Origin of the sequence: Pseudomonas sp. BO3-4 (genome assembly GCF_034044115.1) — a bacterium.
GTDB classification, from domain to species: domain Bacteria; phylum Pseudomonadota; class Gammaproteobacteria; order Pseudomonadales; family Pseudomonadaceae; genus Aquipseudomonas; species Aquipseudomonas alloputida.
Genome location: NZ_CP139018.1, coordinates 780,206 through 1,010,891, shown reverse-complemented (window position 1 = coordinate 1,010,891; position 230,686 = coordinate 780,206). Strand labels below are relative to the sequence as shown.

Genomic DNA, 230,686 nt, shown 5'->3' with positions numbered 1-230,686 from the left:
CAGCTCGATGGCGTACTGGCAGGCTGCCAGGCGGATCATATCGGCAGTGCCTTGAGCCAGAACGACATCAGCTTGTCGGAGCTTTCCTGCTCGTCCAGGTCGCGCCAGGCGTAGGTGGTACGCAGCGATGGGTCGTGCAGGAAGCCGCGGTTGCGCCAGAAGCCGTGCAGGGGTTTGTATTCGGCTGGCCGGCGCGGGTGCGCACCGGGTCGCTCGACCGCGCAGAACGCGCAGTAATCGAACTCGGCCAGTTTGTGTGCGTAGGACTCGCGCTCGATGAAGAAGCGAACCCCCAGGCCCTGACCGCGGTATGCCGGCAACACCAGCGACTCCCCGAAGTAGTACACACTGGCCGGGTCGCGCCCCTGGGCCAGGAATGGCTGCTGAAATTCGGGCGCGACATCCACCAACGGCAGGCCGGTAGAGGCGCCGACCACCTTGCCGTCGTCCAGCGCCAGCACAACCAGGCTGCGCCCGGAGCGGGCATAGTTGGCCAGGTAGTCGGCCTCGTACTCCGGGGTGCCGTCGTACAGGTAGGGGAACTCGCGGAACACAGTAAGGCGCAGGCGAGCGAGGTCATCGATGTAAGGCGCGATAGCGGCACCGTGCAACAGGCGTATTTCCATGTTTGGCGGTCGTTTTGTCGATGTGGATGACGCGCTCGGCTAAGCCGGGCTTGAGGGGAAACCCTATCATCCGAGGTAACGACCCGCCTTTTCCCTACACGACAGGAAATGTTCCATGACCGCAACCGAACTGGTAAATGCTTACTACGCCGCCTTCAACGCGGGTGACATGCCGGGCTTTCTGGCGCTGCTCAGCGAAGACGTGATCCACGACATCAACCAGGGCGAGCGTCAGATGGGCAAGGCCAGGTTCGCCGCGTTCATGGACAAGATGAACCGCTGCTACCGCGAGCGCCTGGCCGACATCGTGGTGATGCAGAACGCCGATGGCAGCCGCGCGGCGGCGGAGTTCACCGTGCATGGCCAATACCTGGCCGATGACGAAGGGCTGCCGACGGCAAACGGCCAAACCTATGTGCTGCCGGCGGGGGCGTTCTTCTATATTCACTGTGGCAAGATTGCCCGGGTGACCAACTACTACAACCTCAATGACTGGGTGGAGCAGGTTGCCTGAAGCAACCCGCTGCCAATTCAATCAAACCTGTCAGACAATACGCGTGCCCAGCACTTGAAGGAACGCCGCCAGCCAGGCCGGGTGCGCGGGCCATGCCGGTGCGGTCACCAGGTTGCCATCCACATGCGCCTGGTCCACCGCGATGTCGATGAACGTGCCACCCGCCAGGCGCACTTCTGGCGCACATGCCGGGTACGCGCTGCACTCACGCCCCTCCAGCACCCCTGCCGCTGCCAGCAGCTGGGCCCCATGGCACACCGCCGCAATCGGCTTGCCGGCCTGGTCGAACGCCCGCACCAGGTCCAACACCTTTTCATTCAGGCGCAGGTACTCCGGCGCGCGGCCACCTGGGATCAGCAGCGCGTCATAACTCTCGGGCCGCACCCGCACGAAATCATAATTCAGGGCAAAATTGTGCCCTGGCTTTTCGCTGTAGGTCTGTTCACCCTCGAAGTCATGAATCGCGGTACGCACGGTCTGCCCCGCCAGCTTTTCCGGGCACACCGCATGCACCGTGTGGCCCACCATGCTCAAGGCCTGGAACGGCACCATCGCTTCGTAATCTTCGACGTAGTCGCCCACCAGCATGAGAATTTTCTTCGCCGTCATCTCGCCCACTCCTTCGGTTAACTGTGAATAGTCACTGCACGATAGCCGCTGTCAGTCACGGCGGTCGAGGAAGTTGACCACCAACCGATCGAGCCAGCCCCAGATCCGTTGCTTCACCCTGCGCCACAAAGGGCGCGCATGCCAGTGGGCGAGGTCGACTTCCTCGCTCTGGGCGAAGTCGCGCTCGAAGCTGGCCACCACCGCCGCAGTCAACGGCGGGTCCAGCGCTTCGATGTTGGCTTCAAGGTTGAAGCGCAAGTTCCAGTGGTCGAAGTTGCACGAACCGACGCTGACCCAGTCGTCTACCACAGCCATCTTCAGGTGCAGGAAGCACGGCTGGTACTCGAAAATCCGCACGCCCGCACGCAACAGACGCGGGTAGTACCGATGCCCGGCGTAGCGTACCGAGGGGTGATCGGTGCGCGGACCGGTCAACAACAGACGCACGTCCAGGCCCTTGCTGGCGGCCCGACGCAATGAACGGCGCACGCTCCAGGTCGGCAGGAAGTACGGCGTGGCCAGCCACACCCGTTTCTTGCCGCTGTTCAGCGCCCGTACCAGCGCGTGCAGGATGTCCTGGTGCTGGCGGGCGTCGGCATAAGCGACCCGGCCCATGCCCTGCCCCTGCGCAGGCACCTTGGGCAGACGCGGCAGACCAAAGCCTTCAGCAGGGCGCCAGGCGGTGCGGCGGTTGTTGGCTTGCCACTGACGGTCAAACAGCAACTGCCAGTCGCTCACCACCGGCCCCTGCATCTGCACCATCACTTCGTGCCATTCGCTGGTCGCCTCACCCGGCGTCCAGAACTCGTCGGTAACGCCCGTCCCCCCCACCACGGCCCAACGTTCATCAACCAGCAGCAATTTGCGATGATCACGGTAGAGGTTACGCAGGCCACGCTTCCAGCGCAGGCGGTTATACCAGCGCAAGTACACGCCAGCGTCCAGCAGGCGCTGACGCAACGCGCTGTTGAAGGCCAATGAACCGTAGTCATCAAACAGGCACCGCACCCGTACGCCACGCCGGGCAGCCTGCTCCAGCGCGTCGACCACTGCATCGGCACAGGCCCCGGCCTCGACCAGGTACAGCTCCAGGTCAACCTGGAACTCGGCACGCATGATCGCCTGGAGCATGCGCGGAAAAAACACAGGGCCGTCGATAAGCAGTTCGAACTGATTGCCATCACGCCAGGGGAAGACCGGCCCCGCCATGTCAGCGCGCAGTGAAGATCAGCACCGCGCTAACCGGTACCGACGGGTTGATGGACTTCAACCTGGCGAACTTGCGCAGGCTTTCCAGCCCCGGCAGCAAGCCAAAATCTTCGGCGCGCAGCACCAGAGGCTCAAGGGTCACCACCTGGAAGCGCCGCGCATCCAGGCGGGTAGCCAGCAACAGAACACTGTAACTGTGCGACTGGCCATGCAGGGTGACCGTCAGCGGCAGGCGCAATTCGATCTGTGCACCGTCGGCCAGGTCATTGATAGGCTGCAGGTCAATCTGTGCCTTCACGGTGGCCTCGGCGAAGCGCTCGACCTCGAACAGGTTGTCGCGCATTTGCTCGTCACGCAGCGGAATACCACTGCTCACCGAGTCCATCTCGATCCTCAACCCGGCCATACCCTTGCGATCGACCGTGCCATGCAACACCAGAAAGCGATGCACTTCGGCGGTGTCGCCGTTCTTGCCGGTGATGAATGACAGCCGTGAAGATTCGCCATCCAGGTGCCAATTGGCATGAGCGGGCAGGCACAAAGCCAGCAATAAGGCAGGCAGCAGACGGGGCAACTTGAACATGACAGATCTCGTGAAACCAGGCCGCCAACCTTACCCGCCTGCATTCATGGCAGCAAGCGGCAGCCCTCACGCGCGCCTTGCCAGGCCGCCTGGCTGCGTCGCCCCAGGCCTTCAGCGGTGACTCGCCGCTGCTGGCTGTTTTCCTCCAGCAGGCTCAGTGGCAGCCACTGCTTCACGTACCCTTGGCAGTACACCTTGTCGAAGCCCATGACAAAGCGGCAGGAACAGTATTCCTTGGCCGAGTAGGCCGAGAGTATGCCGGGGAAGTCCGCCAGCGCCTGGCGTTCCTGCCAGGCCCAGAACAGGAGCCCTGCCAGCGCCAGCAGCAATAGCCGCTTCATGCCCCCTCCCCGGCCAGTACCGCCAGCACCCGCTTGAGCAGTTCGTCGTGTCGATAGCTGCCGTCGCGGTCATCGGCGTAGCGCACGATCACCAGCTTTTGCTCAGGCAGCACATATAACGCCTGCCCCCAGTGGCCAAGGGCGGCGAAGGTGTCTGCCGGTGCACTGGGCCAAGGCCGCTCGGCGCCAGCCAGCGGCTGGTTGAGCCACCAATGGCCACCAGGGACGGCCTCACCAGGCAGCGCTTGGGCCTGGGCAAACGGGGTGCGGTTGAAGGAGACCCAGGCCTTGGGTAGCAATTGTCGGCCCTGCCAGCGCCCGTCGCGCTGCATCAGCAGGCCAATACGGGCCAAATCACGGGCACTGAGGTAGAGATAGGAGGAGCCTACGTAGGTGCCTGCCCGGTCACGCTCCCACACCGCACTGCCGATACCCAACGGGGTGAACAGTGCGTGCCAGGGGTAGTCGGGGTACTGCCCGGCATCGAGCATGCCGCGCAGCGCGGCGGCCAGCAGGTTGCTGTCGCCGCTGGAGTAGAGGAACCGCTGACCGGGGCTGGCGGTGGCACCCCGCGCCGCCGCGTAGGCAGCCATGTCTGCGCGGCCACGGGTATACAGCATGGCCACCACCGAGGACTTCAGCGGCGCGTATTCGTAGTCTTCCTGCCACTCGAGGCCACTGGCCCAGTGCAGCAGGTCGGCCACGCGCACGCCTGGGTGGGCGCGCATGGGTGGATAGAAGCGGCTGACCGGGTCTTGCAGCTGGAAGCGGCCTTCGCCCTGGGCCACGCCCATTATCGTGGCCAGTACGCTCTTGCTTACTGACCAGGTCAGGTGCGCGGTGGCGGCACGGGTGGGCGCGGTGTAGCGCTCGTGGAGGATACGCCCGTCGCGGATGATCAGCAGAGCGTCCGTGCGGATGCCGCTGCGCTCCGAGGGGGAGCGTGCAGGAAAGGCGTAAGCGTCGACGGCCTGCCAGTCGAGGGTGGCGGGGTCGTTCTGCCACTGCGGGTCAGGCCAGTCCTCCGCCTTGGCGCTACCTGCAACCAGCGCAAGGATGACCAACAGTACCTTCATCGTGCTCGCCTTGATGGGGGCTGCTTTGCAGCCCTTCGCGGGCAAGCCCGCGCTCACAGTTGCAGGAGCGGATTCCCCCGCGAACAGGCCAACATCATCAATACAGAATCAGCGCCGAACCGGCCGCTTCTGCAGCTTGCGCTGCAACGTCCGTCGGTGCATGCCCAACGCCCGCGCGGTGGCCGAGATATTACCTTCATGCTCGTTCAGCACGCGCTGGATGTGTTCCCACTGCAGGCGATCGACCGACATCGGGTTTTCCGGCACCAGGGTATCCAGGTCGGTGTGCTCCGACAGCAGTGCTGCCAACACATCATCGGCGTCAGCCGGCTTGCACAGGTAGTTGCAGGCACCGCGCTTGACCGCCTCCACTGCGGTGGCAATGCTCGAGTACCCGGTCAGGATCACCACGCGCATTTCCGGGTCCAGTTCCAGCAGCTTGGGCAGCAGCACCAGGCCGGAGTCGCCATCCATCTTCAGGTCCAGCGTGGCGTAGTCCGGCAGGTCCTGCTGGGCCAGAATCAAGCCTTCTTCGGCAGAACTGGCAGTGCTCACACGGAAACCGCGACGGCTCATGGCCCGGGCCATGACCCGGGTGAAGGTGGCATCGTCATCCACCAGCAGCAGGTGCGGCAGCTCTTCGCTTTCGACCTGGTTTTCTTCGCTCATCATTCATCTCCTCGCTTGCCATAGGGCAGGCGCAGTTCGGTCAGGGTGCCACCCTGTTCATGACTATAGAGTTTCACCGAGCCGCCCGCACGGGTCACGCTGGCCTTGCTCAAGAACAGGCCCAGGCCGAAGCCTTTGCCCTTGGTGGTAATAAAAGGTTTGCCAATGGCTTCGGCAATGGCTGGCGGTACACCAGGACCATGGTCGTGGATACTGATGACGATGTCCTGGGCGTCCCAGTCCAGGCGAACCTCCAGATCATCAGGGCAGGCATCGGCGGCATTGTTCAACAGATTCAGTAACGCCTGGGTCAGGTCTGGCGGCGGCGCCAGACGCGGCACCTTGCCGTCGCGCAGGCGCTGGAAGCGGTAGCTGGCTTCCGGGCGCATCAGGTGCCAGCGGTTGAGCGCCTCGTCCAGCCAGGCAGTCACATCCTGCTCCACGATGGCCAGGCGCCGGTTGGCTTCGGCTGCGCGCACCAGCTGTTGCAAGGTCTCTTTGCACAGCTTTACCTGGTCCTGGAGGATCTGCAGGTCCTCCTGCAACAGCGGGTCGGTGTGGTCCTGGCGCATTTCGTTGATCAGCACGCTCATGGTCGCCAGCGGCGTACCCAGTTCATGGGCGGCACCGGCGGCCTGGGTAGCCACAGCCAGCAGTTGCTCGTCGCGCAGGCTTTCTTCACGCCGCTCTGAACGCAGCTGCTCCTGGCGGCGCAGCTCTTCGGCCATGCGCGCGGCAAAGAAGGTGATCACAGCCGCCGCCAGGGCAATGCTCAGCCACATGCCGTAGACCTGCATCTTGTCCCGCGCCATCGGCAGCCCTTCGAGCGGGTAGAACTGCACCAGCAGCAAGCTGTAGGCCGTCAGCGCAATGCCCGACAGGATCAGCGAATACAGCCACGGCAAGGTCACCGCGGCAATCGCCAGCGGCACCAGGTAATACGACACGAACGGGTTGGTCGAGCCGCCGGAGTAATACAGCAAGGCACTGTGGATCAGCAGGTCACAGGCCAGCTGCAGGGCGTACTCCATTTCGGTGACGGGCAGCGACAGCCGCAGGCGCAGGGCCGTGAAGGCACACAGCAACGAAGACAAGGCCAAGGTGCCGGCCAGCGACAGCCAGGGCAACGGCAGCAGTTCGGTCCAGTAGGCAACGCCCACCGAGCCGGCCTGGGCAGCCAGGACCAGGACCCGAATGACGGTCAGGCGCCAGAGGTTCTGGCGGGTAGCGGACAACGGTTGTACGGCGGCGAGCATGAGCTCTCCTGATGAGTGCTCCAGAAAAATCGGCTGGAGTATACCGAAGCCGGGCGCCTCGCTGCAGCGATGCGGCAAAGCGCCACACTTTGTCACAGGTTCATGATGGCACTTTTGAACCCACTACACTGTTGCCGGTCCTATGGGCCATGCGTGGAATGGATGACCAGCCCCCACGCCTTTAAATGCCAAGGAGTACCACATGCAAATCCCACGTCGCGGCGCCGCCCTGATCATGTCTTGCGGCCTGCTCGCCAGCCTGCCGGCACTGGCTGCCGATGAACCGCGTTTCAACCAGGTATCGCTGCGTGCCGAAGTCAGCAAGGAAGTGGCGCGCGACCTGATGGTCGTGACCCTGTACAGCGAAGCGCAGAACAGCGACCCGGGCAAGCTCGCCAAGCAGATTACTGAAACCATGAACAAGGCCGTGCAGCAGTCGCGCCAGGTCAAGGACGTGAAGATCAGCCAAGGCAGCCGCAACAGCTACCCGGTGTATGACAGCAAGGGCCAGAAAATTACCGGCTGGCGCGAGCGCGCCGAACTGCGCCTTGAAAGCGCCAACTTCCCGGCCTTGTCCCAGCTTACCGCCGATTTGTTGCAAGAGCTGAAAATGGCTGGCATGGATTTTTCCATCGCCCCGGCCACGCGCAAGGCCAGCGAGGATGCTCTGCTCAAGGATGCGGTCGATGCCTTCAAGGCACGCGCGCAACTGGCGACCGAAGCGCTGGGTGGCAAAGGCTACAAAGTGGTGAGCCTGAACCTCAACAGCAGCGGCTACCCGCGCCCGTACTTGCGTAGCGCGCCGATGGCGATGAAGGCCATGGGGGCTGATGAAGCAGCACCGGCGCCAGATATCGAGGCGGGCACCAGTGAAGTGAGCATGAATGCCGATGGCCTGATCGAAGTGCAGATGCCATAAGGCGTCCACGCATCATCTGTGGGAGCCCGCGAGCAAGACACGGCGGTGGATGGCACGGGCTTCGCCCGTGTTCGCGGGTAAACCCGCTCCTACGGGTGACTGCGTCATTTTCACGATTTTCAGACATTTCTTACGCACCAACAGGGTGCGTCCTACGCTTTCCCCTTCCTAGAAACATCGCGCAAAACGCCATCATTTTGCCTACGCAAACGTTTAACTTCGCCAAAAGTTATACCGATGCGACATCCATGTACGTTCGTGCCACTTTCCCGGCGTCAACTATCCTTGTACCTGTTGCATTGGGAACGCCCCCTGCATAAGTATCCGCAGGTCGGCTCACGAGGCCACCTCATCCAAAAAATGACAACAATGAGGCCACCATGCTCAAACACGCAGTCATTCCGTTCCTGCTGGGTGCAGGCTTGCTCAGCGGCGCACCGTCGGCCGTTGCCGCATCCAACCTGGTGTTCTGCTCCGAAGGCAGCCCAGCCGGCTTCGATCCGGGGCAGTACACCACCGGGACCGACTTCGATGCCTCGGCAGAGACCGTGTTCAACCGCCTGACCCAGTTCGAGCGCGGCGGCACTGCGGTCATCCCGGGCCTGGCGACCAAATGGGAAGTGTCCGACGACGGCAAGACCTACACCTTCCACCTGCGTGAAGGGGTCAAGTTCCACACCACCGACTACTTCAAGCCCAGTCGCCCGTTCAACGCCGACGACGTGCTGTTCACCTTCAACCGCATGCTCGACAAGGACAACCCGTTCCGCAAGGCGTACCCCACCGAGTTTCCATACTTCACCGACATGGGCATGGACAAGAACATTGCCAAGGTGGAGAAGCTTGACGAGCACACGGTGAAGTTCACCCTCAACGAGGTGGACGCCGCGTTCATCCAGAACCTGGCCATGAGCTTTGCCTCGATCCAGTCCGCCGAATACGCCGACCAGTTGATCAAGAATGGCAAGGCCGCCGACATCAACCAGAAGCCGATCGGCACCGGCCCGTTCGTGTTCAGCAAGTACCAGAAGGACGCGCAGATCCGCTTCAAGGGCAACAAGGACTACTGGAAGCCCGAGGACGTGAAGATCGACAACCTGATCTTTGCCATCACCACCGACGCCTCGGTGCGCATGCAGAAGCTTAAAAAGAACGAGTGCCAGGTCACCCTGTTCCCACGCCCGGCCGACATCGAGCCGCTAAAAGCCGACAAGAACCTGCAAATGCCGCAGCAGGCCGGCTTCAACCTCGGCTATATCGCCTACAACGTGATGGACAAGATCAAGGGCAGCAACGAGGCCAACCCCATGGACCAGCTGAAAGTCCGACAGGCGCTGGACATGGCCGTGGACAAGAAAAAAATCATCGAGTCGGTGTACCAGGGCGCCGGCCAGCTGGCGGTCAACGCCATGCCGCCCACGCAGTGGTCTTATGACGACAGCATCAAGGACGCCGCCTTCGACCCCGAGAAAGCCAAGCAACTGCTCAAGGAAGCCGGCATCAAGGAAGGCACCGAAATCACCCTGTGGGCCATGCCCGTGCAACGCCCGTACAACCCCAATGCCAAACTAATGGCCGAAATGCTCCAGTCCGACTGGGCCAAGATCGGTATCAAGGCGAAGATCGTCAGTTATGAATGGGGCGAGTACATCAAGCGCTCCAAAGGCGGCGAACAGGGTGCCATGCTGATTGGCTGGAGCGGTGACAACGGTGACCCGGACAACTGGCTGGGGACCCTCTACGGTTGCGATGCCGTCGATGGCAACAACTTCTCCAAGTGGTGCTACAAGCCCTACGATGACCTGATCAAGCAGGCCAAGGCCACGTCCGACCAGGCCAAGCGCACCGAGCTGTACCAAAAGGCGCAGCATATCCTCAAGGAGCAGGTACCGATCACCCCGATCGCCCACTCCACTGTCTACCAGCCCATGAGCGCCAAGGTGAAGGACTTCAAGATCAGCCCGTTCGCGCTGAATTCCTTCTACGGCGTCAGCGTGGACAAATAGGCTGACTGAGGCACCCGCTGAATCGCGGGTGCCCTTCACCCCCGCCACCTCTTCATGTCGTCCTGCGGCCATACGCTGCGGGGACGGCGAACTGTTGCCGCCATTCGTACCCGGAGGCGGCGCGAACAGATGAAAAAGGATTTGCCATGCGCCACGTTACCCGCCTTTCCGCGCTGCTGGCTCTGGGCCTGGTCAGCCAATCCCCGGTCCTGCTGGCCAACAACCTGGTGTTCTGCTCTGAAGGCAGCCCCGCCGGCTTCGACACCGCCCAGTACACCAGCGCCACCGACAACGACGCCGCCGAACCCATCTACAACCGCCTGGTCGAGTTCGAACGTGGCGGCACCGCCGTGCACCCGGCCCTGGCGACGCACTGGGAGGTGTCCGACGACGGCCTGCGCTACACCTTCCACCTGCGTGAAGGGGTCAAGTTCCACAGCAACAAGGCCTTCAGCCCGAGCCGCACGTTCAACGCCGACGATGTGCTGTTCACCTTCAACCGCATGCTCGACAAGGGTCATCGGTTCCGTCAGGCCTACCCTACCGAGTTTCCCTATTTCAACGGCATGGGCCTGGACAAGAACATCGCCCGCGTCGAGAAGACCGACCCATTGACCGTGGTGTTCACCCTGAACACCGTCGATGCCGCGTTCGTCCAGAACCTGGCCATGAGTTTTGCCTCCATCCTCTCCGCTGAATACGCCGAGCAGCTACTGGCCAGTGGACGCCCCAGCGACATCAATCAGCAGCCTATCGGTACCGGGCCGTTCGTGTTCCAGCGCTACCAGAAGGATTCGCAGATCCGCTACAAGGGCAACAAGGACTATTGGGCAGCGAACGAGGTGAAGATCGACAACCTGGTGTTCTCGATCAATACCGACCCGTCGGTGCGCATCCAGAAGCTGCGCCGCAACGAATGCCAGGTCACCCTGCACCCCCGCCCGGCTGACCTGCCGGCGCTCAAGGCCGACAGCACACTGCAGGTGCTCCAGCAACCAGGCTTCAACCTCGGCTACATCGCCTACAACACCCAGCACCCACCTTTCGACCGCCTGGAAGTGCGCCAGGCAATGGACATGGCGGTCAACAAGAAAGCCATCCTCCAGGCGGTGTATCAGGACGCCGGCCAACGGGCGGTCAACGCCATGCCACCAACCCAGTGGTCCTATGACGACAGCATCAAGGACGCCCCGTACGCGCCCGAAAAGGCCAGACAGCTGCTCCAGCAGGCCGGTGTCAAACCTGGCACCGAGGTCACCCTGTGGGCCATGCCGGTGCAACGCCCGTACAACCCCAATGCCAAGCTGATGGCCGAAATGCTCCAGGCCGACTGGAGCAAACTCGGTTTCAAGGTGCGCATCGTCAGCTACGAATGGGGCGAATACCTCAAGCGCATGAAAAACGGTGAGCACGACATCGCCCTGATCGGCTGGACCGGTGACAACGGCGACCCGGACAACTGGCTGGGCACCCTCTACAGCTGCGATGCCATCGGCAGCAACAACTACTCGCAGTGGTGCGACCCGCAGTACGACAGCCTGGTCAAGCAGGCCAAGCAAGTGACCGACCGTACGCAACGCACCGCCCTGTACCAGCAGGCCCAGCAGCGGCTAAAGCAGCAGGTACCGATTACGCCGGTGGCGCATTCCACCGTGAGCCAGCCGCTTAGCGTCAAGGTTTCCCAGTTCAAGGTCAGCCCGTTTGGGCGCAATGATTTTTCCGGTGTGAGTGTTGATTAAGCGTTAGCCAGTACCGGCCTCTTCGCGGGCAAGCCCGCTCCCACAGGATCTCGACAGGTTCGGACACTGCGCCCTACCTGTGGGAGCGAGCTTGCCCGCGACGAGGCCAGAACGGCCAACACAACGCCCCGATTCTGCCCGGCGATCCCGCGGCACCCCTGGCAACACCGCAGCAATCACCCGGCCCACAAGGCCGGCCATAACTAGAAAAGAAAGGGAGCTTTAACCTTGAAAGTATTCACCTTGACCGCACTGGCGTTATCCATCGGTGCCTTTTCCACGGTGGCCCAGGCAGATCCGCAGAGCCAGGACTACCTCCCGCTCACCCTCAAAAGCAGCAGCGAGCAAGCGCAAGCCAGCGGCTTCATCGACGGCCAAAGCCTGTCCGGCAGCACCCGCAACTGGTACGCCCGTGAACGTGCCGCACGCGCGCCACTGTGGAAGTACTACAAGAACGACGGCACCCGCCACGACACCCACAGCCGTGAAAACTGGGTCCAGGGCACCATCCTCAATTACAGCTCCGGCTTCACCCAGGGCACCGTGGGCTTCGCCGTCGAGGCTGCCGGCTACAACGCCATCGCCCTGCAGCAGAGCCGCGAAGCCATCGCCGGCCCCAACAACCGCACCCTCACCCACAGCGATGGCGACCCCGTCGGCCAGTGGAGCAAACTGGGCCTGGGCAATATCAAGGCGCGCGTGTCCAACACCACCCTTACCCTTGGCCGCCAATCGGTGGATACGCCGATGATCGCCTACATCGGCAACCGCGCCCTGCCCTCGAGCTTCCAGGGCGCGTTCCTGCACAGCGCTGAATTCGACAACCTCAGCCTCGACCTGGGCACCTTCGACCGCGTCTCGCCACGTACCGAACAGAGCCTCAGCAAGTTCCGCAGCGAGTACAGCGCCACCGGCGTGGAAACCGACCGTGCCAGCACCGCCGGCATCAACTACCAGCCGTTCAAGAGCCTGAGTACCAGCCTGTACGCCACCAAGGTCGACGACTTCTGGAACCAGTACTACTTCGGCGCCAACCATGTGCTCGGCGACAGCGCAGTGCTCAGCCTGAGCACCGGCCTGAACTACTACAAGACCGTCGACGCCGGCAGCCAGAAAATGGGCAAGATCGACAACGACACCTACAGCCTGTCACTGGGCCTGACCCATCAGGCCCACACCCTCAGCGCCTCCTGGCAGCAGGTCAACGGCAATGAGTACTTCGACTACCTGCACGAAACCAACGGCATCTTCCTGGCCAACTCGCTGCTGTCGGACTTCAACGGCCCCAACGAGAAATCGCTGCAGATTTCCTATGTGCTGAACATGGCGCCCTATGGCGTGCCTGGCCTGAAGTTCAACCTGTACAACGCCCGCGGCTGGGGTATCGACGGCACTCACTACCGCGGCACTGCCTACGACGTGAATGGCCTGGATGGCGAAACCCACTATGAGTGGGGTATCGGCACCAGCTACGCGCTGCAGAGCGGGCCGCTGAAAGACACCAGCATACGCGCCACCTACACCACCCATCGCGCCAGCAAGGCCCAGGGCGATGGCAGCCTGGATGAGTTCCGCGTGGTCACCACCATTCCGTTCAACATTCTCTGAGCGCGGGCGCCACGGCCTGTTTCGCTGCGGGCCGTGGCAGCTACGCTGGAATCAATGCACGCAGGGAGACTTCAACCTATGCAGATAGCTTTCAGGAAAACGCCAGTGCTGCGCCTTACCCTGGCAGCGCTGATACTGGGCAGCGCCACGCATCTGGCCGCCAAGCCGCTGGTGGTGTGTACCGAAGCCAGCCCGGAAGGGTTCGACGTGGTTCAGTACACCACTGGGGTCACTTTCGATGCCGCGTCCGAAACCCTGTTCAACCGCCTGGTCGACTTCAAGCCCGGCACCACCGATATCCAGCCGGCCCTGGCCGAGCGTTGGGACATTTCAGCCGACGGCCTGACCTACACGTTTCACCTGCGCCAGGGGGTGAAGTTCCACAGCACCGAGTACTTCACCCCAACCCGTGAATTCAACGCCGACGATGTGCTGTGGAGCCTGCGCCGCCAGCTCGACCCCGCCCATCCATGGCACGACAAGACCAGCGTCGGCTACCCGTACTTCGAAAGCATGGCCTTCAAGCAACTGCTCAAGTCGGTGGACAAAACCGACGACCACACGGTGGTGATCACCCTCACCCGCCCGGAAGCGCCGTTCCTGCGGGACATGGCGATGGGGTTCACCTCGATCTACTCTGCCGAATACGGCGACCAGTTGCTCAAGGCCGGCAAGACCGCAGCGCTGAACAGCAAGCCGATCGGCACCGGCCCGTTCATCTTCCAGCGCTACAACAAGGATGCGCAGGTCCGCTTCAAACCTAACCCGGATTACTTTCGCGGCAAGCCGCCAGCCGACGCCCTGATATTCGCCATCGCTACCGATAGCAACGTGCGCCTGCAGAAACTGCGCGCCAACGAGTGCCAGGTGGCGTTGTACCCCAAACCCGAGGATGTGCCGTCGATAAAGGCCGACGCCAGGCTCAAGGTCGCAGAGACCGAAGCGTTGGTCACCGGCTACATCGCCATGAATACCCAGCACAAATACCTCAACGACGTGCGCGTGCGTAAAGCCATCAACATGGCCTTCGACCGCCAGACCCATGTCAACCAACTGTTTGGCAAAGGCAACGCACTGGTGGGTGTAAACCCCTACCCACCCACCATGATCGGCTACAACACCCACAACCAGAACCCACCGCGCGACCTCGACAAAGCCCGCGCCCTGCTCAGGCAGGCCGGTGTACCCGAGGGCACGGTAATCACCCTGTTCACCCGCAACGGCGGCGGCATGACCAACCCTAACCCGCGCCTGTCCGCCGAAATGCTGCAAGCCGACCTCAAGCAGATCGGCCTGAAGCTGGATATTCGCGTGATGGAATGGGCCGAGATGCTGCGCCGCGCCAAGCAGGGCGAAGCCGACCTGGTGTCCACCGGCTGGGCAGGCGACAACGGCGACCCGGACAATTTCCTTGGCCCGCTGCTCAGTTGCGAGGCCGCCAAAAACGGTGAGAACTACGCGCGCTGGTGCAACTCGAAATTCCAGGAGCTGATCACCCGTGCCCGCGAGGTGATCGACAACGACGAGCGCGCAAGGCTCTATAGCGAGGCATTGAAGGTGTACGATGACGACCAACCCTGGATCAGCATGGCCCACCCCAAGGTGTTCACGGCCATGCGTGACAACGTGGAGGGCTACGTGATCAGCCCTCTGACCAACAATAACTTCGCCACCACCAAGGTGAAGTAGAACAACAACGACCGCCGGCGACCCACACGGGGACCGGCGGCACTGCCGTACCGGGCTGATCGCCCCACGGCCTGATGAGGTAACCCCGACAATGTTGAGTTTTATTGCCCGGCGCCTTGGCCTGCTGATACCGACCTTTTTCGGCATCACCTTGCTGACCTTCGCGCTCATACGCCTGATCCCCGGCGACCCGGTGGAAGTGATGATGGGCGAGCGCAGGGTCGACCCCGAAATGCATGCCCAGGCCATGGAACGCCTGGGCCTGAACAAGCCACTGCCGGTCCAGTACCTGGACTACGTCGGCAAACTTGCCCAGGGTGACCTTGGCGAATCGCTGCGCACCCGCGAAAGCGTGTGGCGCGAGTTCCTCACCCTGTTCCCGGCCACCCTGGAACTGGCCTTCGCCGCCCTGCTGTTCGCCGGCGTCGTCGGCCTGCTGGCCGGTGTAATCGCCGCACTCAAGCGCGGTTCGCTGTTCGACCACGGGGTCATGGGCATATCACTGGCCGGCTACTCGATGCCGATTTTCTGGTGGGGCCTGATCCTGATCATGTTCTTCTCCGTGAGCCTGGGCTGGACCCCGGTGTCCGGGCGCATCGACCTGCTCTACGACATCGAGCCGAAGACCGGCTTCATGCTTATCGACACCCTGCTCAGCGATGAAGAAGGCGCGTTCAAGGACGCTGTGATGCACCTGATCCTGCCGGCCATCGTGCTCGGCACCATCCCGCTGGCAGTGATCGCCCGCATGACCCGCTCGTCGATGCTTGAAGTACTGCGCGAAGACTACATCCGCACCGCCCGCGCCAAAGGCCTGTCGCCGGCCCGTGTGGTGTTCGTCCATGGCCTGCGCAATGCCTTGATCCCGGTACTGACCGTGTTCGGCCTGCAGGTCGGCACGCTGCTGGCCGGTGCGGTGCTGACCGAAACCATCTTTTCCTGGCCGGGCATCGGCAAATGGCTGATCGAAGCCATCGGTGCCCGTGACTACCCCGTGGTCCAGAACGGCATCCTGTTGATCGCCTGCCTGGTGATTCTGGTCAACTTCGTCGTGGACATCCTCTACGGCCTGGCCAACCCACGCATCCGTCATCAGCGCTGAGGCCCTTGCCATGACTAGCCCGATTACAAAATCCGTGTCACCGGCCAGCCCGGTGGACCAGAGCCTGCTCTACCCCTCCCCGTACAAAGAATTCTGGCAAGCCTTCGCGCGCAACAAGGGCGCGGTGATGGGCCTGGCCTTCATGTGCCTGGTGGTGTTCTGCGCGCTGTTCGCGCCTTGGGTCGCCCCGCATGACCCGAGCGAGCAGTACCGCGACTTCCTGCTGACCCCGCCGGTGTGGCTGGAAGGCGGCACCTGGCAGTTCATCCTGGGCACCGACGAACTGGGCCGTGATCTGCTTTCGCGGCTGATTCAAGGTGCACGGCTGTCGCTGCTGATCGGCCTGTCGTCAGTGGTGATGTCACTGATCCCGGGCATTCTCCTTGGCCTGCTGGCCGGCTTTTTCCCGCAGTTGCTCGGCCCGTCGATCATGCGCCTGATGGACGTGATGCTGGCGCTGCCGTCACTGTTGCTGGCCGTGGCCATCGTCGCCATCCTCGGCCCTGGCCTGATCAACACCGTGATCGCCATCGCCATCGTTTCCCTGCCGTCCTACGTGCGCCTGACCCGCGCCGCGGTGATGGGCGAACTGAACCGCGACTACGTCACCGCTGCCCGCCTGGCCGGCGCCGGCTTGCCCCGACTGATGTTCGTCACCGTGCTGCCCAACTGCATGGCACCGCTGATCGTGCAGGCCACGCTCAGCTTCTCCTCGGCCATCCTTGACGCCGCCGCACTGGGCTTCCTTGGCCTCGGCGTACAGCCGCCAACCCCCGAGTGGGGCACCATGCTGGCTTCGGCCCGGGATTACATCGAGCGCGCCTGGTGGGTAGTGAGCCTGCCTGGCCTGACCATTCTGCTCAGTGTGCTGGCAATCAACCTGATGGGCGACGGCCTGCGCGATGCGCTGGACCCGAAACTCAAGAACGCCGCCTGAGGAGAACGCCATGTCACTGTTGCAGATCAACAACCTGAATGTGCGCTTCGGCGACGCCAACGCGGTACCGGTGGTCGATGGCCTGGACCTGGCGGTGGATGCCGGCGAAATCCTGGCCATCGTCGGCGAGTCTGGCTCGGGCAAGTCGGTCACCATGATGGCCCTGATGGGCCTGATCGATGCCCCCGGGCGCATCACCGCCGACGCCCTCACCTTCGACGGCACCGACATGCTCAAGCTCAGCGGCCGTCAGCGGCGCAAGGTGGTGGGCAAGGACATCGCCATGGTCTTCCAGGACCCGATGACCGCGCTCAACCCCAGCTACACCGTGGGCTTCCAGATAGAGGAAGTGCTGCGCCAGCACTTGGGCCTCAAGGGCAAGGCTGCCCGCCAGCGTGCTCTGGAGCTCTTGAAGAAGGTCGAGATTCCGGCCGCCGAAAGCCGCCTGGACGCTTACCCGCACCAGCTGTCAGGCGGCATGAGCCAACGTGTGGCGATCGCCATGGCCATTGCCGGCGAGCCCAAGCTGCTGATCGCCGACGAACCGACCACGGCCCTCGACGTGACCATCCAGGCACAGATCATGGAACTGCTGGTCAACCTGCAGAAGGAGCGCAACATGGCGCTCATCCTGATCACCCACGACCTCGCCGTGGTCGCCGAAACCGCCAGGCGGGTGTGCGTGATGTACGCCGGCCAAGCCGTGGAAGTGGGCCAGGTGCCAGAACTGTTCGATGTGCCCGCCCACCCTTACAGCGAAGCCCTGCTCGCCGCGATCCCCGAGCACAGCATTGGCGCCGAGCGCCTGGCCACACTGCCTGGCATCGTCCCCGGCCGCTACGACCGCCCGGTCGGCTGCCTGCTGTCACCGCGCTGCCCCTATGTACAGGACAATTGCCGGCGCCAGCGCCCGCCCCTCGACCCACAGGCCCACAGCCTGGTGCGTTGCTTCTACCCGCTGAACCAGGAGGTGGCGTGATGGCCGTCGTTCTATCTGCCCGGGAGCTGACCCGGCACTACGAAGTCTCCCGCGGGCTGTTCAAGGGCCATGCGCTGGTGCGCGCGCTCAATGGCGTGTCGTTCGAACTGGAGGCCGGCAAGACCCTGGCCGTGGTCGGCGAGTCGGGCTGCGGCAAGTCGACCCTGGCCCGCGCCCTGACCCTGATCGAAGAGCCGTCGTCCGGCTCGCTGCAAATTGCCGGCACCGAGGTGAAGGGCGCCAGCAAGGCAGAGCGCAAACAACTGCGCCGCGATGTGCAGATGGTGTTCCAGAGCCCCTACGCCTCGCTCAACCCACGGCAGAAGATCGGCGACCAACTGGCCGAACCGCTGCTGATCAACACCTCGCTGAGCAAGGCCGAGCGCCGCGACAAAGTGCAGAAGATGATGGAGCAGGTCGGCCTGCGCCCCGAGCACTACCAGCGCTACCCTCACATGTTCTCTGGCGGCCAGCGCCAGCGTATCGCCCTGGCCCGGGCGATGATGCTGCAACCCAAGGTGCTGGTGGCCGACGAACCGACCTCCGCGCTGGACGTGTCGATTCAGGCGCAGGTGCTGAACCTGTTCATGGATCTGCAGAAGGAGTTCAACACCGCCTACGTGTTCATCTCGCACAACCTGGCGGTGGTGCGGCATGTGGCGGATCAGGTACTGGTGATGTACCTGGGGCGGCCGGCAGAAATGGGGCCGAAGGAGGACATCTACAACAAGCCGCTGCATCCCTATACCCAGGCGCTGCTGTCGGCGACACCGGCGATTCATCCAGACCCGTTGAAGCCGAAAATTCGTATCGTCGGGGAGCTCCCCAACCCGCTGAACCCGCCGGATGGGTGTGCGTTTCACAAACGCTGCCCGTATGCGACCGAGCGGTGTGCCAAGGAGGTGCCGGCACTGAGGCAGGTGAGTACGCGGCAGGTTGCCTGCCACTATGCGGAGCAGTTTCTTTAACTGTTAGAAAACTGGGCAGCCCTCAATGCGAAAAACAGCAGTTTGCTGCGCTGCCCAGCTGAAGTACCAAGGCTTTTTGATTGTGGAGCTGAATCCATTTGTGGACGAGGTTGCCATTGAGGCTGTAGTCCAAGGCGATGTTTGCGATGGAGGCGCCGGGCTCGTCGCACTCTGGGCTTTGAAAGGTTTATTGTAGGTACGGCGCTGAGGCCTGGAAAATGCGCTTGATGGGTCAGAAATGGTGTCCACTTTTAGGTGGACACCATGGCCTTCGCCGGTTCCGTCAGGAAGATGTGTTGGCCGGACGGATACCGGGATTCGACCATCAGGGAAGTGTCAGTTTTTTGTGTACGGGACAAGGCATTTTCAATGCTTTGATACCTGCTTGCTGACTGCAGACGCCGTCAAGCCTAATCGGGCAGATGCGTCTACAAAACTTCCAGTTTCAACCACTACCGCAAATACTGCCATGCAAGGCAACATATCAACATGACTTTCGCAAGATAGATTTGATAGTCCATTACTATCAGCACTCATATCTACAGGCCCACAGCGAAGAAATACGCCATTGGCACACCCACAAAATCTACAATTTCTATACCGAAGAAAATGTCACCCATACAGGTGCAGAAGCAAAGCCCCTGACAACACTAGGCTAACACCACCGATCTGGATGACTGACAGCCGCTCGCGAAAAAAGAAGTACCCCAGGATCGCGGCAATACCACCCGACAACGTGCTGATGACGGTGACAACGGACACCGAGCCATTTAGAGCCCCCCAAGAAAACGCAGAAAACCCTCCCAAGTTGAAAAGACTTGCCCCGCACAGTGAGCCATAGGTCTTCAGCATTATTGTCGTATGGTCCCGCAGAAACCTGACGGCTTCATGGATCAAAAAAATGACCCCCACCGCATACCCTAGCGCCAGCATGTTCACCGGTCCCAGCGCCGGCAAGGTGAATTTCCCCTGAATCCAGAAGCTGATGCCGTAAAGCATGGCCGCCAACAAAGCAAACCACACAGACATTACGCTGGTGACCTTACGATCGAAACCACCATTATCGCTGCGGCAGGCCAACAGCACGCCGAAAAAGCAGACAAGGATACCGACCACCTGCCAAGCGGAAAGGGCATCACCACCCAGCCATGCCAACAGCGTTGTAAAAACACCATACGAAGTGACCAGGGGCGCCACGATGGCTGTCTTGCCAATAGCGAAAGCTTTTGAAAGCGCCAGCGCTCCTACTACGGTGCATAGAGAGGCGACAATTCCTAACCCTATCGTGAGCCAGGGCGCAGAAGTAAATTTCTGCCACTGATCGGCTGAAATGGCAATAATGATTGCCATCAAGAAAAGCCCTAGCAACTGACCGAAAAATACCGCCCGTTTTACTCCAACCGCTCTTGCGTTCACGCCGACCAAGAAGTCGGTGCACCCCCAGAACACCGCAGCCAGCAACCCCATGAATACGTCCATAGCAATGGTCCTTAATTATGAATTATTCCTGAACCTCCTCAGACAGTAATCGGGAAAACAGCAGAAATCAAACACCTATTTTGACAAGAATCTACAGACTAACGTATTTCGGCACGTCCACCAGCCTAGCAACATCATTAACGAGTTAGTTAGTACTGTAGAGATAGCGGCAAGTGCCAAGAGAATACTGTAGGAACTTTCAGACAACACTCCACCTGCACTTACTACACTAAATATTACTAATTCAACGAGACCTTTGGTGTTCATCAGAACACCAAATTGGATTTATTGATCTCAAGCCCGACATCCGGGCCCTGCCTTGCACATGCCTTTTGTAGCGAAGAGTTGTAGCAAAAGGGCCGCAAAGCGGCCCCCAAAATCTCAATGCATAAAGAACCAGATCAGAATGATCACCGGAATCGGCACCCCAATCATCCAAAGCAGTATCGAGCGCATGGCCTTTCTCCTTGTTCGATGGTGACAAGAAAGGTGCAGCCGCCATGCCAGTTGTATCAAAAAACTACATTCATAAGAATCAAAGGCTTACCCTCCAAGCCGTCTGAGCAAACCGTGCAATATGCAGGATCCACGCCCTTGCACCTGGGTGTTCTGCAATGCACTATCCACCCATGATCGCCACCACCCTCCCCGACGGCCCCGAGCAAACGCCGCTTACCGCCGAAATCGTGCTGCGCTACCACCTCTGCTGGAAGCATCGCGACCTCGACGGTGTCATGGCGCTCTACCACCCCGATATCCAGTACCACGACTTCTTTCAGAACCGCGTGCTCGGCCATCAGGAACTGCGCGACTACGTACGCGCCTGTCTGCCCCATGAAGCCGGCGAGGACATCGTCCACAGCGACCGCATCCGCGTCGATGGCTGCACCGCATTCATCCAGTATCAGGTCACGGTCCAGGGCGGCGACGGCCTGGTTGCGTTCCAGTCCAGCGAGGCGATCACCGTCAGGGACGGGCTGATCTGGCGGGTCAACGAATACGCCACGCTGGTCCGCCGGAACGGCACAGGCCACGCCAACAGCGGTCCGCGCCCTGCCACCAGCCGCCTGGGCCTGTCGCCCCGGCAGTTGTCGACCATGGCCCAGGACCTGGAGCACTACTTCCAGCGTCAACGCCCCTACCTCGACCCGGAGCTCGACCTGCAACAGGTCGCCGACGCCAGCGGCTACAGCCGCAACCAGATTTCCTACCTGCTCAACCAGGTGCTGGGGCAAAGCTTCTACCGCTACGTCAACCAGGCACGCCTGCAGCACCTGATGGCCAGCCTCGGCGATGACAGCGTCGAGGCGACGATCGACGAGCTGGCCTTCAGTGCCGGCTTCAACTCGCTGTCGGCGTTCTACAAGTGCTTCCGTGAGCACACCGGGCTCACGCCCAAGGCCTACCTGAAGCAAATTTCCCTGCGTGCACGCACGTAAGACAGCTGCCCGCTGACACCACTACGATCGCCCACAGACCTTGACGGATGTGGAGCCGAACCCGATGCAACCCCTGCGCACGCTCAGCCTGTGGATGGACCAGCTCGACGAGCCGCTGTGCGCGCGCCCGGCACTGCGCAATGACCTCGACGTTGACGTGTGCATCATCGGTGCCGGCTATACCGGCCTTTGGACCGCGTACTACCTCAAGCGCCAGGCACCCCAGCTGAACATCGCGGTGATCGAAGCCCAAATCGCTGGCTTCGGCGCCTCCGGCCGTAATGGGGGCTGGCTGATGGGCAACCTGCTCGGCGAAGACCGCCTGCTCGGCACCCTCTCGCCGCAACAGCGCCGCGCCAGCATCGACCTGCTGCACGGCATCCCGGATGAAGTGCATCGCGTGCTGCAAAGCGAAGGCATCGACTGTGACTACCGCAAAGGCGGCGTCCTTTATTGCGCGGCGCGCTACCCGGAGCAGGAACGCAGCCTGCGCACCTACCTCGACGACTTGTATCGTCAAGGCATGACCGAGGACGACTACCGCTGGCTGAGCCCCGAGCAGCTGGGGAGCCAGCTGCGGGTCAGCAATGCGTTTGGAGCCATCTACAGCCCGCACACGGCGACCATCCAGCCAGCCAAGCTGGTGCGCGGCCTTGCCCGGGCAGTGGAAGCGCTGGGCGTAACGATCTACGAAAACACCCCGGCCATCGACTGGCAGCCGAGCGAGGTGCGTACCCCGCTGGCACAGATTCGCTGCCAGTGGATGGTACCTGCCGTGGAGGGTTACGCCGCCAGCCTGCCGCCACTGGGCAAACACCAATTGCCGGTACAGAGCCTGCTGGTGGCCACCGAGCCGCTGCCGGAGGCCACCTGGGAGCAGATTGGCCTGAGCAAGGGCCAAGCCTTCAGTGAAAGCAGCCGCCAGGTCACCTACGGCCAGCGCACTGCCGACAACCGCCTGGTCTTCGGTGCTCGCGGTGGCTACCGCTTCGGTGGGCGTCTGCGCGAAAACTTCAACCTCGACGAACACGAAGTCGAACTGCGCCGCTACCTGTTCGGCGAACTGTTCCCGCAGCTCAAACAGGTACGCATCACTCATACCTGGGGCGGCAACCTGGGCATGGCGCGGCGCTTCCGCCCACACATGCTCTGCGACCGCCAGCGCGGCATCGCCCTTGCCGGCGGCTACGGCGGCGAAGGCGTGGGGGCTACCAACCTGGGTGGACGCACCCTAGCGGCGCTGATCCTCAACCAGCGCAACGAACTGACGGCGCAACCCTGGGTGCTCGACAACCGTCCGCTATCGAGCCTGGCCAGCTGGCCTCCCGAGCCCTGCCGCTGGCTGGGCTACAACGCGATCATCCAGAGCTTCGTCCACGAGGACCGGACCCTCGCCAACCCCGCCAGCGCGCCGTGGAGGAGGCGCCTGGCCATCTCGGTTGCGGACTTCATGGAAGGCTTCATGCACTGACTTCCCTTATCACTCGTACAGGATCCACCGGTCATGAGCATCACCCAGTTCAAGAACACCGAATTTGCCGTGCTCGACAGCTCCAACCCGGTCGCGGTACCGCTCGGCGAACCCGTGGCAGTCACGTCAGTCACCTGCGTGGAGCGCAGCGATGGCGTTGAAACCGGCATCTGGGAATGCACCCCAGGGCGCTGGCGGCGGCAGATCGTGCAACAGGAGTTCTGCCATTTCATCAAGGGCCGCTGCACGTTCACCCCCGACGGTGGCGAGCCCCTGGTCATAGAAGCCGGAGACGCATTGATGCTACCGGCCAACAGCACCGGCACCTGGGACATCCTGGAGACCGTGCGCAAGACCTACGTGCTTATTTTCTGATCCGCTGATCGCCTGCCTTCGATAACAACAGACAAAGCAAGGTAAACCCGACATGCGCACCTTCCTCCTCGCACCCCTGATGCTGGCCGCCAACGTGGCCAGCGCCGCTGAAACGGTGAAGATCTACAACTGGTCCAGCTACGTGGCCCCCGATACGTTGAAGAACTTCCAGCAAGCCAGCGGCATCGTGCCGACCTATGACGTGTACGACAGCAATGAAACCCTCGATGGCAAGTTGATGACCGGCAATTCCGGCTACGACGTGGTGTTCCCCTCCAACCATTTCATGGCCCGGCAGATCCAGGGCAAGGCCTTGAAGCGCCTGGACAAATCCCAGCTGCCTAACTGGCACAACCTCAACCCGGTGCTGCTCAAGGCGCTGGAGGTGAACGACCCGGGCAACCAGTACGGCTTCCCTTACCTGTGGGGCAGTACCGGTATTGGCTACAACATCGACAAGGTCAAGGCGGTGCTCGGCGACAACGCGCCCGTGGACTCCTGGGACCTGATCTTCAAACCCGAGTACATGAGCAAGCTGAAAAGCTGTGGCGTCGCGGTGCTGGACAATGGCCCCGAACTGCTGCCGATCGCCCTGCACTACCTGGGCTTGCCCCATCACAGCCAAGACCCCAAGGACTACGAGAAGGCCAAGGACCTGCTGATGAAAGTGCGGCCTTACATCAGCTATTTCCACTCGTCCAAGTACACGGGCGACCTGGCCAACGGCGATATCTGCGTGATAGTGGGGTTCTCGGGGGATGTGCTGCAGGCGAAGAACCGCGCCGATGAGGCGAACAATGGCGTGAAGGTGGGCTATTCGATACCCAAGGAGGGCGCGCCGATGTGGTTCGACATGGTCGCCATGCCCGTCGATGCGCCGGATGAAAAGGCCGGATATGCCTACATGAACTACCTGCTGCAGCCGGAGGTGATGGCCAACATCAGCAACCACGTCCAGTACGCCAACGGCAACCTCAAGGCGGACGGGCTGGTGGACCCGGCGATGAAGGGTAATACGATGATTTACCCGAGCGACGAGGTGATGGGCAAGCTGTATGCGCTGGAGGCGATGCCGGCGAAGATCGACCGTATTCGTACGCGAATCTGGACCAGTATCAAAGCAGGGAACTGATTTCACCCGCTGCGCGATCACTGGTAGGAGCGGGTTTACCCGCGAATGCGTCGGTAGACTTGACGCCGCATTCGCGGGTAAACCCGCTCCTACACAGGGTCAGGAGCAGGCAACTGAGATCAGTGGTGCTCGCGGGTAGCGCGGAACTTGATGTCCGGCCAGCGCTCTTCCATCAGCGCCAGGTTGACCCGGGTCGGCGCCAGGTAGGTCAGGTGACCGCCGCCGTCGATGGCCAGGTTTTCCATGGCCTTGGTCTGGAATTCCTCGAGCTTCTTCTTGTCATCGCAGCTGATCCAGCGCGCCGACCAGACGGTGATAGGCTCGTAGGCGCACTCGACCTTGTACTCTTCCTTCAGGCGGCTGGCGACCACGTCGAACTGCAGCACACCGACCGCACCCAAGATGATGTCGTTGCTGCGCTCAGGGAAGAACACCTGAGTAGCACCTTCTTCGGCCAGCTGCTGCAGGCCTTGACGCAGTTGCTTGGATTTGAGCGGGTCTTTCAGGCGGACGCGGCGAAACAGCTCCGGCGCGAAGTGCGGGATACCGGTGAAGCCCAGCGCCTCGCCTTCGGTGAAGGTGTCGCCGATCTGGATGGTGCCGTGGTTGTGCAGGCCGATGATGTCACCGGCAAAGGCTTCTTCCAGCTGCTCACGCTCGGAGGAGAAGAACGTCAGCGCATCGCCGATACGCAGGTCTTTGTTCAAGCGCACGTGGCGCATTTTCATGCCCTTCTCGTACTTGCCCGAGCAGATGCGCATGAAGGCGATACGGTCGCGGTGTTTCGGGTCCATGTTCGCCTGGATCTTGAACACGAAGCCGGTGAACTTCTCTTCCACAGGCTCCACGGTGCGCTCGTGGGCCACACGGCCAAGCGGGCGCGGCGCCCAGTCGACCACGGCGTCGAGCACGTGGTCGACACCGAAGTTGCCCAGCGCAGTACCGAAGAACACCGGGGTCAGCTGACCGTTGATGAACTCTTCCTGGTTGAACTCGTGGCAAGCGCCCTGCACCAGCTCCAGTTGCTCGACGAACGAATCGTACTGGTCGCCCAGGTGCGCGCGGGCTTCGTCCGAGTCCAGCTTCTGGATAATCTTGGCTTCGGTGCGCTCGTGGCCGTGGCCCGGGGTGTACACCACGATGTAGTCACCGGTCAGGTGGTACACGCCCTTGAAGTCGCGGTAGCAACCGATCGGCCAGGTGATTGGCGCGGCCTTGATCTTCAAAACGGCTTCGATTTCGTCGAGCAGTTCGATCGGGTCGCGGATGTCTCGGTCGAGTTTGTTGATGAAGCTGACGATGGGCGTGTCGCGCAGGCGGCACACGTCCATCAGGGCGATGGTACGCGGCTCTACACCTTTACCGCCGTCGAGCACCATCAGCGCCGAGTCCACCGCGGTCAGGGTGCGGTAGGTGTCTTCCGAGAAGTCTTCGTGGCCGGGGGTGTCGAGCAGGTTGATCATGTGCTCGCGGTACGGGAACTGCATCACCGAGGTGGTGATGGAGATGCCGCGCTGCTTCTCCATTTCCATCCAGTCGGAGGTGGCATGGCGGTCGGACTTGCGCGACTTCACGGTACCGGCGACGGCAATGGCCTTGCCCATCAGCAGCAGCTTCTCGGTGATGGTGGTTTTACCGGCGTCGGGGTGGGAAATGATTGCGAAAGTGCGGCGCTTCGCGACTTCGGCGGCCTGGTTGGTCATGGGAAATCGCCTGACTGGGGGATTTGAAAGGGGCAGTATCATACCTGAAGTTGGGCCTGGACCAAAATCTGCCGAATGAATGGCGCCTGTGCCGGCCTCTTCGCGGGTAAACCCGCGCCTACAGGTACGACACAGGGTTCGGATGCGGTGCAGTCTTCGTAGGAGCGGGTTTACCCGCGAAGACGCCAGCACAGACAAAACAAACCCAACAGGCAATCGCTTTATCACGACAAATAACCAAAACGCAGTTATTTCAACGCCTGCAGCACATCAAGTCGCTGTTTTTTCTCGCCAAAAATCCCCCACCCAGCGATTAACGCTGGCCAAATGCTGTCTCAGATGGGAACCTTTACGCCCACGGAGACGTCCACTCCCCTGCAACCCGCTTCGGTTGGGGACTGGTTTCATCAGCATTTTCGGGCCCGACGGGGTTCGGCTCATGGCCTGATCGCAGCCTTCGGCTTGCATCTCGCTGCTACTCGCGAACACACCACCCGCCGCCAGGATTGGCCGGCTTCCAAGAAGTGTGCTCGCCGACAACACAAGGAGTCCGCCTGTGGCTAAACGCTACGGAAAGGGGCTGTTGGGATGGGCCGCCGTGCTCGTCATCCTGGCCCTGCTGGTCCACTGGATCGGCATCGACACGATCGCGCGTTATCGCGACGATCTTGGGTTCTACCTGCAAGCGCACCTGGTATTGGTGCTGGCTTCGATGGTGGCGGCGCTGGCCGTGGGCATCCCCGCCGGCATTGCGTTAAGTCGACCGCACCGGGTCGACAAAGCCGAGCGTTTCATGCAGTTCTTCAACGTTGGCAACACCATCCCCCCTCTGGCCGTTCTGGCCATCGCCCTGAGTATCCTGGGCATCGGCGCCGGGCCTGCGATCTTCGCACTGTTCCTCGCGTCCCTCCTGCCCATCGTGCGCAACACCTACGAAGGCCTGAAAAACGTCCCCGCATCGCTCAAGGAAGCCGCTACCGGCATTGGCATGACCCCGCGCCAGCAACTCTGGCAGGTGGAACTGCCCAACGCCGTGCCGATCATCGTCGGCGGCGTACGCGTGGCCCTGGCGTTGAACGTGGGCACCGCACCGCTGGCATTCCTGATCGGCGCCAACAGCCTGGGCAGCCTGATTTTCCCCGGCATCGCCCTGAACAACCAGCCGCAGCTGCTGCTGGGTGCCGCCTGCACCGCGCTGCTGGCTCTGGTGCTGGACGCGGCGGTGAGTTTCTCCAGCAGGCGCTGGCTGGAACGTGGCCTGGCCCAATAAGGATAGGAAACGTATGAAGAAGAGAATCGCCTTGCTGCTGGGCGCGGCCCTGCTGTTCGCAGGAGTTGCCCAGGCAGCGGAAAAACCCCTGGTGCGCATCGGCGCGCGGGTGTTCACCGAACAGACCGTGCTCGCCGAAATCACCGCGCAGTACCTGCGCGCGAACGGCTTTGACGTACGCGTCACCACCGGCCTTGGCAGCAGCATCGCTCGCCAGGCCCAGGAAACCGGCCAGCTCGACCTGATGTGGGAATACACCGGGGTGTCGCTGGTGTCCTACAACCATATTGATGAGCGTATGCCCAGCGCCGAGGCCACCTACGCCAAGGTCAAGGAGCTGGATGCCAAAAAAGACCTGATCTGGCTGACCCCGTCGAAATTCAGCAACACCTATGCCCTCGGCTTGCCGAAGCAGGTCGCCGAGGCCTACCCGCAGATCAACTCGATCAGCGACCTCAACCAGGTGCTGCGCGACGAGCGCAAGCGTAATCACCTGGTGGCTCTGGACACCGAGTTCGCCAACCGCCCCGACGGCCTGGTCGGGCTCAAGGAAATGTACGACCTGCAGGTCGGCCGCGCCAACATCCGCCAGATGGACGCGGGCCTGGTCTACACGGCCATGCACAACAACCAGGTGTTCGCAGGCCTGGTCTACACCACCGACGGTCGCCTGAGCGCGTTCAACCTCAAGCTGCTCGAAGACGACAAGCACTACTTCCCCGACTACACCGCCGCCCCGGTGGTGCGCAAGGCCGTGCTCGACGCCAACCCGCAACTGGTCGCCCTGCTCAAGCCACTGGCCGAGCAGCTCGATGACGAGACCATGCGCCAGCTCAATGCCAAGGTTGACGTAGACCACCAGAACCCGACCGCTGTGGCCGCCGCATTCCTGCGAGAGCATCCCCTCAAGGAGGTACAGCCATGAGCCTGCTCGACACGTTCGCCCACCTCGACTGGGCCCAGGTGCTGCAACTGACCTGGCAGCACATCATGCTGGTCGGCATCGCCGTCGGCCTGGCGATCCTCGTTGGCGTGCCGCTGGGCATCCTGATGACCCGCTTCCCGGCGGTGGCCGGCCCGCTGCAGGCCAGCGCCACAGTGCTGCTGACCATCCCCTCGATTGCGTTGTTCGGCCTGCTGCTGCCGTTCTACTCCAAGTTCGGCCAGGGGCTGGGCCCCTTGCCGGCGATCACTGCCGTGTTTCTTTATTCGCTGCTGCCAATCATGCGCAACACCTACCTGGCCCTGACCAATGTCGAGCCCGGTATCCGTGAAGCCGCGCGTGGCATCGGCATGACCTTCGGCCAGCGCCTGCGCATGGTCGAGCTGCCCATCGCCGTACCGGTGATCCTCGCCGGTGTGCGCACCGCCGTGGTGATGAACATCGGTGTGATGACCATTGCCGCCACCATCGGCGCCGGCGGCCTCGGCGTGCTGATCCTGACTTCCATCAGCCGCAGCGACATGTCGATGCTGCTGGTCGGCGCCGTACTGGTCAGCCTGCTGGCGATCATCGCCGACCTGCTGCTGCAAACCCTGCAACGTGCCCTGACTCCAGAAGGACTGCGCTCATGATCGAACTGAAGAACCTCAGCAAAACCTTCAACGTCAACGGCAAGGACGTCAAAGCCGTCGACTCGGTAAGCCTCACCGTCAATGAAGGGGAAATCTGCGTGTTCCTCGGCCCGTCGGGCTGCGGCAAGAGCACCACGCTGAAAATGATCAACCGCCTGATCACGCCCACCTCGGGCCAGGTGTTCATCAACGGCGAAGACACCACCGGCCTGGACGAAGTTACCCTGCGCCGGCACATCGGCTATGTGATTCAGCAGATCGGTCTGTTCCCCAACATGACCATCGAGGAGAACATTACCGTGGTCCCGCGCCTGCTTGGCTGGGACAAGCAGAAATGCCACGAGCGGGCTCGCGAGCTGATGCACATGATCAAGCTCGAACCCAAGCAGTACCTGCAACGCTACCCGCGCGAGCTGTCTGGCGGCCAGCAACAGCGTATCGGCGTGATTCGCGCCCTGGCAGCAGATGCACCCGTGCTGTTGATGGACGAGCCATTTGGCGCGGTCGACCCGATCAACCGCGAGATGATCCAGAACGAATTCTTCGAAATGCAGCGGGCGCTGAACAAGACCGTGATCATGGTCAGCCACGACATCGACGAAGCGATCAAGCTGGGCGACAAGATTGCCATCTTCCGTGCCGGCAAGCTGTTGCAGCTGGATCACCCGGATACCCTGCTGGCGCACCCGGCGGATGATTTCGTCAGCAACTTTGTGGGCCAGGACAGCACCCTCAAACGCCTGTTGCTGGTGCGTGCCGAGGATGCAGCGGACAACGCGCCGTCGGTGAGCCCGGAAACACCGGTGGGCGACGCGCTGGAGCTGCTGGATGAGCACGACCGCCGCTACGTGGTGGTGACCGATGCGCAAAACAAGGCCTTGGGCTATGTGCGCCGGCGCGACATGCACCGCCAGCAAGGCACTTGCGGTGATTTCCTGCGGCCGTTCAATGCCACGGCCTCGTACGATGAGCACTTGCGCATCCTGCTGTCGCGCATGTACGAGTTCAACCGCGCGTGGTTGCCAGTGTTGGATGCCGAGCAGGTGTTCTTGGGCGAGGTGACGCAGGAGTCGATTGCCGCGTACCTGAGCTCGGGGAGATCGCGGGGGGCGAAGAGCAGTATCGTTTCGCCGGCCGAGGCGGTGGTTTCGTAATCGTCGGGGGCGCTTTGCGCCCCTTCGCGGGTAAACCCGCTCCTACAACGGCCTGTGTTCAATCCCCGATGTATGTCCACCACCGATCTGAGCTGCGCCCCAGATGTTGGACGGTCGGTGCTAGGCTACCTCAGCTTGAGTTCTGTAAGCCACAGGACTCAGGCCGTTGAGTTTCATTTTAATGCGGTCATGGTTGTAGTAGTGGATGTACTCATCCAGTCCCGCCTGTAGCTCTGCGACGCTTTTGAAGCGCTCACGGTAGAAGTATTCCGACTTCAGCGTGCCGAAAAAACTCTCCATCGCGGCGTTGTCCAGGCAGTTACCTTTGCGTGACATGCTTTGCTCAAGCCCTGCTTCCTTCACACGTGCACAGTAATCAGGGTATCGGTAGTGCCATCCTTGGTCCGAGTGCAGCAGTGGTTTGTTGCCCGCCGGAAGCAGTTGAATCGCGCGCTCCAGCATTTCGCCGACCAAGGTGAAGCGCGGTCTGGTGTCGGTGCGATACGTCACGATTTCGCCGTTGTACAGATCCATTACAGGCGAGAGGTACAGCTTTTCACCCGCCACTTTGAACTCAGTGACATCGGTAACCCACTTCTGGTTAGGCTGATCAGCCTGGAAATTACGCTTGAGAATGTTAGGCGCGGCTTCTCCCATCAGGCCCCGATACGCCTTGTACTTCTTCGGGCGGACCGTGCACTTGAGGTCTAGAGCAGCCATCAGCCGGCGCACCTTTTTACTGTTAACCAACTGCCCAGAACTGCGCAGCGCAGAGGTAACCCGCCGATAACCATAACGACCGCGATGTCGGTCGCAGATCTCCTGGATCGAGATTTTGAGAGAGGCACACTTATCCCCGGCCTCAAGCAGCCCTAGCTGGTAATAGTAAGTACTGCGTGGCAGGCCGGCAGCCTTGAGCAGATCGGCAAACGGGTAGTGTTCGCGCAAAGCCCTTACTAGCCGGGTTTTTTCCTGGCTTTCTTCAGCCTCGCCTTCTCCTCGTCGAGCTCCTCGAGCTTTTTTAGGTAGGCGTTCTCCGCTTCAAGCTGGCGAAGTCTCTTGAGCAGCTCCGCATGGGTAAGCTCCTCGATAGGTTTGGGAGCGGTCTCTTCGGGCTTGCGCGGGGCTTTAGGCATAGGGGTGACCAATATCTTTTTGCTTGAGGACAGGGCCTGGAAGCCGCCACTGTAATACTGTTCCTCCCAGCGCCGCACCTGAGATGAGTTACCCAGGTTGAACAACGCTGCGGTGGCCCGGAGCGACAGCTTCTCGCGCCACATACGGTAGAGCACAGAAAGCTTGAACTCACTGCTGTAATGACCGCCAGGCTTCTCGAAGCTGGCCTCACCATGTAACTGATAGGACATGACCCAACGGCGCAGCAAAGTCGGATCGATTTGAAACAGCGCCGCGATGTGGCGAAAGCCTCGGCCACGCTTGAGGAAAGCCTGGATGGCTGACTGCTTGAATTGTGTTGAGTACTTGCTCATAAAAACCCCAGATGATGGACAGATGTCCAACATCTGGGGCGCAGCTCAATCATGTGTAGGAGCGGGTTTACCCGCGAATACGGTGGTGGCGGCAACGGTGAACGACTGGTGAAAATTGGCCAGCAGGCCCGGCCCTTTCGCGGGTAAACCCGCTCCTACAAGAGCGAGCGAAGGGCCGCAAAGCGGCCCCGGCAATCTCGATCAAAACCCAACACTGGCCTGCACGTAGAAGGTTCGCGGCTCACCCACGTAAAGGCCGGCATTGTTGTCACTGGAGCGGGTGAAGTACTGCTTGTCGAACAGGTTCTTCACCCCCGCCGCCAGCTTCAGGTTGGACAGTTCAGGCCCGAATTCATACCCACCGCGGGCATGCCAGGTCACATAACCCGGAATATCGCCATACTGCCCGTCAGCACTCGGCTCGGTGATGTAGTCGCCATTGAAACTGCCATCGGCATTGATCCCGGTTCCCGGCGCACGCTGCTTCGATTGGGCATAGGCGTCCAGGTTCCAGGTCCAGCGGTTAACTGCGTAACGCACCCCGGCAGTGGCCACCTGGCGTGAATAGAACGGCAGGTCTCGGCCCTTGAACCCTGGGATATCCCCTTCATAGGTCGCGCGGGTATAGGTGTAGCCACCGCTCACCGACAGCCCGTCCAGGCGCAGGTCCAGCCCGGCCAGGTCATAACGCACCGAAGCCTCGATGCCCTGGTGCTTGGTCGCACCGAGGTTGGTCCAGCCCACGTCGTTGCTGATGTACTGCAGCTCATCATCGAAGTCGATGTAGAACGCCGTCAGCTCACCGGCAAAGCCGCCATTGTCATAACGGGTACCGATTTCGTAGGTCTTGGCTTTTTCCGGCTCCAGGCCATTGGCCGTACTGTTGCCAGAACCGCCCTGGCCCAGCTGGAAGTACTGCAGGCTACCGAACGAAGTCTCGTAGTTGGCGAACACCTTCCAGGCATCGGAAACGTGGTACATCACGCTCAGTGCCGGCAAAGGCTCGTTGCTGGTGATGCTGCGCTTCTTCTCGGCTACCGGGCGGTTGTTGGCGTCCAGCACCGGGCGGTCGCGCCAGTCGGTATTGATGTGCTCGAAGCGCACGCCAGGGGTGATGGTCCAGTTGCCCACGTCGATCTTGTCGTCGATGTAGTAGGCGCTGGCCTCGGTGCCGCCACTGCGGTCCTGGAACACGTGGCCGTCGGAAGTCGGGGTCACCGTCGGCACGTTGTCGATCAGCGCCAGGCGAGTCGATTGTTCGCGCATCGCTTCCTTCAGGTAACGGTAACCGACACTGACTTCCTGGGTGGTTGGGCCGGCAAAGAAGATGCGCGACACACGGGGTTCGATGGCAAAGGTGTGGTAGTTGCGCGGGTACGACGACAACGTCTTCATGTCCCGCGAGGCGATGGTGCTGCCGCGGAAGCTGTCGGTGTAGTAGGTCAGCACTTCGAACTGGGTGGCATCGTCGAGCTGCCGCTGCCATTTGAACGACACATCCTTGCGCCGGCCCGCGAAGTAGTCGTAATCGCGCAGCGACTGGTACGGGTTGCTGTCGTATTGGGCCTGGGTCAGGCCACCCGGCATGTCGGCACGGCCATCGTAATAATGGAAGTTGAGCCAGAACTCATCGACATCGGTTGGCGCCCAATGCGTCTTGAGGATTACGTCATCGATGTCGTTGCCGTTGTTGCTTTCACGGTAACCGTTGCCATTCACCCCGGTGTACAACAGCGCCACGCCCATGCCATTGTCGGCCGTGCCACCGACGAAGGCTGACTCGGTATGTTTCCAGCCACCGTGCTGGGAGGTCTCCAGGGTGGTGGACAGCTCTGCCGAGGCCTTTTCCGGAATCGCCCGGGTTACAAAGTTGATCACGCCGCCCACGTTCTGCGGGCCATAGCGCACCGAGCCGGCACCGCGCACGACGTCGATGCTGTCGAGGTTGCCAGAGGAAATCGGTGCCATCGACAGCTGTGGCTGGCCATACGGCGCGAAGGCGGCCGGGATGCCATCGATCAGTACCGTGGAGCGCGGCGACAGGCGCGAAGTAAGGCCGCGTACGCCCACGTTCAGCGACAGGTCGCTGCCACCGGTCCCGTTGGAGTCCTGCACTTGCACGCCGGGGATGCCGCGCAGCACGTCGCGCACGTTCATTGCGCCCTTCTCCACCATTGCCTCGCGGCGTACCACGGTGCGTGCCCCAGGGTGGTTCTGTACCACGCTCTGCTGGGCATCACCCAGCCAGTCACCGACCACCTTGATGTCGGTGGGTGCCAGCTCCAGGCTGCCGCTGCCCAGGTCAAGGGTAGTCGGCAGTGGCTTCACCACAACGGTGTCCCCGGACATCTCGAAGGTGAGCCCGCTGCCTTGCAACAGCTGTTGCAGCGCCTGCACCGGCGCCAGGTTGCCCGATACCGCCGGGGCCTGTTTGCCGGCGACCAGCTCGGGGCTGAAAAACAGCTGCAGGCTGGTTTGCTGGCCGAGCTGGTTCAGCGCCGAACCCAATGGCTGGGCCTGGATGTGGAGGGCATTAGCGGCCTCTGCGGCCTGGCTGCCAACGGCCACAGTACTGACCGCCAGGGCCAGCGCCAGGGCGCGAAAGCGTGGGAGAGGTTTGTTGTTGTTCACGTCGTCGAAACATCCTGGAGTGCGGAATAAACGCCAACCGCGTGCAAATGGAAATGCTTGGCAGTTGCAGCTGGCGAGGAAGACGAACGAGTGAAAAAAAACCTGAATCTAGTTGGCGATTATTTCGCTGGAGCCGTCTTCATGGGCTTTGATGGCCACCGGGAGGATGCTCGGCAAGGCCCGCAGCAGAGCGTCTGTATCGTTGGTACTGAAGGTACCGGACAGGCGCAGCCGGGCGACTTTCCCAGGGGCGACCCGCAATGGCTGGCGACGGTAGCGCGAGGTTTCGGCCACTACTTCGGCGAGGGTTGCGTTGTCGAACACCAGCTTGCCCTGTCGCCATGCGGTCATGGCGCCGGTGTTGACCGCATAGGGTGCGGCGACCAGGCCCTGTGCATCTATATGCGACCCCTGCCCGGCCGTCAGTTGCGCCAGCGAGGCGCCCTTGCCCTGCACCCGCACCGACCCCTGTTCCACCGCCACACGGGTGCTGGCTGGGTCCAGGCGGACGTCAAAGCGGGTACCTGTGACGATCACACTGCCCTGGGCAGTGTCGACCACAAACGGCCGGCTACTGTCATGGGCGACGCTGAACATCACTTCACCGGCGTTCAGGCGCACGTGCCGCTGGCCGGCGCTGAACTCGACCTGCAACTGCGTGTTGCCATTGAGCTCCAGATGCGAGCCATCCGGCAGTTCGACCTGACGGCGCTCATTGAAGGCCGTCTGCAGGCTGCCTTGATGGTTCAGTTGCAGGTGGTGCCAGCCGCCCCAGCCCAGGCCCAGCGCCACTACCGCGACACTGGCGGCCAACGCCTGGCGCATGAAACGCCGTCGTGGCAGCTGCTGCACCGGGTCTGGCTGGCACAGCGCCTCCAGGTGCTGACGTGGAATGAAGCCGGCGGCCTGCCACACGCGGCAGAGATGCTCATATTCTTCCCGGTGGTGCTCGTCGCTCGCCAACCAGGCATGCAACTGCTTGTGCAGCCCGGCATCCCGAGGCGCATCCTGCACGCGGGCGAACCATGCGGCCGCCTGCTCGCGGACGGCATCGGTACCGTGCTGTTTCATCGAAAAGGCCTCCTGACTCTTCATGCCGACACATCCAGGTGCTCACGCAGGTGCCGAAGCGTGCGGATCATATACTTTTCGACCATGTTCTTGCTCAACCCCATGCGCTCGGCAATCTCGGCCTGGGTCAGGCCTTCGAGCTTCTGCCAGATGAACACCTGCCGGCAGTTGAGTGGCAGCTTGGCAAGCGCCCGCTCGACGCTGTCGGCCAGCTCCAGGGCATGCACGTAGGCTTCCGGGTCGCCACTGCCGGTTGCGCCTTCGTCGAAGGCTTCCCGCTCCAGTGCCTGGCGGCGGTCTTCGCGACGGAAGCCATCCACGGCGATGTTGCGCGCAGCCTGATGCAGGTAGGCGCGTGGCTGCTCAACCTGCTCGCGCGGGGTTTCCAGTACCCGGACAAAGGCATCGTGGGTGAGGTCCTCGGCCTGCTGACGACTGCGCAGCTTGCGCGTCCAGGTGCCGATCAGCTCATGGTAATGGTCGAGGAAGCCTTTGTGTCCGGACACGGTCGGGGCCATCAGGGAGGCAGATAAGGGTGCGAATAGTAATGTTTCGCATCAAAAGCAGCAAATCCGCCAGTCGGTAACAAAAAATTTATGGGCGATTTCCTGTACGGGGGTACCAGGAAAATGTGGCCATAAATATGAACACCTCCGGCCCTTTCGCGGGCAAGCCCGCCCCCACATGGAACGCGTATCCCCTGTAGGAGCGGGCTTGCCCGCGAAGGGCCCAACACGCTCCATTCCACAATTTTTTACGCTTGAAAGATCGCAGGGAACATCAGCCGGTCACACGAGTCGGTTATTCAAATGGCTGGTCGTCGATCCACGTCGATCACGCCCGGATTGCCTGTTGATTCTGCATTCTTCACGCCCTAAAGTGCGCGCCGAACGTCCATGCTGGAAACGATCCATCCGGCTCAAGTACTGAGTAGGCGAACCAAAGTGGGGATACGGAGGACGTTCAGTTTGCAGCCACTTAATCTTTCAGTTTGCCCATGGAGTCCCTGAGCATGTCGATCCAGGTCGAAGACTATTTCGCGCGTGAAACCTTCCAGAAAATGAAGGCGTTCGCTGACAAGCAGGAAACCCCGTTCGTACTCATCGACACCCAGATGATCAGCCAGGCGTACGACGACCTGCGCGCCGGTTTCGAATTTGCCAAGGTCTACTACGCAGTCAAGGCCAACCCGGCCGTGGAAATCATCGACCTGCTCAAAGAGAAAGGTTCGAGCTTCGACATCGCCTCGATCTACGAGCTGGACAAAGTGATGGGCCGCGGTGTCAGCGCCGACCGCATCAGCTACGGCAACACCATCAAGAAGTCCAAGGATATCCGCTACTTCTACGAGAAGGGCGTGCGCCTGTACGCCACCGACTCGGAAGCCGACCTGCGCAACATCGCCAAGGCCGCACCGGGCTCGAAAGTGTATGTGCGTATTCTGACTGAAGGCTCCACCACTGCCGACTGGCCGCTGTCCCGCAAGTTCGGCTGCCAGACCGACATGGCCATGGACCTGCTGATCCTCGCCCGCGACCTGGGCCTGGTGCCTTATGGCATCTCCTTCCACGTGGGCTCGCAGCAACGCGACATCAGCGTGTGGGACGCCGCCATCGCTAAGGTCAAGGTAATCTTCGAACGCCTGAAAGAAGAAGACGGCATCGAACTGAAGCTGATCAACATGGGTGGTGGCTTCCCGGCCAACTACATCACCCGTACCAACAGCCTGGAAACCTACGCCGAAGAAATCATCCGCTTCCTCAAGGAAGACTTCGGTGACGAACTGCCGGAAATCATCCTCGAGCCCGGCCGTTCGCTGATCGCCAACGCCGGTATCCTGGTCAGCGAAGTGGTGCTGGTCGCACGTAAGTCGCGTACCGCCGTCGAGCGCTGGATCTACACCGACGTGGGCAAGTTCTCCGGCCTGATCGAAACCATGGACGAAGCCATCAAGTTCCCGATCTGGACCGAGAAGAAAGGCGAAGCCGAGGAAGTGGTCATCGCCGGCCCGACCTGCGACAGCGCCGACATCATGTACGAGAACTACAAGTACGGGCTGCCGCTGAACCTGGCCATCGGTGACCGCCTGTACTGGCTGTCGACCGGCGCCTACACCACCAGCTACAGCGCAGTGGAATTCAACGGCTTCCCGCCGCTGAAGGCTTACTACCTGTAATGCACAACGGGGCCGAAAGGCCCCGTTTTCATGTGCGTGCTGTCGGTGCTGGCCTCTTTGTGGATAAACCGTACAACGGCCTGCGCCCAACCACCGATACGTGTGTAGGCGCGGGTTTACCCGCGAATACGGCGGCGGCGGCAACGGTGAACGGCCAGTAGAAATTGGCCAGCACAGTCAACCTCACTCACCACGCCGTTCGATCTCCTCGGCATAGCGCCCGGCAAAGGCCATGAGCACCGGCCCCGCCTCCTGCAAGGTCACCAGCGCCGCGCGCAGGAAGTTCATGTTGCCCTCGATCCGCGCCCGCTCCAGCCAAGGCGCGGCCTCCGCCACCTGGCCACGTTCGACCAGCACCAGCGCCAGGCTGAACATCCCACGAAAATCCCCCGCCTCGGCCGATCGCCGATACCAGCGCACCGCCCGCGCCGGGCTGGGCGCCGTGGCAATGCCCTGCTCCAGGTAACGCCCATACAGGTTCATCGATTTGGCATGCCCCAGCTGCGCAGCCTTCTCGTAGCACATCAGTGCCTGCGCCTGATTGGCCGGCACCCCACGCCCGGTCGCCAGAAGGTTGCCCAGGTTATACAGGCCCCAGTCCAAACCCGAATCGGCCGCACGGGCGTAGTGAACGGCCGCCTGCACCAAACTCACCTCGCCGCCCCAGCCATGCTCCAGGCAACGCCCGAGCATGTTGTGCGCCATGGCACTGCCACCCTGTGCAGCGATACCGAACCAACGCCGGGCAACCGTGGCATCCTGCTGGATGCCACGCCCATCCAGCAGGATCTGCCCCAGCAGCAACTGCGCCTCGACCGCGCCCTGCCCCGCTGCCGCCAGAATCGCCTGGGCGGCCTTGCCAGGGGTTTCCTCGAGCATGGCCTGCAAGCCGGCCACATCCACTACTTCCTCACGTCGCAGCAGGTAGGACACGGCTCAGACCTCAGCCCAGCGGCGCAGCAAGTTATGGTAGGTGCCCGTCAGCTGCAACAGCGAAGGATGGTCCGGCACATCGGCGGTCAGTTGCTGGATGGCGTTGTCCATCTCGAACAGCAGCGTCCGCTGGCTGTCATCGCGCACCAGGCTCTGGGTCCAGAAGAACGCGGCATAGCGTTGGCCACGGGTCACTGGGTTGACCTTGTGCAGGCTTGTGCCGGGGTACAGCACCATGTCACCGGCGGCCAGCTTGACCTGCTGCACGCCATAGGTGTCCTGGATCACCAGCTCACCGCCGTCGTAGCTTTCCGGGTCACTGAGGAACAGCGTGGAAGACAGGTCGGTACGCACCCGCTCCGGGCTGCCCTTGGGCTGGCGCAGGGCGTTGTCGATGTGGAAACCGAAGTTGCCGCCTTCGCGGTAGCAGTTGATCAACGGCGGGAACACCTTGTGCGGCAAGGCTGCCGACATGAAGCGTGGGGTTTTCCACAGGCGGTCGATCAGCGCACTGCCGATTTCCTTGGCCAGCGCATGACCTTCCGGCAACTGCAGGTTGTGCTTGGCCTTGGCCGACTGATAACCCGCCGTAACCTTGCCATCGGCCCAGTCGGCCCGCTCCAGCGCCTCGCAGATACGGGCCAGTTCATCAGCGTCGAACAGGCCTGGGATGTGAAGCAGCATGGCAACGGCACCGTTAGGAAATGTAAAGGCGCAATGATATTGATTCCCTTTTGCGCTACACAAGCCCCATTCGCCACTTAAGACGTTTCAGCGGCATGAAACCGTAAAGACAAATTGTAAAGATTGTAAATTCTTCACGAATGGTAACGAGTCTCAATTGTTAGTCAAAATTGCTTACATTAAGATCCACCGCCTCAATACCTTGGGGAAGGTTCTTTGCAATGCGCCAGTACGTACCATCTGCTGTGAGTTCGCCACGCCTGATCGTGTCTGCCATCGGTGTCGCCCTGAGTGCCTCGTCGGTCTATGCCGCCGATCCGGCCGCCAGCAGCGCCATCACCCTCGATGCCACCAGCGTCAACGGCAAGGCTGAACAAGCCAGCACCGATTACAAGGTGGACAAGGCCGCCTCGCAGAAGTACACCGCGCCGCTGGTAGACACCCCGCGCTCGATAACCGTGATCCCGCAGCAAGTGATCAAGGACACCAACGCCCTGACCCTGCAGGATGCCCTGCGCACCGTACCCGGCATTACCTTCGGTGCCGGCGAAGGTGGCAACCCGCAAGGCGACCGCCCGTTCATTCGTGGCTTCGACGCCCAGGGCGATACCTACCTGGACGGCGTACGTGACACTGGCGCCCAAACCCGCGAAATCTTCGCCATCGAATCTGTTGAAGTGGCCAAGGGGCCGAACTCGGCCATCGGTGGCCGCGGCGCGGCCGGCGGTACCATCAACCTGGTAAGCAAGCGCGCGCATCTGGGCAACTCGCTGGACGGCGCCTGGACCTGGGGCAGCGACCAGACCCAGCGCTACACCTTCGATGGCAACTACCAGTTCAGCGATACCGTTGCCGGTCGCCTGAACCTGATGACCCACGAAAGCAACGTCGCCGGCCGCGACAAGGTCAACTACGACCGCTGGGGTATCGCCCCGTCGCTGGCCTTTGGCCTGGGCACGCCGACCCGCGTCAACCTTGATTACTACCACCTGGAAAGCGACGACCTGCCGGATTCGGGTATTCCTTACAGCATCCCCGTTACTGGCAGCGCTGCCCGTACTTCGGCGCACCCGAGCAAGCCGATCGATGGCGGTGACAGCGACAACTTCTACGGCTTAACCGGTCGCGACTTCCGCAAGAGCCGCGTGGACATCGCCACTTTCGCCATCGAGCACGACCTGACCGACTCGCTGACCATCAAGAACACCCTGCGTCACGGCAACAGCATGCAAGACTACGTGCTGACCCAGCCGGATGACAGTGCCGGCAACGTGAACAACAACGGTGTATGGCGTCGTGCCAACACCCGCGTGGGTAACACCGCCACCACCACCAACCAGACCGACCTGTTCGGCGAGTTCTTCGTCGGCGGTTTCAAAAACAACTTCTCGACCGGTATCGAACTCACCAAGGAAGAATCCGACCGCCAGAGCTACACCGTCACGCCAAACAGCAAGCTCACCTGCACCGGGCCTGGCAATGGTGGTAGCTGCACCTCACTGAGCGACCCTAACCCGGACGACACTTGGGACGGCACTGTCTCGCGCAACTACGCCGGCACCAAGACCAGCGGCAAGACCCGAGCGATCTATGTCTTCGACACATTGGAGCTCACACCCCAATGGCTGCTGAACATGGGCCTGCGTTACGACCATTTCGATACCAAGTTCCGCACCTACGACGCCAGCGGCGCAACCGTCTTGAACAAGAACGGCGTACCCACCAAAGGTCGCGACAAAAGCGAATTCTTCACGGGCCAGCTGGGTCTGGTGTGGAAGCCAGCCGAGAACGGTAGCATCTATATTTCCTACGCCACCTCGGCGACACCGCCAGGCGCAATGCTCGGCGAAGGTACCGAGACCAACTCACTGCCAGGTACAACCGACCGCAGCGGCAATATTCTGGGCAGCGACCTGGAACCAGAAGAAACCACCAACTACGAAATCGGTACCAAGTGGGACTTACTGGACGAACGCTTGTCGCTGGCAGCGGCGCTTTTCCGCACTGAGAAGGAAAACGCCCGCGTTCAGGTGGACACCACTACCTACGAGAACGTCGGCGAAACTCGCGTGCAGGGTATCGAACTGTCGGCCAGCGGCAAGCTGACCGACAAGTGGCAGGTGTTCGCCGGCTACACCTACATGCAGGCTCGCCAGATCGACGGCGGCCCGGTGGGCAAGGCCAACGACGGCAACCAGCTGCCGAACACGCCAAACAACAGCGCCAGCCTGTGGACCACCTACTCGATCACGCCAAAGCTGACCGTTGGCGGTGGTGCGTTCTACGTGGATGACGTGTACGGCAGCGTGGCCAACACCACCATGGTCGACAGCTACGTACGCTACGACGCCATGGCCGCCTACAAGCTGACCAAGAACGTCGACCTGCAACTGAACGTGCAGAACCTGACCAACGAGGTGTACTACGACAAGGCCTTCTCCACCCACTTCGCCAACCAGGCGGCCGGGCGGACGGCACTGCTGACCACCAGCGTGCACTTCTGATGTCTGGGTTGGGTTGATCTGTTGAAGGGCTGCGCCTGTGCCGGCCCTTTCGCGGCCAAAGCCGCTCCTGCGTTGCCGGTGCAGGAGCGGCCTTAGCCGCGAAGAGGCCCGCACAGACAACACGAAAAGCAGCCCACCTGGCCCCGTTCATTCCCGTGAGCGGGGCTTTTGCGTATCAAGGCATAATGCACGCCGCGCGGGTCGCGGCAGCAACTCAAGGTGAAAGACGTGGTGAAGAAGACGCTGTTCCAATTGCACTGGTTCTTTGGCATCACCGCTGGCCTGGTGCTGGCCTTGATGGGCATTACCGGGGCGCTGTACTCGTTCCAGGAAGAACTGCTGCGCGCATTCAATGCCGATGTACTCAAGGTAGAAGTACGCACCGAAGGCGTGCTACCGCCGGCCGAGCTGGTTAAGCGGGTCGAAGCCCAGCAACACGACAAAGTCTCGATGCTGTGGGTCGACGTGCGCGAAGGCAACGCTGCACGGATCTTCTTCATGCCCGCACCGGGCGAACGCCGTGGCGAGCTGCGCTATGCCGACCCGTACACCGGCGAACTCAAGGGCGAAGCGGCCGGGCAAGGCTTCTTCAACCTCATGCTCAAGCTGCACCGCTTCCTCGCCATGGGCGATACTGGCCGGCAAATCACCGGGGCCTGCACCCTGATGCTGGTGTTCTTCTGCCTGTCCGGCCTTTACCTGCGCTGGCCGCGTAAAGCGCTGGACTGGCGCACCTGGCTGACCTTCGACTGGGCCAAGAAAGGCCGCGCCTTCAACTGGGACCTGCACGCCGTTGCCGGCACCTGGTGCCTGCTGTTCTATCTTCTGTTCGCCCTGACCGGGCTGTTCTGGTCCTATGAGTGGTACCGTGAAGGCCTGAACAAGCTGCTGGCCGACGCGCCAGCCGCAGGCCAGCAGCAAAAACGAGGTGAAGGCCGTGGCCGGCACGGGCCGCAAACAGTCGACAAGAATGCGCCACCGCTGGTGGTGGACTACGACGCCATCTGGGCCAACCTCCAGGAGGCCGCAGGCCCAGGCCTGTCCACCTACAACCTGCGCCTGCCACCTGCTGGCGGTCAGCCGGCCAACCTGTTCTACCTGCTCGACAACGCCGCGCACCCACGTGCCTTCAATACCCTGGTCCTTGACCCGGCCACCGGCCAAGTTAAGAAACACGATCGCTACACCGACAAGTCATTCAAGGCGCAGTTGCTGCAGAGTGTTTACGCCTTGCACGTCGGCGAATACTTCGGCTTGCCGGGGCGCATCATCGTCACCATCGCCAGCCTCACCATGCCGTTGTTCTTCGTCACCGGCTGGCTGCTGTACCTCGACCGCCGCCGCAAGAAACGTCAGGTGCGCGCAGCCCGTGGCAACGTCGCCAACAGCGGCACTGGCGACGGCTGGCTGATCGGCTTCGCCAGCCAGAGTGGCTTTGCCGAACAGTTGGCCTGGCAGAGTGCCGAGCAGCTGCAGGCAGCTGGCCAGCCCGTTCAGGTGCGCGCCCTTGCCGAGCTGGGTGAAAACGACCTGCGCCAAGCCCATCGCGCGCTCTTCGTGGTGAGTACATTCGGCGACGGCGAAGCGCCCGACAGCGCTCGCGCCTTCGAGCGCAAGGTGCTCGGCCAGCCTTGGGCACTGAACAACCTCAACTATGCCCTGCTCGCCCTCGGTGATCGTCAGTACCCGCACTTCTGCGGTTTCGCTCGTCGTCTCCAGGCGTGGCTGGGGGAGCGCGGTGCCAGCAGTGCATTCAGCCCGGTGGAAGTGGACAACGCCGACCAGGCCGCCCTGCAGCAATGGCAGCAGGAACTGGCGCAACTGACGGGCGTCCAGCCGGTGGCCGCCTGGCAGCCGCCAACCTTTGCCAACTGGTCGCTGGTGCGCCGCAAACTGCTCAACCCCGGCAGCCAAGGCCAACCGGTGTACCTGCTTGGCCTGCAGGCTGCAGAACCTGCGAGCTGGGAAGCCGGCGACCTGGTAGAGATACTGCCGCTGAATGGGCAGCCACGGATCGACGCGTTCCTCAAGGGCATGGCACTGGACGCCAGCAGCCAGGTGCAGGTGAATGGCCTGAGCGAAACCCTTGCCCAGGCACTCGCTGGCCGCCAACTGCCGACGCGCCGCGACCACCTGATCGGCTTGCAGCCACAAGCGCTGGTCGATGCACTGGCGCCAATCGGCAGCCGCGAATACTCCATCGCCTCGATCGCCAGCGATGGTGTGCTGGAGCTGATCGTGCGCCAGGAACGCCACCCCGACGGCAGCCTTGGCTTGGGCTCTGGCTGGCTGACCGAATACCTGCCAATGAATGGCACCCTGAGCCTGCGCCTGCGGCGTAACAGTGGCTTCCATCTGCCTGAGGCTGCTGCGCCGATGATCCTGATCGGCAACGGCACTGGCCTGGCGGGCCTTCGCAGCCTGTTGCGCGCCCGGGTCAATGCCGGTGAGCAGCGCAACTGGCTGTTGTTCGGCGAACGTAATCGGGCGCATGACTTGCTGTGTGGCGATGAGCTGCACGCTTGGCTGGACAACGGTGACCTGGCACGGCTGGACCTGGCGTTCTCGCGCGATCAGACTGAGAAGGTGTATGTGCAGGACGTGATGCTGGAGCAGGCCGAGGACTTCAAGCGCTGGGTGGCCGACGGGGCTTGCGTGTATGTCTGCGGCAGCCTGCAAGGCATGGCGGCGGGGGTGGATGCGGCGCTCAAAGGCATGCTGGGTGAAGCTGCTGTACAGCAGTTGATCGAGGATGGGCGGTATCGGCGGGATGTGTATTGATCGGTGTGTAGGAGCGGGTTTACCCGCGAATACGGTGGCGGCGGCAACGGTGAACGTCGCATGAAAATTGGCCAGCAGGGCCGGCCCTTTCGCGGGTGAACCCGCTCCTACACAACGGCCTTTGACCAACCACCGATACGTGTGTAGGCGCGGGTTTACCCGCGAATACGGTGGCGGCGGCAATGGTGAACGACAGGTGGAAATTGGCCAGCAGGGCCGGCCCTTTCGCGGGTGAACCCGCTCCTACGGTGGCCTGTGTCCAACCTACGGTGTGTGAGTCCACACCGTGTAGGAGCGGGTTTACCCGCGAAGAAGCCGGCCCTGCTGTCAGTGCAACTCGAAGGTATCGGCATCCAGGTTGGCCGGGAACTTGGCCCGGTACGCCGCCAGTTCCGCCGCGCTCAGTACTGCAGTGAACACCCCGTCCGCCTCCCCGGCACTGAGCAGGCTCTCGCCCTGGAAATCCAGCACCTGGCTGTCACCAGAGTAAGCAAAGCCTTTACCGTCCGTGCCCACCCGGTTCACCGCCGCCACATAGCACAGGTTCTCGATCCCCCGCGCCGGCAGCAGGCGGTTCCAGTGCTGGCGACGCGCGGCCGGCCAGTTGGCGGTGTACAGCAGCAGGTCGGTGTCCTGGGCGTCACGGCTCCACACAGGGAAGCGCAGGTCGTAGCAGATCAGCGGGCGAATCCGCCAGCCCTTGACCTCGAACTGCACCTGCCGCTCGCCAGGGGTGTAATGTTTGTGCTCACCGGCCATGCGGAACAGGTGGCGCTTGTCGTAGTGCAGAATCTCGCCGTCCGGCCGCGCCCACAACAGGCGGTTGCGGTGGCTGCCATCGGCGGCCTGGATGATCACACTGCCGGTAATCACCGCGTTGTGCTTCTTGGCCTGTGCCTTCAGCCATTTGTAGGTCGGACCGTTCTCCGGCTCGCACAGGCTTTCCGATTGCATCGAAAAACCGGTGGTAAACATTTCCGGCAGGATCACCAGGTCAACCTCACCCACCTGCTCCAGCAGCACCTCGAAGTGCGCATAGTTGGCCTCGCGGTCGTGCCAGGCCAAGGTGGTTTGCACCAGGGCGACTTTCAGGTTCGGCAGTGTACTCAGATCGCGCATAGTCTTTCCGCTGCCTGACGCAGCGTCTCCTCTCGTTTGGCAAAGCACAGGCGCACCAGGCGTTGCTCGGGGATGGGGTGCTGGTAGAACACCGATACCGGGATGGTCGCCACGCCGTGCTCACGCGTCAGCCACAGCGACATGTCGACATCGTTCAGGTCCGGACGGATTTGCGAATAGTCCACCAGCTGGAAATAAGTGCCCGTCGTGCGGGTAAAGTTGAAACGCGAACCGTCCAGCAAACCGCAGAACAGGTCGCGCTTGGCCTGGTAGAAGGCCGGCAACTCATCAATATGCTCGGGGTGCCCGGCCATGAAGTCGGCCAAGGCACACTGCAGCGGCGTCACGCCACAGAAGTTGACGTACTGGTGCACTTTGCGCAGCTCGGCGCTCAAGGCTGGCGGTGCGATCACGTAACCGGTCTTCCAGCCGGTAACGTGGTACGTCTTGCCGAAGGAACTGACCACGAAGGCACGCGAGTACAACTGCTCATGGGCCAGCACACTGGCGTGGCGTACACCGTCGTAGACCAGGTGCTCGTACACTTCATCGCTGACCAGGTAGATATCGCGGTCGGCAATAAGTGCGGCCAACTGGTCGAGGTCTTCGCGGGTGATCAACGCGCCGCTGGGGTTGTGTGGCGAGTTGAGGATGACCATGCGCGTGCGCGGGCTCAATGCATCGCTGAATTTCTGCCAGTCGATACGGAAATCGCCGTCGCTCAACTGCACATGTACACAGCGACCACCGGCCAGCTCCACGGACGGCTCGTAACTGTCGTAGCAGGGGTCGAAGACGATCACTTCGTCACCGGCATGCACCACCGCCTGGATGGCACAGAAAATAGCCTCGGTGGCGCCGGGGGTGATAGTCACTTCCTGATCGGCATCCACCCTGGCCCCATACAGCCGCTCGACCTTGGCCGCCACCTGCTGGCGCAAGGCCGGCAGGCCGGTCATCGGCGAATACTGGTTATGCCCGGCAGCCACGTGCCGGCCCACTGCATCGAGCAGGGCCTGCGGGCCATTGAAGTCAGGAAAGCCCTGGGACAGGTTGAGCGCGCCAGTCTGCACGGCGAGCTGGGACATGGTGGTGAAGATGGTCGTGCCGACATTCGGCAGTTTGCTGCGGATCATGGAGCCCTCTTTCCTGGGGTATATCCGGCACGGGGTGGAGTCCGAGCATAGCGGATCGAGCGGTCAGGAAAAAGGTTGAAACAATAGGGGGATTGCTCTGGATCAAAGGGCGTCTGTGGGGGCAGCCTTGCCCGCCCCCACATGGCGCTGCTTAGCGTTTGTCGCGACGCTTCTTCTCGGCCTTCTTGTGGTGCGACATCAGGCGGCGTTTCTTGTTGACCTGGCGATCGGTAAGGGTGTTCTTCTTACCCTCGTAAGGGTTCTCGCCGCCCTTGTACTCAATACGAATCGGTGTACCAACCAGTTTGAGCACCCGGCGATAGGTGTTTTCCAGGTAACGCGAGTACGACTTGGGAATGCTGTCGGTCTGGTTGCCGTGGATCACGATGAGCGGCGGGTTGGCACCGCCGAGGTGGGCATAGCGCAGCTTGATGCGGCGACCATTGACCATCGGCGGCTGGTGCTCGCTCACGGCATCTTCGAGGATCTGCGTCAGGCGGCTGGTCGGCCAGCGGGTGACCGCGGACTGGAACGCAGCCTGCACCGACTTGTACAAGTTGCCCACGCCCGTGCCATGCAGCGCAGAAATGAAGTGGATGTCAGCAAAATCGACGAAGAACAGCCGGCGCTCCAGCTCGGTCTTCACGTAGGCGCGCTCACCCGGCTCCATGCCATCCCACTTGTTCAGGGCAATGACGATGGCGCGACCGGCTTCAAGGGCAAAGCCCAGCAGGTTCAGGTCATGGTCGACCACACCTTCGCGGGCATCCATGACGAAGATGACGACGTTGGCGTCCTTGATCGCCTGCAGCGTCTTCACCACCGAGAACTTCTCGACTTCCTCGTGGATCTTGCCACGCTTGCGCACACCGGCGGTGTCGATGAAGGTGTACTTGTCACCATCACGCTCAAACGGGATGTAGATACTGTCACGGGTAGTACCCGGCTCGTCGTAGACCACCACACGCTCTTCGCCGAGCATGCGGTTGACCAGCGTCGACTTGCCAACGTTCGGGCGGCCGATGATGGCGATCTTGATGCCATCCTTCTCGCTTGGGCCAGGAATGCGCACAGCTTCCTCACCTTCAGCAACGTCCTGTTCGAGGGCTTCGTCTTCGGCATCACGCGGCAGGTGACCGAGCACGGCCTCCATCAAGGCGCTGATACCCCGGCCCTGGGAGCCTGCCACCGGAATGGCGTTGCCCATGCCCATTGGCGAGAATTCGGCGCGGGCAACGTCGGGGTCGATGTTGTCGATCTTGTTGGCAACCAGGATCGCGGCCTTGTTCCGCTTGCGCAGGTGCTCGGCGATCATCTGGTCTGCTGCGGTCATGCCCGCTCGGGCATCAACCAGGAATAGCACGTAGTCGGCTTCTTCGATGGCCATGAGCGACTGCTCGGCCATTTTTTCGTCCATGCCCACTTCGTCACCGGTGATACCACCGGTGTCAATCAGGATGAAGGAACGACCCTGCCAGCTGGCATCACCATACTGGCGGTCACGGGTCAGGCCCGACAGGTCACCGACGATGGCATCGCGGGTCTTGGTCAGGCGGTTGAACATGGTGGATTTGCCGACGTTCGGGCGGCCCACCAGGGCAATTACGGGAACCATCGGCTCTCCACTCTCGAATTCTTGAAAATGCAAAGGCCGCTGCAAGGCAGCGGCCGGAGTTTGGGCGGCGTGTCCTACGCCGCGGCTTGAAGCCCGCCAAGGCTTCAAGCATAGCTTCAGCGGATGGTCAGTGCCTCGAGCTTGCCGCTGTTGCCGAAGACATAGATGGTGTCGCCGACCACAAGTGGGCGGGCGCGCAAGCCATCGCTGTCGATACGCTCACGGCCGACGAAGCGGCCATCCACCTGGCTCAGCAGGTGCAGGTAACCTTCAAAGTCACCCACAGCCACGTAGCTGCTGAACACTTCAGGGGCGGTCAACTGGCGGCGAGCCATGCTGTCGTTGCTCCACAGGGCACTGGAAGAGCGCTCATCCACACTTTCCACGGTACCCGAGGCTTCGCTGACGTAGACGTTACCGAAGCCCTGGGCGACACCCACATAGCTGGAAGCATCGCGCTGCCACAGCTCACGGCCGCTTTCCAGGTCCAGGCCCGCTACACGGCCCTGGTAGGTGCTGACGTACAGGGTACCACCAGACAGCAGCAAGCCGCCGTCGATATCAACCACACGGTCCAGCTCGGAACGGCCCTTCGGGATGGCCACGCGGCTTTCCCACACCGGCACACCGTTGTTGATGTCAACCGCGACCACTTTGCCGGTGGACAGGCCGGCAACCGCCAGGCGGTTGGTGGCGATCGGCGCACCGGTGCCACGCAGCGTCAGCACGGCCGGCGAGTTTTCGTAGATCCAACGGCGGTCGCCAGTGGCGGCATCCAGGCCGATCAGGCGGTCGTCCTGGGTCTGCACCACCACCACGTCACCGTTGTTGGCAGGTGGGGCCAGCACTTCGCTGGTCACGCGCGAGCGCCAACGCTCCTCACCGGTGCTGGAGTCCAGAGCAATGACTTCACCCTTGAGGGTACCGAGCATGACCAGGCCATAGCCTACGCCAACTGCACCGGAAACCTGCAGCTCCAGGTCCTTCTTCCACACCACGTCACCCGTGATGCGATCGAGGGCGAAGACTTCGCCGTTGACGTCGGAAGCGTAGATACGGTCGTTCTCGATGGCCGGTACCAGGGTGTTGTAGGTTTCACCCTGGCCGTCACCGATCGAACGGCTCCACTGCTTCTTCAGCACCACTTCCTCGGTGAACTTGGTCAGCTCGGCCGGGGGCAGTTCCTTCTTGCTGTTGCTGCTGCAACCTGCGGCCAGTACGGCCAGGGTCAGCACTGCTGCATGTTTCCAACCGATCACTTACGCGTCCCCTTTAGCCAGGTCATCCAGCTTCAATTGCAGGCCACCGACCGCCGCGTCATCGGACAGCGCAGCCTTGGCTTTTTCGTAAGCGCTGTGTGCGTCGTCGGCGCGACCCAGCTGCACCAGCAGGTCACCCTTCAACTCTTCACGGCTGGCCAGGAAGGCTTTGTCGGCGTCGCCGTCGAGCAACTTGAGGGCATCCTCGGCCTTGTTCTGGGCTGCCAGTACGCGCGCCAGACGCTGACGCGAAATCTCGCCCAAGGTAACGTCGGCCGGTTTGTCCAGCACGCTTTTCAGCTCGGCTGCGGCGTCATCGAGCTTGCCGCTGTCGACCGCGACCTTGGCCACGAACAGGCTGCCGTACTGGGCGTAAGCGGTGCCGCCAAACTCGCTCTTGAGCTTGCCGGCCAGTTCCGCGACCTTGGTGGCGTCCGGCTGGCCGGTCGGTGTCAGGCTGGTTTCAATCAGCGCCTGATACAACTGCGAGGCACCTTGCGACTGGTTGGTCTGGTACTTGTGCCAGGTATTCCAGCCCAACACCACCACGCCAGCCAGCAATGCACCGGTCAGCAGCGGCTTGCCGTTGCGGTTCCACCAGTCCTTGACCCCTGCCAGGTCATCATCATCGGTACTCGACACCCCAATACTCCTTTTCGCCTATTCGCTTGTTGAACCGCGTTACGCCTGCGCGATCGCGGTTTCCAGGTGCTCTGCAAGAGCATCCCAGGCAATGTTCTGTTGTTCGCCCTGGCCACGCAGGGGCTTCAAGCCGATCTCTTGCTTGGCCAGCTCGTCGTCGCCGAGGATCAGGGCGAACAGTGCACCGCTCTTGTCGGCCTTCTTGAACTGGCTCTTGAAGCTGCCACCCCCGGCGTTGACAGCCAGGCGCAGGCCCGGCAAGCGGTCGCGCAAGCCTTCGGACAGGCGCAGGCCTGCCAGCTCCGCCTGCTCGCCAAAGGCGCACAGGTAAACGTCGATCTGGCGGCTGATGGACTCCGGCACCTTGCCCAAGGTTTCCAACAGCAGGATCAGGCGCTCGATGCCCATGGCGAAACCAACGCCAGTGGTCGGCTTGCCACCCATCTGTTCGACCAGGCCGTCGTAACGGCCACCCGCGCACACCGTGCCCTGGGCGCCGAGCTTGTCGGTTACCCACTCGAACACGGTCTTGCTGTAATAGTCCAGGCCACGTACCAGCTTGGTGTTGATCACGAACGGAATACCGGCTGCGTCCAGGCGGGCCTTGAGGCCTTCGAAGTGCACGCGCGACTCTTCGTCTAGGTAGTCTTCCAGCTTCGGCGCCCCGACCAACACCGCCTGGGTGTTCTGGTCTTTGCTGTCGAGGATGCGCAGCGGGTTGCTCTTCAGGCGGCGCTGGCTGTCTTCGTCCAGTTGCTCCAGGCGCGCCGAGAGGAACTCGACCAGCGCGTCACGGTAGCGTGCGCGGGCTTCACTGGTGCCCAGGCTGTTGAGCTCCAGCTTGACCGCGTCCTGGATGCCCAGCAGGCCCCACAGGCGCCAGGTCAGCATGATCAGCTCGGCATCGATGTCCGGGCCGTCCAGGTTGAACACTTCCACGCCAATCTGGTGGAACTGACGGTAGCGGCCCTTCTGTGGGCGCTCGTGGCGGAACATCTGGCCGATGTACCACAGCTTCTGCACCTGACCGTTGCCGGTGATGCCGTGCTCGAGCACCGCTCGCACGCAGGCCGCGGTGCCTTCAGGGCGCAGGGTCAGCGAATCACCGTTGCGGTCCTCGAAGGTGTACATCTCTTTTTCGACGATGTCGGTCACTTCACCGATCGAGCGTTTGAACAGCTCGGTGAACTCGACGATCGGCGTGCGGATCTGGCTGTACCCGTAGGTGTCCAGCAGCCCGGCCACGGTGCCTTCGAAGTAGCGCCACAGCGGCGACTGTTCTGGCAGGATGTCGTTCATGCCACGGATGGCTTGCAGCGATTTGCTCACGAAAAGTCCTTACGAATTCGGTGTGTCAGCCACGGACGATCAGCGCCGCGTCAGCTTCGGCCTTTTCGGCCGCTTTCTGGCGGATGAGCTTTTCCAGCTCATCGACCAGGTTGTCATTGGTCAGTTTCTGCGCCGGCTTGCCGTCGATGTAGATCAGGTTCGGCGTGCCGCCGGTCAAGCCGACATGGGCCTCCTTGGCTTCACCCGGGCCGTTGACCACGCAACCGATCACCGCCACATCCAGCGGCACCAGCAGGTCTTCCAGACGCCCTTCCAGCTCGTTCATGGTCTTGACCACATCGAAGTTCTGCCGCGAGCAGCTCGGGCAGGCGATGAAGTTGATGCCACGCGAACGCAGATGCAGCGACTTGAGGATGTCGTAGCCGACTTTCACTTCTTCGACCGGGTCGGCCGCCAGCGAGATGCGAATGGTATCGCCAATACCCTCGGCCAGCAGCATACCGAGGCCGACGGCGGACTTCACCGTCCCCGAACGCAGGCCACCGGCTTCAGTGATGCCCAGGTGCAGCGGTTGTACGATCTGCTTGGCCAGCAGACGGTAGGCTTCGACAGCCATGAACACGTCTGAGGCCTTGACGCTGACCTTGAAGTCCTGGAAATCCAGGCGGTCGAGATGCTCGACGTGGCGCAGGGCCGACTCGACCAGTGCGGCCGGGGTCGGTTCGCCATACTTCTTCTGCAGGTCTTTTTCCAGCGAACCGGCGTTGACCCCGATACGAATCGGAATGCCGCGATCGCGGGCGGCATCGACCACAGCGCGCACACGGTCTTCACGGCCGATGTTGCCCGGGTTGATCCGCAGGCAATCAACGCCCAGTTCGGCAACGCGCAGGGCAATCTTGTAGTCGAAATGGATGTCGGCGACCAGCGGCACGCTGACCCGTTGCTTGATCTTGCCAAACGCTTCGGCGGCGTCCATGTCCGGCACCGAGACACGCACGATGTCCACGCCGGCATCGACCAGTCGCTGGATTTGCGCCACGGTAGCAGCGACATCGTTGGTGTCGGTGTTGGTCATGCTCTGCACCGCGATGGGCGCATCACCACCCACCGGCACATTGCCAACCCAGATTTTGCGGGATTCGCGACGTTTGATCGGAGATTCGCCGTGCATGACTTACTGTCCCAACTTCAGGCGAGCAGTCTCGCCACTGGTGAATGGGGCAACATCGACGGCCTGGCCGTTGTAGCTGACCTGGGCGCCCCGGGCAAAGCCCAGGCGTACCGCGAATGGCGGCTTGCCGGTCAGCTCGAGGTTGTCCCCCTTGCGCTTGATGGCGCTGAACAGCACCTTGCCGTTGCCGTCGCTGACCTGGGTCCAGCAATCGGCGGTGAACTGGATGGCGACCTTGGCGCTGCCAGCTGGCACCGCGGCAGGCTCGGCGGCCGCCACGGCCGGTGCAGGTGCAGCAGTGGCCTGTACCGGAGGCGTAACCGGTGCAGGCGAAGCAGCAGGTGCGGGTTGCACCGGCGCTTGCTGTGCTGGAGCAGGCGCTGCGGCAATGGCGGCCTCAGAGCTTACCGGTGCTTGTTCAGCGGCAGCAGGCTGCTCGGCAGCGCCCTGCTCCAGCGCCAGCGGCGCACTTTCAGCTTGCTGGCCAGCGGAAACGGCCTGGTCTTCAGGCTCATCGAGCGGGTGAATCTGTGTGGTGCCGTCGGCGCTTTCGACCTCGACATGCTCCAGGGCAATCTTGGCCAGGTCCTTGCCCCGCAGGCTGCCCTGGTCCTGCCACCAGAAAAAGCCACCACCGACCACAGCCACCAGCAACAGCAGGCTGACGCCGCGCAGGATGTTGTGCGACAGACGCACAGGCTCTTCGATACGGCCCAGCGAATGCACGTCGCTGCCTTTGGCGTGGGTACCGGTGTAACGGTCGAAGGCGTCTACCAGGGCGGCCTGGTCGAGGTCCATCAGCTTGGCGTAGGCGCGAATGTAGCCACGAGCGAAAGTATGCCCGGGCAGCTTGTCGAAGGCGCCGGTTTCCACGTGGTTCAACGAACTGACAGTGAGGTTGAGCTTGCGGGCCACCTCGGCTTGAGACCAGTCCCGTTTCTCACGGGCCAGGCGCAAAAGCTCACCGGGGTTCTGGCCAGGCGCTACTGCTACTTCGGGGTGCGCGGCGTTCATCGTTGCTCCGACAGGTATTGCTGATATTCCGGCGTACCGGGATAAAGTCGTTGTAATTGCTGACCCAGTTCGGCCAGTGCGCCCTGCTCGTCGAACACCCTGGCAAGGCGGCTGCCCAGCAGCAGGCTACGGGCGTCGTGGTCGCTCAACTGGCTGAAACGATCGTAGTAGTCCCGGGCCGGCACATAATGCCTGTTTTCGTAGGACAACTCAGCCATTTCCAGCAACGCTTTTGGTTGCCGCTGGTTGAGTTGTAACGCTTTCAACAGATACGCGTGCGCCTGATCGCGGCGTTCGAGCTTCAGGGCGGTCAGGCCCAGATTCTCGTACACGCGTGAGCGCTCAGGATACAGGGTATCGGCACTGGCCAGGCGAAACATCTGCTTGGCCTCGGCAAATCGCCCCTGAGCATAAAGGAAACTGCCGTAATTGTTGCGAATTCGCGTGTCACCGCGGCTTATCAGCAAGGCCTTGCGAAAGTGTGCTTCGGCCAGCGCCGGCTCGCCTTCGGCTTGAAACACTACCGCCAGGGCGGCGTGCGCATCGACATCCTGGTCATTCAGCGCCAGGGCCTTTCCCAGCGGCGCCTTGGCCTGTTCAGTCAAACCTTGTTGCAAATAACCCAAGCCAAGCTGCACATAAGCCCGCCCCGCCTCCACCCTGCCCTGGCGGCTGGCCAAGGGGTCGCTCGCGCCGCCCGACACGCAGCCGGCCAGCAGCGAAAGCGCAAGGATCGACAGCGCGGCGCGCAGGCTCATGGGCAAGGTACCTGTCAGTGGCTGGCGGCGCTGTCTGGCAGTTCGACGTCCGCAGAAAGCTGGCGAACAGCGATGTAGCGCTCACTGCGGCGAGTGCGGTCATTGACCTGGCCGACCAGCTGGCCACAGGCAGCGTCGATGTCGTCGCCGCGCGTGGTACGGGTGGTGACGTTGAAGCCACCGTGGTGCAGCAGGTCCTGGAAGCGACGAATAGCGTTGTTGCTCGGTCGCTCGTAGCCCGAATGCGGGAACGGGTTGAACGGGATCAGGTTGATCTTGCAGGGTACATCGCGCAACAGTTCGATCATCTGCGCGGCATGCTCGGGCTGGTCGTTGACGTCCTTGAGCAGGGTGTACTCGACGGTGAGCACGCGCTTGCCGCCCAAGGTGGACATGTAGCCCATGCACGATTCCAGCAGCATCTTCAGCGGGTACTTCTTGTTGATCGGTACCAGCTTGTTACGCAGTTCGTCGTTCGGCGCATGCAGCGACAGGGCCAGCGACACGTCGATGTGCTTGGCGAGTTCGTCAATCATCGGCACCACGCCCGAGGTGGACAAGGTGACACGGCGCTTGGAAATGCCATAGCCAAGGTCATCCATCATGATTTTCATGGCGGCAATGACGTTGTCGAAGTTCAGCAAGGGCTCGCCCATGCCCATCATGACCACGTTGGTAATCGCGCGGTCGACTTTGGCAGGAACGGTCCCGAAGGATTTGTTGGCAAGCCACACCTGGCCGATCACTTCGGCGGCAGTGAGGTTGCTGTTGAAGCCTTGCTTGCCGGTGGAGCAGAAGCTGCAGTCCAGGGCACAGCCGGCTTGCGACGATACGCACAGGGTGCCGCGGTCGTCGGTTGGAATATAGACGGTCTCGACGCAGCTGCCGGAGGCAACGCGGATCACCCATTTACGGGTGCCGTCGGCGGAAATGTCTTCACTGACCACTTCCGGTGGGCGAATTTCGGCAACGGCCTCGAGCTTTTCGCGCAAGACCTTGCCTACGTTGGTCATGGCCGCAAAGTCGGACACGCCAAAATGGTGAATCCATTTCATCACCTGGCCGGCACGGAAGCGCTTCTCCCCGATAGAGTCGAAGAATTGTTCCATTTCCGGCTGGGTCAGACCCAACAGGTTGATTTTGCCAGTAGATGTCGTCATGGATTCACCCTCACCCGTAAGCTTTCGCTTAGCGAGTGGTTACCTCGGTAGCAGCGAAGAAGTAAGCGATTTCGCGAGCAGCAGCAGCTTCGGAGTCCGAACCGTGAACGGCGTTGGCGTCGATCGACTCGGCGAAGTCAGCGCGGATGGTGCCGGCAGCAGCTTCTTTAGGGTTGGTAGCACCCATCAGCTCACGGTTCTTGGCAATGGCGTTCTCGCCTTCCAGAACCTGGACAACGACCGGACCGGAAGTCATGAAGGCAACCAGGTCACCGAAGAAGCCGCGCTCGCTGTGCTCAGCGTAGAAGCCTTCGGCTTCGGCTTTGGACAGTTGCTTCATTTTCGAGGCAACGATTTTCAGGCCGGCTTCTTCGAAGCGAGTGGTGATCTTGCCGATGACGTTTTTGGCAACTGCGTCAGGCTTGATGATGGAGAAAGTACGTTGAACAGCCATGGAAAACTCCAGAATATGAGTGTTACGAAAAATTAAACCCGCGAATTATACGCGGGTTCCGGGGGATTGCCTAACCTGCAAGTGACGCTTAGTCGGCTTCGTCGATCCAGGCGGCCTGGATTGCCTCGAGCACTTTCTCACCGCCGCGTGACGGATCGTCGCTGAACTCTGGCAATGCCAGCACCCAGCGGTGCAGGTCCACGAAATTCACATAACGAGGATCGACCTCAGGCTTGCTTTCTGCAAGCTGGATTGCGATCTCAAGTACATCAACCCATTTCAGACTCATGTACAGGCCCTCAGTGCGGTGCTTCAGCAGCATGGTTGAGCGAATACTTGGGGATCTCGATGGTCAGGTCTTCGTCAGCGACGAAAACCTGACAACCAAGGCGCGATTGCGCTTCCAGGCCCCAGGCTTTGTCCAGCATGTCCTCTTCCAGCTCGTCAGCCTCTTCGAGCGAATCGAAGCCCTTGCGCACGATGCAGTGGCAAGTGGTACAGGCCTTGACGCCGCCGCAGGCACTTTCCATCTCGATGTGATGGTCGTGGGCCAGCTCCAGGATGTTGGTCCCGGGCTTGACCTCCACGGTCAGCCCCTCGGGGCAGAACTTCTCATGCGGCAGGAATGTCACCAGCGGCATCGATTACTCCTCGATCTCATTCAGGTTGCGCCCGGCCAGTGCGGCTTTGACCGTCGAATCAAGGCGACGGGCGGCAAATGCATCGGTCACCTGCGACAGACGCTTGGTCTGTTGCTCGATGGCTGCGCCATCGGTGCCGGTCAGCAAATCACGTAGTTCTTGCATCTGGAATTCGATGGCGTCGCGCTCGTCACTGCTGAGCAGGCGCTCGCCGTCGGCGTCCAGGGCGCCCTGTACCGCCTCGAGCAGCCGCTCGCCATCTACCTGATGCTCACGCAACTGGCGGGCGTGCTTGTCGGAACCGGCGTTTTCGAAGGAGTCCTTGAGCATGCGGGCGATTTCGCCGTCGGTCAGGCCGTAGGACGGCTTGACCTGAATGCTGGCTTCCACGCCCGAACCCAGCTCGCGGGCAGCGACGCTGAGCAGGCCATCGGCATCCACCTGGAAGGTGACGCGGATTTTCGCAGCACCGGCAACCATGGCCGGAATACCGCGCAGCTCGAAACGGGCCAGCGAACGGCAGTCACTGATCAGCTCGCGCTCGCCCTGCAGGACGTGGATCATCATGGCCGACTGGCCGTCTTTGTACGTGGTGAATTCCTGAGCACGCGCCACCGGAATGGTGGTGTTACGCGGGATCACTTTCTCCATCAGCCCGCCCATGGTCTCAAGACCAAGCGACAGCGGGATGACATCGAGCAGCAGCAGCTCGCCACCTTCGCGGCGGTTGCCGGCCAAGGTGTCAGCCTGGATGGCGGCACCGATGGCCACCACCTGGTCTGGGTCGATCGAGGTCAGCGGGGTGCGCCCGAACAGTGCACCGACGGCCTCACGCACACGCGGCACGCGGGTAGAACCACCGACCATGACTACGGCGCTGACCTCTTCCAGCTCAACACCACTGTCGCGCACCGCACGGCGGCAAGCCTTCAGGCTACGGGCAACCAATGGTTCGATCATGGCTTCGAAGGCGCTGCGGGTCAGCTCACCGTGCCAGGCACCGTGGCTGACGTTGACCACGTCAGCGTCGGTCAGGGCCTCCTTGGCGGCGCAAGCGGTTTGCAGCAGCGCGCGCTGGGTAGCCGGGTCGAGGTCAGACGACAAACCCGCCTGTTCGATGATCCAGCCGGCAATAGTGTGGTCGAAGTCATCCCCCCCAAGGGCGGTATCACCCCCGGTGGCCAGCACTTCGAATACGCCAGCGGTCAGGCGCAGGATGGAAATATCGAAAGTACCGCCGCCCAGATCATAGATGGCCACCACGCCTTCGGCGTTCTGGTCCAGGCCGTAGGCTACGGCGGCCGCAGTCGGTTCGTTGAGCAGGCGCAGCACGTTCAGGCCGGCCAGACGCGCAGCATCTTTGGTAGCCTGACGCTGGGCGTCATCGAAATAGGCCGGCACGGTGATCACCGCGCCTACCAGCTCGCCACCCAAGGTAGCTTCGGCACGTTCGCGCAACACCTTCAGGATGTCGGCAGACACTTCCACCGGGCTTTTCGGACCCTGCACGGTGTCGATGAACGGCATGTGCGACTCACCGCCAACGAAGCGGTACGGCAATTGCTCGCCCAGTTGCTTGACGTCGGCCAGGCCGCGCCCCATCAGGCGCTTGACCGACAGCACAGTGTTCAGCGGGTCGCTGGAGGCGGCGTCACGCGCAGCCTGCCCCACTTCGATACGCCCGTCGAGGTAGCGCACCGCGGACGGCAGAATGACGTTGCCCTGCGCGTCGGGCAGGGGCTCGCTGCGGCCGCTACGCAGTGCAGCGACCAGAGAGTTGGTGGTACCCAGGTCGATCCCCACCGCCAGGCGACGCTGGTGAGGCTGAGGGCTTTGACCGGGTTCGGCAATCTGCAGTAGGGCCATGCTTATCTGAATACCTTAGGTGTCATCACGGGCAACACCGGGTTAATCGTCGAGGCGCTCTTCCAGTTGGCGCACTTCTTGGGCGAGCTTGTCGAGGAACTGCATGCGGCGCATCAGGCGCTCGGCCTTGTCGCGCTCGCCTGGGGCATCCCAGCAGGCGGCAAAGTCCTCGTTCAGCGTGTCCTGGGCAGCCTTGAGGCGCTTCTTGAACACGCCGACACCATCAAGGTCGGCTTCGTCCTGCAAATCCTCGAGCTCTTCACGCCACTGCATCTGCTGCAACAGGAAGTCAGGGTCGTGGACCGTGACTTCCTGAGGCACTTCATGGCCGCTGATGGCCAGCAGATAGCGGGCGCGCCGCGGCGCACTGCGCAGGGTCTGGTAGGCGTCGTTGAGTGCTGCGGACTTTTCCAGCGCTACCCGCTGCTCACGCTCGGAGGCGTCGGCAAAGCGGTCGGGATGGACTTCGCGGGCCAGCTCGCGATAGCGAGTGGCCAGCTTGTCGAGATCCAGACGGAAGCTTGGCTGGAGGTCAAACAATGCGTAATGACAAGGAGTACCCACAGCCAGCCTCAAACGTTGAAGCTTTCGCCGCAGCCACACTCACCGCGCACGTTGGGGTTGTTGAACTTGAAGCCTTCGTTCAACCCTTCCTTGACGAAATCCAGTTCGGTGCCATCGAGGTAGACCAGGCTCTTGGGATCGATGATCACCTTGACGCCATGGTTTTCGAACACCTGGTCTTCGTCCGCCAGTTCGTCGACGAATTCCAGCACGTAGGCCAGACCCGAGCAACCGGTGGTGCGCACGCCCAGGCGAATGCCCTCACCTTTGCCGCGCCCGTCGAGGGAGCGGCGAATGTGGTTGGCGGCGGCTTCTGTCATGCTGATAGCCATCAGAACTCCTTACCTTGCAACAGGCGACTTAGATCAAGCCTTTCTTCTGCTTGTAGTCGCGTACGGCTGCCTTGATGGCATCTTCGGCGAGTACCGAGCAGTGAATCTTGACCGGCGGCAACGCCAGCTCTTCGGCCAGTTGGGTATTCTTGATGGTTTCGGCCTCGTCCAGGGTCTTGCCCTTCATCCACTCGGTGGCGAGGGAACTGGACGCGATGGCCGAACCGCAGCCGTAGGTCTTGAACTTGGCGTCTTCGATAACGCCCTGCTCGTTGACCTTGATCTGCAGGCGCATCACGTCACCGCAGGCCGGGGCGCCGACCATGCCGGTGCCGACATCCGGGTCTTCGGCATTCATCTTGCCGACGTTGCGCGGGTTTTCGTAGTGGTCGATGACCTTTTCACTGTATGCCATGGTGCAATTCCTTCCTCATCAGGGAGCCGCTCTTGCCGGCGACTGCTTAGTGGGCGGCCCACTCGATCTTGGAGATGTCAACGCCGTCTTTGTACATATCCCACAGCGGCGACAGCTCACGCAGTTTGTTGACGGCCTCGCAGACTTTCTGCGCGGCGTAGTCGACTTCTTCTTCGGTGGTGAAACGGCCGAAGGAGAAGCGGATCGAGCTGTGCGCCAGCTCGTCGTTGCGGCCCAGAGCACGCAGTACGTAGGACGGCTCGAGCGACGCGGAGGTACAGGCCGAACCGGACGATACGGCGATGTCTTTCAGCGACATCAGCAGCGATTCGCCTTCGACGTAGTTGAAGCTCAGGTTCAGGTTGTGCGGTACACGTGCTGTCTGGCTGCCATTGACGTACAGCTCTTCAAGGTTTGAGACCTGCTTGAAGAAGCGGTCGCTCAGGGCCTTGATGCGTGCGTTTTCTGCAACCATTTCCTGTTTGGCAATGGCGAAGGCTTCGCCCATGCCGACGATCTGGTGGGTCGGCAGGGTGCCCGAACGCATGCCGCGCTCATGACCGCCGCCGTGAATGATGGCTTCAAGACGTACACGTGGCTTGCGGCTGACGTACAGCGCGCCGATGCCTTTCGGGCCATAGACCTTGTGCGCCGAGAACGACATCAGGTCGACTTTCAGCTTTTGCAGGTCGATTTCGACCTTGCCGGCCGATTGGGCGGCGTCGACATGGAACAATACGCCGCGCGAACGGGTCAGTTCACCGATGGCAGCAATGTCGTTGATCGAGCCGACTTCGTTGTTCACATGCATCAGCGAGACCAGGATGGTGTCGTCGCGCAGCACCGCTTCTACCATGGCCGGGGTGACGATGCCGTCTTCGCCTGGCTCCAGGTAAGTGACTTCAAAACCTTCGCGCTCCAGCTGGCGAGCGGTATCCAGGACCGCCTTGTGCTCGATCTTGGAGGTAATGATGTGCTTGCCCTTGGTCTGATAGAAGTGCGCAACACCTTTGAGCGCGAGGTTGTCGGACTCGGTGGCACCGCTGGTCCAGACGATTTCGCGCGGATCGGCGTTGATCAGCTCGGCAACCTGGCGGCGACCGTTCTCCACCGCTTCCTCGGCTTTCCAGCCAAAGACGTGGGAGCGCGAGGCCGGGTTACCGAAGTTCCCGTCGACCAGCAGGCAGTCGGCCATCTTCTGGGCCACGCGTGGGTCGACCGGAGTGGTCGCAGAGTAATCAAGGTAGATCGGCAACTTCATTTGTCTCTCCTATCAGGCGGTGGCGTCGCTCGTCGTCCCAGGGGATCAATCGACGGCAGACGTCTCAATCTTGTCCAGCTGGGCGGTTCGTCCTGCGACACGGCGCAGGTCCTGGCGCTGGGCGACTTCCTGCACATCACGGCGCTTGACGAGGTCGGCCAGGCTTATGCCGCTGAGGAATTCATGGATCTGCTGGCTGAGGTCGCACCACAGGTGGTGGGTCAGGCAGGTATCACCGGCATGGCAGTCCCCGAGCCCCTGGCAGCGGGTGGCATCGACCGATTCGTTGACCGCGTCGATAACCTGGGCCACCTGGATGGTTTCCATGCCCCGCGACAGCTGGTAGCCACCGCCTGGACCGCGCACACTGGAAACCAGGCTGCTGCGACGCAGCTTGGCGAACAGCTGCTCCAGATAAGAGAGGGAAATGCCCTGGCGCTCGGAAATATCGGCCAAAGACACCGGCCCATGCTTCGCGTGCAACGCCAGGTCGAGCATGGCGGTCACGGCGTATCGGCCTTTGGTAGTCAGTCGCATGGCTATTGGGTACCACGGGAGTTTCAGGATGTGTGCGAGTATGCGATTCCCGAGCATTTAAGTCAACTATTAGACCTACTGCTTTAGTCGGGTTTGCATCAGGGAGGCGGGCGCGATTGTAGCAGACGAGGGGCGCGAGCACACGCCCCACATGCCACCGTGACTTCAGTGCGGCGCGATCAATGCGGCTGAGTGTCGCGCTGGGCCACCTGGGTAACCTCGGTGAAGTCGTCCTCCGGCAAGGCCGGCAGTTCCTTGGCGCAATAGTCACTGCCCATCTTGGTCAGCGCGCCACACATACCCTCCAACCGTTCGTCGACGGCCTGCAGATGATCGAGCATCTGGCCGATGGCCCGCGCCACCGGGTCGGGCATGTCGCCACTCACACCATAGGCGTCAAAGCCGATCTTCTCGGCCATTGCCTTACGCTTGGCTTCGACTTCGGTGTCCTCGCTCTTGACGATGATCCGCCCCGGAATGCCCACCGCCGTAGCCCCGGCCGGCACCGCCTTGGTGACCACCGCATTGGAACCGATCTTGGCCCCGGCGCCGACCGTGAAAGGCCCCAACACCTTGGCACCCGCCCCTACCACCACGCCGTTTTCCAAGGTGGGGTGGCGCTTGCCCTTGTTCCAGCTGGTGCCACCGAGCGTCACCCCCTGGTACAGGGTGACGTCATCACCGATCTCGGCGGTTTCGCCAATGACGATACCCATACCGTGGTCGATGAAAAAGCGCCGGCCAATGGTGGCGCCAGGGTGGATTTCGATACCGGTCAGCCAGCGACCGAAGTTCGACACCAGCCGGGCCAACCATTTGAAATCACGCCTCCACAGCGCATTGCCCAGGCGGTGCAGCCAGATGGCATGCATGCCGGGGTAGCAAGTGAGCACCTCGAAGGCATTGCGTGCAGCCGGGTCACGGTGGAATACGCTTTGAATATCTTCACGCAGACGTTCGAACATCTGTCAGTCCTTCCGTTTATGCGGCTCGCCCCGGACCACCTTCTGGGTCTCGGTGAGGATGCCGCGCAAAATGCTCATTTCCGAACGCTCGACCGCCACCCGCCCATACAGCCGGCGCAGGCGCGGCATCAGGTGCTTGGGCTTTTCGGGGTCGAGGAAGCCGATGCCCACCAGGGTTTTCTCCAGGTGGTCGTAGAACAGCTCCATTTCATCCATGGTCGCCAGCTCAGCGGCGTCAACCTTCTCGACTTTGCCCGGTGCTTCACCGGCAGCCAGCCAGGCCATGCGCACCTCGTAGGAGAGCACCTGCACGGCAGCCGCCAGGTTCAGCGAGCTGAAGTCGGGGTTGGAGGGAATGTGCACGTGGAAGTGACATCGCTGCAGTTCTTCGTTGGTCAGGCCGGCGTGCTCGCGCCCGAACACCAGGGCGATTTCCTCGCCGCCTTTGGCATGCTCCACCGCCTTGGCACCGCATTCACGCGGGCCGATCAACGGCCAGGGAATGCTGCGCTCGCGGGCGCTGGTGCCCATCACCAGGTTGCAGCCGACCAGCGCCTGTTCGAGGCTGTCGACCACCTGGGCGTTATCCAGCACATCGTCGGCGCCCGAAGCACGGGCACTGGCATCCACGGCGGGGAATTCTTTCGGCTGCACCAGCACCAGACGCGACAAGCCCATGTTTTTCATGGCACGCGCAGCGCCGCCGATGTTGCCGGGGTGGCTGGTATTGACCAGAACAACACGAATATTTTGCAGCAAGGTGTTGTGCTCACAGATGCAGGAATCAGGGCCTTCGATCTTACAGAACCGACAGACGTAACGCCATGAAAGCAAATGTGACACTTCTGCCGCCAAAGTTTTCTGCTAGAATGATCGGCTTTCTTCTTTAACATCTCCAGGTGACCCGCCCATGCAGCCTATGCTGAATATCGCCCTGCGCGCCGCTCGCAGCGCCAGTGAACTGATTTTCCGCTCCATCGAACGCCTGGATAGCATCAAGGTCGATGAGAAAGAGGCCAAGGACTACGTTTCCGAAGTCGATCGCGCCGCCGAGCAGAGCATCGTCAACGCCCTGCGCAAGGCCTACCCGAACCACTCCATCCAGGGCGAGGAAACCGGCCTGCACGCGGGTAGCGGCGAAGAAGGCAAAGATTACCTGTGGATCATCGACCCGCTGGACGGCACCACCAACTTCCTGCGCGGCATCCCGCACTTCGCCGTCAGCATCGCCTGCAAATACCGCGGCCGCCTTGAGCACGCCGTGATCGTCGACCCGGTTCGCCAGGAAGAATTCACCGCCAGCCGTGGCCGTGGCGCCCAACTCAATGGCCGCCGCCTGCGCGTCAGCTCGCGCACAAGCCTGGAAGGCGCCCTGCTGGGCACCGGCTTCCCGTTCCGTGACGGCCAGATGGCGGACATGGACAACTACCTGGGCATGTTCCGCGCCTTGACCGGCCAGACCGCCGGCATCCGCCGCGCCGGCTCCGCCAGCCTGGACCTGGCCTACGTGGCTGCTGGCCGCTTCGACGCCTTCTGGGAGTCGGGCCTGTCCGAATGGGACATGGCAGCTGGCGTACTGCTAATCCAGGAAGCCGGTGGCTTGGTGAGCGACTTCAACGGTGGCCACGACTTCCTCGACAAAGGTCACATCGTTGCAGGCAACATCAAGTGCTTCAAGGCAGTACTGACTGCCATCCAACCGCACCTGCCAGAAAGCATGAAGCGCTAAGCGCAGATTGCTGGCAAACAAAAAGCACCTCTCGAGGTGCTTTTTTTGTGCCTGGTGGTTTTGCGCGGCCTGTGCCGGCCTCTTCGCGGGTAAACCCGCTCCTACAGGGACAATGCGTTCCATGTAGGAGCGGGTTTACCCGCGAAGAGGCCGACACAGGCCACGCAAATTACTGACCCGCTTCGCTCAGGATCAACTTGCCATTCTTGTCCAGCGGAATGGTCGATCCCGGCTCGCGATCCATCTTCACCTTGCCTACCTGATCACCGATGGAATAGGTCACGTTGTAGCCCACCACCTTCTCGCTGATGTCGTTGACCGTGTTGCAGCGAGTTTGCGTGGTTGTGTAGGTATCACGCTCCTGCATGCCTTCCTGCACCTTGTTACCGGCATAACCACCACCGACCGCACCGGCCACCGTGGCAATCTTCTTGCCGGTGCCACCACCAATCTGGTTACCCAGCAAGCCACCGGCCAGCGCACCCACGACGGTGCCGGCGATCTGATGCTGGTCCTTGACCGGCGCCTGGCGCGTAACGGTAACGTCCTTGCACACTTCGCGCGGGGTTTTCACCTGTTGCTTGATCGGCTGCACGTCGGTGACCTGGGCATACTCAGGCCCCTTGTTGACCAAGCTGTAGGTCGCGACAGCACCTCCGGCAGTCACACCGACAGCACCCAGCACCGCACCCACCAGCATTGATTTGTTCACGTGGACCTCCTGATCGTACCAGCGGGTATCAACCCGCGCTTCTCCCAGCCTTGGAGCAAAAAAAAAGGCGCGAGTTCAATACTCGCGCCTTTTACACCGCCAGGCGGTGATGGACTAGCCCTTACGGACGATCATCCACACCCTCGGCCTTGGTCGGCGGGATCAGGTCTTCGCTGTTCAGGTTCAGCCAGATCAGCACCACGTTGGCGATATAGATCGACGAGTAGGTACCGGCCATGACACCAATGAACAGGGCGAGCGAGAAACCGAACAGGTTGTCACCCCCGAAGAACAGCAGCGCGGCAATGGCCAGCAAGGTCGAAACCGAAGTAGCGATGGTGCGCAGCAAGGTCTGGGTGGTGGAAACGTTGATGTTTTCGATCAGCGATGCCTTGCGCATGACGCGGAAGTTTTCACGTACCCGGTCGAACACGACGATGGTGTCGTTCAGCGAGTAGCCGATGATCGCCAGCACCGCTGCCAACACCGTCAGATCGAAGGTGATCTGGAAGAACGACAGGATACCCAGGGTCACCACCACGTCATGGATCAGCGAAACGATCGCCCCCACGGCGAACTTCCACTGAAAACGGAAGGCCAGGTAGATGAGGATACCGCCCAGGGCCAAGAGCATGCCCATGCCACCCTGGTCGCGCAGCTCTTCACCGACCTGCGGGCCGACGAACTCGACACGCTTGACCGTGGCCGGGTTGTCACCCCCGGCCTTTTGCAGCGCAGCAGCGACCTTGTTGCCCAGCTGCGGGTCATCGCCTGGCATACGCACCAGCAAGTCAGTGGTAGCGCCAAAGCTCTGCACTACCGCCTCGTGGAAACCGGAGTCGACCAACTCGGCACGCACTGCCTTGAGGTCGGCCGGGCGCTCGTAAGTCAGCTCGATCAGCGTACCACCGGTGAAGTCCAGGCCGAAGTTAAGGCCCTTCTGCCACCAGCTGAACAGCGCCAGCACGGTGAGGAGCACGGTAATGGCGAACGCGACATTGCGCACGCCCATGAAGTTGATGGTTTTCATCGCAGCTCCCTCAAACCCACAGCTTCTTGATGTCACGCCCGCCGCAGGTCAGGTTGACCATTGCGCGGGTCACCATGACGGCGGTGAACATCGAGGTGAAAATCCCGAGGGACATGGTAACCGCAAAGCCTTTGACCGGGCCGGTACCCATGGCGAACAGGATACCGCCGACCAGCAGGCTGGTCAGGTTGGCGTCGATGATCGCGGTGTACGCACGATTGAAGCCTTCGTGGATGGCACGCTGCACCGACATGCCGGCTTTCAGCTCCTCGCGGATACGCGAGAAGATCAGCACGTTGGCGTCCACCGCCATACCCATGGTCAGCACGATACCGGCAATACCCGGCAGCGTCAGGGTAGCGCCCAGCAGCGACATCAACGCCAGCAGCAGGACCATGTTGCCCGCCAGGGCGATGGTGGCGATCACGCCGAAGCCGCGGTAGATGGCGATGATGAACAGCGAGACGAACAGCATGCCCCACAGCGACGCATCGATACCCTTGGTGATGTTGTCAGCCCCCAGGCTTGGGCCAATGGTACGTTCTTCAGCGAAGTACATCGGCGCAGCCAGACCACCGGCACGCAGCAGCAGGGCCAGCTCGGACGATTCGCCCTGGCCGTTCAGACCGGTGATGCGGAACTGGCTGCCAAGCGGCGACTGGATGGTCGCCAGGCTGATGATTTTTTTCTCTTCGACGAAGCTTTGTACGGCAACGTCCTTCTCGACGCCGCCGACGGTTTGCTTGACGTAGCGGGTAACCGGCTTCTGCTCGATGAAGATCACCGCCATGCTACGGCCGACGTTGCTACGGGTAGCACGGCTCATCAGCTCGCCACCGTGGCCATCCAGGCGAATGTTCACCTGCGGGCGGCCATGCTCGTCGAAGCTGGCCTGGGCGTCGGTAACCTGGTCACCCGTGATGATCAGGCCCCGCTCGACTGCGGCGGAGCGGCCGCCCTCACGGAACTCGAACACCTCGGTAGTGGCCTTGGATGCACCCGGTTCGGCACCGAAGCGGAACTCCAGGTTGGCCGTTTTACCAAGGATACGCTTGGCTTCGGCGGTGTCCTGCACGCCTGGCAGCTCGACCACGATACGGTTGGCGCCCTGGCGCTGTACCAGAGGCTCTGCCACACCCAGCTCGTTCACGCGGTTGCGCACGGTGGTGAGGTTCTGCTTGATCGAGTATTCGCGGATCTCGGCGACTTTCGCCTGGGTCAGCGCCAGACGCAGCACCGCAAGCTCGTTGCGGTCGGTGGTGGTCAGGTCGAAATCATTGAAATTCTTGCGGATCAGGGCACGTGCCTGTTCGCGGGTGGCATCGTCAGCGAAGCCCAGCATGATGCCGCCATCCTGCTGAGGCAGGCTGCGGTAGCGGACGCGCTCTTTGCGCAGCAAGGTCTTGACCTCGCCTTCGTAGACTTTCATGCGGGCAGTCATGGCCTTGTCCATGTCCACTTCCAGCAGGAAGTGCACACCACCAGACAGGTCCAGGCCCAGTTTCATCGGGCTTGCGCCCAGGTTGCGCAGCCATTGCGGGGTAGTCTGGGCCAGGTTCAGGGCCACGACGTAATCATCGCCCAGTGCCTTGCGCACTACATCCTTGGCTGGCAGCTGGTCTTCCTGATTGGTCAGGCGGATCAGCCCGCTGCCCTTTTCACCCAGGCTTGCGCCCTTGACAGCGATCTTGGCATCGACCAGCGCCTTGCTGACGCGATCAAGATCGGCCTGATTCACCTGCAGCGCCGAGCTGGCACCGCTGATCTGTACCGCCGGGTCATCCGGGTAGAGGTTGGGAGCGGAATAAATGAAACCGACCACCAGTACCAGCACGATCAGTGCATATTTCCACAGAGGATATTTGTTCAGCATCACGCCGCCCGTTCAAGACGCGGGGCGCGTTGCGCGCCCCGACTGGAAAATAAAACCGGTAACTCAGATAGCCTTGAGCGTACCTTTTGGCAGGGTCGCAGCAATGGCACCCTTCTGGAACTTCAGCTCGACAGTGTCGGACACTTCCAGCACCACGAAGTCATCGGAAACCTTGACGATCTTGCCGGCGATGCCGCCGTTGGTGACAACTTCGTCACCTTTCTGCAAGTTGCTCAGCAGGTTCTTCTGCTCTTTCGCGCGCTTGGCCTGTGGGCGCCAGATCATCAGGTAGAAGATGACCAGGAAACCGACCAGGAAAATCCACTCGAAGCCGGTACCGGCTGGGCCAGCGGCAGGTGCTGCAGCGTCCGCGTATGCGGCGGGGATGAAGAAGCTCATTGGGCACTCCTAATGTAATTTTCTAATAATGGATGCGGACAGTCAGTCCAAGGGCGGTACAGGAAGCCCGCGCTTGGCGTAGAAGGCGTCGACAAAGGCGGCCAATTTACCCTGTTGAATAGCCTCGCGTAAACCGGCCATCAAGCGCTGATAATGGCGCAAGTTGTGGATGGTATTCAGCATGCTGCTCAGCATTTCGCCGCATTTGTCCAGATGATGGAGATAGGCGCGCGAGAAGTTGGTGCAGGTATAGCAGTCACAGGTCGGATCCAGCGGCGATTCATCGTGACGATGGAACGCATTGCGGATCTTGATCACCCCTGTATCAACGAACAGATGACCGTTGCGCGCGTTACGCGTCGGCATCACGCAGTCGAACATGTCGACGCCGCGGCGCACACCCTCAACGAGATCTTCCGGTTTGCCTACCCCCATAAGGTAACGAGGTTTGTCAGCAGGCATCTGGTCCGGCAGATAATCCAGCACCTTGATCATTTCGTGCTTGGGCTCGCCCACCGACAGGCCGCCAATGGCCAGGCCGTCGAAACCGATGTTTTCCAGGCCTTCCAGCGAGCGCATGCGCAGGTCCTGGTACATGCCGCCCTGGACAATGCCGAACAGCGCTGCGGTGTTGTCGGCATGGGCGTTCTTCGAGCGCTGGGCCCAGCGCAGCGACAGCTCCATGGAAGTGCGTGCCACATCGTGCTCGGCCGGGTACGGGGTGCACTCGTCGAAGATCATTACCACGTCCGAGCCCAGGTCACGCTGAACCTGCATCGACTCTTCCGGGCCCATGAACACCTTGGAACCATCGACCGGCGAAGCGAAGGTCACGCCCTCTTCCTTGATCTTGCGCATGGCACCCAGGCTGAATACCTGGAAACCACCGGAGTCGGTGAGGATCGGGCCTTTCCACTGCATGAAATCGTGCAGGCCGTTGTGCTTCTTGATCACCTCGGTGCCCGGACGCAGCCACAGGTGGAAGGTGTTGCCGAGGATCATCTCGGCGCCGATGGCCTCGATGTCGCGTGGCAGCATGCCCTTGACCGTGCCATACGTCCCCACTGGCATGAATGCCGGGGTTTCCACGGTGCCACGTGGGAAGGTGATGCGACCCCGACGGGCCTTGCCGTCGGTGGCCAGCAGTTCGAAGGACATTCGACAGGTGCGACTCATGCTTGATCCTCGGGCCCGCGTGGCGCCGGATTGCGGGTGATGAACATGGCATCACCGTAACTGAAGAAGCGGTACCCATGCTCGACCGCCGCTGCGTAGGCAGCCATGGTCTCGGGGTAGCCGGCGAAAGCCGAGACCAGCATCAGCAGCGTGGACTCCGGCAGATGGAAGTTGGTGACCAGGGCATCGACCACATGGAACGGCCGGCCCGGGTAGATGAAGATGTCGGTGTCGCCACTGAAGGCCTTGAGCACGCCATCACGCGCGGCGCTTTCCAGCGAACGCACACTGGTGGTGCCAACCGCGATCACCCGACCACCACGGGCCCGGCAGGCCTCGATGGCATCGACCACATCCTGGCCCACTTCGAGCCACTCTTTATGCATGTGGTGGTCTTCGATCTTGTCGACCCGCACCGGCTGGAAGGTGCCGGCGCCCACATGCAGGGTGACGAAGGCGCGCTCGACGCCCTTGTCGGCGATCTTTTCCAGCAGCGCCTCGTCGAAGTGCAGGCCTGCGGTAGGCGCGGCAACCGCGCCGGCGCGCTGGGCGTACACGGTCTGGTAGCGCTCGCGGTCGGCGCCCTCGTCCGGGCGGTCGATATAGGGCGGCAACGGCATATGGCCGACACGGTCGAGCAACGGCAGCACCTCTTCGGTGAAGCGAAGCTCGAACAGCGTGTCATGGCGCGCGACCATTTCGGCCTCGCCACCGCCATCGATGAGGATGACCGCGCCAACCTTGGGCGCCTTGCTGGCGCGCACATGGGCCAGCACCCGGTGGCTGTCGAGCACGCGCTCGACCAGTACCTCCAGCTTGCCGCCGGAGGCTTTCTGGCCAAACAACCGCGCCGGGATCACCCGGGTGTTGTTGAACACCATCAAGTCGCCGGGGCGCAGATAGTCGAGCAAGTCGGGGAATTGCCGGTGCGCCAGCGCGCCGGTAGGCCCATCGAGCACCAGCAGACGGCTGCCATGGCGCTCGGCCAACGGGTGGCGGGCGATCAGGGAATCAGGGAGTTCGAAGGAAAAATCGGCGACGCGCATGATGATGTTCGGTTCGGCAGGGCCGGGAAGTTTAGCCCAATGTGTGAAAATTGACCATGAAAGCCGATTGACCGACCAGCGGCACCTCTTTATACTGCGCGCCACGCCCTGATGGCGGAATTGGTAGACGCGGCGGATTCAAAATCCGTTTTCGAAAGGAGTGGGAGTTCGAGTCTCCCTCGGGGCACCATCATTTTCCTTGTAAATCAAGGACTTAGAGAAGGGGTAGAAAGAAATTTCTACCCCTTTTTCTATCCAAAAAATCTACCTTTTTTCCTCTGATTTTCTCATTTTTCCTACAAAAAACCAAAATCATATCCGCTGTGGCGGGTGGGTTGGCCCGGTCGTTTCCTTCCGGCCAACGATGCGTTTCTCTGATGCGGCCCCATGGGCAGGACCACCTACCCCTAGCCTCGTCTGTAGAAAGCCACGCACCACGATCCTTCCGTAAGGCAGCCCCCTTGCCTTGCATGAGCTTCTTGCAGTACATCGCTTCCGCAGGGCACAGTATGGCCATTTAATGGCGTAAGGTGTCCCATGGCAGGGTTAGTAGCAGAACTGCAAGCAGATGCACTCAACGAGTCAATCCACATCATGGCCTTGCTGAGAAAAGCGAAAGCCGTTTCTATCAAGCTAAACGCTCCTTCTATTTCTGCGTGGATTGAAAATGAACTGCAAGGCTACAGATCCAACGATGATATTCCTGATTATCGTCATGTAAGAGGGACACTCGTCTGCTACAACCCCATTAACGGTCACATCCCTCTATCAATAGATAACCCAAGCATTCGTGAGACGGTCACGAGTCGAAAAATTTCACAACCTATCGGTAAGCTTTGCGAGCATGCAGCGAATAACAACAGCATTGTGCTTGCTTTTCCCGCAAGACTCTCCGAGATGCTGCAGAACGGCATGCGGTTCAAAATGGAGCCGGGTCTGCAAATTGATTCAAGCACCCTTAATAACATTATTTATGGTATCCGCGATAAGGTTTTGCAATTCGCATTAGAACTTGAACTACAAGGCATCCATGGTGAAGGCATGAGCTTTTCGAAGGAAGAAAAAGCTGCAGCAGCGTCTGTAACGTATAACACCATAACTATTGGGAGCATGCACAACTCTCAGATCCAACAAGATAGCGATAACTCAAATCAAAACTACGGCACGACGGATTTCCGAAATGATCTGGAGTCATTCATCGATGAGTTGAGAAAAGATCTACACAAACTTGATGATGACCAAGAAGCTAAACAGTCCTTGAAAGCTGACCTTGACACAATCAAAGCTCAGCTCGGCTCATCCTCTCCAAAGAAATCGATTCTCCGAGAATGCCTATCTTCCGCACGGAACATTCTTGAAGGTGCTGCAGGTGGTGTCCTTACTAACTACATACCTGCAGCTACTCAACTTATCGCTGCCTGCAGCTGAGGCAATCATGATCTCACCTCTCGACGAAATTTTGGCATGGGTTAAAAATCTCGCCCCTGTACAACAAATGGATGTTGTATTTCTCGTATCGGCGATGCCAGGGCTGAACGCTGATCCAAGCACCGATACCATGACATCCGTTTTTCTTGATCAAATTGAAGAACTTAGATCTGGGAAGGTTAGGGAGCAAGCTCTCATTTTGTGCCTTAGAACTCTTATTGAGAACTTCATTATTTCCCGCCGAAGCGATCCAGAGGGTTGGAAGAAAACGAAGGCAATTCTCGAAAGCCTTTCAGCTGAAAACAACAATCCTACCTTTGCTGAAATGGCAGAGCGAAAACAATTCGAAGGTGCTCAATGGGTCAGCAGCTGCAAAAAATGGAATGAGATGGCAAAAATTCATCTGACGGATGAAAACATTGAACGCTGGTTCAATCTCGGCTGAAAGGCCACATCGTGCAACACATATGATTTCCCAAAGGAAAGGCCATGAAGAAATGGATTTACGAGAAGTCCACCGTAGTATTTGTAGCCTCACTGCTCTTATACATCCTTATATGGTGCACGGTTTCCTACATAGGGGTTCAGGTAACCTATGTATTAGGTCCGATAATTCTTATCTCTGGCTTGCTATCTTATTTTTTCTCGCCATCAGACAAGGCAGCATAAGCAACTAAACAGTGCACCTACTCCCTACCCACCCGCAACCGCTCCTTTCGGTGAATCATGGACTATTACGAAAGCGATTTTGAAAGACGTAGAATGGAGCCTATGTATTGGTTCAACAAATCTACAGAGATGCGTAATTCTGCCGCAGCAATGTGGTACACGATCTCAAATGCCACTGAGGTTTCACAGTGGCTCAAGTCAAATTGCAATATTAGTGGCGGTGCGGACGACTCAGTATTCGATATGTTATGCGGCCTGTCGCTGGAGCTTATCTATAAAGCCGTCATCGTTTCCAAAAAGCAGCTACCTAAAAACATACACCGCCTAAACGACCTAAGAGTTCAGGCTGGGATTGATGCCACTAAGGACGAAGCGGCGATTTTAGACATTTATTCGCATATAATTTATTGGCAAGCAAAATATCCAGCAGCGGTAAAAAGCGATCATCATCGAGAATACGTTAAGCTCGTCTACGATAATCTATATGATCCAGTACCTGGAATGAGCATCAAAATAATCCAGCCAAACCATAAAATGGGTTGGGACCTATTCATATCGTTGTGGAATGAAGGGGCGGAAAGCTTCGCCAACCATAACCCTCAACTCTTCGGTTAGCTGGATCTGGATCGGGGTGGTTGATCGTGCCGAGGCTTCGCATCGGTGCGGACAAGCACCAATAAATAGCGGAAAAGCGGGCGTGCGGTGGCTCGCCAATCTGGGGGTATGCTTCGCATGTAAAAGCAAAGGCCAAAAAAAGGGCCTAACTCTCATGACTTTAAATCTTCTCAACAGAAAACGGAAAATTGACACAAGAAAAAAGCCTCTTTCGAGACTCTTTATATTTTGAGCATATCGACTACATCACGATAATAGCTCTTGCTGTCATTAAATGTTGCCATGAACTCTATGTTATCGACACGATAAACAGGGTTAAAAAGTGATGGTCTTGTGGCCTTCTTTTCCTGACTTTCACACTCTTGATAATCAAACTGCTTTGATGTTGCTATCAACGTCAGATAGCCCATGTTTACTTTGATGGTTTTGAAAACCTTTCTATTTTTCACAAGTGATATAGAAACTCTGTATTCTGTTCGCACTTCGTGAAATTTGAAGAAGTCGTCTGGCTGCAACATCTCATCAAAAGCCATCATCACAAATTTATCAGCAACAACGTTGTTAATTGGCTGGTCTGCTTTTGCGATATGCTGAGTCAACCTATGACACTTTGAAACAGACGACACAGGCTTAAATTTGTGCGTTTTAGTGAGCTTGATAGACACAGCATCATGGTCAAACTCATCAAGGTCAATCAAGTGAATCTTTTTCTGTGTCGCTTCTTGATATTGCTCTGAGTGAAAGTAGTCACTCAATATATAATAAGCATCGTCATATGATGCTTTATTGTTAGTAATGAGCAAATGACCTGAATATGACGGGCTGAAAAAGTAAGTATCACTTAAAGCATTTGAAACGCTGATAAATACATCATTTGCAATTTCTGCCGCATTGAATTTAATTTGTTTGTTCATAAGTCTCCTTTTCTGTTCTGTTACTATTATTAGAACATATAAAAAGAGATTGTCAAATTAAAGGGCCTAACTATTTTCATGTTTTTTGATAAGGTCTAACCCTATCGTAAAGTTAATGTCCAACCTTAAATATATTTTCGATTTGCTATTGACACGTTTTATTGGCGTAAACAAGCCATAAATTAAGATGTGGAAAATTCGATAACTCAAAAATTCTTGAGATTTCTGCGAAAAAACATTGTGATTTTTCAAGAAAAATACTTTCCAATCAAAGGGCCATAACCACAATGGGCACAAAAAAGCCTCGCTCAAGAGGCTTTAATATCCTATCGATCTACCACTTCAAAGCTGTTTCTAACGACCTTTCAGCCACGTAACAATCGAAAACGTAGCCTACACCTCGACGCTCTTCTAAATTTCGCTTTGCCGCTTCATACGAAATTTTTACATCAGCAACGTGAAAATAAAGGTCATCGTCGTCTTCTACGACCGTAACGTCATGCTTACAGTCAGTTAAGACATATAGAATCACTGCACTTGCTGCTGCGACTTGCGACACATTGTCAAAGTCTATGTTATCTATTTCAAGACCGAGCGATTCTCTGTCGCATTGAGAATAATCTTCGTAAAATTCTTCATATTCGTTTCTGTCGAATATCATATGTCGAGCCTATCTATTGTCGTTGAGAAAAACCACACGAACAAATCATAACTATCGAGTTATACAATGTCAAAAGAAAGGGCCTTATCTCTAAAAGCTGTATATCAGAATGGCTTTTGCTGTGAATGTATTTTAATAACATTTACGTAGTAAATCTATTTTACCCCTTTGAAACAGGCTGTTAATGGCTTGAAATCGGGATAATATCAAAAATGCCGGTTCCCGATTGTTGTTTTTTAGTGGCGTTTCGGTTCCCGATTGTTGTTATTTCAAATTTATTTCTTTTATTTAATGGTTATTTTGAGAGAGCACTATAATACGGTGCCAAGTTTTTGTTTTATTTTTCCTGTTATCTCTTGATTATTGATAAATATGTGGTTCAATATTTACATAAATAAGAGAAAAGGGAACCGATGCAATACGATATTATAGCTAAAGAAAGAAATATTTACTCTCGCAGTGATTTTATCTCAGTTCCAAAAGTGTTTTTGGCTTTGCCATTCTTCAACACTAAAAGAGCAGCAGACCAGTTCAATGATATTAGAATCAGCAAATTCCAAGACTTGAAGAACATCAAGCTTAAAGCATTGAATATGTCAATATTTAATGACTTCGAATATTTTTTATTTATCTATAAGAAGATGATTAAAAGTCGCTCAAGGATTGTTGAGTTTGAAAACAATGAAATGCTCGATGAACTTCATGTAGCTAAAAATCATAGAACCATGTATTTCAACGACTATTTCGACTCAATCGAAAAAATGTCAACGATGATATTTCAGTACGAGCAAGACAAGAAAAGAAAGGGCTTCTCTTTCTTCACTTCATACACCGTAGATAGAAAGTCATCTCGCTTCGAGTTCTCTGAGCATTTCGTAGCGTTCTTTAACGACCTACGCGAATTATACGAAATTGATTTCAGAGTGCTTGCAAAGCTAAAAAACGAGTATCAAAGAATTTTGTATGTGCTGTATGTTTGCAATCGAATGAACAAAATCAATGTGTTTTCTGTAGAGATGCTAAAGCAAAGATTTTTAGTAGGCACTACAGAAGACAAAAAATTTGTCTTCAAAATTCGCAAAGCAAATGAAGAGTTGAAAAAGCTAAATCTTATTTCAGGTTTCACAGAAGAAAAAAATGGTGGGAGAAAAACAGTCGCTTTCAAAATAGACTACTCACACAGCAGCTTGTATATGAAAAAGAAAGATTTATCAGCGTTTAATGACGGCAAGAAATTTGACGTAAAGCCTACTTTCGAAGAAGAGCCTACGCAACCAAAATTCGTTGAAGATGAATATTTCGACGATAGTTCAATCTAATAAAGGAGAAACAGAATGACGAAAAAGAAACAAACAATCAACATGATGACTGCACAAGACATGATGCAGCGAATATCAGAGATAGTACTGACATTCAAAAATCAGGGTTTAGCTCAAAAGCTCAAAGCTGCTGCGTCAAAAGCACTTGATGAGAACAACCTCAGTGCTTTGAAATCACTGCTCATCATCGCGTTAGCTGCTCAATGCGACGAAGAACTGATAAGTTCTAAAGTAGAAGGTGAAGGTCTATTTTTTGACCCTCTATCGAAGGAGTTTTTGAGTGAATTCGATGCAGAGAAAGCAATTGCAGATTTGAATCGTACTGTTGACCAGATAAAGGCAGGCGTTCAGAAAAGGTCGAACAAGATAGACCAAAAACCTAAATAACGAGTGTAAGGCAATAGCCTGCACTCAACCAAATTAAACCACACAAGGAAAAAATGAATGTTAAGAATTTTGGCAAACTGATAACAGTGGCTTTGCTTTTAGTCCCTGCGTTCGCATTAGGGGCTTCCGTTGAAGACGCAACGTCTAATCGTGTTGAACTTATCGCAGAATTTAACAAGCTCATCATCATCACAGGATTTTTAATTGGCTTAGCCGTGACCATCGCAGGCGGCTATAAGCTTATACAGATCGGCAACCAAGGCTCAAAATTTGGGTGGGGTGCCCCAGCAATTTACATTCTTGCTGGCGTCGTCATGATGAACGTTTCACCTTCACTCAGCGTGATTACTAATACGTATTTTAAGGTCGATTTCTGCACGATGATAGATGAGAGTCAATCTGTATCATCAAGCTGCTTTAAAGACGAAATCTCGGGCCTTACTGGGCCTTTAAAAGAACGTATCACCAGATTATCAAGTGACTCAACCGCTCAAGCATTCATGCAGAACATAGAAATTATCATCGGTATTTTTCAAGTAATTGGGTTCATTTACTTTTTGACAGGTGCGTATGGCCTCACCCAGGTAGCAAATGGGTCGGCCCAGCACGGGTATGGCAAACCCATAATCACGATGACAGCGTCTGCGTTGATTGTGGATATTCCACATACCGCGACGATGTTTATCGACACGCTACATCAGATAGGAATTAACTTTTAAGGAGAAAAAATGAAAATATCAGCAATGCTTTTAACCGCTCTTTTATCATCAGGTGCTTTTGATGTTGCTTATGCAGATACCTGTAAAGATGTTCGTCAACAAAGTGAAAATGTGACTCGCAAAGCCGGAACATATGAAAAAATGAAAGACTACATCGACAAGAATTATCAAAGCTGTCTTTGTCGATTAGAGAATTACAATGAGTTCAAAGACGAAGTTGAGTCTATTACAGGGTCTGAAAACTCTGCCACTATCATAGGCTCGAATGTCGAGATTGTCGGTGCTGAATGCCTTGTTGTCGTGCGAGATGAAGAAGGTTGCGAAAGCATCAATGCGACAGCAGGACTTGGACAACTCGAACACTATCAGCGTGAAGATTGCAGGGTGTTCTTAAAGAACCTTGAGATTTCCAGAGATTATGAAGACATTGTTTTTACTAACGATTTCACTGATAGCGTCAGTCGAGAAATGTACAGTAGACTCAAAGCGAGTAATGATGAACATGCTCAGAAAAGATTAGAGCTTGATAAATCAAACCCAGCTTACAAATGGGAGTGCAGAAAATATCGAGATATGTTTTCGAAAGAAGGTATTACTTTTACAGAAGAACATCGAGCAAGATACAAGTGCTATTGATTTTTAATATTATTATGTAATAATAATATTAAGTAACTTTTTATCTCTTATGAATCATCATATTTTTATCTTTGCTTTTAGCAGCTTAATAGCTGCAATGGCCTTTATTTGCCCTGATTTATTTTCGATATGCGTGATGCTCACGCTGTTCGCATATCTCGTATATGACAAAGTGTTTATCAAATCAACAATAACAACAAAGGAAGGTGGAAAATGAGAACCTCAAAAATGATAATCGCTTTGTCAGCAATATTCACAGTGTCAGCAGCTAACGCTGACTACACGGTAAAAATTCCGTTAGAATTAAGTGCGGGTGGTCGCCTTCCGAATAACTCAATAATTATCAGTGATGGTGGTTTAGGAAATATAGGTAGTGAAAATGGCGGCGAGACTTCAAACCCGACAGAGCCAGGAGTGCCATCTACTGCTAAACTACTAACTTCTCAATCTTACGTTGTAGAATATAACTCAGGTAGTGAACTCTATAACGGTAACACCTATGGTTATCTCCAATTCATACAGAAGTATCATTCTATGGTTGCGACCGTGCCATATGAGAAAGGTTTAGACAATGCAAAGGTGATGCGTACAGGTTCTTACAAATGTCCGATTACAGGGTCATTCATGGCGAACGATGGCGATAGAGACTATATCGCATTTGAATGCGGTGGTGATTTGTTACCGCAAAGCACACCCATAAAAACAACCTTCAAAGTAGATTTTTGGACCGAATAAAACGCCTTGATGGGCGTTTTTTTACAGTCTTGGTTTCATAATATTTCGTCTCGTATTGCTGACGTGCTTTCGCTTCTCTTCGTTCTCTTTCTTCATTTCTTCAATTTCTTTCATTTTCTGTGCAGACTCATTGAGCTTATCGAAAGGGTTTTTGACAGTAGACACATTGGTAATAGATGAATTGCCCGTAGAAAACTTACTTTCAAATTCGGATTTTCTTTTTCGAAGCTCAATATGGTCAAGCTGGCTAGGTTCAAAACCATTGAGTTTATAGCCTTTTTTGTCCAACCCCATCATCTGAAATTGAATCCACGTTTCACGTTTAAAGCTTCGAATGTCACTCGTAACGAAAATTTCCTTGTCATTCTTCTTCTCGCATTCTTCGACCATTTTTTGTAGACCGGCCTTGATTGCAGTAGGACTCATGCAGTTGAACGTCACAGAACCTCGCTCATAGCGAAATGCTTCGCGTGGGCTGTCCTTGAAAAAGAAGAATTTCCCATCATCACTATCAAAACGAGTGTATAAAGTTTTTTTGGATTTCTTGACCTTCTCTTCCTTGGTCACTTCGTCATCAGCAGATGCGAACTGTGGGCCGGTAAGGCTTCCCATTTGGCGTTTAGGTTCTGTCTTCCTGCCCAGGCTGGCAAGGGTACTCGCAAACTCGGAATCCTCGCCAAAGCGGGCTTTTAATGACTTGTAGGACGCCCCCACGTCCGAAGCCTTGAAGGTTTCACCATCCTTTTCGAGCGAATAGGCAGAATTTCCGTTATGTAGGATTTCATAACCTGCAGCATTTGCTGCAACAAGAAAATCGGAAGCGGTGGAGGTGTTTGTCATCAAAGATTTTAGGTCGTCTTTAATTTCTTTCTTTTTATCTTTTTTAGGCTCATTGTCATTGAACGGATTAGGGCTTCGATCTACCTGATAAAGTCCATATTTCTTTTCTAAACGGTTGGCAATTGGTTTGTAATTCACCATCTTGTTATTAACCCTTTTGCTCTCCAAGTCTGTTAAATGAATTGCTGCGTGAACGTGTGCGTGTTTTGTATCACGCTCAACGACAAAAACATAATGGCGGTTTTTATCTCCTAACCCTTCTTTTAAGTAAAATTCCTTTGCAATCTCCATTATCTGTTTATTGCTTAATCTCTTGCTTTCCTCTGGGTGAAAACTTAATGTGTTGTGTTGATATAGCTGCTTTTGATTGTGAACCCTTGCGGCTTCAAAAGCACGCTCTACACGTTTTGCATACTCCCAATCGCTCTCACCTTCAATTCTTGGGACCGATGACTCGAAAGAGTCGTTCTCATCTGTTGGGTTTGTTTTGAGCTGATATTTAACAGTGTTGGCCACTCCGTTTTTATAGCCACCTGTTCTGCTTCTAATTCTATTGATCATTTTTTCACCCCTTTATTTTTTATCTTGATGAATTCTTTTAGGGTGAAATCTGCGGATGCCTTAATATTGTCCTCATAAAGACAATATGTATTTGTTGCTTTCTCCAAATTACTTGCAAACGCCATCAGGGCGGCAAAGTTCTTTTTGTCGTCTTTTTCAAGATAGTTTATAAACGCTTGATAACGGTCTGGTTGGGCTTGGATGAGATTTAAGCCCTTAATAATGTTTTTGCCGAGATTACCAGACTTTGCAAAAACCTCGCTGTAACTCTCAACTTCACTTACGAGTAACACGCTTGAGTTTTCGAGTAAATTTATTATTAGATCGGCTATGGAATGTGAGCCGGTAATCTCTCTTGCTGCTTCGATTAACTGTTTTTCTGCCTGTGTAACTCTTAAATTGAAGCGTTGATCTCTATTTCTTCTGTCATTCATATTTTCCTTGGTCGATGTAAATTTGGTGTAAATGGGCGGATGCCCAATTTATTATTTTATGTCTTTCGATAATTCGCTAATTATGAAAGCAATGTGAATTGATAAATCTTTCATATCCTCATCGCTTACGTTGATTTCTTTATTGCTTTCTCCGTTACCACCATGCCTGTTCAAATATATTAGCATTGAAGCAAAAAAGTAAATTTTCTCCTTGATTGGTTTAGCTGGTAATTCCTCTGTCAATCCATATCGAAAACAAAGTCCGGTTTTACAACTGAATTCATAAATAAATTCTATTATGTCTTCATCTGAGTAACTCCTTGGTTTTGACAAGATTTCTCTACATCTGTCTTCTGCATCTTTAATCATATTCGACTCCATATAGTTGATTTGTTTAGACCTCCTTTTTTCTGCTCTTGATTTTAAAAATTCAAACGAAGTGCGTAATTTTCAAGCGGCCCGTCCCGAAGGGTGGACATACAAACCGTCAGGGTTGTACGTCCAAGGGCCTTGCTTGTAAAATAAGCATACCCATATAAATATAAGTACCACATATTATCATGTTGTCAAATTATTGGGCGTGCAAATTGGACGTGCAAAACATGGACGTACAAGAAAGGCCATCATCAAAAATGACAGCCTCTAATCGTTTGATGGTTAGACTTTTAAACGCGGTAATTCATAACGCTTGATCGTTAGGCAAAAGTCGGTAAGTGATATTTTTGATGGCTTCTAATTTTGCTTTCGGTGTTGGGCCTTCTGAGTATCGGTCAAATGTAATATTTAACGATCCTCCAGGCTCATGACCAACAAGAGACATGACAACAAGATTTTTTACGTCTGCACGCTCTAATAATGTGATTACAGTTTTACGGACACTATGAAAAACACATTTTTTGTCGAACCCATGTCGGGTTTTAAACTGAGAGAAATCATTCCCTAAATCCTTGGATTTTACGCCGTACTTTCCGCCCTTCCCCGTCTGCAATAGGTATCCGTCCTTTGAAGACTCTACGAGACGTTTGATAGTGTTCTTTAGCTTAGGATGGATTGGAACATGCCTTACTGCGCCATCTGTCTTACCTTCACGTATATGGAAGCACTCAATATCATCTTCAATGACAATCGAGTCAGTGCGAAGCTGGCAAATTTCTTCAATCCTCGCCCCCGTATACGCACCAATTTCGATGAGATCGGCTAATTTTTGATTAGACTCAGCCAATGCAGATTCATACAACAACTCGATCTCACCAGTGGTAAACGCCCGTCGAGAGGCTTCTTTGTATATACCACGCTTTTCTTGATTTAGCTCATGCTCCTTAAATGGATTGGGAGTGCTAGCATAGACTGATTTGAACGCTGCATCTTTCTTGATAGCAAAATTCCAAAAGGCATTGAATGAAAACAGGTACTGCTTTTTCGTCTTTGCTTCAATTTTGAGGGATGCTAAAAACGTCGATATGGTATCGTGATTCAAAGGCAAATCACTTTCCTTGAGGAAAGCATCAAGCACCTTAAGTCTTTTTACGTGACGGTCAACAGTAGATAACTCAACTTTCCTCACTTCTTTCTCATATGAATGAAATGCATCTAAACGGCTTTTAAAAAAAGGAGTTTTAGGCGAGTAATCGCTTATACCCATAATTATATCAATGGCCTCTCCAACCTGCTTGGGTCTTAGTTTATGGGCCTTTATGACCTGACTTATTTCTGTTGTTCGATCTGTAGTGGCTGAAGAAGCTACTTGCTGTCCAATCGGCCAAGGTAACGGGTTTCTTTTCTCGGCCTCGATCTTATCCCGATATTTTTCGACGATTAATGCAACCTCTTCACGGAAATCAGGAATCTCGTGTTTCCGAGCTTTTTCGATCTCGATCTTCCACTGCTGTAGCCATCGAAGCTTTAGAACGTGAGCCTCTGATCGGTTCCCGGTCTTGAGACTCTTTGTGAGAACCCTTCGATCACCAAACGCTTCTCTCGCATCTGCTGGGATGTCTAGCCGCACATGGTACGTGCCGCCTTTGAGGACCAAAAAATCGGACATATGGGAGATCCACGAAGAAAATTCACACCCCATTTCTACCCAAAATTTCTACCCAAAACAAGCGTCTAACTCAGCAGATACCAGCTTTATTGGGGTAGATTAATTTAAAGGTGTAGTTCGAGTCTCCCTCGGGGCACCAAATCCGGAAAAAACCGACCTTACGGTCGGTTTTTTTGTGCCCGACGATTTTGTCGGGCTGGGCCAAGGTCCTCTCAGGGACGAACCGCTGTCACTTCGATCTCAACCCGCCAGGCAGGGTGCGCCAGGCCTGCAATCTGGAACGCCGAGCGCGCAGGTAGCACCGGCTGCTTGGCGGCTGGCCCGAAGAACTGGGTGTAGCCAGCCATGAAACCTTCGAAATCCATCTTGCCGCCGTTCTCCGGCCCACCCACCAGGAATACCTGCATCTTCACCACGTCAGTCAGGCCAAGACCCAGCGTTTTCAGCTGCTGCTGGATGCTTTCAAGCACATTGATGGTTTGTGCCTTGGTATCACCGTAGGCTTCCAGCGAATCCTTGGGCGCATCAGGATGGATCACCGACGGGACGGAACCGCTCAGATAGACGACTGACTTCCCGGCAGGAATCTCTACAGCCGACGAGATAGGGAAACTACCTGCGCCATGGCGCACGATATCTTGTGCATGAACGCTGCCAACACCGGCTATTCCCAACGCCAATGCAGCAACGGTCTTGAAAGCGAATTTCATATTTCTCTCCTGATGGTTACACAAGAATGTACACGCACCGTTTATGCGTGTACGGGTCATTCCATTGCGGTATGCGTACTTAGAATCGATACAAACTGAAGGGTTTCGGGTCCAGCACCGGCGCCTTTCCAAGCAGCAGGTCTGCCGTCAGCTCGGACGACACCGGGCTTTCCGTCATACCCCAACCGGTCGCGGTGTTGATGACCAGGCCTGGGTACTCGTTGACCTGCGAAATGATCGGGTTCTCATCCGGGGCGATGGCCATGGCACCGCTCCACTGATCGATCAACTTCGCATCTTTGAAGGCAGGGAACTCGACTTTGAGCTTTTCCAGAGATGCATCCAGCTCTGGAATATCCGGGGCTGCCGTCATCAGCCTGTTTTTCTCGAAGGGCGATACCTCGTCCAGCCTCCACTGGGTGGGCTGAGTGAACGAATCGATCAGTTGCTTGTTGAGTGAGATGTGCACCGGGAAGTCGGGGATGGCCAGCAATGGCAGGTATTTATAACCATACATGAACGATTCTTTGACCACCGGGGCAACGACGACGCGCGGCGAGGTGGCGTATGTACCGTCGGCCTGCTCGCGGAAGTAGATATTCCCTGGCAATGCAACGTTGCCCCCCGGTGCACGGGGTGCCGCGCTGATGATTTGCTGGGACTGGTAGGCCGGCAAGGTAGGCACATCGACGCCCAGGTTCTGCATGAACAGCCTGGACCAGGCGCCGCCTGCCACGACCACGCGAGAAGTCCTGATGGCGCCCTTCTCGGTCACCACATCGGAGATGACGCCCGCCTGGGTTTCCAGGCCCCTTGCGGCGCAGTGGGTGTAGATGCGCACACCCACTTTCTTGGCGTACTCCGCCATGACAAACGATGCGCGCTCGGCGTCCAGGCTACCGGAGTCTTCCTCGAAACCTGCAATTTTCCAGCTCGAGGATGCACCGCGCAGCCGCTGTTCGAGTTCATTCCCCTGAATGATCCGAGTCTTGAAGGGGTTGTCCGCTGCTACTTCCCGGCTTTTGACATCGATCCACTTTCTGACGTTTTCCAGGTCTTCTTCATCGAAAGGAACTTCGACCCGGCCCTGTGTGCGATAGCTAGTATCTGCACCCACTTTGGCATTCATCTCGCGCCACCGTTGTTTGGCAAGATGGTGCAACTGGAACGTCGCATCAGGCATCTTGTAGGTCATGACCTGACCATAGAACCTGCATGACTGCTCGCCGGCAATATCACCTTTTTCAACGACGACTACCGAGAGGCCACGCTCGACAAGATTGATTGCGGTCATGAGCCCCAGAATACCAGCGCCAACAACGACGACGTCTGCCTGTTTGGGAAGCGCACCTTCGCTACCTTCTACAAAGCCAAACCGCGGTTTGCCGGGGATCAACCTGCCTTCGCGGGTCAGCAAGGGGGTCAGAATGCCTGCGCCACCTGCAATAGCCACGACGCCGCCGCCGATCAAAAATTTACGCCTCGTCATTCCCATGACACTTTCCTTTACTGGTAATCGGTGTGGGTTCATCAGCTCAGGCGGCGAGCCACCTACCCGGCCGCCAGCCGCTGCGGTCAACCTTCGGCCACCGCGTCAGGCTGATGTTTAAAATTGAAGGGCGGCTATTTTGTTGATGACCCGCTTCGGGAAAAAGCGCTGTGGGCAAATACTTAGTTCAGCCATTTTGAAACTATCGTGCAAGGGACATAAATAATTGATATGGCGACACTCAACACTCGAAAGAGGGAAGTTAGTTCAGGCGAAGATGCTGGCTTAGTTCCGAAAGTGCGCGGGGGGCAATAAGCGCTGCGGATTCAGTAACTGTGTGGGTGCATAGCGTTATGTGGCAACACTTCATTGCCACATATTCAGCGTGGACAAAAGCAACAGCATCCGACGGTGGTAGATCTGTCCAATACACAGGGTGGCATGGGGCGGATCGGCACGGATTAGCAGAGCCTGTTCAGGTTCAGTGAGCACCAGATCCAGATGGATACCCGTTGCGAGACCATCGAGCGCAACCTGGGGTCAATTTTTCGTGTGTCCGCCCGTGGCTCAGGCGCTCTTCACGCCAAGATCTTCAGCAAACCGAAGCAAGTAGCCGTCCGGATCCTGCACCAGGAAATTGCGCTGGCCGACCAGCATGCCGCCCTGGCGGTACCAACACTCTTCAATCGGCTTTCTGATGCTATGCCCCGCAACCCCCAGCGACGCGACCAAGGCCAGTGCATCAGCGCATTCGATCGACAGGTTGATGCCTCGACCATACGGCGGCTCCAGCGGGCCGACCCGCCAGGGTGACTCACTCTGCCAGTCCTGCTCCAGCATCAGCTGGCTGCCGCCAAAAGACAGAAAGGCAAAATGCTCTTCTGGCCGGTCGTATTCAATCTTGAAGCCGAGTACGCCGCAGTAAAATGCCAGGCTGCGAGGTAGATCAGAAACAATCAGCTCCGGCACCAGGGGATTTAGGGATGATCTGAAGTAGTCAGGTATTTCTGGCTGACTCCAGCCCTTGCCGATTTCAAAACGGTGATTCGGCTAAAAAACGATCAAATCATCCCCTCTTTCCGGATTTATAGCCGGCGCGAGCACCTCGCGCCGGCCATTTCCCGCATTACAGACGCACCTCTCCTGCATTCGTCAGCAAATGTCGGCGCGCCATCCACAGGTTCGACAGCGCGAACAGTGTCACCAACTGCGCGGTGTTCTTCGCCAGGCCACGGAAGCGTGTCTTCACGTAGCCGAATTGGCGCTTGATCACCCGGAACGGGTGCTCGACTTTGGCGCGCACCTGGGCCTTGGATTTCTCGATCTTGCGCTTGGCTTTGTACAGCGCACTGCGCTTACTCAGCTTCTTGTACGTACTGCGGCGGGCCGCAATCTGCCAGATCACCTCCCGGCCTTCATGTTCCGGGCGTTTCTCTACGCCGGTGTAACCCGCGTCGGCGCCGACCATGTTTTCCTTTCCATGCAGCAGTTTGTCGACCTGGGTAACGTCAGCAACGTTGGCTGCCGTCCCCACCACGCTGTGCACCAGGCCAGACTCAGCATCCGCGCCGATGTGGGCCTTCATCCCGAAGTAATACTGATTGCCCTTCTTGGTCTGGTGCATTTGCGGGTCACGCTTACCGTCCTTGTTCTTGGTCGAACTCGGCGCATGGATCAGCGTGGCATCGACGATGGTGCCCTGGCGCAGCGACAGGCCCCGATCGCCCAGGTAACCATTGATCACCGCCAGAATCCCGGCCGCCAACTCGTGCTTCTCCAGCAGGCGACGGAAATTGAGGATGGTGGTTTCGTCGGGAATACGCTCTAGGTTCAGCCCGGCAAACTGGCGCAAGATTGTGGTCTCGTACAGCGCCTCCTCCATCGCCGGATCGCTGTAGCCGAACCAGTTCTGCATCAAATGTACGCGCAGCATCGCCATCAGCTGATACGCCGGACGACCACCTTCACCCTTGGGGTAGTGCGGCTCGATCAGGGCAATCAAACCCTTCCACGGCACCACCTGATCCATCTCGATCAGGAACAACTCTTTGCGGGTCTGCTTGCGCTTGCCGGCGTACTCGGCGTCGGCGAAGGTCATTTGCTTCATCGGGAAACTCGGGCAACGGGATCGGCGTATTTCACCAGATTCGGGAAGTCTTTTTCAGACCATCCTTAGCTTAAACAATGTTCTGATTCCTTTCAGGGTAAGTCGACTGGCAACTATGAACAGGTCGCCGTGAAAAAGGTAGCTTGTCAGTGTGGTCGCCCAATGCAGCTCAATGCAGTCCACACCCCTCAGATTCGCCCGAAAAAAAATCCCTTCACTTTGACGCCGCCCCAATGGCTCTGGGACCTGTAGCCATACCTGCATTCTATTGGCCGCCGTCATGACTAACACTTAAGCTGTCATTCGTCGGATATATGCCGAAAGCATTGCTAGAGTAATGGCACTTGGCCATAGTTGCGTTCCCATTTTTCCACGCCCTGTGTGACACATGAAAACAATCGCGCCCTGCATGGCGGCAATGATGCTGCTCAGTGGGTGCAATGGAGTGCCAACGTCGTACGTTTCAGATCCCGTCTACAGTCAGGCTTTCGTGGTCACTTCTGGTGCCCCTCTGCCGATGTTGCTGATGGCCAGCGCCATCCAGTGGAACGAGGATTACGCTGTGACCGCCAAACACACCCCCTTCCTGCGCAACGTGGTCCACGAGGGCCTCGGTGACGTAGTGTTCTTCAAGCACAAAGCCAGCAGCGTGCCGCACTGGCGCCAGTACGTGCCAGGGGAAGCCGTGACGGCGGTGGGCTTCAACAGTTTCATGATGCCGATGCAGGGCAAGGGCCATGCCCTGTCGTCGCTGGTACGGCTTGAAGGTACGCCTGGCAGTGTTTTCTACTCGGTGCATGACGGCCCGATCACCAAAGGCATGTCGGGTGGGCCGGTGTTTGCCGATGACGGCACGGTGGTGGGCATCAACGTGGCCATCATTCCCACCAACGAGATCGATGCGGGCAAGCGCCCGGACCTGGTCGGCAAGGACCGTATCAGCGTGTTCATGTCGTTCAGCGAAATCGACAAGGAATGGCGACGCTATCAGTACCTGCTGGCGCACAAGGCCAAGCCCCAGGCACCGGCTGCGGTCAAAGGCTACGTGGCGGTGGCCGCCAAGCCGTGAATCGGGGCGCGGTGTTGGATGAAAAGCGGCCTATGATGTGAGGCTGATGGCCTCTTCGCGGGTAAACCCGCGAAGAGGCCCTGCCAGCCAACGCGAGAAGGACCTGCCATGCACCTGACCCACCGCCCCATCCGGCCAGAAGACATCCCCGTTATCTGCAGCTTCCCGCAGAGCCCGGACGAACTGTTCTACATGTTCCCCAAAGCCACCTACCCCCTCACCCCCAACCAGCTGAGCGACGCCATAGCCCAACGCAGCGGCTCCACGGTAGTGGAAGGTAACGGCGCTGTCCTGGCCTTCGCCAATTTCTACAAAGCCGAACATGGCGGCCTATGTGCCCTGGGCAACGTAGTGGTGGCCCCCAGCGCCCGCGGCCTTGGTGTAGCGCGTTATCTGGTAACGGCAATGATCGACCTCGCCCGCCAGCAGTACAGCGCCCGGGAGGTCTGGGTGTCATGCTTCAATCACAACACCGCAGGCTTGCTGCTTTATCCACAGCTGGGCTTCACACCGTTCGGCATCGAGGAGCGGCAGGCGTGGGACGGCACGCGGGTAGCGTTGGTGCAGATGAAGCAAATACTGACTTAACCGAGCTGGATCAGCGGGTCATTGCATGTGGCTGAACGAGAAGGTCCACCCCCAGAGCACGAATGACCCTCAATACAGTGTCAAAACGAGGCTTCGCGCCAGGGCTCAGCGCCTTGTACAGGCTTTCTCTACCCAGCCCACTCTCCATAGCAATATGTGTCATGCCCCGTGCACGAGCGATATGGCCAAGTGCTCGAATGATTTCCTCGGTATCGCCATTTGATAGCACCTGACTAAGGTATTCACTGATTGCCTCATCGCTGCTCAACAAGGCTGCCATATCAAACGGGATCAATTTTTCGCTCATTTCATCTCCTTCAGCAGCTTTCTGGCTTTGAGGATGTCGGCGGCTTAGGTGGACTTGTCGCCGCCGACCAGCAGTAAAACCAACCTCTGCCCCTTTTGCGTGAAATAGACGCGATAACCGGCAGCTACGTCGATGCGAAGCTCACCAATACCGCCTCCAAGCCACTTGAAGTCACCAAGATTGCCCGCCGCTGCTCGCTCCAGCCTACGACCTATCGCCAGCCTGGCCCTCAAATCTCTCAAGCTCGATAGCCAAGCGGCAAAGCTTTCCGTCTGTTCAACGAGAAACATCAAGTGGTCACCCAATCGTATCCTTATGGATACACCCATTCAAGGATTGAAGCGACCCACTCTGTCGTTTTTGAGCTGAATCAGGAATTCAGGCACGTCTGATAGGCTGGTCGGAGTTTTCCCTTCGTTTCAGCTACAAAATCCCTTGCAACATTCAACCCTCGAACCTTCGACGAGCCTCGGCGTCCCATCCTGCATCCCCCGCGTTTCGAGGTACCCCCGCGTGAAAGACGTCATCGCCCGCAAGTACCGCCTGGTGGTGAAGACCATCGGCTATATCGGTTGGTCGCTGTTCTGGCTGCTGATCTGGGATGTGCTGGTCACCATCGATTTCATGCTGTTCTTGAACAGCAAGTTCACCCTGCCACTGATCCCGCTGACCCTGCTGGGCTCAGCCTTGGTGGTACTGGTAAGTTTTCGCAACAGCAGCGCCTACAACCGCTGGTGGGAGGCTCGCACCCTGTGGGGCGCGCTGGTGAACAGTTCGCGCAGCTTCGCCCGGCAGACGCTGACGCTGATCGATGACCCGGATGACGGCCTGAACCCGGTCAAGGCCACCCTGCTGCGCCGGCATATCGCCTATGTGAACTGCCTGGCGGCGCACTTGAAAGGCGAAAGCTGCCCGGAGGAGTTGATGGCCTTCATCCCCCCGGCGGAGTTCGAACGGCGCAACCGCTCGAACAATTTCGCCAATGACATTCTCGGCGGCTCGGCAGCCTTGCTGGCGCGGGAATACCAGGCCGGGCGGCTGGACAGCATTCGTCTGGCGCGGCTGGAGTCGACGCTGGTAGACCTGTCTAACGCCCAGGGCGGCATGGAGCGGATTGCCAATACGCCATTGCCCTACCCCTATGTGTATTTCCCACGGCTGTTCATCACCCTGTTCTGCCTGATCGTGCCGGTGGGGCTGGTGGAATCGCTGGGCTGGTTCACGCCGCTGGCGTCGACGGTGGTAGGGTTCATGTTGCTGGCCATCGAGCGGATCGGCACGGACTTGCAGAGCCCGTTCAGGTTCAGCGAGCATCAGATCCAGATGGATACCATATGCGAGACGATCGAGCGTAACCTGGAGTCGATGCAGCGGGAGGCGCAGTGTGCCGAGGCTGTAGACGCCTGAGAGATGTCGGGGCTGCTTTGCAGCCCGGGCTTTCCGTCAGGCACGCACATAGCGCTGACGCAACACATCACTCGACACATCCACCAGCAACACCAACACCAGCATACCGATGATCACCGTGCTGGCCTGGGCCTCCTGGAACAGGCTCAAGGTGGTGTACAGCATCTGCCCCAACCCGCCCGCCCCGACGAACCCGAGCACACTTGCCATGCGGATGTTGTTCTCCCAGCGGTACAAGCTGTAGGCCAGCAACTGCGGCCACAGGTTGGGCAGGGTACCAAAGCAGAACGCCGCCACCTGGCTGCCCCCCTGCAAACGGATCGCCGCCGCCGGCTCGGGCGGGGCGTTCTCAAGCGCCTCGGCAAACAACCGCCCCAGCACGCCAGCGGTGTGCAACGCCAAAGCCAGGGTACCGGCATTCGGCCCCAGCCCAGCCGCCAGCACAGTCAGCGCTGCCCACACCAGTTCAGGAATGGCACGCAAGGCATTGAGCAGCAAACGCGCGGCCCCTTGCAACGGCCAACCGAAGCGGCCCGCCGCCGGCAGTGCCAGCAACATCCCCAATACCATTGCCAACAAGGTGCCCATGCCAGACATGGCCAGGGTTTCCAGCGCCCCGCGCCACACCGCCTTGAGGTGCCCCGCAGACAGATCCGGCTGCAGGAAGCGCCCGGCGTACTCGCCCATCTGCCCCAGCCCGCCATTGCCGACCAGTGCGTGCAAGTCCAGCTCCAGGTATGCGAACGAGGCCACCGCCGCTGCCACCATGGCGCCCAGCAACACCCAATTGATCACCCGGTTCATGCCAGCCTCCAGCGCAGCAGGCGGCTGAGCAGGTCGGCCAGGATCACCAGCAGCAAGAACGTCAACAGCATGCTCGCCACTTGCGCACCCGCAAACATGCGCATCGACAGGTCGATCTGCTGGCCCAGCCCGCCAGCACCGACAAAGCCCATCACCACCGAAGCCCGCACCGCGCACTCCCAGCGGTACACGGTGTACGACACCACTTCGGAGGCAGCATTGGGCAGGATGCCGTAGAAAAACGCCGCCAGCCGGCCACTGCCCGCCTGCAACAAGGCATGCGCCGGGCGCTGGTCGACCGACTCGAAGATTTCGGCATAAACCTTGCCGAGCATGCCACTGTAGGTGATGGCGATAGCCAGTACGCCCGCCGTCGGCCCCAGCCCCACGGCGCGCACGAACAGCAACGCCCAGACGATCTCCGGCACGCTACGCAGGAAAATCAGCAGCCCACGCACCGGCAGGCGCAACAGTCGCGACCACAACCCGGCCCGCCCGCCGCGTGAAGCAGCACGCAAGGACAAGGCACGGCTGGCCAGCAAGCCAGCCGGGATCGCCAACAACAACGCCAGCGCCATGCCGGCAGTCGCCACGGCCAGGGTCTGCAAGGTGGCTTCATACAGCAGTGCAAGAAAATCGGCATCATGTGCCGGCGGCCAGAAGGCGCTGGTAAAGCTGGCAATCTGCTGACGGTTGTCCGCCTGCAACAGCACCCCGGGGTTCAGTTCGCTTGTCTGGATAGCCGGCCACAGTACTGCCACCGCCAACAGGGCCAGCAGCAACCGCGGCAGCAGCGCCGGGTCGCGGGCGTCGGCCTTCAGCATCGCGGAATCTGCACGGTCAGGGTCGGCCCCTGGGTGGGCGGCGGAGCCAGTTGTTCGTTGGCGTATAGCGCGTCCAGCAGTTGCTCGGTGACCGCTTCGGCCAGGCAGTCGAACACAACCTGCCCTTCCCGAATGCCAATCACCCGCGGAAAATGCGCCAGCGCGAGCTCTACGGCGTGCAGGCTCGCCACCAACGTCACGCCAGTCGCTTGGGCATGGCGATTGAGCAAGGCCAGGCTGTGGTCGGCCAACACCGGGTCCATGGCCGACACCGGTTCGTCGGTCAGCAGCACCTGCGGGCGCTGGTACAACGCCCGAGCAATGCCCACCCGCTGCAACTGGCCACCGGACAACTGCCCACACTGCACGAACAGCTTGTCGGCCAGGCCCAGTTCGGCCAAGGCCTGGCGCGCCCCCGGTACATCGCTGGGGTACAGCAGGTTGAGCAAGCCGCGCAGCGTACCCCACTGCCCCAGGCGACCCGCCAGCACTGCGGTCACTACCCGCTGACGCGGTGGCAAAGGCGGCGCCTGATGCACCAGGCCAACCTGCGCGCGCAGTCGCTGGCGTGCCCTTGCCGACAGCGCCCAAGGCTGCTCGCCAAGCAACTCCAGGCGCCCACTGGTGGGCTGAACGGCCGTGGCCATCAGGTGCAGCAAACTGGACTTGCCCGCCCCCGACGGCCCGATGATGGCGACACGCTCGCCCTGCGCGATCCGCAGGCTCACCGCGTCAAGCGCGCGTACCTGGCCATGGCGCAGGCTGGCACCGTGAAGATGGATTGCCGCATTCGAAGCTGTCACTTGAGCAGGCCGGCCTCGCGTGCAGCTTGTTCGGTGCCCTTGTAGTTCTCAGGCTTGGTCTCGATGAAGCGGCTGGCGGCCTGCAGGTCCAGGATCGCCTTGTGCTCCGGGTTGCTCGGGTCAAGGTCCAGGAAGGCTTTCTTGATTTTCTGTTTCAACGCCGGGTCCATGTTGCCGCGCACGGTCCAGTTGTAGTCGAAGTAGGTCGGGGTGGTGGCGAACACCTTCACCTTGGTGGTGTCGACCTTGCCGGCATCCACCAGCTTTTGCCACACGCTGGCGTTCAGCACGCCACCCTCGACCTTGCCAGCCTGTACCCAGGCCACGGTGGCATCATGGGCGCCAGAATAGGCCACGCGGCTGAAGTACTCTTCAGGCTTGATATTGTCCTGCTTGAGCATGAAGTAACGCGGCATCAGGCTGCCCGAAGTAGACGAAATGGAACCGAAGGCAAACGACTTGCCCTTCAGATCGCTCAGGCTTTTCACGTCGGGGTTGGCGGTGATGAACTTGGACGTGAACTGTGCGTCCTGCTCACGCTGTACCAGTGGCGTGGCGGTCGGGTCCTTCAGGTGCACCTGAACGAACGTGAAGCCCCCCAGCCAGGCCAGATCGAGGCGGTCTGCGGCCAGCGACTCGACCACCGCTGGGTAGTCGGCCACGGGTACGAACTTCACCTCCATGCCCAGTTGCTTGGCCAGGTATTCACCCAAAGGCTTGAACTTGCGCTGCAGCTCGGTCGGCGCTTCGTCGGGGATGGCGCTGACACGCAGGGTTTCGGCGGCCTGAACGACAGCGGCACAGCAAGACAGCACGAGGCCGGCGGCAAGCGCCAGGGGGCGGTTGAGCATGGGTGTTCTCCGGTTCAATAGCGGGGAAGTGCCGACACATTTGCCGACACCGGGAATTATAAGAGGCAAGGGCCTAAAGGCCAGCTTTGCTACAATCGCGCAACAATTTGACCTGCAGAGGTGCATATGAGCGAGCCGATTCGCCTGACCCAGTACAGCCATGGCGCCGGCTGTGGCTGCAAGATCTCCCCCAAGGTGCTGGACGTGATCCTCGCCGAAAGCGGCACCCAGGCCCTGGACCCGAAACTGTGGGTCGGCAATGCCTCGCGCGACGATGCAGCAGTGTACGCGCTGGACGACGAGCGCGGCGTGGTTTCGACCACCGACTTTTTCATGCCGATCGTCGATGACCCTTACGACTTCGGCCGCATTGCCGCCACCAACGCCATCAGCGACATCTATGCCATGGGCGGCGACCCGCTGATGGCCATTGCCATCCTCGGCTGGCCGGTCAACGTGCTGCCGCCGGAAGTCGCCCGCGAAGTCATCCGCGGCGGCCGCGCAGTGTGTGCCGAAGCGGGTATCCCGCTGGCCGGCGGCCACTCGATCGACGCGCCTGAGCCGATCTTTGGCCTGGCCGTCACCGGCGTGGTCAATAAACGCCACCTCAAACGCAACGACACTGCCAGCGCGGGCTGCCAGCTGTACCTGACCAAGCCCCTGGGCATCGGCATCCTCACCACTGCCGAAAAGAAGGCCAAGCTGCGTGTGCAAGACCAAGGCCTGGCTCGCGACTGGATGTGCACCCTCAACACGCCCGGCAGCCGCTTCGGCAAGCTGGACGGGGTCAAGGCCATGACCGACGTCACCGGCTTCGGCCTGCTCGGCCACCTGGTCGAGCTGGCCGAAGGCAGCGGCCTCACCGCGCACCTGAACTACGCCGCCGTGCCACGCCTGCCTAGCGTCGACCACTACCTGGCCGAAGGCTGCATCCCCGGTGGAACCCTGCGCAACTACGACAGCTACGGGCACAAGATCGGCGCCCTCAGCGACGACCAGAAGCACCTGCTGTGCGATCCGCAGACCAGCGGTGGCTTGCTGGTTGCTGTTGCCCCGGAGGGTGAAGCCGAGTTCCTCGCCGTGGCTGCCGGCCTGGGCCTGAAACTGTCTCCGATCGGCAAGCTGGTCGAGCGACAGAGCCATGCGGTCGAGGTGATCTGATGCGCCCCGACTGCACCGACTTCCGTCAGCTGTTCCTCGACGACGTGCCGATGATGGACATGCGCGCCCCCGTCGAATTCGCCAAAGGCGCCTTCCCTGGCGTGGTAAACCTGCCGCTGATGAACGACCAGGAGCGGCAGAAGGTCGGCACCTGCTACAAACAGCAGGGCCAGGCCGCCGCCATCGCCCTGGGCCACCAGCTGGTCAGTGGCACCACCAAGCAAGCCCGTCTGGAGGCCTGGGCAGCGTTTGCCAAGGCGCACCCTGACGGTTACCTGTACTGCTTCCGTGGCGGCCTGCGTTCGCAGATCGTGCAGGGCTGGCTGCGCGATGAGGCGGGTATTCAGTACCCGCGTGTCAAAGGCGGCTACAAGGCCATGCGTACCTTCCTGCTGGAGACTACCCAGCAAGCGGTGGAGCAATGTGATTTCGTACTGGTCGGTGGACTGACCGGTACCGGCAAGACCGATGTGCTGCACCAGTTGGACAACGTGCTGGACCTTGAAGGCCACGCCAACCATCGCGGCTCCAGTTTCGGCAAGCGCGCCACGGCGCAACCGGCGCAGATCGACTTTGAAAACCAGCTGGCAATCGACGTGCTGAAAAAGCGCGCCCGCGGTATCGGGCAGTTTGTGCTGGAAGATGAAGGCCGCATTGTTGGCAGCTGCACGGTGCCGCTGGAGTTGTACCAAGGCATGCAGCATTACCCGCTGGTGTGGCTTGAAGACAGTTTCACCAACCGCGTGGAGCGCATCCTGCGCGACTACGTGGTCAACCTGAGCGCCGAGTTCAAGGCCGTGCATGGCGAAGAAGACGGCCCCCGGCTGTTTGCCGAGCGCATGCTGCAGAGCATGGCCAACATCTACAAGCGTTTAGGTGGAGAGCGCCATCAGCGCTTGTCCGAGATGCTGCGCGAAGCCTTGGAAGAGCAGCAGCGCAGCGGCGCAGTAGACCTGCACCGGGGCTGGATCGAAGGCTTGCTGAACGAGTACTACGACCCGATGTATGCCTACCAGCGCGCAGCCAAGGCCGAGCGCATCGAGTTTGCCGGGGATGCCGTGGAGGTGCGCGAGTACCTCAAGGCCCGGGCGCTGCGCCAACCGCGTAAATAGAACCAGCACCCTGCAGTGCCCTGTAGGAGCGGGTTCACCCGCGAAGAAGGCAACGCGGAGCATGACACCCGCAAAGCCGGTGTTCGCGGCTGAACCCGCGCCTGCAAATGTGGGCCAATCATGCCTGAACAGGCGCTACTGCCCAGGGCTAAGCACCCGCTCCAGCTCCGCAGCGCGGTCGCGGGTCATGTCCATGATGCAGCTGCCACCTTCCAGCTGCGCCAGGGTTCCACCACTGGCCTGTACATGGAACTGGCAATTGCCATCACGGTAGGCCAGCCACTTGCGCTGCACATCCCGCAGGCTCTTCTGTTGCCCGGCATCCAGCTTGCCCATCAGCTGCTTGTACACCCGGTTCAAGCGCTGGTCCTGCACTTGCGTTTCGGCCCCAATGCACGCGCTCATGGCCACGGTGCTGGAGGCCTTGTCCATGCACTGCCCGTAGGCCGCCGTGTAATCGTCCGCCATCGCTACCGGTAGCACGCAGGCCAGTGCCAGGCCTGCCAGGTAATGCTTGATCATGCTAACCCTCCTTGTGGGTATCAAAGCGTCTGCGGCTGCTCCGGAGGCATCAGCACCTTGCCTGGCTCGAAGCGCAGCGAGGGCATTTGCGTCGCTGCATACAACGTTACCCCCAGGGCGGCAATCAAGGCGACATCAAGCCAGTTCCAGCCTGGCACGTCGTCAGCCCTTCGCGCCTTCCAGCAAAACCAGGCTTGCCCCAGGCAAAACACCACCATCGCTACCAGCCACAGGTAGAAGCCAGCACCAAAGCCGGTAAGGTCATGAAATTCATAGCTGCTGTTATCCGGCAAGCGGTCGATGCCAAAACTGCTGGCAGCCAGATACGCCGCCCCAAGCCCGGCCAGCAAGGCCAACCGGCGAAACCGCCGATGAGCCAGGATGGCCAAGGCCAGCAGCGGATTGGCAAACCATTGGTACAAGCCGAACGGCATGCCCCATGGCCCGTACAGCAGCATCTGCAGGGCCGGCATATGACGCTCGCCGCTCATCAGCGCGCCATCGAAGAACAGGGCGAGCAAATACAGCAGCAGGCTGATACTCAGGTAGAAAGCGGGCAAAGGGGATTCCTGAGAGAAACGGGACAGCCTACGACCTTAACCCAGGCCCTGCCCCGCTTCCAAACCCTCAATAGGTGCCGCGCAGGGTCACCATGAAGTTGCGTGGTTCACCATAGTAGTTGCCATAGGTCGAAGTACCCACAGTTTCGTAGTACTTCTTGTCGAACAGGTTGTTGCCGTTGAGCGTGACGTTCCAGTGATCATCGACACGGTATTCGACCAACGCGTTCCAGATCGCATAGCCGCTCTGGTCGAAGTCGAACGGTACGTTTCGCTCAACCAGCGCGCCGCTGCTGTCGTAGCGATTCACTGTACCGCTCATGTACGTGGCGCTTTGCACCTGCACGCCGCCGCCGACCTTGAAGTCGCTGAGGATACCCGGCAGCCGGTAGGTGCTGTACAGCTTGAACAGGTGCTTTGGCATCACCGTGCTCAGCGGTGCATCGGCGCTGCGGTTGCGGTTCAGGTTGAAGGTGTAGCCCCCCACCAGCATCCAGTCCGGCAGCAGCTCGCCAGACAGCTCCATGTCGATGCCCTTGCTCACCACCTTACCGTTGGACACATAGCAGCAGCTGCCCGAGAAGCCGGCGTTGGTGGCCAGGAAGTTCGGGTCTTGCACCGCTTCGTTTTCGCGGGTGCTGTAGTACAGCGCCACGCTGGCGTTGAGTGCGCCGTTGAACAACTCACCCTTGAGGCCGGTTTCGTAGGTTTTGCCGGTCATGGGCTCAAGCGGCGAACCGCTTTGCGCAGGGCCGCTGATTCGGCTGGACTGCGGTTTGTAGATTTCCGAATAGCTGACGTATGTCGACCATTGATCGTCAAGGTCGTAGACCAGGCCACCGAACGGGGTGACCTTCGTGCCTATACGCTGCTCCGGGCTGGAGATACTTGCTGGCGAGGTCAGGTTGTTGGTGTAGGTCTGCCAAAAGTGGAAACGCTGTGCACGCGCACCGACAATCAGGTGCAGGGGCTCGGCCAGCTGCAAACGCAGGCTGCCGTACAGGCCGTACTGACGTTGCGAGTTGGGGCTGTAGTCGCGCTTGTAGTCACGCCCGTTGCCGGGGTCGTCGAATGCCGAGCTGTCGGGGTCGAACACGTTGGCCGGCGCGCCCGAGGCGGCATAAGGCGCAGTGCCCAGCCACCGGCTGTCGATCTTCTGGTAGTCGGCGCCGAAGACCACTTCATGGTCCAGACCAAAGGCCTGGAAGTGGCCAGAGACGTTACCGTCATACAGGTGCTGCTCGTTCTCCTGACGGGTCGAGGTGCCGTACCAGGTCGCCCCGCGATTGGTCACCGGGTCTACTGCATTCAGGGTGGTCGCCGTCTTGAACAGCCCAAGGTCCCACGTGTTGGTGTAGCTGAGGTTGAGCTTCCAGTCGTCGTTGAATCGGTGGTCCACCTTGGCGAAGTACTCGCGCGCGGTGGCGTCGAGGTAGGCCCAATTCTTGGTCAGGCCGGTATGCCGTGGCAGGTTCAGGTCAGCACCATTGCTGTAGCGCGGCACCGCACTGTTGCTGCCAGTTTCGTGGGATTTGTTGTAGCGAGCGCCGAAGGTGAGCATGGTGTCGTCCGTAACGTCCGCCTCCAGCACGCCATACACCAACGGCCGCTCGGTGGCGCGGTTGTCGGTGAAATACTGGCGATCGGTGTTGGACATCACCAGGCGACCGCGCACGCGGCCATCCCAGCCCAGCGGGCCGGACAGGTCGAACTCCTGGCGATAGTTGTCCCAGCTACCGGCCGACAGGGTCAGCTTCAGCTGGTTAAAGGAAGTCGGCCGCTTGCGCACCATGTTGATGATGCCACCCGGGTCACCCGAGCCACCATACAACGCAGCAGTACCGCGCAGTACCTCGATGTGGTCGAACTCGGCCAGTTCGAAGATGTTCGACGAATAGAACGAACCCATGGCGGTGCCCAGCGCCTGCGGTGCAGCGCCGTCGATCTGCAGGTTCTGGATACTGAAACCACGCGAGATGAAGTCCTGGGTGCGGAAGGTGGTGCTCTGGGTGACGATCCCCGGCGTCACTTTCATCGCCTGGTTGATGTCGGTCAGTTGCTGGTCTTCAATCAGCTGGCGGGTCACGGTCGACACCGATTGCGGCGTCTGGCGCAGGCTGGTCGGGGTCTTGGAGCCAACGCTGATCAGGCCCGGTGCGTAGGAGCCGGTGTTCTCGGTACTCTGGCCCATGCCCTGCCCGGCTACGGTGGTCACGCCAAGTTCCATCGCCTCACTGCTCACCGCCGCTTGCGGCTCGGCCACCAGCCGGTAGCCGTTATCGCTACGCTCTACCCGGTAGCCACTGCCGGCCAGCAACACGGCAAAACCGCTGTCCACCGAATACAGGCCATGCAGGCCGTTGCTTTGCAGGCCGGCCAGTGCTTCAGGGGTGAAGGCCAGCGACACGGCGGCTTGCTGGGCATAGCTGCCAAGCGCCTGGGCGAGGTTGCCGGCAGGCACGTCGAAGCTACGGCGGGCGGCCTCCTCGGCGACGGCCGGCAGGGTCGCAACGGATAGGGCCAGCCCGGCACAGGACAGGCGCAAGGCCAGGGCTAGCGGGCTGAGGACGGGGTGGCCAGGGAATCGGTGCATGGTGGATCGGCTCCTTGTTCTTGATCGGTTGGCCTCTTCTCTGACGGGCCACTGCGCAGAAGCGGAACCACCTGGATCAATTTTCTCGTGAGACGGGCTCGACCGTGGTCCACCAGCGGCCAACGCCGCCGATACGAATCGGCAGCGCCTCGGCCAGCAGGCGCAGGGCTCTTTCGCTGTCATCCAGCGGCAGTACCGCCGACACCTTGATCGCCTGCATTGCCTGGCGGTCGAAGCGCAGCACGCCACGGCGTTGCTCGGCCAAGGCATCGAGCACCTGGTCGAGCGGTGCGCCGTCGGCCACCAACTGGTGATGCTGCCAGGCCCGATCGACCCGCGCCGGGTCGATGGCCGGCAACGGGCCAAGCCCGTCACGCGCCACCCATGCCCGCTCGCCCGGGCCCACGACCAACTGATCGCCGGACACGGCAGTGCGCGCCTCGACCCGGGACTCAAGCATGGTCAGCTCGCTGCGAGCGTGGCCTTGGCTGACCACGAAGCGCGTACCCAGGGCCTTGAAGCTGCCTTCGTCGGTCTGTATCACGAAGGGTCGCGTTGGGTCATGGCTGACATCCACCAGCACCTGGCCATGCAGCAGGCGGATGCGCCGCTCGCCAGTGCTGAACTCGACATCTACTGCAGAGTTGCCGGCCAAGGTCAGCTGCGAGCCATCTGCCAGGGTTTGGCTGCGCCACTCCGCCGGCGCGGTATGCAAGTCGGCCAGCCAGTCGCGCGGCGTTCCACCGGAAAGGCTCAGTGTGCCCAGCAAGGAGATTGCCAGGGCCAAACCGAGCAAAGTGCGCCGTGCGCCCGAGCCTGGAGCCGAAACCTGTACGCCGGCGCGCAGCCCCGCGCCCACCGGCCCGCGTTGCTTGCGCAGTGCCTGCACCTGGCTGATCACCCCTTGCATGCGGCGCAAGGTGGCGCCGTGGCGTGGGTCGGCCTGCAGCCAGGCGTCGAACTCACGCGCCTCGTCGGCATCCAGTTCACCCTCGCCCAGGCACAGGGCCCATTCGGCAGCTTCCTGTTCGATACGCGAGGGATTCACGGTTCGGCAATGTCCAGCGTGCGGTGGCAATGGATCAGGGCCTGAGCCAGGTACTTGCGCACCATGCGTGGGGAAATCTGCAGGCGTTTGGCAATCTGAGGCTGGGTCAGGTCGTCCAGGTAGTAACCGACGAAGGCCTCGCGGGCATTCACGTGCAGGCCTTCCAGCAGAAAAGCGATCTGCTCCAGCGCTTCGAGGGTGATGAGGATGCTTTCGGGAGACTGGTGCCCCTCCAGCACCTCGGCAGCCAAGGCAAGTTCGCTGAGGTAGGCCTCTTCGATTTGCTGTCGGCGCACCCGGTCGATCAACAGACGGCGTGCAGTGGTACTGAGGTAGGCGCGTGGCTCGCGCATGCCCAGCAAGGCATCACGCGAGGCCAGAATGCGCACGAAGGTGTCCTGGGCCAGATCGGCTGCGCTGTGCGAACAACGCAGCTTGCGACGTAGCCAGCTGAAAAGCCAGCCATGGTGCTCGCTGTACAGCTGTTCAAGCGGGTACGGGCTCGGTGAGTCGGCTACGGGCATGGGGCACCGGGACACAAGTGAGAATTGTTCCCGAATAGTAGCTATTCGCCGTAAGACTATGCAACAGGTGGTTCGAGCAACAAGCCGTAGATGCCAGAGTCGGACAGCTCACCCGCCACGCACCAGCGGGCCCGCAAGGTGCCTTCCAGCACAAAACCCTGGCGCTCCAGGGTGCGTGCCGAGCCTTGGTTGCGCGGATCGATTTCGCCTTCCAGGCGGCGCATGTGCAGGGTGTGGGCGAGGTAGTCGATGAAGCAGGTTAGTGCTTCGTCCATGTAGCCCCTGCCCTGCACGGCGCTAGCCAGGCAGTAGCCGATTTCGCCACGGCGGGAAATGTCGTCGATGTTGAACAGCTGGACCATGCCGATCAGTTCGCCGTTGTCGCGGCGGTACATGCCGAGCTTGAGTTGGTCGCCATTGGCATAGGCTTCGCGGTCGGCGGCCAGAGCGCTTTCGGCCTCGGCCAGGTCTTGCCAGGGTGCATGGTGCCAATAGCGCATGACCTCGGGGTCGGCCATGATCGCCAGCCACTGCGCGGCATCGGCATGGCGCATGGGGCGCAGTTGCAGGCGTGGGCTGTCGAGGCAGAGGTCACTGGGGAAACTGCGGGGTGGGGTCACGCCGGATCTCCTGTCCATTGCTGGGGAGATGACAGTTTAACGTCAAGTGCAGGGTTCAGGCATCTCGGGCTGCTTTGCAGCCCGTCGCCGGCAGGTTCACCACAGGCCAGGAGCCTTGCACGCTACCTGTGGGAGCGGCCTTGCGTCGCGAAGGGGCTGCAAAGCAGCCCTGGCAATTCTCGCGGTGCCGCTGATGCCTGGGGCCGCTGTGCGGCCCTTTCGCGACGCAAGGCTCCACATCGACCGCGTCAGGCTGATTGATACTTCAGGCCACCTCAGCCCCATCATCCGGCCAATGCGGCTCGTTGGCCTCTGGCGGAGTCAAGGGTGGCAGGCCATACGCTGCCCGCGCATCATCACAGCTCGGGTTATGCACCCCACCCTCCCACGACGCATCAAACTCGCGGCACGGGCTGGAACGGTTGGCGTAAATCGTACAAGCCACCTCTTTACCGATCTCGCCCTGAAGGCTGACACAGCGGCAGGGCTTGGCATCGGTGCCGATCATGGCAACGCGCGTGGGGTTGATCTGTACCACCAGGTCGTCCGGCACTACGCCCCCGGCAGACTGGCATTCGCCCCAGAAGAAGGACACACGGAAGTACCCGCAGCAGGCGCCGCAGTCAAGGCAAGGGTTATATTCAGACATGATGTCACGGAGGGAAGGTGGTTGTTATCGGGGCTGGCCCGCGGCGCCATTTTTAATCCAACCAGGGGCCGCTGGATAGAGGGGGAATGCAAAAAAAGTTGCCGCTGATCCGGCCACTGAACAAGGGCGACCAGTGCATTCACCGGCCGCCCCCTTTCAGCTAGCAGATGGGCTGGTAGGCTTCAGCGTCCCAGCATTTTAAACCCAGGCCTGCGCTCGGCTTGTAGCTGCCTCCCTGTACCTTGCTGAACTGCGTATGCACCTCACCACAATGCACCAGACGATCATTTTTATCGCCCTCGGTGAGTACCGTGTAGGACTCACTGCGCATGGCCTGATACTGCCTGTCGGCAGCCGCCATGACCTGGTGATACTTCATCAACTGGCTGCTGCTCAAGGCCAGACGTTTGTCCAGGTGCACGCCCCAGCGGGTCAGGCAAACCTCGGCAAAGTGGCGAACGATCAGCCCAGGTTCGGCCAGCACCTTGCCATCGCCTGCGCCATCAGCCGAGGCGTTGCCCACCAGCGTGGCATGGCGGCCCGGCATCGGGTAAACGCATATCCGTGTCCCTTTGGCGACCGAAGGGATCACGCAGGCAAAACCTTTGGAGCGCTCATCCCTTGAGTAGAAGCCTACGTACTCTTTGACATTATCCGCCAAGGTTACGCGCTCGGCCTGTACGTTACCGACGCCAGGCACCGGGTCGATGGCAAATATGTTCACCGGTATGCCCCGCAATACCGGGTCTTGCGCCATGGCATTGGCCAGCATGTGGCAGCTGATCCCTCCCCTGCTCCAGCCCACCAGGTTGACCTGGGTTGGCAGGCGCGGTTTGCGGAACATGCTGATGATGCGCTCCTGCAGTTCCTGCGGGGTCGGGTGGCGATCGCCATAGTCGTAGGTTCGCCAGAACCATGAAGCGGAGGAAGACACGTCCGGAATGGGCACGCCGGCAGCTTTCAGCCGCTCGTATTCTTGCTCACTGAGTTTGGTGCGCCGCCAACTGCTTTCGCCTTTGATGACCTGCAGGACATGGTTGACGTTCTCCTCCCAGCCGCGACCAAACAGCTGGCCGGTCCAGTTGAAATAGCCGCCGGGTTCGACGAACAGGTTGTCATCCTGAAGGTTGCCGCTGCCTGGGCCGTCAACGGCGATCCAGTGGGCGAATTCCCGGCTCTGGTCATTACTGGCCAGGGTCGAGACCAGCTCGCCATTCCAGAAGTTGGGATTGGCGTCGTCGAAACGGTGCGAGCCAGTGCCGCAGAAGTAGGCGGTGAAGACACTCATGGGGGGATCTCTTTGGTGAGAAATGAGTGCTGACGGTAGGCGTACGGGTAATCAGAAGGCAGGCGGAAAGCTCACCCAAGAGGCAGTTGGGGCTGCTTCGCAGCCCCAATGGGCTTACTTGCGAGCCAAACCATCAGCCCGGAACATTTGCCGGATTCCGCGGATGGCCTGGCGAATACGGTCCTGGTTCTCGATCAACGCAAAGCGCACATGGTCGTCCCCATAGTCACCAAAGCCGATCCCCGGCGACACGCAGACCTTGGCCTCGGCCAGCAGCTTCTTGGAGAACTCCAGCGAACCCAGGTGCGCATACTCCGGCGGGATCTTCGCCCACACGTACATCGACGCCTTGGGGTTCTCGACCATCCAGCCCAGTTCGTGCAGCCCTTTGACCAGCAGGTTGCGACGCTGGCGATACTGCTCGGCAATGTCGCGCACGCACTGTTGGTCGCCTTCCAGCGCGGCAATGGCTGCGACCTGTAGCGGGGTGAAGGTGCCATAGTCGTGGTAGCTCTTGATCCGCGCAAGGGCGTTGACCAGCTCGGGGTTGCCGACCATGAAGCCGATGCGCCAGCCGGCCATGTTGTAGCTCTTGGACAGGGTGAAGAACTCCACCGCAATGTCCTTGGCACCCGGCACCTGCATGATCGACGGGGCTTTCCAGCCGTCGTAGACGATATCGGCATAGGCCAGGTCATGCACCACCAGTACGTTGTACTGCTTGGCCAGGGCCACCACGCGCTCGAAGAAGTCCAGCTCCACGCACTGGGCGGTCGGGTTGGACGGGAAGCCCAGGATCATCATCTTCGGCTTGGGGATGGACTCGCGAATGGCCCGCTCAAGCTCGTTGAAGAAGTCCACACCCGGCACCAGCGGCACCGAACGCACCTGGGCACCGGCGATCACTGCGCCGTAGATGTGGATCGGGTAGCTGGGGTTGGGCACCAGCACCGTATCGCCCTGGTCGAGGGTGGCCAGCATCAGGTGGGCCAGGCCCTCTTTCGAGCCGATGGTAACGATGGCTTCGCTTTCCGGGTCGATGTCGACCTCGTAGCGGTCCTTGTACCAGTTGGAGATGGCCCGACGCAGGCGCGGGATGCCGCGCGAGGTGGAGTAGCCGTGGGTGTCTTCACGCTGGGCGACCTGTACCAGCTTCTCGACGATGTGCGGCGGGGTGGCGCCATCGGGGTTGCCCATGCTCAGGTCGATGATGTCCTCGCCACGGCGGCGGGCGGCCATCTTGAGCTCGGCAGTGATGTTGAAGACGTAAGGGGGGAGACGATCGATGCGCGCAAAGCGGCGCGGCGAACCTGGGTTGGCCATGGCTTCCTCTGAGGACGTAAGCGCCCGGAACCGTCCGAGCGACGCTGGCCGATGTGGCGGCCTGAATCAGAAGATAGTGCCGAAACAGGATACTTGTAAAGGATAATTTCCTGTTTTGTTAGAACTTTTCAGATCTATTGTTTGAAAATCAGAGATTTATATTTTCCTGTGCTGGCCTCTTCGCGGGTAAACCCGCTCCTACAGGAACCTTGTAGGAGCGGGTTTACCCGCGAAGAGGCCGGCACAGGAAAAATACCCAAAAAAAACCCCGGCACAGTGGCCGGGGTTTTCGTGAAACAGGCAGCAGTTTCAGCGTGCGTAGGTCATCAGCACATCCGCAGCGGTCTGGCTGTCCACCCCCATCATCACGCTCAGGGCAGTGACGGTAAGGATGGAGAAGCCGAACACCTTGCGGGCCCACTTGCTGTCGTCCTCGGCCTTGTAACCACCCCAGGCCATGTACAGCCAGTACAGGCCCATGGCTGCTGCCACGGCCAGGTAGCCGAGGCCGGCGTAACCGCCGAGGGTGAGCATCAAGGTGGCGAGCACAAAGGCCAGCACGTACAGCACAATCTGCTTCTTCGCCGCCAGGACGCCACGTGCCACCGGCAGGACCGGAATGTTGGCAGCGCTGTAATCCTTGAAGCGGAAGATCGCGATGGCAAAGCTGTGCGGCATTTGCCAAAGGCTGAACATCACCAGCAGGGTTACCGCAGCCAGGTCGAAGCTGTTGCTCACGGCGCAGTAGCCGATCACCGGAGGCATGGCACCGGACAGGCTGCCGACCAAGGTGCCGTGCACCGATTTACGCTTCAGCCACAGGCTGTAGAAACCGACATAGACGACAAAGCCAATCAGTGCGCAGAACGCAGACAGCGGGTTGGCCTGGACATACAGCAGGCTGAAACCCGCCACCCCGAGCAGGGTGGCGTAGATCAGCGCGAGGGGCAGCGACATGCCGCCCTGGACCATGACGCGGTTCTTGGTGCGCTCCATCTTGTGGTCGATGTCACGGTCGATGCAGTTGTTGAACACGCATCCGGACGCAACCACCAGCGAAGTACCGATCACCACCGCCAGGAACAGGGCGAAATCCACATGGCCCTTCGAGGCAAGGAAGAAACCGCCTGCCACGGAAAGCACGTTACCGAAAATGATCCCCGGTTTGGTGATTTGGATAAAGTGCTTAACGGACATGCAGTCTTACCTCACTTGGCCAACATTTCGAAGTGGATGCTGAACATGATCCACAGCGACAGGCCGACAAGCAGAGCGATCACCAGGGTGGTGAACAGGAACGTCGAAACGTTGTTGCGTTGCTCTTTCGAGCGGTCCATGTGCAGGAAGTAAACCAGGTGAACAACTACCTGGATCACGGCCATGGCAACAATGATCAGAACGGTCAGGTTCTTCGGCAGGCTGGCGGTCATGGCCAGGCCGAACGGGATCGCAGTCAGGATGATCGACAGTACAAAACCGATCATGTACGACTTGACGCTGCCGTGATTACCTTCGTGATGAGTGTCGTGTGCGTTAGCCATTACAGAACCCCCAGCAGGTAAACGACGGTGAATACGCAGATCCAGACCACGTCCAGGAAGTGCCAGAACAGGCTCAGGCAGCTCATGCGGGTCTTGGCGGTCGGCGTGATGCCGTGCTTGTTGATCTGGTACATCATGATTGCCATCCAGATCAGACCAGCAGTCACGTGCAGACCGTGAGTGCCTACCAGGGCGAAGAAGCCCGACAGGAAGCCACTGCGCTGCGGGCCGAAGCCCTCGCTGATCAGGTGATGGAACTCATAGATTTCCATCGCGATGAAGCCTGCACCGAACAGGAAGGTCACAGCCAACCAGCCCAGTACGCCCGCTTTCTTGCCATCGAACATCTTCAGCATGGCGAAGCCGAAGGTGATCGAGGACAGCAGCAGGAACAGCGTTTCAACAGCTACGAAATCGAGCTGGAAGATGTCGTGACCCGACGGGCCGCCGGCAAAACTGCCGGACAGCACCGCGTAGGTGGCGAAGAGCGACGCAAACAGGATGCAGTCGGTCATCAGGTACAGCCAGAAGCCCAGTACGGTCATCTGGCCCGAGTCGTGGTGGTGGTCGTCATGCCCATGGTCGTGACCATGAGCAGCGCCGCCGTGCATTACTTGACTGGACATTGATTACACCCGCTCAAACGATTCGACACGTGCGCCGGCAGGCAGAGCACCTGCTTTGGCCAGCGCTTTCATACGCTCGCCTTCGATGCGCGCCACTTCTTCGGCCGGAACCATGTAGCCCTGGTCGTCACGTGCAGCGTGGCGAACGAAGACAGCGATGGTTGCAACCAGGCTCGCGCCCACCAGCCACCAGATGTGCCAGATGAAGGCGAAGCCGAAGACGGTCAGGAACAGGCCCATGAACAGACCGGTAGCAGTGTTGCTCGGCATGTGGATGGCTTCGTACTTGGCCGGGGCCTTGTACGCAACGCCCGCTTCCTTGGCTTCGTGCCAGCAGTCCAGGCCAACTTTCTCAGGCATGTGAGCGAAGTTGTAGAACGGAGGTGGCGAAGAAGTCGACCATTCCAGGGTACGGCCGCCCCATGGGTCGCCGGTCACGTCCAGGTTCTGGTTGCGGTCGCGGACCGAAACGACGATCTGGATCAGCTGGCAAGCGATACCGAACAGGATCAGCACGGCGCCGACAACGGCTACGTACAGGTAGGGTTCCCACAGTGGGTTGTCGGAGTGGTTCAGACGACGGGTCATGCCCATGAAGCCCAGGGCGTACAACGGCATGAACGCAACGTAGAAGCCCGACAGCCAGAACCAGAAGGCAGCTTTGCCCCACTTCTCGTTCAGGGTGAAGCCGAAGGCTTTCGGGAACCAGAAGGCGAAACCGGCGATGTAGCCGAATACCGCGCCACCGATGATCACGTTGTGGAAGTGCGCAATTACGAACAGGCTGTTGTGCAGGACGAAGTCAGCACCCGGAACGGCCAGCAGTACGCCGGTCATGCCACCGATGGAGAAGGTGACCATGAAGCCCAGGGTCCAGAGCATCGGTGCGGTGAAGCGCACACGGCCTTGGTACATGGTGAACAGCCAGTTGAACAGCTTCACACCGGTCGGAATGGAGATCAGCATCGTCGCCAGGCCGAAGAAGGTGTTGACGCTGGCGCCGGCACCCATGGTGAAGAAGTGGTGCAGCCATACAGCAAAGCCGAGGATGGCGATCGCGCCCGATGCGTAAATCATCGAGTGGTGGCCGAACAGGCGTTTGCCAGAGAACGTCGAAGTGACTTCCGAGAACACGCCGAAGGCCGGCAGGATCAGGATGTAAACCTCAGGGTGACCCCACGCCCAGAACAGGTTGACGTACATCATCGGGTTCCCACCAAGCTCGTTGGTGAAGATGTGGAAGTCCAGATAACGGTCAACAGTCAGCAGAGCGAGTGCAGCAGTCAGGATCGGGAACGAAGCGACGATCAGTACGTTGGCCCAGGTGCAGGTCCAGGTGAAGATCGGCATGTCCATCAGTTTCATGCCAGGTGCGCGCATCTTCATCACGGTGACGAGGAAGTTCACGCCGGTAAGCGTCGTACCCAATCCGGATAGCTGTAGCGCCCAGATGTAGTAGTCGACACCCACCCCAGGGCTGTACTGAATGCCCGCGAGCGGCGGATAGGCAACCCAGCCGGTCTTGGCGAATTCACCAACGCCCAGCGAGATGTTGACCAGCAGCACGCCTGCCAGCAGCAGGTAGAAGCTCAGGGAGTTCAGGAACGGGAAGGCAACGTCACGTGCACCGATCTGCAGAGGAACCGCCAGGTTCATCAGGCCGGTGAAGAACGGCATCGCCATGAAGATGATCATGATCACACCGTGAGCGGTGAAGATCTGGTCATAGTGTTCAGGCGGCAGATAGCCTTCGGAGCCGCCGGTTGCGGCAGCCAGCTGGGTACGCATCATGATGGCGTCGGCAAAGCCACGCAGCAGCATGACCATCGCGACGATGATGTACATCACGCCGATCTTTTTGTGGTCGACAGTAGTCAGCCACTCGCTCCACAAGTAGGTCCACTTGCGGAAATAGGTGATAAGACCGACGACAGCGATACCGCCGAGCGCGATCATGGCAAGCGTCACCATGACTATCGGCTCGTGATAGGGTATCGCCTCCAGGCTTAATTTACCGAACATCTCTTACTCCTCTGCACCGGCAGCTGGTTGCATACTCGATTCCACACCCTTGGTTGTGGCCAGATCTTTGCTGCCTGCTTCTTCGTGGCTACGACCGCGGTTCATGCCTTCGTACTTGTCGACGATCAGCTGGAACTGCTCAGGCGAAGCCTCGCTATACAGCGCGACCGGGTTGTTTTCGCTTGGTTTGGCCAAGGCGTCGTATTCGGCCTTGTCCAGCTTCTTCGGCGACTGCTTGACCTCAGCGACCCACTTGTCGAAGTCTTCCTGAGAGGTGGCAGTAGCCTTGAATTTCATGCCGGTGAAGCCAGCACCGCTGTAGTTGGCGCTGATACCGTCGAACTCGCCATTTTCGTTGGCGATCAGGTGCAGCTTGGTGGTCATGCCGGCCATGGCGTAGATCTGGCCGCCCAGGCCCGGGATGAAGAACGAGTTCATCACGGCGTCGGAAGTGACGCGGAAGTTGACCGGAGTGTTAGCCGGGAAGACGATCTTGTTGACCGTGGCAATGCCCTGCTCCGGGTAGATGAACAGCCACTTCCAGTCCAGCGCGACCACGTCGATCTGAATCGGCTTAACGTCCGAATCCAGCGGACGATAAGGGTCCAGCTTGTGGGTGGAGTGGTAGGTGACGTAACCCAGGGCGATGATGATCAGGATCGGGATGATCCATACCGCGGCCTCGATCTTGGTCGAGTGCGACCAGTCAGGGGTGTAAGTGGCTGCCTTGTTGGAAGCACGGTACTTCCAGGCGAACGCCAGGGTCATGATGATCACAGGGATTACCACCAGCAGCATCAGGCCGGTAGCGATCAGGATCAGGTTCTTTTGCTCAATGCCGACCTGGCCCTTCGGGTCGAGCAGGGTCCAGTTGCACCCACTGAGTAAAAGCATGCCTAAAAAGGGCAATATGCCAAACAGTCTGGGGTAACGCTTTTTACTCATCTCACGACCTCTAGATCAGCTTGCTTCAATGCAATTTGTGTTTTGGTAGCCAACACTTCGTCCTGCCAAGTGAGGCATTTCGCGCCCGTACTCGCTCCTGCCTGGGGTCCGACTGCAGGACCTTGGCTTCAAGCGGGTTAGCGGTGCTTATGGTTTCGTAGGCAACAGGCCTGTACTTCAGACCAAGTCCATTTGGTGCGGGAAAACGCGGAGGGGTGTCCGCCCGGTATCGCCGTTGGGCGAAACTTGACGAAGTCAGCAAAAAGGAGCGCTGGGGCTTCCTTCAATCCTGCGACTCGCAAGCAGTGCCGAACGGAAATTGGGGGCGATTGTAGATAGGTCGCCAACCCTTGACTATGACTTATTGAGCAACAGTCTTTTACAGAATCCGTAACAATGCTGCTCAATAATTCAACTTCGCGACAGTTTGTCGCACCCCGCTTGCTAGGCCTCAAAGCCGCATTCTGCAAGGCCTGTGGGTTGATCTGGATCAAGCGGTGCGCAACTTTTCCCTCTTCTCATTCGGTGCAAAAGACCCCATGCAATTCGGGACTTTTGTCTAAGCCTGGCGTCGATTGCGGTAGATACCGAGCGGGACGAGGACGGCGGTCAGCACGAACGCCACAAGTGCCCATTGCGCCAGCGACAGGCCGAGGATCGGCGGATACGGCGTGCTGCAGAAGCCGTCGACCTGAAACGCCAGTGGCCACAGCTTTGCCAGTGGCAGGTCATCCACGATCGGCTGCAGGGTATCGATACCGCAACTGACCATGGGGTTGGCGAGTATATACACATGGTTGCCAGCCGCAACGATTCCGCCAATTGCACTGAGCACCACCAATGCCTCGAAGAAGGTCAGGCTGCGGCGCCCAGGCATCGCCGCAGCGATGAAGGCAAACACGGCAATGAACAGCAACGCATAACGCTGCAGGATGCACAACGGGCAAGGTGCCTCGCCTAGCACCACCTGCATGTAGAGGGCGCCGCCGATCAGTGAAAGGCAGATCAGCCCCAACAGCACCAGAAAGCGCCGTTCCCGATTCAGGCGCGATGTTTGTTCGTTCATTGCCGGTTCCTTCGATGGATAGTGGCAGCGTGGTCCGCCTGCCTGGGCGCAAGTCTACACGCTGGGCATGGCCTGTGAGCATGCCGAGGGAGCGTCGCGGAAGCACTGCGCAGGGCTATCCAGTGTGACTGAGACCGGCCGCAACGACGTCGGTTCAACGCCGGGCGGCAAAAAAACGGCTGCCCAGGTGCCGCGCAGGGGCAAGCCCCTCGACACCCGGGAGTGAAGGATACCGTGATTAAAGGATGATTAAGGATGAAAGCGCAGCGCCCGGTTTCATCTTTCCTTTATATATAGGCAGAACGGTGTGCTGCAGCGGGGGGACGAGTACTTTATAAGCCTGTACCGGCCCCTTCGCGGGTAAACCCGCTCCTACAGAGACGGCACCACATTCAAGACCGGTGCAATACCTGTGGGAGCGGGCGTGCCCGCGAAGAGGCCGGCACAGGCGCTATATCACTCCAGCGCTGCCGCCGGCCCGAAGAACTCGTAGCGGCTCTGCTGCTCCGGCACCCCCAGGCCCTTCAGCTGGCGTTTGACCGCCGCCATGAAGCCCTTGGGCCCGAGGAAGTAGGCGTCCACGTCACGCTCCTGCGGCAGCCACTCGGCAAGCAGGTCTTCACTGAGCAAGCCCACGGCGTCGGCCGCTGCGCCACCTTCCGGCTCGGCATAGCAGTAAAAGCGCTTGAGCTGTGGATGGCGCGCCGCCAGGCCATCGATCCAGTCCCGGAAGGCATGCACCGCGCCATTACGCGCACAGTGGATGAAATGCACCTCGCGCCGGGTTTGCAGTGCTGCCTGCAGCATCGCCAGGGTCGGGGTAATGCCCACCCCTCCGCTGATCAGCACCAGCGGCTTGTCGCTGGCTGCCAGGGTGAAGTCACCCGCAGGCGGGAACAGTTTCAGGGTATCGCCCACCACCAGCTCATCGTGCAGGTAGTTGGAGACCTTGCCGCCCGCCTCGCGCTTGACGCTAATGCGGTATTCCTTGCCGTCGCACAGCGCCGACAGGGAATAGTTGCGGCGCTGCTCGGCACCGTCAATGTCAAGTTTCAGACCGATGTACTGGCCAGGCTCTGCCTTGAGCACCGGCATGCCATCCACCGGGGCGAAGTAGAACGAAACGATCTCGCTGCTTTCCTGCTCGCGGCGTACCAGGCGGAATTCACGGGTACCGCGCCAGCCACCCTCGGCCTCTTCCTTCTCTTTATAGAGGTTTTCTTCAGCGCCAATCAGAATGTCGGCCAGCTGGCCATAGGCCGCGCCCCACGCGTCGATCACCGCAGGGGTGGCAATGTCCTTGCCCAGCACTTCCTCGATGGCGCGCAGCAGGCAGCTTCCGACAATCGGGTAGTGCTCCGGCAGAATCTGCAGGGCAACATGCTTGTTGATGATCTGCCCGACCAGGCCGCCCAGTTGCTCCAGCTGGTCGATATGGCGGGCATACATCAACACGCCGTTAGCCAGCGCACGCGGCTGATCGCCACTGGCCTGGTGGGCCTGGTTGAACAGCGGCCGTACCTCGGGGTATTCGCTGAGCATCATCTTGTAGAAGTGGGTGGTCAGCGCTTCGCCGCCGCTTTCCAGCAGAGGTACAGTGGCCTTGATGATTGCACGTTGTTCGGCATTGAGCATTGCAACAACTCCTGAGCCTGTGGCTTCAAATGACTGCCCCTGCCATTACAGCAATCGTGCCAACTTTTATCGCCAGTAAAATCAGGGGTTTGATGCAGGTCATGTCAAAACGACCCACCTCTGCGTATAGTCATATCGACCCATAGGAGTCCATATGACTACACAGCCACTGCTCACCACCCTCCTGCCCCTGGTCAGCGACCTGTCCCGCGATTTGCCCGACCAGGAACGCTACCGCCGCCTGTTGCAAGCCATGCGTGGCCTGCTGCCGTGCGATGCTGCAGCACTGCTGCGACTGGATGGTGAATGGCTGGTGCCGCTGGCAGTGGATGGCCTTAGCCCCGACACCCTCGGCCGGCGCTTTCGGGTCAGCGAGCACCCGCGTTTCCAGATACTGCTCAGCCGCCCGGAACCCACCCGATTCGCCAGCGATTCCGAACTGCCCGACCCCTACGATGGTTTGGTCAATGCCCCCGATGCCGACCTTGAAGTGCACGACTGCATGGGCTGCCCGTTGATGGTCGATGAGCGCCCATGGGGCCTGGTCACCCTCGACGCCCTCACCCCCGGGCAGTTCCAGAGCCTGGAGCTGGATGCCCTGCAGGCCTTTGCCAGCCTGGCTGCCGCCACCGTTACCGTGGCCGAGCGTATCGAGCACCTGGCCCTGCGCGCCGAAGACGAACACCATCGCGCCGAGCTCTACCGTCAGGCCAGCGGCCAGGATAGAGAGCTGATTGGCCAGAGCCCCGCGCACAAACGCCTGGTGGAGGAAATTCGTCTGGTCGGCAGCAGCGACCTGACCGTGCTGATCACCGGCGAAACCGGGGTTGGCAAGGAGCTGGTGGCCCAGGCCCTGCACCAGGCCAGTAACCGCGCCGACAAGCCGCTGGTCAGCCTCAACTGCGCCGCCCTGCCCGACACCTTGGTGGAAAGCGAACTGTTCGGTCATGTGCGCGGCGCCTTCACCGGCGCGCATGGCGAGCGCCGCGGCAAGTTCGAACTGGCCAACGGCGGCACGCTGTTCCTCGACGAAGTGGGTGAACTGCCGCTGACGGTGCAGGCGAAACTGCTACGCGTGCTGCAAAGCGGCCAGTTGCAGCGCCTGGGTTCGGACCGCGAGCACCGGGTGGACGTGCGCCTGATCGCCGCTACCAACCGCGACCTCGCTGCCGAGGTGCGTACGGGCAACTTTCGCGCCGACTTCTATCACCGCCTCAGCGTTTACCCGCTGCACGTGCCACCTTTGCGCGAACGTGGGCGAGACGTGCTGCTATTGGCGGGCTACTTCCTCGAACAGAACCGTTCACGGCTGGGCCTGAACAGCCTGCGCCTGAGCCATGAGGCCCAAGCCGCGTTGATCGCCTACGACTGGCCAGGCAACGTGCGCGAACTGGAACACCTGATCGGCCGCTCGGCACTCAAGGCGCTGGGCCAGCACCCTGATCGGCCACGTATCCTCACCCTCGAAGCCATCGACCTGGACCTGCGTGTGTCGGCAACCACGCCAGGCACGCTGCCCTCCCCTGCTGCACCGCTGCAAGTGGTCACCACGCCTGAAGGCGGCTTGCGTGAAGCCGTCGATATTTACCAGCGACAGGTGATCGAAGCCTGCCTGCAGCGGCATCAGGACAACTGGGCAGCAGCGGCCCGCGAACTCGGTCTGGACCGCGCAAACCTGAGCCGTTTGGCCCGCAGGCTAGGGCTTCGCTGAGGCTTTTCTACCAAAGGATTAACCCAGAAAGCCATCTGGTTGCTTCCCCACCGGCTGCTATATCTCCCTAACCACCCGTTTGTCGACTGCCTGGTCGAGGCTGTGCGTAAGACCCCTGAAAGGGCTCTGTTACGTCGGTTGTGGCCCGAACACTCGGGCCGGGGGATCCGGATATCAGCAGGGAGCATCCATGGACAACATCGTCGTCGCCGATAAGCAATCCGAAGTCGCCACTCAGAGCGCCTGGGGCAATATCAATCTAAACGCACCAAGCGTCGTGCAGGTACCGGTTTCTCCAGACAAAGTGGCCACGGTCACCCAGCGCGGGCAGGACCTGATCGTCACCCTGAAATCGGGGGAAAAGATCACCATCGGTAACTTCTTCGCCGTGGACCAGGCCGGGGTCGGCAGCGATATGGTCTTCGTCGGCGAAGACGGCACCCTGTGGCATGCCCAGTACGATGCGGCAGCGTTCACCGGTTTCACCTTCGAAGAAGTGGCCTCGCTGGACGAACTGGTCGCAGGCATCGGTACTGCAGGCAGTGCCATGCCAACTTGGGCGATTGCCGGGCTCAGCCTGCTGGGCGTGGGCGGCGCAGCAGCAGCGGCGGACAATGGAGGCGGGGGCAGCAGCGGCGGTTCCGACCCCGACACCAGCGCACCGGCCACACCGATCGACCTGCTGGTTTCGCCGGATGGCTTGCGTCTGACCGGCCGTGGCGAAGCAGGCACCACGGTGAACATCCGCGACGCCGCCGGCAACCTGATCGGCAGCGGCACAGTGGGTGCCGACGGCAACTTCAACGTGACGTTGAATGCACCGCAGATCAACAGCGAAAACCTTGATGTCACCCTGACCGACGCCGCCGGCAATGTCTCGGCGCCTGGCACTGTCACTGCGCCGGACGCAACTGCACCACTGGCGCCGACCGACCTGGCTATCGATGAGCAGGGTAACACCCTCACCGGTCGTGCCGAGCCCGGCTCGACGGTTTCCGTGCGAGGCGCTGGTGGCGTATTGCTGGGCACTGCGGTGGCCGGTGCGGACGGCCAGTTCAGCATCACTCTGCAACCGCCACAAATCGACGGCCAGGCCCTGGAGATCAGCGCCGCAGACGCGGCTGGCAATATCTCGCCAGTTGCCAGCATCACGGCGCCGGACGTCGACACCCCAGATACCACAGCCCCTGAACAACCGACCGACCTGGCCTTGGCCGATGGCGTCACTTTCACCGGACGCGGTGAGCCTGGTGCTACCGTGCAGGTGCGCGATGCTGCCGGCAACCTGATTGGCACCGGTGTCGTCGGTGCCGATGGCCTGTTCAGCCTCACCCTGTCGCCTGCCCAGACCAATGGTGAAGCACTCGACGTGCGTCTGGTGGATGCCGCCGGCAACAGCTCTGCCCCATTGCAATTCGATGCGCCGGACATCACACCGCCTGACGCAGTAACCAATATTACAGTTGGTGCTGACGGCCTGGCCCTGAGCGGTCGCGGCGAGCCAGGTGCCACTGTCGAAGTGCGCGATGCCAATGGCACTGTGATCGGCACGGGTGTCGTGGGTGCCAACGGCACCTTCCTGATCGACCTCGCCCCAGCCGCACAGCCGGGCGAGCAGTTGAGCCTGGTGCAGACCGACCCAAGCGGTAATGCTTCAGTGGCTACCGAGTACGATGTACCACTGACCACCGCGCCCGACAGCCCGAGCAATCTGGCCATCAATGCTGATGGCACCACCCTCACCGGTACCGCACCTGCCGGCACCCGTGTGGAAGTGCATGATGCCAACGGCACGTTGATTGGCAGTGCCATTGCCAGCGCCGATGGCAGCTTCAGCATCGAACTGAATCCCGCACAAGCCAACGGCGAACTGCTGGACGTGGTGGCCATCGATGACGGCGGCGTTTCCTCGCTGCCCGCACAGATCACCGCACCGGATGTCACCGCCCCTGCCGCACCGACCGAACTGGCCGTGAGCGCGGACGGCAGCGTTATCACCGGCCGCGCCGAGCCGGGCAGCACCGTGCGCATCGTGGCTGCCGACGGCACCGAACTGGGCACTGCCGTGGTCGGCCCGACCGGCGTGTTCAGCCTCAACCTCAACCCGCCACAAGTTGACGGCGAAGTGCTGCAGGCCACCGCGACCGATGCCGCTGGCAACACATCGCCAAGCAGCGCAGTCACCGCACCGGATATCGACGGGATCGATACCACGCCACCCGCAGCCCCGACTGACTTGGTAATCGGTCTTGCCGGTAGCCAGCTCAGCGGTCGAGGCGAAGCCGGCTCTACCGTGCAGGTACGTGACGCGGCAGGCAACATCCTCGCGACTGGCACCGTCGCTGCAGATGGCACCTTCGTCATCGCCCTGGACCCTGCCGTGAACGACGGCAGCACCTTGCAAGTCACCCTCACCGACGCAGCCGGCAACGTATCCCAACCGGGCTCGGTCACCTCGGCCGACTTGCTGCCGCCCGCGCAACCGACTGACCTAGCCTTGGCCGATGGCGTCACCTTCACCGGTCGCGGCGAGCCCGGCGCTACCGTGCAAGTGCGCGATGCTGCCGGCAACCTGATTGGCACCGGTGTCGTCGGTGCCGACGGCCTGTTCAGCCTCACCCTGTCGCCTGCCCAGACAAATGGTGAAGCACTCGACGTGCGTCTGGTGGATGCCGCCGGCAACAGTTCGATACCGCTGGAGTTCACAGCCCCGGATATCACACCGCCCGAGGCGGTCACCGACATCCTGGTCGGCCCAGGTGGCACGGCACTGAGCGGTCGCGGCGAACCGGGTGCCACTGTCGAAGTGCGCGATGCCAATGGCACCGTGATCGGCACGGGTGTGGTCGGTGCCAACGGCACCTTCCTGATCGACCTCGCCCCAGCCGCGCAGCCGGGCGAGCAGTTGAGCCTGGTGCAGACCGACCCAAGCGGTAATGCTTCGGTGGCTACCGAGTACGACGTACCACTGACCACCGCGCCCGACAGCCCGAGCAATCTGGCCATCAATGCTGATGGCACCACCCTCACCGGTACCGCACCTGCCGGCACCCGTGTGGAAGTGCATGATGCCAACGGCACGTTGATTGGCAGTGCCATTGCCAGCGCCGATGGCAGCTTCAGCATCGAACTGAATCCCGCACAAGCCAACGGCGAACTGCTGGACGTGGTGGCCATCGATGACGGCGGCGTTTCCTCGCTGCCCGCACAGATCACCGCACCGGATGTCACCGCCCCTGCCGCACCGACCGAACTGGCCGTGAGCGCGGACGGCAGCGTTATCACCGGCCGCGCCGAGCCGGGCAGCACCGTGCGCATCGTGGCTGCCGACGGCACCGAACTGGGCACTGCCGTGGTCGGCCCGACCGGCGTGTTCAGCCTCAACCTCAACCCGCCACAAGTTGACGGCGAAGTGCTGCAGGCCACCGCGACCGATGCCGCTGGCAACACATCGCCAAGCAGCGCAGTCACCGCACCGGATATCGACGGGATCGATACCACGCCACCCGCAGCCCCGACTGACTTGGTAATCGGTCTTGCCGGTAGCCAGCTCAGCGGTCGAGGCGAAGCCGGCTCTACCGTGCAGGTACGTGACGCGGCAGGCAACATCCTCGCGACTGGCACCGTCGCTGCAGATGGCACCTTCGTCATCGCCCTGGACCCTGCCGTGAACGACGGCAGCACCTTGCAAGTCACCCTCACCGACGCTGCCGGCAACGTATCCCAACCGGGCTCGGTCACCTCGGCCGACTTGCTGCCGCCCGCGCAACCGACTGACCTGGCCTTGGCCGATGGCGTCACCTTCACCGGTCGCGGCGAGCCCGGCGCTACCGTGCAAGTGCGCGATGCTGCCGGCAACCTGATTGGCACCGGTGTCGTCGGTGCCGACGGCCTGTTCAGCCTCACCCTGTCGCCTGCCCAGACAAATGGTGAAGCACTCGACGTGCGTCTGGTGGATGCCGCCGGCAACAGTTCGATACCGCTGGAGTTCACAGCCCCGGATATCACACCGCCCGAGGCGGTCACCGACATTCTGGTCGGCCCAGGTGGCACGGCCCTGAGCGGTCGCGGCGAACCGGGTGCCACTGTCGAAGTGCGTGATGCCAATGGCACCGTGATCGGCACGGGTGTCGTGGGTGCCAACGGCACCTTCCTGATTGACCTGAATCCGGCCGCTCAGCCAGGCGAGCAGTTGAGCCTGGTGCAGACCGACCCAAGCGGTAATGCTTCGGTGGCTACCGAGTACGACGTACCACTGACCACCGCGCCCGACAGCCCGAGCAATCTGGCCATCAATGCTGATGGCACCACCCTCACCGGTACCGCACCTGCCGGCACCCGTGTGGAAGTGCATGATGCCAACGGCACGTTGATTGGCAGTGCCATTGCCAGCGCCGATGGCAGCTTCAGCATCGAACTGAATCCCGCACAAGCCAACGGCGAACTGCTGGACGTGGTGGCCATCGATGACGGCGGCGTTTCCTCGCTGCCCGCACAGATCACCGCACCGGATGTCACCGCCCCTGCCGCACCGACCGAACTGGCCGTGAGCGCGGACGGCAGCGTTATCACCGGCCGCGCCGAGCCGGGCAGCACCGTGCGCATCGTGGCTGCCGACGGCACCGAACTGGGCACTGCCGTGGTCGGCCCGACCGGCGTGTTCAGCCTCAACCTCAACCCGCCACAAGTTGACGGCGAAGTGCTGCAGGCCACCGCGACCGATGCCGCTGGCAACACATCGCCAAGCAGCGCAGTCACCGCACCGGATATCGACGGGATCGATACCACGCCACCCGCAGCCCCGACTGACTTGGTAATCGGTCTTGCCGGTAGCCAGCTCAGCGGTCGAGGCGAAGCCGGCTCCACCGTGCAGGTACGTGACGCGGCAGGCAACATCCTCGCGACCGGCACTGTCGCTGCAGATGGCACCTTCACCGTCACCCTGGACCCTGCCGTGAACGACGGCAGCACCTTGCAAGTCACCCTCACCGATGCCGCCGGCAACGTATCCCAACCGGGCTCGGTCACCTCGGCCGACTTGCTGCCGCCTGCACAACCGACTGACCTGGCCTTGGCCGATGGCGTCACCTTCACCGGTCGCGGCGAGCCCGGCGCTACCGTGCAAGTGCGCGATGCTGCCGGCAACCTGATTGGCACCGGTGTCGTCGGTGCCGACGGCCTGTTCAGCCTCACCCTGTCGCCTGCCCAGACAAATGGTGAAGCACTCGACGTACGTCTGGTGGATGCCGCCGGCAACAGTTCGATACCGCTGGAGTTCACAGCCCCGGATATCACACCGCCCGAGGCGGTCACCGACATTCTGGTCGGCCCAGGTGGCACGGCCCTGAGCGGTCGCGGCGAACCGGGTGCCACTGTCGAAGTGCGTGATGCCAATGGCACCGTGATCGGCACGAGTGTGGTCGGTGCCAACGGCACCTTCCTGATCGACCTCGCCCCAGCCGCGCAGCCGGGCGAGCAGTTGACCCTGGTGCAGACCGACCCAAGCGGCAACGCTTCCTCGGCACTGCAATTCGAAGTCCCGGTCACCACTGCGCCTGCCAGCCCCAGCGACCTGGTATTCGCCGAAGACGGCAGCAGCATCAGCGGTATCGCACCTGCCGGCACCCGTGTGGAAGTGCATGACGCCAACGGCACGCTGATTGGCACTGTGGTGGCGGGCCCCGACGGCAGCTTCACCGTCACCCTCGACCCGCCCCAGGCCAATGGCGAACTGCTGGACGTGGTCGCCATCGATGACGGCGGCGTTTCCTCGCTGCCCGCACAGATAACCGCGCCCGACATCACCGCCCCTGCCGCACCGACCGAACTGGCCGTGAGCGCGGACGGCAGCGTTGTCACCGGCCGTGCCGAACCGGGCAGCACCGTGCGCATCGTGGCTGCCGACGGTAGCGAACTGGGCACTGCCTTGGTCGGCCCGACCGGCGTGTTCAGCCTCAACCTCAATCCGCCACAAGTTGACGGCGAAGTGCTGCAGGCCACGGCGACCGATGCCGCTGGCAATACTTCCGTTGCCAGCTCGGTCACCGCCCCAGACATCGATGGCGGCGACACCACCCCGCCTGAAGCCCCGACCAATCTGGTGATCGGCCTTGCCGGCAGCCAGCTCAGTGGTCGAGGCGAAGTGGGCACCACCGTGCAGGTGCGTGACGCGGCCGGCAACATCCTCGCGACCGGCACCGTCGCTGCAGATGGCACCTTCACCGTCACCCTGGACCCTGCCGTGAACGACGGCAGCACCTTGCAAGTCACCCTCACCGACGCCGCTGGCAACGTATCCCAACCGGGCTCGGTCACCTCGGCTGACTTGGTGCCGCCCGCACAACCAACTGACCTGGCCTTGGCCGATGGCGTCACCTTCACTGGTCGCGGCGAGCCCGGTGCCACCGTGCAGGTGCGCGATGCCGGCGGTACTGTCATCGGTACTGGTGTCGTAGGTGCCGACGGCCTGTTCAGCCTCACCCTGTCGCCGGCCCAAGCCAACGGCGAAGCACTCGACGTGCGCTTGGTGGATGCCGCCGGCAACGTCTCGGCGCCACTGCAATTCGATGCGCCGGACATCACCCCACCTGAGGCAGTAACCAATATTACAGTTGGTGCTGACGGCCTGGCCCTGAGCGGTCGCGGCGAACCCGGTGCTACTGTGGAAGTGCGTGATGCCAGTGACACCGTGATCGGCACGGGTGTCGTGGGTGCCAACGGCACCTTCCTGATCGACCTTGCCCCAGCCGCACAGCCGGGCGAGCAGTTGAGCCTGGTACAGACCGACCCAAGCGGCAATGCTTCGGTGGCTACCGAGTACGACGTACCACTGACCACCGCGCCCGACAGCCCGAGCAATCTGGCCATCGATGCTGATGGCACCACCCTCACCGGTACCGCACCTGCCGGCACCCGTGTGGAAGTGCATGACGCCAACGGCACGCTGATTGGCACTGTGGTGGCGGGCCCCGACGGTAGCTTCACCGTCACCCTCGACCCGGCCCAGGCCAACGGCGAACTGCTGGACGTGGTCGCCATTGATGACAGCGGCGTTTCCTCGCTGCCCGCACAGATCACCGCACCCGACATCACCGCCCCTGCCGCACCAACCGAACTGGCCGTGAGCGCGGACGGCAGCGTTATCACCGGCCGTGCCGAACCGGGCAGCACCGTGCGCATCGTGGCTGCCGACGGCACCGAACTGGGCACTGCCGTGGTCGGCCCGACCGGCGTGTTCAGCCTCAACCTCAATCCGCCACAAGTTGACGGCGAAGTGCTGCAGGCCACCGCAACCGATGCGGCTGGCAACACTTCCGTTGCCAACTCGGTCACCGCGCCGGACATTGATGGCGGCGATACCACCCCGCCTGAAACACCGACCAATCTGGTGATCGGCGTTGCCGGTAGCCAGCTCAGCGGTCGAGGCGAAGCCGGCACTGCCGTGCAGGTGCGTGACGCGGCAGGCAACATCCTCGCGACCGGCACCGTCGCCGCGGATGGCACCTTCACCGTCACCCTGGATCCTGCCGTGAACGACGGCAGCACCTTGCAAGTCACCCTCACCGATGTCGCCGGCAACGTATCCCAGCCGGGCTCGGTCACCTCGGCTGACTTGCTGCCGCCCGCACAACCGACTGACCTGGCCTTGGCCGATGGCGTCACCTTCACCGGTCGCGGCGAGCCCGGCGCTACCGTGCAAGTGCGCGATGCTGCCGGCAACCTAATTGGCACCGGCGTCGTCGGTGCCGACGGCCTGTTCAGCCTCACCCTGTCGCCTGCCCAGACCAATGGTGAAGCACTCGACGTGCGTCTGGTGGATGCCGCCGGCAACAGCTCTGCCCCATTGCAATTCGATGCGCCGGACATCACACCGCCTGACGCAGTAACCAATATTACAGTTGGTGCTGACGGCCTAGCCCTAAGCGGTCGCGGCGAACCAGGTGCCACTGTCGAAGTGCGCGATGCCAATGGCACTGTGATCGGCACGGGTGTCGTGGGTGCCAACGGCACCTTCCTGATCGACCTTGCCCCAGCCGCACAGCCGGGCGAGCAGTTGAGCCTGGTACAGACCGACCCAAGCGGCAATGCTTCGGTGGCTACCGAGTACGACGTACCACTGACCACCGCGCCCGACAGCCCGAGCAATCTGGCCATCGATGCTGATGGCACCACCCTCACCGGTACCGCACCTGCCGGCACCCGTGTGGAAGTGCATGACGCCAACGGCACGCTGATTGGCACTGTGGTGGCGGGCCCCGACGGTAGCTTCACCGTCACCCTCGACCCGGCCCAGGCCAACGGCGAACTGCTGGACGTGGTCGCCATTGATGACAGCGGCGTTTCCTCGCTGCCCGCCCAAATCACCGCACCGGATATCACCGCCCCTGCCGCACTGACCGAACTGGTGATCAATGCCGACGGCAGCGTGGTCACCGGCCGTGCCGAACCGGGCAGCACCGTACGCGTGCTGGCCGCCGACGGCACCACTGTGCTGGGTAGCGTGGTAGTTGGCGCTACCGGTAGCTTCAGCATCACCCTCGACCCGCCACAGGTAGACGGCGAAGTGCTGCAAGTGACGGCCACCGATGCGGCAGGCAACGCCTCCACCGCCAGTAACCTTACCGCGCCGGACATCGATGGCGGCGACACAACGCCACCGCAGACCCCGACCAACCTGGTGATCAGTGCTGCCGGCAGCCAACTCAGCGGTCGTGGCGAAGCCGGTACCAGCGTTCAGGTGCGCGATGACGCAGGCACCGTGGTTGCCACGGGCACAGTCAATCCCGATGGTACCTTCGCCATCACCTTGAACCCGGCCATCACCGATGGCAGTACCCTGCAAGTGACCCTGACCGACACTGCCGGCAATGTCTCGCAACCCGGTTCGGTCGCCGCGCCAGACCTGCTGGCCCCAGCGCAGCCAACCGAGCTGGCCTTGGTTGATGGCGTGACCTTTACCGGCCGCGGCGAGCCCGGTGCCACCGTACAGGTGCGCAATGCCACCGGCAGCCTGATCGGCACTGGCTTGGTCAACGTAGACGGCACCTTCAGCGTCACGCTGTTCCCCGCCCAGGCCAATGGTGAGGCCCTGGACATTCGCGTGGTAGACGCCGCCGGCAACAGTTCAACGCCGCTGGCGTTCACTGCACCGGACGTCACGCCGCCAGCTGCCGTCAGCAACGTCGTGGTGGGCGCCGATGGCCTGGTGCTCAGTGGCCGTGGCGAGGCCGGTGCTACCGTACAGGTACGTGATGCCAACGGCTCTGTCATAGGCACCGCCACAGTCGGCGCCAACGGAACCTTCTTGGTCGACCTCACCCCAGCCGCGCAACCGGGCGAGCAATTGAGCCTGGTGCAGACCGATGCGAGCGGCAACGCCTCTGAAGCCCTGCAATATGAAGTCCCGGCAACCACGACCCCAGCCAGCCCAAGCGACCTGGTGGTGGCTGCGAACGGCGCCAGCATCACTGGTACAGCCCCGACGGGCAGCCGTGTGGAAGTACACGATGCCAACGGCACACTGGTCGGCAGTGTGGTGGTAGGTGCCGGTGGCACCTTCACCGTCATCCTCAACCCGGCCCAGGCCAACGGCGAACTGCTGGACGTGGTGGCCATCGATGGCACCGGCGCTTCGTCCCTGCCGGTGCAAATCGCTGCGCCAGACATCACCCCGCCGGTCACCCCGAGCGAGCTGGCGATCAGTGCCAACGGCAGCGAGGTCACCGGCCGCGCCGAAGTGGGCAGCACCGTGCGTGTGCTGGCCGCCGATGGCACCACCGTGCTGGGTAGTGTGGTGGTCGACGCCACTGGCAGTTTCAGCATCACCCTCGACCCGCCGCAAGTGAGTGGAGAGGTACTACAAGTCACCGCCACCGACGCCGCCGGCAACACCTCCACGGCCGGCGACATCACCGCGCCGGACATCGACGGTGGCGACACCACACCACCGGATGCCGCAACCAACTTGGTAGTCGGCCTGGCCGGCGCCCAGCTCAATGGCCGCGGCGAAGCCGGGGCCAGCGTGCAGGTGCGCGATGCCCAGGGCAATGTACTGGCCAACGGCTCGGTCAACCCGGACGGCACCTTCCAGATCACCCTTGACCCACCGGTGAAAGATGGCAGCAACCTGCAAGTGGTGCTGACCGATGCCAGCGGCAATGCTTCTGCCCCGGCGTCGGTGGTTACCCCGGACTTGCAGGCCCCGGCCCAACCGAGCGGCGTGGCCTTGGCCGACGGCGTGACCCTGAGCGGCAACGGCGAGCCAGGCGCGACCGTGCAGGTACGCGATGCCTTGGGCAACTTGCTCGGCACTGGCCTGGTCACTGAAACCGGCAGTTTCAGCATCACCCTGTCGCCGGCCCAGGCCAATGGCGAAATCCTCGACATCCGTCTGATCGATGCCGCCGGCAATGTCTCTTCACCCCTGCAGTTCGAGGCCCCGGACGTCACCGTGCCTGCCGTAGTCAGCAACATTGTCGTCGGCGCCGACGGCCTGACCTTGGGCGGTCGCGGCGAAGCCGGTGCTACCGTCGAGGTGCGCGATGCCAATGGCACGCTGATCGGTACCGGCACAGTGACCGCGAACGGTACTTTCCTGATCGACCTCGATCCGGCTGCACTGCCGGGTGAACGCCTGAGCCTGGTACAGACCGACCCGAGCGGCAACGCCTCTGAAGCGCTGACCTACGACGTGCCACTGGTGGTCACCCCGACCAGCCCGAGCGAACTGGTCGTCGCCGCCGATGGCAGCAGCATCAGCGGTTCTGCTCCTGCTGGTAGCCGCGTGGAAGTGCATGATGCCAACGGCACGCTGGTCGGTAGCATCGTGGTGGGTGCCGAGGGCACCTTCACCGTGGTGCTCACACCGGCCCAGGCCAATGGCGAATTACTGGACGTGGTGGCGATCGACAACAACGGCACCTCGTCGTTGCCGGTGCAGGTCGCCGCACCAGACATCACCGCGCCTGTGGCGCCAAGCGATCTGGCAATCAGTGGCGACGGTACCGTTGTCAGCGGCCGCGCCGAAGCAGGCAGCACCGTCCGTGTGCTGGCCGCCGATGGCACCACTGTACTGGGCAGTGTCGTGGTGGGGGCCAGCGGTGCCTTCAGCATCGGCCTCACCCCGCCACAAGTGGCAGGCGAGCAGTTGCAGGTGACGGCCACTGATGTCGCAGGCAACGCCTCCACGGCCGGCAGCGTCACCGCACCGATCGTGGACAACGGCGGCGATACCACACCGCCGGAGCCCGCTACCGAGCTGGCCATCAGTAACGATGGCCGCACAGTCTCCGGGCGCGGCGAAGCGGGCGCCACCGTGGAGGTGCGCAACGATCAGGGGCAAGTGCTGGTGAGCGGCACCGTTCAGCCCGATGGCAGCTTCAATGTGCAACTGCCAACCCCGGTGGTGGATGGCTCGTCCCTGCAAGTGACCCTGACCGATGCCGCCGGCAACGTCTCTACACCTAGCCCGCTGACGGCGCCCGACCAGGTAGCACCGCTGCAACCCACCGACCTGGTGCTGAGTAATGGTGACAGCCTGGTCGGTACTGCAGAAGGGGGCGCACGGATTGAGGTCAAAGATGCCTCGGGCAACCTGATCGGTAGCGTCATTGCCGAGCCGGATGGCAGCTTCAGCCTGACCCTCGACCCGCCCCAGGCCAATGGCGAAACCTTGTCCATCACCGTGACCGATGCGGCAGGCAATACCTCGGTGCCGCTGAGTTACGTGGCCCCGGACATTACCGCACCGGCGATCGTCACTGACGTGCTGGCAGGCGATGGCAGCCTGGCCGTGTCTGGCCGTGGTGAGCCAGGGGCCACAGTCGAAGTGCGTGATGCCCAAGGCGCAGTCATCGGTACTGGCACCGTGGCGCCAAATGGCACCTTCGTGATTGACCTGGAGGCACCGCTGGCCGCAGGTGAGAACCTCGTGCTGGTGCAGACCGATGCCGCTGGCAATACCTCGGCAGGGGTCAGCGTGACCGTTGCCGATACACCGCTGCCCGAAAGCCCGAGCGGCGTGGTGGTGGCCGGTGACGGCTCCAGTGTTTCCGGTACCGCACCGGCAGATACGCAGGTGCAAGTGCGTGACGCGCAGGGCAATGTCCTGGGCAGCACCCAGGCCGGCCCGGATGGCAGCTTCACCATCGGCCTGACCCCGGCACAGGCCAACGGGGAAGCACTGGATGTCGTCGCGGTCGACGAAGCTGGCAACAGTTCGCTGCCGACCCAGATCACCGCGCCCGATATCACCCCGCCCAATGAAGCCAGTGAACTGCAACTGAGTGCCGATGGCGGCCTGCTCACCGGTCGCGGCGAACCGGGCACCACCGTGCAGGTCATCAGCGCCGACGGCACTGTGCTGGGCAACGCCCAGGTCGGTGCCGACGGTGTGATCAGCGTGGTCCTGAACCCAGCGCAGACCGACGGCCAGGAACTGGACGTGGTCCTGCGCGACCCCGCTGGCAACACCTCGACCGCCAACATCGTCGCGCCCGATACCGACGGCCCGCTGCAACCCTCCGGGCTGGCCATCGATACTGCTGGCATTCACCTTACCGGCCAGGGTCAAAGCGGCTCCATCGTCACCGTGCGTGACGCCGACGGCAATGTGCTGGGCACTGCCACCGTGGGCGGCGACGGCCGTTTCGACGTCACCCTCAACGCGCCACAGCGCAATGGCGAAAGCCTGACCGTCGAAGCGACCGACAACCTGGGCAATAGCGCAGGGCCGGTGGACTTCACCGCCCCCGACTCTACCCCGCCGCAAGTGGTCACCAACCCGGCCATCGACGGCACCGGTACCACGATCACCGGCAACGGCGAACCGGGCGCCACCGTGACCGTGCGCGGGCCGGATGGCAGCGTGCTGGGCAGCACGGTGGTTGGCGCGGGTGGCGCTTTCGAAATCACCCTCGACACGCCGCAAACCAACGGCCAGGCACTGACCGTGGAGCAACGCGACGCGGCCGGCAACCTGTCGGCGGCAGTCGACGTGTCGGCACCGGATACCCAGGCACCCGATAGCCCCACCGGTCTGGTCCTGGCTGGCGACGGCAGCAGCCTGAGCGGCAGCGGCGAGCCGGGTGCGCAGGTGACCGTGACCGGCACTGGCGGCACAGTACTGGGCACCGCAACGGTCCAGCCCGATGGCTCCTTCCAGGTGGCCATCGACCCGCCACAGCTCAATGGCCAGACGCTGTCTGTCACTCAGGCGGACAACAGCGGCAACGGCTCGCCCGCTGGCACCGTGACCGCACCTGACTTCGAGGCACCGCTGCCGGCGCAAGGGCTGGGCCTTGATCCTACCGGCACACTGCTCAGCGGGCAGGGCGAGGCAGGCAGCACCGTAGAGGTACGTGATGCCGCAGGCAACCTGCTAGGCACCATCCCGGTGAATGCAGACGGTACGTTCGAAGTGGCACTCTCCCCGGCCCAGACCAACGGTGAAGTGCTGTCGGTGGTGCTGATCGATGGCGGCGGCAATGCCTCGCCGTCGGCCACGTTCACCGCTGACGACAGTACCGCGCCAGCTGCGCCTGCCGGCCTCACGATCACCCCGGGCGGCAGTGCCATCCAGGGTACCGGTGAAGCTGGCTCCACGGTGGAAGTGAAGCTTGCCGACGGCACGTTGGTAGGCACCGTCGTCGTGCCCGCAGGCGGCAGCTTCACGGTCCCACTATCGCCCGCCCAGTTGGACGGCCAGGCCCTGGATGTGACGCTGACCGATGCGGCCGGCAACATTTCGCAGCCCAGCCAGATCCTTGCGCCTGACATCACGCCACCGGCACTGCCCACCGACGTTGCAGTCAGCAGCGATGGCACGGCTGTGACCGGTAACGCACCTGGCGCCAGTTCGGTGACCGTGAGCGATGGGGCCGGCAATGTGATCACTGTTGCGGTCAACCCGGATGGCAGTTTCAGCGTGCCGCTGGATACACCGCAGAACAACGGCCAGACCGTAACCGTGGTAGTGACCGACGCAGCCGGCAACGACTCGGCGCCGGTCTCTGTCACCGCGCCGGACACGACCAACCCAGAACCGGCGACCGGGCTTACCGTAAGCCCGGATGGCAGCACGGTCGGCGGCACAGCCGAGCCTGGCAGCACAGTGGAAGTCCGCAACCCGGATGACACCGTGCGCGGCACTGTAACTGCAGGGCCGGACGGCACCTTCGTGATCCCGGTCGCCCCACCGCTGGCATCAGGTGAAACAGTCGATGTGGTGGTGATCGACCCTGCCGGTAACGAATCGCCTGAAATACCACTGGCTGGCCCGACCGGTACCGAAGTGGCCACGCCTTCAGCCCTTGCCATCAGCGCCGACGGTTTCCTGCTGACCGGCCAGGGTACGGTCGGCTCGCTGATTACCGTAACCTCCGGGGGCACCACGCTGGGCAGCGCCACGGTCGGCAGCGACGGTACCTTCCGTGTGTTCCTCCAGAACGCCCAGCTCAACGCCCAGATCTTGCAGGTCAGTGCCAAGGCTACCGTCGATGGCCAGCCTTCGGTGCCGGCCATTATCGTGGCCAATGACACCACGGCACCGGACGCGCCGACGCAGGTAAACCTCAACGCCACCGGCAGTACGCTGACCGGCCAAGGCGAGGTGGGCGCAACCGTGCGCGTGACAGACCTACAAGGCACCTTGCTGGGGACTGCAACCGTCGCGAGCAATGGCCTGTTCAGCGTCAGCTTCTCGCCGGCCGTGGCCAATGGGCAGAACCTGATCGTCACCCAGGCTGATGCTGCAGGTAACGTTTCGCTCGCGGCCACCCTGCAAGCGCCTGACCTGCAGGCACCGCTGGCGGCCACTAACCTCAGCCTCAATAGCGCAGCCACCGTGCTCAGCGGCCAGGGCGAAGCCGGTGCCAGCGTCACCGTGCGCGACGCCAGCGGCGCCATCCTGGCCACCGGCACCGTCAACCAGAGCGGCCTGTTCCAGATCACCCTGCCCAGCGCGCAGGTGACCGGTAGCCCGCTACAGGTCACCCTCAGTGATGCCGCGGGCAATGTGTCCGGCCCGGCCAGCCTGGCCACGCCAGACCACACGCCGCCAGCGGCCATCAGTAACCCGGTGTTGAGCCAAGACGGCCGGCAGCTTTCCGGCAGCGGTGAAGCGGGCGCCACGGTACAGGTACGCAACGCCGCCGGTGCCTTGCTCGGCTCCGCCACGGTGGGCGCTGACGGTCGCTTCACGGTGACATTCGACACGCCGCAAACCAACGGCCAGGTCATCGGCGTGACGCAAGTGGATGCCGCCAGCAACACCTCGCCGGCAATCAATGTGACAACCCCGGACCTGACCCCACCCGCGCCGCTGACCAACGTGGTGCTGAACAACAACGGCCTGACCCTGACCGGCCTGGGCGAAGCCGGTGCCACGGTCACCGTTCACGGCCAGGACGGCACCATCATCGGCACCGGCCTGGTAGCGGCCAATGGCAGCTTTACCCTCACCCTGAACAGCGCCCAGCTCAACGCCCAGCACCTGAGCGTTACGCAGACCGACGCGGGCAACAATACCTCCACCGCCGTGGCGGTCACCGCGCCAGACTTCACCCCGCCTACGGCACCGACAGCACTCGTGCTGTCCGGTACCGGGCTGCAACTGACCGGTAACGCCGAAGCCGGCAGCACCGTGACCGTGCGCGATGCCAGCGGCAACGTGCTGGGCACAGCGGTAGCCGGCAGCAACGGCACCTTCCAGGTCACCTTGAACAGTGCCCAGACCAATGGCCAGATGCTGCAGGTGACCGCCACCGACGCAGCCGGCAACGTGTCGCCGGCCGCACCTTACACTGCAGCCGACACCACGCCGCCGGCCGCCGTGACCAACCTGGCTGTCTCCGCCAATGGCGCCACCCTGACAGGCGATGGCGAAGCAGGCGCAACCGTGATCGTACGGGCGCCGGACGGTACCGTGCTGGGCAACGCTACAGTGGCCGCCGACGGTCACTTCAGCGTATCCCTGTCGCCGGCAGCGATCACAGGTGAAAGCCTGAGCGTGGTTCAGGCCGATGCCGCACAGAACGTCTCCCCTGCACAGAGCGTGACGGCGCCGGGTGCGCTGGCACCGGCCACACCGGACAACCTGATACTGGCCGCCGACGGCCTGTCAGTGACCGGCACCGCCGAGGCGGGCAGCACAATCAAGGTGTACGGCCCCAACGGCGTATTGCTGGGCAGCAGCCCGGTCGCCAACGACGGCACGTTCACTGTCAATCTCGGCAGTGCGCAGGCCAATGGCGAAGTGCTGCAGGTCAGCGCAACGGGCCCCGATGGCAGCGTATCGCTGCCCGCTACCCTACAGGCCCCGGACACCACGGCACCGCAACCCCTCACCGACCTGGCGTTGTCCAACGACGGCCTGGTACTCAGTGGCCGCGGTGAAGCAGGTGCCACCGTTACCGTGATTGGCGAAGGCGGTGTCGACCTGGGCACTGCCGTAGTCGATGCCAATGGCAACTTCAACGTCAACCTGAACACCGCGCAGATTAACGGCGAACAGCTCAGCGCCAGCCAGTCCGATGTGGCCGGCAACGAGTCCAACAGCGTCAGCCTGACAGCCCCTGACCGCGTCGCGCCGGATGCTGCCGGCAACCTGGCCTTCGCCGGGGGTGGCAGCTTGTTGAACGGTACCGGCGAAGCGGGTGCCGCCGTGCGTGTGCTCGCCGCCGATGGTTCGGTGCTGGGCAGCGCCACGGTGCGCGCCGACGGGACTTTCCAGGTCAGCCTCGCATCGCCCCAGGCCAACGGCCAACAGGTGCAGGTGGTACTGACCGATGCGGCCGGCAACCAGTCTGCTGCCAGCGCCATCACCGCACCCGATACCACACCGCCAACGGCACCCGGCGAACTGGCCGTTTCCGGTGATGGTGTCACCCTCACCGGCCGCGGCGAAGTGGGCGCGCGGGTGACCGTGACCAACCCGGCAGGCGAGGAAATTGGCAGCGCCACCGTCGATGCCAGTGGCCACTTCACCATCACGCTGAGCCCGGCACTGGGCAACGCCGAGCTGCTCAGCTTCACCCAGGCCGATGCGGCCGGCAACGTGTCGGCAGTGGCAACCCTGCAAACCCCCGACTTCACCCCGCCCGACCCGCTCACCCAAGTGGTGATCAACGCCGACGGCAGTGTGGTCAGCGGCCTGGGCGAGGCCGGCGCCACGGTAATCGTCAGTAACGCGGCCGGTACCGTACTGGGCACGGGTATCGTATTGGCTGATGGCAGCTTCAGCGTCGAACTGTCACCCGCACAAATCAACAACCAGACACTGTCGGTACTGCAGGCCGATCCCCCCGGCAACGTCAGCCTGCCGGTCAACGTGCAAGCGCCGGACCTCACGCCGCCAGCGGCAGCAACCGAGCTGCGGCTCAATGCGGCAGGTGACGAGCTGGGCGGTGTCGGCGAAGTGGGCGCCACCGTGCGCGTGTACGTCGGTATCACGCAGGTGGGTACCGGCACAGTGGGCGCCGACGGGACCTTCATCGTCGAGCTGGATGCAGCGCAGCTCGATGGCCAGGTGCTGCAGGTCACCCTGACCGATGCAGCTGGCAACATCTCGCCAATCAGTTCGGTCACGGCGGTGGACACCACACCACCGGCCGCCGTGGTCGCCATCATCAACGACAGCGGTACCCAGGTGATCGGTACTGCCGAAGCCGGCACCCGCGTCACGGTGGTCAACAACAACGGCGACCTGCTGGGCCAGGTAACGGTGGAGCCGGACGGCACCTTCGTCCTTGACCTGAACCGCCCGCAAATCAACGGCGAAACGCTGACCATCATCGCTCAGGACGCCACTGGCAACCCGTCGGTACCGCTGGCAGTGACTGCGCCAGACCTGACGCCACCGGTGCAGCCGACCGACCTGCTGCTCAACGCAGCCGGTACGTCGATGACGGGTACGGCAGAAGCCGGCAGCACCATCACGGTGCGCGGCCCGGGCAACAACATCGTGGGCACGGTGGAAGTGGGTGAGAACGGCCAGTTCACTGTGCCGATCAGCCCGGCACAGAACAACGGCCAGTTGCTGACGGTGGTGTCCACCGATGATGCCGGCAACGCTTCGGTGGCTGTCCCTTACCAGACCAACGACACCTCGCCACCCGACCTGGTGACCAACCTGGCGATCAACAACACCTTCAACGTGCTGACCGGCAAGGGCGAAGCCAATGCCACGGTTACCGTCAGCCTCGACGGAGACGTGATCGGTACCGGCGTGGTAGATGCCGCTGGCAACTTCCAGATAACGCTGGTGCCGGCGGCGGGCTCGCTCGCAACCCTGGAAGTGACACAGTCCGACGGCATCAATACGTCTGCGGTCGCGACCTACCTCACACCCTTGATCGCACCACCCGTGCCGCCCACCGACGTGACCTTGGGCAGCGACGGCCTGACCCTGACAGGCAGTGCACCCAGCGGTGTGGGCATTCGCGTGTACGACGCTGCAGGCAACCTGATCGGTACAGGGGTCGCAAGCCTGAACGGCTCCTTCACCCTGACGCTGGACGCAGCCCAGCTCAATGGCGAACACATTTCGGTGACAGCGGTGGCGCTGATAGGCGGCGAATCGCAGCCGACCTTCCTGCAAGCGGCCGACATCACGCCACCGACCAACCCGGTAGTGACCAGCCTGTCTGTCAATGGCCTGGTGCTGACCGGCACGGGTGAAGCCGGTGCCACGGTGACAGTGCGCGATGCCGGCAACAACGTGCTCGGCACGGCGGTGGTGAATGGCGGTGGCGTGTTCACCGTCAACCTGAACGCCGCGCAGCTCAACGGCCAGGTACTGGGCGTGAGCCAGGCTGACACTGCAGGCAATGTGTCCGGCAGCACAAGCTACACCGCCGCAGACCTGCAGCCACCTGCTGCCCCCACCAACGTCGCCATCAACGGCACCGGTACCGTGCTTACCGGTAGCGGTGAGGCGGGCGCTACCATTACCGTCCAAGGCCCGAACGGCCAGGTGGGTACCGGTGTGGTACAAGCCAACGGCACCTTCAGCATTACCTTGACCTCGCCACAGAACGACGGGCAACTGCTGGTGGTACGCCAGGCCGATGCTGCCGGCAACCTGTCCGCCAGCACCAGCCTGACTGCGCCGGACACCACCCCGCCAGCCGCCCCGCTGGCCACCATCAACGCCAACGGCACCTCGGTCAGTGGTGCTGGCCAGGTCGGCAGCACGGTCACCGTGCGCAACAGCGCCGGTACCGTACTGGGTACCGCAACGGTGGGCAGCAACGGCCTGTTCGTGGTCAGCCTGACTGCGGCGCAGATCGACAACCAGGCGCTCAGCGTCACCCTCACCGACAGCGCCGGTAACGTGTCCACAGGCACTGCACTGACCGCACCGGACCTGACCCCGCCTGCGGCTGCCGGCAACCTGCTGTTCAGTGCCGACGGCAGTACCCTCACCGGTACTGGCGAAGTGGGTGCCACCGTCACCGTACGCAGCGCCGGCGGTACCGTGCTGCAGACCGCGACGGTGCAGGCGGACGGCACCTTCACCGTGACCCTGAGCCCGCCTCAGGACAACGGCCAGATCCTTTCGGTGACCCTCAGCGACCCGCGCGGCAACGTGTCGGGCAACGTCAACGTCACTGCACCGGATGTGGATGCCAACGCGCCGGTCATCGCCAGCGAAAACCTGGCCACGGCCACGGTCAACCTGGCAGCGGTCAGCGCCACGAAGACCTACACCGACAGCTTCACCACGCTACTGTCGGGGTTCTCCAAGACCTACACCTGGACGGTGGCAGCAGGCACCACGGCTGACCCTACCCTCACACTGACCACCAACAGCGTGCTGGCATTGCTCAACAACACCAGCTTCACCCTGCAGGTGAAAGACGCCAGCGGCACCTGGGTGACCATCGCCACCGGTAACACTCAGGGCCTGCTCGACCTGATCGTGTTGCCAATCGGCTTGCAGGTGGACATCGGCGTGCTGCAAGCCGGTGATTACCGACTGACCGTGGGCAGTGGCGGCATCGGCCTGATCACCGAAGTGAGCACCACGCTGGACATCGTCTCCACCAGCCTGACCCAATTCACCGGCACCGGCATTGCCACCTCTGGCAACGTCATTACCGACGTGGGTACCGATGGCGCAGTGGATGCTCGTGGCCCGGACAGCGCCGCCGTGCTGCAAGTGCTCAAAGACGGCAGCTACGTCTCGGCCGGGACCGCCACGACGGTTCAGGGCCAGTACGGCACCCTGGTGATCCGTGCGGACGGCAGCTACACCTACACGCCGAACGGCAGCCCGAACAGTGTCGGCAAGGTGGATGTGTTCAGCTACCAACTGGTGCACCCTAACGGCCTGTCCGATGCCGCCAACCTGTACGTGCGCATCGACAGCCCGCAAGCCACGGAGGTCTGGAGCGACACCAACTACGGTGCACCGGCGACGGTGGTCGACGCAGTCAACGACGTTGGTACCAGCCAGGTCACCCTGGACAACCGCGTGGACTCCAGCAGCAGTACGCTGGGCTCGCTGAACCTGCCAGTGATCGGTACCCGCCAGGCCACCTACACCACCACGGTTGCCGCCAATACCACGGCCGACCTGCAGGTGGTGGTCAACTCCACCAACCTGTTGAGCCTGCTCAACGGCACCACCATCGAGCTGCTCAAGCTCAACCCGGCCACCGGCCAGTACGTGCTGGTGCAGTCGGTGCCAGGTGGTTCGCTGGTCAGCATACTGGGCGGCGGCGCCGGGTATACCTTCGAGAACCAGGGCGCCGGTACCTACCACGTACGTGTCACCGCCGGCGGGATCGGCTTGCTCAGCTCCATCACCACCAGCCTGAACACCACTACAACGTACCTGACCGAGTTCGTGGTCAGTGGCGCGACAGCCGCCACCGGCAACCTGCTGGCTGACGACAATGTCGGTTCGGCCTTGACCGTGCTGAGCGTGCTGACAGCGGCCAACACCTACACCATCCCGGGCTACAACGGGGTAAGCGTGGCCGGCACCTACGGCACGTTGCTGGTGCATGCCGACGGCAGCTACACCTACACCCTGAACGCAGGGCTCACCTCGGCGGTGGTGGGCCAGCACGACACCTTCACCTACCAGCTAAGCCACCCGAACGGCACTACCGACACCGCAACCCTCACCATCAACGTGGACAGCGCCGCCGGCCTCACCGCCACCACATCGCTGCTGGCCGATACCGGCGACGAGTCCGCGGCACTCGCCAGCCTGGCAGCGGCCACCGATGTGATCGCCGGCACTGACGGCAACGACCACCTCGATGGCAGCCAGGGTGGCCACATCACCCTGCAGGGTGGTGCGGGTGACGACACACTGGTGGTGGTCGACCAGAACTTCGCCAGCGTCGACGGTGGCTCGGGAACCGACACCCTGCTGTGGGGCGGCGGCGATGCCAGCATTGACCTGGGCAACCTGGCCGGGCGCGTACACGACATCGAAATCCTCGACCTCAACGACACCAGTTCGGTGGCGCTCACCCTCAACCTGGCGGATGTGGTGGCGATCACCGAAACCGGTACCGACACACTGATCATCAAGGGGGACGACAAAGACTCGGTTCACATGACGGACAACTGGACGCTGGTCGGGAACCAAACTGCCGACGGCATCGACTATAACCAGTACACGGCCCAGGAGGATCCAAGCCATCACCTGTGGGTACAGAACGGTATCCATGTGGTTTGAGGCCGCTGTAAACCCGTCGGGTGAATACCCGGCGGCATGGACGACCAGCAGTAAGGGAACTATGTGAAGCGAAGCAGTCCGCTGTCACCGCTGTTGCTGGGAGCCTTCGGGCTCCTGGCCCTGAACTTCCACCCGGTTGCCCAGGCAGCCGATGATATAGACCCCCACCTGCGCCAGATCGGGCCGTCGCTGCTACGCGATGCGCCCGAAGCGGTGCCCGCCCGGCCCCCCATCGGCATGGCCCCGGTCGCCAGTGGCGAACGGCTGAGCCTTACCGACGCGGTGCTGCAGGCAGCGCAATGGCACCCGAGCATCGCTGAGGCCATCGGCAACCTTTACAAGCAGGGCGAAGGCATCAACGTCGCCCGTGCGGGGTATTACCCACAGATTTCCGGTGGCCTGCGCACCGGTTATGACACCGGCTATGGCGGCGACCGCAATAGCCAGGCCCTGAACCTGTCGCTCAAGCAAATGCTCTATGACTTCGGCAAGGTCGACAGCGCCGTCAACGCGGCCCAGGCTGCCGCCGCCCGCGCCCAGGCCAATATCCTGCTGGTGGTCGACGACCTGGCCCGCGACACAGCCTATGCCTGGATCGAAACCCGCCGCTACGAGCAACTGATGACGATTGCCCGCGACCAGATTCGCGGCGTGGGCGACATTGCCGGCATGGCGCGCCAGCGCAGCGACATGGGCGCCAGTACCCGTTCCGACGTGGTGCAGGCCGAGTCCCGCGTGGAAAGCGCCCGTGCCACCCTGGAAGAGTACCAGTCGCAGTACGAGCGCTGGCGCTCGACCCTGGCGGCGCTGATGGGCCGCGTTACCCCACCGGCACTGGCCGAAGGCTCACCCGCCGAGCTGAACCAGGCCTGCAAGCGCCCTGCACAGGGTGATGACCGCCTGCCCGCCGTGCTGATGGCCCTGGCCCAGCGCGCACAGGGCCAGGCCGAGCTGGCCCAGGCCAAGGCGGAGGCCTACCCTACCCTGTCGTTGCAACCGCAGGTCAATCATTACCTGGACGACGACTACAACCGCGATAACGCACGGTTGGACCGCACCCAGGCGGGCATCTACCTGAACGTCGAAGTCCCCATCTACCAAGGGGGCTCCATCAGCGCCCGTACCCGCGCTGCCGGCCACGCGCTGACCGCCGCCGACTCCGCCGAAGACGCCGCACGCCTGCAAGCGCGTCGAGGCCTGGCCGAGGCCAAGGCGCAAACCTCCGGGCTGGGCCGCCGGCTGACCTCGCTGGAAGCCCGCCAGGTCAGCATCCAGGAGGCACGCATGCTCTACGGGCGTCAGTACCTGGACCTGGGCACACGGCCACTGCTCGACCTGCTCAACGCCGAGCAGGAGATCTACCAGTCACGCTTCGAACTTGCCGGCACCCGCTCCGATCTGCTGCGCCTGGATGTCGACTGCCTGTACAACACCGGCGCCCTGCGCACGGCCTTTGGCCTTGAGGGGCGCAACCTGCAAGGTGTGGAGATCCAGCCATGAGTGATTCGATCGATGTGACCCTGCCCAACCAGGCGCCCGCGCCGGAGCAGGCCGCCGCCCACCGGCCAGACCTTGGCCCCTGGCTTGAGGTGATGTTGCAGGTGGCACACCACTACCGCCTGGACGTATCACCCCAGCGTATTCGCCTGGCCGCTGCGGAGGATGCCCGCCCGTTGAATGAAATCCTCCGCCACATGGCACGTCAGGCGGGTCTGGCATTGCGCTTCGTGCACTTCGATGCCAAGGGCCTGCGGCAATGGCGCACGCCGCTGGTGCTGGAGCTGGACGATGGGCAGCTGGCGGTGGTCGAGTCGGTGACCGAAGAGGACGACCTGGCAGTGGTGTTCGCCGGTGACCAGGGCCTGACTTCGCGTCTGCCCCGCGACACCCTGAAAGGCCGTATCAACCGCGTGGCCCTGCTGCGCCCGGCCCGGCCACTGCGCGATGTGCGCACCGACGACTACACCGCGCCTTACGACCGCCACTGGTTCGCCCGCATCGTACTGCGTGACCTGCGCCCTTATGGGCAGGTGATGGTCGCTTCACTGGTGGCCAACGTGCTGGCGCTGGCCGGCGTGCTGTTCTCGATGCAGGTGTACGACCGAGTGATACCGGCCGAATCCCTGCCCACCCTCTACGTCCTGTTTGGCGGTGTGGTGTTGGCACTGGTGTTCGACTTCAGCATGCGCCTGCTGCGGCTAAAGGTGACCGACCTGCTCGGCAAGCGCGCCGACCTGCGGGTGAGCGACCTGGTCTACGGCCATGCCCTGCGCCTGCGCAACTCGGTGCGGCCGAAGTCCACCGGCTCGTTCATCTCGCAGTTGCGCGAGCTGGAGTCGATCCGCGACCTGATCACGTCCAGCACCGCCACGGTGCTGGCCGACCTGCCGTTCTTCCTGCTGTTCCTGTTCGTGTTCTGGCTGATCGGCGGCGTACTGGTGTTCATCCCGCTGGTCGCGCTGCTGGCCATGGTGTTGCCCGGGTTGCTTGCACAACGGCGCCTGGCACGGTTGGCCAATGCCTCGATGCGTGAGTCGGCGCTGCGCAACGCCATGCTGGTGGAAAGTATCCAAGGCCTGGACGAGATCAAGGCACTGCAGGCGGAGGCTCGCTTCGAACGGCAGTGGAACCAGTACAACGCGGCCTGCGCGCACACCAACCTGCGCCTGCGCACCCTCACCAACGGCCTGGTGACCTGGACGCAGAACGTGCAGGGTGCCGTGTTTGCCGTGGTCATCGTGATCGGCGCACCCATGGTCATCGCCGGCGACCTCACCACGGGTAGCCTGGTGGCGGCATCCATGCTTTCGTCGCGGATGATGGCACCGCTCGCCCAGCTGACCCATGTGCTGACCCGCTGGCAGCAGGCCAAGGTCGCGCTGCAAGGCCTGGACAAGCTGATGCAGTCACCAGTCGACCACCCCGAAGGCGAAGCCCGCGTGCACCTGCCAGCCATTCACGGCGAGTACCGCCTGCGCCAGGCCAACTTCCGCTACAGCGAAGACTACCCGCCAGTGCTGAACATTGGCCGGCTGGACATCCAGCCGGGCGAGCGCATTGCCGTGCTGGGCCGCAACGGCGCCGGCAAATCAACCTTGCTGCAGGCGCTGGGTGGGGCCATGGACCTGGTGCAGGGCGAGATCAGCCTGGACGGCATCGCCATGGCCCACCTCGACCCTGCTGACCTGCGCCGTGACGTCGGCCTGCTGCCGCAGTACGCGAGGCTGTTCCACGGCACCCTGCGGGAAAACCTCACCCTCGGCGCCGGCCAGGCCAGCGACCAGGAACTGGTGGCCGCGCTGGCCGCCACTGGCGCACTGGACTTCGTCCGCCGCCTGCCCAAGGGCATGGACCACTTGATCCTCGAAGGAGGCCTGGGCTTGTCTGGCGGCCAGCGCCAAGCCCTGGTGCTGTCGCGCCTGCTGGTACGCCAGCCGCAGGTGCTGCTGCTGGACGAGCCGACCGCGTCGCTGGACGACATGACCGAGCGCAAGCTGCTGGATAACCTGGAGCGCTTCTGTGAGGGCCGTACACTGGTGATCGCAACCCATCGCCTGAGTGTTCTGCAGCGGGTCGACCGCATCCTGGTGCTGGACGCCGGGCGCATCGTCATCGATGACGCGCGCGATGCCGCGCTGGCCAAACTGCAGGGAGCCCAGGCATGAGCAACCATGAACTCCCGGCTTCCTACCTGGACGGGCAGGACGACCAGGCGGTGTTCCGCGCCGGCCGCATCATCACCCTCTGCGCGCTGATGCTGGCGGCGTTCCTGGCCTGGGCGGCCTGGTTCGAGGTGACCGAGGTGTCCACCGGCACAGGCAAGGTCATCCCAAGTTCGCGAGAGCAGGTCATTCAGTCGTTCGAGGGCGGTATCGTCGCGCAGATGAGCGTGGCCGAAGGCGACCTGGTCGAGCGCGGCCAAGTGCTGGCCCAGCTCGACCCGACCAAGACGGCTTCCAGCGTGGGTGAAAGCGAGGCCAAGTACCGGGCTGCCAAAGCCAGTCAGGCTCGCCTGCAGGCAGAGGTGACCGGCAAGCCCCTGACCTTCCCGGCGAGCCTGCGCGACTCTCCCGACCTGATCGATGCCGAAACCGCGTTGTACCAGACCCGCCGCCGCGGCCTGGAACAGACCCTGGCGGGCATTCAGGACTCGTTGCAGCTGGTGCGCAGCGAGCTGAAAATCACCGAGAACCTGGCAAAGATGGGTGCCTCCAGCCGGGTTGAAGTGATCCGCCTGAACCGCCAGCGTTCCGAGCTGGAACTCAAAGCCAACGAGGCGCGCTCAGACTATCTGGTGCGCGCCCGGGAAGAACTGGCCAAGGCCAGCGCCGAAGCGGACGCCCTGTCGGAAGTGATCCGTGGGCGCAGCGACTCGCTCACCCGCCTGACCCTGCGCTCGCCGGTGCGCGGCATCGTGAAGGACATCGAGGTCAACACCCTGGGTGGCGTGGTGCAGCCCGGTGGCCAGGTAATGAAGATCGTGCCGATGGACGAACGCCTGCTGATCGAAACCCGCATCGCGCCACGGGACATCGCCTTCATTCACCCCGACCAGGCGGCCAAGGTCAAGATCAGTGCCTATGACTACTCGGTGTACGGCGGGCTGGACGGCAAGGTGGTGGGCATTTCGCCGGACACCCTGCAGGACGAGGTCAAACCGGAAATCTACTACTACCGCGTGTTCATCCGCACCGAACAGGACAGCTTGCAAAACAAGGCCGGCAAGCGTTTTGCGATCGTGCCAGGGATGATTGCCACGGTGGATATCCGAACGGGCGAGAAAACCATCCTCGATTACCTGATCAAGCCGCTGAACCGAGCCAAGGAGGCCCTGCGTGAACGCTGATCCAGGCATTCCTGGGTTCTGTGCAAAATGCCTAAAGCCCGACCCAAACAGGCCGATAACCGGTTATCCCCTGCTCCTCACCGAAGGTCACCATGGCCACGCAAAATGCCCGCGCGGATTCGCTATCCCTGCTGCTGTTCACCCTGCGCAGCGGCAAGCTGATGGCAATCAACCTGCTCAAGGTCAGCGAGATCATCCCCTGCCCGCCGCTGACCAAGCTGCCCGAGTCACACCCCCACGTAAAAGGTGTGGCAACCCTGCGGGGCCACTCGCTGTCGGTCATCGACTTGTCCCGCGCCATTGGCGAACAACCACTGGTCGACCCGCAGGGTGGCTGCCTGATCGTTACAGAGATCAGCCGCTCGCGCCAAGGCCTGCATGTACAGGCGGTCAGCCGCATCGTGCATTGCCTGAGCACCGACATCAAACCGCCGCCCTACGCCTCGGGCACCCGCTCGTTCATTACCGGTGTGACGCGCGTGGACAACACCCTGGTGCAGGTGCTGGACATCGAAAAAGTCATACACGCCATCGCCCCGCCCGTCGCCGAGCCAGCGCACGGCACCTTGAACGAAGAAGACGCCAGCCTGCTGGCCGCCGCCAACATCCTGGTGGTGGACGACAGCCAGGTGGCCCTGCAGCAGTCGGTGCACACCCTGCGCAACCTCGGTATCGAATGCCACACCGCGCGCAGCGCCAAAGACGCCATCAACGTGCTGCTGGAGCTGCAAGGCACCGCGCAGGAGATCAACATCATCGTCTCCGACATCGAAATGAGCGAAATGGACGGCTACGCCTTCACCCGCACGCTGCGTGAAACCCCCGACTTCCAGCACCTGTACGTGCTGCTGCACACCTCGCTGGACAGTGCCATGAGCAGTGAAAAGGCGACCCAGGCCGGGGCCAATGCCATCCTTACCAAGTTCTCCTCGCCAGAGCTGACCGATTGTCTGGTGGTGGCTGCGCGTACCGTGGTGTTCGCCGAGCACTGATATATTCAGCGACAAACTCCCCGGCTTGCCGCCGGGGGTGACTCGGGCATAATTCGCGCCCCTCGCAAGAAAATTGCCGGAATCGCGTATGAAGCTTCTCAGCTCTATCTTGATCAGCTGCGCCCTCTTCAGCGGTATTGCCCAGGCCTCCAGTAGCCAGGCCTGGAACGAGCAACGCCAGCAGATGCTCAAGGCTTGCCTGACCGCCAGCCAGTTCAAGGACGCCCATGCCCGCGGCAAGCCCGCCGAGTTTGATGACCAGGTCGGCATGAGTGCCCTGCTGATCGAAGGCGTCTACCCACAGAAGCACATGCAGCAGCGCACCGGCACCGAACTGTGCCTGTACGACCGCCAGCACCAGCGTGCTTTCGTCAGTGAATGGAGCCCGGAGGCCAAGTGACCGACCGCTTACGTTTCGGCTGTACCGGCTGCGGCAAATGCTGCACCGGCCACCATGTGCCACTGACGCTGGCCGAAGCGCGTCGCTGGGCGGACGATGCCGGCCAGGTGGTGGTACTGATCGAGGCCTTCGTCGTGGACGGCCCCGGCATGCCGCTGGAGCAGCGTGACCATGTGCTGCGACGCTCCCATCCAGTGCATTGTGGCGAGGGCGAGGCACGCGTCTCGGTGACCTTTGCTGCATTCAACCCCGGACGTTGCCGTAACCTCGACGCCAACGACCTCTGCACCATCTATGAGCAGCGCCCGCTGGTGTGTCGCATCTATCCGGTAGAAATCAACCCGCATATCCCGCTGCGGCCAGACAGCAAAGACTGCCCGCCTGAGGCTTGGCAACAGGGGCCGGAGCTGATTCATGGCGCGCAACTGGTCGATGTGGAACTGCAGGCACTGGTACAGGCTTCGCGCCAGGCCGACCGCGATGACATTGCCGCCAAGGTGGCGGTGTGCCAGGCATTGGGCATGACGACCAGTGCGCTCAAGGGTAACGGTTTTACCGCCTACTTGCCGGATATGGGGGCCTTTGCTGCGGCACTGGCGCAGGTACAGGGGAATGAAGCGGCACAGTGGACCTTGCATGTGCAGGATGAAGCGCTGACGGCAAGCTTGCAGGCACTGGGTTTGCGCACAACCCATGAAACCCCGGTTTATTACGCCTTTATCGGTTTCTAGCCTGACCATTTTGCCCAAGGCGGCACCCTGTGCAGGTGCTCTAGCACGGGACTTTCGCCGAAAGTCCTATTGATTTTCGCAAGGATCGTTACCTTTTGCGCAACAGTGCTTATCGCACTTCGCTCTGTTTCGAGTGCACTGAAAGGACTAACTTTACCCCTGTCCTCATTAGCACTTGCACCGCAAGAAGGTAGTTTCAAATGTCCAACAGTATGGGTATTGCCAGCGTCTTCGTCCTGTCTTCCCTGTTGTTGTCGCCCCTGGCCATGGCCGAAGAATCCCCGGCTTTCGTTACCCGTAATGCAGCGTTCGCGGCGGTCCATCAAGAGGCCCGTGAGGCTGTTGCCGCAAACAAGGCAGATACCGCAAAAGACGCGAAACAGACAGCTTCCAAAGTGAACGTCGATGCCAATGCCGACAGCTGATCAAACGCTGTCGCTGTTCCTTCTTTCCCTTGGCTACGCCATGGGCACCTCCGGTGCCGATATGTTAGCCTTTTAAAGCCGCTGCCGATCAGCGGCTTTTTTTATGTGCTTTAACACTCAGCCCGGCTGTAACGTGTACCTATAAAAAAGACGCACATTCAAATATAAAAACTGCCCCACCGTCAGACCAAAGGAGCTAGTACCGGTGCCTTCCGCGTTTCGTTTTACCCCGCTTTTCATTGCGTTGACTGCAACGATCCCTTTCGCCGCCCAGGCAGATGAAGACAAGGCTGATGGCTTCATCGAAGGTTCGTCCTTCAACCTGCATTTTCGTAATGCCTACTTCAACCGCGACAACCACAACGCCGGCGTGCGCGACACCCGCGAGTGGGGCCAAGGCGCGGTAGCGCGTTTCGAGTCGGGCTACACCCCAGGTGTGGTCGGCTTTGGCCTGGATGCTCATGCCATGCTGGGCCTGAAGCTCGACGGCGGTGGCGGCCATGCCGGCACCAGCATCCTGCCCGAACACATCAAGGACGACGGCGAACTGGGCGCTGCCCCGCATTCGTTCTCCACTGCCGGTGCTGCGGTCAAGCTCAAGGCCTTCGACACCGAACTGAAAGCCGGTGACCTGTTCCTCACCAACCCGGTGATCGCCGGCGGTGAAACGCGCATGCTGCCGCAAACTTTCCGCGGTGTAAGCCTGACCAACACCAGCATTGATGGCCTGTTGCTCGAAGGCGGCCAGGTCAGCTTCACCCACCCGTACAACCAGAGCGGCCACCGCCGCATCGACACCTACTACGGGTCACTGGACGAGCACGACAAGAGCAAGCACCTGAACTGGGCCGGCGCGTCGTGGAGCGGTACCGAGCACATCACCGCCAACCTGTACGCCGCCGAACTGAAGGACATCTGGAACCAGTACTACGCGGACTTCGACTACACCTATGTGGTCAATGACCTGGTCAGCCTGAACCCGGGCGTGCACTTCTATCACACCCAGGACACCGGCCAGGCCCTGCTAGGCAAGATCGACAACAACACCTACAGCGTGCACTTCACCGTCAACGCAGGCTTCCACAGCGTCACCGCCGCCTACCAGCGAGTGAACGGCAACACGCCATTCGACTACATCAACCTGGGCGACAGCGTGTACCTGGACAACTCGCGCATGTACTCGGACTTCAACGCGCCGAACGAGCGTTCGTGGAAACTGCAGTACGGCTATGACTTCGCCGGTGTCGGCGTGCCTGGTTTGTCTACCTCGCTGTCCTACTCGCGCGGCGAGGCTGACCTGACCAAGGCCACTCAGGACACTACTCACTACGACTACTACCGTGAAGATGGCAAGAACGCCATGCACTGGGAACGCGACCTGGACGTGAAATACGTGTTCCAGGAAGGTGACCTCAAGGACCTGTCGGTGCTGGTGCGTTATGCCACCCACCGCGGCAGCCAGGGTTATGCGTCGATCGACAGCAACAGCGACAACGATGAAGTGCGGGTCATCGTCGACTACCCACTGAACGTGTTCTGATCTTTTGCTGCCAGTGTAGGAGCGGGTTCACCCGCGAAGAAGGCTTCGCCGATGTTCGCGGGTAAATCCGCTCCTACAGGGGCACACGGCAACTCGAAAAGAACAGTACACCGTGCTTCCGTCGGACAAATCTTGTCCGACAATCCCTGCTTCCCTAGAATACCGCCGCCGCGAATGGCCCTGCCCACGCAGTAGCGAGCATGCCCACCCAATCCCCGCGTTTCGCAATCTACAGGTCGCACCCCGAGCTGATCCTCAATCTGGGCAGTTGCCTTGCCGTGCTCGCCATCGTGGCCATCGTCAGCTACCTGCTTGCCCGCGAGCGCGAGAGTGTCGAGCAGTCGGCGGTGCGCTCGTCGAACAACATCGTCCAGCTGATCGAAAGCGACATTCTGCGCAACGTCGAACTCTACGACCAATCACTGCAAGGCCTGATCTGGGCCGTCGGGCGCAAGGAACTGCCGGAAGTCCCCGGCCCGATACGCCAGCGCCTGCTGTTCAATGAAGCCTTTGTCGACCGCAAGCGCGGTGACGTGCTGTGGCTGGACAAGCAAGGCAATGTCGTCGGCGACTCCACCAGCAACGTGCCACGCAAGGCCAACTTCGGCGACACCGGGGTGTTCAAGGCCCACCAGCACAATGCCAACCTCGGCTTGCTGGTGGGCCCCCCGTTCAAGGCCAAGCTTGGCGACCTGGACTGGTGTATCAGTTTCAGCCGACGCATCTCGGGCCCCAATGGCGAGTTCGCCGGGTTGGCAGCGGGTGCGCTGCGCCTGTCGTACTTCAATGAGTTGTTCCAGCGCCTGGACATTGGCCACGACAGCAGCATCAACCTGTTCAATACCGACGGGCAGTTGCTCGTCCGCCAGCCCTCCCCCGCGCAAGACCCGCTGATTGGCACTTACTACACCGAACGGCCCAATTTCAAGCGCATCCTCAGTGAACAGAGCGGTAGCTTCACCGCCCGCTCCCACAGCAGCGGCAAGCCGCGCATATTCACCTTCGCCCGGGTCGCGCAATTGCCCCTGATCGTACTGGTGGTGCATTCGGCCGACGAGGTGTTTCAGTCCTGGCGCCGCACCGCCATTCTGGTCAGCGTCGCCACCGGCGGTCTGTGCGTGGGCATTCTGTGGCTGACGTTGCTGCTTGGCCGCGAACTGCGCCGCCGCCACGAAGCCGAAGAAAACCTGGCCATGCTCGCTTCCACCGATAGCCTGACTGGCCTGGCCAACCGCCGCAGGCTGGACCATGTGCTGCGCCAGGAATGGGCCCGCGCACAACGCAGCCGTAAGCCGTTGGCGATACTGATGGTGGACGTGGACCACTTCAAGGCATTCAACCAGCGCCATGGCCATGCCGGTGGCGACCATGCCTTGCGCGAAGTGGCGAAGGCCATCGAAGCCTGCATTCGTCGCCCGGCAGACCTGGCTGCGCGCTATGGTGGGGAGGAGTTTCAGGTAGTGCTGCCGGAAACCGATCTGGCCGGGGCCCAGCTACTGGCTGAACGCATCCGCGCCAGCGTCGAGGCGCTGGCGCCGTTTGCGGATGATGCCCACGCAGTGACCGTGAGCATCGGTATCGGTCTGTCCGGCACCCAGCACGACCTTGGCAGGGTGCTGGGTGCTGCGGACGAAGCGCTCTACCGCGCCAAGGCCAATGGCCGAAATCGGGTAGAGGGCCCGCTCGATTAGGAGCGGGCGCGGGCAGCGTTGCGCAGGGCCTTGACCTGGTCATGGTTGCGCTGCACGCCTTGCAGCTGCTTTTCCACCAGGCTGTAGGTCATGTCGCTGGCAGTGCGGCCCAGTTTCACCAGCTTTTCGCGGGCTTCCTTGTAGGCCTTGAGGGCGTGGTCCTCGCCACGCTCCACCTCGTTCAGCACGGCTTCTTCGTCCTTGCCGGTGACCATCGACTTGAGGTTGACCCAGCCGCGGTGAAGGTCGCCACTGATGCTGGTAGAGGTTTCCGGATCGCCGCCCAGGCGGCGCACTTCGCCCTGCAATTCACTGGCAGCGTTGGCGCACTCGCCCGCACGCTGGACGAAGAACGCTTTCAGTTCGGGGTTCTTTACATCATCGGCCGAGGCCTTGAAACCTTTCTCGCCATCCTTGCTGTACTCGATCAGGTCGTTGAGTACGTCGATCACGTCTTTGTTGGGGTTGCTCATGGTCGAACTCCTTGGCAGGTGATAGTCCTCTAGAGAATTGCAGTGTTCGTGCCACGCTTTTAAAAAACTCAAACCCCTTATTATTCAATAACTTATAGCTTGATGGGAGACTACTGTTTACGGCGTTCTGCATGATTGCCGCTTGGGGCTTCGTGCAGATTGCAGTATGGTCGGCGCCTTTCCACAGCCAGGTGCGCGAAGATGAAGCCGGAAACTCTCGAACTACTGGTGACCCGCAGCATGCCGTTCGGCAAGTACCAGGGAAGGATCATTGCCGACCTGCCCGGTGACTACCTGGCGTGGTTTGCGCGCAAGGGCTTCCCGGCAGGGGAACTGGGCGGGTTGCTGGCATTGATGCATGAGATCGATCACAACGGGCTGGGTGATCTACTGGTGCCGTTGCGGCAGAAGCATCGCCGTTGAAAGGCCAACGCGGGCTCTGTGGGAGCAACTGTCTTGCTCAATTTCTGAAAGCTGGCGCGATCCGTGTGGGAGCGGCCTTGCGTCGCGAAAGGGCTGCACAGCAGCCCCGGGATTTCAGCGTCGATGCATATAATGCCGGGGCCGCTTCGCGGCCCTTTCGCGACACAAGGCCGCTCCCACAGGCCGGTGTTCAGCCTCAGCCCAGCGCGGTATCGAGAAACCTCATCACCGCAAAACCGCCCATCAACCCTGGGTAATGGAGCTGGGTGCAGCGCTGGGCATCAAGGCCTAGCCGGCGCTGGAAGCCCTGAAGGTCGCCGTACACATCTAAAGCCTGGCGCAGTCCTTGTGAGAGCGGCCTTGTGTCGCGAAAGGGCTGCGAAGCAGCCCCAGATTTTCAGCTTCGCAACTTAGATTGCCGGGGCCGCTTTGCGGCCCTTTCGCGACACAAGGCCGCTCCCACAGAACGAGGTCTGCTCATACACTTTTAGCAGGCGCAACGGCCAACTCCACACCCTCGCTCTTCTTGATAACCGCATACACCACCGCTGTCACCAGGCTACCCGCCACAATCGCCAGCAAATACAGCAACGCATGGTTGATCGCGTTGGGGATCAACAACACGAACAAGCCGCCATGCGGCGCCATCAGCTTGCAGCCAAAATACATCGACAATGCCCCGGTCAACGCACCACCGGCGATACTGGCCGGAATCACCCGTAACGGGTCCTTGGCGGCAAACGGAATCGCCCCCTCGGAGATGAAGCACAGTCCCAGCGCCAGCGCCGCCTTGCCCGCCTCGCGCTCGCTCTGGGCGAACTTGCGCCTGGCCAGGAAGGTGGCAATACCCAAGCCAATCGGCGGCACCATGCCGGCGGCCATGGTCGCCGCCATTGGCGCGTAGCTCGACGAGGCAAGCAGCCCCACCGAGAACGCATAGGCGGCCTTGTTGATCGGCCCGCCAAGGTCGACGCACATCATGCCGCCCAGCAACAGCCCCAGCAGGATGGCATTGGTGGTGCCCATGCTGTCGAGGAAGTGCGTCAGGCCTTCGAGCATCGCCGCTACCGGCTGGCCGACCACGTAGATCATCACCAGCCCGGTGAACAGACTGGCCAGCAATGGAATGATAAGGATCGGCTTGAGCGCCTCCAGGCTGCTGGGCAAGCGCGCCCATCGGGCAATGGCCTTGGCACTGTAACCGGCGAGGAAACCGGCGACGATGCCACCGATAAAGCCGGCCCCCAAGGTGCTGGCCAACAGGCCGCCAATCATGCCCGGGGCCAGCCCGGGGCGGTCGGCGATGGACCAGGCGATATAGCCTGCCAGTAGCGGAACCATCAGTTTGAAGGCGGCTTCACCGCCAATCTGCATCAACGCCGCCGGCAAGGTGCCCGCCTCTTTGTAGGCCTCGATACCGAACACGAACGACAGGGCAATCAGCAGACCGCCGGCCACCACCATCGGCAGCATGAACGACACACCGGTCAGCAAGTGCTTGTACACGCCGGTTTTCTCGCCCTTGGCCGGCGTGGTCGCCGCTGCAGCGTCGGCAGCGTTTTCCACCGTGGCCTGCGCCAAGGCTTTGTCCAGGGTAGCGCGGGCCTGCTTGAGGGCAATGCCGGTACCACAACGGTAAATACGTTTACCGGCGAAACGTGCAGTGGGTACTTCAATGTCGGCGGCCAGCAGCACCACGTCGGCCGCTGCGATGGCGTCAGCGGACAAGGGGTTGCGCGCACCGACCGAGCCCTGGGTCTCGACGGTAAGCTGGTAGCCCAGTTGTTGTGCGGCTTGCTGCAAGGCTTCAGCGGCCATGAAGGTATGGGCTACGCCGGTCGGGCATGCCGTGACGGCAACGATGCGGGCGCCAGCACTGCCAACTGCGGCGGGGGTGCCTGTCACCGCGGCCAGCAGTTCGGCGTTGGCCGCCGCTTCGTCGAGAAAGCCTTCGCGATCAGCCAGCGCCTGGGACGGCGTGCTTTGGTACAGGCGCTTGCCGACGAAGCGGGCCAGGTCCACCGGCCCGGTGCTGACCACAAGCACCCAGTCAGCCTCGGCGATCTGTGCAGCGCTCAGTTGCCGCTCGGGGTGTTCAGTATTCTGCACTTCGACGCTGGTGCTCCAGCCGCGCCGCTGGGCAGCGGCGGACAGCAAGCGTGCGCTCAGTACACTCGATACCTGGCCGTTGGGGCAGGCGGTGACTATGGCAATGTTCATCGGCAACCCTCTTGTTGTTCTGTCAGTTGCACGGCCGCTTCCAACTGCGCCAGGTGCTCGCGGTCATGGATGCCGAAGCCAACCTGGGTAACGGCCTGGGCGGCGATGGCAGTGGCCCGGGTCAACGTCTGTGCAGGCGCCTCGGCCAGCAGCAGGCCGTGGACCATGCCGGCCACCAGCGAATCCCCCGCCCCCACCGTGCTGGCCACCCGCACCTTGGGTGGGCGGGCCTGCAGGGCCAGATCGCGACTGAACCAAGTGACGCCCTGCTCGCCCGCAGACACCACCACGTGTTCAACGCCACTGTCCAGCAGGCGCTTGGCGGCGGCGCGCTGTTGCGCCAGGTTATCCACAGCCAGGCCTAGCACTTCGCCCAGTTCTTCGGTATTGGGCTTGACCAACCAGGGCGCGCTTTGCAAGCCGACACGCAGGGCTTCACCACTGCTGTCCAGGACTACCTTGAGGCCTTGGGCCTTCAACCGTTCGAGCAACTGGCGGAACCAGTCGGCACTGATTCCACGCGGCAGGCTACCGGCCACCACCACGGCATCGTGACCGGGGGCAATCTGTTCCAGCCTGTGCAGCAAGGCACTGCGTGCCGCCTCGTCGACCTCCGGGCCCTGCCCGTTGATGTCGGTCACGCGGCCATCGGCCTCGACCAGCTTGATATTGCTGCGGGTTTCGCCCGGCACACGGACAAAGCAGTCGGTAAAACCGCGGCCGTCGATCAGCGCCTCGAAGGGCTGCAGATTGTCGCGCCCGAGGAAACCGCCCACGGTTACGCTGTGCCCCAGGTCGGCCAGTACCTGGGCAACGTTCAGCCCCTTGCCCGCGGCGTGACTGTGCTGCGCCTGGCTACGGTTGACCTGCCCTGGGCGCAGAGTGTCCAGGCCGATGGTGATATCCAGCGCAGGGTTCAGGGTGAGAGTGAGGATCTTGGCCATTCAGTAACGCTCCACCAGCGCGCGAACTGCTGCGGCGCTGTCCTGTTGCAGGGCCTCGCGCGCCAGGGCGCGGGCTGTCTGATGATCGGCCTGGCGAACCAGTGCCTTGACTTCGGCGATGCTGCGCGCGGAGACGCTGAGTTCGTCCACGTCCAGCCCCAGCAGCACGGCCACCGCCTGCGGGTCGGCTGCCAGCTCGCCACACACGCCCACCCACTTGCCGTGGGCATGGGCGGCGCGCACGGTCATGTCGATCAGGCTCAATACCGCCGGGTGCAGGCCATCGGCCTGTGCCGAGAGGCTGGGGTGGCCACGGTCGATGGCCAAGGTGTATTGAGTCAGGTCGTTGGTGCCGATGCTGAAGAAGTCCACCTCGCGCGCCAATTGCGCTGCCAGCAGGGCCGCTGAAGGCACCTCGACCATAATGCCCAGTTGCAGGTCGGCTACCGGGATTTCTGCACGCAGGCGCTCTACCATGGCCCGAGCCTCACGCCATTCGTGCACCTGGCCAACCATGGGGAACATGATACGCAACGGGCGCTGGTCGGCAGCCCGCAACAACGCGCGCAACTGGTCTTCCATCACTTGCGGGCGCTGCAGGGTCAAGCGCACGCCGCGCACGCCGAGGAAGGGATTTTCCTCGGCAGCAATCGGCCAGTAAGGCAACGGTTTGTCGCCGCCAACATCCAGGGTGCGCACCACCAGCGGGCGCCCATCGAGGCCATCGAGCACGCGGCGGTACTCGGCTTCCTGGGTAGCCACATCCGGCGCTTGAGGGTGGGCCATGAAAATCAGTTCGGTGCGCAGCAGGCCGACACCTTCGGCGCCCTGCTCCACCACCTTGGCGATGCCGTTGCTATCGCCGATGTTGGCAAACACCTCGACGGCATGCCCATCACGGGTGATAGCCGGCTCGAAGCGGTTGGCCCAAGCGGCCTGCAGGCGTTGCTCGCGCAGGTCACGCTCGGCCAGCGCCCGCTGCAGCTCATCCGCTGGCGGTGCGACGCTGACCATACCACGCTGCCCATCGAGCAGCAGCGGCGTACCACTCTCCAACAGCAGTATCGATGCACCCGCGCCGACCACTGCTGGTATGCCCAACGCCCGTGCGACGATGGCACTGTGGGCCGTGGCCCCGCCCTGGGCGGTGACAATGCCGGCAACCCGGTTGGGGTCCAGGCGGGCGACATCGGATGGACCGACTTCGGTCATCACCAGCACATAGGGTTGCTCGGGTTCAGCCTGCGCCTGCACACCACACAACTGCGCCAGCACGCGGCGGCCAATATCGCGCAGGTCGGCGGCGCGCTCGGCGAGCAGCGCATCGTGCAACGCCTCTTGCTGACGGGCCGCAGCTTCGATCACGGCCATCCACGCGGCCGCAGCGCTTTCGCCCTGGGCCAGGCGCTGTTCGACATCATCGGTCAGGGCCGGGTCGGCAAGCATTTCCTGGTGGGTGACGAAAATTTCGCCAATGGCCTTGTCGCTGCGCAGGACCAAAGCCTGCAGTTCGCCGTTGACGGTAGCCAAGGCTTCGCGCAGTTTCTGCCGCTCCAGGGCGCACGATTCCCCCCGCAAGGGATAGTCGAACTCACGCTCGACACAGACATGCGCCGGGCCGCTGGCAATGCCGGGGGCGGCGCCCACACCCTGGATACGGCTGCCGGCCGCTGGCGCTTGCAGGACTTCGGGTACGTCATCGGCAATGGGCGCGACGCTCTGCGGTAGCGGTTCTACCTCTTCACCCAAGCCTTGCTCGATAGCCGCCAGCAGCACCGGCAAGGCATCGGCAGCGATGCTCGGTTCGGCGACCAGTTCCAGTGCCTGACCACGGCGTGCGCCGAGGCTGAGCAGCTTGCTCAGGCTCTTCACCGATACGGCTGGCTGCGCGCTATCGACCAGGCGCACACGGATTTCCCCTTCAAAGCCTTTGGCCAGTTGTGCAAGCACCTTGGCCGGTCGCGCATGCAAGCCATGTGGATTGGCCAGCACGACACGTGCGCTAGGCCAGTCCGCCGGCGCTTCACCGCCCAACACTTCCAGTACCGCACGGCTGCTGGTGGCCTGGTAGAGCATCTGCCCGCGGCCTTCGATCAACACTTCGCACAGACGCTCGAGCAGGGCCTCGTGAGCGGCCCCAAGGCTGGCCAGGCAGAACAGACCGTTGAGCGGCTGGTCGCGGTAACGCAGCGGCTGCTGCGGGGTGATGAAGGCGAGGCCCGGTTGACGAACCTGGCGCTCGCTGTGCAGCCACCACAGGCCCTCTCCCAGCGGCAGCGGCTCGGCCTGCTGCAGCACGGCGGCAAAGCCACTGTCGACACAGTCGGCACGTTGCAGCAGGCGGGCACCGCGCCAGGCCAGTTCGTCGAAGTCTTCTGCCGGCACGTTCAGGCCGACCAGCTGCGCATCCAGCGCCAGCGCCTGAGGCGCGCCCTGCAGCAGCTTGAGCAGCGCTTCGGCAGAGCTGGCACGGCGCAAGGCTTCGGCCAGATCGGTCTCGCCCAGCGCCCGGGTCAACAGCTGCAGCAGGCGCAGGTGTTCGTCGGAGCGGGCGGCAATACCAATGGCCAGGTAGACCATTTGCCCGTCACCCCAGTCTACTCCCTCGGGGAACTGCAGCAGGCGTACGCCGGTGGCATACACCAGGTCACGTGTTTGCGGCGTACCATGGGGAATGGCGATGCCCTGGCCAAGAAACGTGGAGCCTTGTGCCTCCCGGGCCTGCAGCCCTTGCAGGTAACCGTCGGCGACCAGGCCGTCCGCAACCAGCCGATCCGCCAAAAGGCGCAATGCCTCGGCCTTGTCGGCGGCCTTCTGGCCCATGGCTATCTGCTCATTGGCGAGCTCGAGCATGACCTTCTCCTTTTGCAGTTCCCGTTCGGGTACTGGAGTATTGTTGTGAAATTCACATAAAGGGCCAGTTCAGCAGCCTTGCGCAGGTGGCAGCCGAGGCAGAAAATTCGGCAGCTGAAACGTTTAATCTGACCAGACGGCCACGTTACTCGATAATCTGCCCAGTAAAAAGCCCCATCCTGTCGGACAATTGCGACAATGGTCGTCTGCGCGTGATGCCTGTACCGGGTCAAACTACCCGGACCGGCCTTACAGCCAGCCCCGGTAATAACAAGGAAAATTCGGTGAAACTCAGCGATATCGCCCGTCTGGCCGGTGTGTCCGTGACCACTGCCAGCTACGTCATCAATGGCAAGGCTGAACAGCAGCGCATCAGTAACAGTACTGTCGAGCGGGTACGCGCGGTGGTCGAAGCCCACGGCTTCACCCCCAACCCGCAGGCTGCTGGGCTGCGCAGCCGGCATACCCGCACCCTGGGCTTCATTCTCCCGGATCTGGAGAACCCCAGCTACGCCCGCATTGCCAAGCAACTGGAGCAAGGCGCCCGCGCCCGCGGCTACCAGCTGCTGATCGCCAGCAGCGACGACCAGCCAGACAGCGAGCGCCAACTGCAGCAACTGTTCCGTGCGCGCCGATGCGATGCGCTGTTCGTTGCCAGTTGCCTGCCGCCAGAAGATGACAGCTACCGCGAGCTGCAGGACAAAGGCCTGCCGGTGATTGCCATCGACCGCCGCCTGGACCCCGCACACTTCTGCTCGGTGATCAGCGACGACCGCGATGCCAGCCGCCAGCTGGCCGCCAGCCTGCTCAGCTCGGCCCCACGCAGCATCGCCCTGATAGGCGCGCGCCCCGAGCTGTCGGTTAGCCAGGCGCGTGCCGGCGGATTCGACGAAGCCCTGCAAGGCTATACCGGCGAAGTGCGCCGCTATCAGGGCGAAGCGTTCAGCCGTGAGTGCGGCCAACGCCTGATGCAGCAACTGATCGACGACCTGGGGGGCCTGCCGGATGCTCTGGTGACCACTTCGTACGTGCTGTTGCAGGGCGTGTTCGACACCCTCCAGGCGCGCCCGGTCGACTCGCGCCAACTGCAGCTGGGTACCTTTGGCGACAACCAGTTGCTCGACTTCCTGCCGCTGCCGGTCAATGCCATGGCCCAGCAGCATGGCCAGATTGCCGCCACTGCGCTTGAACTGGCACTGGCCGCCATCGAGGAAAAACGCTATGAACCCGGCGTGCACGCCGTTGGCCGCACCTTCAAGCAACGCATCTCAGCGGCCTGAACATGCGCCTGATCGACACCCACACCCACCTGGACTTCCCCGACTTCGACGCCGACCGTCCGCGCCTGCTGGCCAACGCGGCGGCCCGTGGGCTGGAGCGGATGGTGGTGCTGGGGGTGTACCAGGCGAATTTCCAGCGCGTGTGGGAGCTGGCCTGCGCCGAGCCGCGCCTGTTCGCCGCGCTTGGCCTGCACCCGGTCTACCTCGACCAGCATCGCCCTGAGCACCTGGTGCAGTTGCGCGAGTGGCTGGAGCGCCTGCGCGACAACCCGCGGCTATGTGCCGTAGGTGAGTTTGGCCTGGACTATTACCTCGCAGACCTTGACAAGACCCGCCAGCAGGCGCTGTTCGAAGCGCAACTGCAGATGGCTTGCGACTTCGAACTACCGGCCCTGCTGCACGTGCGCCGCAGCCATGCCCAGGTGATTGCCACACTCAAGCGCTACAAGCCAGCGCGGGCGGGGGTGATTCATGCGTTTGCCGGCAGCTACGAAGAGGCCCGCGAGTACATCAAGCTGGGCTTCCTGCTGGGGTTGGGCGGTGCGGGTACCTGGCCGCAGGCGCTGCGGCTGCGCAAGACTCTGGCGCGGCTGCCACTGGACAGTGTGGTGCTGGAGACTGATGCACCGGACATGGCACCGGCGATGTACCCGGGGGTACGCAACAGCCCGGAGCATCTGCCGGAAATTGCCACGGCGCTGGCGCACGTGATGGAGCTGGATGTCGAGGTGCTGGCACAGGCCAGCACCCGCAATGCTTGCACGTTGTTCGGCTGGTGAAACTCGGGTGACCGGGATTCGCGTGGGATGCGATTGGCCCCGAATCAGACCAGCACGGTCCACAGCGCGAACCCGGCATACCACAGCACTGCACAGCGCAACAGCAGTTCCCACAGACTGTCCAGCCGCCCCAAACCGCGCTGGCTGTCCTCTTCTTCGGGAATGTCATCGGCAATCCGCCCCACCCGAGCCACCAGGTGCCCGGCGCTGATGTGCCAGTTGAGTACCTCGTGCAGCATCACCCGTGTCACCGCGAGGAAGTTGCCCACCAGGGCAAAGCTCAACGCCAGCGCCCGCACCGGCAACCAGTCCATGATGTGCCGCAACTGCTCGGCACGCGCCTTCAAAGCCGGCTGCTTGCTGTGCTCACTACACAGCGCCAACAATCGATAAGCCAGCGCAGCGCCAGGGCCCAGTACGAAATACCAGAAGATCACCGCAAAAAAGCCCTGGTACACCTGCCACAGCAAGTTACCCTGCACCCGTACCAGCAAGCTGTGGGGTTCATCGGCCACCAGGCCCAGGTCACGCTCGGCTACGTGCAGCGCCGCCTGATCGTCCCCCCGCCGCCAGGCATCACGAAACGCCCCCAACGATGCCTTGGCATCGCCGCGGCCCAGGCTGTAGATCAGCACCAGCAGGTGCACCGGCAACGCCAGCAAACCATACGCCACCGGCTCCAGCACATGCAGCAGCAACACCAGCAGCGCTACCGGCGCCAACACCAGGATGGCCAACGTCCACCACGGGTGCACCTTGCCACTGCGCTCCAGGCGCACCAGTTCACCAAGAAAGAACCCGTCACGCTGCACCTTATGGCGCAGCGCCGAAAACTTCTCGACCCACAGCGCCAGCACCAACACCAGAAAACTCATGCCTTGTCCTCGTTGTGCTGCAGCGCCTGGCGGTAGCGCGGCCAGTCGAAGGCCGGGCCGGGGTCGGTCTTGCGCTGCGGGGCAATGTCGCTGTGGCCCTGAATGCGGTTCAGGTCGATGGCCGGCCAGGCACTGCGGATGTGCCGGGTGAGTTGCTCCAGCACCGCATACTGGGCATCGGTATAGGGCAGGTCGTCGGTGCCTTCCAGCTCGATGCCGATGGAAAAGTCGTTACAGCCTTCGCGCCCGTCAAAGCTCGACACACCCGCATGCCAGGCACGGTCATGCAACGACACGAACTGCGTCACCGCGCCGTCACGCTCGACGAACAGGTGCGCCGACACAGTCAAGTGGTTGATGCTGGCAAAATACGGGTGTTCATCAGGGGCCAGGCGGTTCTGGAAGAATTGCTGCACCTTGCCCGTGCCGAAACAGGCCGGGGGCAGGCTGATGTTGTGGATCACCAGCAGGGAAATCGATTCGCCTTCGGGGCGCGCATTGAAGTTCGGCGAGGGGCAGTGGGTGATTCCGATTCCGTGGAACCAGCCAGTGGCACGGTCCAATTGCATGGGCAGATCCTGAAAAACGCCGTGAACATGCCCACAGTATGCCCTGCGGCCAACACCGTGTGCATGTGAATGATTGTAATGAGTCTGCCTATTGCGTCTGCCCTTGCCGCAAGCTCTCAAGTACCGCCTCCAGCGCCCGTTCGAATAACAGACGGTCATCCAGTACGCGCACTTCGTGCCGCTGCAGTGCCTGGGCCAGGCTGGCGCTGCTCCACTCGCGCACTTTCATGCCGGTGCGGTTGGCAAACACCAGCCTGTCACTGCTGTCAATGCGCGCGACCAGCTTGCAGCGCAGTGGTTCATCCTCGTCGAGCACCTCGACCCAGGTGCCGATGCGCAGGCGTTGCGCCTGGCGCAGCGCTGCAGCCTGCCCGTCGGCAGCGTGCAGGGGCACGCAGGCGGGCTCTTCGGCAATCGTCAGCACAATCTCTTCAGCCACCCGCACGTCGCCCAAGGATTGGCCCTCCCCCCCCGGCAGCGCCTCATTACCTGCGCAGGCCCGCAGGTGCAACTGTTCCAGTTGCAGGAAAAACTCGCGGGTCGCCACCGCGTCCAGGGCTACGCTGGCCAGGCCATCGCGCAGCGCCTTGAGCAGGCCTGGCACCTGCTGCAGCAAGGCTTGTGGCTCATGTGGCGGCGTGATGCTGGCCAGCAGCATGTCCATCGTCTGCACTGCGTCGTGCCAGGCCTGTGAGGCCTCGCCCTGTTTCAGCCAAGCCAGCAGCAGTACCTGGCTCCAGGCCTGCACCAACATTTGCACCACCACCTGCGGCAGTACCCGGCCACGCAGGCGCTGGTTGAGCACGTGCTGCACCTGCTGCCTGGCTTGCATTGCCCGGGCACGGCCTTCTTCGGCGTCGCGAGTGCGTTGCTCCAGCAACTCGTTACGTCGCCGTTCGTCCTGATTGAATGCCAGGAAGCCGTCGAGCAACTCGGCGAACAGGCTTGCATCGTCGGCAAAATCATTGAGCAGGCGCTGGACGATACGCTCTACCCGCACGTGCAAGCTGTCACGCTGGCACTCGCTGCCGCACTCCCAGCCAATCGCGGCGCCGGCGATTTCGTTGAGCAAACGGCGCGCCGGGTGGCTACTCCGGCTGAACAGCCCCTTGTCCAATAGTGCCACCTTGAGCAGGGGAATATGAAGGCGCGTAATCAGCGCCCGCAGGCTGGCCGGCAGGTTGTCGTCGTTGTGGATGAACGCGAACAGCAGGCCAACCAGGTTGATCATGTCTTCGTCAGCCACGTGAAGACGCCGACGCGTGCCGCTGCGCACACTCACCCGCAACAGCAGTTGCTCAAGCTGCTGGCCGAGCTCGAAGTCATCGGCCTCGTACGTGGCGGGCACATAGCGCTGCAAATGCGAAAGTAGCCGGAGCAGGTCAGCGGTACTGATCGGCTGGGCGGCAGCCACCGCGTGCAAGCGCGGAGCGAACTGCCCGCGCACCGGCGCCAGCAGTGCCTGCAACGAGGCAAACAACGCCTGCCCTGCGGCGTCCGCCCCCTCCTCCTGGCCAAGGTTCGCCGGCCCGGGTCGCGCACGCATGCGCCGGTCTTCGGCACGCCGGCGCGGCGCCGGTTGCAGCTCGGGCAGCACGCCGGCAGCGGCCAGCAACTGGTTGGCTTCGCCATAGATCACATCGACATCGCGCAGTACATAACGCTCGAACAGCTTCAGCAGCACCAGCTTGACCCGCAGGCCAACGCCCAGATTACGCCCGGCATCGAGAAAGTAACGACACAGCGCGGCTGGCCCCAATGGGTTGTACTGCTCGTACAGGGGGCGGTCGAGCAATGCCTGCAGGCGCAGACCCAGTTGCTGCAGGGCGATGCCATCGCGTGACAGCACCCGCGCCACCATGCCCTCGATGGCGGCGGCCCGCTCCATTTGAGCCTTGCTGCGCGGGTTGCCCGGCTCGACCAGGTTTGCCAGCAAGTCGACCTGGCCGGCTCGGAGGAAAGCATCATGGAACGTATCCAGAAAACCACGCTCGATGCTCTTGCGCTTCAGGCGCAGGTCACGCATGGCTTCGAAGTACAGGTTCTGGTCACTGCGGTCAAAGGCCTTGTCGGCCATTTCGAAGAGCGTGTCATCGGCATTGTCGAACAAGTCCTGCAGGCCCTGACGCAACTGCAACGCGGCCTTGTCGCGCACCTGCAGCAACACGACCGGAAGGCAAGGATGAGGCGTACGCCCCCCTCGGTCGATGGCTGCCGCCAAGGGCACCACCTTGCCTTCTTTTTGCATCCTGGACTCCTTGCAGGGTGTCTTGCCCGAAAGGGCTGGAAAATCGTCAAAGCCATGGCGCCAAATACCAGTCACCATTATCGGTAAAAAATCGCATAGCTACCAGCGCCGTTTCGCTGGCTGGCTAATGACCCTGATCGGCTCCGATTACTCACGACGTCCGACCAAAGGTCAGCGCCAAGGCGGCTGTACACACCGGCCCCCTGCCCTATAATCGCGGGCACCTAGCTTGTGGAGCCGACCATGCCGAACCTACGCCTTGCCGACCTGACCGCTGAAATTGAAGCCAACGTGCGCCGCGCGCTGTTGGAGGACATCGGCAGTGGCGATATCACCGCGCAACTGATCCCGGCCGAGCGCCTGGCCAAGGCGACCATCATCACCCGTGAAAACTGCGTGGTCGCCGGTACCGCCTGGGTCGATGCCGTATTCCGCCAGCTCGACCCGCGCGTTGCAGTGCACTGGCAGGTGGCCGACGGTGAGCAGGCCACTGCCAATCAGCCGTTGTTCCACCTGGAAGGCCCGGCCCGTTCGCTGCTCAGTGGGGAGCGCAGCGCACTGAACTTCCTGCAGCTGCTGTCGGGGGTCGCCACCCGTGCGCGCTTCCTCGCCGACCTGGTAGCCGGCACTCAGGTGCGCCTGCTGGACACCCGCAAAACCCTGCCGGGGCTTCGCCTGGCGCAAAAATACGCAGTGACCTGCGGTGGGTGCGACAACCACCGCATAGGCCTGTACGACGCCTTCCTGATCAAGGAAAACCACATCGCCGCCAGCGGCGGCGTAGCCGAGGCGGTGGCCGCAGCACACCGCATTGCGCCGGGCAAGCCGGTGGAAATCGAGGTCGAAAGCCTGGACGAACTGCGCCAGGCGCTGGCCGCTGGCGCGGACATCATCATGCTCGACGAGCTGAGCCTGGACGAAATGCGCGAAGCCGTGCGCATTACCGCTGGCAAAGCCAAACTTGAAGCCAGCGGCGGGGTCAACGAAACGACCCTGCGGGTGATTGCCGAGACGGGGGTGGACTACATCTCGATTGGCGCCATGACCAAGGATGTGAAAGCGGTGGACCTGTCGATGCGACTGAGCCTGTGAGCTGATTGCAGACAATAAAAAACCGGCGCTTGGCCGGTTTTTTATTGGGGGCGCTTTGCACCCCTTTTTCTCAGATCAGGACGAGGCGTTGGCCAAACCGTCCAGGTAGCGCTCGACATCCAGCGCTGCCATGCAGCCCGCACCGGCCGACGTGATGGCCTGGCGGTAAACGTGGTCAGCCACGTCGCCAGCGGCAAACACACCCTCTACGTTGGTCGCGGTGGCGTTGCCTTCGCGGCCGCCGTTGACTACCAGGTAGCCGTCTTTCAGGGTCAGCTGGCCTTCGAACAGCGAAGTGTTCGGGGTGTGGCCAATGGCGATGAACACGCCGTCGACCTTGATTTCGTCGCTGCTGCCGTCGTTGTTCTTCAGGCGCGCACCGGTTACACCCATGTTGTCACCCAGCACTTCGTCCAGGGTGGCGTTGAGCTTGAGCTCGATCTTGCCTTCGGCCACACGGGCGTTCAGCTTGTCGACCAGGATCTTCTCGGCGCGGAAGGTTTCGCGACGGTGTACCAGGGTCACTTTGCTGGCGATGTTGGCCAGGTACAGTGCCTCTTCCACGGCAGTGTTACCACCACCGACCACGGCGACCGGCTTGTTGCGGTAGAAGAAACCGTCACAGGTGGCACAGGCCGAAACACCCTTGCCCATGAAGGTTTCTTCCGACGGCAGGCCCAGGTAGCGAGCGCTGGCGCCAGTGGCGATGATCAGCGCATCACAGGTGTACTTGCCGCTGTCACCCTGCAGGGTGAACGGCTTGTTGGCCAGGTCGACAGCGTTGATGTGGTCGAAGACGATTTCGGTTTCAAAACGCTCGGCGTGCTCTTGCATACGCTGCATCAGAGCCGGGCCGGTCAGGCCGTGGGGGTCGCCCGGCCAGTTGTCGACTTCGGTGGTGGTGGTCAGCTGGCCACCCGCCTGCATGCCGGTGATCAGCAGCGGCTTGAGGTTGGCACGGGCGGCATACACCGCAGCGCTGTAACCGGCAGGGCCGGAACCGAGAATGATGACGCGCGAATGACGTACTTCAGACATGTCGAACTCCTGTCGAGCGGGCCGCAGGGCCGGCATCGGTGTACCGGCTGCGCCAGCCAAGAAATTAAAAAGGACCCACGCAGCACTTGGGGAAGGCTAAAACGCGCAGGCCCGCAAAGCGAAAAGTTGAGCGCACTGTAGCGAGGTCGCAAAGATTAAGGAAATATCCTTAGACAATCCACCTCATAGGCATCGCCTATGCTGCGATTTCATCGATAAACAAGCCCCGGGCGCTTTTGTTACATCCCGTTTCCCGCCCACGGCGTGCCTTTCGTCGGCGCGGCAAACTCGGTAAGGTCAGCGCGTTTTCCTTCTCTGCGGAGTATCTAGATGCAAGCCCCTGTCCTCTCTGGCCCCCAATACCTGCGCGAAGGCCTGAAACTGGTGCTGAGCCCGAACCTGCGGCTGTTCGTGCTGCTGCCACTGGCAGTCAACCTGTTGCTGTTCGGTGGCCTGATCTACTTCGCCGGCCACCAGTTCGGCCTGTGGCTCGATGCCCTGATGCCCACGCTGCCTGACTGGCTGAGCTTCCTCAGCTACATCCTCTGGCCGCTGTTCGTTGCCTTGCTGGTGCTGATGGTGTTCTTCACCTTCACCCTGGTGGCCAATATCATTGCCGCGCCGTTCAACGGCTTTCTGGCGGAAAAGGTCGAGGTGGTAGTGCGTGGCGAAGACACCTTCCCTGCCTTCAGCTGGGGCGAGCTGGCAGCCATGGTACCGCGCACCTTCAGCCGCGAAATGCGCAAGCTGGGCTACTTCCTGCCACGCGCCATCGGCCTGTTCGTCCTGTCGCTGATCCCGGTGGTCAACGTGGTGGCTGCGCCGCTGTGGCTGATCTTCGGCGTGTGGATGATGGCCATCCAGTACATCGACTACCCGGCGGACAACAACAAGATGAGCTGGCAGGACATGCTCGCCTGGCTGCGGCAGAAGCGCTGGCAGAGCCTGGGCTTTGGCGGCATCACCTACCTGGCATTGATGATTCCAGGGGTGAACGTGCTGATGATGCCGGCGGCAGTGGCCGGGGCTACGTTGTTCTGGGTGCGGGAGCGGAGCTGAAGGAGCGAGGGGCTGCAGGGCAGCCCCTTTTTGCGGATTGCTTTTTAGAAGTCGGAGAAACTGTAGGGTTCGAGGGTGGCAATCTGAGAAAGCAGTATTAGATGTTCCACTGCCTTAACCTTCTCGAGGTTAGCAAGGTCGCTTGACCCGCCGAACGCCAAGGCTGGAACGAACCCATACATTTCATCATGCTTTAGCATGCCCAATTTCTTCTTTGCGGGCTCGAACATACCATCAAAGTCAACAGACGCCTTCTCTTTGCCAAGGAAGAAACCTTGCACTTCCCTGTCCATATCCGCCGCCGTCAACTCATATTCACTGCCCCTGTATCGTGAAATATGAGCCAAAATCTTTACTGAGAAACCCGTTTGCTCTCCAAAGAGATACAGGTCACCAAATGCGCCGCGAGCGATCAGGTGGTATCTATCCCGCTTCTCCAATATTGTGCCTTCGATAAGCGAGGCAGTTACCCCTTCATATTCCTGGGGATTGACAGTCCAAAATATCCCGTCACCATACCCGCACCAACCGTGCTCACTCCAATACGCTAACAATTTGTTCGGCAAGATCCCTCTGTATCGATCCAGACTTGAGGGAGGAACCTTCTGTCGAGAAAACGGCTCACCAACTTGCTCTACAAACAGGGAAAAAACCTCATCCACGGCGAAAACCTCAAGCGACTAGCATTCATGGATTGTGCAAAGCTGCTAGAGATGACAGGGTTTCCTTTGCCTGCTTCACCGAGAGCTTTCTAGCTTCAATGGCATTCATAGTTATCATAAGATCTCTCTGAATTTTCTCCTGCAACTTAGAAGCTCAGCTGCTCAGTTGTTACCGTGGGTAAGGCTGGAGATTTTTATCGTTCTTTAGATCGAGCGCCTCGCAGGCGAAACTCGATCCCATGGCCATTACAAATTATCAAAGACTCAACCGACTGGAAAACTGTTCCACCACATCCATCACCCGGGCGATTTCCTCGGTGGCGGTGCTGGTTGACTGCGGCATTAATCTGGCTGCTCGGAAAAGGAGTAAGGTTGAAGATCTGTCAATTGCGCCAGAAAGATCAAGTGTTCAACAGCGCTGACTTTTTTAAGATGTTGTAGGGAATCAGCCCCGCCCAGCATGAGCGCGGGGAAAAAGCCGTACATCTCGTCATGTTTAAGTCTACCCAGTTTTTCCTTGGCGGGATTGAAGAGACCATTGAAATCCATTGACTCCACTTCTCTTGACAAAATAAAGCCTTGAAGCTCAGTATTTAGTTGTTCCTTTGTGAATTCAGTTCGATAAAATATGTACTGAGACCCAACGCTTGTTATTTCCAATGAAAATCCAGTTTTTTCTCCCCAAAGGTACAAGTCTCCGAAGGCACTTCTTGCAACCAAATGATAGCTGTCGTGCGAAGCAAGTGCCGTGCCTGCAATCCAGCAGGAAACTACGGCGTCATATTCTTGCGGATTGACTAGCCAGAATATGCCCTCACCGTAGCCCCCCCACCCATGCTCGGACCAATATTCCAAAAGCTTGGGAGGAAGCTTGTCTCTGTATCTTTCGATTGTGGAGCCAGGTACTTCCCGGCGGTCAATCGGCGGACCGAAATTCTCAATCAAACTGGCAAATACTTTATCCATTTCAACCTTCTCACCTTAGCACTTATGTAATTTGACATTCATGCGGATTGAGCCTCTGGACTCCAGGGATACCCTTTCGGCCGCTTTCTTTAAGTTGGGTATCCTGGTTTTCCATTGGGCGCCTATCACTGAGTTTACCTGGCGGTCCCCAAAATCCGATATGACGTCTCTACCTCCGGCGACGAGATCCGGATTGTGCAGTGCTGCTGTAATTGACATCCGGTTTCTGGCTTTTTCTATTGCAACCCGTTGCGCTTCAAATGGGCCCATGGTTTTCCTGAGCTCTTTTTCAATTTTTTCCTTGATAAATTCTTGCTCCTTTTTTCTCGCTCTCTGGGCGAGCCCTTTATTGCGCTGATTTGGGTTTTCAACTTTTTCCAAAAATTCTTCAACGGTCATCCAGTTGAGCCCGTCTTCCTGGCCATTCAACTGTCGTTTGAATTCGCCTATTTTGTATTCCGGTACTTTATCAGCTTTGAAACATTCAACGTTATGCAATGCCATCGTGCCCGGATGGGGCTTCGTTGGTGCTTTCCTGGGCTGATTCGGGCTAACGGGCTGCGGATCATCCATCGCCCCCTTGCGCCGCTCCGGCACTTGCAGATCCGGCCGTTTCTTCAACCCTTCCTCATGCTTGAGCATCCATTGCCCCAGCCGCGCGCCTTTGCGGCTGGCCGCCATCTCCTGGGCCAGCACTCGGGCATCGCCGCGTCCGCGGGTGAGGTATGACACGATCGCCCCCAACAACAGCACCACGACTTCCACATGGCCTTGGGCAATCTGATGCGTGGCCCGAGATATCGCATAAGGGTCGTCCCGGCAGAACGGGCCGGTGCCTTCATTGCCGCAGGTGCCTTCCCAGGCGAAGCGGATGCCATCGACGTAGTACTCGCCGATACGCGGCAAGCCGTCGATGAAGAACTCGGCGATGGAGGCCAGCCCCAGCGCACCGAGGATCCAGCCGCTGACCTTGAGGCCCATGGCCGCGCCTGCGCCAGCGAACGGTATGGTTCCGGCGCCGCCGGCGAATGCGCCGACCCCTGCGCCAAGCAGGCCACCGGTAACGGTGCTGCCGACGACGATCATCGCCATCTGCTGCACGACCCTCAGCAGTTCGTCGACGATGCTGTTGATGTCGAGGTCGGCGAAGCGCTGGCGTAGCAGGTGCGCCGCCTGCCATTCGGCGTGGTAGAAGGCTGTGCGGACAGCTTCGATCCGGCGCAGGTTGAGGCCCAGTGAGGCGACCTCTTCATTGAGGCTGGTGCGGAACTGGCCACCGCTTGGGTAGCCCACCATGGCGATGACACGTGACTCGATCTCGTGCCAGGAGGGCACGAGGTAATCCAGGTACATGAGGTGTCTCCCTGACAACGTGTGCAGGGGGAAATCCCATCATGGATTCGGATCGGAGGTTTCTGAGTCAGTTGTAGGAAAATGCGACTTCGTTTCCGGCATGCTCGGCGAAGTTCAGCTGCTCAGTTGTTACCGTGGGTAAGGCTGGAAATTTTTATCGTTCTTGAGATCGAGCGCCGCGCAGGCGAAGCTCGATCCCATGGCCATTACAAACCCCAAGCCATATCAAAGACTCAACCGGCTGGAAAACTGCCCCACCACATCCACCACCCGCTTCGCCCCGTCCTGGATCTCGACAATTACGCTGCCCGTCTCATCCGCCAGCGCCAGCCCCTGTTCGGCCTGGCGCTTGCTGGTGTCGATGATCGACACTGCCGCCTGCGCCAGTTGTTCGTTCTGCTGTACCACCCGGGCGATTTCTTCGGTGGCGGTGCTGGTGCGGGAGGCCAGTTGGCGCACTTCGTCGGCAACGACGGCAAAGCCCCGCCCTTGCTCGCCCGCGCGGGCGGCTTCGATGGCCGCGTTAAGGGCCAGCAGGTTGGTCTGCCCAGCAATGTCGCTGATGGTCTTGATGATCGAACCGATCACCCGCGACTGGGTATCCAGCGCCTGGATGCCGTCGGCGGCCTCTTGCATCGAAGCCTCCAGTCCACGCATCACGGTGACAGTCTGGGTGACCACTTCGGTGGCCTTGCGAGCACTGACATCGGTACCCAGCGAGGTGTTGTAGGCGACATCTGCCGCCTCGGCCACTGCCAGCTCCTGGTTGACCTGGTCGGTGATCACGGTGGCGAACTTGACCACCTTGTACAGCACATCGTGGGCATCGAAGATCGGGTTGTACGAGGCCTCCAGCCAGATCACCCGGCCATGGGCATCGATGCGCTTGAAGCGCTCGGCAACATATTCGCCACGGCGCAGCCGGTCCCAGAACGCTTGGTAGCCAGCCGAGTTGACCTCCTGCGGTTCGCAAAACATGCGATGGTGCTTACCGCGAATCTGTTCCAGGCGATAGCCGACGGTGGCCAGGAAACGTTCGTTGGCAGTGAGAATGATGCCGTCGAGGTCGAACTCGATCACCGCAGTAGAGCGCATCAGGGCCTTGATCAGGCTTTCGTGCTCGCGTGAGGTCTCGATGGTTCGGGTCAGGTCGCTGGAATGCAGGGTGAAGTACTTGATGCGCCCCTCGCTGTTCTTCACCGGCTGCAGGATCGAGCGCAGCCAGGCTTCCTGACCATTGCCCCGCAGAAGACGGAACGCGCCGTTCAGGTGTTCGCCACGGCTGATCGCACTTTTCATGCGCTGGTAGAAGTCCAGCGACTTTACGTGGGCAGGGACGATGTCCTCGATATTGCGTCCAAGCAATTGTTCGGCACGGTAGAGCATCTCGCTCTCGAAGTTGCCGTTGACCATCTCGATCCGTCCCTGAGGATCGAGCTGCAGCACCAGCATCTCGCTGTCGAGACTACTCTTGACCTGTTCGATGGACATCAGGTCTTCGCGCAGTTGCCGGATTTCTTGCTTGAGCTTGTTGTTGAACATCACCGCTCTCCTGGAGCGCATCACGTAGTCGAATGCATCTTCATCGGCTGCCGGGGACACCTTCTTGAGTGCTGTGCGAGGAAATATTCATGAAGGCAAACGTGCCAGCGGTCAGGCGTCATCTTTACGTCACAAGGCGGTCACATTAGCGCAACCCGGCAGGCGGAAACTTTTTGTCATGAATACACCCGCCCTACGCATTACCTTGGTCAGCGAAACCTTCCCACCCGAGATCAATGGCGTGGCCAACACCCTTGGCCGCCTCAGTGATGGGTTGCGCCAACGCGGCCATGAGGTCGAGGTGGTGCGCCCGCGCCAGGCCGGCGAAGGGCACGCGCACAACGACCCGCACCTGATGCTGTGCCGTGGCTGGGCGCTGCCTGGCTACCCGGGTTTGCAGTGGGGCGAGGTGTCGATGCACAAGCTGTTGCGCCGCTGGCGCAGGCAGCGCCCGGATGTACTGTACATCGCCACCGAGGGGCCGCTGGGGCTCAGCGCCCTACGCGCGGCCCGACGCCTGGGGGTGGCAGTGGTCAGTGGCTTTCACACCAACTTCCCGCAGTATTCCGGCCAGTACGGCCTTGGCCTGCTGGCGCGCCTGCTCACTCACTACTTGCGCTGGTTCCATCGGCGCACGGCAATCACCTTGGTGCCGAGTGCCAGCCAGCGCCTGGAGCTGGAGCGTCGCGGCTTCGAACGCCTGGAGCTGCTGGCCCGAGGGGTCGATGCCTGCCTGTTCAATCCAGCCCGGCGCAGCCAGGCCCTGCGCGAAAGCTGGGGGCTAGGCCCGGAGGATATCGCCGTACTGCATGTCGGGCGACTGGCGGCGGAAAAGAACCTAGGCCTCCTAAGGCCTTGCTTTGAGGCATTACGCACGACCTATCCACAGAAGCGCCTGCGCCTGATCATGGTCGGCGACGGGCCTCAGCGCGCCAGGCTTGAACAAGAGATACCGGACGCCGTGTTTTGCGGCGCCCAGCGCGGTGAACGACTGGCCGAGCACTATGCCAGCGGCGACCTGTTCCTGTTCCCGAGCCTGACCGAAACCTTCGGCAATGTGGTGCTCGAGGCCATGGCCTCAGGGTTGGCGGTGGTTGCTTATGACGAGGCGGCCGCAGCGCAGCATATTCGCCATGGCCACAGTGGCGCGCTGGCCATGCCGGGGGACCAGGCGGCGTTTGTCGATGCAGCGTGCTGGTTGCTGGAAGAAGTGGAGACGTTGCGCAGGGTGCGCCTGAATGCGCGACAGCATGCCAGCCGCCAAGGCTGGCCGGCGATTGTCGAGCAGTTCGAGGGGTATCTGGATAGCGCTTGTCGCAATGTCAGTGCTGCGGCTGGGCGTTCGACGCAGTATGTGCAGCGCCTGTGAAAGCGAGCGCCGCGCAGGCGGCGCTCGGCTTCGCAGGTGCCACAATGATCGCGCCCGGCACTATTCAGACCAGTGCTTTTTCAATGGCCTGCACCACTGCTGGGTCATCCGGCGCCGTGCGGGGTGAGAAACGCGCCAGCACCCGGCCATCCTTGCCTACCAGAAACTTCTCGAAATTCCAGGTAATGTCACCGGGGAACTCGGCCCCCTCGCCTGCCAGCAGGCGGTACAACGAATGGCGCTGCGGCCCATTGACCTCCAGCTTGCCCCCCAGCGGGAAGCTGACCCCGTAGTTGAGGCTGCAGAAGTCCTGGATTTCCTTTTCGCTACCCGGCTCCTGCCCGGCAAACTGGTTGCACGGCAGGCCAAGCACATTGAAGCCCTTGTCCTTGTAGATCTGGTAGAGGTTTTCCAGGGCCTTGTATTGTGGCGTCAGGCCACATTTGGAGGCGACGTTGACCACCAGCACCACTTGGCCCTTGAAGGGTGCGAGGGGCAGCTCTCCGCCGTTCAGCGCTTCCAGTTTCAGGTCGTGAAATGCACTCATGATGAAATCCCCTCTCAGGTTCCCGGTTGCCGTGCAGGCGAATTTCGCCCACTAAAAAGGCGCTCGTCCAAACCGTTCACCTCCCGTAGGAAGGCAAATCGGCTTGCCCGAGCGCCTGGCGACTTTCTGAGCTTAGCGCAGAAAATCAGTGGTGATGGCCACCTTCACCGTGGATGTGACGGTGAGCGATTTCTTCGTCGCTGGCGTCACGCACGTTCACAACCTTGACCTGGAAGGTCAGGCGCTGACCGGCCAGTGGGTGGTTGCCATCAACGGTGACGTCGTCGCCGTCGATGTCGCGGATGGTGACGATCTGCATCTGGCCGTCCGGCGCCGAAGCGTGGAACTGCATGCCCACTTCCAGCTCGTCGACACCTTCGAACAGGCTACGGTTCAGGGTGCTGACCAGTTCGGCCAGGTACTCGCCGTAGGCCTCTTCAGGTTCAATGGAAACGTTCAGCTCGTCACCAGCCTGCTTGCCTTCCAGGGCTTTTTCCAGGCCCGGGATGATGTTGCCGGCACCGTGCAGGTAAACCAGCGGCGCGCCACCGGCGGAGCTGTCGATGGTCTCCCCGGCGTCGTTGGTCAGGGTATAGTCGATGGAGACAGCCTTGTTGGCGGCGATCAGCATGGGGCAAGACCTTTTGCAAAAGAATGTAGAGCGGACAAGTGTAACCTTGCCATCGTCCGATTGCGAACGTGGTGCAGACGAGCAACGGCCCATCAGTCGGATCAACGGCTTTCATCAGGACGAAGAAGGCCACTGGGTGGCGGAACTTTCGTGCGGCCATACCCAGCACCTGCGCCACCAGCCGCCGTGGCAGGCACGCCCCTGGGTGCTCGACCCGGCACAACGTGCGCAGCACATCGGCCAGCCTTTCGCTTGCGGCTGGTGCGCACAAGGGGCCGATAGCGCTACCCTTGACCGTTAATTTCTTGCACCGCTTATTTCGAGAAGCACGCATGCAGACATTTTTCATTGCGCCGACCGACTTTGGTGTCGGCCTGACTTCGATCAGCCTGGGCCTGGTGCGCACCTTGGAGCGTGCCGGCCTGAAGGTCGGCTTCTTCAAGCCTATCGCCCAGCCCCACCCGGGTGACACCGGCCCCGAGCGCTCCACCGAACTGGTCGCCCGCACCCACGGCATCAAGCCACCGGTCCCACTGAGCCTGGCCCACGTCGAGCGCATGCTCGGCGATGGCCAGCTGGACGAGCTGCTTGAAGAAATCATCCGCCTCTACCAGCAAGCCTGCGTCGGCAATGACGTGGTTGTGGTCGAGGGAATGGTGCCCACACGCCACGCCAGCTACGCAGCACGGGTCAACCTGCACCTGGCCAAGAGCCTGGATGCCGAAGTAATCCTGGTATCGGCCCCGGAAAACGAAGTGCTCAGCGAGCTGTCTGGCCGGGTCGAACTGCAGGCCCAACTGTTTGGCGGCCCACGCGACCCGAAAGTGCTCGGGGTGATCCTCAACAAGGTGCGTACCGACGAGAGCATGGCGGACTTCGCCACCCGCCTGCGCGAGCACTCGCCATTGCTGCGTGGCAATGACTTCCGCCTGCTTGGCTGCATCCCCTACCAGCCCGAGCTGAACGCACCGCGGACACGCGATGTGGCCGAGCTGCTCGGCGCCCAGGTGCTCAATGCCGGCGATTACGAGCAGCGGCGCATGAGCAAGATCATCATCTGTGCACGCACGGTGGCCAACACGGTCCCGCTACTGACCTCGGGTACCCTGGTGGTAACCCCCGGCGACCGCGACGACATCATCCTCGCTGTCAGCCTGGCAGCGATCAATGGCGTGCCCCTGGCCGGCTTGCTGCTGACCAGCGACAGCAAGCCTGACGTGCGTATCCTTGGCCTGTGCCGCGGTGCACTGCAGGCCGGCCTGCCGATCCTTTCGGTCAGCACCGGCTCGTACGACACCGCCAACCAGCTCAACTCGCTGAACCGCGAAATCCCGGTGGACGACCGCGAGCGTGCCGAGTTCATCACCGACTTCGTCGCCAGCCACCTCGACGCGGCCTGGCTGCACCAACGCTGCGGCACGCCACGCGAACTGCGCCTGTCGCCGGCAGTGTTCCGCTACCAGCTGATTCAGCGTGCGCAGCAGGCCAACAAGCGCATCGTCCTGCCAGAAGGCGCCGAGCCACTGTTGGTGCAGGCCGCAGCCATCTGCCAGGCCCGCGGCATCGCCCGCTGCGTGCTGCTGGCCAAACCCGAAGACGTCGACGCCGTGGCCCGCGCCCAGGGCATCACGTTGCCGCCGGGGCTGGAGATTCTCGACCCCGAACTGATTCGCGGGCGCTACGTGGAACCCATGGTCGAGCTGCGCAAAAGCAAGAACCTCAACGCACCGATGGCCGAGCAGCAGCTGGAAGACCCGGTGGTGATCGGCACCATGATGCTGGCCCTGGACGAAGTAGACGGCCTGGTCTCGGGCCTGGTGCACTCCACGGCCAACACCATCCGCCCGGCCCTGCAGCTGATCAAGACCGCACCCGGCTCGAGCCTGGTCTCGTCGGTGTTCTTCATGCTGTTCCCCGAGCAGGTACTGGTGTACGGCGACTGCGTGATGAACCCGCACCCAAGCGCTGCCGAGCTGGCGGAGATTGCCCAACAGAGTGCCGAATCGGCGCAGGCCTTCGGCATCGCGCCACGGGTGGCGATGATCAGTTATTCAAGCGATTCGGCCAGCGATGAAGAAGTCGAGAAAGTGCGCGAAGCGACACGCCTGGCACAGGACGCGGCCCAGGCGCTACTGATCGATGGGCCGTTGCAGTATGACGCAGCGGCCAACCCGGCGATCGCCCGAGAGCTGGCGCCGGCTAGCCCGGTGGCCGGGCGCGCCACGGTGTTCGTGTTCCCCGACCTGAATACCGGCAATACGACCCACAAGGCGGTGCAGCGCAGTGCCGACGGGGTCAGCCTGGGGCCGATGCTGCAGGGTTTGCGCAAACCGGTGAACGACTTGCCGCGTGGGGCGCAGGTTGACGATATCGTGCATACCATTGCCCTGACGGCGATTCAGGCCAGCGTGGCGCGCTAAAAGCAGAGGCTTCTTTGCAAGCTTTGTGGGAGCGGGATTGCCCGCTCCCACAGAGCCGCAAAGCAGCCCTGAAGGTCAATCAGGGATACTGCTGAACCTGACCTTGCTGCTCATACTGCTGACCCGGAATCGGCTTCAGGTTCACTTCCACACGGCGGTTCTGCGCACGACCATTGGCGTCAGCATTGCTGGCGATCGGCTGGTCCGGGCCCATGCCACGGACAGAGATACGCGAGGCATCCACACCCTGCGAAGTCAGGTAGGTACTAACCGCCTGCGCACGGCGCTGGGACAGGTCCATGTTGTGCTGGCGGCTGCCCGTGCTGTCGGTGAAGCCAACCACTTCGATGGTGTTCTGGTTGAATTGCTTGAACGAGCCAGCCAGGTTGTTCAGCGGCGAGTAGAAGCTTGGGGCGATGTTGGCCGAGTCGGTGGCGAAGGTGATGTTGCCCGGCATGATCAGCTTGATCTGGTCACCCTGACGCTGCACTTCCACACCTGTGTTGGCCATTTGCGCGCGCAGCTCGGCTTCCTGCTTGTCGGCGTAATAGCCATAACCGGCTGCAGCGGCACCCACAGCGGCAGCACCGATCAGTGCACCCTTGCCACGGTTGTTGTGGTCGATGGCAGCGCCGGCGATGGCACCGGCCAGCGCCCCCAGGCCGCCGTACTTGGCGGTCTTGCTCATCCCTGTGGAGCCCTGCGCCTGACCCTGGTTGTCGTAGGGGTTCTGGCCGGCACAGCCGGTCATCAGTGCAGCGGCGGTTGCGACGATAATCAGACGACGCATGGTGAACATGGACAAGCTCCTACTGAAATTCATAAATGCGGCAGATCCCAAAGGGTTCTATGCCAGCCTTGGAACGCATCGGCAACGAAAAATTCCATGAAAGTGCCTTCATGTGCCATCAGGCACGCACGAATGGATTTTCCCGCATCTCGTCGCCCAGACGGGTGTCGGGCCCGTGGCCGGTCACCACGATGGCCTCTTCGTCCAGCCGGTACAGCCGCTCCTTGATGGAACGCACGATTGCCCGCTGGTCGCCACCCCACAAATCGGTGCGGCCAATCCCCCGGCGGAACAGGGTGTCACCGGCAATCAACAACTTGGCGTCGGCGAACCAGAAGCTCATCGAGCCCGGGGTATGGCCTGGCGTATGCAACGCCACACCGCAGCCGCAGGTCAGCTCTTCGTCATCGCCCAGCCAGCGGTCCGGTGCCGGTACCGGGGTGTAAGGTACGCCGAACATCTGGCACTGCATCTCAAGGTTGTCCCACAGCATCTGGTCGTCCTTGTGCAGGTGCAGCGTGGCACCCGTCAGCTCCTTGAGCTTGCCTGACGCGAGGAAGTGGTCGAAGTGCGCATGGGTGTGGATGATGCTCACCAGCGTCAGGCCGTGGACCTGCAGGCGGGCAAGGATCTTGTCCACATCACCACCCGGGTCGACGACCATGGCTTTCTTGGTCAGGGGGTCGCCGATCAGCGTGCAGTTGCACTGCAAGGGGCCGACAGGGAAGGTTTCGCGGATGAGAGCAGGCGGGGCTTGGGTCATGGTGTTCTCGCAGGTGAAGCTGGGTTCTGCTGGGAGCCTGACAGGAAAATGGGGTGGGTGCACGAGGTTCATGTCTTGAGCGAAGTGGCGCCTGTGAGCTCGAGCGCCGCCCGCGCGGCGCATCGCGAGCAAGCTCGCTCCTACATTTGTTTCGGGCCAGTTATTCCTGAGGCGGAGGTGCGCGCCACCTTGGTGCCCACCTCGATATTGCGTGGAACAAACAAGGCGGTCGCGCGCGAGGGTGCAGGCAATACTGACCCGAAACAAATGTAGGAGCGAGCTTGCTCGCGATGCGCCGCGCGGGCGGCGCTCGATCGCCCAGGCACCCAATACCTCAAGGCAAAAACAACCTGAACAACCCGCCCCCAAGCGCCCCGCCGTTGGAGATCTCGATCCGCCCGCGCACCCCGCCGCTTTCATGCAACGCTGCGATCCGCGCCGCAAAATACAACCCAAGGCCGGTACTGCCGCTGGTCGAGTCGATGCCCTGGATGTAATCCTCCTGGCGCTCGAGCATGTGCTTTGGATAACCCGGGCCGTCATCGTTGACGCAAATGGCCAACTGGTTGTCGGCCTCTTCGATGGTGATCAGCAAGGCGTGCCCGGCAAAGCGGGTGGCGTTGGTGATGACGTTGGCGATTACCGAGGCCACCAGTTCGCGGTCGAAGAAACCCAGCGGATTGTCGGTGTCGATACGCCAGGTGGCGAGAATGTCGTTGTGCTTGAGTACTTCCTCGTGCGCCGCCAGCTGGGCTTCGATGAAATCATCCAGCTCATGGTAGTCCGGGCATACCGGCAACTGGTTCACACCCAGTTTGTACAAGCCCAGCAACTGCACCAGCATGCCGTTGAGGTGACGAAATTCATGCTCCATGATCCCCTGTTCGGCACCGCCGCGCAGTTCCTCGGGCAAGCGTTCCACCCACTGGCTGTGGGACTGGATCAGCGCCGACAACGAACTTTTGAGGTCGTGCACGGTGGAGGCGATCACCGTGGAAAAATCCAGCCCCTGATTGTCTTGATTCATGCGCCGAACACTCGGATGTGCAGTTTGCGGTAACGGTCATAGCGATTGTCGCTGGCAGGGATACCGGCCACGCTGGTCAAGGCGTCGCGGCACTCCTGCATGATCGCAGGCTGAGGGTTGTCACCGCCGATGCGCAGCAGCGCCTGGGCGGTATTGAGGGCGATGCTGATGTTCTTCGGCTGTAAACCCAATGCCTTTCGGAACAGTTGCAACGCCTCGCCAAGCTGCCCTCCCTGGTAACTGCGCACACCCTGCCGATTGAGGGTGACCGCTTCGGTAATGGCGTTGAGCACGCTGGGGTCATCCGTCAGCTTGCCCACTTTCTCCATGACCTTGGGGTCATCGCCATAACTTTCCACGCAGTTCTTCAGCACGCCGATGGCGGCGGCTTCCTGCCCCATCGCCTGCAGTTGCGCAGCGACAGTCAGGGCCGAATCGACAGAGAAGAACTGGTTCATCTTGTCCAGGCGCTGAATCGCCTGTTCTGTCAGCTTGCCGGCCGTTTCCGGGTCGCCGGCCTGCTGCAGGCTGGCAGCCTTCATCATCCGCGCACGTACCTGCAGGCCTTGGTCCTCGGGGTTTTCCTTGGCCACTTCGCTGAGCGTGGTGTTGATCTCGACCCGGGTGCGGGCGTCCAGGCCGAAGCCTGCATTCTTGCTCATCAGCGCCTGCACCAGGCCAAGGTTGTTTTCGGCATCCTTGTAGCGCGAACTCTGCCCCTGGTTCACCGCATGGCGGAACGCCTTCGATGCGCTCTCGAAGTCTTCGTTCTCCAGCGCCAGCTTGCCCAGCGTCGACTGCCGACGCACCGACAAAGGCGACAGGCGCACGGCTTCTTCAAGCAAGTTCTGCGCGCGCCGGGTATCACCCTGCGCCACCAGCACCTCGGCCATGCCATCGTAAAGGCCTGGCATGATCGGGAACGCCTTGAGCGCCTGCTCGTATACACCCTGGGCCTGGGCATTCTGACCACGCTTGTGCATCAGTGCGCCCAACGCGGCATATACCCACGGCTGCGGACGGCTGGCCAGGATGGCCTTGAGGAATTTTTCCAGTTCCTCGAAACGGTTGAGGTTGCGCAGGGCATCGGCCCGGTAGCGCAAGCACAAGGGCGCCAGGCGCGGATCCTTCTTGCACAGCTCGGCGCAGGCCGCCAGTACTTCGGCCGGACGGTTGCGGTCCAGCGCCTGCAGGATCGGTTTTAGCAACGTCTTGCGCTGGAACAGTTTCTCGACGCGCTGGGCCAGGCCAACCCGGTTGAACGGTTTGGTCAGGTAGGCATCGGGCTCGTGCTCGATGGCGCTAAGGACAATCGCCTGACTGCTCTCGGCAGTGACCATGATGAACACGCACTCATGGCTGATGTGCTTGTCGATGATCAGGTCTTCAAGCACCTGCTGCCCGTTCTTCTTGCCATCGCCCAGATGGAAGTCCTGCAGGATGAAGTCATAGCGCTTCTGCGCGCACATGCGCAGCGCCTGCTCGCCGCTGTCAGCGGTGTCCACGTCGCGCACGCCCAACTCGCGCAACATGGAACGGGTCGACGTACGAAAGTCGGTAAAGTCGTCGACGATCAGAAAGCTCTTTTGCCCGTACTGCAGCATCAACACGACCTGCCTTGGAATGATTGAAAAATCGCGCGAGGCGATGCCACCGATCGCTGTATCGGCAGCTGGTCGGGAAAGATGAGGGTAGAGCATTGTCGGCCAAAAACTATGGCTTCAGGCCATCACTTTAACGAGCAATGACCTGCAGGGCCAGTATCACGCCAGCAACCCCAGGGATTTGGCCTTGGCCACCGCCTGGGTGCGCCGCTCCACGCCCAACTTGCTGTTGATGTGGCTGGCGTGGGTCTTCACCGTGTGCAGGGAAATGAACAGCTGCTCGCTGATCTGCTGATTGGAACAGCCTTGGGCAATCAGTTCGAGCACAGCCATTTCGCGGCCACTCAGCGCTTCGCCGTTGCCCGTACTGGCAATTGGCAGTGGCGGCAGGTGCTTGAGCAGTTCCGCCTGAACCGGGCAAGCGGCACCTGCCTGCAGTTGTTCATGAAGCCATTGCGGGTGTTTTTCCAGCAGTGGCTGCATTGGCTGCATCACACCGCCATGCGCCGCTTCCAGCAAACTTGGCAGCAACTGCGCGGCCTGCCCTTCCTTGCCTTCGTCCAACAGCAGGGAGAGCCATTGGCACAGGGCGCTGACGGCGAGCATCATGCCGCCACTGGCCTGGCCGCGCTTTACCAGGCATGCCAGGCGTTGCACGGCATCGTCGCTACGCAACTGGATGCGATCGAGCGATGCCTGCTGCAACGCAATGTGCAACGGCAGCAGCGGATGGAATTCCGGTGCCGCCGCCGGCTGCTCGCCGCCATAGGTCTGGCCCAGGCGCTGCAGCCAGGACTCCGCCAGGTCGGTACGCCCCTGGGCCAGCCACAGTTCGCATTTGACCAGGGTAATCATGGCCAGGTAGTAGACCGGGGGCACATCCCAGATGTGCATCAAGCGCTCGGCCTCAGCCAGTTCGGCAAAGGCCTCGGCAAAGTGACCTTCCCGGCCATCGAGCGTGGCAATCACGCAATGACCGATGAGCACACTGATGTCCCGGCACGCTCGCGCCTCACCCAGCCCGGCGCGCAAACGCGCGCGGCCCTGAGCCGGCTGCAGACGCGAGACCAGCAGGTAACCTTCGTAAAGCGTCAACCGCGCACGCACGGCATACAGCCGCTGCGCCGAAAGCCCTTGCAGACGTTGCAGGCCCTGGCGCACTTCGTCCAGCGCGCGCAGCACCTCGCCACGGGCATGCAGCACCCGCGCCCGGTCGTAATGCGCCAGCGCCTCGAACAAGGGGTTACCGACCCGCTGGGCCAGCTCCAGGGCCTCGCGGTTCCAGCCTCGGGCCCGCCAGAAGTCGCCATCGGCAATGGCCAGGTTGGACAGCGTCGACAAACACACCAGGCGTTGGCCGTAGCGCTTGCTCGGCAGGCTCTGCAGCGCTTCGCCGCAATAGGCCAGGGTGCGCTCGCGGTCGCCACGGCCACGGGCAATGACCCCACTGAGTGCCAGCCATTGGGCCAGCATCGACTTTTGCGCGGTCGCCGAAGGCGCGGGCAGAAAGCGACTGAGGTAACCGGCCAGTTCCTCGGCAGCATCCAGCTGGCAAGCCAGGCCCAACGCCCAGCTGTACAGCACGATCAGCCGCGGCGTGCTGATCAACAGACTGTCGGGCAGGTCCATCTTCCAACGCAGCAACATGCCGACGTTCTGCTCGGCCAGCAGTTGCTCCTCGGACAGACTTTGCACCAGGTCGGCGGCAACATCGAGGTGGCCGGCACGCAAAGCCTGCTCCACCGCCTCGTCCAGCAGGTCCTGAGCTTCAAACCAGCGGCAGGCCCGCAAATGCAGAGCGACCTGCGATTCGCTCGCCTGTCGGCTACGCAGCAGGTCGGAGAACAAATGGTGATAGCGGAACCAGTGCCCATGCTCGTCCAGCGGCACAAGGAACACCTGATGCGCCTGCAGGAAGCTCAGGACGGCGGCACTGTCGTGGCGGCCACGCATCGCATCGCAAAGCGGAGCGCAGAAACGCTCCTGGCAGGCGGTTTCGTACAAGAAAGCCTGCACGTCTGCAGGTAGCCTATCGATGACTTCTTCAAGCAGGTAGTCGCGGATCAGTCCCTCGCCACCATGCAGCGCCTGGGGCAAGGCTTGCTCGTCGGCGCTGTCGCTGGCCGCCAGCTGCCAGAAACGCAGCCCGGCGACCCAGCCGTCGCTGCGCTGGATCAGGTTGTCCAGTGCCTGGCCGCGCAGGCCGGTAGGCTGGCGACCGATCACTGCCAACGACTCATCCGCAGTGAGGCGCAGGTCCTGTTCGTTAAGCTCGACCAACTGCCGGGACAGGCGCAGCCGCGCCAGGTGCCAGTCTGGCCGCTGGCGGCTGGTCACCAGCAACACCAGGCCGGGTGGCAGATGATTGAGGAAGAACTGCAGGCAACGGTCAAGCACCGGCCCTTGGGCCAGGTGATAGTCGTCCAGTACCAGCAGCAGCGGCGTATCAGCTTGCAGGTACAGCGCCAGCTCATCGAGCAGGCCGTCGAGCCACTCTTCAAAGGCAAACGGCTGATGGCGCTGGCGCATTTTCAGCAGGCCCATGGCCTGGCCGCCCAGTGCCGGGCAGTATTGCTGCAGGCCTTCAAGCAAGCGCTCAAGGAAGCGGCCAGGGTCGGCGTCCCGCTGGCTCAGGCCAAGCCACAGGCTACGCCAGTGCTCGGGCAGTGTTTCGCAAAACTCGATGGCCAGGGAGCTTTTGCCGAAACCTGCCGGGGCATTGACCAGCAGCAGCCGCCCGCCCAAACCGGCTTCCAGCCGCTGGCACAAACGCAGGCGCTGCACATGGCCATCCGGCAGCGGCGGCCGGAAGAAACGCCCGTCCCGCAGGCCAAGGGCCTGACTCGCGAATCCATGCGTACGGGACAGATCTGTCATGGCCGGCTCGTTCTGGTTGGAAGACAACGGCGGTATGGATGTTTGCGAGACTAGCCGTTAACGCTGCGCATTTGAAGATGATGGACGCAATTGGCATGGAAAAGACTGCGACAAAAAGCAACATGGCTGATGGACAGGGGCTGGGGCGGGGGTTTGGGGAGGTATTCAGGCGGCTTATTGCGTTGTCCGGCCTCTTCGTGGGTGAACCCGCTTCTACAGGGCTGCTCGGAGCCTGTAGGAGCGGGTTCACCCGCGAAGAGGCCGGTTCAGGAAATAGAAACGCCCCGGCAAGCCGGGGCGTTCTGGGGATCACACGGCGTTCAGTGATTTCAGCTTAGCGAATACCCGACTGACGCAGCGCTGCAGGCTGGAAATCGGCCTTGCTGGCACTGAAGCCAAAGTCGTAAGCGCGCTTCTCTTCGTTCTTCATGCCCAGGGCCAGGTAACGACCGGACTGCAGGTCGTAGATGGTTTCCAGGGTGTACCAAGGCACTTCCACGTTGTAATAAGGCTGAGCATGGGCCTCGGACACGCGCCACAGTTGGCCACGGCCGTCGTACTGGTCGATCACTGCGGCCTGCCAGGTGTCCTCATCGATGTAGAAATCACGCTTGGCGTAGATGTGCCGCTGGCCTGGCTTGAGGGTTGCGACTACGTGCCAGACGCGGCGCAACTCGTAACGGGCCAGGTCCTGGTTGATGTGCCCAGCCTTGATGATGTCGGCATACTTGAGCTTCGGATCATCCAGTTTGAAGGCGTTCGATGCGATGTACAGCTCCTTCTTGCCTTCCAGCTTCCAGTCATAACGATCGGGTGCACCGTTGAACATGTCCAGGTTGTCCGAGGTACGCAGGCCGTCGGCGGCGGTACCCGGGCCGTCGTACGACACTTGCGGCGCCTGGCGCACGCGACGCTGGCCGGCGTTGTAGATCCACGCCTTGCGCGGCTCCTTCACCTGGTCGAGGGTTTCGTGCACCAGCAGCACAGTCCCGGCCAGGCGCGCTGGCGCGGTCACTTCCTGCTTGAAGTAGAACAGGATGTTGCCTGGGTTGTTCGGATCGTAATCCTTCATCCTGTCGCGGAAGACGAACTGGTCGGAGAAGTAAACCGGGCTGAAAGAGCCGTTCTGCTGCGGCGTGGCCTGGATCACCAGGCGGCTGACACTGCCCCCCCGGTAACGGGTGATGTGATTCCAGATCACTTCCAGGCCGGTTTTCGGGATCGGGAACGGCACCGCCGTGTTGAAGTTGTTCAAACCGTTGCCGCCTTCCGTCAGCGTGGTCTGGGTGGCGTTTTTCTTGATGGCGGCGAACACGTCCGCAGGTACCGTGGAGCCGCGATGGGTTTTGAATACAGGGATCTTGAAGGTGTCCGGGTAGCGCTTGAGCATGGCCATCTGGCCCGGCGAAAGCTTGTCCTTGTACTGCTCGGCGTTTTGCGCAGTGATGGTGAACAGCGGCTTTTCACTGCCATACGGGTCGGCCAGGAAACCCTTGCCGTCGACGCTGCCCGCACTCTTCGACAGCGGCTCCCAAGGGCCGATCGAGCCATCGGCGTTGCCGGCCTTTTCAGCCCCCATCGGGGTCAGGGTACTGCCCAACTTGGCCGCCTCGTCGGCGGATACCGCAGCCATGACGCTGGTCGCCAGCAGGGACAGGCCCAGTACACCGGCTTGCAGCAGACTTCTGGTCTTGTTCATGTCGTGTCGTCCTGGATCTGTATGCTTAGAAGTTCACGCCGAAGCTGAGCGCGACGAAGTCACGGTCATCCACGGTGCTGTACTTGCCATCGAAGAAGTTGGTGTACGACAGGCTCGCCGTGTAGGTGTTCTGGTACTCGGCGTCCAGGCCCAGGCTGACTGCCTTGCGGCCTTCCTCGAAGTTGGCACCAGGGCCAGGCGAGTAGCCAGAAACGTCATGCGACCAGGCCACGCTGGGCTTGAGGTTTACGCCGGCAAAGACATCGTTGTAGTCCCAGATGACCCGCGTGCGGTAACCCCAGGAAGTGCTGGTGGTGTAGCCGTCGTTCTCGCATTTGCGGTTCAGGTTGGTGGTGGATGTCCCCGCACCCGCGCCAGCGATGGTGCTGCCATTGAGCGCCTGGCAGGTATCGGCGCCACCGGTGGATGGCAATGGACCTGGGCCGAACACCGGGTCGCGACCGTAGCGGGTATCGTGGGCATTCTCCAGGCCGCCGACATGGGTGACACCCACTTCACCGACTACAGTCATCCGGCTGGCGCCCATCACCTGGTCGAAGAAATGGGTCAGGGTGGTCTGGAACTGGGTGATCTCCTTACGGCGATACCCATGCAGGTCTTGCCCCGGCGTACCGGTCAGCAACGATGCGTTGCTCAACGCGCCACCAATGGGACGGACACCGGCGAACAGGATATCCGTGGTATTGAGCTGCACTGGCGCATTGGGGCGGTAGCTGACTTCGCCGCTCCAGGCGGTGCCAGTGGGTAACGTGGTGGAGAAGCTCAAGCCATAAAGGCGGATATCCTCGGGGTATTCCACAAAGTACTCGGAATTACCCGCCACGATCAGAGGCGCCAATGCGCGCAGCTGTGCAGGCAGGGCGCTCAGCCCGGCGAACACGGACGGCGGGGCCCCTGTGGCACTGAAGATGGGGGCACGGCTGTGGTAGTTCATGAAGTAGGCGCCGAACTCCGTGTCCAACGGCTCGAACATATAGCGCATGGCCACACCGAACTGGCCGCTGTCACGCGCATCGCGGTCGGCACCACGGCGCACCATCACACCCTCTTCGTTGATGTCCACGCCCCGCGTGGCGAGGAACTGCTGCGCAGCGCCCGGCACCGTGCGGCTGCTATTGAGCACGCGCAAGTTGTCGGTACAGCCGTCGGCAATGATGTCCGGCTGGGAGAAGAAGGTACCGCAGTTGTCGACGACCGTCTGGTCCCACTCGAGCTGGTAGAAGGCCTCGGCTGACAGGTTGTCGGTCAGGCTCTGCGAGATGTAGAACATGTTGACGGGAATCAGGCCTTCCTTGATCTCGGCCCCGGGGCGGCGGAACGCCGACACGTCGATGGGGTTGATCGAGTTGATGCCGCCGCCGATGAAGGTACTTTCACCCCAGCTCACTACCTGCTTGCCAAACCGCACCGAGCCAGGCTGATCGCCGATGGAGTAGTTGTGGTAGACAAAGGCGTCGAGCAGCTCGGCGCCGGACGACTTGGCGCCTTCCTTGCGGTTGGAGTCGCTGATGTCCTTGAACTCGCGGTGTTCGTCCTTCAGTTCGAAGTCGTACCAGTACTTGCCGCGCACGAACACACCGGTGTCGCCGTACTTGAGCTCCAGGTCATGAATGCCCTTGAAGATCTTGGAGAAGGTTTCGCCCTTCTTGAAGTTCAGGTGGCCATCGTCGGATGTCTGTGACAGGCCCTTGCCGCCGTTGTTCACCCCTATCAGGTTCTTGTTGGGGTTGGCCGTCGACCAGCTGGCGCCGATGGAGAGCGACGAGTCGAACTGGCCTTCGATTTCACCAATGTTGAAACTGACAGCGAAAGCAGGACTTGCGAGCGTGGAAGCAAGGCTGACGGCCAAGGGCAGCTTGGCCCGGCGCCAGAACAGGTTTGCAGATTTCATCGACGCTACTCCATGTACTTTTTTGTTATGGCAGTGAGTCCTTTCAAGAACGGCCCGAGCGACCGGTTTGCAGGCTTGCACCCGCGGCGACACAGCTTGCGCATGTCGCCCTCCCCCATTCCTGAAAATCCCCTGGCCCCGACTATAGCCAGCAGGCACAGGCGCTTGATCCCTCTAAAGTGTGATTTGCGCTCCATGCCACCAACTCGCTGCAGTTTTGCTCCGGTTGCGGGCTGGTAGTGCTCAAGGATGGCGCATTTCTGTCGTTTGGCAAGGCGGCGGGCTCTCTAGCGTGCGGGTCACGCTCTGACGTGCGCGACCCGCACAACAGTTACAACGTGGAAAGGAACGCACTGTTGCTGGCCTGCCACTGGACGATGTCCTGGCGGATGCGTTTCTTGTCGAGCTTGCCGACACTGGTCTTGGGAATTTCAGTAACAAGGGCGATCTGGCTTGGAATCGCCCACTTGTTGATATGACCTTGCTCGACGAATGGCTTGAGGTGTTCCTTCAGCGCCTTGGCGTCGATATCGTGACCGTCACGTACCACCAGCAGGGCAAACGGACGCTCACCCCACTGCGGGTCGGCCACCCCCACCACCGCCACTTCGCGCACGGCCGGGTGGCGGCTGATCAGGTCTTCCAGGTCGAGCGAGGAAACCCACTCGCCACCGGTCTTGATCACATCCTTGATGCGGTCGCGGATGTCGATGTAGCCCATGCCGTCGAGGGTGGCGACGTCACCGGTGTGCAGCCAGCCGCCCTGCCACAGCTCCTCGCTCTTCTCCGGTTCCTTGAAGTAGCCCATGGTCAGCCACGGCGCACGCAGTACCAGCTCGCCCTGGGTTTCACCATCAGCGGGCAGGAAGTTGCCTTCGCCGTCGACGATGGCCGCTTCGACCAACGGCACCGGCACACCGGCCTTGATACGGTAAGTGACGCGCTCATCCTCGCTGCCGGCCTGCAGTTCATCGTTCAGGTGTGCCGCGGAGATCAGCGGGCAGGTTTCCGACATGCCATACGCGGCGGTCAGCTGGATGCCACGCGCCAGGGCGGCCTGGTACAGCGAACGGTTGAGCGAACTGCCGCCGATGATGATCTTCCAGCCGCCGAAATCCTGCCCCTGTGCGTTCGGGCAGTTGAGCAGCATCTGCAGGATGGTCGGTACGCAGTGGGAGAAGGTGACCTTCTCTTCACGCCACAGCTTGACCAGCATGTCCGGCTCGTAGCGGCCCGGGTACACCTGCTTCATGCCAAGCATGGTGGCGGCGTAGGGGATGCCCCAGGCATGCACGTGGAACATCGGGGTGATGGGCATGTACACGTCGTTGCTGCCCAACAGGCGCACGCTGTCGATACTGCCGGTGACCGAGGCCTCGGCCAGTGTGTGCAGCACCAGCTGGCGGTGGCTGAAATACACGCCCTTGGGGTTACCGGTGGTGCCAGTGGTGTAGAAGGTAGTGGCCACCGAGTTCTCGTCGAAGTCCGGGAAGTCGTAGCGGGGGCTGGCCGCCGCCAGCAGCTGCTCATACTCCCCGACCAGGTCGGGCAGGTCGGCAGTCTTGTCCGGGCCATCGGTCAGCAGCAAGGTCTTGTCGACAGTGGTCAGCTGCCCGGCGATGGCCTGGTACAAGCCCACGAAGTCGCTGTTGACCAGCACCACGCGGTCTTCGGCGTGGTTCATGGTGTAGAGGATCTGCTCCGGCGACAGGCGCACGTTGATGGTGTGCACCACAGCGCCGATCATCGGGATGGCGAACATGCATTCCAGGTAGCGATGGCTGTCCCAGTCCATCACTGCCACGGTATCACCGGCCTTGACCCCGGCCTCGGTCAGCACATTGGCCAGGCGTGCAATGCGCTCGTTGAGCTGTGGATACGTCAGCCGCATCTGGTCGCGGTAGACGATTTCTCGGGTCTTTTCATAGCGGCTGCCGGACATCAGCAGGCGCTTGATCAGCAATGGATAGGCATAGGCGCCCTCGGCGGGCTTGATGATGCGTGTCTGCAACATGGGGATCCCTTTTCTGAAAAGCGGGCCGGACAAGTCTGGGTTTACTGTAGTTCGCCAATGTGACGGCCAAATCAGCCGAAGGAATGATTTGCGTGGCAGAGGTATGAGTGGCGGGCGTTGACGGGCAGCAAGGTTGAGCTAGACACTGCGGCGGCGGCTTCAGGTTTGCGCCGAAGCCGAGTGCCTCTTCGCCGGCAAGCCCGCGCCTGCAAGGGTTGTGGTGACCTTGCGGGCGCGGGCGTGCCTGCGAATGGCCACAACGCCCTTATCCCTCCCTGCCACCGGAGATCTTCATGCCCAGCCCGCGTCGCGCCGTGTTTCTCGATCACCAGTCCCTTGACCTTGGCGACCTCGACCTTTCGCCCCTGAAGCAGCAGTTCGACCAGTTCGAACTGTTCGCCGCCACCCGCCCGGAACAGGTCGCGGAACGCTTGCAGGGCGCCGTGGCAGTGGTCAGCAACAAAGTCATGCTCGACGCCGCTACCCTGGCTGCCAACCCGCAACTGAAGCTGATCCTGGTGGCCGCCACCGGCACCAACAATGTCGACCTGGCCGCCGCCCGCGCCCAGGGCATCACCGTGTGTAACTGCCAGGGCTACGGCACGCCGTCTGTCGCCCAGCATACCCTGGCCCTGCTGTTGGCCCTGGCCACTCGGCTGTGCGACTACAACCAGGCGGTGGTTGATGGCCAGTGGGCCAAGGCCAGCCAGTTCTGCCTGCTGGACTTTCCTATCGTCGAACTGGAGGGCAAAACCCTCGGCCTGCTCGGCCACGGTGAACTGGGCGGCGCAGTGGCGAGGCTGGCCGAAGCCTTCGGTATGCGTGTGCTGAGCGGGCAGATCCCTGGCCGCCCGGAGCGCGCCGACCGGCTGCCGCTGGACGAGTTGCTGCCGCAAGTCGATGCCCTGACCCTGCACTGCCCGCTGAACGAGCACACCCGGCACATGCTCGGTGCCCGCGAACTGGCCCTGCTCAAGCCCAACGCGCTGGTGGTCAACACCGCCCGTGGCGGCCTGATCGACGAACAGGCGTTGGCCGATGCCCTGCGCGGTGGTCACTTGGGCGGCGCGGCGACCGACGTGCTGAGCGTGGAGCCGCCGGTCAACGGCAACCCGCTGCTGGAGCCCGGCATCCCGCGCCTGATCATCACCCCGCACAGCGCCTGGGGTGCCGTAGAGTCGCGCCAGCGCATCGTCGGCCAGCTCAGTGAGAACGCCCAGGCCTTCTTCGCCGGGCAGCCACGCCGCGTGGTCAGCTGAGCCAGGCGCCTGCCTCTGCTACACTGCGCCACTTTTTTCCAGGAGACGTCGTCCATGGACCCGCGCAGTGAAGTGTTGCTCCGCCAGGCAGAGCTGTTTCAGGGGCCGCTGCTGATCGCCGGCGCCCCCGCCGACGACCTGCTCGGCCAGTTGCCTCAGGCCCAGGCCTGGACTTGGCATGCCGGCGATCAGGCCATGCTCGAAAGCCGCTTCGCAGGCCGCAGCCATTACGGCGTCGAGGCCCCTGCCGCAGCATTCGAAAGCGCCGTGCTGTTCCTGCCCAAATCCCGCGAGCTGGCCGCCTATCTGCTCAACACCCTGGCGTCGCGCCTGGCTGGCCGCGAGCTGTACCTGGTCGGTGAGAAGCGCGGTGGCATCGAGGGCGCGGCCAAGCAGTTGGCGGCCTTTGGCAAGCCACGCAAGCTCGACAGCGCCCGGCACTGCCAGCTGTGGCAAGTGACCATCGACCAGGCGCCGCAGGCAAAACCGCTGGAAAGCCTGGCCGAGCGCTTCGAGCTGGCCCTGGAAGACGGCCCGCTGCAGGTGATCAGCCTGCCTGGGGTATTCAGCCATGGCCGACTCGACCGAGGTACGGCACTGCTCCTGAAGCATCTTGACGGCCTGCCCGGTGGTCACATGCTGGACTTTGGCTGCGGTGCCGGGGTACTGGGGGCCACGCTCAAACGCCGTTACCCACAAAGCCGGGTGACCTTGCTGGACGTGGATGCCTTCGCCGTGGCCGCCAGCCGCCTGACGCTGGCTGCCAACGGCCTGGAAGGCGAAGTGATCAGTGGCGATGGCATCGACGCCGCCCCTACCGAACTGAGCCTTATCCTGAGCAACCCGCCATTCCACACCGGCGTTCATACCAACTATCAGGCTTCGGAAAACTTGCTGAAAAAATCCGCCTTTCATCTGCGAAAAGGTGGCGAAATGCGTTTGGTTGCCAACAGTTTCCTGCGCTACCAACCACTGATCGAAGGGGCGTTGGGCAACTGCCAGGTACGTGACGAGGCCGACGGTTTCCGCATCTACCAGGCAACTCGCGGATAAAAAACAGCGCTTGCCGAAAACGTTTTGCCTAGGCAGAATCCGCACCGTCCTAGGGGAGTAGTCTCCCGCGAGCACCCAGCTCGCCCGGTACGCGTCAACATACTTGGTCCACAGACCATGGCGCGTGCGACCCACCATGCACGCCTGCATGGCGAGATCCGCATAGACGGATCGAGGGTTTGACAAGACCTATGACACGCACACCTTACCCGGGGCGGGGAGGCTGTACGTGTCATAGCCGTGTCGACCCGCCCCCGTAGGAATCCTGATGCTGGAATCACTGTTGGTCCCCACCGCTATCGTTGCCCTGGCCGAGATCGGCGACAAGACGCAACTGCTCGCACTCATTCTCGCTGCCCGCTTCCGCAAACCCTGGCCGATCATCGCCGGCATCATCGCCGCCACCTTGGCCAACCATGCCGCAGCCGGTGCCGTGGGGGCTTGGGTCGGCAGCTTCTTCAGCGATTCGGCACTGCACTGGATCCTGGCCGCGAGCTTTACCGCCACCGCACTGTGGACCCTGGTACCGGACAAGATGGATGACGACGAGAACCCGGCTCGCCGTTTCGGGCCGTTCCTGACGACACTGATTGCGTTCTTCCTGGCCGAAATCGGTGACAAGACCCAGGTCGCCACCGTGATGCTGGCTGCGCAGTATCCGCACCTGATCATGGTCATTATCGGCACTACCCTGGGTATGTTGATTGCCAACGTGCCGGTGGTACTGGCGGGTAACTTCGCGGCTGACAAACTGCCGTTGACGCTGATTCGCCGCCTGGCGGCAACGGCGTTCTTCGTGCTGGCGATCGTGGCCGTCTATTCGGCAATGAAGACCAGTGGCTGGATTGGATAAAGGGAAAACCGGGGGCTGCCATGCAGCCCCAGGATTCAGGCATTTACTGCTTGGCGGCAGCCTGATACAGCGGCATCACCTTCGGAATCGCCGCCTGCAGCGAAGCAATGCGGCTCGCGGACGCCGGGTGAGTACTCATGAACTCAGGCGGTGCACCTTCGGAAGCCTTGCTCATCTTGTTCCACAAGGTGATCGCGGCATTCGGGTCGTAGCCGGCACGGGCCGACAGCTCCAGGCCAATCAGGTCGGCCTCGTTCTCGTTGGCCCGGCTGTTTGGCAAGGTCATGGCGTAGTTCACCACCGTGTCGGCCATGGCCATGCTGCTCTGGCCGAGGCCGAAGATGGCACCGGCACCCTGACGAGCCATTTCCACACCGTATGCCTTGGACATGGCCTCGCGGCTATGCTCGCGCAAGGCGTGGGCAATCTCGTGCCCCACCACTGCGGCAATTTCCGCATCGGTGAGCTTGAGCTGATCGATCAGCCCGGTGTAGACGATGATCTTGCCGCCCGGGCCGCAGTTGGCGTTCAGTTCATCACTCTTGATCACGTTGACTTGCCAGTCCCACTGCGCGGCATCCGGGCGGAATTTGGGCGCCTGGGCGATCAGGCGGTTGGCAATGGCCTGCACACGCTTGGCATCGGCGCTGGACTTGTCGAGCACACCCTTGCTCGACGCTTCACCCAGGGTCTGCTGATACGACTGCGCGTACATCTGGTTGACCTCATCGGTCGAGAGCATGCTGAACATGTACTGCTGGCGCTCGACGCCAACAGCACCGCCGCTGGTGGTATTCACCGCCTGGCAGCCGGCCAGCAGGATGCCAGCACTCAGTAGGCTGACGACAAAAGACTTACGCATGAAAACACTCCCTATCCACATGCGGCGTATCCTAGGCCGAGTCGCCAGTGGCTGCCATAGCCGCAGGGAAGATTTTCGTCGCCTGTACCGGCCTCTTCGCGGGCAAGCCCGCTCCTACAGGGGTAACACGACCGAGGGCAGGAGCAGGCTTGCCCGCTCCTACAGCAGGGGTAACACGATCATTGTAGGAGCGGGCTTGCCCGCGAAAGGGCCGGCACAGCCCCCCATCAAGCCGGGGTAAGACACTCCGGCGCATCCAGCTTCGGGTCATTGACGAAATTGGCCAAGGCCCGCTCACGCAACGTCGCAGGTGGGCTGGCCAGCAGCTCGTGCAAGCGGGTAACCGGCGTGTCCGGGTCGAGCCAGGCCGCCTGTCCGGCCTCGTCCAGTATCAGCGGCCGACGCTGGTTCATGGCCGCCTGGGTCACCACCGCGCAACTCAACCATACCTGGTCCTGCACCGGGTAGGCCTCCCACACCGCCGCAAAATACAGCGACGCGCCCTCCCCCGGGGTCAACCAGAACGGGCGTTTGCGCACGTTGCCACGCCATTCGTAAAAGCCGTTGGCCGGCATCAGGCAGCGACGCTGGCGAAATGCATCGCGAAACATCGGTTGCTCGGCCAGCGTTTCGGCCCGGGCATGGGCGGGGGTACGGGACAGGTCGGTGAGCCAGGCCGGGGTCAACCCCCAGCGCGCCTTGGCCAGTTGCTGCTGGCCATCAAACTGGCGCTGGATCAGCACCGACGCCCCTGGCGATATATTCCATTGGGCCGGCTGGCCGACGGGAAAACCCGGCAGACTGGCAAGGGCCTGGGGCCAGCGAAACAGGGCATAACGTCCACACATGGGGGAATTCAGAACCTAGCAGATCAAGGTACCGGGGACATGCTCCGGCTCGTCGCCAACCAGTGGCTGGGCATCATTGTACGCATCGATCAGCTGCCGTGCGCATTCGGCCTGCTCATCAGCCACGATAAGCCCCAACAGGCCCTGCAAGGGCAGCTCGCCGGCGGCACCGAGCAGGTCACGGCCGACCACGTGTACATCGATCCCCTCGCTGGCAAGCATGCCTGCCAGCATTTGCGCCTCGAGCAGGCTTTCCGGTTCGTAGATGCGCTGCATCAGGCGTCGTCCTCGCGGCGGACTTCAAGCATCCATTCGTCACCATGCACCTGCAGAATGCACACCACAGGCTGGCAGCACACCTGACAATCCTCGGTATAAACCTGGTCGCCCGCAGACAGATCGACGGTAGTTTCCACACGTTCGCCACAATAAGGGCAATCATAGAAGTCGGTTTCCAGCATCGCGGCCTCCGCAGTGACTTATGCGTATAATTGCCGGTCTGTTTACAGGGTCTGTGTGCGTCCGAGCCGTTTTTCGGAGCCCGTCCCTACCTTATTACCCTAGCCGTTTCCAACAAGAGAGCATGATGGGCGAATTCGATGCCATCCGACCGTACGACGACGCTGAGGTCCCTGCCGTTCTGGCACGCCTGCTCAGCGACCCGGCATTCCTCGATATCCTCACTCACTTCCGCTTTCCGCGTGCGGCCGGTGCTCTCGGCTGGTTGCTCAAGCCCTTGATCGCACGCCGCCTGCGCAAGGAATTCGCCGGCGTTACCTGTGTCTCGACCCTGCAGGACAAAGTCGAGTACTACGTCGACCAGACCATCGATCGCGCCACCGACGGCGTCACCTATTCGGGTGTGGAACAGCTCAAGGCCGGCACCGCCTATCTGTTCCTGGCCAACCACCGTGATATCGTCATGGACCCGGCCTTCGTCAACTATGCCGTGTACCACGCCGGCCTGCCCACGCCGCGCATCGCCATTGGCGACAACCTGCTGCAAAAGCCCTTTGTCAGCGACATGATGCGCCTGAACAAGAGCTTCATCGTGCACCGTTCGATCAGCGGGCGGCGCGAAAAACTGGCTGCCTACCAACTGTTATCGGCCTACATCAACCACTCGATCCGCAACGATGCCACCTCGATCTGGATTGCCCAGGCCGAAGGTCGGGCCAAGGACGGTGACGACCGTACCGACTCGGCGATCCTCAAGATGTTCCACATGAGCCGCAAGGACGAGCCGTTCGGTGCGGTTATCCAGAGCCTGAACCTGACCCCGGTGTCGATCAGCTACGAATACGACCCGTGCGACCAGGCCAAGGCCCGCGAGCTGTACATCCGCGCCACAACCGGCACCTACAAGAAGGCGCCGGGCGAAGATGACAACAGCATTGCCAAAGGCATTACCGGCTACAAGGGCCGAGTCCACATCAACTTCGCGCCGCCGGTCACCGAGTACCACGAAGACACAAAACAGCTGGCGGCAGAGATCGACCGGCAGATTCTGGGGGGCTACCGACTGTTCCCGGTGCATTACCTGGCGTATGCGATGTGGGAAGGCAAGGACGAAGCCCTGCAGGTGCCAAGCGCCGAGAAAGTGTTCCCGGCTGATGAGCTGGCCAAGGCCAAGGAAGAATGGCAACGGCGTCTGGATGCCTGCCCGCAAGAGCAGCGGCCGTACCTGGTGTTGCAGTATGCGACGCCGGTGCGCAACCAGTACCAGGTCCGGCAGCAGGCACCTGTAGCCTGATCAGATTTGGGGCTGCTTTGCAGCCCAATCGCGACACAAGGCCGCTCCCACAGGGAATTGCGTCCACCCTTGTGGGAGCGGCCTTGTGTCGCGATTGGGCCGCAACGCGGCCCCGATGGTTCTTAGATCCAGGTGCTGAACCAGGACAGCAGCAGCGCCATCGCCAGGCACGAAAAGCCCAGGATGTAGAAGTATTTCGGCACCCGAAGGTCGAAAGCGTCCACTACCCCCTCGTCTACTGCCATGTACTCGCGGGTTTCGGCCTCGCGCCGCCGCGCACTGTGCAGCAGCAAACCGCCCGGGCAGGTCAGCAGCAGCGCCAGCAGGTTGATCAGCTTGGTGGGATGGGCGGCCAGGAACCCCCAGAGCACTTGCAAGGACATCACGCAACCTCGGTGTGAGCAGTGGCAAAGGCCAGCATTCTACCCAAGTCACACCGTGGCGCCCGGCCTTGGCGACAAACTGTCGTTAAATTTCATCTGTCATCCGCTCGTCATCAATACAGGCGACCCTGTCGACCTTTTGATGACCCGGAGCTTTTTCATGTTGCACGCCGAAAACCAGGACCGCCTCTACCTCGTTGCCCAGAGCGATGAACAACAGGCGCTGATCGATGGTTTTGCCATCAATGTGCAGGACCGCCAGTGGCTGGTCTACTGTGCGCTTGGCGGACATGTGCATGAGGACTTGCCCGAAGTGGATGCAGGCACAGGGTTCAGCTTGCTGGATTTCCACATAGAAGCGGCGTAAATCTGTGCCGTCCAGGCAACAAAAAACCCGCTGCCTGTCACTCAGGCAGCGGGTTTTCTGACACAACCTGAAGCTTACTGACCCAGCACCTGCCCGATGCTCGGGTCCTTGAACAGGCGGGTCAGGGCATCGCTCAGCACATCGCCCACCAGCTGGGTGTTGGTGTCCTGATTCGGCGCCATGCCGAAACGCTGGTCCAGCGAAGCGCCATAACGGCCGCTGTAACGGCGGCCGCCATTGGTCACATCAGCGCGGAAGGTGGCGCCGATGGTGGCCTCGGTCACGTAAAGGTTGTCTTTCGGCGACTGGTACTTCAGCTCGGCCAGGGTGACGGTCAGCTGCGGCGCATTGTAGGCGTTCGGGGTCGGGGTGAAGCCGAGCAGGCGCACAGCAGCTTCAGCCTGAGCCTGCAGCTTGGGCACCACGTCATTACCGCTGACACTGATGGTGCTGGTCTCGGGGTACATGCCACCGCGGGTACCCAGGGACGGCGAAGGCCGGCCATCAACTACCCGGACCACCACCGGCTGGCCATGGCCGACCGGGGCCAGCTGGGCCTTGAGCGTGGGTTGCGGGTTGAGTTGTTGCGGGCTGTGGGCACAACCGACCAGGCTAAGGCTGGCCACGGCGATCAAACCGAACAACAGACGTTGCAACATGCGCGTTTCTCCAGAAAATGCGGCAAAGGCCCACAGTATACCTAGCCAGGCACAGACCAGTCATCGGCCCGGCCCGCTTGTCACAATCGTTTCATCGCCACACCCTTATCCTTGCGCCAAGCCCTAACGCAAAGGACTCGCCGCCATGACCTCGCTCTGGACTCAGCTCTTCAAACGGCCGCGTCACAACGCTTATGCCCGCCTTGACGCTGATGGCAAATGCCTGGCCTTCAAGCAATGCAGCCAGGCACCACGGGGCATCGACTGGGTGCAGATCAGCGAAATTCAGCTGGCCTGGCTGGGGCGCGAACTGCCCGCCGAAGCCCGGGTTTGCGCCCGTGCAAAGCGCCGTTGGCACCAACGCCTCCTCGCTGCCTGACAAACGCTGCAATAAAAACCACGAATGGCGACATTTCTGCCCGCGACATCGCTATAATCTCCCCCCGATTATAAGGACGTCTCCTGATCGGGCCCCGCATTCGCCGATTGACCCCGGCAACTTCACCGCCTCGCCCACAGAGAGCCTTCCACTCAGGTCTTGCATCGGCTGTCGTGCCTGCTTTTTCTGGCCCTTCACACTGCATTAACCTGCGGGTTGCCATCGCGCAGTCCCCTTTTGAGGTTCACGTCTCCAAAAGAGCGTGAAAAAACGGTTTTCACAACTTCACAAGAGTGTGGCGAGCAAATGAACAGTCTGGCATGTGCAAAAGCGGCAGATGTGTCCCGAACAGCCCTGAACAGGCGGCAAATGCGCTCATCCCGTATGAGTGTCTGAACCGTTCCATAACGCACGCACGACACCTTGACCATAAGTCGAATTGCCGCACCTGTGGCAAACGGCGTTCAATACACGAACCCGAAGACTGATTGGCGGTGTCCGCGGAAGTTGCAAGAACTGCGAAAAGTCGGACATGGCGACCCTGGCAAACCCAGGTCCTATGCTGTCAATTAGGTAGCTGTAGATTGTGGAGACGCGTTAAATGGCGCAGAACGAATCGGTTGATGTGGTACTGGTAGGCGCGGGCATCATGAGTGCCACCCTGGCCGTACTGCTCAAGGAGCTTGACCCGACCCTGAAGCTTGAGGTCGTCGAGGCGATGGACTCCGGGGCCGCGGAAAGCTCCAACCCCTGGAACAACGCAGGCACCGGCCACGCCGGCCTGTGCGAGCTGAACTACACGCCGCAGGCCGCCGATGGCAGCATCGACATCAAGAAGGCCGTGCACATCAACACCCAGTTCGAGGTTTCGCGCCAGTTCTGGGCCTACCTGAGCAAGAAGGGCAACTTCGGCTCGGCGCGTGCCTTCATCAACCCTGTCCCGCACCTGAGCTATGTCGAGGGTGACAAGGGTGTTTCCTTCCTCAAGAAGCGCTTCGAGCTGCTCAAGCAGCACCACGCCTTCGCCGAGATGGAATACACCGAAGACAAGGCCGTGATGAACGACTGGATGCCGCTGATGATGCCTGGCCGCCCGGCCGACCAGCACATCGCCGCTACCCGCGTGGCCAAAGGCACCGACGTCAACTTCGGCGCACTGACCAACAAGCTGCTCAAGCTGCTGGGCGACTCGCCGGACGCGCAGGTCAAGTACAGCAAGAAGGTTGTCGGCCTGCGCCGTAACGGCAGCGGCTGGACCGTGAGCATCAAGGACGTCAACAGCGGCGGCAGCCGTGAAGTCGACGCCCGCTTCGTCTTCCTCGGCGCCGGCGGCGCGGCCCTGCCGCTGCTGCAGTTGTCCGGCATCCCGGAAAGCAAAGGTTTCGGCGGCTTCCCTGTCAGCGGCCAGTGGCTGCGTTGCGACAACCCGGAAATCGTCAAGCAGCACCAGGCCAAGGTCTACAGCCAGGCCGCTGTCGGCGCCCCGCCGATGTCGGTACCGCACCTGGACACCCGCGTCGTGGACGGCAAGACTTCGCTGCTGTTCGGCCCGTATGCCGGCTTCACTACCAAGTTCCTCAAGCACGGCTCGCTGATGGACCTGCCGCTGTCGGTGCGCATGGGCAACATTGGCCCGATGCTGGCCGTGGCCCGCGACAACATGGACCTGACCAAGTACCTGGTCAGCGAAGTGATGCAGTCGATGGAGCAGCGTCTGGAAGCCCTGCGTCGTTTCTATCCGCAGGCCAAGGCCGAGGACTGGCGCCTGGAAGTGGCGGGTCAGCGCGTGCAGATCATCAAGAAAGACCCGAAAAAAGGCGGCGTGCTGCAGTTCGGTACCGAGCTGGTCTCGGCCCAGGACGGCAGCCTGGCAGCTCTGCTCGGCGCATCGCCGGGTGCCTCGGTGACCGTGTCGATCATGCTGGAACTGATCGAGCGCTGCTTCCCCGAGCAGGCCAAGGGTGCCTGGGCTGCCAAGCTCAAGGAAATCTTCCCGGCTCGCGAGAAGACCCTGGCAACCGATGCTGCGCTGTACCACAAGATCAGTGCCGATAACGACGCGGCCCTGGACCTGGCAGAAAGCAGCCCGGCGGCCAAGCATTACGCCTAAGCCGGCCTGAAACGCAAAAACGCCCCTCGGGGCGTTTTTTTTGTGCCTGGCGCTTGATCAGCCTGTACCGGCCTCTTCGCGGGCATGCCCGCTCCCACAGGTTCGGTAATGCCCGCAGGTGCGGCGCGACTCCTGTGGGAGCGGGCGCGCCCGCGAAGAGGCCGGCACTGGCTACAGATCAGCCGCGGGCTTTATCGATGATCTCGATGTACTCAGGGGCATTGCGCTGGTCGGCAATTTGCTCGACGAAGGTCTTGCCGTGCTCGTCCTTGCCATCCAGGTCCAGGCCAGCTTCGACGAAGAAGCCTACAAAGCGCTCAAAGTCGTCCACGCGCAGGCCGCGGTAGGCCTTGACCAGCTTGTGCAGCGACGGCGAAGTCACACCATCGGCCGGCTCGAACTGAAGGAACGACTTGATGTAGTCGTCGCTGATTTCGTCACCGATTACCTGTTTCTTGTCTTTACGCATTGCCGACTCCAACTGGACCATCACGGAATTTCGAAGGCCGGCAGTTTACCCCCCGCAGGCTTCGCGCCTCAACGCGTACGTACCGTCCCGGTGTGCAGGTCGGCCCAGATATGGCCGTTGCCATAAGTCAGAAACTGCACGTACAGGGTTTCGTTACGCAGCAGGTCCATGACCACCCGGTAGTTGCTGACCGGGTAATTCAGGCTCAAGGTGCGGGTTTTAGCGTCATACACAGGCTTTTTCAGGCTTTTGGCCGCTTCACCATCAAACGTCAGCAGCACCTGGGCAATGGTCGCGCCCTTGCTCAGCGGCTTGCCCTTCAGGCGCACCTGCAACGACGATGTGATCGGAATCGGCTGCTGATCGGACTGGCGCAGGGCCCCTACGACCACCGAATAGTCAGTCACTTGCAGCAATTGCTGGCTGGTCGGCGCTTCCTGGCGCAGGGACTGGTCATCCGGTGGCAGGAACTGACTGTGCAGCGGTGCGGCAGCGAGCGGCAGGCTGACCGCCAGCAGGAGGGGAAGAATCGCACGCATGTGAGGCTCCTTGTATGAAGGAGCACTCTAGCATGCCGTGTACAGCCGATATCAATCGAACTGCGCGCGCATCCAGGCCTGGTAATCGGCCACGCCGGCTTCACCCTCGCGCGGCGCCCAGTGTGCGTGCTCGCCCTCGCCCACTGGTCGGTATGGCCCAGCCTTGCACTCGAACAGGATGCTGTCGGGCTCAAGCACCACCAAGCCATGGTAGGTACCAGGCGCCAGATCCACACCCAGACAGTCGCCACCGGCCTGCAGCACCCGCTTGTCAGTCACCGCGCCTTGCTCATCGAAGATCAGCAGGCCAAAGCACCCCTTGAGCGCTATCAAGGTTTCAGCCTTGTCGGCGCTCACATGGCGATGCGGCGGAATGTAGGTGCTCGGTTGCAGCCCGACCGCCATGCGGTGGCAGGGCTCTTCCATAGCGTGAAAGTTATGGTGCTGCCGCCCGCGCGGGTTGGCAGCGGCCTTTTCGGCCAGCCCGGCGAACAGCGATTGGTCGATGAACGCAGGCTGGCGCACGGTTACAGCCCCTTTACGGCGAAGATGCCGTTAGCATTGCGCCAGTACCCTTTGTAGTCCATGCCGTAACCGAAGATATAGCGATCGACACAAGGCAGGCCCACATAGTTGGCCTTGAGGTCAGGGCTTGCCTTGCGGTCGTGATCCTTGTCGATCAGCACAGCGGTGTACACCGAGCGGGCGCCGGCATGCTTGCAAAACTCGATGATGGCGCTGAGGGTGTGGCCTTCGTCGAGGATATCGTCAACGATCAACACGTCACGGTCGATGAAGGACACTTCCGGCTTGGCCTTCCAGAAAAGCTCGCCGCCGCTGGTCTGGTTGCGGTAGCGGGTAGCGTGCAGGTAGGAGGCTTCCAGCGGGAACTGCAGGTGAGTCAGCAGTTTGCCGGAGAAGATCAGGCCACCATTCATCACGCAGAACACAACCGGGTTCTTGTCGTGCAGGTCCTTGCAGATCTGCTCGCCGACTTTGGCGATGGCCGCTTCGACTTCGGCTTCGGTGTACAGGCAGTCAGCTTCACGCATGACTTGACGGATATGCTCGAGATCGGCGGACATGGCGCGCTCCGGGGGGCATTTTGGAAAAGCGGGCAAAGGTACGCATCCGCTCGTCACAGATCAAGCATTTATGGACTAACGTCCAGAATGACCAGACGACAGCACAGGCTGAATAGATTAATCTAGCGCGGTTTTTTTGCCCGCCTTTCGGAGCCCTCCCCTATGCCCACTCGTGAGATCCGCCATCCGCTGATCCGCCACAAGCTTGGCCTGATGCGCCGTGCCGATATCAGCACCAAAAATTTTCGCGAACTCGCCCAGGAAGTCGGCGCGCTCCTGACGTATGAAGCCACCCAGGACCTGCCCCTCGAAACCTACGAGATCGACGGCTGGTGTGGCAAGGTCTCGGTTGAAAAAATCGCCGGCAAGAAGATCACCGTAGTACCGATCCTGCGCGCCGGCATCGGCATGCTCGACGGCGTGCTCAGCCTGATCCCGGGTGCCAAGGTCAGCGCCGTCGGCGTTGCCCGAAACGAAGAAACCCTCGAAGCCCACACCTACCTGGAAAAGCTCGCGCCGGACATCAACCAGCGCCTGGCCCTGATCATCGACCCGATGCTGGCCACCGGCGGCTCGATGGTTGCCACCATCGACCTGCTGAAAAAGGCCGGCTGCAAAGAGATTCGCGCCATGGTGCTGGTCGCCGCACCAGAAGGCATCGAGGTGGTGGAAAAAGCCCACCCGGACGTGAAGATCTACACCGCCTCGATCGACCAGCGCCTGAACGAGCACGGCTACATCGTGCCAGGCCTGGGTGATGCCGGTGACAAGATCTTCGGCACCAAGCAAAAGGACGCCTGACCATGCAGGACGGCTTCAACGACCCGCTCTGGCGCCAGGTCGTTTCGGGCGCGCAGATGCTCTTCGTGGCATTCGGCGCGCTGGTGCTGATGCCCCTGATCACCGGCCTCGACCCGAACGTCGCGCTGTTCACCGCCGGCATCGGCACCCTGCTATTCCAGCTGGTCACCGGACGTCAGGTACCGGTGTTCCTGGCCTCGAGCTTTGCCTTCATCACGCCGATCATCCTCGCCAAAGGCCAGTTCGGCCTGGCCGAGACCATGGGCGGCGTAATGGCTGCTGGCTTCGTGTACACCTTCATGGGCCTGATGGTAAAAATCAAAGGCACCGGTTTCATCGACCGCATGCTACCGCCGGTGGTGATCGGCCCGGTGATCATCTCCATCGGCCTGGCCATGGCACCGATCGCCGCCAACATGGCGATGGGCAAAGGTGGGGACGGTACAGCGCTGATGCCATACAAGACGGCCATGCTGATCTCGATGCCAGCGCTGCTGACAACCTTGATCGTTGCCGTATTCGGCAAGGGCATTTTCCGCCTGGTGCCCATCATCTCCGGCGTGCTGGTGGGCTTTGCCCTGTCGTTCGCCTTTGGCGTGGTCGACACCGCCAGGATCGCTGCCGCACCGTGGCTGGAAATCCCCAATTTCACCGCCCCTGCGTTCAACTGGCAGGCCATTCTGTTCATCGTCCCGGTTGCGCTGGCGCCGGCGATCGAGCATATCGGCGGGGTGATTGCAGTGGGCAGCGTGACCGGCCGTGACTACCTGAAGAAGCCTGGCCTGCACCGGACGTTGCTGGGCGACGGCCTGGCAACTACTGCAGCCGGCCTGTTCGGCGGCCCGCCCAACACCACCTATGCCGAAGTGACCGGCGCGGTGATGCTGACCAAGAACTACAACCCGAAGATCATGACCTGGGCGGCGGTCTTCGCCATTACCCTGGCGTTCATCGGCAAGTTCGGCGCGCTGCTGCAGAGCATCCCGGTGCCGGTGATGGGCGGCATTCTGTGCCTGCTGTTCGGCTCGATTGCAGCGGTGGGCATGAACACCATGATCCGCCACAAGATTGACCTGGGCGAAGCACGCAACCTGGTGATCGTCTCGGTGACACTGGTGTTCGGTATCGGCGGCGTGCTGATCGGCAGCGGTGACGGCCCGGATGACTGGGGCCTGAAGGGCATCGCCCTGTGCGCCATTGTGGCTATTGCGCTGAACCTGATTCTGCCGGGTAATGACAGCTGGAAGCACAAGAAGCTGGATGTATAAACGGTCGGTAGGGGCCGCAAGGCGGCCCCTTCGATTCAGGCCTTTTCACTCATATCAGCCAACACCCTCACCCACTCCGGGTGATCATTCAGGCACGGCACCAGCACCAGCTCCCGGCCACCCGCCTCGACAAACTGCTCGCTGCCACGCATGCCTATCTCTTCCAGCGTCTCGATGCAATCCGCCACAAATGCCGGGCACATCACCAGCAGCTTCTTCACACCGGCCTTGGCCAGTTCATCCAACCGCGTCTCGGTGTAGGGTTCGATCCACTTGTCCCGGCCCAGCCGCGACTGGAACGATACCGACCACTTGCCATCAGGTATGCCCATTTTCTGCGCAAAGGCTTTGGCCGTGGCCAGGCATTGCCCGCGATAGCAAACCGAACGTACTTCGGCGGTTGCACCGTGGCAGCAATCGGCAGCACGCAGGTCGTGCTTGACCCCTTTCGGAAACAGCTTTTTCAGGTGCCGTTCCGGCAAACCATGGAAGCTCAACAGCAGGTGGTCGTAACCCGTCTCAAGGTACGGCCGGGCACTGGCAGCCAGTGCCTCGATGTACGCCGGATGCTCGTAGAACGGCTGCAGCACACGCATCTGCAACGGCAACTGGCGCTCGCTGACGGTCTGTTTTGCCAGCTCGACCACCGTGGTCACCGTGCTGTCGGCGAACTGTGGATAAAGCGGCGCCAAAGTCACCTTGCGCACACCTTGGGCGGCCAGCCGCTCCAACACATCAGGCAACGCTGGCTGGCCGTAGCGCATGGCAATTTCCACTGGGCCATGGGGCCAGTGCTCGACCATCGCTGCCTGCAGGCGACGGGTCAGCACAACCAGAGGCGAGCCCTCCTCCCACCAGATCGAAGCGTAGGCGTGTGCCGACTGCTCAGGGCGCTTGATCAGGATCAGCGACACCAGCAAGCGCCGCACCGGCCACGGCAGGTCGACCACGTACGGGTCCATGAGGAACTGGTTGAGGTAACGGCGCACATCGGCCACCGAGGTGGAGGCCGGGGAACCCAGGTTGACCAGCAGCAGGGCGTGATCGGTCATGCAGCGTCCTATGTCAGAGGCCACTGGACAGGTTGTCCAGCGCCGATTGCAGATCGTTGAAACGGAAGGTGAAGCCTGCTTCCAGCAAGCGTACCGGGCGCGCCCGCTGGCCTCCCAGCAGCAAGGTCGACATCTCGCCAAGCCCGGCCTTGAGCAGCAATGCCGGCACTGGCAACAGCGCCGGCCGATGCAGGGCTCGGCCCAGTCGCCTGGCAAACTCACGGTTGCGTACAGGCTCCGGCGCGCAGGCATTATAAGGACCGCTGGCATCCTTGCGCTGCAAGAGAAAATCAATCAGGGCGACCTGGTCGTCTATATGAACCCAGGGCATCCACTGCCGCCCGTCGCCCAAAGGCCCGCCCAGCCCCAGTTTGAAGGGCATGCGCAGGCGCGACAAAAAGCCGCCATCGCTGGCCAGCACCAGGCCAGTACGGACCAGTACCACGCGTATCCCCTGGGCTTGTGAACGCTGGGCGGTCTCTTCCCAGGCAATGCACAACTGGCTGGCGAAATCTTCACGCACCGGGGGTGAAGCCTCGGTCAGTTCGCGTTCGCCACCGTCTCCGTACCAACCTACCGCAGAGCCGGAGATCAACACCTCCGGGCGCTGCTCACGGGTGCCCAACCACGCCAGCAATTGCTCGGTAAGGGTGACACGGCTGGCCCACAGCACGTTGCGCCGGGCGGCCGTCCAGGGCCTGTCGGCAATCGGCGCACCAGCAAGGTTGACCACCGCATCAAGATGATCGTCGGCCTCCAGCTGCTCCAGGCGCGCGATACCACGCACCCCGCTACCACAGATTTTTGCCACCTGTTCAGGACGCCTGCTCCAAACCGTAAGCCGATGCCCTTGGCCCAGCCAGTATTGGCACAGATGCTTGCCAATCAAACCGGTGCCACCTGTCAGCAATATATGCATGGCTGTGTCCTCGCAGAATGCATCGGTGGTCTATTTTTAACAGCAAGGCACTTTTTTGACCCGACGCTCTCGGATAAACATAGGCCAACCTGCCCGCCAACACGGAATAACCTTATACAGAATTTTTGCATTGTACAGGTTTGCCTGACAGCGTAGTCTGCTCACAGCAAGGTTTGAAGAGGCCATCATGACAATACCTATCGCCATCATCGGGGCCGGCATCGCCGGTTTGTCAGCCGCCCAGGCTTTGCAAAAGGCCGGGCAATCCGTGCACTTGTTCGACAAAGGCCACGGCAGTGGCGGGCGCATGGCCAGCAAGCGCAGCGAAGCCGGCGCGCTCGACCTGGGCGCACAGTACTTCACTGCCCGTGACCGACGCTTTGTCGATCAGGTGCAGCAATGGGTGGCCGCCGGCTGGGCCGAACAATGGAAGCCTCAACTGTATAACTACCGTGACGGCGAACTCACCCCTTCCCCTGACGAGCAGACGCGCTGGGTGGGCGTGCCACGCATGAGCGCCATTACCCGCGGCTTGCTCAAGGACGTCACGGTCAACTTCGGCTGCCGCATAGCGGAAGTGTTTCGCGGCAAGCAGTACTGGCACCTGCAAGACACCGAAGGTTGCAGCCACGGCCCCTACAGCCGTGTGGTCATCGCCGTCCCGGCTCCGCAGGCCACGCCACTTCTGGCCGCCACACCGAAGCTGGCTGCCGTTGCCGCTGGCGTGCAAATGGAACCTACCTGGGCCGTCGCCCTCGCCTTCCAGGCACCGCTGGATACGCCAATGCAAGGCTGCTTCGTGCAGGACAACCCGCTGGACTGGCTGGCCCGCAATCGCAGCAAGCCCGGCCGCGACGAGCACCTGGACACCTGGGTACTGCACGCGACCTCAGACTGGAGCCGGCAACACATCGACCTGCCCAAGGAAGAAGTGATCGAACAGTTGTGGGGTGAATTCGCCGAACTGGTCGGCTGCGTGGTACCGCCGCCCACCTTCTCCCTGGCTCACCGCTGGCTCTATGCCCGCCCCAGTAGCAACCATGAGTGGGGCGCACTGGCCGATGCCGACCAGGGCTTGTACGCCTGTGGGGACTGGTGCCTGTCCGGCCGCGTCGAGGGCGCATGGCTCAGTGGCCAGGAAGCGGCGCGGCGCTTGCTCGAACACCTTGAGTGATGCCGAACTATACAAAAATACTAGTTTGCATAACTTCAGCGCTGTGCTGAAATAAACCTGTACAAGTTTCGAGTCACGTACAGGTTTATTTTCGGAGGCAGCCATGCACGACCCTTCCGCCCACCGCAAGCCGCGTATCGCCATCAGCGCCTGCCTGACCGGGCACAGCGTGCGCTACAACGGCGGCCACAAGGCCTCCGACCTGTGCCGTAAACAACTGGAACAGCACTTCGACTGGCTACCTGTGTGTCCGGAAGTGGCAATCGGCCTGGGTGTTCCGCGCGACCCGATTCGCCTGGTCGGCAACCCCGAGCAACCCGAAGTGGTCGGCACCCGCGACCCCGGCAAGGACCTGACCGACCCGCTGCGCACCTATGGCGAGCAGATGGCCAACGAACTTGACGACATCTGCGGCTACATCTTCATGCAGAAGTCACCTTCTTGCGGCCTGGAACGGGTAAAGGTTTATCAGGACAATGGCCACCCGGCCGTGCATGGCGGGCGCGGCGTCTATGCCCAGGCTTTCTGTGCATTGCGCCCGGACCTGCCAGTAGAGGAAGAAGGCCGCCTGCATGACCCCGTGCTGCGCGAGAACTTCATAAGCCGCGTTTACGCCTACGCCGACTGGCAGCGCCTGCTGGCCGAGGGCCTGAACCGTGGCGCGCTGGTACGCTTTCATTCGCGCTACAAGTATTTGCTGATGGCCAATAACCCCCAGGCCTATCGCACCCTCGGCCGCCTGCTTGGCAGCATGAGCAAGGCTGATGAACCACAGAGCATCGGCCCGCGCTATTTCAGCCAGCTGATGCAAGCCCTGCGCCGCTGCGCGAGCCGCGGCACCCACAGTAACGTGCTGCAGCACCTGAGCGGTTACTTCAAGGATGCCCTGACGCAGCAGGACAAGGCCGAGTTGCAGGCAGTCATCGGCCAATACCAACAAGGCGTGGTACCACTGGTAGTGCCAATGACCTTGCTCAAACACCATTTGCGCAAGCACCCAGACCCCTACCTGCAGCAACAAGCCTACCTGCAGCCGCACCCCGAGAGCCTGGGTTTGCGCAATGCGGTCTGAGGACTTGCTGCCCATCGGCGAACTTGCCCGTCGCACCGGCGTAAACCCGGTCACCCTGCGCGCCTGGGAGCGCCGGTATGGGTTGCTCAAGCCACAGCGCACCGCCAAGGGGCATCGCCTGTACCCACTTGAGCAGGTCGAACGCGTCGAGGCGGTCCTGGCCTGGCTGCAGCGTGGCGCGTCGGTCGGCCAAGTCCGCGAGTTGCTCGACAAACCCGCCAGCACCCCACCGAAGGGGGACTGGCAAGCCAGGCAATTCCAGCTGATCGAAGCCATCGCCGGCCTTTCACAGCGCGCCCTCGACCAGCAACTTAACCAGGCCATGGCGCTGTACCCGGCAGTCACCCTGTGCGAACAACTGCTGCTGCCGCTGCTCGACATGCTCGACCAGCGCTGGCGCAATTACTTCAACGCTCGGCTGGAGCAGGTGTTTTTCCACAGCTGGCTGCGCAGCAAGCTCGGTGCCCGCGTGTACCACGACAACCAGCTGCTGCAAGGGCCCGCCGTGCTGCTGGCCGAAGACAGCGAACGCACCTTCAGCCCAGACTTATGGTTGTGCGCCTGGCTGCTCACCAGCAATGGCTTCCCGGTCGAGGTGCTCGAGCAGCCCGTCGCAGGCCCGCAATTGCTAAGCGCCGTCAACGCGCTCAAACCACGCGCCTTACTCCTGCACTTGGGCCCACGCATCGACGACAAGGCGTTGCTGCGCACCCTGCAAGGCTTACCAATCCCCAAGCTGTTGGGTGGTGCCACGCTGGCGCTGCATGAAGCCCGCTTGAAGGCTTTTGAGCTACCCGACCTTTTCCTGTTCGACACCCCGCAGGCGGCATTGCGCGTGCTTCAAGCCCATGATCGACAGCCTGTAGAGATAAATGCCCCATGCACCTGACCTGGCTGCGCAGCGACCTGCGTATCGATGACAACACTGCACTCAGCGCCTCCACCGAGCGCGGCCCGACCATCGCCCTGTGGCTGGTCAGCCCCGGACAATGGCAAGCCCATGACGATGCCGCCTGCAAAGTCGACTTCTGGCTGCGTAACCTGCATGACCTGCGCCAATCGCTGGAAAAGCTGAACATCCCCCTGCTGATCCGCACAATCGATACCTGGGACCAGGCGCCACAGGCGGTGCTCGATGTCTGTCGCCAACATCAGGTGCAAAGCGTGCACTGGAACGAGGAGTACGGCATCAATGAGCAGCGCCGGGATGATGCCACCCGGGCACTGCTGGAAAAGTCGGCCATCCAGGCGCACAGCTACCTCGACCAGCTGTTCTTCCGTCCGGGCACCGTACTGACTCGCAGTGGCGATTACTTCCAGGTGTTCAGCCAGTTCAAGAAAACCTGCCTGGAGCATCTGCACCGCAGCCTGCCGGCCCTGGCACGGCGGGTGAAGCGCCAGGCCCCGCTGAACATCGGCAGCGACCCGATCCCGCAACACGTAGAGGGATTCGGAAAAACCACGCACGCACTGCGCGACCACTGGCCAGCAGGTGAGGCTGAGGCACAGTCCCGTCTGTCACGCTTCCTCGACGAAACCATCGACGACTACCAGCACTTGCGTGATTTGCCAGCCAAGCCCGGCACCAGCCAGCTTTCCCCCTACCTGGCCGCCGGCGTGATTTCGCCCCGCCAATGCTTGCACGGTGCACTGGCCAGCAACCGGGGCGAGTTCGACAGTGGCAGCATGGGCGTGCAGACCTGGATAAACGAGCTACTCTGGCGGGAGTTCTACAAGCACATCCTGAGCGGTTATCCACAGGTCTCGCGCCACCGCGCCTTCCGCGCCCAAACCGAAGCCTTGCCCTGGCGTGACGCCCCGGCAGACCTGGAGGCCTGGGAGCAGGGCCGCACCGGCTTCCCGATCATCGATGCCGCCATGCGCCAGTTGCTGCACACCGGGTGGATGCACAACCGCTTGCGCATGATCGTGGCCATGTTCCTCAGCAAGAACCTGCTGATTGACTGGCGCAAGGGCGAGCGACACTTCATGCGAAACCTGATAGACGGCGATCTGGCCGCCAACAACGGGGGTTGGCAGTGGAGTGCGTCCACCGGCACCGATGCGGTGCCCTATTTCCGTATCTTCAACCCGGTTTCGCAGTCGCAGCGCTTCGATCCTCAGGGGCATTTCATTCGCCACTGGGTACCAGAACTACAAGCACTCGATGAAAAAGCCATCCATCAGCCCATTAAATCGACGGACCTTTTCGGTAATACTTCTTACCTAAGTCCAATCGTAGATCTCAGCAGCAGTCGCCAGCGGGCCCTGGAAGCGTTCAAAGGGCTGCCACGCCGGCAGAATTAGGGGATAACGTCTTGATTAACTCACGCAGTTTTTGGGTTACGGGCGCAAGCAACGGACTTGGCTTGGCTTTGGTGGAGCGGATGCTCGATGAAGGACATCGCGTTGCCGCGAGTGGCAAGAATAGCGACGCACTGGATGCTTTGGGGGCACGCTACGGCAGCCAATTGTTGCGGTTGCCGTGGCAGTTGCATGAAGAACAACACGTCAGCCATGCGTGCCAACAAATTTGCCATGCCTGGTGTTCGCTGGACGGGCTGATCCTCAACACCGGCACCACCGATTACCTGCCAGACAATGCCAGTGACAGTGAGCTGATCGAAGCGATCGTCACTACCAACCAGCTGGCCGCAGAGCATTGCCTGAGCAAAGCGCTGCCGTTGCTGGAAAAGGGTCAGTCGCCGCAGGTGATGGCGCTTTTCAACCGCTATTCGGCGTTGCAGCTGTTTGCACCGACACAGGTGACTGCGGGCTGGAACAATTTGCCGCAATGGATGCGTGAGCAACGCAAGGCCCTTGAGGACCAAGGGGTAGCACTGACCATTGTAGGGCCACAATCGTTGAAGGTTACGCTAACGTCGGCACAGGCGATACCGGAGGAGTGGACGCCCGGCAGTGCCGCAGAGGAGTTGCTGCGGCGTTGGCCTCAGAGAGAACCCGAACTGATCCTGGAGACGCTGGACCTCAGTAGCCTGTGGCCGCTGGCGCGTTAACACCTGAAATCAGCATTACCGTCTTCGCGGGCAAGCCCGCTCCTGCAAATTACCCAGACCTTGAGTGCTGTGGTATGCCGGCAGGAGCGGGAATTGCCCGCGAAGTGACGAATGCAGGTGAACTCAGAGCGCCATTCTGTAATGCAGGCTGTAGCTTTCTACACCATCATTGGGCTCTTTGATGCCCGCGTTGGAATAGTGAATCGCCCGCACCCCAATCTCATGCCCGCCGGCAAAGCGCAAACCAAAGCCGATGCGGTCCTCAAACTGGAAAGCCGAACCCAGCTCGTTGCTTTCCAGCTCGGTGCTGGAGAACGCCGCTACCCCTATCCCGGCTTCGATGTAAGGCTTCACCGACTCCCCGGCAAACTCATAGACGAACACCGGCGCGAAGGACAGGCTGTGATTGCTCGCGGTCTCGTCGCCATCCCAGTAGGTGTAGGCCCCATCCCAATAGCCGGTCAGCCGACCAACGCTGGTCTGCCACCAACTCGCGTCCCAATTCGATTGCAGCCCTAGCCGGTAGACCATTGTCGAATCGCCAGTCTGCCCCACCGAGAACGAAACATCGGCAGCTTGTGCCGACATCGCTTGCCCCAAAACAAAGGCAGCAGTCGCTGCCAAGCCGAGCAGTTTCCTCATAAGAAACATCCTTCTTTCTGATGCTGTTGTTAGTGTCCGCCTCATCTCAGGCAAAGCGGTAGAAAGCAGAAGTGGAACGATAGTTCAGCCTTTTTTCACGTTTTTTTCACAACGCAAAGCTTTGCACATCGTCGGACTTATGCCACAGCACAGGTAGGATTTTTCTTAAGGCTTCTGGGTCAGCGCTTGTCCAGAAGCGTGCAGCGCCGGCCGGGCCTTCGGCCAATAGATCATTGGCACCCAGCAGCCGTTGCAACTGACGCGCCACGGCCGCGCCGGTGTCGATGATGGCCACGTCATCCGGGACCATGCCGGCCAGCAATGGGCGAAGGAAAGGGTAATGGGTGCAGCCGAGGATCAGCGTATCGCAACCTGCAGCCAGTAGCGGCTGCACATAACCTTGCAGCAGCTGGCGCACCGCTGGGCTTACAAGGTCACCGGCTTCGATCAGCTCGACCAGCCCCGGGCAAGGCTGGGTAATAACCTGTACGTTGTTGGCGAAGCGGTCGAGCAAGGCTGCGAACTTGGCACTCTGCAGGGTACCGGTGGTGGCCAGCACACCGACCACGCCCGAGCGGGTGGCTGCCGCTGCAGGCTTGACGGCCGGTTCCATGCCCACCAACGGCCAGGTCGGATACAACTCACGCAGGTCAGCCACTGCCGCCACCGTGGCAGTGTTGCAGGCCAACACCATGGCCTTTGCGCCTTGTTCATGGAAGAACCCGGCAATGTGCCGGCAGCGCTCGCGGATATAGTCCGGCGACTTCTCACCGTAGGGTATATGCCCGCAATCGCCCACATACAGCAACGTTTCGTTGGGCAGCAGGCGCTGGATCTCGGCCAGCACCGACAAACCGCCAACCCCCGAGTCCATGACGCCGATCGGCGCCGAGCGCTCAGCCATCGCGCTTACCACAGACCGTGCAAGCCGGGTCGCGCTTGACACGAAGCTCGCGGATACGGGTGCCGAGGGCATCGATCAACAGCAAGCGGCCGACCAACGGCTCACCGAAGCCAGCCAGCAACTTCATCGCCTCCAGCGCCTGCAGGCTACCCACCAGCCCCACCAGCGGGCCAATGACGCCAGCTTCGCTGCAGGTCAGTTCGGCTTCGCTACCATGCCCGTACAGGCAGTGGTAGCACGGGCTGTAGTCGCGCCGCGGGTCGAACACCGACAGTTGGCCTTCCAGACGGATTGCCGCTCCGCTGACCAGCGGCTTGCCGGCGGCGACACAGGCAGCGTTGACCGCCTCGCGGGTAGAGAAATTGTCGGAGCAGTCCAATACCAGGTCGACTGCCGACACCGCAGCCGCCAGCGAGTCCTCGTCCAGTGCCTGGCGGTGAGCAACCAGACTGACTTCCGGGTTGATTGCCTGCAAGCGCTGCAAGGCCGAGTCGACCTTGCTCATGCCGACGCTGGCACTGTCGTGGATAACCTGGCGTTGCAGGTTGGTCAGGTCGACGGTGTCGAAGTCGGCCAGGTGCAGCTCACCCACGCCAGCAGCGGCCAGGTACAGGGCGACTGGCGAGCCCAGGCCACCCAGCCCGATGATCAGCGCTTTGCTCTGTTTGAGCCGCAGCTGGCCATCGATGTCGATCTGGGCCAGCAGCACCTGGCGGCTGTAACGCAGCAGTTCCTGATCACTCAGCATGGCAGTCGCCCCAGGGTAATGCGTTCATGGCCGCCCAGGTCCGTGCGGCTGGCCACCTCGATAAAGCCATGTTCAGCCAGCAGAGCACGTACCGCTGCCGCCTGATCGTAGCCATGTTCCAGCAGCAGCCAACCACCTGGCAACAAGTGCGCGGGGGCCTGGGCGGCGATCACGCGAAGGTCGTCCAGGCCATCGGCACCGGCCACCAGGGCACTGCTGGGTTCGAAGCGCACGTCGCCGGCCACCAGGTGCGGGTCTTCAGCGGCGATGTAGGGCGGGTTGCTGACAATGAGGTCGAAACGCTCCCCGGTCAGGCTGTCGAACCAGTGGCTTACCCGTACCCGAGCGTTGGCCAGGCCTAACCGCTGGCGGTTGCGCTCGGCGAGGGCAGCAGCCTCCTCCACCCGGTCAACCGCTGTCACCTGCCAGGCCGGGCGCTCGCTGGCCAGCGCCAGAGCGATGGCCCCCGTACCCGTACCCAGGTCGAGAACCTTGGCTGGCGAAGCGGGTTGCAGTTCAAGCGCCGTCTCGACCAGCAGTTCGGTATCCGGCCGCGGGATCAGGGTATGCGGCGCGACCTCCAGGTCGATCTTCCAGAAGCCCTGCAGCCCAAGGATATAGGCCACTGGCTCGCCGCCACGGCGGCGCTGCAGGTAGCCGGCATAGGTCTCGGCATCTTCGCTGCTGACGATACGCTCGGGCCAGGTATGCAAGTAGCTGCGCGATTTACCGATGGCCGCAGCCAGCAGCAGTTCGGCATCCAGGCGCTCAGTGGGCGATTCAGGCAACTGCGCGTTGCGCAACAGGCTGGCGATGACAGTCATCAGTCCCCCAAGGCGGCCAGTTGATCGGCCTGGTATTCGGCCAGCAGCGGTTCGATCACCGCGTCTACGCCACCGCTGAGGATGTCGTCCAACGAATACAAGGTCAGGTTGATGCGGTGATCGGTCACCCGCCCCTGTGGATAATTGTAGGTGCGGATGCGCTCGGAGCGGTCACCGGACCCCACCAGCAGCTTGCGCTCACTGGCAATGGCGTTCTGCGCGGCACTGGTCTGCATATCGTTCAGCTTGGCCGACAGCCAGGACATGGCGCGAGCACGGTTCTTGTGCTGCGAGCGCTCCTCCTGGCATTCGACCACGATACCGGTGGGCAAGTGGGTGATACGGATCGCCGAATCGGTCTTGTTGACGTGCTGGCCGCCGGCACCGGAGGCACGGTAGGTGTCCACGCGCAAGTCGGCCGGGTTGATTTCGATGGCGGCTTGCTCGTCCGGCTCGGGGAGCACCGCCACCGTGCACGCGGAAGTGTGGACACGGCCTTGGGACTCGGTCTCGGGCACACGCTGAACCCGGTGTGCACCGGACTCGAACTTGAGCTTGCCGTAGACATTCTCGCCCTCGACGCGGGCAATGATTTCCTTGTAGCCGCCGTGCTCGCCTTCGTTCTCGGACAAGATTTCCAGGCGCCAGCCGCGCTTTTCGGCGTAGCGCGAATACATGCGGAACAGGTCACCAGAGAAGATGGCTGCCTCGTCGCCACCCGTACCGGCGCGGATTTCCAGAAACACGTTGCGACCGTCGTTGGGGTCTTTGGGCAGCAGCATGCGCTGCAGCTGCGCCTCCAGCGTCAGCAGTTGCTCCTTGGCTTCACGCACCTCTTCCACGGCCATTTCACGCAGGTCCGGGTCACTGTCCTTGAGCAGCGCCTGGGCACCTTCGAGGTCGTCCTGGACTTTGCGCCACTCTTTATAAGCAGCGTAGACCGGCTCTACCTCGGCATACTCGCGGGAGTAGGCGCGAAAACGCGTCTGGTCGGAAATAACCTCGGCGTCACCGAGCAGGGCGGTGAGTTCTTCGAAACGGTCCTGGAGGATTTCCAGTTTGTTCAGCAGCGACGCTTTCATTGCGGGGATTTGTCCGTGGAGCCCTCATTGAGGGCAAAGAGTTCCTGGGCCATGGCCAGCGCATCGAGGCGGCCCTCGGCCGAGAGCTTTTTCAGCTGCACGCTGGGCGCATGCAGGAGTTTGTTGGTCAGGCCCCGGGCCAGCTGGGCCAGCACGTCTTCGGGGTTGCCGCCATTGGCCAGCAGGCGCAGGGCCTTTTGCAGTTCTTCGTCGCGAAGGCGCTCACTTTGCTGGCGATAGGCCCTGAGCACGTCCACTGCCGCCAGTTCGCGCAGGCGCAGCATGAAGTCCTCGGCGCCCACGGATACCAGCTCTTCGGCCGCCTGAGCCGCCCCCTGGCGGCTCTTGAGGTTTTCTGCCACTACATCGTGCAGGTCGTCGACGGTGTACAGGTAGACATCGTCCAGCTCGCCTACTTCGGTTTCGATATCGCGAGGTACAGCGATGTCGACCATGAAGATCGGCTTGTGTCGGCGCTGTTTCAGTGCGCTCTCGACCGCGCCCTTGCCCAGGATCGGCAACTGGCTGGCGGTGGAACTGATCACGATGTCACTGTTGGCCAGTTCCTGGGGGATGTCTGCCAGCAGCACGGCATGCGCACCGAACTGCTCGGCCAGGATGCTGGCACGCTCCAGGGTGCGGTTGGCCACCACGATACGGCGTACGCCCTGCTCGTGCAGGTGGCGGGCGACCAGGGTGATGGTTTCGCCGGCACCGATCAGCAGGGCCTGGCTGCGGCCCAGGTCGGCGAAAATCTGCTTGGCCAGGCTGACCGCGGCGAACGCAACCGAAACCGGGTTTTCACCGATGGCCGTATCGGTACGCACCTGCTTGGCGGCGCTGAAGGTGGCCTGGAACAGGCGCCCAAGCAACGGCCCGACAGTACCGGCTTCGCGGGCCACGGCGTAGGCGGACTTCATCTGGCCCAGGATCTGAGGCTCGCCGAGAACCAGCGAGTCCAGGCCCGAGGCCACGCGCATCATGTGCTTCACGGCTTCGTGCTCTTCATGCACGTAGGCGCTGGCGCGCAGCTCGTCGAGGCTGAGGCGGTGATAGTCGGCCAGCCACTGCAGCACGGCGTCGGCGGACAGGTGGTCCTGCTCTATATAGAGCTCACTGCGGTTGCAGGTCGACAGGATCGCCGCCTCGCGGCTGGACGTCAGTCTGCAGAGCTGCTGCAGGGCGTCTACCAGCTGCTCTGGGGTAAACGCCACGCGCTCGCGTACGTCTACCGAGGCAGTCTTATGGTTGATACCAAGTGCAAGAAAGGCCATGCAAGGTCGCTGGTTGTGACGGGAAGCCGATAATTGTCCTCTTTCGCAGGTTTCAGGACAACCACCGTTCGCTATTGTGCTGATAGTCCTGCGGCTATCGCCGCTCGCGGGCCAGCATCAACGTTGATTTCAGGTTTCACTCCCGCTTTTGATCTGCTTCTGATCTTCGCGACTTCAGGAGGCCGAACGCAGTCCTTGCCAGTTAAAGACTGTTACCTATGTGCGTGAACTGATTTGTAACCCATGTGGGTGAGCCATACCGGCGAAAAGGTGAGTCAGCGTCGCCATCGCAAATGGACGGTTCGCCGAGTCAAAACAGACGAGTTTGCTTCTTGCTTCTTGCTTCTTGCTTCTTGGATGTGAGCATCCACATTAAATAGGTATTCATTCGCGAAGGTGGCGCGTAGTCACCTTTCCGCCCTTACGGCGGGTTACTTTGGTCGTGGCCAAAGTAACCAAAGCCGTCGGCTCCCATCATCCGGCCCCTACGCTACGCTCCGGGGTCCCCTCGCTCCGGGCTTGCTCCCGGGAGGACCGCGCTGCAGGCCCCATCCTGGGGCCCAGCGCTTGACGGGCATCCATGCCCGTCACCTCCCTCCGTAAGCCCTGCGCTCGGCCTCCTGAAGTCGCAATCTGCGTCGCCCGGACTACCGCGCGCTTAGAAGCAAAAGCCAAAGCAAGAGCAAGAGCAAGAGCAAGAGCAAGAGCAACGACGTTCTTCCAGGTACACCAGGCCGAGGGCAGCCATGCCGGCGTATCCTTATCCAGATGACTGGGCAGAACCTCACCGAATGCATCGGCGGTGCCGGCCGATCACCGAATTCGCTTCTCGCTTTTGATCTTGCTTCTAAGCGCGCGGTAGGCCAGGCGACGCAGATTGCGACTTCAGGAGGCCGAGTGGAGGCATTGCGGAGGGAGATGACGGGCATGGATGCCCGTCAAGCGCTGAGGCCCCATGGATGGGGCCTGCAGCGCGTGCTCCCGGGAGCAAGGCCGGAGCGAGGGGACCCCGGAGCGCAGCGTAGGGGCCGGATGATGGGAGCCGACGGTTTTTGGTCCCTTTTTGCCACGACAAAAAGGGACCCGCCGTAAAGGCGGAAAGGTGAGTCGGCGTCGCCATCGCAAACGGACTGTACGCCCGATCAGAACCAGCGCTTAAGCTTTTGAGCTTTTGAGCTTTTGAGCTTTTGAGCTTTTGAGCTTTTGGGCTTTTGGGTTGTGCGCTTTCACATCAAGTAGACATTCATTCACGATGTAGGCGCCTATTCACCTTTCCGCCCTTCCGGCGGGTTACTTTGGTCGTGGCCAAAGTAACCAAAACCGTCGGCTCCCATCATCCGGCCCCTACGCTCCGCTCCGGGGTCCCCTCGCTCCGGGCTAGCTCCCGGGAGGACCGCGCTGCAGGCCCCATCCTGGGACCCAGCGCTTGACGGGCATCCATGCCCGTCACCTCCCTCCGCAAGCCCTGCGCTCGGCCTCCTGAAGTCGCAATCTGCGTCGCCTGAACTACCGCGCGCTTAGAAGCAGAAGCAGAAGCAGAAGCAGAAGCAGAAGCAGAAGCAGAAGCAGAAGCAGAACAACAGCACGAACGCTGGGCATCGTGGCCAGCCTGGGGCGAACCCTGCGCGCGCAGTGCGGTCTGCATAGGCTAAGCGTAGCTTCATACCTTCGCAGGTGGGTTTGCCTACGCGCTTGTGTCATCATGCTCCGACCGCCGGTGAGTCCTCCTAATAAGCCTTTCTATGAACAAACCATACGCATTGCTGCTTGCCTTCGCCCTGCTCCAGGGCTGCCAGAGCCTGGCCCCGCAAAAGGCCGAGCCTCCCGTCGCCGAAGCTGGCAAGGCAGAGGCGGAAAAGCCCGTGGTGTATGGTTCGTTCAAGCAGGACACACTCTATAGCCTGTTGGTGGCAGAGCTGGCCGGCCAGCGCAACCGTTTCGACATCGCCCTGGCCAACTACACCGATCAGGCGGCAAAAACCCAGGACCCAGCAGTTTCCGAGCGCGCCTACCGCATTGCCGAGTACCTCGGCGCCGACGAGCCGTCACTGGAGAATGCACTGGTCTGGGCGCGCAACGATCCGCAGAACCTCGACGCCCAGCGCGCCGCCGCCATCCAGCTGGCCCGCGCCGGCCGCTATGACGAGTCCATGGCCTACATGGAAAAGGTACTGCAGGGCCAGGGCGACACCCACTTCGACTTCCTCGCCCTGTCCGCAGCCGAAACCGACCAGAGCACCCGCGACGGCCTGCTGCAAAGTTTCGAACGCCTGCTGGTGAAATACCCCGACAACGGCCAGCTGATATTCGGCAAGGCCCTGCTGCTGAACCAGGACGGCAAGACCGAAGAAGCCCTGGAACTGCTTGAGTCGCACCCGGCACAAAACGGCGAAGTCGCCCCGATCCTGCTGCGCGCCCGTCTGCTACAGGCCCTGGACCGTGGTCCAGAGGCCCTGCCACTGCTGCGCGGGGCGATTCGCGACAACCCGGACGACAAACGCCTGCGCCTCACCTACGCTCGCACCCTGGTCGAACAGGACCGTATCGCCGATGCCAAAGGCGAGTTCATCAGCCTGGTCCAGCAATACCCCGATGATGACGAATTGCGCTACTCGCTGGCGCTGGTGTGCCTGGAGAACAAAGACTGGGATGAAGCCGAAGGCTACTTGCAGGAGCTGATCGAGCGCGACAGCTACGTTGACGCCGCGCACCTGAACCTGGGCCGCATCCACGAGGAGCGCCACGACCCTGCTGGCGCTCTGGATGAATACGCCCTGGTCGGCCCAGGCCCAGACTACCTGCCGGCACAGCTGCGTCAGGCCGACATCCTGATCGCCAACGGTCGCGGCAGCGATGCCTCGCGCCTGCTGGCCGAAGCACGCGAAGCCCAGCCAGACTACGCCATCCAGCTATTCCTGATCGAATCGGAAAGCTACAGCAACAACAACAAGGACGCCCAGGCCAATCAGGTGCTGCAGCAAGCCATCCAGCGCTACCCGGACGACCTCAACCTGCTTTACACCCGCGCCATGCTGGCCGAGAAGCGCAACGATTTGACGCAGATGGAAAAAGACCTGCGCGCCATCATCGCCCGCGAGCCAGAAAACGCCATGGCCCTGAACGCCCTGGGCTACACCCTGGCCGACCGCACCACCCGCTATGCCGAAGCCAAGGCACTGATCGACAAGGCCCACCAATTGACCCCCGATGACCCGGCAGTGCTCGACAGCCTGGGTTGGGTCAACTATCGCCTGGGCAACCTCGACGTCGCTGAAACCTACCTGCGCCAGGCCTTTGCCAACTTCCCCGACCACGAAGTGGCCGCCCACCTGGGCGAAGTACTGTGGGCCAACGGCAAGCGCCGCGAAGCTCGCCATGTATGGGCCAAGGGCTTCGAGGCCCAGGCCGACAGCCCTATCCTGCGCAAGACCCTATTGCGCCTGACCGGATCCGAGACTCTTTAACGCCATGTTCCTGCGCCATTGCATCACCTTTACCATGATCGCCCTGCTGGCCGGCTGTGCCGGCTTCGGTAGCCGCGAGGCCCTGCAGGGCCACGGCGACCCGCAGCAGTGGCGCGCCCACAAAGCGCAGCTGAGCAGCCTCGATGGCTGGCAGATCAACGGCAAGGTCGGTATCCGTGCCCCGCGCGATTCCGGCAGCGGCACGCTGTTCTGGCTGCAACGTCAGGACTATTACGACATTCGCCTGGCCGGCCCGCTGGGCCGTGGCGCCGCACGCCTTACCGGCCGCCCGGGTGGCGTGGTGCTGGAAGTGGCCAACCAGGGCCGCTACGAAGCCACCAGCCCAGAAGCGCTGCTGGAAGAGCAACTGGGCTGGCAACTGCCGGTTTCGCACCTGGTCTGGTGGGTGCGCGGCCTGCCCGCCCCCGACAGCAAGAGCAAGCTGACCCTGGATGGCGACAGCCGCCTGGCCAGCCTCGACCAGGATGGCTGGCAGGTGCAGTACCTGAGCTACACCGAACAGAACGGCTACTGGTTGCCCGAGCGCCTGAAGCTGCACGGCAAAGACCTGGACGTGACCCTGGTGGTCAAGGACTGGCAGCCGCGCCAGCTGGGGCATTGATCGCATGCAAAAGCTCACCCTGCCCGCCCCGGCCAAGCTCAACCTGTGGCTGCACATCATCGGCCGCCGCGCAGACGGTTACCACGAACTGGAAACGGTGTTTCAGTTTCTAGACCATGGCGACGAACTGAGTTTTGCCCTGCGTGACGATGGCGTGATCCGCTTGCACACCGAGATCGAGGCCGTCCCCCACGACAGCAACCTGATCGTACGGGCCGCGCGCATGTTGCAAGCACAATCGGGCACCACGCTTGGCGCCGACATCTGGCTGACCAAGGTACTGCCCATGGGCGGAGGTATCGGCGGTGGCAGCTCGGACGCCGCGACCACCCTGCTCGCCCTGGCCCACCTGTGGCAACTGGACTGGGACGAAGACCGCCTGGCCGCACTGGGGCTTAGCCTGGGCGCCGATGTGCCGGTGTTCGTACGCGGCCACGCAGCATTCGCGCAGGGCGTAGGCGAACAACTGACCCCGGTCGACCCGATCGAACCCTGGTATGTCGTGCTGGTGCCGCAAGTGTCTGTCAGCACAGTAGAAATTTTTTCACATCCACAGTTGACACGTGATTCTCTCCCCCTTAAGATGCGCCCCGTTCCCGAGGGAAACAGTCGAAATGACTGCCAACCGGTGGTAGAGCAGAATTACCCAGAAGTTCGCAAAGCGTTGAATTCACTGGGAAAATTCACTGAGGCTCGACTAACCGGCACTGGAAGTTGTGTGTTTGGGGCCTTCCCAAGCAAAGCCGAAGCTGATAAAGTTCTGGCCCTTCTTTCAGAGACCCAAACAGGGTTTGTGGCGAAAGGAAGCAATATTTCGATGTTGCATCGCAAGCTGCAAAGTCTGGTCAAGAAGTCGAGCGCATGAGCGTTCGCAGCAACAGATACAGGGGCGTCGCCAAGCGGTAAGGCAGCAGGTTTTGATCCTGCCATGCGTTGGTTCGAATCCAGCCGCCCCTGCCATTTTCCTTATACTCATCCAGGTATACCCTCAGCCTTCAGGTACTGCGCGTGTCCAAGATGATGGTCTTTACGGGGAACGCTAACCCCGATCTGGCTCGGCGTGTCGTACGTCAGCTGCATATCCCTCTCGGTGACGTCTCTGTCGGTAAATTCTCCGACGGCGAGATCAGTACTGAGATCAATGAAAATGTTCGCGGTAAAGACGTTTTCATTATTCAGCCGACCTGTGCCCCGACCAACGATAACCTGATGGAACTGGTAGTGATGGCCGACGCCTTCCGCCGCTCCTCAGCATCCCGAATCACCGCCGTGATTCCCTACTTCGGATATGCCCGCCAGGACCGCCGTCCGCGTTCGGCACGTGTAGCCATCAGCGCCAAAGTTGTTGCTGACATGCTCACTGTCGTAGGTATCGACCGTGTACTCACCGTCGACCTGCACGCTGACCAGATCCAAGGCTTCTTCGATATCCCCGTCGACAACATCTACGGCTCGCCCGTACTGGTTGACGACATCGAAGACCAGCGTTTCGAGAACCTGATGATCGTCTCCCCGGACATCGGTGGTGTCGTGCGCGCACGCGCTGTCGCCAAGTCCCTGGGCGTCGATCTGGGTATCATCGACAAACGCCGCGAAAAGGCTAACCACTCCGAGGTTATGCACATCATCGGCGACGTCGAAGGGCGCACCTGCATCCTGGTAGACGACATGGTCGACACCGCCGGCACCCTGTGCCACGCGGCCAAAGCCCTGAAAGAGCACGGCGCTGCCAAGGTTTACGCCTATTGCACGCACCCTGTCCTGTCGGGCCGCGCCATCGAGAACATCGAGAAGTCGGTACTGGACGAGCTGGTGGTGACCAACACCGTTCCGCTGTCCGCCGCTGCTCAAGCCTGTGATCGTATCCGCCAGCTGGATATCGCACCGGTTGTCGCTGAAGCGGTACGCCGCATCAGCAACGAAGAATCGATCAGCGCGATGTTCCGCTAAGCGGGACACGTGTTGATGTGAAGCGCCCCGCCCCAACCTGTGTTGGGGCGGGGCTTTTTTGCCATCCCCGTTGGCGCTGGTCGCAAACGCCCTCGGGGGGCTATTTTGGAGAAACAAAATGACTGATTTTATTCTGAACGCCCAAGCGCGTACTGACCTGGGGAAAGGTGCGAGCCGCCGCCTGCGTCACTCGCTGAGCATCCCAGCCGTTGTCTACGGTGGTGATAAAGAAGCTCAATCCCTGACCATCCTGGCCAAGGAAATCACCAAGCTGTTCGAAAACGAAGCTGCCTTCAGCCACGTTATCGAACTGAACGTTGACGGTGTTAAGCAGAACGTCATCATCAAGGCCATGCAGCGCCACCCAGCCAAGCAGTTCATCATGCACGCTGACTTCGTTCGCGTCGTTGCTGGCCAGAAGCTGACCGCCAAGGTTCCGGTTCACTTCATCAACGAAGAAGCCCCGGTCAAGAAAGGCGGCGAGATCTCCCACGTTGAGTCCGAGATCGAAGTTTCCTGCGAAGCCAAAGACCTGCCTGAGTTCATCGAAGTTGACCTGGGCAACGCCGAAATCGGCACCATCATCCACCTGTCGGACCTGAAAGCTCCGAAAGGCGTAGAGTTCGTTGCTCTGGCCCACGGTGATGACAAAGCTGTTGCCAACGTTCACGCTCCACGCGTTGCTCCAGAAGCAGAAGGCGCTGCCGAGTAATCCACTCGCACGCCGGCGTTGATCGGGTTACAGTGCCGCGCGCACTGTAACCCACCAACTCCAAGGAAGAGCCCCTGACGTGACCGCCATCCAGTTGATCGTTGGCCTGGGTAACCCCGGCCCCGAATACGAACAGACCCGGCATAACGCAGGGGCTCTTTTCGTTGAACGCCTTGCCAGCGCCCAGCGTGTTTCGCTGACCGCTGACAAAAAGTATTTCGGCCTGACGGCTAAATTCAGCCATCAGGGCAACGACGTTCGTTTGTTGATCCCCACCACCTACATGAACCGCAGCGGCCAGTCCGTAGCGGCCTTGGCCAATTTCTTCCGCATCAAGCCGGAAGCGATACTGGTGGCACACGACGAACTCGATCTGCCCCCGGGCGTTGCCAAGCTCAAGCGCGGCGGCGGCCATGGTGGGCACAACGGCCTGCGCGACATCATCGCGCAGCTCGGTAACCAGAACGACTTCCACCGCCTGCGGCTTGGCATTGGCCACCCGGGTGACGCCAAACTGGTATCCAACTTCGTCCTGGGCCGCGCGCCGCGCGCCGAGCAGGAGAAGCTCGACGCCAGCATCGATTTTGCCCTCGGCGTGCTGCCGGACGTGCTTGCCGGCGATTTCGCCAAGGCGATGCGCGAGCTGCACAGCCAGAAGGCCTGATTTCCTTTAGAGAGGGGAATACCCATGGGTTTCAATTGCGGCATCGTCGGCCTGCCCAACGTCGGCAAGTCCACCCTGTTCAACGCCCTGACCAAGTCTGGCATCGCGGCGGAGAATTTCCCTTTCTGCACCATCGAGCCGAACAGCGGCATCGTGCCTATGCCCGACGCTCGCCTGGCTGCGCTGGCTGAAATCGTCAAGCCAAACCGCATCCTGCCGACCACCATGGAATTCGTCGACATCGCCGGCCTGGTTGCCGGTGCCTCGAAAGGCGAAGGCCTGGGCAACAAGTTCCTCGCCAACATCCGCGAGACCGACGCCATTGCCCACGTGGTGCGCTGCTTCGAAGACGAGAACGTGATCCACGTTTCCAACAGCGTCGACCCCAAGCGTGACATCGAGATCATCGACCTCGAACTGATCTTCGCCGACCTCGACAGCTGCGAAAAGCAACTGCAGAAGGTAGCCCGCAACGCCAAGGGCGGCGACAAGGATGCCTTGGCGCAAAAGGCCATTCTGGAAAAGCTGATCCCGCACTTTACCGAAGGCAAGCCTGCGCGCAGCCTGATGAAGCACATGGCTGACGACGAAAAGGCCGTCATCCGTGGCTTCCACTTGCTGACCAGCAAACCGGTGATGTACATCGCCAACGTGGCCGAAGACGGCTTCGACAACAACCCGCACCTGGACGTGGTCAAGGCCATTGCCGAGGAAGAAGGCGCGGTCGTGGTGCCGGTGTGCAACAAGATCGAAGCAGAAATCGCCGAGCTGGAAGACGGTGAAGAGAAGGACATGTTCCTCGAGGCCCTGGGCCTGGAAGAGCCTGGCCTGAACCGCGTGATCCGCGCCGGTTACGAGCTGCTGAACCTGCAGACCTACTTCACTGCCGGCGTGCAGGAAGTACGCGCCTGGACCGTTCGCGTCGGAGCCACTGCCCCGCAGGCAGCCGGCGTTATCCACACCGACTTCGAAAAAGGCTTCATCCGCGCTGAAGTGGTGGCCTATGACGACTTCATCCAGTTCAAGGGTGAAGCCGGTGCCAAGGAAGCCGGTAAGTGGCGTCTGGAAGGCAAGGATTACATCGTCAAAGACGGCGACGTGATGCACTTCCGCTTCAACGTCTAAGCGTTAGCCTGCTGTAACTACAAACCCTTGAGGTCTGCACCTCAGGGGTTTTGTTTTTCTGGGATGCAGGGTGGGAACATTCGTTCTACCGTATTCCCATGGGTAGCCGCCTGCCCCCAGTCATCAAAGACCGCTGCGACCGATAGAGGCGCCACCATCTACGTAGATTGTCTGCCCGGTAATGAAAGCACTGCGATCCCCGAGCAGGAAGGTGACTGCCGAAGCGACCTCGTGTGGCTGCCCGAGCCGCCCCATCGGCACGCCGTCGATATAGGCGGCTTCGCCAGCACTGCCTACCGGGTTACCACTGCGGAACAGTTCGGTCTCGATCGGCCCTGGAGCAACTGCATTAACCGTGATTCCTGTCTGGGCCAGTTCCAGCGCCCAACTGCGAGTGAAGCTGACCAGCGCTGCCTTTGCAGCGGCGTAAGAAGTGCGCTGACGAATGCCGAGCACGGTCAGGCTGGAGATATTCACCACGCGGCCCCAGCAGCGCTCGCGCATCCCTGGCAGCAGCGCTTGGGTCGCCTGCAGCGCGGGATGCAGGTTGACCCGCATTACTTCGTCGAAGCTTGCCAGGTCAATTTCGCCCAGTGGCTGGGGACGGACCAGGCCCACATTGTTTACCAGGCCGTCGAATGCATAGCGTTTGGTCAAGTCGGCCAGTGTCGCAATCAAACGCTCTGAGTCGCTCAAGTCGGTGGCGATCAGTTCGCCGGGGAAGCTGGCATCCGCAGCCTGGCGGGCGATACCAACGACTTGATGGCCCTCCTCCACCAGTTGCTCGGAGATTGCCCGGCCGATGCCTTTGCTGGCTCCTGTAACAAGAAAAGTACGTTGCGTCATGGCGTGTCTCTACCGTTAGTGTTTTTGCAGACGATGCAATATGGCTTGGCCCACCTGGGCCGCTGACGCCGGGTTCTGCCCAGTGATCAATTCGCGGTCGATGACAACATTAGGCGCCCACGGCGATGAGTTGCTCTGATACTGCCCACCGGCGCGCTCCAGGGCGGTCTGCGGATAGAACTTCATCTGCCCTCCGCCGAGCAGGCCCTTGGCCTGTTCTTCTTCCTGATTGCTGATGACTGTCATGCGATAGCCGGCATAAATCCAGTCTTCGGGCGTTGCTGTCCGGTTCCCGCTCTCCAGTGCCTGGATCAGCTTCTGCGGCCGTTCCAGCGCCGAGAGCAGAGCAATGGGACCGTGGCAAACCAGCGCGGTGGTTTTACCCTCGGCGTGGAAAGCGCGAAGCAGACGCCCCAGCGCCGGGTCGGCGAGCAGGTCTTGCATCGGGGCGTGGCCGCCAGGCACATAGACTGCATCGAAGTTGCCATAACCAATCTGCTCCACGCGGGACAGGCTGATCACCGGCGAATGCTTCGCAGAAGTAAGCTGCAGCTGATCCAGCAGCGCCTGATATTGCTCCAGTTGCTTCGGATCGTTGCCGAAGTACTGGGCCGCGGCCGAGCTGCGGTCCAACGTCGGCGCGCGACCGAGGGGAGTAGCGAAGGTAACTTGATGGCCTGCGTCCAGCAGCGTTTTGGTCGGCTCCAGCAGTTCGTTGAGGTAGAAACCGGTTGCAAATGCCTTGCCGTCGCGAAGCTCCAGGTGGCTCTCGTCAGACAGTACCACAAGGACGTTCGCCGCATGAGCGCCCAGACTCGCGCTGCCTATGACAGCAGCCAGGGCCAGTCGTTGGTAAGTGCGCATAGCATTCCCTCCATTCAGGCACAGGCGGGATGCCGTGCACTGACCGACACTTTATTGGCGATCAGACAAGCGATAAATTGGGCCTGTAGAAAAGCATTTTTGCTTTGGAGAACAAAATGGCGCGACGGTTTGGTCACCTGGGGGATGTCGAGGCGCTGCTGGAAGTGGTCGAACGTGGCTCGCTCAGTGCGGCAGCGGTGGCCTTGGCGACCACCCCGTCGGTGGTTAGTCGGGCCATTTCGCGGCTTGAGTTGCACCTGGGGGTGCAGTTACTACGCCGCACCACGCGTCGCTTGAGCCTCACCGACAGTGGCCTGGAATACGTCGAGCAGGCGCGCGCTGCGTTCCAGCAGATCGCCAGCGCAGAGCAAGCCCTGAGCGGCCATGGCGAAGTATAGGGCCGTGTGCGCCTGAGCGCACCGACCACTTATGGGCATCACCGGTTGCCGGCCATGCTGGCAGCCTTCGCCCTGCGCTATCCGAAAGTGCAGGTCGAGTTGAACATCACCAATCGTAATGTCGACCTGGTGGCCGAAGGGTATGACCTGGCTATTCGCCTTGGCGACCTGCCGGACAGTAGCCTGGTGGCGCGTCGGCTAGAGGAGGCTCGACTATGCCTGGTGGCCGCGCCAGCTTACCTCGCGCGTGCCGGCAGGCCGCAATCACTGGCGGAACTGGCCGGACACAACTGCCTGCCTTTCATCATGCCCAGCAATGGCAGGCCAGGCGTTTGGCAGTTCCGTCAAGGAGAGGAGGAACTGCTCTTCGTTCCGCAGGGAAATCCGGTGGTGGCGGACGATGTGCTGGGGTGCATCTCACTGGCCGAGCAAGGTGTCGGGATCTGCCAGACCTACGAGTTCATAGTCGCAGAACGCCTGCAGCGGGGCCGGTTGGTGCGCTTGCTGGAGGATTACGAGGGGGCCCGACGGCCCTTCTCGGTCATCTATCCGCCACATCGCCAGCTGTCGGGGGCCAGCAGGGCATTGATCGATTCTTTGATGACAACGGGCCGCAAAGCGGCACTCGATCCCAGCATCTAAGCTGAGGTTCAGCGCCCTTCTCGCCCAGAGCCGACACCATGCCCCACCCCACTCGTTTCGACTGGCAACGCTGGTTACCCGGCCTGGTCACCCTGCTCCACTACAAGGCAGCCTGGCTACCCAAGGACATCGCCGCCGGCCTGGTACTCACCACCATGCTGGTGCCTGTGGGCATCGCCTACGCCGAGGCTTCCGGCGTCCCCGGCATCTATGGCCTGTACGCCACCATCATCCCTCTGCTGGCCTATGCCCTGTTCGGTCCCAGCCGTATTCTGGTGCTGGGCCCGGACTCGGCGCTGGCCGCGCCTATCCTGGCGGTGGTGGTGCAATACGCGGCCAGCGACCCGCAGCGGGCGATCGCCATCGCCAGCATGATGGCCTTGGTCGCAGGGGCGTTCTGTGTGATTGCCGGGCTGCTGCGCCTGGGCTTTATCACCGAGTTGCTGTCCAAGCCCATCCGCTATGGGTACATGAACGGCATCGCCCTGACCGTATTGATCAGCCAGTTGCCCAAGCTGTTCGGCATCAAAGTCGACAGCGAAGGGCCCTTGCGCGACCTTTGGTCCTTGGGCCAGGCGCTATACGCCGGCCAAGGGCACTGGCCAAGCTTTGTCGTGGGTGCCGGTAGCCTGGCGCTGATTCTGCTGCTCAAACCGTTCAAGCGCCTGCCGGGCATCCTGATCGCCGTGGTACTGGCGACGCTGGCAGTGAGCGTGTTCAACCTCGATCAGATGGGCGTCAAGGTACTCGGGCAATTGCCCCAGGGCCTGCCCGGCTTCGTCTTCCCCTGGGTCAGCGACATTGACCTGGTCGAGGTGCTACTGGGCGGGATTGCAGTGGCGCTGGTGTCGTTCGCCGACACCAGTGTGCTGTCACGCTCCTATGCCGCGCGCCTCAAGATGCGGGTGAACCCCAACCAGGAAATGTTCGGCCTGGGCGTGGCCAACCTGGCCTCGGGGCTGTTCCAGGGCATACCGATCAGCAGCAGTTCGTCGCGCACCCCAGTGGCCGAAGCTGCCGGCTCGCAGACCCAGCTCACCGGCATCATCGGCGCCCTGGCGGTAACCCTGTTGCTGCTGGTAGCGCCCAATCTGATGCAGCACCTGCCCAACAGCGCTTTGGCTGCGGTGGTGATTGCCGCTGCACTGGGGCTGTTCGAGTTTGCCGACCTCAAGCGTATCTTCCGCATGCAGCAGTGGGAGTTCTGGCTGTCGTTCACCTGTTTTGTCGGCGTGGCAGTGTTCGGTGCCATTCCCGGTATCTGCATTGCCGTGGTGGTGTCGGTGATCGAGTTCCTGTGGGACGGCTGGCGGCCGCACCACGCGGTGCTTGGCCGGGCGGATGGGCTGCGCGGTTACCATGACATGCAGCGTTATCCACAGGCCCGGCGTATTCCAGGGCTGGTGCTGCTGCGCTGGGACGCGCCGTTGTTCTTTGCCAACGCCGAGCAGTTCCAGAACACAGTGATGGCGGCGGTAGACGCGTCGCCAACGCCGGTACAGCGGGTGGTAATTGCCGCTGAGCCTGTGACCAGTATCGATATCACTTCGGCGGACATGCTGGCCGAGCTGGACCGGGCATTGGAGGCGCGGGGGGTGGAGTTGCAGTTCGCCGAAATGAAGGACCCGGTGAAGGACAAGATGCGGCAGTTCGAGTTGTTCGAGCATATGGGGGAGAAGGCCTTTCATCCAACGGTGGGCGCAGCGGTGGATGCCTATCTGGAAGAGAGTGGGGTTGATTGGCAGCCCTGAATGGCCTGGGGGAGCGGGCTTAACTGCGAAGAAGCCCGCGCCGCCTCCGAAGCCGGTCAATCCAGATCAACATGGCGCTGGCATACACCGACACCGCCAGAAACAGCGCCATACGCACCGCAAATGCCTTGTACACATCCTGCCCACCTGCACTGTCCTGCACCGACTGCCCCAGCAAGATCAACATGGTCGTCAGGCAACTGACCCAGTACGCCGGGCTCTGCCGGCTCGGCACCGCCTGGTACAGGCGCCGAGCCTGCCAGAGGGCGAACAGCAGTACCCACAAAAAGAACATCCACAGGTGAACGAACAGGCTCAGCGCTACCCACAGCGCTATCGCCAACACCCCGGCAAGCAAGGTTGAACCGATCAGCTCCCGGCTGGCGTGCCGCGCGCGGGTTTCGCCTGCTTGTTGCCCCACGCTCACGGCCTTCATGATCAACGGCATGTACTGGTCAGGAGCGATCAATGCCAGCAGAAAGGCCGGCATCACGATCAACGTGGCACGCAGCGCCACCCAGCTGACATGCTCGCTGCCCAGCAGCGGCGGCACCGGCGGTGCTGGCGCATTGGCAGGTTCGGGGAACAACCTGTGCGCCACTGACGTGCCCAGCACTGCCAGCAGCATGCCTTTGGCCAGCGCTTCGACCACCGACAGTGCCAGGGTGAAGTCACTGGTGCCGGCAGCGGCGATCATGGTCAGGCCGACCACCAGCAGGTTGGCCAGCAGGCCGTTGCCGCCCTTCAGTGCATAGCGCAAGGTCAGGAAAACACCCACCCCGACCAGTAACACCCCGGCCAACGGAGCATGGCGCAACAGCGGAATCAGCAGCAACCCGCTGCCGCAAGCGAGCAGCACCAATAACGCCAGGGCCGGTGCCGCACGCAGGGGCAATGGCTGACTGCGCATGGCCAGCAACAGCACCGCAAACACCGGCGCCAGGATCGGCACCGGCAAGCCGATACCAAAGCTCACCGCCAGGCACAACGCCACACCCCAGGCCAGGCGCAGCGCCCGCAAGCGGCGCCATTCAATAGGCATACGACAGCCAGCTCATCAGCCACATGAACAACCGGCCCAGCAGGTTCAGTGGGTTGCCTTCGCTGGGCAGGGCCATGACCTCGGCCTGACCACCGACCCGCAGCACGGTCTTGTCCTGAAGCTGGTCGCGCTCCAGCTGGACAATCACCGGAAAGCGCTGCGCCGAACGCAGCCACTCGCGGCTATTCTGCACGGTCGGCAGCGTACCCGGCGGCGTGCTCTGGCCCACGCTCACGCCATAGCCAATGCTGCGTATACGCCCTTTCAACACGGTGCCCGGCAGCGCATCGAGCACCACCAGCACCGGGGTTTCAGGGCGCAAGCGACCGAGGTTGTTCTCGGTCATGTCGGCACTTATCCACACATCATGGATACTGATCAGGGTCATCATCGGGCTGCCTGCCCCGACATAGTGGCCAACGTCTGTGCGCAGGTCGGTGATCAACCCGTTCGCGTCGGCACGCACGACGGTACGGGCAAGGTCCAGGCGGGCCTTTTCCACATTGGCCGCAGCACTGCGCAGCTGGGCGTTGTCTTCCTGTGCCCCGCCCTGCTGCTCACGGGCGCGCTCTACCTCTGCGCGGGCTGCCGCCACTTGGCTGATGGCCTGGTCGCGGGTGGCCTGGGCGCCTTCCAGGCGGCGCACCGACACCGTACCGGGGTCCTCGTCAATCAGCCGTTTGAGGCGCTCGGCGTCCTGCCGCGCCTTGCGTTCGTTGGCCTGGGCGGCCACCAGCGCTGCCTGCGCCGAATCGATGCCGGCGGTACTGGCGCCGATCTGCCGGCGCACGGTATCGAGGTCGGCTTCGGCACGGGCCAAGGCAATGCGGTACTGCTCCTGATCGAGTTCGAACAGCACATCGCCCTGGCGCACCTCCTGGTTGTTGCCTACGGCCACACGCTTGATCTGCCCGGCCACTTCGGCGGCCACCGGGACCACGTAAGCCTGCAGGCGAGCTTGCTGGGTGTACGGCGTATAGCGGTCAGCCAGCAAGTACCAGAGCAGGCTGACGGCAATCAGCAGCAGCACCCAGCGCATGCCGCGATCCGGGGCTGACGGGGGCGGCGTGGGCGTGGCGTCGCTCATTCGGTTTCACCTTGTGCATGCGCGGAGGGGGCTGGCTCGTCGAGCAATTCGCCCCAGTCGGTGCGTTGCTGCATTTGCTGGCGGGTCGCCGGGTCGATCGGCGCGCGGCTGGCGTCCCAACCACCACCCAGGGCCTTGTACAAAGTCACCAGGCTGCTGACCGCGTTGCCACGGCTGACCAGGTAACCGTCCTGTTGCTGCAACAGCAGTTGCTGAGCATCGAGCACCCGTTGAAAATCAGCGAAGCCTTCGCGGTATTGCGAGCTGGCCAGATTCAGCGAGCGCTGCGCAGCCTGAGAGGCCTGGTCGCGAATGGTTGCACTCTGCAGCGAGCGCACCAGCCCGCTGGCAGCATCGTCGGCCTCACGGGCGGCTTCGCGCACGCCCTGGTGGTACAACTCGATCAGTTGCTGCAAGCGGGCATCTTCCACGCGTACGGTGTTCTTGCGCCGGCCATAGTCGAACGGGTTCCAGATCAGGCTTGGGCCAGCCGCCAGGTCGAAGGTGTCGGGCAGATGATTGGCCGATAAAAAGGTCCAGCCGATACTGCCAAGCAAGCTCAGCTGTGGATAAAGATCGGCCTCGGCCACCCCGACCAGCGCCGACTGCGCCGCCACTGCCTGCTCGGCGGCACGGATGTCCGGGCGGCGCTGCAGCAGGCTGGCCGGTACATCCTGCAACACTGCCCGGTTGGGCAAGGGCAGTTGGCCATGGCCGGCCGCCAGCTGCGGCAGCGGCCCAGGCGGGCGGCCGAGCAGCGAACACAGCACATTGCGCAGGGCATTGAGCTGGTTCTCGAACTCGGGAATGGTGGCCTGGGTCGCCAGGTATTGAGTACGCGCCTGCTGCCAGTCGAGTTCGTCATTTTCACCGTGGCGGAACAACCGCTCGGTGATCTCCAGGCTACGCGCCTGGCGCTTGGCGTTCTCTTGTGCAATAGCCTGCCGCGCCTCGGCAGTGCGCAGGGCAAAGTAGGTGTCGGCCACTTGCGCACGCAGCAGCAGCATGGCATCGGCGTAGTTGGCCTGGGAGGCGAAGTAGACGGCATCGGCGCTTTCGATGGCGCGACTGAAGCGGCCCCAGAAGTCAATTTCCCAGCCGATGTCGAAGCCCACGCTGGATTGCCAGAACACCGAATCACGGGCCGAAGGCGTACCAGACTGATCCTGCTTCAGGTACAGGCTTTGCGCACTCAGTTGCTGCAGCTGCGGATAACGCCCGGTCTGCACGATGGCCAACTGGGCACGGGCTTCAGCGATACGCAGGCCAGCCACGCGCAGGTTGGTGTTGTTGGCGTCGGCCTCGGCTATCAGCGCGTCCAGCGTTGGGTCGGCAAACACTGCCCACCACTGGCGCAGGTCGGGCGCCGCCGCGCTGCGCCCGGCCTGCTCCAGCATTGGCGTGCTCCAGCTGCCCAACCACGGCGTTTGGGGCTTTTCAAAATCCGGGCCGACTTGGGTGCAACCGGCCAGCACCATCAGCAGCCCCAGGCCACAGCAGCGGTTGGGCATGGCTCAGGCGGCAGGTGGTGCCGGTTGCTCCGGCACCTGCAGCGCAACCCATTGCCAGAACAACACGTAGGCCACGCCAAGGATTACCGGGCCGATGAACAAGCCGATGATGCCTTTGACCACCATCCCGCCCAATGCGCCGATCAGTACCACCGGCATTGGTACATCGACCCCGCGCCCCAGCAGCAGCGGCTTGAGCACGTTGTCGGCAAGGCCGGCGACAAAGGTGTAGACGGCAAAAATGATGGTCGCCACCGTGAAGCCTTCGGCGTTGAACACATAAATGATCACCGGCAAGGTCACCAGCGTCGCCGGGGCCTGTGCAATGCCCAGCATGAGGATGACGATGGCCAGCATCCCGGCACCAGGAACCCCTTTGACGATAAAACCAACACCGATCAGCAGCATCTGGATGAAGGCAATGCCAATCACCCCTTGTGCCACCGCGCGAATGGTAGCCGTACACAGCGTGGCCAGGGGTTTACCGCGCTCTGCGCCTGAAACCCGCATGGCGATGCGCTGGGCAGCGATTTCACCGCGTTCACCGAAGGCCATGATGACCCCGGAAATGATGATTGCGCCGATGAACAGAAGGAAAGCCCCACCGGCGCTGGCCGCAGCGCCCAGCACCGTTAGCCCGGCCCCCTTGATCTGGGGCATCCACTGATTCAGCACACTGGCCATGTTTTCGGAGGCCGCCAACCACAGCGCATGCACCTTCGGCCCGATCAGTGGCCAGGTCGCCACGGAATCAGGCGGGACCGGCACGCTCCAGGCGCCGCTCTTGAGCAGCGTCACCAGGCTGTCCACCGATTCGCCAATGGACATCATCACCAGGTAGATAGGTACCAGCAGCAGCACCAGAACCAGTAGCACCACCAGCGTCGCCACATAGCCTTGCTTGAGCCCGGTGCGGCGCTGGATACGGCAATGCAACGGGTACAACGTAACCGCCAGGATCACCGCCCACATCATCAACTCCAGGAACGGCTGAAACACCTGGAAAGCGAAGATCACCAAGGCTGCTACCAGACCGGCCTTGATGAGCACATCGAGCAAGCCCCGCGAAAGGGCGCTGTCCAGCTTGAAACTCGACTGCATGATTCACCTCCCGATACCCAATGCGCCAGCAAGGCGCAATTCACTGGCCCGTTTCAGGGGATGCCTGTACAGGGCTGTCATCGCGCAGCTGCCGCGCCAGGGCCATCATGACCAAGGGCACCACCGCCATCGACAAGGTGATGGCCAGCACCAGCAGGTCGTGTACCTGCTGGGTGAGTACCTGGTGCTCCAGCGCCAGCTTGAACACCACGAAGGCAAACTCGCCGCCCGAAGCCAGCACCACGCCCAGGCATAACGCCTGGGCCTGGTTGAGCCCACCGACCGTATGCCCCAGGCCATACAGCAAGGGCAGCTTGATCACCACCAGCAGCAGGGTGAGGCCCAGCACCATCAGCGGCATGCCGAACAGCAGGCGCAGGTCGGCACTCATACCTACGCCAACGAAGAACAATCCAAGCAGCAGGCCTTTG

Annotated in this window: 199 protein-coding genes, 2 tRNA genes, 4 pseudogenes and 1 riboswitch (2 of these 206 cut by a window edge); of the genes and pseudogenes, 80 read left to right on the top strand and 125 right to left on the bottom strand. The window is 61.2% G+C overall.

The features are described from left to right. A protein-coding gene (locus REH59_RS04625; RefSeq protein WP_014860089.1) for a carbon-nitrogen hydrolase family protein crosses the window boundary here: on the bottom strand, nt 1-39 show its start. The gene continues 834 nt to the left of window position 1, outside the view; the window shows 39 of its 873 coding nt (coding positions 1-39); the start codon lies at nt 37-39; the stop codon falls past the left edge of the window. Beyond that, nucleotides 36-626, bottom strand: coding sequence for a GNAT family N-acetyltransferase (locus tag REH59_RS04620; protein WP_003255235.1), 591 nt, complete (start codon nt 624-626; stop codon nt 36-38). The genes REH59_RS04625 and REH59_RS04620 overlap by 4 nt, the downstream gene beginning before the upstream one ends. Before the next feature lie 115 nt (nt 627-741). On the opposite strand from REH59_RS04620, the gene REH59_RS04615 reads away from it, so the two are divergent. Next, nucleotides 742-1,140 (top strand): nuclear transport factor 2 family protein, encoded by a 399-nt coding sequence (locus REH59_RS04615; RefSeq protein ID WP_003255237.1) that lies wholly within the window; start codon nt 742-744, stop codon nt 1,138-1,140. A gap of 30 nt (nt 1,141-1,170) precedes the next feature. Here the strand turns inward: REH59_RS04615 and REH59_RS04610 are convergent, their stop codons facing one another. The 7 genes from REH59_RS04610 to REH59_RS04580 form a co-directional block, all read right to left on the bottom strand. Next, nucleotides 1,171-1,749 carry a DJ-1/PfpI family protein gene (locus REH59_RS04610; RefSeq protein ID WP_003255238.1) on the bottom strand — a complete coding sequence of 193 codons (579 nt, stop codon included), beginning with the start codon at nt 1,747-1,749 and terminating at the stop codon, nt 1,171-1,173. A 51-nt stretch (nt 1,750-1,800) separates the two neighbouring features. After that, nucleotides 1,801-2,958 (bottom strand): phospholipase D-like domain-containing protein, encoded by a 1,158-nt coding sequence (locus REH59_RS04605; protein WP_003255240.1) that lies wholly within the window; start codon nt 2,956-2,958, stop codon nt 1,801-1,803. A gap of 1 nt (nt 2,959) precedes the next feature. Beyond that, nucleotides 2,960-3,541 carry a YceI family protein gene (locus REH59_RS04600; protein WP_004574419.1) on the bottom strand — a complete coding sequence of 194 codons (582 nt, stop codon included), beginning with the start codon at nt 3,539-3,541 and terminating at the stop codon, nt 2,960-2,962. Between the two features lie 44 nt (nt 3,542-3,585). Next, nucleotides 3,586-3,882, bottom strand: coding sequence for a hypothetical protein (locus REH59_RS04595; RefSeq protein WP_012051281.1), 297 nt, complete (start codon nt 3,880-3,882; stop codon nt 3,586-3,588). Continuing rightward, the gene (locus REH59_RS04590) at nt 3,879-4,958 is read right to left on the bottom strand and encodes a serine hydrolase domain-containing protein (RefSeq protein ID WP_014860088.1); all 1,080 of its coding nucleotides are present in this window, start codon (nt 4,956-4,958) and stop codon (nt 3,879-3,881) included. The genes REH59_RS04595 and REH59_RS04590 overlap by 4 nt, the downstream gene beginning before the upstream one ends. A 108-nt stretch (nt 4,959-5,066) precedes the next feature. After that, nucleotides 5,067-5,627 carry a response regulator transcription factor gene (locus REH59_RS04585; protein WP_003255244.1) on the bottom strand — a complete coding sequence of 187 codons (561 nt, stop codon included), beginning with the start codon at nt 5,625-5,627 and terminating at the stop codon, nt 5,067-5,069. After that, nucleotides 5,627-6,883, bottom strand: coding sequence for an ATP-binding protein (locus REH59_RS04580; protein WP_014589781.1), 1,257 nt, complete (start codon nt 6,881-6,883; stop codon nt 5,627-5,629). Before REH59_RS04580 ends, REH59_RS04585 begins: the two co-directional genes overlap by 1 nt. Nucleotides 6,884-7,085: 202 nt before the next feature. On the opposite strand from REH59_RS04580, the gene REH59_RS04575 reads away from it, so the two are divergent. The 9 genes from REH59_RS04575 to REH59_RS04535 all read left to right on the top strand — a co-directional run bounded on the left by REH59_RS04575 (nt 7,086) and on the right by REH59_RS04535 (nt 18,830). Beyond that, nucleotides 7,086-7,802, top strand: a complete 717-nt coding sequence (locus tag REH59_RS04575; RefSeq protein WP_003255248.1) for an SIMPL domain-containing protein — start codon at nt 7,086-7,088, stop codon at nt 7,800-7,802. Between the two features lie 380 nt (nt 7,803-8,182). Then, the gene (locus REH59_RS04570; protein WP_014860087.1) at nt 8,183-9,808 is read left to right on the top strand and encodes an ABC transporter substrate-binding protein; all 1,626 of its coding nucleotides are present in this window, start codon (nt 8,183-8,185) and stop codon (nt 9,806-9,808) included. Between the two features lie 146 nt (nt 9,809-9,954). Continuing rightward, a complete protein-coding gene (locus REH59_RS04565) occupies nt 9,955-11,547 on the top strand; it encodes an ABC transporter substrate-binding protein (protein ID WP_003255252.1) in 1,593 nt (530 codons plus the stop codon). A 228-nt stretch (nt 11,548-11,775) separates the two neighbouring features. Further along, nucleotides 11,776-13,155 carry an OprD family porin gene (locus REH59_RS04560; protein WP_003255254.1) on the top strand — a complete coding sequence of 460 codons (1,380 nt, stop codon included), beginning with the start codon at nt 11,776-11,778 and terminating at the stop codon, nt 13,153-13,155. A 78-nt stretch (nt 13,156-13,233) separates the two neighbouring features. Next, nucleotides 13,234-14,844 (top strand): ABC transporter substrate-binding protein, encoded by a 1,611-nt coding sequence (locus REH59_RS04555; protein WP_265536602.1) that lies wholly within the window; start codon nt 13,234-13,236, stop codon nt 14,842-14,844. A gap of 91 nt (nt 14,845-14,935) precedes the next feature. After that, nucleotides 14,936-15,946, top strand: coding sequence for an ABC transporter permease subunit (locus tag REH59_RS04550; protein WP_003255257.1), 1,011 nt, complete (start codon nt 14,936-14,938; stop codon nt 15,944-15,946). A 10-nt stretch (nt 15,947-15,956) separates the two neighbouring features. Continuing rightward, the gene (locus REH59_RS04545; RefSeq protein WP_003255259.1) at nt 15,957-16,883 is read left to right on the top strand and encodes an ABC transporter permease subunit; all 927 of its coding nucleotides are present in this window, start codon (nt 15,957-15,959) and stop codon (nt 16,881-16,883) included. Between the two features lie 10 nt (nt 16,884-16,893). Beyond that, nucleotides 16,894-17,862 (top strand): ABC transporter ATP-binding protein, encoded by a 969-nt coding sequence (locus REH59_RS04540; protein WP_003255260.1) that lies wholly within the window; start codon nt 16,894-16,896, stop codon nt 17,860-17,862. After that, nucleotides 17,862-18,830, top strand: coding sequence for a peptide ABC transporter ATP-binding protein (locus REH59_RS04535; protein WP_003255261.1), 969 nt, complete (start codon nt 17,862-17,864; stop codon nt 18,828-18,830). The genes REH59_RS04540 and REH59_RS04535 overlap by 1 nt, the downstream gene beginning before the upstream one ends. 366 nt (nt 18,831-19,196) lie before the next feature. Here REH59_RS04535 and REH59_RS04530 read toward each other — a convergent pair whose 3' ends face one another. Both REH59_RS04530 and REH59_RS04525 read right to left on the bottom strand, forming a co-directional pair. After that, nucleotides 19,197-19,301: a LysR family transcriptional regulator gene (locus REH59_RS04530; protein WP_240459588.1), complete on the bottom strand. Its 105-nt coding sequence runs from the start codon at nt 19,299-19,301 to the stop codon at nt 19,197-19,199. Between the two features lie 141 nt (nt 19,302-19,442). Beyond that, nucleotides 19,443-20,309 (bottom strand): DMT family transporter, encoded by an 867-nt coding sequence (locus REH59_RS04525; protein WP_014860058.1) that lies wholly within the window; start codon nt 20,307-20,309, stop codon nt 19,443-19,445. Nucleotides 20,310-20,923: 614 nt separating this feature from the next. Between REH59_RS04525 and REH59_RS04520 the strand changes: the two genes are divergently transcribed. The 4 genes from REH59_RS04520 to REH59_RS04505 all read left to right on the top strand — a co-directional run bounded on the left by REH59_RS04520 (nt 20,924) and on the right by REH59_RS04505 (nt 24,726). Continuing rightward, nucleotides 20,924-21,748, top strand: a complete 825-nt coding sequence (locus REH59_RS04520) for an AraC family transcriptional regulator (protein ID WP_020191899.1) — start codon at nt 20,924-20,926, stop codon at nt 21,746-21,748. A 64-nt stretch (nt 21,749-21,812) separates the two neighbouring features. Beyond that, nucleotides 21,813-23,219, top strand: coding sequence for an NAD(P)/FAD-dependent oxidoreductase (locus REH59_RS04515; RefSeq protein WP_014860055.1), 1,407 nt, complete (start codon nt 21,813-21,815; stop codon nt 23,217-23,219). A 33-nt stretch (nt 23,220-23,252) separates the two neighbouring features. Then, nucleotides 23,253-23,594 (top strand): cupin domain-containing protein, encoded by a 342-nt coding sequence (locus REH59_RS04510; protein ID WP_003248474.1) that lies wholly within the window; start codon nt 23,253-23,255, stop codon nt 23,592-23,594. 52 nt (nt 23,595-23,646) lie between these two features. Continuing rightward, nucleotides 23,647-24,726, top strand: coding sequence for a polyamine ABC transporter substrate-binding protein (locus REH59_RS04505; RefSeq protein WP_014860054.1), 1,080 nt, complete (start codon nt 23,647-23,649; stop codon nt 24,724-24,726). Between the two features lie 119 nt (nt 24,727-24,845). Here the strand turns inward: REH59_RS04505 and REH59_RS04500 are convergent, their stop codons facing one another. Continuing rightward, nucleotides 24,846-26,429: a peptide chain release factor 3 gene (locus REH59_RS04500; RefSeq protein WP_003248481.1), complete on the bottom strand. Its 1,584-nt coding sequence runs from the start codon at nt 26,427-26,429 to the stop codon at nt 24,846-24,848. A 556-nt stretch (nt 26,430-26,985) separates the two neighbouring features. Here REH59_RS04500 and REH59_RS04495 point away from each other — a divergent pair. From REH59_RS04495 to REH59_RS04480, 4 genes are read left to right on the top strand one after another with little or no spacing between them, the layout of a single operon-like run. Next, nucleotides 26,986-27,699, top strand: a complete 714-nt coding sequence (locus tag REH59_RS04495; protein ID WP_004575998.1) for an ABC transporter permease — start codon at nt 26,986-26,988, stop codon at nt 27,697-27,699. Nucleotides 27,700-27,712: 13 nt separating this feature from the next. After that, a complete protein-coding gene (locus REH59_RS04490) occupies nt 27,713-28,624 on the top strand; it encodes a glycine betaine ABC transporter substrate-binding protein (protein WP_004575997.1) in 912 nt (303 codons plus the stop codon). Continuing rightward, nucleotides 28,621-29,274 carry an ABC transporter permease gene (locus REH59_RS04485; protein WP_003248487.1) on the top strand — a complete coding sequence of 218 codons (654 nt, stop codon included), beginning with the start codon at nt 28,621-28,623 and terminating at the stop codon, nt 29,272-29,274. Before REH59_RS04490 ends, REH59_RS04485 begins: the two co-directional genes overlap by 4 nt. Continuing rightward, nucleotides 29,271-30,428 carry a betaine/proline/choline family ABC transporter ATP-binding protein gene (locus tag REH59_RS04480; protein WP_003248489.1) on the top strand — a complete coding sequence of 386 codons (1,158 nt, stop codon included), beginning with the start codon at nt 29,271-29,273 and terminating at the stop codon, nt 30,426-30,428. The genes REH59_RS04485 and REH59_RS04480 overlap by 4 nt, the downstream gene beginning before the upstream one ends. A 120-nt stretch (nt 30,429-30,548) precedes the next feature. Here REH59_RS04480 and REH59_RS04475 read toward each other — a convergent pair. The 4 genes from REH59_RS04475 to REH59_RS04460 form a co-directional block, all read right to left on the bottom strand. Then, nucleotides 30,549-31,918 (bottom strand): IS3 family transposase gene (locus REH59_RS04475; RefSeq protein ID WP_128573916.1). Its coding sequence is split into 2 segments (ribosomal slippage): nt 30,549-31,436 and nt 31,439-31,918, totalling 1,368 coding nucleotides; the frame shifts between segments, so codons are not numbered across the junction. Nucleotides 31,919-32,119: 201 nt separating this feature from the next. Then, complete coding sequence (locus REH59_RS04470; RefSeq protein WP_014861715.1) at nt 32,120-34,549, bottom strand: TonB-dependent siderophore receptor; 2,430 nt, start codon at nt 34,547-34,549, stop codon at nt 32,120-32,122. Nucleotides 34,550-34,657: 108 nt separating this feature from the next. After that, a complete protein-coding gene (locus REH59_RS04465) occupies nt 34,658-35,620 on the bottom strand; it encodes a FecR family protein (RefSeq protein WP_014861716.1) in 963 nt (320 codons plus the stop codon). 20 nt (nt 35,621-35,640) lie between these two features. Continuing rightward, nucleotides 35,641-36,138, bottom strand: a complete 498-nt coding sequence (locus REH59_RS04460; protein WP_014861717.1) for an RNA polymerase sigma factor — start codon at nt 36,136-36,138, stop codon at nt 35,641-35,643. A 494-nt stretch (nt 36,139-36,632) separates the two neighbouring features. On the opposite strand from REH59_RS04460, the gene REH59_RS04455 reads away from it, so the two are divergent. Further along, nucleotides 36,633-37,796 (top strand): type III PLP-dependent enzyme, encoded by a 1,164-nt coding sequence (locus tag REH59_RS04455; RefSeq protein ID WP_003248498.1) that lies wholly within the window; start codon nt 36,633-36,635, stop codon nt 37,794-37,796. Nucleotides 37,797-37,979: 183 nt separating this feature from the next. On the opposite strand, the gene REH59_RS04450 is transcribed toward REH59_RS04455, so the two are convergent. After that, complete coding sequence (locus REH59_RS04450; protein WP_014861718.1) at nt 37,980-38,729, bottom strand: tetratricopeptide repeat protein; 750 nt, start codon at nt 38,727-38,729, stop codon at nt 37,980-37,982. A 3-nt stretch (nt 38,730-38,732) separates the two neighbouring features. Continuing rightward, entirely contained in the window at nt 38,733-39,413 is a 681-nt protein-coding gene (locus REH59_RS04445) for a Fe2+-dependent dioxygenase (RefSeq protein WP_012051256.1), read from the bottom strand. A gap of 221 nt (nt 39,414-39,634) precedes the next feature. Here REH59_RS04445 and REH59_RS04440 point away from each other — a divergent pair, with 221 nt between their 5' ends. Both REH59_RS04440 and REH59_RS04435 read left to right on the top strand, forming a co-directional pair. Then, nucleotides 39,635-41,917 (top strand): TonB-dependent receptor, encoded by a 2,283-nt coding sequence (locus REH59_RS04440; protein ID WP_004577176.1) that lies wholly within the window; start codon nt 39,635-39,637, stop codon nt 41,915-41,917. 228 nt (nt 41,918-42,145) lie between these two features. After that, nucleotides 42,146-44,698 carry a PepSY domain-containing protein gene (locus REH59_RS04435; RefSeq protein ID WP_014861719.1) on the top strand — a complete coding sequence of 851 codons (2,553 nt, stop codon included), beginning with the start codon at nt 42,146-42,148 and terminating at the stop codon, nt 44,696-44,698. A gap of 327 nt (nt 44,699-45,025) precedes the next feature. On the opposite strand, the gene REH59_RS04430 is transcribed toward REH59_RS04435, so the two are convergent. The 21 genes from REH59_RS04430 to trmJ all read right to left on the bottom strand — a co-directional run bounded on the left by REH59_RS04430 (nt 45,026) and on the right by trmJ (nt 63,659). Continuing rightward, nucleotides 45,026-45,817 carry an amidohydrolase gene (locus REH59_RS04430; RefSeq protein ID WP_003248510.1) on the bottom strand — a complete coding sequence of 264 codons (792 nt, stop codon included), beginning with the start codon at nt 45,815-45,817 and terminating at the stop codon, nt 45,026-45,028. Next, nucleotides 45,805-46,953: a pyridoxal phosphate-dependent aminotransferase gene (locus REH59_RS04425; RefSeq protein ID WP_014861262.1), complete on the bottom strand. Its 1,149-nt coding sequence runs from the start codon at nt 46,951-46,953 to the stop codon at nt 45,805-45,807. The genes REH59_RS04430 and REH59_RS04425 overlap by 13 nt, the downstream gene beginning before the upstream one ends. A 151-nt stretch (nt 46,954-47,104) precedes the next feature. Further along, a complete protein-coding gene (der, locus tag REH59_RS04420; RefSeq protein WP_003248512.1) occupies nt 47,105-48,568 on the bottom strand; it encodes a ribosome biogenesis GTPase Der in 1,464 nt (487 codons plus the stop codon). Between the two features lie 116 nt (nt 48,569-48,684). After that, nucleotides 48,685-49,827: an outer membrane protein assembly factor BamB gene (gene bamB, locus REH59_RS04415; protein ID WP_004576298.1), complete on the bottom strand. Its 1,143-nt coding sequence runs from the start codon at nt 49,825-49,827 to the stop codon at nt 48,685-48,687. Further along, nucleotides 49,828-50,469: a tetratricopeptide repeat protein gene (locus REH59_RS04410; RefSeq protein ID WP_003248514.1), complete on the bottom strand. Its 642-nt coding sequence runs from the start codon at nt 50,467-50,469 to the stop codon at nt 49,828-49,830. 39 nt (nt 50,470-50,508) lie between these two features. After that, nucleotides 50,509-51,798 carry a histidine--tRNA ligase gene (hisS, locus tag REH59_RS04405; protein ID WP_003248516.1) on the bottom strand — a complete coding sequence of 430 codons (1,290 nt, stop codon included), beginning with the start codon at nt 51,796-51,798 and terminating at the stop codon, nt 50,509-50,511. Between the two features lie 25 nt (nt 51,799-51,823). Continuing rightward, on the bottom strand, nt 51,824-52,933 hold the full coding sequence (ispG, locus tag REH59_RS04400) for a flavodoxin-dependent (E)-4-hydroxy-3-methylbut-2-enyl-diphosphate synthase (protein WP_003248517.1): 1,110 nt from the start codon (nt 52,931-52,933) through the stop codon (nt 51,824-51,826). Between the two features lie 3 nt (nt 52,934-52,936). Beyond that, nucleotides 52,937-53,947 (bottom strand): RodZ domain-containing protein, encoded by a 1,011-nt coding sequence (locus tag REH59_RS04395; RefSeq protein WP_014861261.1) that lies wholly within the window; start codon nt 53,945-53,947, stop codon nt 52,937-52,939. Beyond that, nucleotides 53,944-54,705 (bottom strand): type IV pilus biogenesis/stability protein PilW, encoded by a 762-nt coding sequence (pilW, locus tag REH59_RS04390; protein ID WP_014861260.1) that lies wholly within the window; start codon nt 54,703-54,705, stop codon nt 53,944-53,946. Before pilW ends, REH59_RS04395 begins: the two co-directional genes overlap by 4 nt. Before the next feature lie 14 nt (nt 54,706-54,719). Beyond that, complete coding sequence (rlmN, locus tag REH59_RS04385; RefSeq protein WP_003248524.1) at nt 54,720-55,865, bottom strand: 23S rRNA (adenine(2503)-C(2))-methyltransferase RlmN; 1,146 nt, start codon at nt 55,863-55,865, stop codon at nt 54,720-54,722. A gap of 28 nt (nt 55,866-55,893) precedes the next feature. After that, nucleotides 55,894-56,319, bottom strand: coding sequence for a nucleoside-diphosphate kinase (gene ndk / locus REH59_RS04380; RefSeq protein ID WP_003248526.1), 426 nt, complete (start codon nt 56,317-56,319; stop codon nt 55,894-55,896). An 88-nt stretch (nt 56,320-56,407) separates the two neighbouring features. Then, nucleotides 56,408-56,608, bottom strand: coding sequence for a Fe-S cluster assembly protein IscX (iscX, locus tag REH59_RS04375; RefSeq protein ID WP_003248529.1), 201 nt, complete (start codon nt 56,606-56,608; stop codon nt 56,408-56,410). A gap of 10 nt (nt 56,609-56,618) precedes the next feature. Continuing rightward, on the bottom strand, nt 56,619-56,960 hold the full coding sequence (gene fdx, locus REH59_RS04370) for an ISC system 2Fe-2S type ferredoxin (protein WP_003248531.1): 342 nt from the start codon (nt 56,958-56,960) through the stop codon (nt 56,619-56,621). A 3-nt stretch (nt 56,961-56,963) separates the two neighbouring features. Next, nucleotides 56,964-58,826: a Fe-S protein assembly chaperone HscA gene (gene hscA, locus REH59_RS04365; protein ID WP_014861259.1), complete on the bottom strand. Its 1,863-nt coding sequence runs from the start codon at nt 58,824-58,826 to the stop codon at nt 56,964-56,966. Nucleotides 58,827-58,868: 42 nt separating this feature from the next. Beyond that, the gene (gene hscB / locus REH59_RS04360) at nt 58,869-59,390 is read right to left on the bottom strand and encodes a co-chaperone HscB (RefSeq protein ID WP_014861258.1); all 522 of its coding nucleotides are present in this window, start codon (nt 59,388-59,390) and stop codon (nt 58,869-58,871) included. A gap of 8 nt (nt 59,391-59,398) precedes the next feature. Next, a complete protein-coding gene (gene iscA / locus REH59_RS04355; protein ID WP_003248536.1) occupies nt 59,399-59,722 on the bottom strand; it encodes an iron-sulfur cluster assembly protein IscA in 324 nt (107 codons plus the stop codon). Nucleotides 59,723-59,750: 28 nt separating this feature from the next. Beyond that, nucleotides 59,751-60,137 carry a Fe-S cluster assembly scaffold IscU gene (gene iscU / locus REH59_RS04350; RefSeq protein WP_003248539.1) on the bottom strand — a complete coding sequence of 129 codons (387 nt, stop codon included), beginning with the start codon at nt 60,135-60,137 and terminating at the stop codon, nt 59,751-59,753. A gap of 46 nt (nt 60,138-60,183) precedes the next feature. Next, nucleotides 60,184-61,398: an IscS subfamily cysteine desulfurase gene (locus tag REH59_RS04345; protein WP_003248541.1), complete on the bottom strand. Its 1,215-nt coding sequence runs from the start codon at nt 61,396-61,398 to the stop codon at nt 60,184-60,186. A 45-nt stretch (nt 61,399-61,443) separates the two neighbouring features. Then, complete coding sequence (gene iscR, locus REH59_RS04340; protein WP_003248542.1) at nt 61,444-61,935, bottom strand: Fe-S cluster assembly transcriptional regulator IscR; 492 nt, start codon at nt 61,933-61,935, stop codon at nt 61,444-61,446. Nucleotides 61,936-62,114: 179 nt separating this feature from the next. Next, nucleotides 62,115-62,900 carry a serine O-acetyltransferase gene (cysE, locus tag REH59_RS04335; RefSeq protein WP_003248544.1) on the bottom strand — a complete coding sequence of 262 codons (786 nt, stop codon included), beginning with the start codon at nt 62,898-62,900 and terminating at the stop codon, nt 62,115-62,117. Nucleotides 62,901-62,903: 3 nt separating this feature from the next. Then, complete coding sequence (gene trmJ / locus REH59_RS04330; RefSeq protein ID WP_029611811.1) at nt 62,904-63,659, bottom strand: tRNA (cytosine(32)/uridine(32)-2'-O)-methyltransferase TrmJ; 756 nt, start codon at nt 63,657-63,659, stop codon at nt 62,904-62,906. A gap of 151 nt (nt 63,660-63,810) precedes the next feature. Between trmJ and suhB the strand changes: the two genes are divergently transcribed. Next, complete coding sequence (gene suhB / locus REH59_RS04325) at nt 63,811-64,629, top strand: inositol-phosphate phosphatase (protein ID WP_003248548.1); 819 nt, start codon at nt 63,811-63,813, stop codon at nt 64,627-64,629. A gap of 169 nt (nt 64,630-64,798) precedes the next feature. Here suhB and REH59_RS04320 read toward each other — a convergent pair whose 3' ends face one another. The 6 genes from REH59_RS04320 to queA all read right to left on the bottom strand — a co-directional run bounded on the left by REH59_RS04320 (nt 64,799) and on the right by queA (nt 70,865). Further along, complete coding sequence (locus tag REH59_RS04320) at nt 64,799-65,341, bottom strand: glycine zipper 2TM domain-containing protein (protein ID WP_003248550.1); 543 nt, start codon at nt 65,339-65,341, stop codon at nt 64,799-64,801. A 121-nt stretch (nt 65,342-65,462) separates the two neighbouring features. After that, nucleotides 65,463-66,371 (bottom strand): protein translocase subunit SecF, encoded by a 909-nt coding sequence (gene secF, locus REH59_RS04315; protein WP_012051244.1) that lies wholly within the window; start codon nt 66,369-66,371, stop codon nt 65,463-65,465. Between the two features lie 10 nt (nt 66,372-66,381). Continuing rightward, entirely contained in the window at nt 66,382-68,244 is a 1,863-nt protein-coding gene (gene secD / locus REH59_RS04310; protein ID WP_012051243.1) for a protein translocase subunit SecD, read from the bottom strand. A 63-nt stretch (nt 68,245-68,307) separates the two neighbouring features. Continuing rightward, nucleotides 68,308-68,643 (bottom strand): preprotein translocase subunit YajC, encoded by a 336-nt coding sequence (gene yajC / locus REH59_RS04305; protein WP_003248556.1) that lies wholly within the window; start codon nt 68,641-68,643, stop codon nt 68,308-68,310. A 42-nt stretch (nt 68,644-68,685) separates the two neighbouring features. Then, the gene (gene tgt / locus REH59_RS04300) at nt 68,686-69,801 is read right to left on the bottom strand and encodes a tRNA guanosine(34) transglycosylase Tgt (RefSeq protein ID WP_003248558.1); all 1,116 of its coding nucleotides are present in this window, start codon (nt 69,799-69,801) and stop codon (nt 68,686-68,688) included. Nucleotides 69,802-69,815: 14 nt separating this feature from the next. Further along, nucleotides 69,816-70,865: a tRNA preQ1(34) S-adenosylmethionine ribosyltransferase-isomerase QueA gene (gene queA, locus REH59_RS04295; RefSeq protein WP_004576301.1), complete on the bottom strand. Its 1,050-nt coding sequence runs from the start codon at nt 70,863-70,865 to the stop codon at nt 69,816-69,818. Nucleotides 70,866-70,970: 105 nt separating this feature from the next. Here queA and REH59_RS04290 point away from each other — a divergent pair. The 4 genes from REH59_RS04290 (at nt 70,971) to REH59_RS04275 (ending at nt 73,577) form a co-directional block, all read left to right on the top strand. Further along, a tRNA-Leu gene (locus tag REH59_RS04290) sits at nt 70,971-71,055 on the top strand. 347 nt (nt 71,056-71,402) lie between these two features. Next, on the top strand, nt 71,403-72,293 hold the full coding sequence (locus REH59_RS04285; protein WP_320450401.1) for a hypothetical protein: 891 nt from the start codon (nt 71,403-71,405) through the stop codon (nt 72,291-72,293). A gap of 7 nt (nt 72,294-72,300) precedes the next feature. Beyond that, a complete protein-coding gene (locus REH59_RS04280) occupies nt 72,301-72,738 on the top strand; it encodes a hypothetical protein (RefSeq protein WP_320450400.1) in 438 nt (145 codons plus the stop codon). Between the two features lie 281 nt (nt 72,739-73,019). Next, nucleotides 73,020-73,577, top strand: coding sequence for a hypothetical protein (locus tag REH59_RS04275; RefSeq protein WP_320450399.1), 558 nt, complete (start codon nt 73,020-73,022; stop codon nt 73,575-73,577). Between the two features lie 221 nt (nt 73,578-73,798). Here the strand turns inward: REH59_RS04275 and REH59_RS04270 are convergent, their stop codons facing one another. Then, nucleotides 73,799-74,491 carry a hypothetical protein gene (locus REH59_RS04270; protein WP_320450398.1) on the bottom strand — a complete coding sequence of 231 codons (693 nt, stop codon included), beginning with the start codon at nt 74,489-74,491 and terminating at the stop codon, nt 73,799-73,801. 334 nt (nt 74,492-74,825) lie between these two features. Next, nucleotides 74,826-75,152 carry a hypothetical protein gene (locus tag REH59_RS04265; RefSeq protein WP_320450397.1) on the bottom strand — a complete coding sequence of 109 codons (327 nt, stop codon included), beginning with the start codon at nt 75,150-75,152 and terminating at the stop codon, nt 74,826-74,828. Nucleotides 75,153-75,565: 413 nt separating this feature from the next. Between REH59_RS04265 and REH59_RS04260 the strand changes: the two genes are divergently transcribed. The 5 genes from REH59_RS04260 (at nt 75,566) to REH59_RS04240 (ending at nt 78,948) form a co-directional block, all read left to right on the top strand. After that, complete coding sequence (locus REH59_RS04260; RefSeq protein WP_320450396.1) at nt 75,566-76,471, top strand: hypothetical protein; 906 nt, start codon at nt 75,566-75,568, stop codon at nt 76,469-76,471. A 15-nt stretch (nt 76,472-76,486) separates the two neighbouring features. Continuing rightward, on the top strand, nt 76,487-76,858 hold the full coding sequence (locus tag REH59_RS04255; protein ID WP_320450395.1) for a hypothetical protein: 372 nt from the start codon (nt 76,487-76,489) through the stop codon (nt 76,856-76,858). Between the two features lie 53 nt (nt 76,859-76,911). After that, nucleotides 76,912-77,577: a hypothetical protein gene (locus REH59_RS04250; protein WP_320450394.1), complete on the top strand. Its 666-nt coding sequence runs from the start codon at nt 76,912-76,914 to the stop codon at nt 77,575-77,577. 9 nt (nt 77,578-77,586) lie between these two features. Beyond that, nucleotides 77,587-78,213 (top strand): hypothetical protein, encoded by a 627-nt coding sequence (locus REH59_RS04245; RefSeq protein ID WP_320450393.1) that lies wholly within the window; start codon nt 77,587-77,589, stop codon nt 78,211-78,213. 213 nt (nt 78,214-78,426) lie between these two features. Continuing rightward, nucleotides 78,427-78,948: a hypothetical protein gene (locus REH59_RS04240; protein WP_320450392.1), complete on the top strand. Its 522-nt coding sequence runs from the start codon at nt 78,427-78,429 to the stop codon at nt 78,946-78,948. A gap of 21 nt (nt 78,949-78,969) precedes the next feature. On the opposite strand, the gene REH59_RS04235 is transcribed toward REH59_RS04240, so the two are convergent. The 6 genes from REH59_RS04235 to REH59_RS04210 form a co-directional block, all read right to left on the bottom strand. Beyond that, nucleotides 78,970-80,349 carry a relaxase/mobilization nuclease domain-containing protein gene (locus REH59_RS04235; protein WP_320450391.1) on the bottom strand — a complete coding sequence of 460 codons (1,380 nt, stop codon included), beginning with the start codon at nt 80,347-80,349 and terminating at the stop codon, nt 78,970-78,972. After that, nucleotides 80,346-80,783, bottom strand: a complete 438-nt coding sequence (locus tag REH59_RS04230; protein ID WP_320450390.1) for a hypothetical protein — start codon at nt 80,781-80,783, stop codon at nt 80,346-80,348. Before REH59_RS04230 ends, REH59_RS04235 begins: the two co-directional genes overlap by 4 nt. Nucleotides 80,784-80,834: 51 nt before the next feature. Then, the gene (locus REH59_RS04225) at nt 80,835-81,152 is read right to left on the bottom strand and encodes a hypothetical protein (RefSeq protein WP_320450389.1); all 318 of its coding nucleotides are present in this window, start codon (nt 81,150-81,152) and stop codon (nt 80,835-80,837) included. Nucleotides 81,153-81,462: 310 nt separating this feature from the next. After that, a complete protein-coding gene (locus REH59_RS04220) occupies nt 81,463-82,827 on the bottom strand; it encodes a tyrosine-type recombinase/integrase (protein ID WP_320450388.1) in 1,365 nt (454 codons plus the stop codon). A gap of 212 nt (nt 82,828-83,039) precedes the next feature. Further along, nucleotides 83,040-83,537 (bottom strand): RidA family protein, encoded by a 498-nt coding sequence (locus tag REH59_RS04215; RefSeq protein WP_014589747.1) that lies wholly within the window; start codon nt 83,535-83,537, stop codon nt 83,040-83,042. A gap of 79 nt (nt 83,538-83,616) precedes the next feature. After that, nucleotides 83,617-85,032, bottom strand: a complete 1,416-nt coding sequence (locus REH59_RS04210) for an NAD(P)/FAD-dependent oxidoreductase (protein ID WP_108078299.1) — start codon at nt 85,030-85,032, stop codon at nt 83,617-83,619. A gap of 441 nt (nt 85,033-85,473) precedes the next feature. Between REH59_RS04210 and REH59_RS04205 the strand changes: the two are divergent. Continuing rightward, nucleotides 85,474-85,578: pseudogene (locus REH59_RS04205) on the top strand (effector protein); the annotation flags it as partial. Between the two features lie 15 nt (nt 85,579-85,593). On the opposite strand, the gene REH59_RS04200 reads toward REH59_RS04205, so the two are convergent. After that, nucleotides 85,594-85,995 carry a bleomycin resistance protein gene (locus REH59_RS04200; protein ID WP_017148107.1) on the bottom strand — a complete coding sequence of 134 codons (402 nt, stop codon included), beginning with the start codon at nt 85,993-85,995 and terminating at the stop codon, nt 85,594-85,596. A 157-nt stretch (nt 85,996-86,152) separates the two neighbouring features. Then, on the bottom strand, nt 86,153-87,133 hold the full coding sequence (locus REH59_RS04195) for an IS5-like element ISPst5 family transposase (RefSeq protein WP_014851864.1): 981 nt from the start codon (nt 87,131-87,133) through the stop codon (nt 86,153-86,155). 421 nt (nt 87,134-87,554) lie between these two features. Between REH59_RS04195 and REH59_RS04190 the strand changes: the two genes are divergently transcribed. Both REH59_RS04190 and REH59_RS04185 read left to right on the top strand, forming a co-directional pair. Then, nucleotides 87,555-88,202 (top strand): trypsin-like peptidase domain-containing protein, encoded by a 648-nt coding sequence (locus tag REH59_RS04190; RefSeq protein ID WP_121782881.1) that lies wholly within the window; start codon nt 87,555-87,557, stop codon nt 88,200-88,202. Nucleotides 88,203-88,310: 108 nt separating this feature from the next. After that, the gene (locus tag REH59_RS04185) at nt 88,311-88,790 is read left to right on the top strand and encodes a GNAT family N-acetyltransferase (protein WP_014861464.1); all 480 of its coding nucleotides are present in this window, start codon (nt 88,311-88,313) and stop codon (nt 88,788-88,790) included. 10 nt (nt 88,791-88,800) lie between these two features. Here REH59_RS04185 and REH59_RS04180 read toward each other — a convergent pair whose 3' ends face one another. Then, entirely contained in the window at nt 88,801-89,097 is a 297-nt protein-coding gene (locus REH59_RS04180) for an addiction module antidote protein (protein ID WP_014861463.1), read from the bottom strand. A 44-nt stretch (nt 89,098-89,141) separates the two neighbouring features. After that, nucleotides 89,142-89,387: a type II toxin-antitoxin system RelE/ParE family toxin gene (locus tag REH59_RS04175; protein WP_128573832.1), complete on the bottom strand. Its 246-nt coding sequence runs from the start codon at nt 89,385-89,387 to the stop codon at nt 89,142-89,144. A gap of 223 nt (nt 89,388-89,610) precedes the next feature. On the opposite strand from REH59_RS04175, the gene REH59_RS04170 reads away from it, so the two are divergent. Beyond that, a complete protein-coding gene (locus REH59_RS04170) occupies nt 89,611-90,504 on the top strand; it encodes a bestrophin family protein (RefSeq protein WP_014861462.1) in 894 nt (297 codons plus the stop codon). Between the two features lie 36 nt (nt 90,505-90,540). Here REH59_RS04170 and phnE read toward each other — a convergent pair whose 3' ends face one another. Genes phnE through REH59_RS04150 form a run of 4 tightly spaced genes read right to left on the bottom strand, consistent with a single transcriptional unit; the run spans nt 90,541 to nt 93,786 of the window. Continuing rightward, nucleotides 90,541-91,308 carry a phosphonate ABC transporter, permease protein PhnE gene (phnE, locus tag REH59_RS04165; RefSeq protein ID WP_014861461.1) on the bottom strand — a complete coding sequence of 256 codons (768 nt, stop codon included), beginning with the start codon at nt 91,306-91,308 and terminating at the stop codon, nt 90,541-90,543. Next, on the bottom strand, nt 91,305-92,132 hold the full coding sequence (locus REH59_RS04160; RefSeq protein WP_004576350.1) for a PhnE/PtxC family ABC transporter permease: 828 nt from the start codon (nt 92,130-92,132) through the stop codon (nt 91,305-91,307). The genes phnE and REH59_RS04160 overlap by 4 nt, the downstream gene beginning before the upstream one ends. Beyond that, nucleotides 92,126-92,935, bottom strand: a complete 810-nt coding sequence (locus tag REH59_RS04155) for a phosphonate ABC transporter ATP-binding protein (RefSeq protein WP_014861460.1) — start codon at nt 92,933-92,935, stop codon at nt 92,126-92,128. Before REH59_RS04155 ends, REH59_RS04160 begins: the two co-directional genes overlap by 7 nt. Beyond that, nucleotides 92,932-93,786: a putative selenate ABC transporter substrate-binding protein gene (locus REH59_RS04150; protein ID WP_014861459.1), complete on the bottom strand. Its 855-nt coding sequence runs from the start codon at nt 93,784-93,786 to the stop codon at nt 92,932-92,934. The genes REH59_RS04155 and REH59_RS04150 overlap by 4 nt, the downstream gene beginning before the upstream one ends. Before the next feature lie 126 nt (nt 93,787-93,912). On the opposite strand from REH59_RS04150, the gene selD reads away from it, so the two are divergent. After that, complete coding sequence (selD, locus tag REH59_RS04145) at nt 93,913-94,947, top strand: selenide, water dikinase SelD (RefSeq protein ID WP_014861458.1); 1,035 nt, start codon at nt 93,913-93,915, stop codon at nt 94,945-94,947. Next, nucleotides 94,947-96,059, top strand: coding sequence for a tRNA 2-selenouridine(34) synthase MnmH (mnmH, locus tag REH59_RS04140; protein ID WP_014755375.1), 1,113 nt, complete (start codon nt 94,947-94,949; stop codon nt 96,057-96,059). Before selD ends, mnmH begins: the two co-directional genes overlap by 1 nt. Before the next feature lie 135 nt (nt 96,060-96,194). Here the strand turns inward: mnmH and REH59_RS04135 are convergent, their stop codons facing one another. From REH59_RS04135 to hmpA, 16 genes are all read right to left on the bottom strand, one after another. Further along, the gene (locus REH59_RS04135) at nt 96,195-96,581 is read right to left on the bottom strand and encodes a lysozyme inhibitor LprI family protein (protein ID WP_014861457.1); all 387 of its coding nucleotides are present in this window, start codon (nt 96,579-96,581) and stop codon (nt 96,195-96,197) included. A 20-nt stretch (nt 96,582-96,601) separates the two neighbouring features. Continuing rightward, a complete protein-coding gene (locus tag REH59_RS04130) occupies nt 96,602-97,141 on the bottom strand; it encodes a hypothetical protein (RefSeq protein ID WP_014589735.1) in 540 nt (179 codons plus the stop codon). Between the two features lie 67 nt (nt 97,142-97,208). Further along, complete coding sequence (locus tag REH59_RS04125; protein WP_014861456.1) at nt 97,209-99,734, bottom strand: TonB-dependent siderophore receptor; 2,526 nt, start codon at nt 99,732-99,734, stop codon at nt 97,209-97,211. A gap of 76 nt (nt 99,735-99,810) precedes the next feature. Continuing rightward, nucleotides 99,811-100,782: a FecR family protein gene (locus tag REH59_RS04120; RefSeq protein WP_014861455.1), complete on the bottom strand. Its 972-nt coding sequence runs from the start codon at nt 100,780-100,782 to the stop codon at nt 99,811-99,813. Continuing rightward, nucleotides 100,779-101,306: a sigma-70 family RNA polymerase sigma factor gene (locus REH59_RS04115; protein WP_014861454.1), complete on the bottom strand. Its 528-nt coding sequence runs from the start codon at nt 101,304-101,306 to the stop codon at nt 100,779-100,781. Before REH59_RS04115 ends, REH59_RS04120 begins: the two co-directional genes overlap by 4 nt. A gap of 56 nt (nt 101,307-101,362) precedes the next feature. Next, on the bottom strand, nt 101,363-101,926 hold the full coding sequence (locus REH59_RS04110) for a GNAT family N-acetyltransferase (RefSeq protein WP_003248588.1): 564 nt from the start codon (nt 101,924-101,926) through the stop codon (nt 101,363-101,365). Nucleotides 101,927-102,191: 265 nt separating this feature from the next. Beyond that, nucleotides 102,192-102,575, bottom strand: a complete 384-nt coding sequence (locus REH59_RS04105) for a YkgJ family cysteine cluster protein (protein ID WP_003248590.1) — start codon at nt 102,573-102,575, stop codon at nt 102,192-102,194. A 160-nt stretch (nt 102,576-102,735) separates the two neighbouring features. Beyond that, on the bottom strand, nt 102,736-103,863 hold the full coding sequence (locus REH59_RS04100; protein WP_014861453.1) for a hypothetical protein: 1,128 nt from the start codon (nt 103,861-103,863) through the stop codon (nt 102,736-102,738). Nucleotides 103,864-103,977: 114 nt separating this feature from the next. Then, nucleotides 103,978-105,186 carry an alanine transaminase gene (alaC, locus tag REH59_RS04095; protein ID WP_014861452.1) on the bottom strand — a complete coding sequence of 403 codons (1,209 nt, stop codon included), beginning with the start codon at nt 105,184-105,186 and terminating at the stop codon, nt 103,978-103,980. 309 nt (nt 105,187-105,495) lie between these two features. Continuing rightward, nucleotides 105,496-106,383, bottom strand: a complete 888-nt coding sequence (gene cyoE / locus REH59_RS04090; protein ID WP_014861450.1) for a heme o synthase — start codon at nt 106,381-106,383, stop codon at nt 105,496-105,498. An 11-nt stretch (nt 106,384-106,394) separates the two neighbouring features. Further along, on the bottom strand, nt 106,395-106,727 hold the full coding sequence (cyoD, locus tag REH59_RS04085) for a cytochrome o ubiquinol oxidase subunit IV (RefSeq protein ID WP_003248599.1): 333 nt from the start codon (nt 106,725-106,727) through the stop codon (nt 106,395-106,397). After that, nucleotides 106,727-107,353 (bottom strand): cytochrome o ubiquinol oxidase subunit III, encoded by a 627-nt coding sequence (cyoC, locus tag REH59_RS04080; RefSeq protein ID WP_012051225.1) that lies wholly within the window; start codon nt 107,351-107,353, stop codon nt 106,727-106,729. The genes cyoD and cyoC overlap by 1 nt, the downstream gene beginning before the upstream one ends. 3 nt (nt 107,354-107,356) lie before the next feature. Continuing rightward, nucleotides 107,357-109,375, bottom strand: a complete 2,019-nt coding sequence (gene cyoB, locus REH59_RS04075) for a cytochrome o ubiquinol oxidase subunit I (RefSeq protein WP_010952047.1) — start codon at nt 109,373-109,375, stop codon at nt 107,357-107,359. A gap of 3 nt (nt 109,376-109,378) precedes the next feature. After that, the gene (cyoA, locus tag REH59_RS04070; RefSeq protein ID WP_003248605.1) at nt 109,379-110,320 is read right to left on the bottom strand and encodes a ubiquinol oxidase subunit II; all 942 of its coding nucleotides are present in this window, start codon (nt 110,318-110,320) and stop codon (nt 109,379-109,381) included. A 559-nt stretch (nt 110,321-110,879) separates the two neighbouring features. Next, nucleotides 110,880-111,386, bottom strand: a complete 507-nt coding sequence (locus tag REH59_RS04065) for a disulfide bond formation protein B (RefSeq protein ID WP_003248609.1) — start codon at nt 111,384-111,386, stop codon at nt 110,880-110,882. A gap of 456 nt (nt 111,387-111,842) precedes the next feature. Beyond that, nucleotides 111,843-113,021, bottom strand: a complete 1,179-nt coding sequence (gene hmpA / locus REH59_RS04060; RefSeq protein WP_012051223.1) for an NO-inducible flavohemoprotein — start codon at nt 113,019-113,021, stop codon at nt 111,843-111,845. A gap of 154 nt (nt 113,022-113,175) precedes the next feature. On the opposite strand from hmpA, the gene norR reads away from it, so the two are divergent. The 11 genes from norR to REH59_RS04005 all read left to right on the top strand — a co-directional run bounded on the left by norR (nt 113,176) and on the right by REH59_RS04005 (nt 147,051). Next, nucleotides 113,176-114,732 (top strand): nitric oxide reductase transcriptional regulator NorR, encoded by a 1,557-nt coding sequence (gene norR / locus REH59_RS04055; RefSeq protein ID WP_014861449.1) that lies wholly within the window; start codon nt 113,176-113,178, stop codon nt 114,730-114,732. 190 nt (nt 114,733-114,922) lie between these two features. Beyond that, nucleotides 114,923-136,426, top strand: coding sequence for a BapA/Bap/LapF family large adhesin (locus tag REH59_RS04050; protein WP_320450387.1), 21,504 nt, complete (start codon nt 114,923-114,925; stop codon nt 136,424-136,426). Between the two features lie 63 nt (nt 136,427-136,489). After that, nucleotides 136,490-137,926: a TolC family outer membrane protein gene (locus tag REH59_RS04045; RefSeq protein ID WP_070096806.1), complete on the top strand. Its 1,437-nt coding sequence runs from the start codon at nt 136,490-136,492 to the stop codon at nt 137,924-137,926. Continuing rightward, nucleotides 137,923-140,091, top strand: a complete 2,169-nt coding sequence (locus REH59_RS04040) for a type I secretion system permease/ATPase (protein ID WP_014860792.1) — start codon at nt 137,923-137,925, stop codon at nt 140,089-140,091. The genes REH59_RS04045 and REH59_RS04040 overlap by 4 nt, the downstream gene beginning before the upstream one ends. Beyond that, a complete protein-coding gene (locus REH59_RS04035; protein WP_003247300.1) occupies nt 140,088-141,272 on the top strand; it encodes an HlyD family type I secretion periplasmic adaptor subunit in 1,185 nt (394 codons plus the stop codon). The genes REH59_RS04040 and REH59_RS04035 overlap by 4 nt, the downstream gene beginning before the upstream one ends. Before the next feature lie 92 nt (nt 141,273-141,364). Further along, entirely contained in the window at nt 141,365-142,264 is a 900-nt protein-coding gene (locus REH59_RS04030) for a chemotaxis protein (RefSeq protein ID WP_003247301.1), read from the top strand. Between the two features lie 88 nt (nt 142,265-142,352). Further along, on the top strand, nt 142,353-142,664 hold the full coding sequence (locus REH59_RS04025) for a hypothetical protein (protein ID WP_003247302.1): 312 nt from the start codon (nt 142,353-142,355) through the stop codon (nt 142,662-142,664). After that, nucleotides 142,661-143,395 carry a YkgJ family cysteine cluster protein gene (locus REH59_RS04020; RefSeq protein WP_014860791.1) on the top strand — a complete coding sequence of 245 codons (735 nt, stop codon included), beginning with the start codon at nt 142,661-142,663 and terminating at the stop codon, nt 143,393-143,395. Before REH59_RS04025 ends, REH59_RS04020 begins: the two co-directional genes overlap by 4 nt. A 200-nt stretch (nt 143,396-143,595) precedes the next feature. Further along, the gene (locus tag REH59_RS04015; protein ID WP_003247304.1) at nt 143,596-143,820 is read left to right on the top strand and encodes a hypothetical protein; all 225 of its coding nucleotides are present in this window, start codon (nt 143,596-143,598) and stop codon (nt 143,818-143,820) included. Nucleotides 143,821-144,025: 205 nt separating this feature from the next. Then, nucleotides 144,026-145,360, top strand: coding sequence for an OprD family porin (locus tag REH59_RS04010; RefSeq protein ID WP_003247305.1), 1,335 nt, complete (start codon nt 144,026-144,028; stop codon nt 145,358-145,360). A 200-nt stretch (nt 145,361-145,560) separates the two neighbouring features. After that, entirely contained in the window at nt 145,561-147,051 is a 1,491-nt protein-coding gene (locus REH59_RS04005) for a sensor domain-containing diguanylate cyclase (protein ID WP_265536595.1), read from the top strand. On the opposite strand, the gene REH59_RS04000 is transcribed toward REH59_RS04005, so the two are convergent. Further along, entirely contained in the window at nt 147,048-147,524 is a 477-nt protein-coding gene (locus REH59_RS04000; RefSeq protein WP_003247307.1) for a ferritin-like domain-containing protein, read from the bottom strand. The two genes, REH59_RS04005 and REH59_RS04000, sit on opposite strands and share 4 nt — an antisense overlap. Nucleotides 147,525-147,725: 201 nt before the next feature. Between REH59_RS04000 and REH59_RS03995 the strand changes: the two genes are divergently transcribed. After that, nucleotides 147,726-147,947 (top strand): DUF3820 family protein, encoded by a 222-nt coding sequence (locus REH59_RS03995; RefSeq protein WP_003247308.1) that lies wholly within the window; start codon nt 147,726-147,728, stop codon nt 147,945-147,947. 477 nt (nt 147,948-148,424) lie between these two features. Here the strand turns inward: REH59_RS03995 and REH59_RS03990 are convergent, their stop codons facing one another. The 3 genes from REH59_RS03990 to ptsP are packed head-to-tail and all read right to left on the bottom strand — an operon-like array spanning nt 148,425 to nt 153,964. Continuing rightward, nucleotides 148,425-150,167, bottom strand: coding sequence for a PTS fructose-like transporter subunit IIB (locus REH59_RS03990; protein WP_003247309.1), 1,743 nt, complete (start codon nt 150,165-150,167; stop codon nt 148,425-148,427). Next, the gene (gene pfkB / locus REH59_RS03985; protein ID WP_100773942.1) at nt 150,164-151,111 is read right to left on the bottom strand and encodes a 1-phosphofructokinase; all 948 of its coding nucleotides are present in this window, start codon (nt 151,109-151,111) and stop codon (nt 150,164-150,166) included. The genes REH59_RS03990 and pfkB overlap by 4 nt, the downstream gene beginning before the upstream one ends. Then, entirely contained in the window at nt 151,112-153,964 is a 2,853-nt protein-coding gene (ptsP, locus tag REH59_RS03980) for a phosphoenolpyruvate--protein phosphotransferase (RefSeq protein ID WP_014860786.1), read from the bottom strand. A 284-nt stretch (nt 153,965-154,248) separates the two neighbouring features. On the opposite strand from ptsP, the gene cra reads away from it, so the two are divergent. Next, nucleotides 154,249-155,244 carry a catabolite repressor/activator gene (gene cra, locus REH59_RS03975; protein WP_003247312.1) on the top strand — a complete coding sequence of 332 codons (996 nt, stop codon included), beginning with the start codon at nt 154,249-154,251 and terminating at the stop codon, nt 155,242-155,244. Nucleotides 155,245-155,246: 2 nt separating this feature from the next. Further along, entirely contained in the window at nt 155,247-156,023 is a 777-nt protein-coding gene (locus REH59_RS03970) for a TatD family hydrolase (protein ID WP_003247313.1), read from the top strand. A 44-nt stretch (nt 156,024-156,067) separates the two neighbouring features. On the opposite strand, the gene ampE is transcribed toward REH59_RS03970, so the two are convergent. From ampE to REH59_RS03955, 3 genes are all read right to left on the bottom strand, one after another. Next, nucleotides 156,068-156,898 carry a regulatory signaling modulator protein AmpE gene (gene ampE, locus REH59_RS03965; RefSeq protein WP_003247314.1) on the bottom strand — a complete coding sequence of 277 codons (831 nt, stop codon included), beginning with the start codon at nt 156,896-156,898 and terminating at the stop codon, nt 156,068-156,070. After that, nucleotides 156,895-157,467 carry a 1,6-anhydro-N-acetylmuramyl-L-alanine amidase AmpD gene (gene ampD / locus REH59_RS03960; RefSeq protein WP_004575862.1) on the bottom strand — a complete coding sequence of 191 codons (573 nt, stop codon included), beginning with the start codon at nt 157,465-157,467 and terminating at the stop codon, nt 156,895-156,897. Before ampD ends, ampE begins: the two co-directional genes overlap by 4 nt. An 88-nt stretch (nt 157,468-157,555) precedes the next feature. Next, the gene (locus REH59_RS03955; protein WP_265536594.1) at nt 157,556-159,715 is read right to left on the bottom strand and encodes a DUF1631 domain-containing protein; all 2,160 of its coding nucleotides are present in this window, start codon (nt 159,713-159,715) and stop codon (nt 157,556-157,558) included. A 243-nt stretch (nt 159,716-159,958) separates the two neighbouring features. Between REH59_RS03955 and nadC the strand changes: the two genes are divergently transcribed. Beyond that, nucleotides 159,959-160,807 (top strand): carboxylating nicotinate-nucleotide diphosphorylase, encoded by an 849-nt coding sequence (gene nadC / locus REH59_RS03950; RefSeq protein ID WP_014860180.1) that lies wholly within the window; start codon nt 159,959-159,961, stop codon nt 160,805-160,807. Between the two features lie 75 nt (nt 160,808-160,882). Here nadC and trxB read toward each other — a convergent pair whose 3' ends face one another. Then, entirely contained in the window at nt 160,883-161,845 is a 963-nt protein-coding gene (gene trxB / locus REH59_RS03945; RefSeq protein WP_004575865.1) for a thioredoxin-disulfide reductase, read from the bottom strand. Nucleotides 161,846-162,175: 330 nt separating this feature from the next. On the opposite strand from trxB, the gene cysZ reads away from it, so the two are divergent. After that, the gene (gene cysZ, locus REH59_RS03940) at nt 162,176-162,904 is read left to right on the top strand and encodes a sulfate transporter CysZ (RefSeq protein ID WP_010952022.1); all 729 of its coding nucleotides are present in this window, start codon (nt 162,176-162,178) and stop codon (nt 162,902-162,904) included. Nucleotides 162,905-162,948: 44 nt separating this feature from the next. On the opposite strand, the gene REH59_RS03935 is transcribed toward cysZ, so the two are convergent. The 5 genes and pseudogenes from REH59_RS03935 to REH59_RS28710 all read right to left on the bottom strand — a co-directional run. Next, on the bottom strand, nt 162,949-163,566 hold the full coding sequence (locus REH59_RS03935) for a GAD-like domain-containing protein (protein WP_128573654.1): 618 nt from the start codon (nt 163,564-163,566) through the stop codon (nt 162,949-162,951). Nucleotides 163,567-163,908: 342 nt separating this feature from the next. Beyond that, nucleotides 163,909-164,532, bottom strand: a complete 624-nt coding sequence (locus REH59_RS03930) for a GAD-like domain-containing protein (protein WP_128573655.1) — start codon at nt 164,530-164,532, stop codon at nt 163,909-163,911. A 15-nt stretch (nt 164,533-164,547) separates the two neighbouring features. Beyond that, nucleotides 164,548-165,885, bottom strand: coding sequence for a DUF6861 domain-containing protein (locus tag REH59_RS03925; protein ID WP_014860184.1), 1,338 nt, complete (start codon nt 165,883-165,885; stop codon nt 164,548-164,550). Between the two features lie 225 nt (nt 165,886-166,110). Further along, a pseudogene (locus REH59_RS28715) lies at nt 166,111-166,524 on the bottom strand (methyl-accepting chemotaxis protein); the annotation flags it as partial. Nucleotides 166,525-166,704: 180 nt separating this feature from the next. Next, nucleotides 166,705-167,298, bottom strand: a pseudogene (locus REH59_RS28710) (PAS domain-containing protein); the annotation flags it as partial. A 307-nt stretch (nt 167,299-167,605) separates the two neighbouring features. Here REH59_RS28710 and REH59_RS03915 point away from each other — a divergent pair. Continuing rightward, the gene (locus REH59_RS03915) at nt 167,606-168,796 is read left to right on the top strand and encodes a glycosyltransferase family 4 protein (protein WP_014860186.1); all 1,191 of its coding nucleotides are present in this window, start codon (nt 167,606-167,608) and stop codon (nt 168,794-168,796) included. Nucleotides 168,797-168,860: 64 nt separating this feature from the next. On the opposite strand, the gene REH59_RS03910 is transcribed toward REH59_RS03915, so the two are convergent. Further along, nucleotides 168,861-169,343, bottom strand: coding sequence for a glutathione peroxidase (locus REH59_RS03910; protein ID WP_003247324.1), 483 nt, complete (start codon nt 169,341-169,343; stop codon nt 168,861-168,863). Between the two features lie 145 nt (nt 169,344-169,488). Next, complete coding sequence (locus REH59_RS03905; RefSeq protein WP_003247325.1) at nt 169,489-169,974, bottom strand: FKBP-type peptidyl-prolyl cis-trans isomerase; 486 nt, start codon at nt 169,972-169,974, stop codon at nt 169,489-169,491. Between REH59_RS03905 and REH59_RS03900 the strand changes: the two genes are divergently transcribed. Then, nucleotides 169,973-170,275, top strand: a complete 303-nt coding sequence (locus REH59_RS03900; protein WP_010952015.1) for a DUF3565 domain-containing protein — start codon at nt 169,973-169,975, stop codon at nt 170,273-170,275. The genes REH59_RS03905 and REH59_RS03900 overlap by 2 nt on opposite strands. Before the next feature lie 31 nt (nt 170,276-170,306). Then, the gene (pta, locus tag REH59_RS03895) at nt 170,307-172,394 is read left to right on the top strand and encodes a phosphate acetyltransferase (RefSeq protein WP_014755345.1); all 2,088 of its coding nucleotides are present in this window, start codon (nt 170,307-170,309) and stop codon (nt 172,392-172,394) included. A 79-nt stretch (nt 172,395-172,473) separates the two neighbouring features. On the opposite strand, the gene REH59_RS03890 is transcribed toward pta, so the two are convergent. From REH59_RS03890 to REH59_RS03855, 8 genes are all read right to left on the bottom strand, one after another. Beyond that, entirely contained in the window at nt 172,474-173,193 is a 720-nt protein-coding gene (locus tag REH59_RS03890; RefSeq protein ID WP_003247328.1) for an OmpA family protein, read from the bottom strand. A 109-nt stretch (nt 173,194-173,302) separates the two neighbouring features. Next, entirely contained in the window at nt 173,303-173,947 is a 645-nt protein-coding gene (locus tag REH59_RS03885) for an MBL fold metallo-hydrolase (protein WP_014860188.1), read from the bottom strand. A 334-nt stretch (nt 173,948-174,281) separates the two neighbouring features. After that, nucleotides 174,282-174,974 (bottom strand): sensor histidine kinase, encoded by a 693-nt coding sequence (locus REH59_RS03880; protein ID WP_010952009.1) that lies wholly within the window; start codon nt 174,972-174,974, stop codon nt 174,282-174,284. Next, entirely contained in the window at nt 174,971-176,578 is a 1,608-nt protein-coding gene (locus REH59_RS03875; RefSeq protein ID WP_003247330.1) for a tetratricopeptide repeat-containing response regulator, read from the bottom strand. Before REH59_RS03875 ends, REH59_RS03880 begins: the two co-directional genes overlap by 4 nt. Before the next feature lie 159 nt (nt 176,579-176,737). Beyond that, nucleotides 176,738-179,455, bottom strand: a complete 2,718-nt coding sequence (locus REH59_RS03870; protein ID WP_014859503.1) for a LuxR C-terminal-related transcriptional regulator — start codon at nt 179,453-179,455, stop codon at nt 176,738-176,740. Nucleotides 179,456-179,789: 334 nt separating this feature from the next. After that, nucleotides 179,790-181,154, bottom strand: coding sequence for a DUF1329 domain-containing protein (locus REH59_RS03865; RefSeq protein ID WP_019750460.1), 1,365 nt, complete (start codon nt 181,152-181,154; stop codon nt 179,790-179,792). A 25-nt stretch (nt 181,155-181,179) separates the two neighbouring features. After that, entirely contained in the window at nt 181,180-183,066 is a 1,887-nt protein-coding gene (locus REH59_RS03860; protein ID WP_014859505.1) for a DUF1302 domain-containing protein, read from the bottom strand. 331 nt (nt 183,067-183,397) lie between these two features. Continuing rightward, entirely contained in the window at nt 183,398-185,080 is a 1,683-nt protein-coding gene (locus REH59_RS03855; protein WP_014859506.1) for a fatty acid--CoA ligase, read from the bottom strand. A gap of 293 nt (nt 185,081-185,373) precedes the next feature. On the opposite strand from REH59_RS03855, the gene REH59_RS03850 reads away from it, so the two are divergent. The 3 genes from REH59_RS03850 (at nt 185,374) to REH59_RS03840 (ending at nt 188,245) form a co-directional block, all read left to right on the top strand. Next, nucleotides 185,374-186,339: a 2-hydroxyacid dehydrogenase gene (locus REH59_RS03850; protein ID WP_014859508.1), complete on the top strand. Its 966-nt coding sequence runs from the start codon at nt 185,374-185,376 to the stop codon at nt 186,337-186,339. Between the two features lie 54 nt (nt 186,340-186,393). Next, the gene (locus tag REH59_RS03845) at nt 186,394-187,392 is read left to right on the top strand and encodes a class I SAM-dependent methyltransferase (RefSeq protein ID WP_014859509.1); all 999 of its coding nucleotides are present in this window, start codon (nt 186,394-186,396) and stop codon (nt 187,390-187,392) included. 40 nt (nt 187,393-187,432) lie between these two features. Further along, a riboswitch (yybP-ykoY riboswitch) is annotated at nt 187,433-187,572 on the top strand. Nucleotides 187,573-187,660: 88 nt separating this feature from the next. After that, a complete protein-coding gene (locus REH59_RS03840) occupies nt 187,661-188,245 on the top strand; it encodes a TMEM165/GDT1 family protein (RefSeq protein ID WP_012051194.1) in 585 nt (194 codons plus the stop codon). 43 nt (nt 188,246-188,288) lie between these two features. Here the strand turns inward: REH59_RS03840 and REH59_RS03835 are convergent, their stop codons facing one another. The 4 genes from REH59_RS03835 to REH59_RS03820 all read right to left on the bottom strand — a co-directional run bounded on the left by REH59_RS03835 (nt 188,289) and on the right by REH59_RS03820 (nt 190,416). Next, nucleotides 188,289-189,107: a M48 family metallopeptidase gene (locus tag REH59_RS03835; protein WP_003247344.1), complete on the bottom strand. Its 819-nt coding sequence runs from the start codon at nt 189,105-189,107 to the stop codon at nt 188,289-188,291. A 227-nt stretch (nt 189,108-189,334) separates the two neighbouring features. Then, nucleotides 189,335-189,955 (bottom strand): SOS response-associated peptidase, encoded by a 621-nt coding sequence (locus tag REH59_RS03830; protein ID WP_128573583.1) that lies wholly within the window; start codon nt 189,953-189,955, stop codon nt 189,335-189,337. A gap of 15 nt (nt 189,956-189,970) precedes the next feature. Beyond that, a complete protein-coding gene (locus tag REH59_RS03825; RefSeq protein ID WP_003247348.1) occupies nt 189,971-190,231 on the bottom strand; it encodes a putative signal transducing protein in 261 nt (86 codons plus the stop codon). Beyond that, nucleotides 190,231-190,416 (bottom strand): CPXCG motif-containing cysteine-rich protein, encoded by a 186-nt coding sequence (locus tag REH59_RS03820; RefSeq protein WP_003247349.1) that lies wholly within the window; start codon nt 190,414-190,416, stop codon nt 190,231-190,233. The genes REH59_RS03825 and REH59_RS03820 overlap by 1 nt, the downstream gene beginning before the upstream one ends. Before the next feature lie 122 nt (nt 190,417-190,538). Between REH59_RS03820 and REH59_RS03815 the strand changes: the two genes are divergently transcribed. Further along, entirely contained in the window at nt 190,539-191,708 is a 1,170-nt protein-coding gene (locus REH59_RS03815; protein ID WP_014589682.1) for a 1-acyl-sn-glycerol-3-phosphate acyltransferase, read from the top strand. A gap of 122 nt (nt 191,709-191,830) precedes the next feature. On the opposite strand, the gene REH59_RS03810 is transcribed toward REH59_RS03815, so the two are convergent. Then, complete coding sequence (locus REH59_RS03810) at nt 191,831-192,091, bottom strand: hypothetical protein (RefSeq protein ID WP_014859511.1); 261 nt, start codon at nt 192,089-192,091, stop codon at nt 191,831-191,833. 160 nt (nt 192,092-192,251) lie between these two features. Here REH59_RS03810 and REH59_RS03805 point away from each other — a divergent pair, with 160 nt between their 5' ends. Next, on the top strand, nt 192,252-192,458 hold the full coding sequence (locus REH59_RS03805; protein ID WP_003247353.1) for a hypothetical protein: 207 nt from the start codon (nt 192,252-192,254) through the stop codon (nt 192,456-192,458). 74 nt (nt 192,459-192,532) lie between these two features. Here REH59_RS03805 and REH59_RS03800 read toward each other — a convergent pair whose 3' ends face one another. Next, complete coding sequence (locus tag REH59_RS03800; protein WP_003247354.1) at nt 192,533-193,117, bottom strand: YajG family lipoprotein; 585 nt, start codon at nt 193,115-193,117, stop codon at nt 192,533-192,535. A 145-nt stretch (nt 193,118-193,262) separates the two neighbouring features. Here REH59_RS03800 and REH59_RS03795 point away from each other — a divergent pair, with 145 nt between their 5' ends. After that, a complete protein-coding gene (locus REH59_RS03795) occupies nt 193,263-193,496 on the top strand; it encodes a hypothetical protein (RefSeq protein ID WP_003247356.1) in 234 nt (77 codons plus the stop codon). Between the two features lie 601 nt (nt 193,497-194,097). Beyond that, nucleotides 194,098-195,606 carry a malate dehydrogenase (quinone) gene (gene mqo / locus REH59_RS03790; RefSeq protein ID WP_003247357.1) on the top strand — a complete coding sequence of 503 codons (1,509 nt, stop codon included), beginning with the start codon at nt 194,098-194,100 and terminating at the stop codon, nt 195,604-195,606. Nucleotides 195,607-195,784: 178 nt separating this feature from the next. Here the strand turns inward: mqo and REH59_RS03785 are convergent, their stop codons facing one another. The 4 genes from REH59_RS03785 to REH59_RS03770 all read right to left on the bottom strand — a co-directional run bounded on the left by REH59_RS03785 (nt 195,785) and on the right by REH59_RS03770 (nt 197,699). Next, nucleotides 195,785-196,075 carry a PA4642 family protein gene (locus REH59_RS03785; RefSeq protein ID WP_003247360.1) on the bottom strand — a complete coding sequence of 97 codons (291 nt, stop codon included), beginning with the start codon at nt 196,073-196,075 and terminating at the stop codon, nt 195,785-195,787. A gap of 68 nt (nt 196,076-196,143) precedes the next feature. Beyond that, the gene (locus REH59_RS03780) at nt 196,144-196,614 is read right to left on the bottom strand and encodes a hypothetical protein (protein WP_014859514.1); all 471 of its coding nucleotides are present in this window, start codon (nt 196,612-196,614) and stop codon (nt 196,144-196,146) included. Nucleotides 196,615-196,665: 51 nt separating this feature from the next. Continuing rightward, complete coding sequence (locus REH59_RS03775; protein WP_003247362.1) at nt 196,666-197,139, bottom strand: WbuC family cupin fold metalloprotein; 474 nt, start codon at nt 197,137-197,139, stop codon at nt 196,666-196,668. A gap of 2 nt (nt 197,140-197,141) precedes the next feature. Next, a complete protein-coding gene (locus tag REH59_RS03770) occupies nt 197,142-197,699 on the bottom strand; it encodes a hypoxanthine-guanine phosphoribosyltransferase (RefSeq protein WP_003247364.1) in 558 nt (185 codons plus the stop codon). A 162-nt stretch (nt 197,700-197,861) separates the two neighbouring features. Between REH59_RS03770 and upp the strand changes: the two genes are divergently transcribed. Next, the gene (gene upp, locus REH59_RS03765; protein ID WP_003247366.1) at nt 197,862-198,500 is read left to right on the top strand and encodes a uracil phosphoribosyltransferase; all 639 of its coding nucleotides are present in this window, start codon (nt 197,862-197,864) and stop codon (nt 198,498-198,500) included. Nucleotides 198,501-198,502: 2 nt separating this feature from the next. Next, entirely contained in the window at nt 198,503-199,768 is a 1,266-nt protein-coding gene (locus tag REH59_RS03760; protein WP_003247369.1) for a uracil-xanthine permease family protein, read from the top strand. A 35-nt stretch (nt 199,769-199,803) separates the two neighbouring features. On the opposite strand, the gene hemH is transcribed toward REH59_RS03760, so the two are convergent. Both hemH and REH59_RS03750 read right to left on the bottom strand, forming a co-directional pair. Further along, nucleotides 199,804-200,820: a ferrochelatase gene (hemH, locus tag REH59_RS03755; protein ID WP_003247370.1), complete on the bottom strand. Its 1,017-nt coding sequence runs from the start codon at nt 200,818-200,820 to the stop codon at nt 199,804-199,806. Between the two features lie 13 nt (nt 200,821-200,833). Further along, nucleotides 200,834-201,739: a TIGR01777 family oxidoreductase gene (locus REH59_RS03750; protein WP_003247373.1), complete on the bottom strand. Its 906-nt coding sequence runs from the start codon at nt 201,737-201,739 to the stop codon at nt 200,834-200,836. A 187-nt stretch (nt 201,740-201,926) separates the two neighbouring features. Between REH59_RS03750 and REH59_RS03745 the strand changes: the two genes are divergently transcribed. The 5 genes from REH59_RS03745 (at nt 201,927) to REH59_RS03725 (ending at nt 207,002) form a co-directional block, all read left to right on the top strand. Next, on the top strand, nt 201,927-202,913 hold the full coding sequence (locus REH59_RS03745; protein ID WP_014755328.1) for an NAD(P)/FAD-dependent oxidoreductase: 987 nt from the start codon (nt 201,927-201,929) through the stop codon (nt 202,911-202,913). 103 nt (nt 202,914-203,016) lie between these two features. Next, on the top strand, nt 203,017-203,985 hold the full coding sequence (locus REH59_RS03740) for a YbgA family protein (protein ID WP_014859515.1): 969 nt from the start codon (nt 203,017-203,019) through the stop codon (nt 203,983-203,985). Further along, a complete protein-coding gene (locus REH59_RS03735) occupies nt 203,975-204,874 on the top strand; it encodes a MerR family transcriptional regulator (RefSeq protein ID WP_003247379.1) in 900 nt (299 codons plus the stop codon). Before REH59_RS03740 ends, REH59_RS03735 begins: the two co-directional genes overlap by 11 nt. Next, nucleotides 204,865-206,292 (top strand): deoxyribodipyrimidine photo-lyase, encoded by a 1,428-nt coding sequence (phrB, locus tag REH59_RS03730; protein WP_014859516.1) that lies wholly within the window; start codon nt 204,865-204,867, stop codon nt 206,290-206,292. The genes REH59_RS03735 and phrB overlap by 10 nt, the downstream gene beginning before the upstream one ends. An 11-nt stretch (nt 206,293-206,303) precedes the next feature. Continuing rightward, nucleotides 206,304-207,002: an SDR family oxidoreductase gene (locus REH59_RS03725; protein ID WP_121782854.1), complete on the top strand. Its 699-nt coding sequence runs from the start codon at nt 206,304-206,306 to the stop codon at nt 207,000-207,002. Between the two features lie 123 nt (nt 207,003-207,125). Here the strand turns inward: REH59_RS03725 and REH59_RS03720 are convergent, their stop codons facing one another. The 6 genes from REH59_RS03720 to hemA form a co-directional block, all read right to left on the bottom strand. Then, entirely contained in the window at nt 207,126-207,644 is a 519-nt protein-coding gene (locus REH59_RS03720; RefSeq protein WP_014589671.1) for an acyloxyacyl hydrolase, read from the bottom strand. A 106-nt stretch (nt 207,645-207,750) separates the two neighbouring features. After that, entirely contained in the window at nt 207,751-208,548 is a 798-nt protein-coding gene (gene murI / locus REH59_RS03715; protein WP_014859518.1) for a glutamate racemase, read from the bottom strand. Continuing rightward, nucleotides 208,541-209,296 (bottom strand): molybdopterin-synthase adenylyltransferase MoeB, encoded by a 756-nt coding sequence (locus REH59_RS03710; protein ID WP_014859519.1) that lies wholly within the window; start codon nt 209,294-209,296, stop codon nt 208,541-208,543. Before REH59_RS03710 ends, murI begins: the two co-directional genes overlap by 8 nt. Further along, nucleotides 209,290-210,120, bottom strand: coding sequence for a peptide chain release factor N(5)-glutamine methyltransferase (prmC, locus tag REH59_RS03705; RefSeq protein WP_014859520.1), 831 nt, complete (start codon nt 210,118-210,120; stop codon nt 209,290-209,292). The genes REH59_RS03710 and prmC overlap by 7 nt, the downstream gene beginning before the upstream one ends. Continuing rightward, complete coding sequence (gene prfA / locus REH59_RS03700; protein ID WP_003247392.1) at nt 210,120-211,202, bottom strand: peptide chain release factor 1; 1,083 nt, start codon at nt 211,200-211,202, stop codon at nt 210,120-210,122. Before prfA ends, prmC begins: the two co-directional genes overlap by 1 nt. Beyond that, complete coding sequence (gene hemA / locus REH59_RS03695; protein ID WP_003247394.1) at nt 211,199-212,476, bottom strand: glutamyl-tRNA reductase; 1,278 nt, start codon at nt 212,474-212,476, stop codon at nt 211,199-211,201. Before hemA ends, prfA begins: the two co-directional genes overlap by 4 nt. 1,742 nt (nt 212,477-214,218) lie before the next feature. Between hemA and REH59_RS03690 the strand changes: the two genes are divergently transcribed. The 8 genes from REH59_RS03690 (at nt 214,219) to ychF (ending at nt 221,013) form a co-directional block, all read left to right on the top strand. Further along, entirely contained in the window at nt 214,219-215,940 is a 1,722-nt protein-coding gene (locus REH59_RS03690; protein WP_003247399.1) for a tetratricopeptide repeat protein, read from the top strand. Nucleotides 215,941-215,944: 4 nt separating this feature from the next. After that, nucleotides 215,945-216,562: a lipoprotein insertase outer membrane protein LolB gene (lolB, locus tag REH59_RS03685; protein WP_003247402.1), complete on the top strand. Its 618-nt coding sequence runs from the start codon at nt 215,945-215,947 to the stop codon at nt 216,560-216,562. A 4-nt stretch (nt 216,563-216,566) separates the two neighbouring features. Next, nucleotides 216,567-217,427, top strand: a complete 861-nt coding sequence (gene ispE / locus REH59_RS03680; protein ID WP_014862059.1) for a 4-(cytidine 5'-diphospho)-2-C-methyl-D-erythritol kinase — start codon at nt 216,567-216,569, stop codon at nt 217,425-217,427. 20 nt (nt 217,428-217,447) lie between these two features. After that, nucleotides 217,448-217,522, top strand: a tRNA-Gln gene (locus tag REH59_RS03675). Between the two features lie 48 nt (nt 217,523-217,570). Then, nucleotides 217,571-218,512, top strand: a complete 942-nt coding sequence (locus REH59_RS03670; protein WP_003247410.1) for a ribose-phosphate pyrophosphokinase — start codon at nt 217,571-217,573, stop codon at nt 218,510-218,512. Between the two features lie 118 nt (nt 218,513-218,630). Next, nucleotides 218,631-219,224 (top strand): 50S ribosomal protein L25/general stress protein Ctc, encoded by a 594-nt coding sequence (locus REH59_RS03665; protein WP_003247411.1) that lies wholly within the window; start codon nt 218,631-218,633, stop codon nt 219,222-219,224. Between the two features lie 79 nt (nt 219,225-219,303). After that, a complete protein-coding gene (gene pth, locus REH59_RS03660) occupies nt 219,304-219,888 on the top strand; it encodes an aminoacyl-tRNA hydrolase (protein ID WP_003247413.1) in 585 nt (194 codons plus the stop codon). A gap of 24 nt (nt 219,889-219,912) precedes the next feature. Continuing rightward, nucleotides 219,913-221,013, top strand: a complete 1,101-nt coding sequence (gene ychF, locus REH59_RS03655) for a redox-regulated ATPase YchF (RefSeq protein ID WP_003247414.1) — start codon at nt 219,913-219,915, stop codon at nt 221,011-221,013. 123 nt (nt 221,014-221,136) lie between these two features. Here ychF and REH59_RS03650 read toward each other — a convergent pair whose 3' ends face one another. Together REH59_RS03650 and REH59_RS03645 are read right to left on the bottom strand one after the other, a co-directional pair. Next, on the bottom strand, nt 221,137-221,859 hold the full coding sequence (locus REH59_RS03650) for an SDR family oxidoreductase (RefSeq protein WP_014589659.1): 723 nt from the start codon (nt 221,857-221,859) through the stop codon (nt 221,137-221,139). A 15-nt stretch (nt 221,860-221,874) separates the two neighbouring features. After that, nucleotides 221,875-222,723: a type 1 glutamine amidotransferase domain-containing protein gene (locus REH59_RS03645; protein ID WP_014862060.1), complete on the bottom strand. Its 849-nt coding sequence runs from the start codon at nt 222,721-222,723 to the stop codon at nt 221,875-221,877. 116 nt (nt 222,724-222,839) lie between these two features. Here REH59_RS03645 and REH59_RS03640 point away from each other — a divergent pair. Beyond that, a pseudogene (locus REH59_RS03640) lies at nt 222,840-223,763 on the top strand (LysR family transcriptional regulator). A 38-nt stretch (nt 223,764-223,801) separates the two neighbouring features. Beyond that, a complete protein-coding gene (locus REH59_RS03635; protein WP_014862061.1) occupies nt 223,802-225,514 on the top strand; it encodes a SulP family inorganic anion transporter in 1,713 nt (570 codons plus the stop codon). Between the two features lie 19 nt (nt 225,515-225,533). On the opposite strand, the gene REH59_RS03630 is transcribed toward REH59_RS03635, so the two are convergent. The 5 genes in view from REH59_RS03630 to REH59_RS03610 are tightly spaced (at most 40 nt apart) and all read right to left on the bottom strand, a layout consistent with a single transcriptional unit that may run on beyond the window. Then, nucleotides 225,534-226,556: a DUF2955 domain-containing protein gene (locus REH59_RS03630; RefSeq protein WP_014862062.1), complete on the bottom strand. Its 1,023-nt coding sequence runs from the start codon at nt 226,554-226,556 to the stop codon at nt 225,534-225,536. After that, entirely contained in the window at nt 226,546-227,643 is a 1,098-nt protein-coding gene (locus REH59_RS03625) for an HlyD family secretion protein (RefSeq protein WP_003247419.1), read from the bottom strand. Before REH59_RS03625 ends, REH59_RS03630 begins: the two co-directional genes overlap by 11 nt. Continuing rightward, nucleotides 227,640-229,154: an efflux transporter outer membrane subunit gene (locus tag REH59_RS03620; RefSeq protein ID WP_014862064.1), complete on the bottom strand. Its 1,515-nt coding sequence runs from the start codon at nt 229,152-229,154 to the stop codon at nt 227,640-227,642. Before REH59_RS03620 ends, REH59_RS03625 begins: the two co-directional genes overlap by 4 nt. Nucleotides 229,155-229,157: 3 nt before the next feature. Continuing rightward, nucleotides 229,158-230,255 (bottom strand): AI-2E family transporter, encoded by a 1,098-nt coding sequence (locus tag REH59_RS03615; protein ID WP_003247421.1) that lies wholly within the window; start codon nt 230,253-230,255, stop codon nt 229,158-229,160. 40 nt (nt 230,256-230,295) lie between these two features. Next, nucleotides 230,296-230,686, bottom strand: partial view of a monovalent cation:proton antiporter-2 (CPA2) family protein gene (locus REH59_RS03610; protein WP_014862065.1) — the end only. Its footprint extends 806 nt past the window's final position; the window shows 391 of its 1,197 coding nt (coding positions 807-1,197); its start codon lies off the right edge, out of view; its stop codon occupies nt 230,296-230,298.

Excerpts from the sequence above, each read along its gene's own strand:
- tgt (WP_003248558.1), bottom strand. The coding sequence starts at position 69,801 with ATGTCCTTCGAACTGCTGGCCACCGACGGCAAGGCCCGTCGGGGTCGC.
- REH59_RS03785 (WP_003247360.1), bottom strand. The coding sequence starts at position 196,075 with ATGCGTAAAGACAAGAAACAGGTAATCGGTGACGAAATCAGCGACGAC.
- mnmH (WP_014755375.1), top strand. The coding sequence starts at position 94,947 with ATGCGCCCCGACTGCACCGACTTCCGTCAGCTGTTCCTCGACGACGTG.
- REH59_RS04500 (WP_003248481.1), bottom strand. The coding sequence starts at position 26,429 with ATGACCAACCAGGCCGCCGAAGTCGCGAAGCGCCGCACTTTCGCAATC.
- murI (WP_014859518.1), bottom strand. The coding sequence starts at position 208,548 with ATGGCTGAGCGCTCGGCGCCGATCGGCGTCATGGACTCGGGGGTTGGC.
- REH59_RS04345 (WP_003248541.1), bottom strand. The coding sequence starts at position 61,398 with ATGAAGTTGCCGATCTACCTTGATTACTCTGCGACCACTCCGGTCGAC.
- REH59_RS04550 (WP_003255257.1), top strand. The coding sequence starts at position 14,936 with ATGTTGAGTTTTATTGCCCGGCGCCTTGGCCTGCTGATACCGACCTTT.
- REH59_RS03690 (WP_003247399.1), top strand. The coding sequence starts at position 214,219 with ATGAACAAACCATACGCATTGCTGCTTGCCTTCGCCCTGCTCCAGGGC.
- REH59_RS04270 (WP_320450398.1), bottom strand. The coding sequence starts at position 74,491 with ATGAACAAACAAATTAAATTCAATGCGGCAGAAATTGCAAATGATGTA.
- REH59_RS04245 (WP_320450393.1), top strand. The coding sequence starts at position 77,587 with ATGAAAATATCAGCAATGCTTTTAACCGCTCTTTTATCATCAGGTGCT.
- REH59_RS03925 (WP_014860184.1), bottom strand. The coding sequence starts at position 165,885 with ATGTACCTGGATTACCTCGTGCCCTCCTGGCACGAGATCGAGTCACGT.
- REH59_RS03770 (WP_003247364.1), bottom strand. The coding sequence starts at position 197,699 with ATGTCCGCCGATCTCGAGCATATCCGTCAAGTCATGCGTGAAGCTGAC.
- lolB (WP_003247402.1), top strand. The coding sequence starts at position 215,945 with ATGTTCCTGCGCCATTGCATCACCTTTACCATGATCGCCCTGCTGGCC.
- REH59_RS03835 (WP_003247344.1), bottom strand. The coding sequence starts at position 189,107 with ATGCGTAAGTCTTTTGTCGTCAGCCTACTGAGTGCTGGCATCCTGCTG.
- REH59_RS04580 (WP_014589781.1), bottom strand. The coding sequence starts at position 6,883 with ATGCTCGCCGCCGTACAACCGTTGTCCGCTACCCGCCAGAACCTCTGG.
- REH59_RS04250 (WP_320450394.1), top strand. The coding sequence starts at position 76,912 with ATGAATGTTAAGAATTTTGGCAAACTGATAACAGTGGCTTTGCTTTTA.
- REH59_RS04530 (WP_240459588.1), bottom strand. The coding sequence starts at position 19,301 with ATGGCAGTATTTGCGGTAGTGGTTGAAACTGGAAGTTTTGTAGACGCA.
- cysZ (WP_010952022.1), top strand. The coding sequence starts at position 162,176 with ATGCAAGCCCCTGTCCTCTCTGGCCCCCAATACCTGCGCGAAGGCCTG.
- REH59_RS04395 (WP_014861261.1), bottom strand. The coding sequence starts at position 53,947 with ATGAACGCCGCGCACCCCGAAGTAGCAGTAGCGCCTGGCCAGAACCCC.
- mqo (WP_003247357.1), top strand. The coding sequence starts at position 194,098 with ATGGCGCAGAACGAATCGGTTGATGTGGTACTGGTAGGCGCGGGCATC.
- REH59_RS03620 (WP_014862064.1), bottom strand. The coding sequence starts at position 229,154 with ATGCCCAACCGCTGCTGTGGCCTGGGGCTGCTGATGGTGCTGGCCGGT.
- REH59_RS04030 (WP_003247301.1), top strand. The coding sequence starts at position 141,365 with ATGGCCACGCAAAATGCCCGCGCGGATTCGCTATCCCTGCTGCTGTTC.
- REH59_RS04175 (WP_128573832.1), bottom strand. The coding sequence starts at position 89,387 with ATGTTTCTCGTTGAACAGACGGAAAGCTTTGCCGCTTGGCTATCGAGC.
- hemH (WP_003247370.1), bottom strand. The coding sequence starts at position 200,820 with ATGACCGATCACGCCCTGCTGCTGGTCAACCTGGGTTCCCCGGCCTCC.
- REH59_RS04525 (WP_014860058.1), bottom strand. The coding sequence starts at position 20,309 with ATGGACGTATTCATGGGGTTGCTGGCTGCGGTGTTCTGGGGGTGCACC.
- REH59_RS04135 (WP_014861457.1), bottom strand. The coding sequence starts at position 96,581 with ATGATCAAGCATTACCTGGCAGGCCTGGCACTGGCCTGCGTGCTACCG.
- REH59_RS04520 (WP_020191899.1), top strand. The coding sequence starts at position 20,924 with ATGCACTATCCACCCATGATCGCCACCACCCTCCCCGACGGCCCCGAG.
- selD (WP_014861458.1), top strand. The coding sequence starts at position 93,913 with ATGAGCGAGCCGATTCGCCTGACCCAGTACAGCCATGGCGCCGGCTGT.
- REH59_RS04555 (WP_265536602.1), top strand. The coding sequence starts at position 13,234 with ATGCAGATAGCTTTCAGGAAAACGCCAGTGCTGCGCCTTACCCTGGCA.
- REH59_RS04255 (WP_320450395.1), top strand. The coding sequence starts at position 76,487 with ATGACGAAAAAGAAACAAACAATCAACATGATGACTGCACAAGACATG.
- REH59_RS04515 (WP_014860055.1), top strand. The coding sequence starts at position 21,813 with ATGCAACCCCTGCGCACGCTCAGCCTGTGGATGGACCAGCTCGACGAG.
- REH59_RS04210 (WP_108078299.1), bottom strand. The coding sequence starts at position 85,032 with ATGGGAATGACGAGGCGTAAATTTTTGATCGGCGGCGGCGTCGTGGCT.
- prfA (WP_003247392.1), bottom strand. The coding sequence starts at position 211,202 with ATGAAAGCGTCGCTGCTGAACAAACTGGAAATCCTCCAGGACCGTTTC.
- fdx (WP_003248531.1), bottom strand. The coding sequence starts at position 56,960 with ATGCCGCTGGTGACATTCCTGCCGCATGAGAAGTTCTGCCCCGAGGGG.
- REH59_RS04035 (WP_003247300.1), top strand. The coding sequence starts at position 140,088 with ATGAGCAACCATGAACTCCCGGCTTCCTACCTGGACGGGCAGGACGAC.
- REH59_RS04565 (WP_003255252.1), top strand. The coding sequence starts at position 9,955 with ATGCGCCACGTTACCCGCCTTTCCGCGCTGCTGGCTCTGGGCCTGGTC.
- cyoD (WP_003248599.1), bottom strand. The coding sequence starts at position 106,727 with ATGGCTAACGCACACGACACTCATCACGAAGGTAATCACGGCAGCGTC.
- REH59_RS03815 (WP_014589682.1), top strand. The coding sequence starts at position 190,539 with ATGATGGGCGAATTCGATGCCATCCGACCGTACGACGACGCTGAGGTC.
- REH59_RS03915 (WP_014860186.1), top strand. The coding sequence starts at position 167,606 with ATGAATACACCCGCCCTACGCATTACCTTGGTCAGCGAAACCTTCCCA.
- alaC (WP_014861452.1), bottom strand. The coding sequence starts at position 105,186 with ATGGCCAACCCAGGTTCGCCGCGCCGCTTTGCGCGCATCGATCGTCTC.
- yajC (WP_003248556.1), bottom strand. The coding sequence starts at position 68,643 with ATGAGCTTCTTCATCCCCGCCGCATACGCGGACGCTGCAGCACCTGCC.
- REH59_RS03635 (WP_014862061.1), top strand. The coding sequence starts at position 223,802 with ATGCCCCACCCCACTCGTTTCGACTGGCAACGCTGGTTACCCGGCCTG.
- iscX (WP_003248529.1), bottom strand. The coding sequence starts at position 56,608 with ATGAGTCTGAAATGGGTTGATGTACTTGAGATCGCAATCCAGCTTGCA.
- pta (WP_014755345.1), top strand. The coding sequence starts at position 170,307 with ATGCAGACATTTTTCATTGCGCCGACCGACTTTGGTGTCGGCCTGACT.
- REH59_RS03805 (WP_003247353.1), top strand. The coding sequence starts at position 192,252 with ATGTTGCACGCCGAAAACCAGGACCGCCTCTACCTCGTTGCCCAGAGC.
- REH59_RS04185 (WP_014861464.1), top strand. The coding sequence starts at position 88,311 with ATGCACCTGACCCACCGCCCCATCCGGCCAGAAGACATCCCCGTTATC.
- REH59_RS04150 (WP_014861459.1), bottom strand. The coding sequence starts at position 93,786 with ATGCTCAACCGCCCCCTGGCGCTTGCCGCCGGCCTCGTGCTGTCTTGC.
- REH59_RS03740 (WP_014859515.1), top strand. The coding sequence starts at position 203,017 with ATGCACGACCCTTCCGCCCACCGCAAGCCGCGTATCGCCATCAGCGCC.
- der (WP_003248512.1), bottom strand. The coding sequence starts at position 48,568 with ATGGTTCCCGTAATTGCCCTGGTGGGCCGCCCGAACGTCGGCAAATCC.
- REH59_RS03905 (WP_003247325.1), bottom strand. The coding sequence starts at position 169,974 with ATGCTGATCGCCGCCAACAAGGCTGTCTCCATCGACTATACCCTGACC.
- cyoB (WP_010952047.1), bottom strand. The coding sequence starts at position 109,375 with ATGTTCGGTAAATTAAGCCTGGAGGCGATACCCTATCACGAGCCGATA.
- REH59_RS04285 (WP_320450401.1), top strand. The coding sequence starts at position 71,403 with ATGGCAGGGTTAGTAGCAGAACTGCAAGCAGATGCACTCAACGAGTCA.
- REH59_RS04015 (WP_003247304.1), top strand. The coding sequence starts at position 143,596 with ATGTCCAACAGTATGGGTATTGCCAGCGTCTTCGTCCTGTCTTCCCTG.
- REH59_RS04490 (WP_004575997.1), top strand. The coding sequence starts at position 27,713 with ATGAAGAAGAGAATCGCCTTGCTGCTGGGCGCGGCCCTGCTGTTCGCA.
- REH59_RS04235 (WP_320450391.1), bottom strand. The coding sequence starts at position 80,349 with ATGATCAATAGAATTAGAAGCAGAACAGGTGGCTATAAAAACGGAGTG.
- suhB (WP_003248548.1), top strand. The coding sequence starts at position 63,811 with ATGCAGCCTATGCTGAATATCGCCCTGCGCGCCGCTCGCAGCGCCAGT.
- iscR (WP_003248542.1), bottom strand. The coding sequence starts at position 61,935 with ATGCGACTGACTACCAAAGGCCGATACGCCGTGACCGCCATGCTCGAC.
- REH59_RS04605 (WP_003255240.1), bottom strand. The coding sequence starts at position 2,958 with ATGGCGGGGCCGGTCTTCCCCTGGCGTGATGGCAATCAGTTCGAACTG.
- ispE (WP_014862059.1), top strand. The coding sequence starts at position 216,567 with ATGCAAAAGCTCACCCTGCCCGCCCCGGCCAAGCTCAACCTGTGGCTG.
- REH59_RS03855 (WP_014859506.1), bottom strand. The coding sequence starts at position 185,080 with ATGTTGCAGACACGCATCATCAAGCCCGCCGAGGGCGCCTATGCCTAT.
- REH59_RS04510 (WP_003248474.1), top strand. The coding sequence starts at position 23,253 with ATGAGCATCACCCAGTTCAAGAACACCGAATTTGCCGTGCTCGACAGC.
- secD (WP_012051243.1), bottom strand. The coding sequence starts at position 68,244 with ATGCTGAACAAATATCCTCTGTGGAAATATGCACTGATCGTGCTGGTA.
- REH59_RS04610 (WP_003255238.1), bottom strand. The coding sequence starts at position 1,749 with ATGACGGCGAAGAAAATTCTCATGCTGGTGGGCGACTACGTCGAAGAT.
- REH59_RS03745 (WP_014755328.1), top strand. The coding sequence starts at position 201,927 with ATGACAATACCTATCGCCATCATCGGGGCCGGCATCGCCGGTTTGTCA.
- REH59_RS04455 (WP_003248498.1), top strand. The coding sequence starts at position 36,633 with ATGTCGATCCAGGTCGAAGACTATTTCGCGCGTGAAACCTTCCAGAAA.
- hemA (WP_003247394.1), bottom strand. The coding sequence starts at position 212,476 with ATGGCCTTTCTTGCACTTGGTATCAACCATAAGACTGCCTCGGTAGAC.
- iscU (WP_003248539.1), bottom strand. The coding sequence starts at position 60,137 with ATGGCATACAGTGAAAAGGTCATCGACCACTACGAAAACCCGCGCAAC.
- REH59_RS04430 (WP_003248510.1), bottom strand. The coding sequence starts at position 45,817 with ATGCGCGATCTGAGTACACTGCCGAACCTGAAAGTCGCCCTGGTGCAA.
- REH59_RS04195 (WP_014851864.1), bottom strand. The coding sequence starts at position 87,133 with ATGAAGCAAATGACCTTCGCCGACGCCGAGTACGCCGGCAAGCGCAAG.
- REH59_RS04460 (WP_014861717.1), bottom strand. The coding sequence starts at position 36,138 with ATGGCCCCGACCGTGTCCGGACACAAAGGCTTCCTCGACCATTACCAT.
- REH59_RS04215 (WP_014589747.1), bottom strand. The coding sequence starts at position 83,537 with ATGAAATTCGCTTTCAAGACCGTTGCTGCATTGGCGTTGGGAATAGCC.
- REH59_RS03720 (WP_014589671.1), bottom strand. The coding sequence starts at position 207,644 with ATGAGGAAACTGCTCGGCTTGGCAGCGACTGCTGCCTTTGTTTTGGGG.
- REH59_RS04005 (WP_265536595.1), top strand. The coding sequence starts at position 145,561 with ATGCCCACCCAATCCCCGCGTTTCGCAATCTACAGGTCGCACCCCGAG.
- REH59_RS03780 (WP_014859514.1), bottom strand. The coding sequence starts at position 196,614 with ATGCGTGCGATTCTTCCCCTCCTGCTGGCGGTCAGCCTGCCGCTCGCT.
- REH59_RS03760 (WP_003247369.1), top strand. The coding sequence starts at position 198,503 with ATGCAGGACGGCTTCAACGACCCGCTCTGGCGCCAGGTCGTTTCGGGC.
- REH59_RS04190 (WP_121782881.1), top strand. The coding sequence starts at position 87,555 with ATGCTGCTCAGTGGGTGCAATGGAGTGCCAACGTCGTACGTTTCAGAT.
- ampE (WP_003247314.1), bottom strand. The coding sequence starts at position 156,898 with ATGAGTTTTCTGGTGTTGGTGCTGGCGCTGTGGGTCGAGAAGTTTTCG.
- REH59_RS03970 (WP_003247313.1), top strand. The coding sequence starts at position 155,247 with ATGCGCCTGATCGACACCCACACCCACCTGGACTTCCCCGACTTCGAC.
- REH59_RS04600 (WP_004574419.1), bottom strand. The coding sequence starts at position 3,541 with ATGTTCAAGTTGCCCCGTCTGCTGCCTGCCTTATTGCTGGCTTTGTGC.
- REH59_RS04065 (WP_003248609.1), bottom strand. The coding sequence starts at position 111,386 with ATGAACGAACAAACATCGCGCCTGAATCGGGAACGGCGCTTTCTGGTG.
- REH59_RS03890 (WP_003247328.1), bottom strand. The coding sequence starts at position 173,193 with ATGTTCACCATGCGTCGTCTGATTATCGTCGCAACCGCCGCTGCACTG.
- REH59_RS03880 (WP_010952009.1), bottom strand. The coding sequence starts at position 174,974 with ATGAATCAAGACAATCAGGGGCTGGATTTTTCCACGGTGATCGCCTCC.
- REH59_RS03875 (WP_003247330.1), bottom strand. The coding sequence starts at position 176,578 with ATGCTGCAGTACGGGCAAAAGAGCTTTCTGATCGTCGACGACTTTACC.
- REH59_RS03995 (WP_003247308.1), top strand. The coding sequence starts at position 147,726 with ATGAAGCCGGAAACTCTCGAACTACTGGTGACCCGCAGCATGCCGTTC.
- REH59_RS03615 (WP_003247421.1), bottom strand. The coding sequence starts at position 230,255 with ATGCAGTCGAGTTTCAAGCTGGACAGCGCCCTTTCGCGGGGCTTGCTC.
- REH59_RS03810 (WP_014859511.1), bottom strand. The coding sequence starts at position 192,091 with ATGTCCTTGCAAGTGCTCTGGGGGTTCCTGGCCGCCCATCCCACCAAG.
- REH59_RS04115 (WP_014861454.1), bottom strand. The coding sequence starts at position 101,306 with ATGCCCGTAGCCGACTCACCGAGCCCGTACCCGCTTGAACAGCTGTAC.
- REH59_RS04265 (WP_320450397.1), bottom strand. The coding sequence starts at position 75,152 with ATGATATTCGACAGAAACGAATATGAAGAATTTTACGAAGATTATTCT.
- REH59_RS04465 (WP_014861716.1), bottom strand. The coding sequence starts at position 35,620 with ATGAAACAGCACGGTACCGATGCCGTCCGCGAGCAGGCGGCCGCATGG.
- REH59_RS04040 (WP_014860792.1), top strand. The coding sequence starts at position 137,923 with ATGAGTGATTCGATCGATGTGACCCTGCCCAACCAGGCGCCCGCGCCG.
- REH59_RS04240 (WP_320450392.1), top strand. The coding sequence starts at position 78,427 with ATGAGAACCTCAAAAATGATAATCGCTTTGTCAGCAATATTCACAGTG.
- cyoA (WP_003248605.1), bottom strand. The coding sequence starts at position 110,320 with ATGAGTAAAAAGCGTTACCCCAGACTGTTTGGCATATTGCCCTTTTTA.
- REH59_RS04225 (WP_320450389.1), bottom strand. The coding sequence starts at position 81,152 with ATGATTAAAGATGCAGAAGACAGATGTAGAGAAATCTTGTCAAAACCA.
- REH59_RS04275 (WP_320450399.1), top strand. The coding sequence starts at position 73,020 with ATGGACTATTACGAAAGCGATTTTGAAAGACGTAGAATGGAGCCTATG.
- REH59_RS03850 (WP_014859508.1), top strand. The coding sequence starts at position 185,374 with ATGCCCAGCCCGCGTCGCGCCGTGTTTCTCGATCACCAGTCCCTTGAC.
- REH59_RS04505 (WP_014860054.1), top strand. The coding sequence starts at position 23,647 with ATGCGCACCTTCCTCCTCGCACCCCTGATGCTGGCCGCCAACGTGGCC.
- REH59_RS04620 (WP_003255235.1), bottom strand. The coding sequence starts at position 626 with ATGGAAATACGCCTGTTGCACGGTGCCGCTATCGCGCCTTACATCGAT.
- REH59_RS03900 (WP_010952015.1), top strand. The coding sequence starts at position 169,973 with ATGGGGCAAGACCTTTTGCAAAAGAATGTAGAGCGGACAAGTGTAACC.
- trxB (WP_004575865.1), bottom strand. The coding sequence starts at position 161,845 with ATGTCTGAAGTACGTCATTCGCGCGTCATCATTCTCGGTTCCGGCCCT.
- REH59_RS03825 (WP_003247348.1), bottom strand. The coding sequence starts at position 190,231 with ATGCAGCGCATCTACGAACCGGAAAGCCTGCTCGAGGCGCAAATGCTG.
- REH59_RS04220 (WP_320450388.1), bottom strand. The coding sequence starts at position 82,827 with ATGTCCGATTTTTTGGTCCTCAAAGGCGGCACGTACCATGTGCGGCTA.
- ampD (WP_004575862.1), bottom strand. The coding sequence starts at position 157,467 with ATGCAATTGGACCGTGCCACTGGCTGGTTCCACGGAATCGGAATCACC.
- rlmN (WP_003248524.1), bottom strand. The coding sequence starts at position 55,865 with ATGACGACATCTACTGGCAAAATCAACCTGTTGGGTCTGACCCAGCCG.
- REH59_RS04100 (WP_014861453.1), bottom strand. The coding sequence starts at position 103,863 with ATGAGTGTCTTCACCGCCTACTTCTGCGGCACTGGCTCGCACCGTTTC.
- REH59_RS03710 (WP_014859519.1), bottom strand. The coding sequence starts at position 209,296 with ATGCTGAGTGATCAGGAACTGCTGCGTTACAGCCGCCAGGTGCTGCTG.
- REH59_RS04425 (WP_014861262.1), bottom strand. The coding sequence starts at position 46,953 with ATGATCCGCAGCAAACTGCCGAATGTCGGCACGACCATCTTCACCACC.
- REH59_RS03795 (WP_003247356.1), top strand. The coding sequence starts at position 193,263 with ATGACCTCGCTCTGGACTCAGCTCTTCAAACGGCCGCGTCACAACGCT.
- REH59_RS04545 (WP_003255259.1), top strand. The coding sequence starts at position 15,957 with ATGACTAGCCCGATTACAAAATCCGTGTCACCGGCCAGCCCGGTGGAC.
- REH59_RS04180 (WP_014861463.1), bottom strand. The coding sequence starts at position 89,097 with ATGAGCGAAAAATTGATCCCGTTTGATATGGCAGCCTTGTTGAGCAGC.
- cyoE (WP_014861450.1), bottom strand. The coding sequence starts at position 106,383 with ATGTCCGTTAAGCACTTTATCCAAATCACCAAACCGGGGATCATTTTC.
- nadC (WP_014860180.1), top strand. The coding sequence starts at position 159,959 with ATGCCGAACCTACGCCTTGCCGACCTGACCGCTGAAATTGAAGCCAAC.
- pfkB (WP_100773942.1), bottom strand. The coding sequence starts at position 151,111 with ATGGCCAAGATCCTCACTCTCACCCTGAACCCTGCGCTGGATATCACC.
- cyoC (WP_012051225.1), bottom strand. The coding sequence starts at position 107,353 with ATGTCCAGTCAAGTAATGCACGGCGGCGCTGCTCATGGTCACGACCAT.
- REH59_RS03990 (WP_003247309.1), bottom strand. The coding sequence starts at position 150,167 with ATGAACATTGCCATAGTCACCGCCTGCCCCAACGGCCAGGTATCGAGT.
- REH59_RS04105 (WP_003248590.1), bottom strand. The coding sequence starts at position 102,575 with ATGTCTGAATATAACCCTTGCCTTGACTGCGGCGCCTGCTGCGGGTAC.
- iscA (WP_003248536.1), bottom strand. The coding sequence starts at position 59,722 with ATGGCTATCAGCATGACAGAAGCCGCCGCCAACCACATTCGCCGCTCC.
- hmpA (WP_012051223.1), bottom strand. The coding sequence starts at position 113,021 with ATGCTCAATGCCGAACAACGTGCAATCATCAAGGCCACTGTACCTCTG.
- REH59_RS04050 (WP_320450387.1), top strand. The coding sequence starts at position 114,923 with ATGGACAACATCGTCGTCGCCGATAAGCAATCCGAAGTCGCCACTCAG.
- ychF (WP_003247414.1), top strand. The coding sequence starts at position 219,913 with ATGGGTTTCAATTGCGGCATCGTCGGCCTGCCCAACGTCGGCAAGTCC.
- REH59_RS04615 (WP_003255237.1), top strand. The coding sequence starts at position 742 with ATGACCGCAACCGAACTGGTAAATGCTTACTACGCCGCCTTCAACGCG.
- REH59_RS04535 (WP_003255261.1), top strand. The coding sequence starts at position 17,862 with ATGGCCGTCGTTCTATCTGCCCGGGAGCTGACCCGGCACTACGAAGTC.
- REH59_RS04480 (WP_003248489.1), top strand. The coding sequence starts at position 29,271 with ATGATCGAACTGAAGAACCTCAGCAAAACCTTCAACGTCAACGGCAAG.
- REH59_RS04585 (WP_003255244.1), bottom strand. The coding sequence starts at position 5,627 with ATGAGCGAAGAAAACCAGGTCGAAAGCGAAGAGCTGCCGCACCTGCTG.
- REH59_RS03750 (WP_003247373.1), bottom strand. The coding sequence starts at position 201,739 with ATGCATATATTGCTGACAGGTGGCACCGGTTTGATTGGCAAGCATCTG.
- REH59_RS03865 (WP_019750460.1), bottom strand. The coding sequence starts at position 181,154 with ATGAACAAGACCAGAAGTCTGCTGCAAGCCGGTGTACTGGGCCTGTCC.
- hscA (WP_014861259.1), bottom strand. The coding sequence starts at position 58,826 with ATGGCCCTACTGCAGATTGCCGAACCCGGTCAAAGCCCTCAGCCTCAC.
- ispG (WP_003248517.1), bottom strand. The coding sequence starts at position 52,933 with ATGCACGGCGAATCTCCGATCAAACGTCGCGAATCCCGCAAAATCTGG.
- REH59_RS04025 (WP_003247302.1), top strand. The coding sequence starts at position 142,353 with ATGAAGCTTCTCAGCTCTATCTTGATCAGCTGCGCCCTCTTCAGCGGT.
- REH59_RS03650 (WP_014589659.1), bottom strand. The coding sequence starts at position 221,859 with ATGACGCAACGTACTTTTCTTGTTACAGGAGCCAGCAAAGGCATCGGC.
- REH59_RS03625 (WP_003247419.1), bottom strand. The coding sequence starts at position 227,643 with ATGAGCGACGCCACGCCCACGCCGCCCCCGTCAGCCCCGGATCGCGGC.
- REH59_RS04540 (WP_003255260.1), top strand. The coding sequence starts at position 16,894 with ATGTCACTGTTGCAGATCAACAACCTGAATGTGCGCTTCGGCGACGCC.
- REH59_RS03885 (WP_014860188.1), bottom strand. The coding sequence starts at position 173,947 with ATGACCCAAGCCCCGCCTGCTCTCATCCGCGAAACCTTCCCTGTCGGC.
- REH59_RS04160 (WP_004576350.1), bottom strand. The coding sequence starts at position 92,132 with ATGCTGAAGGCCGACGCCCGCGACCCGGCGCTGCTGCCGCGGTTGCTG.
- REH59_RS03910 (WP_003247324.1), bottom strand. The coding sequence starts at position 169,343 with ATGAGTGCATTTCACGACCTGAAACTGGAAGCGCTGAACGGCGGAGAG.
- REH59_RS04000 (WP_003247307.1), bottom strand. The coding sequence starts at position 147,524 with ATGAGCAACCCCAACAAAGACGTGATCGACGTACTCAACGACCTGATC.
- pilW (WP_014861260.1), bottom strand. The coding sequence starts at position 54,705 with ATGAGCCTGCGCGCCGCGCTGTCGATCCTTGCGCTTTCGCTGCTGGCC.
- REH59_RS04280 (WP_320450400.1), top strand. The coding sequence starts at position 72,301 with ATGATCTCACCTCTCGACGAAATTTTGGCATGGGTTAAAAATCTCGCC.
- REH59_RS03845 (WP_014859509.1), top strand. The coding sequence starts at position 186,394 with ATGGACCCGCGCAGTGAAGTGTTGCTCCGCCAGGCAGAGCTGTTTCAG.
- REH59_RS03665 (WP_003247411.1), top strand. The coding sequence starts at position 218,631 with ATGACTGATTTTATTCTGAACGCCCAAGCGCGTACTGACCTGGGGAAA.
- REH59_RS04440 (WP_004577176.1), top strand. The coding sequence starts at position 39,635 with ATGCGCCAGTACGTACCATCTGCTGTGAGTTCGCCACGCCTGATCGTG.
- REH59_RS03870 (WP_014859503.1), bottom strand. The coding sequence starts at position 179,455 with ATGACAGATCTGTCCCGTACGCATGGATTCGCGAGTCAGGCCCTTGGC.
- secF (WP_012051244.1), bottom strand. The coding sequence starts at position 66,371 with ATGAAAACCATCAACTTCATGGGCGTGCGCAATGTCGCGTTCGCCATT.
- norR (WP_014861449.1), top strand. The coding sequence starts at position 113,176 with ATGACTACACAGCCACTGCTCACCACCCTCCTGCCCCTGGTCAGCGAC.
- REH59_RS03860 (WP_014859505.1), bottom strand. The coding sequence starts at position 183,066 with ATGAAATCTGCAAACCTGTTCTGGCGCCGGGCCAAGCTGCCCTTGGCC.
- REH59_RS04230 (WP_320450390.1), bottom strand. The coding sequence starts at position 80,783 with ATGAATGACAGAAGAAATAGAGATCAACGCTTCAATTTAAGAGTTACA.
- REH59_RS03645 (WP_014862060.1), bottom strand. The coding sequence starts at position 222,723 with ATGCGCACTTACCAACGACTGGCCCTGGCTGCTGTCATAGGCAGCGCG.
- REH59_RS04575 (WP_003255248.1), top strand. The coding sequence starts at position 7,086 with ATGCAAATCCCACGTCGCGGCGCCGCCCTGATCATGTCTTGCGGCCTG.
- REH59_RS03930 (WP_128573655.1), bottom strand. The coding sequence starts at position 164,532 with ATGGATAAAGTATTTGCCAGTTTGATTGAGAATTTCGGTCCGCCGATT.
- cysE (WP_003248544.1), bottom strand. The coding sequence starts at position 62,900 with ATGTTCGAACGTCTGCGTGAAGATATTCAAAGCGTATTCCACCGTGAC.
- REH59_RS04260 (WP_320450396.1), top strand. The coding sequence starts at position 75,566 with ATGCAATACGATATTATAGCTAAAGAAAGAAATATTTACTCTCGCAGT.
- REH59_RS03735 (WP_003247379.1), top strand. The coding sequence starts at position 203,975 with ATGCGGTCTGAGGACTTGCTGCCCATCGGCGAACTTGCCCGTCGCACC.
- REH59_RS03955 (WP_265536594.1), bottom strand. The coding sequence starts at position 159,715 with ATGCAAAAAGAAGGCAAGGTGGTGCCCTTGGCGGCAGCCATCGACCGA.
- REH59_RS04485 (WP_003248487.1), top strand. The coding sequence starts at position 28,621 with ATGAGCCTGCTCGACACGTTCGCCCACCTCGACTGGGCCCAGGTGCTG.
- phrB (WP_014859516.1), top strand. The coding sequence starts at position 204,865 with ATGCACCTGACCTGGCTGCGCAGCGACCTGCGTATCGATGACAACACT.
- REH59_RS03840 (WP_012051194.1), top strand. The coding sequence starts at position 187,661 with ATGCTGGAATCACTGTTGGTCCCCACCGCTATCGTTGCCCTGGCCGAG.
- REH59_RS04445 (WP_012051256.1), bottom strand. The coding sequence starts at position 39,413 with ATGCTGCTTCACATCCCAGGCCTGTTCGACGCTGATGAACTGGCCCGT.
- REH59_RS03830 (WP_128573583.1), bottom strand. The coding sequence starts at position 189,955 with ATGTGTGGACGTTATGCCCTGTTTCGCTGGCCCCAGGCCCTTGCCAGT.
- phnE (WP_014861461.1), bottom strand. The coding sequence starts at position 91,308 with ATGAACCGGGTGATCAATTGGGTGTTGCTGGGCGCCATGGTGGCAGCG.
- REH59_RS03820 (WP_003247349.1), bottom strand. The coding sequence starts at position 190,416 with ATGCTGGAAACCGACTTCTATGATTGCCCTTATTGTGGCGAACGTGTG.
- REH59_RS03630 (WP_014862062.1), bottom strand. The coding sequence starts at position 226,556 with ATGCCTATTGAATGGCGCCGCTTGCGGGCGCTGCGCCTGGCCTGGGGT.
- REH59_RS04590 (WP_014860088.1), bottom strand. The coding sequence starts at position 4,958 with ATGAAGGTACTGTTGGTCATCCTTGCGCTGGTTGCAGGTAGCGCCAAG.
- prmC (WP_014859520.1), bottom strand. The coding sequence starts at position 210,120 with ATGACTGTCATCGCCAGCCTGTTGCGCAACGCGCAGTTGCCTGAATCG.
- queA (WP_004576301.1), bottom strand. The coding sequence starts at position 70,865 with ATGCGCGTCGCCGATTTTTCCTTCGAACTCCCTGATTCCCTGATCGCC.
- ndk (WP_003248526.1), bottom strand. The coding sequence starts at position 56,319 with ATGGCTGTTCAACGTACTTTCTCCATCATCAAGCCTGACGCAGTTGCC.
- REH59_RS03800 (WP_003247354.1), bottom strand. The coding sequence starts at position 193,117 with ATGTTGCAACGTCTGTTGTTCGGTTTGATCGCCGTGGCCAGCCTTAGC.
- upp (WP_003247366.1), top strand. The coding sequence starts at position 197,862 with ATGCCCACTCGTGAGATCCGCCATCCGCTGATCCGCCACAAGCTTGGC.
- ptsP (WP_014860786.1), bottom strand. The coding sequence starts at position 153,964 with ATGCTCGAGCTCGCCAATGAGCAGATAGCCATGGGCCAGAAGGCCGCC.
- REH59_RS04125 (WP_014861456.1), bottom strand. The coding sequence starts at position 99,734 with ATGCACCGATTCCCTGGCCACCCCGTCCTCAGCCCGCTAGCCCTGGCC.
- REH59_RS04595 (WP_012051281.1), bottom strand. The coding sequence starts at position 3,882 with ATGAAGCGGCTATTGCTGCTGGCGCTGGCAGGGCTCCTGTTCTGGGCC.
- REH59_RS04570 (WP_014860087.1), top strand. The coding sequence starts at position 8,183 with ATGCTCAAACACGCAGTCATTCCGTTCCTGCTGGGTGCAGGCTTGCTC.